This is a genomic window from Ignavibacteria bacterium (assembly GCA_013177855.1).
GTDB lineage: Bacteria > Bacteroidota > Ignavibacteria > Ch128b > Ch128b > Ch128b.
The window spans coordinates 461,371-692,056 of the sequence record JABLYA010000001.1; the positions used below are offsets into that span (position 1 = coordinate 461,371).

At 33.0% G+C, this 230,686-nt stretch carries 186 protein-coding genes, 10 tRNA genes, 2 pseudogenes and 1 CRISPR repeat array (2 of these 199 running past the window's edge); of the genes and pseudogenes, 42 read left to right on the forward strand and 156 right to left on the reverse strand.

The window, feature by feature from the left end:
* The 5 genes from HPY57_02000 to HPY57_02020 all read right to left on the reverse strand — a co-directional run.
* On the reverse strand, positions 1-99 hold the 5' portion of the coding sequence (locus HPY57_02000) for a hypothetical protein (GenBank protein ID NPV10550.1). The gene continues 72 nt to the left of window position 1, outside the view; the window shows 99 of its 171 coding nt (coding positions 1-99); it begins with the start codon at positions 97-99; its stop codon lies beyond the left edge, outside the window.
* A gap of 8 nt (positions 100-107) precedes the next feature.
* On the reverse strand, positions 108-2,015 hold the full coding sequence (locus HPY57_02005; GenBank protein NPV10551.1) for a 1-deoxy-D-xylulose-5-phosphate synthase: 1,908 nt from the start codon (positions 2,013-2,015) through the stop codon (positions 108-110).
* Complete coding sequence (gene xseB / locus HPY57_02010; protein ID NPV10552.1) at positions 2,012-2,257, reverse strand: exodeoxyribonuclease VII small subunit; 246 nt, start codon at positions 2,255-2,257, stop codon at positions 2,012-2,014. Before xseB ends, HPY57_02005 begins: the two co-directional genes overlap by 4 nt.
* Positions 2,250-3,434: an exodeoxyribonuclease VII large subunit gene (gene xseA / locus HPY57_02015; GenBank protein NPV10553.1), complete on the reverse strand. Its 1,185-nt coding sequence runs from the start codon at positions 3,432-3,434 to the stop codon at positions 2,250-2,252. Before xseA ends, xseB begins: the two co-directional genes overlap by 8 nt.
* 72 nt (positions 3,435-3,506) lie before the next feature.
* Positions 3,507-6,044: a TonB-dependent receptor gene (locus HPY57_02020; protein NPV10554.1), complete on the reverse strand. Its 2,538-nt coding sequence runs from the start codon at positions 6,042-6,044 to the stop codon at positions 3,507-3,509.
* A 229-nt stretch (positions 6,045-6,273) separates the two neighbouring features.
* Here HPY57_02020 and pyrR point away from each other — a divergent pair, with 229 nt between their 5' ends.
* The 8 genes from pyrR (at position 6,274) to HPY57_02060 (ending at position 14,345) form a co-directional block, all read left to right on the forward strand.
* A complete protein-coding gene (gene pyrR, locus HPY57_02025; GenBank protein NPV10555.1) occupies positions 6,274-6,816 on the forward strand; it encodes a bifunctional pyr operon transcriptional regulator/uracil phosphoribosyltransferase PyrR in 543 nt (180 codons plus the stop codon).
* A gap of 12 nt (positions 6,817-6,828) precedes the next feature.
* A complete protein-coding gene (locus tag HPY57_02030; protein ID NPV10556.1) occupies positions 6,829-7,755 on the forward strand; it encodes an aspartate carbamoyltransferase catalytic subunit in 927 nt (308 codons plus the stop codon).
* Between the two features lie 15 nt (positions 7,756-7,770).
* Positions 7,771-9,060, forward strand: a complete 1,290-nt coding sequence (locus tag HPY57_02035) for a dihydroorotase (protein NPV10557.1) — start codon at positions 7,771-7,773, stop codon at positions 9,058-9,060.
* Positions 9,061-9,091: 31 nt separating this feature from the next.
* A complete protein-coding gene (locus HPY57_02040) occupies positions 9,092-10,036 on the forward strand; it encodes a patatin-like phospholipase family protein (protein NPV10558.1) in 945 nt (314 codons plus the stop codon).
* 472 nt (positions 10,037-10,508) lie between these two features.
* A complete protein-coding gene (locus HPY57_02045) occupies positions 10,509-11,891 on the forward strand; it encodes an aspartate aminotransferase family protein (GenBank protein ID NPV10559.1) in 1,383 nt (460 codons plus the stop codon).
* Between the two features lie 211 nt (positions 11,892-12,102).
* Positions 12,103-12,564 (forward strand): SsrA-binding protein SmpB, encoded by a 462-nt coding sequence (gene smpB, locus HPY57_02050; GenBank protein NPV10560.1) that lies wholly within the window; start codon positions 12,103-12,105, stop codon positions 12,562-12,564.
* Complete coding sequence (locus HPY57_02055; protein ID NPV10561.1) at positions 12,561-13,784, forward strand: tyrosine--tRNA ligase; 1,224 nt, start codon at positions 12,561-12,563, stop codon at positions 13,782-13,784. Before smpB ends, HPY57_02055 begins: the two co-directional genes overlap by 4 nt.
* Before the next feature lie 15 nt (positions 13,785-13,799).
* Complete coding sequence (locus HPY57_02060) at positions 13,800-14,345, forward strand: arginine decarboxylase, pyruvoyl-dependent (GenBank protein NPV10562.1); 546 nt, start codon at positions 13,800-13,802, stop codon at positions 14,343-14,345.
* Here HPY57_02060 and HPY57_02065 read toward each other — a convergent pair.
* From HPY57_02065 to HPY57_02090, 6 genes are all read right to left on the reverse strand, one after another.
* Complete coding sequence (locus HPY57_02065) at positions 14,329-15,705, reverse strand: sodium:solute symporter family protein (GenBank protein NPV10563.1); 1,377 nt, start codon at positions 15,703-15,705, stop codon at positions 14,329-14,331. The genes HPY57_02060 and HPY57_02065 overlap by 17 nt on opposite strands.
* Complete coding sequence (locus HPY57_02070) at positions 15,698-16,351, reverse strand: thiamine diphosphokinase (GenBank protein ID NPV10564.1); 654 nt, start codon at positions 16,349-16,351, stop codon at positions 15,698-15,700. Before HPY57_02070 ends, HPY57_02065 begins: the two co-directional genes overlap by 8 nt.
* A 145-nt stretch (positions 16,352-16,496) precedes the next feature.
* A complete protein-coding gene (locus tag HPY57_02075; protein ID NPV10565.1) occupies positions 16,497-16,733 on the reverse strand; it encodes a histone H1 in 237 nt (78 codons plus the stop codon).
* Positions 16,734-16,812: 79 nt separating this feature from the next.
* On the reverse strand, positions 16,813-17,919 hold the full coding sequence (locus HPY57_02080) for a deoxyhypusine synthase (protein ID NPV10566.1): 1,107 nt from the start codon (positions 17,917-17,919) through the stop codon (positions 16,813-16,815).
* Positions 17,920-17,948: 29 nt separating this feature from the next.
* A complete protein-coding gene (locus HPY57_02085; GenBank protein ID NPV10567.1) occupies positions 17,949-19,898 on the reverse strand; it encodes a (Fe-S)-binding protein in 1,950 nt (649 codons plus the stop codon).
* Positions 19,899-19,905: 7 nt separating this feature from the next.
* A complete protein-coding gene (locus tag HPY57_02090) occupies positions 19,906-20,763 on the reverse strand; it encodes an alpha/beta fold hydrolase (protein ID NPV10568.1) in 858 nt (285 codons plus the stop codon).
* Positions 20,764-20,943: 180 nt separating this feature from the next.
* Here HPY57_02090 and HPY57_02095 point away from each other — a divergent pair, with 180 nt between their 5' ends.
* Complete coding sequence (locus tag HPY57_02095) at positions 20,944-21,336, forward strand: response regulator (protein ID NPV10569.1); 393 nt, start codon at positions 20,944-20,946, stop codon at positions 21,334-21,336.
* Here HPY57_02095 and HPY57_02100 read toward each other — a convergent pair.
* The 24 genes from HPY57_02100 to eno all read right to left on the reverse strand — a co-directional run bounded on the left by HPY57_02100 (position 21,308) and on the right by eno (position 47,807).
* Positions 21,308-22,129: a sulfite exporter TauE/SafE family protein gene (locus HPY57_02100; protein NPV10570.1), complete on the reverse strand. Its 822-nt coding sequence runs from the start codon at positions 22,127-22,129 to the stop codon at positions 21,308-21,310. The two genes, HPY57_02095 and HPY57_02100, sit on opposite strands and share 29 nt — an antisense overlap.
* The gene (locus HPY57_02105) at positions 22,126-23,766 is read right to left on the reverse strand and encodes a S41 family peptidase (GenBank protein NPV10571.1); all 1,641 of its coding nucleotides are present in this window, start codon (positions 23,764-23,766) and stop codon (positions 22,126-22,128) included. The genes HPY57_02100 and HPY57_02105 overlap by 4 nt, the downstream gene beginning before the upstream one ends.
* On the reverse strand, positions 23,763-24,395 hold the full coding sequence (gene tmk, locus HPY57_02110; GenBank protein ID NPV10572.1) for a dTMP kinase: 633 nt from the start codon (positions 24,393-24,395) through the stop codon (positions 23,763-23,765). Before tmk ends, HPY57_02105 begins: the two co-directional genes overlap by 4 nt.
* Positions 24,396-24,398: 3 nt before the next feature.
* The gene (locus tag HPY57_02115) at positions 24,399-25,310 is read right to left on the reverse strand and encodes a YbbR-like domain-containing protein (GenBank protein NPV10573.1); all 912 of its coding nucleotides are present in this window, start codon (positions 25,308-25,310) and stop codon (positions 24,399-24,401) included.
* A gap of 62 nt (positions 25,311-25,372) precedes the next feature.
* Positions 25,373-25,921 carry a BMC domain-containing protein gene (locus HPY57_02120; protein ID NPV10574.1) on the reverse strand — a complete coding sequence of 183 codons (549 nt, stop codon included), beginning with the start codon at positions 25,919-25,921 and terminating at the stop codon, positions 25,373-25,375.
* A 12-nt stretch (positions 25,922-25,933) separates the two neighbouring features.
* Positions 25,934-26,218, reverse strand: coding sequence for an ethanolamine utilization microcompartment protein EutM (gene eutM / locus HPY57_02125; GenBank protein ID NPV10575.1), 285 nt, complete (start codon positions 26,216-26,218; stop codon positions 25,934-25,936).
* 93 nt (positions 26,219-26,311) lie between these two features.
* On the reverse strand, positions 26,312-28,144 hold the full coding sequence (locus HPY57_02130) for a family 10 glycosylhydrolase (protein NPV10576.1): 1,833 nt from the start codon (positions 28,142-28,144) through the stop codon (positions 26,312-26,314).
* Positions 28,131-28,544 (reverse strand): Holliday junction resolvase RuvX, encoded by a 414-nt coding sequence (gene ruvX / locus HPY57_02135; protein ID NPV10577.1) that lies wholly within the window; start codon positions 28,542-28,544, stop codon positions 28,131-28,133. The genes HPY57_02130 and ruvX overlap by 14 nt, the downstream gene beginning before the upstream one ends.
* Positions 28,545-28,547: 3 nt before the next feature.
* On the reverse strand, positions 28,548-30,734 hold the full coding sequence (locus HPY57_02140; protein NPV10578.1) for a bifunctional (p)ppGpp synthetase/guanosine-3',5'-bis(diphosphate) 3'-pyrophosphohydrolase: 2,187 nt from the start codon (positions 30,732-30,734) through the stop codon (positions 28,548-28,550).
* Positions 30,735-30,872: 138 nt separating this feature from the next.
* Positions 30,873-31,505, reverse strand: coding sequence for a uracil phosphoribosyltransferase (upp, locus tag HPY57_02145; GenBank protein ID NPV10579.1), 633 nt, complete (start codon positions 31,503-31,505; stop codon positions 30,873-30,875).
* Between the two features lies 1 nt (position 31,506).
* Positions 31,507-32,865, reverse strand: coding sequence for an FAD-dependent oxidoreductase (locus HPY57_02150; protein NPV10580.1), 1,359 nt, complete (start codon positions 32,863-32,865; stop codon positions 31,507-31,509).
* A complete protein-coding gene (gene der / locus HPY57_02155; GenBank protein ID NPV10581.1) occupies positions 32,862-34,178 on the reverse strand; it encodes a ribosome biogenesis GTPase Der in 1,317 nt (438 codons plus the stop codon). Before der ends, HPY57_02150 begins: the two co-directional genes overlap by 4 nt.
* A 643-nt stretch (positions 34,179-34,821) precedes the next feature.
* Positions 34,822-35,490, reverse strand: a complete 669-nt coding sequence (gene tsaB / locus HPY57_02160; GenBank protein NPV10582.1) for a tRNA (adenosine(37)-N6)-threonylcarbamoyltransferase complex dimerization subunit type 1 TsaB — start codon at positions 35,488-35,490, stop codon at positions 34,822-34,824.
* Positions 35,487-35,912: a tRNA (adenosine(37)-N6)-threonylcarbamoyltransferase complex ATPase subunit type 1 TsaE gene (tsaE, locus tag HPY57_02165; GenBank protein NPV10583.1), complete on the reverse strand. Its 426-nt coding sequence runs from the start codon at positions 35,910-35,912 to the stop codon at positions 35,487-35,489. The genes tsaB and tsaE overlap by 4 nt, the downstream gene beginning before the upstream one ends.
* A 14-nt stretch (positions 35,913-35,926) precedes the next feature.
* The gene (locus HPY57_02170; protein ID NPV10584.1) at positions 35,927-37,486 is read right to left on the reverse strand and encodes a bifunctional response regulator/alkaline phosphatase family protein; all 1,560 of its coding nucleotides are present in this window, start codon (positions 37,484-37,486) and stop codon (positions 35,927-35,929) included.
* A gap of 25 nt (positions 37,487-37,511) precedes the next feature.
* The gene (locus HPY57_02175) at positions 37,512-37,721 is read right to left on the reverse strand and encodes a DUF2905 domain-containing protein (GenBank protein ID NPV10585.1); all 210 of its coding nucleotides are present in this window, start codon (positions 37,719-37,721) and stop codon (positions 37,512-37,514) included.
* 21 nt (positions 37,722-37,742) lie between these two features.
* Positions 37,743-39,041, reverse strand: a complete 1,299-nt coding sequence (locus HPY57_02180) for a thymidine phosphorylase (protein NPV10586.1) — start codon at positions 39,039-39,041, stop codon at positions 37,743-37,745.
* Between the two features lie 9 nt (positions 39,042-39,050).
* Complete coding sequence (locus HPY57_02185) at positions 39,051-39,362, reverse strand: DUF4296 domain-containing protein (protein ID NPV10587.1); 312 nt, start codon at positions 39,360-39,362, stop codon at positions 39,051-39,053.
* Positions 39,363-39,369: 7 nt separating this feature from the next.
* Entirely contained in the window at positions 39,370-40,275 is a 906-nt protein-coding gene (locus tag HPY57_02190; GenBank protein NPV10588.1) for a rhomboid family intramembrane serine protease, read from the reverse strand.
* Positions 40,276-40,695: 420 nt separating this feature from the next.
* The gene (locus tag HPY57_02195) at positions 40,696-41,895 is read right to left on the reverse strand and encodes a phosphoglycerate kinase (GenBank protein ID NPV10589.1); all 1,200 of its coding nucleotides are present in this window, start codon (positions 41,893-41,895) and stop codon (positions 40,696-40,698) included.
* Positions 41,896-42,011: 116 nt separating this feature from the next.
* On the reverse strand, positions 42,012-43,397 hold the full coding sequence (gene glnA / locus HPY57_02200; GenBank protein ID NPV10590.1) for a type I glutamate--ammonia ligase: 1,386 nt from the start codon (positions 43,395-43,397) through the stop codon (positions 42,012-42,014).
* A 194-nt stretch (positions 43,398-43,591) separates the two neighbouring features.
* Positions 43,592-45,085, reverse strand: a complete 1,494-nt coding sequence (locus tag HPY57_02205) for an insulinase family protein (protein NPV10591.1) — start codon at positions 45,083-45,085, stop codon at positions 43,592-43,594.
* Position 45,086: 1 nt separating this feature from the next.
* Positions 45,087-46,421, reverse strand: a complete 1,335-nt coding sequence (locus HPY57_02210) for an insulinase family protein (protein NPV10592.1) — start codon at positions 46,419-46,421, stop codon at positions 45,087-45,089.
* Positions 46,422-46,517: 96 nt separating this feature from the next.
* Entirely contained in the window at positions 46,518-47,807 is a 1,290-nt protein-coding gene (gene eno, locus HPY57_02215) for a phosphopyruvate hydratase (protein NPV10593.1), read from the reverse strand.
* Between the two features lie 237 nt (positions 47,808-48,044).
* On the opposite strand from eno, the gene HPY57_02220 reads away from it, so the two are divergent.
* Positions 48,045-48,116, forward strand: a tRNA-Lys gene (locus HPY57_02220).
* A gap of 222 nt (positions 48,117-48,338) precedes the next feature.
* Here HPY57_02220 and HPY57_02225 read toward each other — a convergent pair.
* The 23 genes and pseudogenes from HPY57_02225 to HPY57_02335 form a co-directional block, all read right to left on the reverse strand.
* A complete protein-coding gene (locus HPY57_02225) occupies positions 48,339-49,409 on the reverse strand; it encodes a tyrosine-type recombinase/integrase (GenBank protein ID NPV10594.1) in 1,071 nt (356 codons plus the stop codon).
* Positions 49,402-49,707: a helix-turn-helix domain-containing protein gene (locus HPY57_02230; protein ID NPV10595.1), complete on the reverse strand. Its 306-nt coding sequence runs from the start codon at positions 49,705-49,707 to the stop codon at positions 49,402-49,404. Before HPY57_02230 ends, HPY57_02225 begins: the two co-directional genes overlap by 8 nt.
* 96 nt (positions 49,708-49,803) lie before the next feature.
* Entirely contained in the window at positions 49,804-51,582 is a 1,779-nt protein-coding gene (locus HPY57_02235; GenBank protein ID NPV10596.1) for a hypothetical protein, read from the reverse strand.
* Between the two features lie 421 nt (positions 51,583-52,003).
* On the reverse strand, positions 52,004-52,813 hold the full coding sequence (locus HPY57_02240; protein ID NPV10597.1) for a hypothetical protein: 810 nt from the start codon (positions 52,811-52,813) through the stop codon (positions 52,004-52,006).
* Positions 52,782-52,976 (reverse strand): hypothetical protein, encoded by a 195-nt coding sequence (locus HPY57_02245; protein NPV10598.1) that lies wholly within the window; start codon positions 52,974-52,976, stop codon positions 52,782-52,784. The genes HPY57_02240 and HPY57_02245 overlap by 32 nt, the downstream gene beginning before the upstream one ends.
* A gap of 579 nt (positions 52,977-53,555) precedes the next feature.
* Positions 53,556-54,428 carry a DUF1738 domain-containing protein gene (locus tag HPY57_02250; GenBank protein ID NPV10599.1) on the reverse strand — a complete coding sequence of 291 codons (873 nt, stop codon included), beginning with the start codon at positions 54,426-54,428 and terminating at the stop codon, positions 53,556-53,558.
* Between the two features lie 6 nt (positions 54,429-54,434).
* On the reverse strand, positions 54,435-54,923 hold the full coding sequence (locus HPY57_02255; protein NPV10600.1) for a hypothetical protein: 489 nt from the start codon (positions 54,921-54,923) through the stop codon (positions 54,435-54,437).
* Complete coding sequence (locus tag HPY57_02260) at positions 54,907-55,434, reverse strand: hypothetical protein (protein ID NPV10601.1); 528 nt, start codon at positions 55,432-55,434, stop codon at positions 54,907-54,909. Before HPY57_02260 ends, HPY57_02255 begins: the two co-directional genes overlap by 17 nt.
* A 555-nt stretch (positions 55,435-55,989) precedes the next feature.
* Positions 55,990-58,422, reverse strand: a complete 2,433-nt coding sequence (locus HPY57_02265) for a hypothetical protein (protein NPV10602.1) — start codon at positions 58,420-58,422, stop codon at positions 55,990-55,992.
* 754 nt (positions 58,423-59,176) lie between these two features.
* Positions 59,177-59,522, reverse strand: a pseudogene (locus HPY57_02270) (DUF86 domain-containing protein).
* A complete protein-coding gene (locus HPY57_02275; protein ID NPV10603.1) occupies positions 59,515-59,805 on the reverse strand; it encodes a nucleotidyltransferase family protein in 291 nt (96 codons plus the stop codon). Before HPY57_02275 ends, HPY57_02270 begins: the two are co-directional and overlap by 8 nt.
* Before the next feature lie 241 nt (positions 59,806-60,046).
* Positions 60,047-61,498: a hypothetical protein gene (locus tag HPY57_02280; protein ID NPV10604.1), complete on the reverse strand. Its 1,452-nt coding sequence runs from the start codon at positions 61,496-61,498 to the stop codon at positions 60,047-60,049.
* Complete coding sequence (locus HPY57_02285) at positions 61,482-63,920, reverse strand: N-6 DNA methylase (GenBank protein ID NPV10605.1); 2,439 nt, start codon at positions 63,918-63,920, stop codon at positions 61,482-61,484. Before HPY57_02285 ends, HPY57_02280 begins: the two co-directional genes overlap by 17 nt.
* 45 nt (positions 63,921-63,965) lie before the next feature.
* Positions 63,966-64,436, reverse strand: a pseudogene (locus HPY57_02290) (type I restriction-modification system subunit M N-terminal domain-containing protein).
* Between the two features lie 474 nt (positions 64,437-64,910).
* Positions 64,911-65,487: direct repeats of the CRISPR family, unit length 27 nt; unit sequence TCAATTCCACTATGGTTCGATTACAAC.
* 462 nt (positions 65,488-65,949) lie between these two features.
* Complete coding sequence (locus tag HPY57_02295) at positions 65,950-66,804, reverse strand: putative CRISPR-associated protein (protein NPV10606.1); 855 nt, start codon at positions 66,802-66,804, stop codon at positions 65,950-65,952.
* Positions 66,801-67,595 carry a type III-B CRISPR module RAMP protein Cmr6 gene (cmr6, locus tag HPY57_02300; GenBank protein NPV10607.1) on the reverse strand — a complete coding sequence of 265 codons (795 nt, stop codon included), beginning with the start codon at positions 67,593-67,595 and terminating at the stop codon, positions 66,801-66,803. The genes HPY57_02295 and cmr6 overlap by 4 nt, the downstream gene beginning before the upstream one ends.
* Positions 67,595-68,068, reverse strand: coding sequence for a type III-B CRISPR module-associated protein Cmr5 (gene cmr5, locus HPY57_02305; GenBank protein ID NPV10608.1), 474 nt, complete (start codon positions 68,066-68,068; stop codon positions 67,595-67,597). Before cmr5 ends, cmr6 begins: the two co-directional genes overlap by 1 nt.
* Complete coding sequence (cmr4, locus tag HPY57_02310) at positions 68,065-69,075, reverse strand: type III-B CRISPR module RAMP protein Cmr4 (protein NPV10609.1); 1,011 nt, start codon at positions 69,073-69,075, stop codon at positions 68,065-68,067. The genes cmr5 and cmr4 overlap by 4 nt, the downstream gene beginning before the upstream one ends.
* 11 nt (positions 69,076-69,086) lie before the next feature.
* Positions 69,087-70,274 (reverse strand): hypothetical protein, encoded by a 1,188-nt coding sequence (locus HPY57_02315; protein NPV10610.1) that lies wholly within the window; start codon positions 70,272-70,274, stop codon positions 69,087-69,089.
* A gap of 2 nt (positions 70,275-70,276) precedes the next feature.
* Positions 70,277-71,356: a type III-B CRISPR module-associated protein Cmr3 gene (gene cmr3 / locus HPY57_02320; GenBank protein ID NPV10611.1), complete on the reverse strand. Its 1,080-nt coding sequence runs from the start codon at positions 71,354-71,356 to the stop codon at positions 70,277-70,279.
* A gap of 1 nt (position 71,357) precedes the next feature.
* Entirely contained in the window at positions 71,358-74,129 is a 2,772-nt protein-coding gene (gene cas10, locus HPY57_02325; protein ID NPV10612.1) for a type III-B CRISPR-associated protein Cas10/Cmr2, read from the reverse strand.
* Complete coding sequence (gene cmr1, locus HPY57_02330; GenBank protein ID NPV10613.1) at positions 74,116-75,255, reverse strand: type III-B CRISPR module RAMP protein Cmr1; 1,140 nt, start codon at positions 75,253-75,255, stop codon at positions 74,116-74,118. The genes cas10 and cmr1 overlap by 14 nt, the downstream gene beginning before the upstream one ends.
* Before the next feature lie 725 nt (positions 75,256-75,980).
* A complete protein-coding gene (locus tag HPY57_02335) occupies positions 75,981-76,778 on the reverse strand; it encodes a hypothetical protein (protein ID NPV10614.1) in 798 nt (265 codons plus the stop codon).
* A gap of 210 nt (positions 76,779-76,988) precedes the next feature.
* Here HPY57_02335 and HPY57_02340 point away from each other — a divergent pair, with 210 nt between their 5' ends.
* The 5 genes from HPY57_02340 to HPY57_02360 all read left to right on the forward strand — a co-directional run bounded on the left by HPY57_02340 (position 76,989) and on the right by HPY57_02360 (position 82,108).
* Complete coding sequence (locus tag HPY57_02340; GenBank protein ID NPV10615.1) at positions 76,989-78,404, forward strand: sodium:solute symporter family protein; 1,416 nt, start codon at positions 76,989-76,991, stop codon at positions 78,402-78,404.
* 132 nt (positions 78,405-78,536) lie between these two features.
* The gene (locus tag HPY57_02345; GenBank protein NPV10616.1) at positions 78,537-79,595 is read left to right on the forward strand and encodes an HD domain-containing protein; all 1,059 of its coding nucleotides are present in this window, start codon (positions 78,537-78,539) and stop codon (positions 79,593-79,595) included.
* Complete coding sequence (locus tag HPY57_02350; protein ID NPV10617.1) at positions 79,564-80,331, forward strand: NAD-dependent deacylase; 768 nt, start codon at positions 79,564-79,566, stop codon at positions 80,329-80,331. The genes HPY57_02345 and HPY57_02350 overlap by 32 nt, the downstream gene beginning before the upstream one ends.
* Before the next feature lie 59 nt (positions 80,332-80,390).
* Positions 80,391-80,855, forward strand: coding sequence for an SRPBCC family protein (locus HPY57_02355; protein ID NPV10618.1), 465 nt, complete (start codon positions 80,391-80,393; stop codon positions 80,853-80,855).
* On the forward strand, positions 80,852-82,108 hold the full coding sequence (locus HPY57_02360; GenBank protein ID NPV10619.1) for a sugar ABC transporter substrate-binding protein: 1,257 nt from the start codon (positions 80,852-80,854) through the stop codon (positions 82,106-82,108). Before HPY57_02355 ends, HPY57_02360 begins: the two co-directional genes overlap by 4 nt.
* Before the next feature lies 1 nt (position 82,109).
* Here the strand turns inward: HPY57_02360 and HPY57_02365 are convergent, their stop codons facing one another.
* The 4 genes from HPY57_02365 to HPY57_02380 all read right to left on the reverse strand — a co-directional run bounded on the left by HPY57_02365 (position 82,110) and on the right by HPY57_02380 (position 87,306).
* Complete coding sequence (locus tag HPY57_02365; GenBank protein NPV10620.1) at positions 82,110-82,532, reverse strand: polyketide cyclase; 423 nt, start codon at positions 82,530-82,532, stop codon at positions 82,110-82,112.
* Positions 82,533-82,540: 8 nt separating this feature from the next.
* Positions 82,541-82,888 carry a hypothetical protein gene (locus HPY57_02370; GenBank protein ID NPV10621.1) on the reverse strand — a complete coding sequence of 116 codons (348 nt, stop codon included), beginning with the start codon at positions 82,886-82,888 and terminating at the stop codon, positions 82,541-82,543.
* 121 nt (positions 82,889-83,009) lie between these two features.
* Positions 83,010-85,763 (reverse strand): insulinase family protein, encoded by a 2,754-nt coding sequence (locus HPY57_02375; GenBank protein ID NPV10622.1) that lies wholly within the window; start codon positions 85,761-85,763, stop codon positions 83,010-83,012.
* 55 nt (positions 85,764-85,818) lie between these two features.
* Positions 85,819-87,306: an NTP transferase domain-containing protein gene (locus tag HPY57_02380; GenBank protein ID NPV10623.1), complete on the reverse strand. Its 1,488-nt coding sequence runs from the start codon at positions 87,304-87,306 to the stop codon at positions 85,819-85,821.
* Positions 87,307-87,648: 342 nt separating this feature from the next.
* On the opposite strand from HPY57_02380, the gene HPY57_02385 reads away from it, so the two are divergent.
* The 8 genes from HPY57_02385 to HPY57_02420 all read left to right on the forward strand — a co-directional run bounded on the left by HPY57_02385 (position 87,649) and on the right by HPY57_02420 (position 102,343).
* The gene (locus HPY57_02385; GenBank protein ID NPV10624.1) at positions 87,649-93,768 is read left to right on the forward strand and encodes a T9SS type A sorting domain-containing protein; all 6,120 of its coding nucleotides are present in this window, start codon (positions 87,649-87,651) and stop codon (positions 93,766-93,768) included.
* Positions 93,769-93,900: 132 nt separating this feature from the next.
* The gene (gene asnB / locus HPY57_02390) at positions 93,901-95,814 is read left to right on the forward strand and encodes an asparagine synthase (glutamine-hydrolyzing) (protein NPV10625.1); all 1,914 of its coding nucleotides are present in this window, start codon (positions 93,901-93,903) and stop codon (positions 95,812-95,814) included.
* Complete coding sequence (locus HPY57_02395; protein ID NPV10626.1) at positions 95,814-97,064, forward strand: oligosaccharide flippase family protein; 1,251 nt, start codon at positions 95,814-95,816, stop codon at positions 97,062-97,064. The genes asnB and HPY57_02395 overlap by 1 nt, the downstream gene beginning before the upstream one ends.
* Positions 97,064-97,792, forward strand: coding sequence for a class I SAM-dependent methyltransferase (locus HPY57_02400; GenBank protein NPV10627.1), 729 nt, complete (start codon positions 97,064-97,066; stop codon positions 97,790-97,792). The genes HPY57_02395 and HPY57_02400 overlap by 1 nt, the downstream gene beginning before the upstream one ends.
* A gap of 7 nt (positions 97,793-97,799) precedes the next feature.
* Entirely contained in the window at positions 97,800-99,737 is a 1,938-nt protein-coding gene (locus tag HPY57_02405) for an alginate lyase family protein (GenBank protein ID NPV10628.1), read from the forward strand.
* A gap of 1 nt (position 99,738) precedes the next feature.
* Positions 99,739-100,635, forward strand: a complete 897-nt coding sequence (locus tag HPY57_02410; GenBank protein NPV10629.1) for a carbohydrate kinase family protein — start codon at positions 99,739-99,741, stop codon at positions 100,633-100,635.
* 14 nt (positions 100,636-100,649) lie between these two features.
* Positions 100,650-101,558: a dTDP-4-dehydrorhamnose reductase gene (rfbD, locus tag HPY57_02415; GenBank protein ID NPV10630.1), complete on the forward strand. Its 909-nt coding sequence runs from the start codon at positions 100,650-100,652 to the stop codon at positions 101,556-101,558.
* 2 nt (positions 101,559-101,560) lie between these two features.
* The gene (locus tag HPY57_02420) at positions 101,561-102,343 is read left to right on the forward strand and encodes an HAD-IIA family hydrolase (GenBank protein ID NPV10631.1); all 783 of its coding nucleotides are present in this window, start codon (positions 101,561-101,563) and stop codon (positions 102,341-102,343) included.
* 65 nt (positions 102,344-102,408) lie between these two features.
* Here HPY57_02420 and HPY57_02425 read toward each other — a convergent pair whose 3' ends face one another.
* From HPY57_02425 to HPY57_02500, 16 genes are all read right to left on the reverse strand, one after another.
* Positions 102,409-103,167, reverse strand: coding sequence for an endonuclease III (locus tag HPY57_02425; GenBank protein NPV10632.1), 759 nt, complete (start codon positions 103,165-103,167; stop codon positions 102,409-102,411).
* 2 nt (positions 103,168-103,169) lie between these two features.
* Entirely contained in the window at positions 103,170-104,201 is a 1,032-nt protein-coding gene (locus tag HPY57_02430) for a PorV/PorQ family protein (protein ID NPV10633.1), read from the reverse strand.
* 17 nt (positions 104,202-104,218) lie between these two features.
* A complete protein-coding gene (locus HPY57_02435; GenBank protein ID NPV10634.1) occupies positions 104,219-107,776 on the reverse strand; it encodes a hypothetical protein in 3,558 nt (1,185 codons plus the stop codon).
* A gap of 20 nt (positions 107,777-107,796) precedes the next feature.
* Entirely contained in the window at positions 107,797-110,640 is a 2,844-nt protein-coding gene (locus HPY57_02440) for a TonB-dependent receptor (GenBank protein ID NPV10635.1), read from the reverse strand.
* 67 nt (positions 110,641-110,707) lie between these two features.
* Complete coding sequence (rodA, locus tag HPY57_02445; protein ID NPV10636.1) at positions 110,708-111,973, reverse strand: rod shape-determining protein RodA; 1,266 nt, start codon at positions 111,971-111,973, stop codon at positions 110,708-110,710.
* Positions 111,942-113,738, reverse strand: a complete 1,797-nt coding sequence (mrdA, locus tag HPY57_02450; protein ID NPV10637.1) for a penicillin-binding protein 2 — start codon at positions 113,736-113,738, stop codon at positions 111,942-111,944. Before mrdA ends, rodA begins: the two co-directional genes overlap by 32 nt.
* On the reverse strand, positions 113,738-114,226 hold the full coding sequence (mreD, locus tag HPY57_02455; protein NPV10638.1) for a rod shape-determining protein MreD: 489 nt from the start codon (positions 114,224-114,226) through the stop codon (positions 113,738-113,740). The genes mrdA and mreD overlap by 1 nt, the downstream gene beginning before the upstream one ends.
* The gene (mreC, locus tag HPY57_02460) at positions 114,219-115,046 is read right to left on the reverse strand and encodes a rod shape-determining protein MreC (protein NPV10639.1); all 828 of its coding nucleotides are present in this window, start codon (positions 115,044-115,046) and stop codon (positions 114,219-114,221) included. The genes mreD and mreC overlap by 8 nt, the downstream gene beginning before the upstream one ends.
* A gap of 1 nt (position 115,047) precedes the next feature.
* Positions 115,048-116,073 (reverse strand): rod shape-determining protein, encoded by a 1,026-nt coding sequence (locus HPY57_02465; GenBank protein NPV10640.1) that lies wholly within the window; start codon positions 116,071-116,073, stop codon positions 115,048-115,050.
* Between the two features lie 8 nt (positions 116,074-116,081).
* The gene (purH, locus tag HPY57_02470; GenBank protein ID NPV10641.1) at positions 116,082-117,620 is read right to left on the reverse strand and encodes a bifunctional phosphoribosylaminoimidazolecarboxamide formyltransferase/IMP cyclohydrolase; all 1,539 of its coding nucleotides are present in this window, start codon (positions 117,618-117,620) and stop codon (positions 116,082-116,084) included.
* The gene (locus HPY57_02475; GenBank protein NPV10642.1) at positions 117,617-118,231 is read right to left on the reverse strand and encodes a phosphoribosylglycinamide formyltransferase; all 615 of its coding nucleotides are present in this window, start codon (positions 118,229-118,231) and stop codon (positions 117,617-117,619) included. The genes purH and HPY57_02475 overlap by 4 nt, the downstream gene beginning before the upstream one ends.
* 103 nt (positions 118,232-118,334) lie before the next feature.
* On the reverse strand, positions 118,335-119,837 hold the full coding sequence (locus HPY57_02480; GenBank protein ID NPV10643.1) for a DUF3808 domain-containing protein: 1,503 nt from the start codon (positions 119,835-119,837) through the stop codon (positions 118,335-118,337).
* On the reverse strand, positions 119,837-121,462 hold the full coding sequence (locus HPY57_02485) for a CTP synthase (protein ID NPV10644.1): 1,626 nt from the start codon (positions 121,460-121,462) through the stop codon (positions 119,837-119,839). The genes HPY57_02480 and HPY57_02485 overlap by 1 nt, the downstream gene beginning before the upstream one ends.
* A 57-nt stretch (positions 121,463-121,519) precedes the next feature.
* On the reverse strand, positions 121,520-122,560 hold the full coding sequence (locus HPY57_02490) for a YdcF family protein (GenBank protein ID NPV10645.1): 1,041 nt from the start codon (positions 122,558-122,560) through the stop codon (positions 121,520-121,522).
* Entirely contained in the window at positions 122,557-123,345 is a 789-nt protein-coding gene (locus HPY57_02495) for an ABC transporter ATP-binding protein (protein NPV10646.1), read from the reverse strand. Before HPY57_02495 ends, HPY57_02490 begins: the two co-directional genes overlap by 4 nt.
* Before the next feature lie 57 nt (positions 123,346-123,402).
* A complete protein-coding gene (locus HPY57_02500; GenBank protein NPV10647.1) occupies positions 123,403-125,421 on the reverse strand; it encodes a thioredoxin domain-containing protein in 2,019 nt (672 codons plus the stop codon).
* A gap of 197 nt (positions 125,422-125,618) precedes the next feature.
* Here HPY57_02500 and HPY57_02505 point away from each other — a divergent pair.
* A tRNA-Gly gene (locus HPY57_02505) sits at positions 125,619-125,691 on the forward strand.
* Positions 125,692-125,755: 64 nt separating this feature from the next.
* Positions 125,756-125,831: transfer RNA gene (locus HPY57_02510), tRNA-Cys, on the forward strand.
* 79 nt (positions 125,832-125,910) lie between these two features.
* On the opposite strand, the gene HPY57_02515 is transcribed toward HPY57_02510, so the two are convergent.
* From HPY57_02515 to HPY57_02560, 10 genes are all read right to left on the reverse strand, one after another.
* Positions 125,911-126,594: a hypothetical protein gene (locus tag HPY57_02515; GenBank protein NPV10648.1), complete on the reverse strand. Its 684-nt coding sequence runs from the start codon at positions 126,592-126,594 to the stop codon at positions 125,911-125,913.
* 16 nt (positions 126,595-126,610) lie between these two features.
* On the reverse strand, positions 126,611-126,979 hold the full coding sequence (locus HPY57_02520; protein ID NPV10649.1) for a hypothetical protein: 369 nt from the start codon (positions 126,977-126,979) through the stop codon (positions 126,611-126,613).
* Positions 126,980-127,058: 79 nt separating this feature from the next.
* A complete protein-coding gene (gene serC, locus HPY57_02525; GenBank protein NPV10650.1) occupies positions 127,059-128,147 on the reverse strand; it encodes a 3-phosphoserine/phosphohydroxythreonine transaminase in 1,089 nt (362 codons plus the stop codon).
* A gap of 17 nt (positions 128,148-128,164) precedes the next feature.
* Positions 128,165-129,400 carry a DUF1015 domain-containing protein gene (locus HPY57_02530; GenBank protein NPV10651.1) on the reverse strand — a complete coding sequence of 412 codons (1,236 nt, stop codon included), beginning with the start codon at positions 129,398-129,400 and terminating at the stop codon, positions 128,165-128,167.
* 203 nt (positions 129,401-129,603) lie between these two features.
* A tRNA-Gly gene (locus HPY57_02535) sits at positions 129,604-129,676 on the reverse strand.
* A 55-nt stretch (positions 129,677-129,731) separates the two neighbouring features.
* Positions 129,732-130,487 carry a slipin family protein gene (locus tag HPY57_02540; protein ID NPV10652.1) on the reverse strand — a complete coding sequence of 252 codons (756 nt, stop codon included), beginning with the start codon at positions 130,485-130,487 and terminating at the stop codon, positions 129,732-129,734.
* Between the two features lie 13 nt (positions 130,488-130,500).
* A complete protein-coding gene (locus tag HPY57_02545; protein NPV10653.1) occupies positions 130,501-131,784 on the reverse strand; it encodes a nodulation protein NfeD in 1,284 nt (427 codons plus the stop codon).
* Positions 131,785-131,930: 146 nt separating this feature from the next.
* The gene (locus tag HPY57_02550) at positions 131,931-133,169 is read right to left on the reverse strand and encodes an MFS transporter (GenBank protein ID NPV10654.1); all 1,239 of its coding nucleotides are present in this window, start codon (positions 133,167-133,169) and stop codon (positions 131,931-131,933) included.
* 24 nt (positions 133,170-133,193) lie between these two features.
* Positions 133,194-133,643 (reverse strand): transcription antitermination factor NusB, encoded by a 450-nt coding sequence (gene nusB, locus HPY57_02555; GenBank protein ID NPV10655.1) that lies wholly within the window; start codon positions 133,641-133,643, stop codon positions 133,194-133,196.
* A 247-nt stretch (positions 133,644-133,890) separates the two neighbouring features.
* Entirely contained in the window at positions 133,891-135,174 is a 1,284-nt protein-coding gene (locus HPY57_02560) for a citrate (Si)-synthase (GenBank protein ID NPV10656.1), read from the reverse strand.
* A 116-nt stretch (positions 135,175-135,290) separates the two neighbouring features.
* Between HPY57_02560 and HPY57_02565 the strand changes: the two genes are divergently transcribed.
* On the forward strand, positions 135,291-136,199 hold the full coding sequence (locus HPY57_02565; GenBank protein NPV10657.1) for a serine hydrolase: 909 nt from the start codon (positions 135,291-135,293) through the stop codon (positions 136,197-136,199).
* Between the two features lie 176 nt (positions 136,200-136,375).
* Here HPY57_02565 and HPY57_02570 read toward each other — a convergent pair whose 3' ends face one another.
* The 15 genes from HPY57_02570 to HPY57_02640 form a co-directional block, all read right to left on the reverse strand.
* A complete protein-coding gene (locus tag HPY57_02570; protein NPV10658.1) occupies positions 136,376-137,650 on the reverse strand; it encodes an NAD(P)-binding protein in 1,275 nt (424 codons plus the stop codon).
* Positions 137,647-138,495, reverse strand: a complete 849-nt coding sequence (locus HPY57_02575) for a squalene/phytoene synthase family protein (GenBank protein ID NPV10659.1) — start codon at positions 138,493-138,495, stop codon at positions 137,647-137,649. Before HPY57_02575 ends, HPY57_02570 begins: the two co-directional genes overlap by 4 nt.
* Positions 138,488-139,348: a squalene synthase HpnC gene (gene hpnC / locus HPY57_02580; protein NPV10660.1), complete on the reverse strand. Its 861-nt coding sequence runs from the start codon at positions 139,346-139,348 to the stop codon at positions 138,488-138,490. Before hpnC ends, HPY57_02575 begins: the two co-directional genes overlap by 8 nt.
* A gap of 17 nt (positions 139,349-139,365) precedes the next feature.
* Positions 139,366-139,449: transfer RNA gene (locus tag HPY57_02585), tRNA-Leu, on the reverse strand.
* Positions 139,450-139,579: 130 nt separating this feature from the next.
* Positions 139,580-140,521, reverse strand: a complete 942-nt coding sequence (locus tag HPY57_02590) for an LD-carboxypeptidase (protein NPV10661.1) — start codon at positions 140,519-140,521, stop codon at positions 139,580-139,582.
* 16 nt (positions 140,522-140,537) lie between these two features.
* On the reverse strand, positions 140,538-141,368 hold the full coding sequence (locus HPY57_02595) for a hypothetical protein (GenBank protein ID NPV10662.1): 831 nt from the start codon (positions 141,366-141,368) through the stop codon (positions 140,538-140,540).
* Positions 141,358-141,999, reverse strand: coding sequence for a tetratricopeptide repeat protein (locus HPY57_02600; protein ID NPV10663.1), 642 nt, complete (start codon positions 141,997-141,999; stop codon positions 141,358-141,360). Before HPY57_02600 ends, HPY57_02595 begins: the two co-directional genes overlap by 11 nt.
* Positions 141,996-144,137 carry a peptidoglycan DD-metalloendopeptidase family protein gene (locus HPY57_02605; protein ID NPV10664.1) on the reverse strand — a complete coding sequence of 714 codons (2,142 nt, stop codon included), beginning with the start codon at positions 144,135-144,137 and terminating at the stop codon, positions 141,996-141,998. The genes HPY57_02600 and HPY57_02605 overlap by 4 nt, the downstream gene beginning before the upstream one ends.
* The gene (locus HPY57_02610; GenBank protein ID NPV10665.1) at positions 144,137-145,489 is read right to left on the reverse strand and encodes a diaminopimelate decarboxylase; all 1,353 of its coding nucleotides are present in this window, start codon (positions 145,487-145,489) and stop codon (positions 144,137-144,139) included. Before HPY57_02610 ends, HPY57_02605 begins: the two co-directional genes overlap by 1 nt.
* Positions 145,489-146,523: a biotin carboxylase gene (locus HPY57_02615; GenBank protein ID NPV10666.1), complete on the reverse strand. Its 1,035-nt coding sequence runs from the start codon at positions 146,521-146,523 to the stop codon at positions 145,489-145,491. Before HPY57_02615 ends, HPY57_02610 begins: the two co-directional genes overlap by 1 nt.
* 1 nt (position 146,524) lies before the next feature.
* Positions 146,525-146,767: a PqqD family protein gene (locus HPY57_02620; GenBank protein NPV10667.1), complete on the reverse strand. Its 243-nt coding sequence runs from the start codon at positions 146,765-146,767 to the stop codon at positions 146,525-146,527.
* A gap of 49 nt (positions 146,768-146,816) precedes the next feature.
* Positions 146,817-146,888, reverse strand: a tRNA-Glu gene (locus HPY57_02625).
* 9 nt (positions 146,889-146,897) lie between these two features.
* Positions 146,898-146,970, reverse strand: a tRNA-His gene (locus HPY57_02630).
* Between the two features lie 13 nt (positions 146,971-146,983).
* A tRNA-Arg gene (locus HPY57_02635) sits at positions 146,984-147,057 on the reverse strand.
* Between the two features lie 153 nt (positions 147,058-147,210).
* Entirely contained in the window at positions 147,211-147,600 is a 390-nt protein-coding gene (locus tag HPY57_02640; protein ID NPV10668.1) for a response regulator, read from the reverse strand.
* 96 nt (positions 147,601-147,696) lie between these two features.
* Between HPY57_02640 and HPY57_02645 the strand changes: the two genes are divergently transcribed.
* On the forward strand, positions 147,697-148,656 hold the full coding sequence (locus HPY57_02645; GenBank protein ID NPV10669.1) for a T9SS type A sorting domain-containing protein: 960 nt from the start codon (positions 147,697-147,699) through the stop codon (positions 148,654-148,656).
* A gap of 92 nt (positions 148,657-148,748) precedes the next feature.
* Here HPY57_02645 and HPY57_02650 read toward each other — a convergent pair whose 3' ends face one another.
* The 33 genes from HPY57_02650 to HPY57_02810 form a co-directional block, all read right to left on the reverse strand.
* Positions 148,749-149,303, reverse strand: coding sequence for a 2-oxoacid:acceptor oxidoreductase family protein (locus tag HPY57_02650; GenBank protein ID NPV10670.1), 555 nt, complete (start codon positions 149,301-149,303; stop codon positions 148,749-148,751).
* Positions 149,300-150,112 carry a 2-oxoglutarate oxidoreductase gene (locus HPY57_02655; GenBank protein ID NPV10671.1) on the reverse strand — a complete coding sequence of 271 codons (813 nt, stop codon included), beginning with the start codon at positions 150,110-150,112 and terminating at the stop codon, positions 149,300-149,302. Before HPY57_02655 ends, HPY57_02650 begins: the two co-directional genes overlap by 4 nt.
* Positions 150,113-150,114: 2 nt before the next feature.
* Positions 150,115-151,167 (reverse strand): 3-methyl-2-oxobutanoate dehydrogenase subunit VorB, encoded by a 1,053-nt coding sequence (locus HPY57_02660; protein NPV10672.1) that lies wholly within the window; start codon positions 151,165-151,167, stop codon positions 150,115-150,117.
* A gap of 19 nt (positions 151,168-151,186) precedes the next feature.
* Positions 151,187-151,471, reverse strand: coding sequence for a ferredoxin family protein (locus HPY57_02665; GenBank protein NPV10673.1), 285 nt, complete (start codon positions 151,469-151,471; stop codon positions 151,187-151,189).
* A 134-nt stretch (positions 151,472-151,605) separates the two neighbouring features.
* Positions 151,606-152,511 (reverse strand): lipoyl synthase, encoded by a 906-nt coding sequence (gene lipA, locus HPY57_02670; protein NPV10674.1) that lies wholly within the window; start codon positions 152,509-152,511, stop codon positions 151,606-151,608.
* Between the two features lie 2 nt (positions 152,512-152,513).
* Positions 152,514-154,121, reverse strand: coding sequence for a 2-oxoglutarate dehydrogenase, E2 component, dihydrolipoamide succinyltransferase (gene sucB / locus HPY57_02675; protein ID NPV10675.1), 1,608 nt, complete (start codon positions 154,119-154,121; stop codon positions 152,514-152,516).
* Positions 154,122-154,131: 10 nt separating this feature from the next.
* Positions 154,132-156,093: a tungsten formylmethanofuran dehydrogenase gene (locus HPY57_02680; protein ID NPV10676.1), complete on the reverse strand. Its 1,962-nt coding sequence runs from the start codon at positions 156,091-156,093 to the stop codon at positions 154,132-154,134.
* Between the two features lie 94 nt (positions 156,094-156,187).
* Positions 156,188-156,910 (reverse strand): lipoyl(octanoyl) transferase LipB, encoded by a 723-nt coding sequence (gene lipB / locus HPY57_02685; protein NPV10677.1) that lies wholly within the window; start codon positions 156,908-156,910, stop codon positions 156,188-156,190.
* A gap of 118 nt (positions 156,911-157,028) precedes the next feature.
* A complete protein-coding gene (gene lpdA, locus HPY57_02690) occupies positions 157,029-158,429 on the reverse strand; it encodes a dihydrolipoyl dehydrogenase (GenBank protein NPV10678.1) in 1,401 nt (466 codons plus the stop codon).
* A gap of 185 nt (positions 158,430-158,614) precedes the next feature.
* Complete coding sequence (locus HPY57_02695; GenBank protein NPV10679.1) at positions 158,615-159,445, reverse strand: sugar ABC transporter permease; 831 nt, start codon at positions 159,443-159,445, stop codon at positions 158,615-158,617.
* A gap of 1 nt (position 159,446) precedes the next feature.
* On the reverse strand, positions 159,447-161,678 hold the full coding sequence (locus HPY57_02700; GenBank protein ID NPV10680.1) for an extracellular solute-binding protein: 2,232 nt from the start codon (positions 161,676-161,678) through the stop codon (positions 159,447-159,449).
* Positions 161,679-161,716: 38 nt separating this feature from the next.
* On the reverse strand, positions 161,717-162,493 hold the full coding sequence (locus HPY57_02705; GenBank protein NPV10681.1) for a TdeIII family type II restriction endonuclease: 777 nt from the start codon (positions 162,491-162,493) through the stop codon (positions 161,717-161,719).
* A gap of 2 nt (positions 162,494-162,495) precedes the next feature.
* Positions 162,496-163,716, reverse strand: a complete 1,221-nt coding sequence (locus HPY57_02710) for a hypothetical protein (GenBank protein ID NPV10682.1) — start codon at positions 163,714-163,716, stop codon at positions 162,496-162,498.
* Position 163,717: 1 nt separating this feature from the next.
* Positions 163,718-165,784, reverse strand: coding sequence for a hypothetical protein (locus tag HPY57_02715; GenBank protein ID NPV10683.1), 2,067 nt, complete (start codon positions 165,782-165,784; stop codon positions 163,718-163,720).
* Between the two features lie 173 nt (positions 165,785-165,957).
* On the reverse strand, positions 165,958-167,283 hold the full coding sequence (locus HPY57_02720) for a saccharopine dehydrogenase (GenBank protein ID NPV10684.1): 1,326 nt from the start codon (positions 167,281-167,283) through the stop codon (positions 165,958-165,960).
* A complete protein-coding gene (locus HPY57_02725) occupies positions 167,280-168,587 on the reverse strand; it encodes a hypothetical protein (GenBank protein ID NPV10685.1) in 1,308 nt (435 codons plus the stop codon). Before HPY57_02725 ends, HPY57_02720 begins: the two co-directional genes overlap by 4 nt.
* Positions 168,588-168,834: 247 nt before the next feature.
* Positions 168,835-169,449 carry a hypothetical protein gene (locus tag HPY57_02730; GenBank protein NPV10686.1) on the reverse strand — a complete coding sequence of 205 codons (615 nt, stop codon included), beginning with the start codon at positions 169,447-169,449 and terminating at the stop codon, positions 168,835-168,837.
* Positions 169,436-170,380 (reverse strand): hypothetical protein, encoded by a 945-nt coding sequence (locus HPY57_02735; GenBank protein NPV10687.1) that lies wholly within the window; start codon positions 170,378-170,380, stop codon positions 169,436-169,438. The genes HPY57_02730 and HPY57_02735 overlap by 14 nt, the downstream gene beginning before the upstream one ends.
* A gap of 96 nt (positions 170,381-170,476) precedes the next feature.
* Positions 170,477-172,627 (reverse strand): cytochrome B, encoded by a 2,151-nt coding sequence (locus tag HPY57_02740; protein NPV10688.1) that lies wholly within the window; start codon positions 172,625-172,627, stop codon positions 170,477-170,479.
* Positions 172,628-172,658: 31 nt separating this feature from the next.
* Complete coding sequence (locus HPY57_02745; protein ID NPV10689.1) at positions 172,659-173,228, reverse strand: universal stress protein; 570 nt, start codon at positions 173,226-173,228, stop codon at positions 172,659-172,661.
* A gap of 109 nt (positions 173,229-173,337) precedes the next feature.
* The gene (locus tag HPY57_02750) at positions 173,338-174,345 is read right to left on the reverse strand and encodes a dihydroorotate dehydrogenase-like protein (protein ID NPV10690.1); all 1,008 of its coding nucleotides are present in this window, start codon (positions 174,343-174,345) and stop codon (positions 173,338-173,340) included.
* A 138-nt stretch (positions 174,346-174,483) separates the two neighbouring features.
* Positions 174,484-178,101, reverse strand: coding sequence for a pyruvate:ferredoxin (flavodoxin) oxidoreductase (gene nifJ, locus HPY57_02755; protein NPV10691.1), 3,618 nt, complete (start codon positions 178,099-178,101; stop codon positions 174,484-174,486).
* Positions 178,102-178,328: 227 nt separating this feature from the next.
* Positions 178,329-178,766 (reverse strand): hypothetical protein, encoded by a 438-nt coding sequence (locus tag HPY57_02760; protein ID NPV10692.1) that lies wholly within the window; start codon positions 178,764-178,766, stop codon positions 178,329-178,331.
* Between the two features lie 180 nt (positions 178,767-178,946).
* On the reverse strand, positions 178,947-180,305 hold the full coding sequence (locus HPY57_02765) for a sigma-54-dependent Fis family transcriptional regulator (GenBank protein NPV10693.1): 1,359 nt from the start codon (positions 180,303-180,305) through the stop codon (positions 178,947-178,949).
* Positions 180,302-181,822 carry a PAS domain S-box protein gene (locus HPY57_02770; protein ID NPV10694.1) on the reverse strand — a complete coding sequence of 507 codons (1,521 nt, stop codon included), beginning with the start codon at positions 181,820-181,822 and terminating at the stop codon, positions 180,302-180,304. Before HPY57_02770 ends, HPY57_02765 begins: the two co-directional genes overlap by 4 nt.
* A gap of 125 nt (positions 181,823-181,947) precedes the next feature.
* Positions 181,948-182,958 carry a hypothetical protein gene (locus HPY57_02775; protein ID NPV10695.1) on the reverse strand — a complete coding sequence of 337 codons (1,011 nt, stop codon included), beginning with the start codon at positions 182,956-182,958 and terminating at the stop codon, positions 181,948-181,950.
* Between the two features lie 2 nt (positions 182,959-182,960).
* Complete coding sequence (locus tag HPY57_02780) at positions 182,961-183,506, reverse strand: hypothetical protein (GenBank protein ID NPV10696.1); 546 nt, start codon at positions 183,504-183,506, stop codon at positions 182,961-182,963.
* The gene (locus HPY57_02785) at positions 183,506-183,988 is read right to left on the reverse strand and encodes a hypothetical protein (GenBank protein ID NPV10697.1); all 483 of its coding nucleotides are present in this window, start codon (positions 183,986-183,988) and stop codon (positions 183,506-183,508) included. Before HPY57_02785 ends, HPY57_02780 begins: the two co-directional genes overlap by 1 nt.
* Entirely contained in the window at positions 183,985-185,199 is a 1,215-nt protein-coding gene (locus tag HPY57_02790) for a hypothetical protein (protein ID NPV10698.1), read from the reverse strand. The genes HPY57_02785 and HPY57_02790 overlap by 4 nt, the downstream gene beginning before the upstream one ends.
* Positions 185,196-186,083 (reverse strand): hypothetical protein, encoded by an 888-nt coding sequence (locus HPY57_02795; protein ID NPV10699.1) that lies wholly within the window; start codon positions 186,081-186,083, stop codon positions 185,196-185,198. The genes HPY57_02790 and HPY57_02795 overlap by 4 nt, the downstream gene beginning before the upstream one ends.
* Before the next feature lies 1 nt (position 186,084).
* Complete coding sequence (locus HPY57_02800) at positions 186,085-187,590, reverse strand: hypothetical protein (protein ID NPV10700.1); 1,506 nt, start codon at positions 187,588-187,590, stop codon at positions 186,085-186,087.
* 78 nt (positions 187,591-187,668) lie between these two features.
* Positions 187,669-188,052, reverse strand: a complete 384-nt coding sequence (locus HPY57_02805; GenBank protein ID NPV10701.1) for a hypothetical protein — start codon at positions 188,050-188,052, stop codon at positions 187,669-187,671.
* Positions 188,053-188,263: 211 nt separating this feature from the next.
* Positions 188,264-188,764: a histidine phosphatase family protein gene (locus HPY57_02810; protein ID NPV10702.1), complete on the reverse strand. Its 501-nt coding sequence runs from the start codon at positions 188,762-188,764 to the stop codon at positions 188,264-188,266.
* A gap of 125 nt (positions 188,765-188,889) precedes the next feature.
* On the opposite strand from HPY57_02810, the gene sppA reads away from it, so the two are divergent.
* Complete coding sequence (gene sppA, locus HPY57_02815) at positions 188,890-191,310, forward strand: signal peptide peptidase SppA (protein ID NPV10703.1); 2,421 nt, start codon at positions 188,890-188,892, stop codon at positions 191,308-191,310.
* A 131-nt stretch (positions 191,311-191,441) separates the two neighbouring features.
* On the opposite strand, the gene HPY57_02820 is transcribed toward sppA, so the two are convergent.
* The 5 genes from HPY57_02820 to HPY57_02840 all read right to left on the reverse strand — a co-directional run bounded on the left by HPY57_02820 (position 191,442) and on the right by HPY57_02840 (position 195,516).
* Positions 191,442-193,487 (reverse strand): S9 family peptidase, encoded by a 2,046-nt coding sequence (locus tag HPY57_02820; protein NPV10704.1) that lies wholly within the window; start codon positions 193,485-193,487, stop codon positions 191,442-191,444.
* A gap of 13 nt (positions 193,488-193,500) precedes the next feature.
* Positions 193,501-194,517: an alpha/beta fold hydrolase gene (locus HPY57_02825; protein NPV10705.1), complete on the reverse strand. Its 1,017-nt coding sequence runs from the start codon at positions 194,515-194,517 to the stop codon at positions 193,501-193,503.
* 11 nt (positions 194,518-194,528) lie between these two features.
* Complete coding sequence (locus HPY57_02830; protein ID NPV10706.1) at positions 194,529-195,158, reverse strand: DUF1684 domain-containing protein; 630 nt, start codon at positions 195,156-195,158, stop codon at positions 194,529-194,531.
* A 193-nt stretch (positions 195,159-195,351) separates the two neighbouring features.
* A tRNA-Arg gene (locus HPY57_02835) sits at positions 195,352-195,425 on the reverse strand.
* 17 nt (positions 195,426-195,442) lie between these two features.
* Positions 195,443-195,516: transfer RNA gene (locus tag HPY57_02840), tRNA-Arg, on the reverse strand.
* A gap of 258 nt (positions 195,517-195,774) precedes the next feature.
* Between HPY57_02840 and HPY57_02845 the strand changes: the two genes are divergently transcribed.
* Positions 195,775-196,245, forward strand: a complete 471-nt coding sequence (locus HPY57_02845; GenBank protein NPV10707.1) for a hypothetical protein — start codon at positions 195,775-195,777, stop codon at positions 196,243-196,245.
* A gap of 41 nt (positions 196,246-196,286) precedes the next feature.
* On the forward strand, positions 196,287-196,724 hold the full coding sequence (locus HPY57_02850; GenBank protein ID NPV10708.1) for a nucleoside deaminase: 438 nt from the start codon (positions 196,287-196,289) through the stop codon (positions 196,722-196,724).
* A 38-nt stretch (positions 196,725-196,762) separates the two neighbouring features.
* Here HPY57_02850 and HPY57_02855 read toward each other — a convergent pair whose 3' ends face one another.
* Both HPY57_02855 and HPY57_02860 read right to left on the reverse strand, forming a co-directional pair.
* Positions 196,763-197,692 (reverse strand): transketolase family protein, encoded by a 930-nt coding sequence (locus HPY57_02855; protein ID NPV10709.1) that lies wholly within the window; start codon positions 197,690-197,692, stop codon positions 196,763-196,765.
* Positions 197,685-198,518 (reverse strand): transketolase, encoded by an 834-nt coding sequence (locus HPY57_02860; GenBank protein ID NPV10710.1) that lies wholly within the window; start codon positions 198,516-198,518, stop codon positions 197,685-197,687. The genes HPY57_02855 and HPY57_02860 overlap by 8 nt, the downstream gene beginning before the upstream one ends.
* Positions 198,519-198,649: 131 nt before the next feature.
* Here HPY57_02860 and HPY57_02865 point away from each other — a divergent pair, with 131 nt between their 5' ends.
* Complete coding sequence (locus HPY57_02865; GenBank protein ID NPV10711.1) at positions 198,650-199,984, forward strand: hypothetical protein; 1,335 nt, start codon at positions 198,650-198,652, stop codon at positions 199,982-199,984.
* Between the two features lie 18 nt (positions 199,985-200,002).
* Positions 200,003-201,160, forward strand: a complete 1,158-nt coding sequence (locus HPY57_02870) for a hypothetical protein (GenBank protein ID NPV10712.1) — start codon at positions 200,003-200,005, stop codon at positions 201,158-201,160.
* Between the two features lie 121 nt (positions 201,161-201,281).
* Here the strand turns inward: HPY57_02870 and HPY57_02875 are convergent, their stop codons facing one another.
* From HPY57_02875 to HPY57_02905, 7 genes are all read right to left on the reverse strand, one after another.
* Entirely contained in the window at positions 201,282-202,643 is a 1,362-nt protein-coding gene (locus tag HPY57_02875) for a PFL family protein (protein NPV10713.1), read from the reverse strand.
* Between the two features lie 17 nt (positions 202,644-202,660).
* Positions 202,661-202,939 (reverse strand): ACT domain-containing protein, encoded by a 279-nt coding sequence (locus HPY57_02880; GenBank protein NPV10714.1) that lies wholly within the window; start codon positions 202,937-202,939, stop codon positions 202,661-202,663.
* 197 nt (positions 202,940-203,136) lie between these two features.
* Complete coding sequence (locus HPY57_02885; GenBank protein ID NPV10715.1) at positions 203,137-204,279, reverse strand: acyl-CoA dehydrogenase; 1,143 nt, start codon at positions 204,277-204,279, stop codon at positions 203,137-203,139.
* A 10-nt stretch (positions 204,280-204,289) separates the two neighbouring features.
* A complete protein-coding gene (locus HPY57_02890; protein ID NPV10716.1) occupies positions 204,290-205,138 on the reverse strand; it encodes a M48 family metalloprotease in 849 nt (282 codons plus the stop codon).
* A complete protein-coding gene (locus tag HPY57_02895; GenBank protein ID NPV10717.1) occupies positions 205,139-206,152 on the reverse strand; it encodes an iron ABC transporter permease in 1,014 nt (337 codons plus the stop codon). It abuts the gene before it with no gap.
* A 1-nt stretch (position 206,153) separates the two neighbouring features.
* Positions 206,154-207,182, reverse strand: coding sequence for a GTPase ObgE (gene obgE, locus HPY57_02900; GenBank protein NPV10718.1), 1,029 nt, complete (start codon positions 207,180-207,182; stop codon positions 206,154-206,156).
* 7 nt (positions 207,183-207,189) lie between these two features.
* Positions 207,190-208,458: a hypothetical protein gene (locus tag HPY57_02905; protein ID NPV10719.1), complete on the reverse strand. Its 1,269-nt coding sequence runs from the start codon at positions 208,456-208,458 to the stop codon at positions 207,190-207,192.
* Positions 208,459-208,634: 176 nt separating this feature from the next.
* On the opposite strand from HPY57_02905, the gene HPY57_02910 reads away from it, so the two are divergent.
* A complete protein-coding gene (locus tag HPY57_02910) occupies positions 208,635-209,603 on the forward strand; it encodes a DUF697 domain-containing protein (protein NPV10720.1) in 969 nt (322 codons plus the stop codon).
* On the opposite strand, the gene HPY57_02915 is transcribed toward HPY57_02910, so the two are convergent.
* The 6 genes from HPY57_02915 to HPY57_02940 all read right to left on the reverse strand — a co-directional run bounded on the left by HPY57_02915 (position 209,600) and on the right by HPY57_02940 (position 219,173).
* Positions 209,600-210,688, reverse strand: coding sequence for a glycosyltransferase family 9 protein (locus tag HPY57_02915; GenBank protein NPV10721.1), 1,089 nt, complete (start codon positions 210,686-210,688; stop codon positions 209,600-209,602). The two genes, HPY57_02910 and HPY57_02915, sit on opposite strands and share 4 nt — an antisense overlap.
* Positions 210,689-210,690: 2 nt before the next feature.
* Complete coding sequence (locus tag HPY57_02920; GenBank protein NPV10722.1) at positions 210,691-213,477, reverse strand: DUF2723 domain-containing protein; 2,787 nt, start codon at positions 213,475-213,477, stop codon at positions 210,691-210,693.
* Between the two features lie 133 nt (positions 213,478-213,610).
* Entirely contained in the window at positions 213,611-214,846 is a 1,236-nt protein-coding gene (locus HPY57_02925; GenBank protein NPV10723.1) for a 4-hydroxy-3-methylbut-2-enyl diphosphate reductase, read from the reverse strand.
* Positions 214,847-214,985: 139 nt separating this feature from the next.
* Positions 214,986-216,740: an amidohydrolase gene (locus HPY57_02930; GenBank protein ID NPV10724.1), complete on the reverse strand. Its 1,755-nt coding sequence runs from the start codon at positions 216,738-216,740 to the stop codon at positions 214,986-214,988.
* 47 nt (positions 216,741-216,787) lie between these two features.
* On the reverse strand, positions 216,788-218,071 hold the full coding sequence (locus HPY57_02935) for a 3-deoxy-D-manno-octulosonic acid transferase (protein NPV10725.1): 1,284 nt from the start codon (positions 218,069-218,071) through the stop codon (positions 216,788-216,790).
* Position 218,072: 1 nt separating this feature from the next.
* Positions 218,073-219,173: a glycosyltransferase family 9 protein gene (locus tag HPY57_02940; GenBank protein ID NPV10726.1), complete on the reverse strand. Its 1,101-nt coding sequence runs from the start codon at positions 219,171-219,173 to the stop codon at positions 218,073-218,075.
* A 78-nt stretch (positions 219,174-219,251) separates the two neighbouring features.
* Between HPY57_02940 and HPY57_02945 the strand changes: the two genes are divergently transcribed.
* The 9 genes from HPY57_02945 to HPY57_02985 all read left to right on the forward strand — a co-directional run.
* Positions 219,252-219,530, forward strand: coding sequence for a hypothetical protein (locus HPY57_02945; GenBank protein ID NPV10727.1), 279 nt, complete (start codon positions 219,252-219,254; stop codon positions 219,528-219,530).
* A gap of 65 nt (positions 219,531-219,595) precedes the next feature.
* Positions 219,596-222,250, forward strand: coding sequence for a carbohydrate binding family 9 domain-containing protein (locus tag HPY57_02950; protein ID NPV10728.1), 2,655 nt, complete (start codon positions 219,596-219,598; stop codon positions 222,248-222,250).
* A gap of 115 nt (positions 222,251-222,365) precedes the next feature.
* Positions 222,366-223,340, forward strand: coding sequence for an NTP transferase domain-containing protein (locus HPY57_02955; protein ID NPV10729.1), 975 nt, complete (start codon positions 222,366-222,368; stop codon positions 223,338-223,340).
* A 21-nt stretch (positions 223,341-223,361) separates the two neighbouring features.
* Positions 223,362-224,507: a methionine adenosyltransferase gene (locus HPY57_02960; protein NPV10730.1), complete on the forward strand. Its 1,146-nt coding sequence runs from the start codon at positions 223,362-223,364 to the stop codon at positions 224,505-224,507.
* 29 nt (positions 224,508-224,536) lie between these two features.
* Entirely contained in the window at positions 224,537-225,814 is a 1,278-nt protein-coding gene (gene ahcY, locus HPY57_02965) for an adenosylhomocysteinase (GenBank protein ID NPV10731.1), read from the forward strand.
* 188 nt (positions 225,815-226,002) lie between these two features.
* Positions 226,003-226,497 (forward strand): rhodanese-like domain-containing protein, encoded by a 495-nt coding sequence (locus HPY57_02970; GenBank protein NPV10732.1) that lies wholly within the window; start codon positions 226,003-226,005, stop codon positions 226,495-226,497.
* Positions 226,487-226,909: a hypothetical protein gene (locus tag HPY57_02975; GenBank protein NPV10733.1), complete on the forward strand. Its 423-nt coding sequence runs from the start codon at positions 226,487-226,489 to the stop codon at positions 226,907-226,909. Before HPY57_02970 ends, HPY57_02975 begins: the two co-directional genes overlap by 11 nt.
* A gap of 120 nt (positions 226,910-227,029) precedes the next feature.
* Positions 227,030-228,697 (forward strand): IS1182 family transposase, encoded by a 1,668-nt coding sequence (locus tag HPY57_02980; protein NPV10734.1) that lies wholly within the window; start codon positions 227,030-227,032, stop codon positions 228,695-228,697.
* A gap of 113 nt (positions 228,698-228,810) precedes the next feature.
* On the forward strand, positions 228,811-230,686 hold the beginning of the coding sequence (locus HPY57_02985; protein NPV10735.1) for a PAS domain S-box protein. The gene runs 1,877 nt beyond the window's last position; the window shows 1,876 of its 3,753 coding nt (coding positions 1-1,876); its start codon is at positions 228,811-228,813; its stop codon lies beyond the right edge, outside the window.

A 230,686-nucleotide genomic window follows, 5' to 3' on the forward strand; every position in this document is an offset into this window, starting at 1 on the left:
TTCAATTTCAACATTATTTAGTTTCTTAAGAATTGGCAGATGAATAATTTGAGCTACCGCTCCACATCCAATAATGCCGACCTTAATTTGTTTTTTCATAAATAAACCTAGTTATTTTCTGAAAAATGTTTATGCAACGAATGTAATTCAGCTCTTACTTTAGCAGCGATTCCTTTAGGATCAATTCCTAGCATAGCATGCAGTTCTTGCTGTGTTCCATGATCAATAAATTGATCCGGCAGACCAACCAACTCTATATCATTTTTAGCATCCACTTTAGCTGCAAACTCTAACACTGCAGAACCTAATCCGCCAATAATCGTATTTTCTTCAAGAACAAAAATCTTTTCAAATCGTTTGAAAATATCTAATAATAATTCTTCATCAAGCGGTTTTACAAATCTCATATTAACTACTTCACAATAGATATCATCTTTGGCTAAATTCTCCGCTGCAATGTTTGCGTAATTTACCATACTTCCAATTGCGAGCAATGCAACATCATTTCCTTGTCTTAAAATTTCTCCTTTGCCTATTGGGATTTTTTCAAATTCTTTTTTGATTGGCACTCCCAACGCACTACCTCGTGGATATCTTAAAGCTATTGGGCCTTTTCGATATTCAATGGCAGTATATAACATATTTCTAAGTTCTGCTTCATCCTTTGGCGCCATTAGTACCATTCCGGGGATTAATCTTAAATAAGTAAGATCAAATGCACCATGGTGGGTTGGACCATCTGCCCCTACAAGTCCAGCTCTATCAAGGACAAAAACAACGGGTAATTTTTGAATTGCCACATCATGTATAATTTGATCAAATGCTCTTTGTAAGAAGGTAGAATAAATTGCAACAACAGGAATAATTCCTTCGGTTGCAAGTCCAGCTGCAAATGTTACCGCATGCTGTTCAGCAATACCAACATCAAAAAATCTTTCTGGAATTTCTCTTTGAAGAATATCCAGCCCAGTTCCATCAGGCATTGCTGCCGTAATGCCAACAACTTTTTCATTCATTCTGGCAATTTCAACAAGAGTTTCGCCAAAGATTTTAGTGTAGCTTGGAACATCAGATTTTTTGATTGCTTTTCCAGTAACTTTGTCAAATGGAGTTACGCCATGTAACTTTTGAGAATCCTCTTCTGCAGGTTTATATCCTTTGCCTTTCTGAGTTGTAATGTGAACTAAAATAGGACCTTTTAAGTCTTTTACGTGACGGAAAATTTTAACTAATTGTTGAATATTATGCCCATTAAATGGACCAAAATATCTAAATCCTAACGCTTCGAATAAAGCACCCGGCGTTACAATTGCTTTAATTCCACCTTCCACTCTTCCAACTACTTTTCTAATTCTATCCCCAATTTCATCAAATTTATGAGTCAGTTCCCAGACTTGGGCTTTGAACTTATTAAACTGTGGTGATGAAGTTATCTCAGTAAAATATTTTGAAAATTGCCAAACATTCGGAGCGATAGACATATTATTATCATTCAAAACAACAATTAAATCTCTTTTTTGAATACCTGCATTATTCATTGCTTCATAAACCATTCCGCCGGTCATTGCACCATCGCCGACAATGGCAACAACTTTAAATTTTTCATTCAAGAAATCTCGAGCCGTTGCAATTCCGAGTGCAGCAGAAATTGCAGTGCTTGCATGACCCGCTCCAAAAACATCATATTCACTTTCTGTTCTTTTTAGAAATCCACTGATTCCACCAAATTGTCGAATTGTTTTAAGTGCCTCTCTCCTGCCTGTAATTATCTTATGTGGGTATGCTTGATGACCTGTATCCCAGACAAGTTTATCATAGGGCGTGTTAAAAACATAGTGCAGAGCAACTGTTAACTCAACTGCGCCCAGACCAGCACCTAAATGTCCTCCTGTTTTAGAGACAACATCAATCATATAATCACGGATTTCTTCACAGACAAATTTTAATTCTGTAACAGGAATATTTTTCAAATCTGCCGGGGAATCGATTTTCGTGAGATATTTATATTCTTTCATTCTTCCTCTTCACCATTATTTTCCAATTTAGTTTTTTTAATCATTCCATTTAGTTCACGCTTGAGCTGATTCACTTTCAACTCAGCTTGATTAAGAGTTTCAAGCAATCTTTTCGAGAGAATTACACCCTCTTCGAAAAGTTTTAATGATTCTTCCAGAGTAATGTCTCCTGATTCCAATTTGAGAGCGATTTCCTCGAGTCTTTCAAAATCTTTTTCAAAAGATGATTTCGATTTAGCCATTGATCTTTACCTTCCCGTCATAAAATTCAATTTCTGTTGAATAGTTTTGAGCGAACAAGCTCTTTCTCGAAATAATTTTATCGTTTTGTCTGACAATTGCAAACCCTTTTGATAAAGTAAGTTTCGGATCAGACAGGTTAATTGTATTTTCAAGTTTTCTTAATAATTGTTTTTTATCGTTCAAAAAGTTTTGAATTGATTGATTAAATCTAAAAAAAGTGAAATCAAATTTTTGCTGATTGTTATTTAATAGTGATTCAGGCAGCACAAAAGAGTAACTCCTTAACTGACCGTATAAATTTTCCTTTTTTCTTCTCAAAAAATCTTTTATCAATTTATAGAGCGCCTCGTCGTATTCATTTAACAATTCAACTAATTGTTCAAGTCTTGGAGTTACAAGTTCAGCAGCTGCAGTGGGTGTTGCTGCTCTCAAGTCAGCGACAAAATCAGCAATTGTAAAATCAACTTCGTGACCAATCCCTGTTACAATTGGGATTTTAGAACGAAAAATGGCTCTCGCAGTAACTTCTTCATTAAATGCCCAGAGATCTTCTAAAGAACCTCCTCCACGACAGAGAATTATAACATCAACATCGCCATATTCATTCATTAAATCTAAAGCATTTGAAATTTCGTTTGCTGCGCCCTCACCCTGAACAGAAGTATGCGCTAAAACAACTTCAACTACTGGAAATCTTCGCCTGATTACAGCCAAAACATCCCGCAATGCTGCACCATCTTTGCTTGTAACTATGCCTATTCTTGAAGGAATTTTGGGTATTGGTTTTTTAAATCTCTCATCAAATAATCCTTCTGCGGCTAATTTTCTTTTGAGAGCTTCAAAGGCAATCTGTAATTCACCTACTCCGAGCGGTTTCATTGAAGAAACTTCAATCTGATAACTGCCTCTTGGCTCGTAAACATTTATTCTTCCAGTTACAATTATCTTCATTCCATCTTGTGGAGTGAAGAAAACATAAGAATTCAATCCACGCCACATTACGCAGCTTATCTGAGAATTCTCATCTTTAAGCGAAAAATACCAGTGACCTGATTGATATGCTTTAAAGTTAGAGATCTCACCGACAACTGTAATGTAATCAAAACTTGTCTCTAAAAGGATTTTGATTTCTCTATTAATCTCGGAGACAGAATAAATTTTTGCTTGATTTACCATTTAAATTTTGCTGTTTGTGTAAACAAATTACAAAAATTGATTTTGTTAGAAAAACGATCGATGGTCAAGAGGTTAAAACCTTACGCTTACTCCAAGAGTTGGGAAAATCGGTAATTGATATGTTTCTCTTCGTTTTAGATTCAAATTAGCATCAATATAGTAATCGTACCCAACTACATTTTTACGATTATAGACATTTATTACATCTAAGTAGAATAACCAGTTTAATCTCCAGAATTTAGTGTAATAAGATAACCTTAAGTCCAATCGATGATAGTCTGGTCTACGAGCATTATAAAAATTTGGATCTAATCCATAGTCAATATTAAATAAAACTTCTTTTGGTGCATTTGGATTTAAATTAAATTTAGTCGCTATCTCAGGAGTCTCGGGTGAACCATCTCCATCTAAATCCTTAAGAACTATCCTCGGTTTGATTCCAATCGGCTCAGTGTAAGGCAAACCACTTGAATAATTCCATCTTATGCCGACTTCAACTTTTTCAGAGAATTTGTAATTCATAACGAAATTAAAATTATGTCTTTGTTCAAATCTAAATGGAATTGTTTTCCCTAGTTCATTTCGTGTGGAATAAGACAACGAATAAGATATCCAGCCGTCAATTCGGTCAGTTACGCTTTTATTAATTTTAGCTAAAAAGATTTCCCATCCATAAGATCTACCGGTTGAATTATTAACAGGAATTGAAGTCGCAGAGTCTGACTGAATAGCAACTGGTTGTGTCCATGACGATAAATATCTTGGATCGGTTCCTAAAATTGGTTGAGTAATAAATTGAGTACCTTTTACTTTTAAAGGAACAATTAAATTTCTAAAATCTTTCAAATAAACTTCTGTCTTGAACTGCCATTGAGGAGTTAGATATCTTTCAAAACTTAAAATATAATGAATTGACTTTTCAGCATTAAGATTATCAGTGTATTTTCTGGAAAAATCAAAGAGAACATTCTGGTCTCTTAATTTTTCGTAGCCTGGCGATTGATAATAATGACCGTAAAACGCTCGAATTGTTGTAATGTCATTAAGAGCGAACGATAAACCAATACGAGGAGAAATGTAGCTTTTCCGTAAAATATCATAGTAGTCAAGTCTCAAACCTGGAGAAAGGAAAATTTTATTTGATGAAAACAGAGATAAGTTCGATTGACCATACAATCTGAAGCGCCAGTAATCTAAATTTGATTTAAACTTATCAAGTACACTCCTGAAGCTGGAAAATGAATTTAGGATAGCTTTAAGTTGAGGATCGAGTTGGATATCAAATTTTATTTCTGTAGTCATATAGTCAAATCCAGCGCCAAACTCGAAATTATTTTTACCTGAATAGAAAAGAATTCTATCTTCAATCGAATATTTTCTGAAATCAAATAAAGAATTAAACGAAAAGTTTAAAAGAAAGGGATAGAGTGTATCGCTTATTTCTCCGCTAAAATCTTCTCGATTTAACGTAGGATCTAAAAACTTTGAGTCAAAATTTGTCTCACCTTTATTATTGTAAAAAGAAAGAATTAACTTATTACTAAAATTTCTTGATGCATATTGATAAGAAATTACAGAAAGATTATTGAATGATTGATCGTTAATTCCAAGACTATCAGGAGAAACTCTTTTTCCATTTGTAATTAATGCAACTCCATCTCTCGAGTAAAGACTAGTAAACGAAACTTTATGTCCAGCAGATGGAAAAGTTGAAATCTGAAATTGAAAATCATAAAAATTTGGGAATGAGAAATCACCTTTTATTAAACCGGCGCGTTTAACAAATGGTTCAAGCAAAAGATCATAGTAAGTTCTTCTTGAATTAAATATCCAGCTTCCTTCTAAACCAAAAGGATTTTTGCCTTCAAAAACAACATTCGCATTTGTCAAATTTATGTTAACATTACCGGAAAAGAATTTACTTCTCGCGCCATCTCTATTTGAAACTTCAAGTACTGCTGAAAGTCTATCACCATATCGGGCTGGGAAACCACCTGTAATTAAATTTATATCTTCAACCGTTTCAGGATTAAACATACTTATTGTACCGTACAAACGATAAGGATTGAATACTTCTACATCATTAAAAATAATAAGATTTTGATCAGGACCGCTTCCACGAATTATCAATTGTGAAGAAAAATCATTAATTGAAGAAACACCCGGCAACGCTTGAAGAGTTCTCATAATATCTTCACCAGCGCCGGGTAAAATTTTTGCTGCTTTTGGCTCAATGCTAATTAAGCTTGTTCTTGCATCTTCCTGTGATTGTAGTTTAGAGGCACTAACTACAACTGATTGAATCTCAACTGCAACTTGTTTTAAGGTAATTTTTAAATCAATTGAATTCTTTTGAAGAAGATTTACTTCAAAAACTTTAGTTTCATATCCTATTGCACTTGCTTGTAATTTGTATTTAGCTGGTGGAATTTGAGTTAAAAGAAATTGACCATTCAAATCAGAGCTAGTTCCGTATTTTGTACCAAGTAAAATCAAATTCACACCAGGAATTGGTGAACCATCTTCACTTACAACTCTTCCTTTGATTTCACCAGCAATTAAAACATTAGTTAAATTTATTATAAGAATTAAAACATAGATTATTTTCATACTTACACCGAGCTTTTCGAAATAACAATAAAAAAATAAAAAAAATTCTTTTACCAAAATTTGACTTGTTAACTCTTGAAGTTTAATTTTGCTCCAACTAAAAACAAAATAACCTTTAATTCTATCCAGCGAGATAGAAAAGGAAACTAAATGAAAAAACACAAGAGTTTATCAATAACAAAAATAAAGGACCCGATTGGCTGAATAAGTCAATCGGGATTTTTTTTATATGAAAGTAAAAGCAAAAATAATGGACGAAATTGCAATCCAAAGAACAATTACCCGCCTCGCCCATGAAATTCTGGAACAGAATAAAGGAGCTGAAAATATAGCTCTTGTGGGCATACAGACACGCGGAGAATTTCTGGCAAATCGTATCAAGAATAAATTACTTGAAATTGAAGGTGTTGATGTTCCAACCGGTATTCTGAATATCACCCTTTACCGAGATGATGTTCGTGTAAAATTAAAACAACCAGAAGTTAAAGCCACCAATATTCTTTTTGATATAAATGATAAAGACATAATTCTAATTGATGATGTTCTTTACACTGGCAGAACGGTTCGTGCTGCGATGGATGCTTTAACTGATCTTGGTCGATACTCGTCAATTCAATTGCTTGTTTTAGTAGATCGAGGTCATCGTGAACTTCCGATCAAAGCAGATTTTGTTGGCAAAAATGTTCCAACATCAATTGATGAAGAAGTACGTGTAAAACTCAAAGAAGTTGATGATGAAGATGCAGTTTACTTAATACAAGTAGAAAATTAAAAGGAGAATTTAATGTTAAGTTCAAGGCACCTGCTCGGTCTTTATGGAGTTCCAAAAAAAGATATTGAATTAATTTTAGATACTGCTAAAACTTTCCGTGAAATTATTGAGAGACCAATTAAAAAAGTCCCAACTCTCCAGGGTAAAACCGTTGTAAATCTTTTCTTCGAAAGTTCAACACGAACAAGAATTTCATTTGAACTTGCAGAGAAGAGACTTTCCGCTGATGTTTTGAATTTTTCTGCATCAACCAGTTCGCTCACCAAGGGTGAGACATTAAAAGATACAGTGCGAAACATTGAAGCAATGAAAATTGATATGGTTGTAATAAGGCATTCTGCTGCTGGTTCACCTCACTATTTAACTCAGCTTATTGATGCGAATGTCATAAATGCCGGCGATGGAACTCACGAACATCCAACTCAAGCCTTACTCGATATGTATACGATCAGAGAAAAGATAGGGAGAATTGAAGGACTAAATGTATGTATTGTTGGGGATATTTCTCACAGCAGAGTTGCAATGTCAAATATTTTTGGTTTGCTTACAATGGGAGCGAATGTTGCTGTTTGTGGTCCAAAAACAATGATCCCAAAAGATATTGATAAATTAGGCGTCATGGTATTTACCAAAATTGATGATGCGATCAAATTTGCAGATGTATTGAATATTCTTCGAATTCAACTCGAAAGAGGTGCTGCATCAAACTTCCCCTCGCTTAGAGAATATCACCGACTTTTTGGAATAACAAAAGAAAGATTACTAAAGCACAAAAAAGATATTTTAATAATGCATCCAGGACCAATTAATCGCGGTGTAGAATTATCCTCTGATGTTGCTGATGGTTCAAATTCAGTCATTCTTGAACAGGTTACAAACGGTGTCGCTGTAAGAATGGCAGTGCTTTATTTAATTGGAACAAGAACAGAAGAAAATTAAACCAAAGGATTTAAGATGAAAGTACTTCTAAAAAATGCTTTTCTGATTGACCCGCAAGTAGAGTTAAATATTAAAGGAGATTTATTAATTGAAGACGGAGTAATTTCAAAAATCGATACAAGTATAAAAGAAAATGTTGATGAAATTTTTGATCTTAAAAATTTAGTGGTTGTTCCAGGTTTTGCAGATGCCCATGTTCATCTCAGAGAACCAGGCAGAGAAGATGAAGAAACTGTTCAAAGTGGAATTGAAGCTGGAATGAATGGTGGCTTTTCAGCTTTATGTTGTATGCCAAATACAGAACCAGCGATAGATTGTGCCGAAGTGGTAACATTTGTAAAAGACCGTGCTGCTAATTCACTTGTAGATGTATATCCAATCGGTGCAGTGACCAAAAAAAGAGAAGGGAAAGAACTGGCATTGCTTGGTGAAATGTATGAAGCTGGAGTAGTAGGTTTTTCTGATGATGGTGATCCAATATCAACTTCAAAAATAATGAAGTATGCACTTGAATATTCTTCAATGTTCGATTTACCAATCATTGAACACTGTGAAGATAAATCGCTCACCGAAAATGGTGTGATGAATGAAAGTATCAACTCAACGAAATTCGGATTACCTCCACACCCATCGCTTGCAGAAGTAATAATCGCATTAAGAGACATTGCAATTTTAAGATACACAGGAGGTAAACTACATTTAGCTCATATTAGCGCAAAAGAAACCGTCGAAGTTCTACGATTAGCCAAAAAAGAAGGATTGAACATTACAGGCGAAGTCACACCGCATCATTTTTCTTTAACTGATGATGCAGTTGAAAACTACGACACAAATACTAAGGTCAATCCTCCATTGAGAACACAACAAGATGTAAATGCATTAATTGAAGCATTGAAAGATGGAACTATAGATATAATTGCAAGTGATCACGCTCCCCATTCAATTGAAGAAAAAGAATGGGAATACATTTACGCCCCATTTGGAATGATTGGACTTGAAACTTCCATTGGACTGACTCTGACAAAACTTTATCACAGTAAAATCCTATCAATCGAGGAAATAATTTATAAGATGTCAATTAATCCGAGAAAAATTTTTAAACTTAAAGAAGCAGTTATCAAACCAGGTGCAGCTGCAAATCTTACAATACTCGATTTAGAAAAAGAATGGATTGTCGACAAATTTTCTTTTAAGTCAAAAAGTATTAACACACCATTTCATGGTTGGAAATTAAAAGGAAAATCAGCAGGGGTAATCAATAATTCAAAATTTTTCTTTGAGAATAAATTAATAGATTTGATTTGAAAATTTTGAAAGTGATTTAATTTAAAAGCTTATGAAAAGAAATAGCGTAGCTTTAGTTCTTGGCAGTGGTGGAGCAAGAGGTTTAGCTCATATTGGTGTAATTAAAGCACTCACCAGATTTAAGATTCCAATTGATCTTGTGATTGGTACAAGTATGGGTGCATTTATTGGCGGATTTTTTTGCAAAGGATACACTCCTGAAGAAATGATTAAAATTGCATTGAGTGTTGATAAACTTTTTACTTTAAAAATGTTAATTCCAACTTTTCCAAAATTTGGAATTATTGATCCAGAAAAAATTAAAAATTACCTGAAACAATATTTAGGCAACATAAAAATCGAAGAACTCGATTTACCTTTTTTTGCTGTCTCAACCGATCTGATTTCAGGCAGAGAAATTATTTTCAACACTAACTCACTTATTGATGCAATTGTATCATCTGTAGCAGTTCCGGGATTAATAAAACCTCATTACTATCAAAAAAGATATTTTGTGGACGGCGGACTTGTAAATCCTTTACCTGTGAGTGTCGCTTATAAATTAAAAGCAAAATATATCATTGCGGTCAATGTGACTAAATCACCTGTTAAGATTAAACTAAATTCTATCAAAAGTCCTGATAGATTTGATCTGTTCATAAAAAAATTAAAACAAAGTGATTTTGTCTCAAGGATATCAGATATTCTGCCAGACAAATTTTTCTCAAATTTCTTTGATGAAAGACAAAAGGATATTGAACCAGAATATCCAGGAATGCTTCAGACACTCCTTCAAAGTTTTTCAATTATGGAAAATCAACTCGTCAATCTTTATCTGAGATATTACCCTCCTCACATAATAATCAATCCACCGATACAAGATTTTAATATGCTTGAATTCTTTCGATCAAAAGAATTAATCGAATTGGGCGAAAAAGCAACTCTGCCTAAAATCCCTCAAATCAAAAAAGATTTAAAGAAATTGCAAATTATCTGAACTGATTAAACTTATTTTGAAAATCTAAATTAGAACTCAAAGAAAGACATGCATTTCTTATTAAAAGAATGAAAGATGGAATTTTACCCAACTGCAGAGATTTAGTAGAAAATTCTCTTTGATTCGATTTTATCAATAATCAAAAATTGAATTCTTAAAAATCAACCCAATAAAAATTTTTAAGTTTATTTAAAAAATGGTGGTCAACTTTGTTTAATAAAAAGAAAGTTGTGCGGGCAAGAATTACTAGACTTATAGAGAAAAGATAAAAGAAGAGAGGGAGGCAATTTTTTTAATGGGGGGTTAAGGCTGTATTGGGCAAGTTTTAGGTGGGCTTCCTCCCTCTCTCTTATTCATTAAGGGCTACACTCAATTTTAACTTCTGTAAAAAACTTTTTCAATTAAACCCTTTACAGTTTCAATTACAAATAATTTGTAATTTTATTCTGTCAAACAAATTTTTGGAGAACTAATGTCTACTCAAACTTATATCGAATTATTTTTAAAAGCAAGTAAAACCTTACAAGAATATAAAAATTCTTTTCCTGAATATAAGGCACACAAAACCCTGCAACTAAACAGCAAGCAGGAAAAGATTCTTTTAAAACTTTGCAAGAGACTTTTCAATACTTATCCAACATTCCATCCAAATTATATCGGGCAGATGATAAAACCACCAGTGGATTTAGCAACGCTCAGTTATTCCATCGCTTTATTTTACAACTCAAACAATCATGCTTTGGACGGAGGACCTGAAACAAGCTACCTCGAAAAAGAAGCTATTGAGCAATTAGCTCAAATGATTGGATATAAAAAATTCCTTGGGCATCTCACTTCTGGCGGTACTATGGCTAATCTTGAAGGGTTGTGGATTTCAAAACTCGTAACTCAAAATAAAAAGTTTGCAATATGTGAAAATGCACACTACACGCATACAAGGCTTTCTCAAGTTCTTGATTTTCAATCTGAATTAGTCCCGATGAATAAAGAAGGTAAAATGAATTTAGGTTATCTATATGAATTATTGAAGAAAGAAAAGATCGGGACAGTGATTGCAACTTTGGGTACGACTGGATTAGGTGCTCTTGATGAAATAGATGAAATACTAAAACTTAAAAATACATTTAATTTTAGATTACATATTGATGCTGCATATGGTGGATATTTTAAAATTCTTGCAAACAACAAATCAGATCTCATAAATCGAAAAATTTTTGATTCAATGAATATGTCGGATAGCGTTGTCATCGATCCGCATAAGCACGGACTTCAACCATACGGCTGCGGAAGTATTATTTTCAAGGATCCTTCAGTTGGAAAATTTTATAAACACGATTCACCATATACATATTTTACTTCAAAGGAATTACATCTCGGTGAAGTTACTCTTGAATGTTCAAGACCTGGAGCTTCTGCTTCAGCGTTATGGGCAACACTTCAAGCTTTTCCTTTGAAAGGCAAAAAAGGAATGCACAACATTTTAGAACTGACACGAAAAGCATCGCTAAAATTTTATGAATTACTAACAAACAGTGATTACTTTACACCGCTCTTAAAACCTGAACTCGACATTGTAAATTATTTTCCAAAATTTAATTCAACATCCGAAATAAGTAAACTGAGTGAAATTCTTTTTAATAAATGGATGAAAAATAAAAATTACCCGATTTATGTTTCAAAGTATAGATTAAATTCTAAATTCTTCAAAATGCTCTTTCCTGAAATAAAACAAAACTCAAAAGAAGTTATTATTCTAAGATCTGTCTTGATGAAACCTGAACATTATTATTACATTAAGGATATTTTTGAGGAGATGGAGAGAAGTGCGAAAAATATTTTCGATAAATTGAAATAATTCATGATAATATCAAATTATGATAAGAGAAGAGAGATTGTTTTATAGTTTATAGACACGTTATGTGATTAAAATTTTTTATATCCCTGCAATCGCATTGTCATAAATGGTAATGCTTTGCGAACAAATCATCATGAATGATGATGAAAGAGGAAAGAAATTTTTCTTTATTATTGATTTTACCTTTCATTGTTTTTAAGTTTGCTTCGCAATGAATCAGAATTCCGAAGAGAGAACGCTTATTACGAATAAGAGAGCAGAGCATGATTATTTCATTTTGAATAGATACGAAGCTGGAATTGCTCTAAAAGGGACTGAGGTTAAATCCCTCAGACAGGGAAAAGCAAATTTTCTTGATTCTTATGTTGATTTTATTAATGGTGAAGCGTATCTGGTGAATATGCATATTAGCGAGTACACTCAGGGAAATCGTTTTAATCACGAAGAGAAAAGAAAAAGGAAATTGCTTCTGAAAAAAAATGAGATACTCAAGCTCCAACAAAAAGTAAAAGAAAAAGGTTATACAGTTATTCCTTTACGCGCTTATGTTAAAAACGGTAAAATAAAAATCGAGATTGCCCTGGCAAGAGGCAAAAAAATGTATGACAAAAGAGAATCAATTGCAGAGAAAGATTTAAAACGAGAATTAGAGAGGAAGTATAAGATAAATTGAAAGCTAAATTTCCACCGCTGAACGAACAACTCGATTTAATTCAAAGAGGCACCGAAGAAATCATCCCCATCGAAGAGCTTGAAATTAAAATAAAAAGATCAATTGAAACGGGAATTCCTTTAAATGTAAAATTAGGTGCTGATCCAAGTCGTCCAGATTTACATCTTGGGCATACTGTTGTTCTAAAAAAACTCCGTCACTTTCAGGATTTAGGACATCAGGCGATTTTAATTATTGGTGATTTCACCGGAATGATTGGTGATCCAACTGGAAGAAGCAAAACACGTCCTCCACTTACTCTTGAAGAAACGAGAGAATTTGGTAAAACATATTTTGAACAGGCTTCAAAAGTCATTGATGGAAAGAAGGCAAAAATTGTTTATAACTCCGAATGGTTAGCTAAAATGACTTTTGAGGATGTTATAAAGCTTGCTTCCAAGTACACCGTTGCTCGAATGCTTGAGAGAGACGATTTTGAGAAGCGTTATAAAAATGGCGAACCAATTAGCATTCATGAGTTCTTGTATCCTTTAGCTCAAGCAATGGACTCAGTTGCAATTAAAGCTGATGTGGAACTTGGTGGAACGGATCAAAAATTCAATCTGCTTGTTGGGAGAGATATTCAAAGAGAATATGGGCAGGAGCCGCAAGTCATTTTGACGATGCCAATTCTTCCTGGAACTGACGGCATCGAAAAGATGAGCAAATCTCTTGATAATTACATAGGTATATCTGAGCCACCTGAAGAAATTTATGGAAAAACAATGTCTATCCCCGACTCATTGATTTATACTTACTTTGAACTCGTAACAGATGTAAACAAAGAAGAGCTAATGAAAATCAAACAACAACTTTCTGATCCATCAATCAATCCAAGAGATTTGAAAAGAAAACTCGCTCGTACAATTGTTGAACAATATTATTCTAAGGAAGCTGCTCATCAGGCAGAAGAAAACTTTGATAAAATTTTTGTAAGAAAAGAAATTCCTGAAGAAGTGAATGAAGTTTTTATAGATAAAGCTTCAGCTTCAAACATAATTTCACTGCTTCGAGCCGTTGGTGCTGCACCATCTAACAGTGAAGCAAGAAGACTTGTTGAACAAGGTGGTGTTTCAATCAACGGTGAAAAAATCTCAAATGTTAATGCTCAACTTCAAATCCAAAATGAATCAATCTTAAAAGTAGGTAAACGTAAATTTTATAAATTAATAATTAAATAGAGGAGGAAATTAAAATTGTTCGTACCGACAAGAGTATTTTTCACTAAAGGTGTTGGAAGACACAAAGAATATCTTCAATCATTCGAGCTTGCATTAAGAAGCGCTGGAATAGAAAAATGCAATCTTGTTTCTGTTTCAAGTATTTATCCTCCAGGCTGCAAAAGAATTCCTGCACAAGAAGGATTAAAGTTACTTCAACCAGGTCAAATTACCTTTTGTGTTATGGCAAGAAACGCCACAAACGAACCCAATCGATTAATCGCTGCATCAATTGGTGTTGCAATTCCAGCTGATGAAACTCAATACGGATATCTTTCTGAGCATCATCCTTACGGTGAGACTGACAGCAAAGCTGGTGAATACGCTGAAGATCTTGCTGCAACAATGTTAGCTACAACCTTAGGAATTGATTTTGATCCTGAAACAGCCTGGAGTGAACGAGAAAATATTTATAAAATGTCTGGAAAAATTATCCGCACATTTAATATAACCCAGTCGGCTGAAGGCGATAAAAACGGACTCTGGACAACAGTTATCGCTGCTGCTATTTTTCTTCCTTAACAAAAAATTTCGATAGCTGGAATACCAATCCAACGAGTATTCCAGCTATCATTGGTTCAAACTCAATTCTTGCTAAATTCATCTCTCTTGCCAAAAACATACTCAAAGAAACTAAGGTTACAAAAATCGATTGATAAATCGTTAGTTGCGAGTTTAATCTGAATTTTTCATAGTAAGAACCCACAACCGGAAAAAGTAATCCAGGAATAAATATCGATCCAATTGTATACCATAAATCAATAACTGACGGAATAAGTATCGCAAGTATTGATGATATTATTATTGTAAGTATTAAACCTAACCTAACGAGAAAAACTTCGTTGTATTTCTTTCTTGAAAGTTTGTTTAAGATATCATTACCAAAAGTTTGAGCGCTAATAAAAGCATAACTATTTAGCGTTGAGATAATCGTTGCAAGTATCGCCGAGATGAATAAACCTTTGAAAGCTTCTGGTAAAATTTTATCAGCATACACAATGTATGCGTACACCGGATTTTCAAGATCTGGTAAAAATGCTCTTGCAAAAAGTCCATTGCTTACAGTTAAAAAATCAAAAACAAACCAACAACAAACTGAAATTAATATTCCATAAAAAGCTACTTTTTCATTTTTTGCTGCATAACTTCGCTGGTGAAAACCTGGATCAACAAAAGTCCACAATCCAATAAAAAACCAGACAAGAAAATAACCAAACGAAATATTTTTGAGAGGTACTAACAACTCAGAAGGAAGATTTTCACGAAGAAAATTAAATGAACCAAAATTTTTTAAACTAAAAAACAATAGTGCAGCAAAACCAGCGAACATTAAGATAAATTGATATACATCAGTGTAAATATCTGATCGATATCCTGCAAAGAATAAATAAATACTCGAGAGCAGCAACCCTAAAACAATACCAATCCACAATGGAATATCAAAAAATATCTTAAATATCACGCCCGTCATCAAAGCATAAGGTGCAGGAGAAACAATCATCAAAATAAAAAAGGAAAGAATTATCGAAAGCTTTTTATTGTAAATCTGTTCAATTCGCTCTGGGATTGTTGTAAGATTTGTATTTCTTATTTTTTTTGAAAACAAAAAAGCAAAAAGTATTGCAAAAACATAATAAGGCAAACCCTGAGTTAACCAGGAATTAATTCCATAACGATAAGTGAATTCCCCTACTCCTAAAATTCCGCCATACCAGGTTGCCACTGTAACCATTACAAAAAGCGGCAATGAAAGATTTCTTCCGGCTAATAAAAAATCAATTTTAGAATCAACAGATTTTTTTTTCGACCAAAAGCCTATTATAAGGAGAATAAGAGCATAAAATAAAATTATTACTTTATCTAGAGCTGATAGATTAATCATACTTAAGAAAATTTTTAGTTGAACGGATCAATACTGCAAATCCATTCTTAACGATTAAACTAAAATTTTCTTTAGTTGCAACATTACTGGTACTTTCTCGCCTGCCAAACATTAAATGTTCATCATTTAACTTATATCGCAAATTCTCAGTAGTTATTTTAACCTGTGGATCAAAACATAAAATGGAGATTAATTCACCTTTTTCAGACTTAAACGAACTCTTACCCGTCACAAATTGAAGAGTCGAGTTATTGTCAACCATTACGATTTGAAAATCACTCACAAACTTTAATGCATTAGAAATATTACTTAATGTATGATCAAATCTTTTCCCGCTAAATCCAACAACGAAAATTTTATTGTAGTGAAGCCTTTTACAAAGTTTAAGTGCCTTTTCAAGGTCAGTATCGCTTTGTCGTGAAAGTTTAATGATTTTAACATTATTGTTTCTATAAAACTTTAAAATTTTTGTATTTACCGAATCCAGATCTCCAATAATAAATTTTGGTAATTCACCTATTTTATAAATTGAATTGGTTCCCCCATCAGCAGCTATTAAATCTGCATTATATTTTGTTTTTATTTTTTGAAAGATCCCTTTTTGAATTGGTGACCCGTTACAATAAATAATCGCTGATTTCATCATAAAAATTTGAGAATATCTAATTATTGAATTGGAATAGAGAGCATTGAAGTAAAAAAATGGATAAAAAACGAAGGGCTGTCTAATTTATTCAGAAAAGTTGATTGATATTCTGAATGTTGAAAAATAATTAGACAGCCCTAAAAAATTAATTATTTTCTCCGCTTTCGGTTTGTTCAGTCGGAGTTTCACCGCCTGATTTTTGAGATTTTCTTTCCATTCTTACTTTTTGAATTTCATTTCTAAGCTCTTGAGCCATTCTTCTTAATTCCTGCAATGACTTTCGAAGTCTGGTTCCAGCTGCATTTTTACCTTTAACAAAGAATTTTTCGTAGTCACCCTGCATTGTGTCTATAAAGTTTTTTAATTCGTCTAATTTATTCATTGAAACCTCCAGTTTTTAGTTTTTTTGGTTAACCTTTAGCACTAATATAAGCAATAAATTAAAGATAAATTCACTTAAATCACCAATTTTTAATCTTTTTTAAACTTTTTTCGTGGAGTTTGATAAGAGTTTCCATCATTTCAGGAATTCTGCGATAAAGTCTTTTTGGTTCTCTTGGTTTTCTTTTAGCCAATGCATAAGAAGTTATGATTGGCATTGCGACAGTTGAATCGAGATAACAAACAACACTATCAGGCAATTTGTTTGGATCAACTTTTCCCCAGCTGACAGCTTCTGATGGAGTTGCACCCGAAAGCCCACCAGTGTCTGGTCTCGCATCTGTTACCTGTAGGAAATAGTCATGACCTTTTTCATCAATTGCAAGTACTTCCTGAATTTGAGGTTCAGTTTGCAGCATAAAATTCTTTGGCGAACCGCCGCCAAAAATCAGAACAGCACTTTTTCCGCCATTAATTTTAGCATTTAATACAATTGCCGCAGTTTCATTAACATCTCTGTTAACATCGAACTTAAATTTATTACCGTGCAGTGCCATTGCAGCCACATTCATTCCAATTGATGAGTCTCCTGGTGAAGAAGTATAAATAGGAACTTCATATAAATAAGCATTGGATAAAATTGAATGATGAGGAAGCCCTAATGCTTTTTCTCTTTCGTAAACAAATTTTCCGAGATGATAATGAAATTCTGCTGTGCTCATTTCTTTTTGAAATATTTCGCTTTTCAATACCTTCCGATAAAACGCATCTGTTGATAACAAAACTTTGTAATCGAACAAAATATCATAAATACGAACTACTCCTTTTTCTCTTAAATCTCTATCATCAACATTTGGAGTCCCCTTATGAAGCGAAAGCCCCAAACCAAAATGAGTATCATGATAGAGATTTGCACCAGTGCTTACAATCCAATCAACAAATCCTGCTTTTATGAGCGGAACTACACAAGTCCCGCCGAGTCCTGCTGGTGTCAATGCACCGGTTAAACTCATTCCAATTGTTACATCAGGTTCGAGCATCTTTTCAGTAAATAATCTGCAAGCGTCGGAGAGCCTTCCAGCATTATAAGCCTGGAAATAATTATCAACTAATTCTACAACACCTACATCAGGTTTAATTGGTTTTGTATTGATTTTTTTACCCGATAAATATTTTTTCTTTGACATAATCACTCCATTTTATTTCAAATTTTGTTCTAAATTGATTCAGCAACTATTTCTGCAATATCTTTAACTTGAACATTATCAGCTGCAACTTTTGCTTTAACTCCATCAGTCATCATTGTCATACAGAAAGGACAAGCAGTTGCAATTGTGTCTACATTAAGCGAAAGAGCCTCTTCGGTTCTTTCGATGTTAATTCGTTTTCCTTCTTTCTCTTCTAAAAACATTCTACCGCCGCCAGCTCCACAACAGAAACCTTTATCAAATGAACGTTTCATCTCTTTTAATTCAATTCCATTGATTGATTTTAATGTTTCTCGTGGTGAATTATAGATTTCATTATACCTGCCAAGATAACAGGAGTCATGATAAGTTAATGATTTCTTTTCATTTCCTTTCAATTGAATTTTACCATCTTTAAGCAATTGTTCAATTAACTCTGTGTGATGAATAACTTCATAATTTCCGCCAAATTGCGGATACTCATTTTTAAGTGAATGATAACAATGAGGACACGCTGTTAGAATTTTCTTAACGCCATATTTCTCAAGCGTTTGAATATTCTCTTTCATCAAAATCTGAGCAAGGTATTCATTACCCAATCTTCTTGCAGCATCGCCATTACACTTTTCTTCACTACCTAGAATTTTAAAATCAATCCCTGCTGATTTTAGAATTTTTACAATTGAGCGACTGACTTTTTTATATCTTTCGTCGAATGAGCCAGCGCAACCAACCCAGAAGAGTAATTCTGGTGAATTGTCTTCTGAAGCAATTTTCACATCTAAACCTTCAGCCCATTGTGCCCTGTCTGTGTAACTGAAAGCCCAGGGAGTGAAATTTGTTTCGAGATTTCTAAAAACAACATTTAATTCAGAAGGGAAATTTGCTTCGGTCAATACAAGTCCCCGTCGTAAATCTACGATCGTATCAATATGTTCAATCATTACAGGACACTCAGTCACACAGGCGTTGCAAGTTGTACAAGCCCAAATTTCTTCATCCGTGATATAATTATGAATTAAAGTTTTTGTCTGAATATTCTGATCTTCAGGATAGAAAATCTTATCATGAAGTCTTTGCCGAACATCCATAATTATCTTTCGTGGTGATAGAGCTTTACCGGTGTAATTAGCAGGACATGCAGCAGTACACCTGCCGCATTCTGTACAGGTATATCCATCGAATAACTGTTTCCAGCTTAAATGTTCTACATCGAGAGCACCAAATGTTGTAAGCGATTCGTCCTCGAGATTAATTGGTTTAAGAGTATTTTTCTCAGGTTTAAGTTTAGCAAAGAAAACATTTGGAATCGAAGTTAATACATGGAGATGTTTTGAATAAGGAAGATAATTTAAGAAAATCAAAATTGTAACGATGTGTATCCACCAAAAGTATTCAAAATTGATATAACTTTTTTTGATTTCTAAGCTTTCTCTTAAAAAGTCACTAAAAAATCGAAAAGAATAAATGTCCCAATGAGGACTATGAATGTTTTGTCCAAACATTGAAACGATCACAATAGTAATTAGAGTCAGAATAAAGGCTGCATCAAGATTTCCATCTTTTTCGGAGTGAAGTCTTTTTATTTTAAAGACAAACCTTCTTAAAACTGCTATCAAAACACCGACCAAAACTAAAACACCAAAAAGGTCTTGAGTAAACGTAATTAATGTGTAAATTCCTTTTAGAAAATTAAAAGAAAATGAAGGAACAAATCCCTGGATAATTGATTCGATTACAACAATTAGCAAAACACAAAATCCCCAGAAAATAAAAGCATGCATCAAACCTGCTACAGGCTCTCTTAATAATTTCGACTGACCAAGTGCAACGACAAATACATTTTTAAGTCTTTCCAAAATTCTATCAAAACGATTTTCTGGTTTACCAAGCAATAAACTTTTGTAAAGTTTTCTTACACTATGAATAAAAATACCAAAGGCAATAATTAAGGTGATTGCAAAAATGAGTGCTTTCATAACAGCCTCAATTTTTTGTAAGATGTTTTAATAGAAAATCTATTGTTCGAGCCTTTACCTGCTCAAATTGGGGATTCGAACCCTGATAAGGATGGACAATATTAAATGTATGTCCAGCTGATGGAATTATTACAAGCTCAGTTAAGTTTTTATTACTCGATTCATAGAGCTGATACGCCTCACTAATTGGGACTGTTAAATCCTGATCACCGTGAACAATTAAGATTGGAATATTAATCTTAGAAATACAATCTAAAAGATTAAATCTTTCTCTATTTTGTTCAAAATCATCGAGTAAAATTTTATTTAATCGCATAATTTGATTGGTTCGAGTATTGGTGACTTCAAGGTATCCTTGCTTTTTCCATAATTCGACTTGATGTTTTGTGTATCTTTCAAAAGTTGCAATTGTACCCCAGAGAGCAAGAGCTTTTAAGTTTGGATGCTTTTGATTTTCAATGGCTTCTTTAGTTTGTATCAGTGCAATTGCGCCACCTCTTGAATGACCAATTAAACCAATTGAATTATATTTTCCTTCAAATCCAAATCCACCATGATTATAAAAACTAATTAATTCATCAAGTTCAGAGACTTCGAGTGAGATTGTATTGTTCGCAAACTTTTCAAGTTCTGTAAATTCAAATGGATTTTCGCCAATACCATTGTGCGAAAAGTTAAATGTAACAACGAAAAAACCATTATCCGCAAGCTCTTGAGCAAAAAAGGGAACATAACCCCAATCTTTGAAACCTTTAAATCCATGAATTATGAATACACATGGCAAATTTTCAGGATTTTCATTATAGAAAATTGTACCTCTTATCAAATTATTTTTTGAAGTAGTGAAGCGAAAATCTTTTTTCATATCAATGTTTTACAAAATTTTTTCAAATTTAAGCACGAAGGTTCTAAAATCAAGTATTTTTTGAGTGAGAATTTATCCTCAGGAATAAATTTTATTGCATCAGAATTTTCATAAAGCTATTTAAAAAGATTGAAAATGATTAAAACTTAAATTATTATTACAATAAAAGAGCAAATTTATATGGAACAAAAAGCAAAAATTCTATATATCGAAGATAATTTAGATACTCAAGAACTAATCAAAATTTTTCTTCGCCCACTGGCTGAAGTCGATTGCAGCATAAATGCTGAAAATATTCTTCAGCTTTTATCAGAAAAAAACTATGATCTGATTCTTCTTGACATTAACCTTCCAGGAAAGATTGATGGAACAGATGCAATTAAGTTAATAAGGAGAGATGAGCGATTTAAAGATATTCCGATTATTGCCGTTACTGCTTACGCAATGATTGGTGATAGAGAAAAGTTTTTGAATATGGGTTGCAATGAATACATAGCTAAACCATTCTTCAAAGAGGAACTAATAAACAAAGTAAAACAAATTCTTAACCAAAAACTTCAAGAAAAATCTTAATATCAATCATAAGAATTAAGGAAGCGAATAATAATTTTAATACTCTGATATTTGACCTGTGAGTAAAATTAGCTCCCCACCTTGCTGATATAAATGTACCTAATCCTGCAGGAATTGCTGCCAGTAAAAAAACAAAACCTAATGTGAAAGGATAGTTTAATTCTAATTTCAACCCATTGTAAACATAAGACAAAGTTGCTGACAAAGCTGAAAAGATGATGATCAAATTGCTTGTTCCAATTGACTTTTTAAATTTTAATTTAAATAAATAGTGCAAAACTGGAACGGCAATAATACCTCCACCAACTCCAGCAAACGCTGAAAGTGATCCAACTAAAATCCCTAATAACGGTGCAAGGAAATATGAATATTTCCAGAGCTCATCTGAGTTATGGTCGTCTGGATTTTTGTCTGTTAATAAACGAATGGTCACCAAAATCAAAACAAAGGCAAAAATCATTTTCAAAGTTCTTGCATCGAGTTTTATTGCCAGAAATGAAAGAAAGAAACCTGACAGAACCGCAAACGAACCGACCAGAATTCCCATTGTCACATCAATATTCTTGTTCTTCAAATGAGTAAAAGCACCAGAGCTTGAAGCAAGAACTGAAGCAAAAAGACTTGTACCAATTGCATACTTTGGAATTAATTCAGCAGGGAAATTGTGATAACCAAAGAGAAAAAGAAATGATGGAACCATTATCACTCCACCACCGATCCCAAAAGCACCTGCTATAAAACCAACAAAAATTCCAAGTACAAGATAGCCAAGAATTACAAGTATATATATCATTTTGCAGACAATATTTTATTATAAAGTTTACTATCACTCAGAAGCGAAATTGCAACTTTAACATCCTCGTCAAATTGTTTTAATACTTTCATTTGTAATTCAGAATTTTTCGTTTGATTGGCGATCTCTGCAACTAGATAAGAGTAGATAATCTCTTCATTCGATAGAATTTCTAATTTCAAATCAAACTTTGTATTCTCATAAATATTTTTAAGTTCATCGAGAAGCTTTTTTTGATTTCCGTTCGCTTCTATTTGTTGAATTAATTCTTTTAATTCTTTCTTGTAACCGGGTTCGTAGCTAAACTTTGCATTTTCAAGATATTTAATAAACTTTGATATCAGATCATTCTTACTTAAAGAATTAAGATTTAAATTTTTATCAGGCAAAATCTCTTCCGAAACAAATTTGAAAAACATTCCCTTATTCAAAAGTTCAGTTAGAACTTCAGGCTTACCGTTATGTTTAACAATTGTATCAGGTGTAACTCCACCATCTCCATAAACTTTTCTTTTATTCTTAGTATAGAAAACTTTAATCGAATCTGTCTTAGCCTTTATTACATCATCAATCTGATTAAGATAATCTAGTCTTTGAATACATCTGCCACTCGGTGTGTAATATCTTGATGTTGTAAGTTTTAGACTTGCATTATAAGGTAAAGGAATAATAGTTTGAACTAAACCTTTTCCAAATGATTTTGAACCAATGATAATACCTCTATCAAGATCTTGGATTGTTCCAGCTACAATTTCACTTGCAGATGCAGAATTTTCATCTATTAAAACTGCAAGAGGGACATTGCCTAATTGTGGAGTTGTTCTAGAATAAAACTCTTGTTTGGACTCTTCGGTGCGTCCTTTTGTAAAAAGTAATAATTCGCCTTTTGGAACAAAGAACTCAAGCAATTCAATTGCACTTTGAAGTAGTCCGCCAGGATTACTTCTTAAATCTAAAACTACTCCTTTCAATTTACCTGAATTCTTAGCCTCTTTAATCTTTTCAAAAAATTCTTCACTGACGCGTTTAGAAAATCTATCGACTTTGATGTAATAGATACCATCTTCTTCATCAACAAAATTTGCAAGAGAAATATTTTGAACTTTTATTTCTTCTCGTATAAGGTGAAATTCCAAAATTTTGTTTTCACCAGCTCTCTTAATTTTAAGTTTAACTTCTGTTCCCGGTTTTCCTCTTACTTTAAAGGTAAGTTTGTTTATGTTTTGAGGAGTAACTTCTTCATCATCGATTGCCAAAATTATATCACCAACTTTAATTCCCTGTCTCTGAGCTGCATATCCTGGCATCACTTCCATCACGGTAAGTTCTCCTCCTTTGGAGTCAATTAAAATCCCGATACCTCCATACTTACCAGTTGAAAGCAAATCAATTTCACCTTTTTCAGTTTCATCGAAAAAATTGGAAAAAGGATCTAATCCTTCAAGCATTCCATTAATTCCCCTTTTCATCAAATTCGCTGGAGAAACATCATCAACATAATTCGAAACTATTTCTTTATAAGTTGAGCCAAAAAGCTCAATGCTTCGCATTATTTCGAAATATTCATCAGCTTGGTTTAAAATAAAACCTGTTACAAATGAAAAAATCAAAATCAAATAAATATATTTTCTTTTCATATTAATCCTTTAAGGCTGATTAGTTTATCGGTGAAAATTTGAACAATTTTTTTGTGAATTTCATCGGGCGAACCAAGTCCATTTATAACTTTAAATCTTTCTGGTTCTCTCTTTTGAATTTCCAGATAACCTTCACGAACTTTTTCAAAAAATTCTTTTCCCTGTGATTCAATTCTATCGGGTGAAAGATTTGAAAGATTTTTTCTCCGCAAAGATTCTTCAAATGGTATATCGATGAAATAGGTTAGATCGGGAATACAATTATCTATTGCAATTCGATGAATCGCATAGACGTCTTCCAGATTAATATTTCGCCCAGTTCCTTGGTATGCAGTTGTTGAATCATGAAATCTATCAGAAATAACTATGTAACCTTCATTTAATTTTGGAATGATTACTTCTCTAACTAACTGAGCACGACTCGCCGAGAAAAGGAAAATTTCACATTCTTTGAACATATTAAAATTTTCTTTTGAAAGAAGGATATTCCGAATTTGTTCAGAAAGTTTTGTGCCCCCTGGTTCACGAACAACAATAACTTTAAAGTTTTGTTCTCGAAGATAATTCTCTAATAACTTTACCTGAGTAGTTTTTCCTGAAGCGTCTATTCCTTCAAATGTGATAAACATATTTTATTTTCTTACAATTAATTTAAACTGTTTTGGAAAGTAATCTAAAACTTTTACACCATAAGGCAAATTGAATTCAGGTTTGATTTCTTCTGAACTCAAAGAATATTTCTGGAAATCCACTGTAACCTTGATTGAATCTGGCTGTAAACTTCCAAGTATGTTAATTCCTCCTCTTAACTTTGCATCAATGAATGAGGGCAAAAGAATCACATCTCTATTTTTCGGAACATTAATCAAGTCAATATGAATCTTTTCAAAATCTCTATCTACAATTTGCTGAACATCAAAAGAAACTTTAACAGGATATTTTTCATAGATAAGCAAGTTTGGTAATGTATCGATAACCTTCGTTTCAACTGAAACGAATTCAGATAACTGTTGCAAGTTAATTAACTCCGTAGGTAATGAGTCAATTTTTGCTAACAATCTTCGAGAGCCTTTAATCCAAATTGATTCCGGTTCAACTTTGATAGGTGAAACTATATCGTATCCATCTTTAAGTGTAAAATTCAATCGTGGATAAATTTTAACTTTTTTTTCGATTGCAATGTGAAAGCTAATTCTTATTACATCAGGTTGGATACTTAAAATTCTCACATCACCTGGGAAACCCAATAAATCTCCGGTGATATTGTTTGTTGGATAAACAAAATTATCAACAGGCTCTTTTATCTTTAATATAAATTTCGAATCCTGAAAGTACTTGATTTTTAGAAGGCTCCAGCCAGACGCTTTTAATAGAATTTCAAGATTTTCCGGTAAATCACCTTCAATTGCAAAATTTCCTTCGGGGAGTTCTACTTTGACTGGAATGTTTATTTTCATTGAGTATTCTTCACTCAAAGAGATAGCTCCCCAAAAAAGAAAAGCAATAAAAACAAAAATGATAAAAACAGAAAATTCCTTTTTCATACAAAAAACTCCACAAAAATGTGGAGTTCATAATTGATTTTTCAAAAAGTCAGGTTAATTATTCACATTAATTCTTTGAAGAAATTCAGGAGAGTTGATTTATTAGCCCTCGAGATTTCCCTTCCATAGATGGGAAATCCTTTGGTCTTTCGGGCGAGTCGTCTCAGCTCTTCAACTGTCATCCCTTCAAGTTGATTATAATCAAGCGTTTTAGGATCGACTTCTTCTTTTTCAATAGTTTCCGCAGCATCAAAAAGATTTGGCTCTGATTTCGGTTTTCGACCTCTCCTTTTCACTTGGGTAGAAGGATCTGGTGTTTCCGCATCTGCTTTTCTGACAGCATTATCAAAAACTACCAGATCAGTTTGATCATCAGGTCTAGGAATCACATGAACGGAAATTAATTGGCCAACTCTTTGAGCAGCAGCTGCACCTGCATCGACTGCAGCTTTAACAGCAGCAGTTTCTCCCATAATTTTAATTGTGACCAAACCACCTTTAGCATATTCTTTGCCAATCAACTGGACATTAGCCGTTTTAGTCATTGCATCGGCGGCTTCAATTGCGCCGACAAGTCCTTTAGTTTCGATCAATCCTAATGCTAATTCCATTGTAAAAAATAATTATTGTTTAGGTCTTTTTGGGAGAATTAATTCGACATCGGCATGAGGTCTTGGGATGACATGAACTGAGACAAGTTCACCAACTCTCTGAGCAGCAGCGGCACCGGCATCAGTTGCGGCTTTGACTGCTCCCACATCGCCGCGAACCATAACGGTGACATAACCACCGCCAATAACTTCTTTTCCAATGAGTTCAACTTTCGCGGCTTTAACCATTGCGTCTGCCGCTTCGATCGCACCAACTAAACCTTTGGTTTCGATCATTCCGAGTGCGTCTAAAGTCATATTTTTATGCTCCATATTTTTTTGTAAAAATAATTTAGAATTTTCTCTTTGTCAATTACTTTGATAAAATAAATTTATTAATGTCATCTAAATTTATTTTTCTTTCACTTCAAAAATAACAAATCCCAGTGAATCAATATTAAATATTTTATCAGCAGGACGGCCCATTCTCTCTTGATCAATATTAAATTTTCTGCCAATTACAGAATTAATATCAAGCTCATAATTTTTAAGTTCATCTACGAAATTTAGATCAATTGATTTCTGATTCTGATCAAAGTTAAAAAAGGCAACAATACCTTTCCCGTTATAAATATTCTTGAAAGCTAAAACTTTATCATTTATAATTACTGGTTCAATCTTTCCCAGAGACAAAAATGGATTTCTCTTTCTCAACTCAATTAATTTTTTGAAAAAGCTAAAATGCTCGTTTGCATCTAAATTATCAGGCCAATTTATTTCTGTTTTTTCAAATAAAGATGAAAATCTTTTTTCACCAACTTCCTGACCTGCATGGACAAGCGGAACACCATTAATTGCAAAGACAATAGCTGCAGTAATAAATGAACCATCATAACCAAAAATCTCTGCAGCTCTAACTTTGTCATGATTCTCATTAAATCTCATTCTCAAAGAATTTTTAGGAAACGTATAGTTCTCAAGCTTAATTGTATTTAAGATTTTCTGAGGCGAAATTTTACCATCAAGCATCGGTTTGAATAAATCATAAATATTCCATGAATAAGTCATATCAAATGCTTTCAGATGATGCTCGGGCAAAGTTCCTTCAGATAACCAGAATTGAGGTTTAATTCTTTCAAGTTCGGTTCGCGCATTTTCCCAGAAATCTGTCGGTACGAGTTCACTAACATCAAATCTAAATCCATCAATATCAAATTCTTTTACCCAATATTTCAACATTTCGATCATATAAGCTCTTAATTCTGGATTATCATAATTGAAATCAACTACATCAGTCCAATCTGAATTAGGCGAAATTAAATTACCGCTTTGGTCTTTAGTAAACCACTCAGGATGCACTTTAACTAATTCATTATCCCATGAACAATGATTTAATACTTCATCAATGATAACTTTAAATCCCAGTTTATGAGCCTCATTGACAAAATTTTTAAAATCTTCTTTTGTTCCATACTCGGGATTTATCTCATAATAATCTTTGACCGAATAGGGACTACCAAGTGTCCCCTTTCTTTTTAATTCTCCAATTGGATGAATTGGCATCAACCATAAAGTTGTAACTCCAAGTTTTTTTATCTGAGGAAGCTTTTTGGTTAATGCTTTAAAAGTACCTTCTTTTGTAAATGCTCGTGGGAAAATTTCATAGATTATTCCTGATTTCACCCATTCGAGTGATTGTCTTGAATTCTGTATGGAATATTCAGTTAAAAATAGATCTTCTTCCGTTTTGTAATGTTTTATAGAAACAGATTTGTAAATACCACCGGGACCGCCATGATCAGAAACTAATACTGCAAGGAAATTTTTTCCTTTCTTAATTTTATCTTTAATGTCAAAGTAAAAGCTTTCACTGTAACCTTGATGCTCTCCGAGAAATTTATTATTTAACCAGACCTTTGCATCATCGTCGATTGCATCAAAGAAAATAGCAATGTTTTCACTTCCACTTTCAAAATCAAGATTGAATTCTTTGAAATACCAAACCCAACCATCGAATTGTCTTCCTGTTTGATTTTCAAACAATCCAGGAACAAGAATTTCTCCGTCAGGAATAATTTTACCTTGCTGAAACCAATATTGCTCGATACCAATTTTTTTATCGTCAAATTTATAATTCCACTTACCATCAAGTTTTATTTGTTTATTCATATCCTGTCCCGAACAATTTATCAAATAAAAGATTAGATTAAAGAAAATATAAATGATGAATTTATTTGATTTCATCTAAGTACTCCTGTAAAATTATTCGTGCTGAAAATTGATCTACTAATGATTTGTCCTGTCTTTTCTTTTTTGATTTGACTGATTCTAAAATTTGCTGCTGAGCAATATATGAAGTTAATCTCTCATCTCGTTTAATTATTTCGCAATTAGTTTTTCTTGATAATTTTGAGACAAACATATCAACTTTATTGCAAATCTCAGATTTCGTCCCATTCATATTTAATGGGTAACCAATTACAATTTTTGAAACACTGTTTTTTGAGATTATATCAACAATTTTTTCAATCGCTTTTGCATCATTTTGAATTGTTGGGAGTGGAGAAGCTAAAGTATTGGTCGGATCGGAGAGAGCTAAGCCAATTCTTTTGCTGCCGTAATCAATACCTAAAACTCGTCCCATAATTTAATTAGAAACCTCAAAACGCTCGACTGTTTCAATGCCTGTAATTTTTCTCAATCTTTCAATTATTCGATTTAAATGTTCAAGGTTTTTTACACTTACGCTAATTGTTCCATAGAAAATGTTTCGATGAGATTGAATATTCACACTTTTAATATTGGTGTTTTGCGTATTTACAATTGTTTGAGAAATTTCACTTAACATTCCTGGTCTATCTTCACCAATAATTTTAATGGCGGCAATGAAATAATTTCCATCCGTATTTGGCCAATTAACTTCAATAATTCGACCTTCATGAAATTTCATTAGTCGATCAAGGTTCTTACAATTTTTTCGATGAATTTTAATTCCTTCACCTCTAGTAATAAAACCAAGAATTTCATCACCAGGAATTGGATTACAACACTTCGCAAAATTATGGAGAATATCTAACTTATCACCTGCAATTAAAACACCTCCAACCTGTGCTCGAGTCGAATCAGCAAATTTCTCGAAATCTAATTTTTTTGCTTCTTCTTCTAATGTAATCTTTTCCGTTTCCGTTTTATGAACCAGAATTTGTTCAACATCAACCGAGCCTGCAGCCACTGCCTTGAAGAACTCATTTAGATTATCAAACTTATGCTTATGAACAAGTTTTAGCAGATCATCATTGTTAATGTGGATTTTTAATTTTTTTAGAACTTTTGCAAAAAGATTTTTTCCTTCTTCAACCTGTTTATTTTCCTGCTGACGAATCCATTTTCTGATTTCCTGTTTTGCTTTTGATGTAACAACAAATTTTTCCCAGCTTCTATTCGGAGTTTGATTTTTCGAAGTTATAATCTCAACTTGATCACCGCTATTTAACTTTGTATCAAGAGGTACAATCTTTCCGTTAACCTTTGCACCAATACAATGAAAACCAACTTTGGTATGAATTTGAAAAGCAAAATCGACTGGTGTTGCTCCTTTAGGCAGAACTTTTAAATCACCCTTTGGTGTGAAAACAAAAATTTCATCTTGATAAAGATTTAACTTAAAGCTTTCAATAATATCTCTATTTGCTTCTTCACGACTTGATACATTTTCGAAAATATCTCTTATCCAATCAACCCACTCTTCTATTTCTTTATCAGTTGGCTTATATGAATTTTTATATTTCCAGTGAGCTGCAACACCTTTTTCAGCAATTTCATGCATTCGCCTTGTTCGTATTTGGATTTCAACCATTTTTCCGTCTGGACCTACAACAGTTGTATGAAGCGATTGGTAATTATTCGATTTTGGTAATGCTATGTAATCATGAAGTCGATCGGGAACAGGACGATAAATTTGAGTTATAATACCAAGAACATTATAACATTCATAAATATTTTCAGTATCCAGAATTATTCGAATTGCAAATAAATCATAAATTTCCTCAAAGCTTTTCCCGCGATTAATCATCTTACGATAGATTGAATAAAAATGCTTTGGTCTTCCTTCTATTTCATACTTTAATCCCTCTTCGTCTAACTTTTGTTTTATCGGTGCAATTGTCTTTTTGATATAAGCTTCTCTTTCCCGTCGAGTAGCTTTTAATTTCTTTCTGATATCTTCATAAGCTTCAGGATCAAGATATTTGAAAGATAAATCTTCAAGTTCCCATCTGATTTGTGCAAGTCCAAACCTGTGAGCAAATGGGACATAAATTTGCATTGTCTCTTTTGCTATTCGAATCTGTTTTTCACGCGAAAGAAACTCGAGTGTTCTCATATTATGCAGACGGTCAGCGAACTTTACAAGAATCACTCTAATATCTTTAACCATTGAAAGAAGAAGTTTTCTGTAATTTTCTGCTTGACTTGCATCGTGATCTCGAATAACGCCGCCAATTTTTGTCACACCATCAACAATCTCAGCAACTGTTGGATTGAAATGTTGAACTAATGTCTCGTAAGTGATTTCTGTATCTTCCAATACATCATGAAGTAATGCGGATGCAATTGAGATATCATCTAAAGGGATTTCTTTTGCGATAATCATCGCAACTTCGTAAGGATGATCAAAGTAAGGTTCACCCGAGGCACGTAGATCATTTTTATGCGCTTCTAGTGCAAACTCGAAAGCATTTCGAATTAATTTCTCATCGAAGGTACCGAGATTTTTTTTGCAAACCTCGATGAGATTGTTATACATTTTTTGGTATTTATTGCTAAACATAAAAATCCAGATTTCAACTATAATTTAATAACATATTATTTAGAATCAACATCAATTACGAAGCAAATAAGATCAAGTTCCTGAGGTAGGATTGATATTGGCGGGATAAGATTAAGTTTTAAAGCTTAATGATTATCAATTAGATTAAAAAGTACCAAATGTTCGATCACCTGCATCACCCAGACCGGGAAGAATATATCCTCTATCGTTCAGAGTTCTATCGAGCGAAACCGCAAAGATTTTTACATCCTTGTGTTCTGTTGAAACTTTATTAACTCCCTCGGGAGCGGCTACGAGGCAGACAAGTGTAATATCCTTTGCACCTCTTTCTTTCAAAAAGCTAATTGCAGCTGAGGCACTCCCTCCAGTTGCAAGCATTGGATCAATAACTAAAACCTTAGCTCTTTTAATGTTTTTTGGGAGTTTCAAGTAATAATCAACTGGTTTTAGTGTTTCTTCATCTCTATACAAACCAATATGCCCCACACTTGCGTCCGGGATCATCTCAAGAAATGGATCAACAAGGGTTAAACCTGCTCTTAAAATTGGAACAATTACAACTTCATGATTTAATTTATAACCCACCGTTTTTTCGAGAGGTGTTTGAACTTTAATTTCCTTCAATTCAAAATTTTTTGTGACTGCTGTCACAAGAACTGATGAAATTCTTTTAATTGCGTTTCTAAACTCGAGCGGTGTTGTATTTTTATCACGGAGAATTGTCAAATCTCTTTTTGCAAGTGGATGATCAACAATGGTTAAATTTTTTAGTTTCATTTTATTCCTCTGATTTTTTTGCTAAGATTGATAAAGTTTCAATCAATGGAGTAAGAGTAGGAGTGTAAATAAAATTAGTATCGTAAAATTTTGTAATGGGTATATTATTTTTTATCGCAAATGAGATAAGATTAGCTTTTCCAATAATATCTTCACCACCAATTAAATTAGCGCTGATTATCTTTTTGGTATCTTTTTGAAATTTTATTTTAATGAGATGCTTTGTTCCACCTGGCATTATCTTAATCTTTGAATTTCCGATATGTGAAACTTCACTCCATTTGAAATTTTCATTTTCGATTTCATCAATTGTCAATCCGACGAGTGCAACATTTAAATCAAAAAATCGAAATCCAATATTTCTTACGACCAAATCAAAAGTTTCAAAACCTCCTGCAGCATTAGCACCAGCTATATGTCCCTGATTGTGAGCAATACTTGCAAGCGGTAGCCATCTTGGTTTCTTTGTAATAAATTCTTTTACGCCGCAGCAATCACCGGCTGCATAAATATTATCATCAGATGTTTTTTGTTTTTCATCAACTTTGATTGAACCACACGGAGAATTCAAAGACAGATTTGCTGCTTTTGCAAGTGAATTATTCGGTTCAAATCCTATGGTAATTAAAACAAAATCTACATCGATTTGCTGATTGTTTATTTTAACTTTAATTACTCTGTCATCTTTTTCAATGGGTTTAATGTCAGCAGCATCTGGAATAAAGGTGATCCCTTTTTCATTTATCTTTTCAAGAATTAGTCTGCGTATTTCATAATCGAATCCAGGTAAGGGCAGATTAGATGTATCGGCAATAAAAATTGATTTTGAAATTTTTTTAATAAACTCAAGTGACTCAAGTCCAGTATAACCTGCGCCAATTACAAGCGAAGTATCAACTGAATTATTTTTCAGAAAAGTTTGAATAGCTTTTACATCATAAACCGTTTTAAGATAAAAAACATTTTTTAGACCTGCTCTGAATTGAGGATGAAATTTCTTCATCGAACCTGTGCATAAGATTAATTTGTCATAATCATCTTCAAACACTTTTTGAGTTTGCAAATCTCTCACATAAATTTTTTTCTTATGTTTATCAATTGATTCGACACGATGTCTGATTTTGACTTTCACACCTTTTTCTTTTTCAAAAGTTTCTGGAGAGAAGAAAATTATTTTATCTAAAGTTTCAACTTCCCCTGTGAGCACATAAGGAATTTCACAGGTTCCAATAGAAATATAATCCCCCGCTTCGTAAAGTATAACTTCATTATCTGGGTTGGTTCGTTTAGCTTTAGCCGCAGCAGCTGGACCTGCAGCACTACCACCAATTACAATTATTTTACGCTTAAAAAAATTCATTTTCTTTTAAACACTAAAGTTAGAGGAACGCCTTCAAACCCAAACTCTTCACGAATTTTATTTTCGATAAATCTTTTAGTGTGATCTTGAATATATTTAGGCTCATTTGTGAAAAAAGCAAAAACAGGTGGTCCACTTTTCACTTGAGTACCATACTTGATTTTAATTTCTTTCCCTGTCGGTGTTGAAGGTAATGAAATGTTTCTAAAGGTTCTTTCAAGAAAATCGTTCAGTTGACTTGTTGAGATTTTTTTACTCCACTCATCAAGAATCTTTAATGCCATTTCAATGACTTTGTAAATTCTTTGTCTTGTAAGTGCAGAAATAAAGACAATAGGAATATAGTTGAATTCACCTAAAATTTCCTTGAGAGCAACTTCAAATTTTCGGGCAGTCTTGTCATCCTTCTCAATCAAATCCCATTTATTAACTGCGATTATTATTCCTCTTTTTCTTTTAATTGCCTCGTTAATTATTCTCATATCTTGTTTTTCAATTCCTTGAGTTGCATCAATCAATACAATCGCCACATTGCATCTATCAAGGGCTTTAAGAGTTCTTAAGACGCTAAAAAATTCAATGCTTTCAGCAATTTTACTTCTTCGTCGTAAACCAGCTGTGTCAATTAAAGTTATTTCTCTTCCATAGTATTTAATTTTAGTATCAATTGCATCTCTTGTCGTTCCCGGAATATCAGTTACGATATGTTTATCGTATCCTAAAATTGCATTGACGAAAGATGATTTGCCGACATTTGGTTTTCCGACTACCGCAAATCGCGGTGTTTCCTCTTTTTCTTCGAGGATTTCGAGGTTTTCTGGGAAATCTTTTGTTAGAATATCAAGGAAATCACCAATCTTTCTACCAAGTTGAGCAGATATGGTGTAAATTTTATCAAAGCCTAGTTCATAAAAATCTGCTGATAAACTTTCTCTTTCTTCGTTATCAACTTTGTTTACTACAACATAGATTGGTTTATTGGATTTTCTCAGAAGATTTGCAATCATTTTATCGACAGGAGTTACACCATCGATTGCATCTAAGAGGAAAATTATCGCATCGCTTTCTTGCAACGCAGCGTTGATTTGTTCGGCAATTGCTTTTTGGAATACATTATCTGAATCGGGAACAAAGCCGCCAGTATCAATTAAATTAAAAACTTTTCCACACCATTCAACTTCGCCATAATTGCGATCTCGTGTAACTCCAGATGTTGGGTCAACAATTGCTTCCCTTTTTCCTATCAGACGATTAAATAATGTTGACTTGCCAACATTAGGTCTTCCGACTATTACAACTACTGGTATCTTCATAATTTTTTCAAATTTAGAAATTAAAATTATTTTTAAGAAATGTTTTGGAATTGGTTATGATATTCTTAGTCTATCTAAGGAAATTTCACCCATAAATTATAACAGAAGCCTCCTGGCTTCTATTAAATCTTATTCTAAGATTGTCGAAAGGAATGTCATCCGTTCGGGATTTTACCTTTGGTGTGCTTTTGTCCTTTTCTATAATAATTTCATCCATTCTGGATTTAATTATTTAGGCGGCACATAATTCTTTCAATAAATAGGTCGTCGCTACGCGACTTTATTTTTAGCTGTTCAACATTTTTCCTCTCAAAGAAGGTTCAGAGATGTATTTAAAGTGTTATTCGTCAATTGTAACTAAAGCCTCCTGACTTCTGTTAATCTAATCCCGAACTTGTTTAAGGATGACAATATAACTTAATGATCCCCGCATCCTAAGGTACCAAATAATGCGTTTTTGAATTTATTTATGGATAGTATCAAAAGAATCAGAATATCTTTAGCGAATTAAAAGTAAATCATACTGAATTTGCAATATTAAATAAACCTAGCTTTGGCCTTGAAAAACAGAGATTCAAGATACGAATAGAAAAAAATTTGGAATTCTTTTTAATGAATTTCAAAAATTTCGAAAGATCAAGATTTACTTCTTCAACTTTGCATCAAAATTCTTGAGGTAAAGAGGTTCAAGGTAGGAATAATTTTCACAATAGTATTTTTCTGGATTTGATTTTACCAGCAATGCACCATAATAAGCATTATTTTTTAAAGATATCAATCTAACTGTTTCACTAAATTCTTGAAATATATTTTTTATTTTTTCATCAAATATCAAATATTCAAAATGATGAACATAATTTTTGAGCTCATCAAAAGACATTAATTCGAAAGAATCAAGTTGAGTAAATCCTTCTTTTTGAACCGCAAAAGCACCAAAATAAAATTCATTTTTTCGTGAAGGTATTAAAATGGCGCATTTACCATCTATCTTTTCTTTTGAAACAGCTTGTTTTAAAAATTCTTCAAAATTAGTATAACCATATAATTTTAGATTGGCACCGAATACAATCCCTTTCGCAATTGAAAGTCCAACACGCAAACCTGTAAAAGAACCAGGACCAAGATTTACACAAACACCATCCAAATCTGAAAATTTTAATCTGGAACTTTCCATTAAATGCTTTATTTCAGGTGAAATTAGTTCAGCATGTCGTTTGTTTCCTTCGGATTCAAAATAAGATATCATTCTATCGTCTTCGACCAATGATAAACTTAATACATCAGATGCGGTACTTATTGATAATAGTTTCATAATTTTTTGATAGAAATTTTTCTTTGGTTTTCTATTTCACCAAGTTCAATTTTAACTTCAATTGTATCTTTTGGTAAAATTTCGGGGAACATATCTGCCCATTCTATCAGACAAATGCTTTCATCATTAAAATAATCTTCATAACCTATATCATACAGTTCCTCGATATTCTTTATTCTGTAAAAATCAAAATGATAAATTTTGTACTTGCCATTGTATTCGTTGATGATAGAAAAAGTCGGACTTAATGGATTTTGTTCAGCATTTAAACCTGCGCAAATTCCTTTAACAAAAATTGTTTTCCCAGTTCCAAGATTTCCAATCAATGCAACGATATCGCCTGGTTTCAATTCAGAGGAAAAATCTTTTGCTATCTCAAATGTTTCTTCTGGAGAGTTAGACACTAGGAATTTTAAGTTCAATTTGGCTTAACCTTTTATTTTGGTTCAAGTGTTATTACTGGCAAGATCATTTCTTCCATTGAGATTCCACCATGTTGAAAAGTATCTTTATAAAGATTTAAATATTTACTGTAATCAGTGGGGTAAACAAAGTAATAATCTTCTTTAGCGATGATATAACTAATAGTTAATCCTCTTCTGGGTAATTTGTATTCTTGTGGATTTCTAATATAAACTGCTTGTTTTTCCTCTGCCTTTAAATTTCGTCCAAATTTGTAACGGAGATTTGGAAGGGCTTCACGATCGCCTAAAACTTTTGCACCATGCATACACCTTACACTTCCGTGATCAGTAGTTATAACAATTCGAGTTTTTTTGCTTGTCGAAAGTGTTCTCAAAGCTCTAAGCAATGAGGAATGTGTAAACCAACTTTTTGTTAATGAAAGATAAGCTTGTTCATTTGGAGCGATTTCTTTTAATATTGTTGAATCAGATCTGGAATGAGCAATCATATCTAAATAATTTACCACGACTGCAACCAGATTGTGATCTATGAGAGATAAAACATTTTGCTCAAAGTTTCTTCCATATTCAGGATCAATGAGTTTCAAATATTTTAATTCAGTCTTGAGATGAACTCTTTTTCTTTCGAGTAATTTTTCCAGCAATTCTTTTTCAAAACGATTATGAGAAGTTTCATCGTCATTTCCATGTGTCCAGAGTTCTGGGTAATATCTTTCAATTTCTGATGGGAATAGTCCAGCAAAAATGGCATTTCTTGAGTATGGAGTTGAAGTGGGAAGAATTGAGTAATAAGAAAACTTTTTAATGTTAAAATAAGGTCTCAGCATTTCTTCCATTACCAGCCATTGATCATATCTCATACAATCAAGCACGAAGAAGAATACATTGTAACCATTTTTTAATAATGGAATAACTGATTCCTGCACGACATCAATTGATAATAACGGACGGTCTTCTTCAGAATTAATCCAGTGTTTGTAGTTTCTTTCAATATATTTTGAAAATTCTCTGCGAGCTTCTTTCATCAATTCATCAAAAGTAGATTGTAAGTTGAGTTCCGGATGTTCTTGAAGTTCAAGACTCCAGTTAATAAGTTTTAGATAAATTTCAATCCAATCTTCAAAATCTGGTTGTTCAAGTAATCTTCTTGAGATATAATTGAAATCCTGGATGTAATCTTTGGAAACGAATTGTGCAGCAATTTCTTTTTTCTCTAAAAACTTTTTACAAACTAATAGAACTTGATTTGGTTTTATTGGTTTTAAGAGATAATCACTGATTTTGCTTCCAATGGCTTCTTCCATCAAAGTTTCTTCTTCATTTTTTGTAATCATCACAACAGGTATCGAAGGATTTATTTCTTTGATTCTGGATAAAGTCTCCAGTCCTCCCATTCCTGCCATCATTTCATCAAGTAAAATTAAGTCATATTGATTTTGAGAGATCATTTCAAGAGCATCTTCACCGTTAGTAGCGGTATCCACTGCATAACCTTTCTCATTTAAGAATAAGATATGAGATCTTAAAAGTTCAATTTCGTCATCAACCCAGAGAAGTTTTCCTTTGTTCATAAATTTCCCTTTATGCTAAAAAAAATTAATTAAAAAACTTTCTGATAACCCACATAATTAACGAAAGTAAAATACTCAGTAAAATCATTGAGGTAATTGGAAAGTAAAACTTAAAATTTGGTTTTTCAATAACAATATCACCTGGCAGCCTGAACAAGGGAAGTTTGCTTAAATAAGGAAATAAAAAACCAATAAGTAAAAATCCAATGCCGATTATTATAAAAACCTTCTGCAAGTTCATCTTCACCTCCGCCTATCATATTGTTGTATAAACAAGTGGTAAAGGTTCTGGTTTCGATTCAGAAATTTCAATTGAATTTAAAAGTTTCTGAGTAAAATATTCAGCGATATTTTTATCGGTTCGGATTTCTGCTAATAATTCACCTTTTTTTATTTCGTCTCCGATTTTTTTGAAAAAGATAAAACCGGCTTTAGGATCAATTGTATCGGTGTATTTCATTCTTCCGGCACCGAGTTCAATTCCAAGCATTCCAATTGAAAATGTATCCATCAGCGAAATAAATCCATCTCGATTTGATTTTACTTCAATTCTATATTTTGGTTCAGGATATTTTTCCAGATTTTCAATGTAGCTGACATCACCAGATTGACTTTCAACAATTTCTAAGAATTTCTGATAAGCCTTTCCATTAGAGATTAACTTTTTTGAAATTTCAACACCTTCATTAATGTCTCTTGATTTTCCTCCAAGATAAATCATTGTCCCGGCAAGCAAGTGGCAAAGTTCGGTTAAATCATTATGGATTTCATTCTTTAAAATTTTTACAGACTCATAAACTTCCAGCCAATTGCCGACATAATTTCCAAGCGGTTGATTCATATCAGTGATATAAGCAATCGTTTTCACTCCAAATGCTTCAGAAATATTTTTAAGATTTACAGCAAGATTTTTTGAATCATCAAGACTTTTCATAAAAGCACCATTTCCTGTTTTCACATCTAGAACAAGGCTATTGATTCCTTCAGCTAATTTTTTGCTCATAATGCTTGCACAAATAAGCGGAATAGATTCAACAGTACCAGTTACATCACGCAGAGCATAAATTTTTTTATCAGCCGGTGCAATTTCTTTTGTTTGACCGATTAAACACGCACCAATTTTATCAACAATTCTTATAAATTCTTCTTTTGATAAATCGGTTCTAAAACCCGGAATTGCTTCGAGTTTATCGAGTGTACCGCCTGTGTGACCTAATCCTCTTCCGCTGATCATTGGGACTTTAACTCCAGCTGCGGCAGCGATAGGTGCAATAATCAAAGATGTTTTATCGCCTACTCCTCCAGTAGAATGCTTATCTACTTTTAGGTCTTCAATATGAGATAAGTTAAGCACTTCTCCACTGTATAACATCGTGTGAGTCAAAGCGACTGTTTCTTCAGAGCTCATACCATTAAAATAAATAGCCATTAAAAAAGCTGACATTTGATAGTCAGGTATTTCGCCGGTTAAGAAACCATTTACAAAAAATTTAATTTCATCTTCGGTCAATCTTTGACCATTTCTTTTTTTAATAATGATTTCGACAGGATTCATAATTTCCGCTCAATAATTGAGTTGAATTGAGGTTGGTTGCTCCTCCAGGCGTTTGACAACTTTTTCAAAAAACTTTTTCCATTTTTCTGTATCGGAATTATAGTATTCAAGTGTTTTATTGACTATAAATTGATTTACTTTATAGACATTGTAAACTGAGTCTCGAGCTTTTATGTAACCAGAGTCATTGCCTCTGTAAATTTCTTTTAAGATGAGTAGATCTGCATAAAGATTTACAAAATCTTTTTCTTCAATCCTGTAATTAGATTTACAATTAAAAAGTGATATTGATAAAAACAGGATAAGAATAACTTTTTTCATAATTCGTCTACAATTTTTTACTGGCTTCGAAAAGTATTCTTTTTTCTTCGTCCGTTAAACTTTGATAGCCGTACTTGCTAATTTTATCTAAAATTCTATCAATTTCTTCCTGATCGACTTCATCAATCCTCCTTTGTTCATCTGCTTTTTCTTCAACTTCATAAAATTCTACATCTTTGTATCTCGAATTTGTTGACCTGTAAAATTTCATCTTTCTACGATAGATTAAGTCATCAATTAATCCGTCGAGTGAAAAATTAAATTTTCTCTCAATTAAAATATAAAGTAAGCCGACGAAAGCTCCACCTATGTGCGCAAGATGAGCGGTTAAAGAAAGATCACCAACTGAAAAAAGTTCAATCAAAATCATGAAACCAATTAGATACATTGCAGGAATTGGAATGAAGAAATAAAGGTAAATTGGTCTTCGCGGGAATAAAACTGCATAAGCCATCAATAAACCATAAATTCCGCCTGAAGCACCAACTGTTGGACCGACCGCACCTTCAAAAATTGGAGATAAAAATAATTGTGTAAGTCCAGCTCCAATTCCACATGTTAGATAATACACTAAAAATTTTCTTGAACCCCAGACATTTTCGAGTTCTGTACCAAACATCCATAAATATAACATATTGAATAAAATGTGAGAAAAACTGCCATGCATAAATTGAAAAGTTATAATTTGCCAGATTCTAAATCCTTCGCCAATTGGCATAAGGGCAAAATACTTAACCATATAACTTTCTAATGTATGCGGTCGGCCGAAAACATCAGTAAAATAAAATTGACCGAGAAAAATTTGAAGAAGATATACAATACCATTAATAATCATTAAATACTTTATTACAGGCGGAAAAAAAGAAAACCCACCGAACAAACTCGGACGATAATATCGATCATTATAACTCATTTCTTTTCCTCATTTTCATAAACAAAAAATAATAAAAAATTTTGTAATAATACTGATGATTAAATTTTTGAAATAAAAATTCTTATCGTGCAATTTGAAATGCTGAAACAGATTTCTTACAAAAATTTAGTCATGTTCCAGTGTTCAAGCTTTTTAGTACAATAAATTAAATTTCTTTTAAAAAATTGTATAAAACTTTTTAGTCGAATAGTTTTTTTCGTTTAGAATATAAAACCAAAGAAGATAAGTGGTGAAAGTTCATTATTGAAAATTATCTTAACTGACAATAAATCGAAATAAATTTCATCGGTAAAATTATTTTTGTTTAAGGAAAATAAAAAAGAACACAGAAGCCACATAAGAGGGGGATTTGGGCTTTAGGGGTATTTTTAGGTGGGTGTGGCTTCTGTGTAAAAATCATTATTTCAAATCCGTTAATGCTGCAACACCAGGTAAAACTTTACCTTCAAGAAATTCAAGTGATGCACCACCACCTGTTGACACATGTGAAACTTTGTCTTCCAAACCTGCTTTAGAAATAGCTGCTGCACTATCACCACCGCCAACTATTGTAACAACTCCCTTTTGTGTTGCATCTGCAAGCGCTTTAGCAATTTCAAAAGTTCCTTTTGCAAAATTATCGAACTCAAATACTCCCATCGGTCCATTCCAGACTACAGTCTTAGAATTATCAATGTATGACTTAAAAAGTTCAACCGTTTTCGGACCGATATCTAAACCCTGCCATTCAGGTTTAATAGAATTGATATCTACAACTTCAGACTTAGCATCGTTACTGAATGAATCTGCAATGACCACATCAACTGGTAGAACGATATTTACATTTTTAGTTTTTGCATTTTCCAAAATTTCTTTTGCCATCTGGATTCTATCTTCTTCAAGCAAAGATTTGCCAATTTCAAGACCCATTGCTTTGAAGAAAGTAAATGCCATTCCGCCACCGATTAAGAGATTATCAACCTTGTTCATTAAATTCTGAATAACATCAATTTTACCTGAAATTTTTGCGCCACCTAAAATTGCAGTGTAAGGTCTTTCAGGATTTCCGACGGCTTTATAAAGATACTCCAGTTCCTTTTGCATTAAATATCCTGCAGCATTCTCTTTGAAATATTTTGTAACTCCTTCAGTTGAAGCATGAGCTCTATGGGCACTACCGAAAGCATCGTTGATATAAAGGTCACCGAGTTCAGCTAATTTTTTTGCAAATTCTGGATCATTCTTTTCTTCTTCTTCGTGGAAGCGAAGATTTTCAAGCAATAAAACCTCACCATCCTGTAAAGCGTCTGCCATTTTCTTTACTTCTTCACCAACACAATCTGGAGCGAATTTGACTTCTTTTCCTATTAACTGACTGAGTCTTTCGGCTACAGGTTTTAAGGAATATTTTGGATTTGTTTTTCCTTTTGGTCTGCCGAGATGACTCATTAAAATCAATCTGCCACCATCATTAATAACTTTCAAAATTGATGGAAGTGAAGCCCGAATTCTTGTATCGTCTGTAATATTTAAGTTTTCATCTAATGGTACATTGAAATCAACCCGCATTAAAACTTTCTTACCTTTAAGCTGGAGATGATCAATTGTTAGTTTATTCATTTTGACCTCTAATTTTTATCCAACATTTATTCACAAATTTACAAAAAATTTTTCTGTGAATTTTTACTAAATGATGAGTTGCATTAATACTTATAATAAAGACTTAAGGAATTAAATTACAAACTGAAATACATTTTATATTCAAATGGATGAGGCATAGTAGCAATTGATTTAATTTCTTCTTCTTTTAATTTTATCCATTGTTGGATTAAATCATCTGAAAATACATTATCTCGCTTTAAAAACTCATTATCATCTTCAAGTGCATCCAAAGCCTCAGATAAATTTCGTGGAAGAAAATGAATCTTCTTGTCTTTTTCAAGGTCAAAGATATTTGTATCAAATGGTCCAAAACCTTCTTCAGTTGGATCAATCTTATTTATAATGCCGTCTATTCCAGCCATTAACATTGCACTGAAACATAAGTACGGATTTGCAGTCGCATCGGGTGGACGATATTCCATTCTTGTAAACTGCGGATTATTCACATACTTAGGAATTCGAATTGCAGATGAACGATTTGCCTGACCAAATGTAATTGCAACAGGTGCTTCAAATCCTGGAACAAGTCGTTTGTATGAATTTGTACTAGGATTTGTAAATGCACAAAGAGCATTTGCATGCTTGAGTAATCCGCCAATGTAGTAAAGTGCAAGTTTGCTCAAATTGCCATACTTACCTTTTTCGTAAAAAACATTTTTTCCTTTCTTTGTTAAAAATTGGTGAACATGGAGCCCATTCCCTGCTTGATGAAACATTGGCTTAGGCATAAAAGTGACGAAAAGATTCTTCAATCTTGAAAAATTGAAAAGAGTATATTTGGTGAGAATGGTCTTATCAGCAGCTTCGAGCAAATTCATAAAATAAGTTTCAATTTCTTGTTGACCTCTTTCTCCAACCTCATGATGATGATATTTTACCTTTATTCCGAATTTTTTGAGATATGCACAGGCTTCATCTCGAAAATCGTCATATATGTCGAATGGATTGGCAGCGTGATAAGCATTAGTAAAAAATTCTTCTGCATGTTCTACATGATAATAAGAAGAAGCAGTACGGGTATCATATTCAACTTTTGAAAAAATATAAAATTCAAACTCAGGTCCCCACCATGATAAATCAGCAATATTGTATTTTTTTAAAATTGATTCAGCTTTAGATGCAACATACCTTCCATCCTGGTTAAATCTACTTCTTGCTTTATCAGTTAAATGAATATTTGCAAAGAAACTTAGTGTTTTCATTTCTCGAAATGGGTCAATCACAGCAGTAGATAAATCAGGAATTAATATCATATCGCTGCTTTCAACTTTTGAGAAGCGATAACTTGATCCATCAAAGCCTACACCATTGTATACTATTTCGTCAAGAGTAACCTCAGAAAGAGGAAGAGATACATGATGAAGCCTGCCAATCAAATCAACGCATTTAAGATCAATTATTTCAATTCTGTGTTGTTTGATAAATTTATTTAATTGATTCAATTGTGTTTTTAAGTTCATAAAGTTACTCTTTAATTTTTTATTGTTGCTTGAGTATAAAAATTTTCCTCACTACCGTTGATGAATTAAATTTTAATTCGGCTTGGTAATTAACCTGAATAAGTTTGAGTAAACATTACTCAGTCAAATTGTCAATGAAAAAAATTACAGCCATCCCTTAAAAACAAGAGATGGCTGTAAATTAAAACAACTACTTACTCAAAAACTTCTTCAGCATTCACAATTTTCAATTTCTTTTCGTTTATCTTAAGCGGATATTTCTGAATATATCGATCTTCATCAAGTATATGCTGTGAAATATTTGAATGTTGATAAGTAATTGGCGAAACTTTATTGCTGACTAAATCTTTCGAAAATTCTTGAGCTCCTTCAGTAACCATTGCGACTTTGATATTCTGGAAATTCAAATATTTTTTAACTGCATTGTCAACATCTTTCTTGGTTAATTTGGGAAGTCTTTTTGCAATCTCATCTATGAAGTAACCTGTCCCATAAAATTCGGAATCCATTAAATATCCGAGCCTTCTCGATTGAGTTTGAACCCAGAGCTTTGAATAGTTAATCAAAAATTGTTTTGTCTCTTCAAAATCTTTTTCTGGAATTCCTTCTTTAACTAATTTCTCTACCTCTCTAATTGCCATTCTCAATGCAAAATGACGATTTGCATTGACAACGGGACGAATCCAAACACTAAAATATTGTTGTCTTCTTGGAATATTTGGGATTGGAAATGTTGAACCGCCATCCTGGATAAAGTTTTCTATGTAGGAGTAATCACCATAATTCAATCCCCTATCGCCACGCATTTTGTTCATCAAAACACCATTGAATGTTCGATGCTCACCTAAATATGAATTTGCAATCATTAAGGCATAAAAATCTTTGTTCGATCTTGTAATATCAATTGGATAACCAAAAGAGATAGCTGTTGAAGGAGTCTTCTTTTCTATTAAGGTGACCTCAATGTTTTCAATTTTTTGAGGCTTTGGAAGTTTCACAACATTTGGTTTACCTATTGGAAGTTTCGATAAATCTTTTTTAATCTTATCAAGAAATTTTTGATCGAAGCTGCCAGCAATCCCAATTGTCAAATTAGATTGATTATAAAATTTCTTGTAAAAGTTTTTGACATCATCAAGTGTAATAGATTTTAATGAAGATACCTTCCCGGCTTCAATTGAGCCATATGGATGATTTTCATAAATCATGGTTTGCAAATAATATTTACCAAGGTTTTCATCATTTTCTCTTCTCAAAGTATTTTTGATATAATTCATCTGAAAATCTTTAAGACGACTAAAATCATTTTCATCCATGCGTGGATTTGTAAGTACTTGCTCAAAGATTGACCAGAACTTTTCAACATTATCTTTATGAATGTCTGCTACGAAAGTTGTTACTTCCTTATCAGGGAATACACGAATTCTTCCAGCAATTGGATAAAGTTTATCGAGCATTTCTTTGTAAGTTACATCACCATAACCACCTTCAGCAATTAATCGAGCCGTCAATTGATTAAGGCCTTCTTTTCCTTTAGGATCATTTACGCTTCCAACACGGAATTGAATTCTGAAAGAGATAATGGGTGAATCTTCAATTTTCAATGTAACGAATTTCATTTTTTGCGGGAATAAAATTTCACTAAAAATCATAAGCACAGACATAATTGAGATAATTAAACTTCTCATTTTAATTTCCCCCCGAAATTAATGTGACTATATTTCTTTTCTCTTTGGTGAAATATTTTTTAGCAGCTTGTTGAATATCATCAGGAGTAACTTTTGAAAGAGTCTGATAAAATTCATCAAGACTGTGTGGTGATCCTGTTACACTTACATAATATGCAAGAGTTGAAGCAATTGCATCTGCATTATCAAGACTATGCAAGAAACTGTATTTCATATTTGACAGAACATCAGCAAGTTTTTTTGGTGATACTTGCTCAGATTTTAATTTTTCAATTGCATTAAATATTTCTTCTTTCACCCTGTCGATATTTTTATCATCTTTTATTCTTGTATAAATTCTGAATAAAGAAGGATCTCTATCGAGCGGCATTTCACCACTTACAAAATCAACCAGTTTTTCATCAAGAACTAATTTTTGATAAAGTTCAGAGGTCTCTGAAAATAATAATTCAGCTATGACATTTAATGCGGCAACATCTTTGTTCCTGGAATCAAATGCTGGAACTTTGTAACCAATATAAAGATAAGGCAAAGTTTTATTTGGATACTTAACTTCTTTGATGCGCTCTTCTTTTTGTTCTGGTTCAATAGGAATATTTGGTTCAAATGATCCTCTTTTCCAATCCCCATAATATTTTTCAATTAAATAAATTACTTTGTTGAAATTAACATCACCAACAACAATGATTGTGCAATATTCAGGTCTATAATATCTATCAAAAAACTGCAGACTATAATCATATTGATTAGGCATATCTTTAATATCTTCAAGGAAACCAATAGTTGTGTGACGGTATGTATGAGTTGTGAAAGCAAGTTTTTGCATTTCTTCATTTAATATCTGAAATGGATTCAGAGCACTTTTATTGTATTCACCTAAGATTGCACCTGCTTCTGTTTGAAATTGTTCTTTGCTGTATTTAAGATTTTTAAATCTGTCTGATTCAATATCAATGATCGTTTCTAAAGCATCAGCACTTGCTACAATGTGATAAACTGTTTGGTCATTCGATGTCCAGGCATTTGAGTCAGCACCGAGCAACTTTAAAATTCGGTTATATTCTACATCAGAATATTTTTCAGTTCCTCTAAACATCATATGTTCAAAGAAATGGGCGAAACCGGTTTTACCAGGCTCGACTTCATTTCTCGACCCGGCTCTGACTACAGTATAATAAGCAACAACACCTGGACTATTGTAAGGAACGACTACGACTTTTAATCCATTTGAAAGTGTATGTTCTTTTATCTCATAAGGAAAAATTTTTTGTCCATAAAGCTTCATTTGAGTCACCAGAATAATTATTACAAAAACGAATAAAATTAATTTTTTCATAACTCCACCCTCATTTTGTTTTTGACTAAAAAGGGAACTGAAATCTCAGTTCCCTTAAAAAAAATTATTAAAGAAGAAGTTCAACTAAATTCATTTTTACGATTTTTTAAGTGCTGCACTTCCAAGAAAAACAGCAGTAGTATCTAACTCTTCTTCTATTCTTAATAATTGATTATACTTTGCAATTCTATCGGTTCTGCTTGTTGATCCTGTTTTAATCATTCCTGCATTTGTTGCAACTGCTAAATCAGCGATTGTCGTATCTTCAGTTTCACCTGAGCGATGACTTATCACCGAAGTGTAGCCAGCTTTTTTGGCAAGTTCAATTGTATCAAGAGTTTCGGTAAGAGTACCTATCTGATTGAGTTTAATTAGAATTGAATTAGCTATTCCTTTCTCAATTCCTTTTGCCAGAATTTCAGGATTTGTAACAAAAATATCATCACCGACTAATTGAATTTTCTTGCCGAGTTCATCAGTTAAAAGTTTCCAGCCATCCCAGTCTAATTCACTCATACCATCTTCAATTGAAACAATTGGATATTTCTCAACCCAGTTTTTCCAGTAGTTAACCATTTCGACGGAGGTTAGTTCTGAGCCATCAGATTTCTTAAAGACATATTTTTTCTTAGTCTCATCGTAGAATTCACTTGCAGCAGGATCAAGTGCAATTGCTACATCTTCACCAGGTTTATAACCAGCTTTTTCAATAGCTTCAAGAATAACTTCAATTGCTTCTTCATTTGATTTAAGATTTGGAGCGAAACCACCTTCATCACCAACAGCTGTATTATAACCTTTCTTCTTCAAGACAGATTTTAAATTATGAAATACTTCTGCACCCATTCTCAAAGCTTCACTGAATTTTGACGCACCCACTGGCATAATCATAAATTCTTGAAAATCGACATTATTGTCTGCATGTTTACCACCATTAATTATATTCATCATTGGGACAGGAATAACTTTCGCATTTGTTCCACCGATATATCGGTAAAGAGGCATTCCGAGTGCATTTGCGGCAGCTTTTGCAACTGCAAGTGAAACTCCGAGAATTGCATTTGCACCGAGATTGCCTTTGTTTTCAGTCCCATCAAGTTCAATCAAGATATTATCAATTTTTACTTGATCAAAAGGATCGAGACCGACAAGATTATCTGCTATTATTTCATTGACATTTTGAACTGCTTTTTGAACTCCTTTACCAAGATATCTTTTTGGATCTCCATCTCGGAGTTCAACAGCTTCTTGTGTTCCAGTTGATGCACCGCTGGGAATTGCTGCTCTTCCATAAGTTCCATCTTCTAAGATTACATCAACTTCAATTGTTGGATTACCTCGTGAATCTAAAATTTCGCGAGCAATTATATCTTCAATGAGTAACATTTTACACTCCTTTCTTTTTATTACTTGTTTACAAAATTACCTAAGGTTCAGAAGTAATACAAAATTATCGATTGATAATTAAGAAATAATTATTTTTCACAGAACAATTTTTAATTAATTGTAAGACTTCAAATTTAAATTTTGGATGTGGAATTAATTTTTTTATATTTGCAACTACATTGATTGAAAAATTTTTAGATAAAGTTCTTTTGATTATCTGAAAACTTGATGATGGTTGGGCGCGTAGCTCAGGGGTAGAGCATCTGCCTTTTAAGCAGAGGGTCGATGGTTCGATTCCATCCGCGCTCACGCAGTAAAGCCCTGTAATATAACAACTTACAGGGCTTTTGTTTTTTAAAGCATTTCGACTGAAGTACAAATTGAAGTACACCAAAATGAGACTGAGGGTGTCTAATTTTAAGACTAACAATTTTTCTACATTTCGAGCAGTGTATTGGTAAAAGTTTAATCCACTCCGAAGCGTGGAAGGATACGACATTCGTAAAAGTATACATATAAAATTTTCTGTCATCATAATTCGTCATTTTCTTTTTTGTGATGAGTAGTTACAGACGGTAGTTTAAGTTTTGATAATTCATTTCTTAGTTTGTCAGCTGAAAATACTGTGTAATATTTTTCGGTTGTTTTAAGTTCTTTGTGACCAACAAGTCTCTTGGCACTCGCAAGATCAACATTGTTCATATAAAGAAGTGAGATATAAGTCTTTCTGAATGTTCTGAGATCATAACCTTTCTTATCCAAGCCTAAGGATTTAAAGAAGCGTCTCATTGCTTTTCCCATTTCACCTATAGTTGCATAATCAATTAATCTTCCATTAGTAATCTGTTCGCATCTATGTTTTAATAGTGGCACTAAGTCTTCATGGATTGGTATTATATTATAAGTTCGTGTCTTAGGTGAATAATACCTTAAAAGTTTATGATCGAAATCAATATCTTCAGTTTTAATGTTTATAATATCACTTGGCCTCAAGCCTGTAAATAGTAGTAAGTAAAAAGTTGTTTTGAAATTGTCATTCTTTTCTTCAAGTCTTGAAAGCATAAGTTCAAGGTCTGACAGTGAGAAGATAATTACCTGTTTAACCTCAGGTTTATATGTGACATCTGAATTTAACTTAAATATTGGTATGTAATTATACTCAAACAGAAAGTTAAGAAACTTCTTCAAGTTTTTAGTAATCCCATATAAAGTGTTTTGGGCGTAGTGGTATTTTTGAAGTGAGATTAGAAAGTCCTCGCTGGTTGATTTAGTAATTTCACTGCAAGGATCGTTTTCGTTAAAATATTGAGTAAATTTATTGTAGAAATTTTTGTATTCCTTTATAGTCTTTGGATTTTTGAAGCTGTTAATTTTAAGGAAATGCTCGAAAGCCTTTTTAATAGACGATTTGACAATGCCCTTTAAAATGAAGTTCTGATATAGTTTGTCTAGTTCTTTTTGAAATTCACGGGCAAATTGTTCGGCTTTTCTAATATTTTCAGGAGTTACTGTTAGATTAAGAGAACGATTAATTCTCTTCCCTGATAATTTATCATACCAGCTAATATATAAACGGTTACCTTTCTTATAAATACTAGCCATTATTGAAATTCTCCTTAAGTTTTTCAAATAATTCAACAGAGTTAAAACTTGATGTTGAAGTGGATGTATCTACATCAAAGATCTGGTTAATGAAAGTATCACTTGAAACATAAACAGTGTTTTCTTTTATGAACCGTTCTATTTCACTATACGGTACTTTAAAGCGGGTATTGAGTTGAATAACCCCTAATCTACCTTGTTGAATTAAATTATAAACCATTTCACGGCTTATATTAAGACATTGTGCTGTTTCAGTAATAGTAAGCAAAGAAGTGTTTGAATAAGTTTTTTCACTCATAGTTAAAACCAAAATTTAATTACCCTTAATGAATAATAATGGTCAGAGAATTAAAGCATTCCCTGACATATTTGTACTTATATAGAAAAAGAACATTTATTCTACATTGATGTTGATTTCAAAATTTGCCAATAATCCTCTTTGTTTCTGATAATACTCCCTAATCGTTTCTTTATAACTCTCTTGCATTAACTGTTTTAATGTATTCTCATGCTGTATTGGAACTATAAAACTATCGTGGATACATAAGCAAGGAATGTCCAGATCAACAGTTCTTAATAATATTTTTTCTGCGATGTCTGAGTCGATACGTTGTAATTTTAAGCCAATGCCTGAATGAAAATATTTACGAATAGGCTCATGTTTTGATTTAATGGAGTTAATTAGAGACAGAATTCTTGTTTCAAGCGGAATTGATTTATCTGTACAGTTATTAAAAAGGGCCAATAAACTTGGTTCATCTAAAAGCATTTTCTTTATCGCAATTTTTGCCTGTTGAAGTCCAGAGCTATTTAGTAAAATCTGAAAGGCGAGTTTTATTATTTTTCGAAGTTCTGGATGGTAATTATCTAAAGAGTATCCGTCCTGGTTAATATCAAACGGTAAACCCTCGAGATGGTAAAGCATTGCTAAATGTAAACTTTTAAAGTCTAGTTCAATGCTTAATTGGCCATTTATTAAGATACGTTTGCGTTTCTCTTCAGATAGAGATTGATATTGTGCTCCGTAGAACCTTCCACCTTTCTGTAAATCAAGATCATTAAAAACTCTATAAAGGCGAGGATCGAGTTTAAGGGCTTTAATTGGCTTTACAGATTTATGCCACTGAAATTTTATACCGCCAAGGTATAAATTTAAATTTCGACTAGTTATATGGAAGAATAATAAAATGATGCCTGATAGGAAATATTCGTAAGATTGAATAAAATTGGTAGAAATGCCGCCGCGAATGTGGGTTTTGGGTATATGAATAGTTGGTTCTGTTGGTGATGTAGCGGAGATAAGAACTTCATTGGGATACAGTGCGCCATAGAGTTGGTGCAGAACAATAGCTAATGGATTTGCCAAAGAGCTATAATATGCAGGAATAACTTTAATGTTATTGGATGTGGCACTTGCGGAAAAATAATTGGCCCTATTAATTGTGGCTACACGCCCATTAACTGGTATGGAATAAATATTCCCCTTCCGCTGTGGAGCGGAGGTTATATCGGCAATTGACGAATATGAATGGCATTTCGTTGGTTGCCATTCGCCTTCTGCCGCGGCGTTAATATAGTTGCGTGGCGAATTGGGCTGGGCGCCTTTGGCCTCGGCAGATAATTTATTAATTAGCCAATTGTAGTCTTCTTCGCTTTCAATAAATAATATTTGTTGGCCGGCAATATATTGGTTGTATTTGTTTAGGGAGCATTTTAAACTGCATTTGCTGTCGCCATTTGCCACATTTTCATTGGTGGATAGGACTAGTTCTGATTTGACTTCATTGATGGGTATTAAACTAGAGAGGTTTCCATTATTTTGTTTGAGGAGCTTTTTAGCGCTACGAATTTCTTTAATTGATCTGAGTTTTATGATGAAACCTAGGTCGATGAATTGTTGCGTAATTGTTGACCAGGGTTTAGAGTAGGCCCAAAAGAGGATGTTATTTAGATTTAATAATTCTGGTTCTGATGAGATTAAGGCCTGGTTGAATGAGATCTCTACATTTGCCAGAGTTTCTCGGAATGTGTTTGTGGGTTTTATCCTTGTTGCCATTTCATCAACGTTCCGCTTTTTAGCTTTTGGTTTTGGTCGCCTAATTTTGTAGGAGGGTTTAGGCTGGAAAATGGTTTCTACATAGCCAAGATTTAATAGAATATCGAATATTTTCATAACGGTCTCATATGTTTGTGATGTTGAGTTATTCGATTTTAATCTTCTATAGTATTGTGTGGACTTCGGGAAGGCGATAAATTTGTCGTAATATAAGGCATATATTAGATGTTCTATGAATATTTTAATACCCTCCAGATAGGTATTCTTTTTATACCGGATGAGGCCTTTACTAATAGCGAATTGTAATACGTCATTACTGATTTGATTTATGACCGTCGTATAAGGATCATCGTTTGCGATTTTCCTAATAGGAATGAAGGTTATTGAATTATTTAAGTTCTGTGACATAATCTAGTCTCCTTAATAGTTGCACTAAAGGAATTTCTTTCCATTAAAGTTACTCTGTAGATAGTCGAATAGGACTGAATAATAAAATTGGGGAGGGCAAAATTACCCCCCCCGAAATGGAAATTATTGGTCATTGAGTGTCTTCCTCGCTATTATTATTGTTATCCTTTGTCTTAATTGCTAAACGAGATAAGTATTCTTCAATTTGATCCTTACTTAAAGCATTTATCTCATAATACTTTCCATCATCATTAACTACTTTTTTAATTGAGATCCAGTCTGGTCTACCAAGATTATTATACTTTTCTACGAAGTCGTTATTTACGAAATGGGATTTTTCAACTCCTTCGTGTAATAGTCTAAAATATATGTATGGACCATAGTTATTGCTACCAGTTCTAGGTGTTTTACTTAAAACTTGAACGATAACTTCTTCGTTATCCTTAATTTTAAGCTTAGGAGGGTATTTTTTCGGATAACTTATTTCTTCAACTTTATGCTCATCAGAGGTATGTAATTGAATATCCCAGCATATTTTATTATCATTAATTGACTTGATAACAGTCAATGTATTAAAAGGTTTAACATAATCCTTGATAGCTTCGTCTAAACCATCATCTAGAAACAGAGTATGTTCTATTCCCTCAGAAATTACCCTAATGTACTTATAAAATGAATTATTTTTACCTTTATGAATTTTATCTGAAATAATAGTGAATGTACAAGGTATACCAACAAAAATTTCTAACTTTGGTGGTCTATTGAATATTTTATCAGGCTTATTAACATTTAGCATATTTTGAACTCCTATTTGAGTAATTGTTGAATTTGGATAATTACCTTTCAGATTTATATTACTGATGAATTCCCCTATTGTAGGGTTATCCATAGTACCATTAGTCTCTTCATTAATTTTTTGAGAATTGCTCTGGTAATTCATAATTACCTCCATTGTTTCTTTTTAAATATCCAATTATGATTAGTCTAGCCATCAGGCTTAGACTAACGCCCAATTCTTTTGAAAGGGACTTTAGAAGAAGAAGATTTTCTTCATCAAGTCTCGTTTGAACTGGGTAAACACGAACTCTATTTTTATTTTTCATAAGATTTTACCTCTATTAGTTTAAGTTTAACTGATTTAAAGTGCTGAACACCCAGCACATTTATTAGAGTACTGCAAATTGAAATTGTCATATCTATCATAAACCAGCATCTCTGTTGCATTTATTATAAACTTGCCGTAATAAAAACTACCAATATAATAATTAGACATTTCACATTTATCACATTCAAATTACACTGCAAATGAGCGCATAGATTTTTGCCAAGTCAAGTGGTTTTGAAATTAAAATCAAATCAATTTTGCATTGAAATTAATTTGATTTGAAGTGGTTAGACTTAAAATCAGCTAAAGTTTCGTAAAATCGTTGCTTCGTGATCTGAATTTTTGTTTTGTCAAGTGTTATTAAGGATTTTTTTTAACTAGAATGGACTTTTTTTATTTCAATCAGTAATTATTGCCAACTATTAAGTGTCCAAAGTCATTGGACAAGTATAATCAATTATTATAGTTTTTTATTAAATATTAGTATGAAATATTTTTCTACTAATTTTAGCCTTGGTGAATTGCCATTAAATAAACAGTAAAAAACGACCGGTCGTTTGATTTGAAGTTGAATTTATTAACTTATATCAGAGCTTTTAATGTAATCCATATAGTTGTATACGCTTTCCGGAACAAGATAGTCAACAGCCTGGCGGGCTAAGGATATTGAATTAATCAGTGCATTGGGGTCGTCCTCGGCTAATTTGAGCCAGTTACTTATATACGCCGATTGGTTATCAAGCGTTTTTGGTGCTATGCCACATAACCCGCATAAAAATGAACTTCCAATCTCGGCAACCATCTCTTCAATAGCTCTCTCCTGAGGGGATGGTATCCTTGTTTCGCAGCTTAACCTATTCAGCCTTGACGGGTGACCTGTCCAGTGGATTAGCTCATGAAATAACGATGCATAATATTCTTCAGGCGTGCTAAAATAACTTACGGGCGGTATTGATATATAATCATCTACTGGATCATAAAAGCATCTCTGAAAGTTATTCTTAATCACCAGCTCTGGCTCAAGCCTGTTAATAACATATTCACAATCAAGTATTTTATTACCTGTGTCGTATTGTTCTTTGTAGAGCGTTGTCTGGGATATATTGAAAACATAGCTTACCTTGTATATTGATACCACCTTTGTCTGTTCCTGATTAGTTTCATCATCAAAGTAATCGACTTCATGATGTTTCCAGTAAACTATAGGAAAGCCCTTGCTGTTCTTAAGAACTTTGCCATTTAGATTTTGACATTGAAGGTATGTTAAAAAGTATGGGCTTGGAAAGCTGGTTAAAGAAAGTAGGATATAGTTAATACCATTATAAGGTCTGCGAGTTATAAAGTTCATCGGCACACCAACTTTCCAGGGTTTTCTCCAGGGAATTGTCCCTTTCTCAAAGTTGGCTTTGATGCTGTTAATTATGTATTCAAATAATTCTTTTCGTTTCATATTCAATTACTCCAGCTTAATCCCATTACCGTTGATTTTACTTCTTGCAATAAAGAGAGTAATCGCAGCTTTCTCAATGTCAATCATACCATTAAGCTCTTTCTGGAGTTCAATAGCATCTTTGTATGATGTTAGCAATGTCTGATATAGATGATCTTTCTGAGTAATATCAACTGCAGTTTCATCTTTGCTTTCCTCAACTTTATTCTGCTCTGTATCCTTCTGGACTAAAGGTCTGACTATCCATTTAATGTTTATCTTCTTCCCATTGTTGTAAGCCAGTCTGGTTATCTCGAACATATCGCCACGACGAAAATTCTTTAAGACTTTATGAACCTCAGGATGAGCAAAGAACGAGTATTCCTTGCCATCTGTTTTAACAGCATAAAGATAGTATTCACCGAAGCCATTCTGGCCTGTTATTGCTTCATCGTAGATGAGCTCTACGATTACTGGTTCATTGACAGGTATTTCGAGTTTAGGTCTCTGGTTCATCGTTTGTCTCCTTATTTTGTTGTTTTAGTTTGTATGTGAATTGTTCTGTACCTTCAATAAAAGTTACACCAGCTGGTATTTCCCCGGTGGCCTTGATGAAGGATTTGATCTTATTGAGATCTGGTTTTATTTCTTCAGGAATGATGCGAATGAGTTCTGGTCGAGCATTGCGGAGAAAAGCTTCAATATCAGTGATTTCAATCTTATCAGGATTTTTCCTGACCTTTAAGATACCATTTGGAAGGTCAAGGGTCTTGAGGTTGTTATGCCTCATATAGTTTTCAAGCAGACCCTCATAATATTGTATGCGGTTTTTAAGTGAAGCGTTTTTCTCTTCGAGCCAGCGATTTATGATTTCTATTTCAACACTGGCATCATAGGTGTTTTGGTCTACCTGACTTTTGAGATTTGATATCTCTTTAAGTATTAAATCACAATATGCCCGACTTTGGATCTGTTCGGTTTGTTCAGCTTCTTTCAGAAGTTCGTCCAGGAAGTTTTCCGTATTCATAGGTGTTTCCTCCAATTTGTTTCTGATTGAAATATTGATTTAAGATGTCATTGACCAATTTTGTCATAGGCCTTTTGAGTTTCTGTTTTAGGTGATAAAGCCTTATGACATTTTCTTCAGATATTTTTGGTGAGTACATAAATAGTCTCCTTTCTTTTTATTAATCCCTTGTGATTTGATGGTATATTTGAGTTACATTGAATTTGGATTTGCAGTAAGGGCAATCGACTGAATAGTCGTGCATTATAAACTGCGTTTTTAGTTGATTTTTAAGGGTTTTTGTGGTTCTCTCACAAATTGAGGCAGTAAAGTAGGTTTTGCATTTTGGACAAAGGATTGATATATCAACCCAGTTAATCGTTTGTGTCATGTATTTCTCCTTTTATTGGTTAGTTATCCCATTAAGTAAATGAAATGGAAGGATGCAGTCGGAGACTGCGGAGGGTGTGTGTCAGTGTTTAGTGCGTCTTTTGATAATCTATTGATGGGTAAAATGAGCGGAGAGTGTTTAGAGTTAATTTTATGTGTATAAAAGAAAATAGCTTTAAGTGAGGTTTAAGAGATAGGCGATAAAACAAAAGTAAGAGAGTTCTTCAAAACGCTTCTTGTCTTTTTACTGTAGGCCAATGATACCGCCTCAAGTTTGAATGAGCCATCTGAAATTTTAACTTCATCACCAATATTTAATTCAATGTTACAGCAGAGAACTTTTTTATCTACAATTAGAACTTCTGAGCCGTTGATAAACATATCAGGTTTTAGTTCATCTTTAGACCAAACCCTTACTCTGATCTTATCAGTATCAATTTTTAAACTATTTGCCTCACGATAGTATCTATTGCCGGATACTTTGATCTCTTTACCTTCGCCAGCATATATCAATAGTTTTATCATGTCGCCAGCCACATATTTATTCCAGATAATACTATCGTGGATGCTGTTGCCATATACATACACCGAAAGCGCAAATTGCTGCACGATAAGCAACCTCTCTTCCTCGCTGAATTGACTAAGTGTCTCGCTTAGTTGCAATTGAACATTTCTAATACCCTCTTCAATCTTTTTTATCCTTTCAACCATTGACATTTCCTTTGCATCATCAAGTATAGCTGCGACGCCACGGTTATAACTTTTTAATAAACTAACTGCATAATCTGAAAATGGATTTTCACGGCAGACATTGAAAATATTTTCCACAGGTGGCTCACAATAATCAATCAAGCCTTTAATCCTATCTTTTCCAGCAACTCCTTCACCGATGATTTCCTTATTTACCTGTTCAATTACTTTAACGAGAGCTATATATAATTCATCTAACGGATGGAGATATTCTTCAATGTAAGCTACGCGATTACGAAATTTCTCAGGAATACGCTTTTCGAGGCAAAGTGGCACAGGAACTTCATTTTCAACACAGTATTCATAAAAATCATAGACTTTATTAATCTCATCAGATATATCAGCATTATCCTTAACGGCACTATCAATTACTTTTTCTAAATTCCAATTAAAATTATCTTTTAATTCCTTAAACATCTTTTTATCAATGAGAGCAACGCTGTTCATAACCATTTCTGCATTGGCAACAAAACCAATATTACCTTCGTTGTTTATAACTGACACAACTGTTCTACTTAACCAGTATTTATCATAGGGCAAATCTTGATTTTGGATTTTGCTTAAATACTTCTGGAGGTAAGGATTTTTATATAACGAACCCTCTTCCTCGCTTTTATTGTCTGAGTTCACATCTTTATAAGGAATTAGGCCTTTTATACCGTAGACAAACTTCACATCTACACCATCAGTTTGAAGTTTCAACTTTTGATATTCGCCGAATTGATTTGGATTACGATAAATGATTGCTTCACCACCTTTGACTGGAATAATTACGACGCTATCATCCTGGTCTGCACCCCCCAAGACCTTAAACATCTTTGGTAACAAATGAGGATTAACCCAGAGATTTCCTTTTTCATCAAGGCAAATGGTTTCAGTGACTAAATCAAAGTCACCAACTTCGTTATGGTTACGAAGATCAACTCTAAGGTATGCACGATAGGCGTTGAAGATTGGAATTCTAAAATTGACTGCATTTTCTTTTCCGACTATCTTCAATAAAGATTTTTGAAATATATTCCATGCAGATCGCATCAATCCTGGAAATTTTCTATAGTCGACACCATGTCTAATCGCTGTTCGAAGGGTAAAGCTATCATCAAGTTCACCGTTGGGATCAAGTTCATCCAGATCATCTAACCACTCTGATAATTTTCCATTAACAAGATCAGATTTGAACTGTTCAACTGAGTTGATAAACCAATCGAAGTATTGCTCACCTCTGAATAGAGCCCATAGATTAATCAAGCTTTGAATATCCATATTGACACGGCGAGAAAGCTTCACAGGTTCAAGAGCGACATAATAGCCACCTTCGAAACGGACTTCCTGTTTTAGATTGCCACTGTATATGACGACATCAGATTTAATTTTATCTGATACAACAGCATGACCCTTAACTAAGCCGCCATCATAAAACAGTGTGAATTGAGCCGTTTGATTTGGAGATGCATTCCAGCCTAAGGATTTAGCCAGTTTCTGTGAAATAAGAGAGATGCCATCAACATATTCTGGTGGGTAGTTATCATTTACGAAAACCGAGAGCTTATCAAAGTGGGCACCATATTTAGTTGGCCGAAATATTCGGCTCAGATATTTGCCTACTTTGAAGAGGTTTTGAGAGTTGATTTTGATTTTTAGTCGCTCTGGGAATTTTTCGAATGGAATTAATTTATTATTTAGATCATAAGCATCTATGTGACGGATTTTATCCCTCACATAGGTAAAAGAATGATTAGCGTAAAACATTTTGAGGGCACTGTCTTCTGTCTTGTCGACAGAGATTAAATCAACTTTTGAGAGTTGAAAGCTGGGATTTGTAAAGAATTTGGGTGTATAGTCACCCATTGAGAGATTGAATTGAACCATGTTACCTCCAAGGATTTTTTTTGTGAATGATTTTGTGGATAAAAAAAAGCCACACACAGAATGGACTACATTCTGCATGTGGCTAGAAAAGGAAGAGGGGGTGGGCTCGCATCGAAAAAAATGGGTCCCATCCCAAGGGAGTTACATCAAGGACTGGGTTGGAGGTAGAGGGAGGATTATTATAATTTTTTTTTAAGAGTCAGTTTGTAAAAGAAAAATTATCTTATGGAGGAAGTATGGTTCTAATTAGTTGGCATTAAGTAGAAAAGAATAGGAGAGGAGTGGTCTCATATTTTATGGTTTTAGAAATTATAATTGAGTATTACAACTTGTTTTTATTATTAAGTTATTAACTATCTATCTACATAGAACAATTTTTGTCAAGAATTATAATTTAGAAATTTTAGGATTGTGAAAGTGCATTACGTTATTCTCTTAAAACTTTTCATTCACACGTTTTATCTTCTCCTCGTAGGTCTTCACCATCTCCCGCAGGCTGTCTATAACCTTTCAGTTTTTTTCTATTGTTGTGCCAGTAAAGGCTATTTTTATTTTGTTTAGAAGATCTTTTCTTATATTTCCACCTTGATATATATATATAGTGCCCTTGTGTGCTACATCAATTATAACAAGAATATTAGAAGATATCTTCAAATTTTTATTGTTTTGCCTGAAAACTTCCAGCCAATACGCTGAAGATGAGCAAGAAATGGATTTTCTACATAATGTTCTTCGTCAAGTTTGGTGTACATTTTTAGAGTTCCTTTTCAAGAAGAAAATTTATTGCCTTTTCTAATTCTGGAAGTTTGTTTTTGATAACTTCTCAGATTATTTCAGTATCTACTCCAAAATATTCGTGAATAAGTATATCCTTTAAACCGACGATTTTTCTCCACTCTATCGGATAAAGTTCTTTTTTATCATCTGGTATCTGTTTGACAGCTTCTCCAATATTTTCAAGCGGCTTTTAATTTGCATAAAAAAAGCTAGTTCTCAACAAAATCGCTATATTTTTCAATATCTTGTGTGAACTTTTTAATTTTCCCAATCTTTTCAATAATATCTTGGAGAATTATCTTTAATGTGCATTTTTTAGAAATATATAGCTTCTTCAAATATAAAAGTTTTTAATTTTGGTATAATAGCAGATTTTATTACAAGGTCAACTTTTTTACCGATAAGTTCTTCAAGGTAGAATTTTAAATCCATATAATTATCAAAAGTTTTACATCCTTCTTTAAAATCAACAAGTATATCTACATCACTCTCATTGCTCTCTTCCCTCCTTGCATAAGAGCCAAAGTGAGCTATCTCACTTACTCCAAATTTTTCCACTAAATAATTTTTATGCTCCTGTAAAATCAGTTGTATTTTATTTTTCATTTTTTCCCTCCTTAATCAACTTATTCACCCTCACCTTTCCCGTAAGTAAATCCTCCATTAAGCCTTTTTTGATACGATCAAGTTTTTGCTTGTAGGCTTCTACTTTTTCATCTTAATTTATTCTAATTAAGTTTTTAACAATATCTTTTTGCATAATGGACAAGTGGGCTAAAGATTTCCAAAAAATCTCAAAAACTGGAATAAATTATTTTTTTGCCATTTTTTTCTTATTTTAAGTCAATTATTTTTCTCCTAGAAGGTCAGAGGCTGTATTGTAAATATATTCCAAAGCTTCTTCTTCGTTCTTCTCAATTGCAATCTCGACTGCTCTTTTTGCTATTTCTAACAATTCCTTTGCCTTCCTTCTTGCTTCGTGGGATTGCTGAACAAGTGAGGCGATTTCTTGCTGGATCTTAGGAGGAAGAAGTGGGATTTGTAACCTCTTTACTTGCTCGGATTTCCAATGAATAATTACAGATCCTCCACCATTTCTTTCTATCTGCATTTTTCCAATAAGGGAATTTATACACAAAGCAAGGTACTCTTTATTTATTTTGTTCTCATCAATTTGTAATTTCAAAATTCCGCTTGAGATTAATCCTTCAATATCTTCTTGTACAACATAAGCAATACCTGGCGTTGCATCCTTTGTTAAGAGAAAATCGCCTTGCTTGGGTTCATAGGTTTCTCTTAATTGCCTGTATAATTCTTCACTTAGATATTTTTGGTCTCTGTCAGTAAATCCATTTATAGAAAGATTGCTAACCCTGATAAATGGCTTGCCTTCTTCTTGGTAATTCTCACTCCCAACCTCTATTCCCTTTTGAATACTTATAATAAATTCCCTTAACGGCTTTAGTTCTATATTGTTTTCTTTTAATTTCTCAATCACTTCCTCATACGCAGGCTGGAAATATTCAGCATCTATTCTATGGGATGAGAAGGCATCAGAAAGGTTAGCAGTATAAGTTTTTTTGTATTGTGGCTTGAAATCTTTAAGCCCGAGTTCTTCTGAAAGGAGGTTTTCGGCTTGGGAGTAGAGAGAGTTTGAACTGATAACCAAATCTTCTATTTTTTGGAAAAGGGCACCTATTTTAGCCTGTGCTTCTTTGCTGATAATTGGAACTTTAAACGATCCTATCTGAAATGAGTTAAGATAGGCCTGAGCGTTGCCTGTAACGAATCTAAAAATCTCTAATTGCCCATATTTAGACATAAAAAACAGCCCAACATAGTAAGGGTTAAAAATTGGGTCGAGCAACCTAACCCTTGCTATGTTTTGATTTATGTTACCCTCTTTAATACTACTTTGAACTATTGCAACTTGACCAATAGTTCCCCCTACGGCTGCAAATAAGATGTCTCCGGATTTAATAGATGATTTAATGTTGCTTTTATGGAAACCATAGTCACAAAAAACAATCTCTGGTTCATTAACCATCCCCAAAATAAAATTTTGAGACCTAATAAAGGGTATCCCTTCTTCTTGAAATATACCACCCGGAGGGGTGGTACCATAAGCAATGTCTGATATGGCACTTAATTTTTTCTTCTCAAAAACATCCAACTTTTTAAGATTATTAAAAAGAGGATCGTAATACTCCGCATCAAGCCTTTTTGCTCCTTCAAGTTCTGATAATTTTACAATACTATATACTGCCATGGTTTTTATCTTTTTATCTCCAAAAATCAAAGTGATTATCGCCTTTTTTTAATTGTTCTTTAGCAAACTTAATAAAAACCTCTGCTATTTCATCTAAATCATGATCAATTACCGGGTGCCCGTGTTCATCTAAAACAAAAGTTCCGTCTGGGTTTTTCTTGTATCTATACTCCCCGCTTTCATCCTTTACAGGCTTTTCATTAACAGCAAAGAAAATGGGATAATCCATTTCCTGCATTACTTTTCCATCAAGCCAGTATTTCTTAAAGGCTTCTGTAATCTTTTCTTCGTTTAGAACTAAACTTATTTGCCCCGCTAAAGTCCTGTGAGAGATTTCTTTAGTGAGTTTGTTTATATTATTTTGTAATGTCTTTATTTCCTTTTTCAGTTCTACTTTTCTTGTAGCGTTTGCGCCTTCTAATTCTTCTGCTTTTTCTCTTAATGCTTCGTCTAATTCGGATTTCTCCTGAACCAAAACAGCTAGGGGTTTCTTCCCTTTATTTTCTTCTTCTGTCTCTTCAGTTTCTTCACTTTCAGCCTCTTCTGCTAGTAATTCCTCAATCTCCTCTCTGCTCTCAAAATAAGTTTCTAAGAAAGAGTTTAGCTCTTCTGGGATTTTTTCCTCATCTACCGAACTATCCCAAGCTAAGTTTTGATATTTTTCTTTGAGGCTTTTTAGGAATTCTTCCCATACACTTTCATATTTTGCCCTTATCTGTTGAATACTTTCTTTTTCTTCGTCCGTGTATTTCCGTAAAAATAAAACGCTTGTTTTTGTTCCTGTATGTGGCTTGAAAGTGTTACCGTGCAAGCCTACTACTGCTAAAATTCTCGCTTCGTCAATAACAAATCTGCGGATATACTCAGCATTTGTATTATTAAGCAATCCCTGGGGCAAAACAATAGCCATTCTCCCACCAGGTCTTATAAATTGGAGAGAACGCTCTAAAAAGAGAATATGCCTGCCGATTTTGTTTACCCACTTACCGTTTTTTTCAGCTAAGTTATAGAGCCTTAAAATCTCCCTTTCTTTTACCGTCCCGGCAAATGGAGGATTGGTCATTAATACATCAAAATCAAAGTAGAGGAACTTGTTTTGATTTTCCCTGTCTTTTTCAAGATTATCAGGGAATCTTAAGAGCCTGCCTCTTAAACCTGACTTTGTTTCGTCTTCCCATGTATGAGGTGCTAATGAATTGTCCTTATACACATGAGATTTGCCATCCCCTACAATCAGGTTAATTGCTTTGGCAATCTTTACCGCTTTTTTAGCATTATCAATTCCGTAAATTTTGTTTTGAGCAAAGTTTTTTGCATTTTCAGGTAGAGGTTTACCGCTTATCATTCCGCCTGCAACATGCATTACGGAGTGTAAAAGAAAACCAGCAGAACCACATGCAGGATCAATAACGAATTCACTGGCTTTTGGATTGAGCATTTCAACAACCATATCTTCAACAGGTCGGGGAGTGAAAAACTGGCCTTCTTTCTTTTTGGAAACCTGAGGTATTAGGTATTCAAAAGCCTCATCTATGATTCGAAGATTAGAATTGAATAACTTTATTTTTTCTAAGAACGAAACACACACTTTTAAATGTTCATTCCTCAATTCAATTTTATCGGTTGGCTCAAAAACCCCCTGCCATTCTCTCTTTGCTCCTTCCAATAGGTTTGCTATTGCTCTTTTTACCTGTTCTGGGCTTCTGTCTCCAACGAAGAATTCTAACTGATAAAAGGGGTCGTTAATCCCTTTCCATTCATCGTAGAGTTTGGCGTAGATTAACTTAAAAATTTCTTCAAATGGATCCACCCCTGCATTGCCTAAAACAAGCTCCTCTAAGTCCAGCAATATCTTTTTAAGTGTCGTCTTGCCTTGCTTTAATTCATCATGATCTTCAAGCCATTTAAGTGTCCATCTTTCAGTTAAAATATCTCTTAGTGCTTCTGTAACTTTTGGTATTCTCGGAATTTCTACGAAGATATTAGGTTCTTCTCGGTGAAGCCTTATCATTTCATTCCCATTAGACCAAACACCAATCGGAGCCCCTTCGGCGTTACAATAACTTTTTAATTGTTCTAACCCTTTGGTTCTTTTAGGTCTTTTTACTTCAAAAATTATGTAAGGATGCTGGAGGTCTTCTTGAAGGACAACAATATCCGCTAAACCAGAATCTCTTGAGCCAAAATAAACAACCCGCTCAATATCTATCCTTTCTTTTGGATAGTTATATTCATTCAATAGTCTATAAATCCAAAGTTGCCTTACGATTTCTTCAGGTTTTGCGGGTTTGTATTTATCTTTGATCTGGCATTTGATATGAAATTTTCCATCCCGTTCTATAATCATGGCCTCCACAGCTCTAATCTCCCTATCCGTGAAAAGAGACAGGCCGTGTTTTACATCCGAAGCCGAAAAGATCTGTGTTATTTTTGAAAAGTTATTGTTTGGCATATTTGTTACCTCTTTGAATTAGTAAATGTATTATTTAAATAAAAATCACCTAACAATTTCATTATATTTACCTCCGTGGATTAAGTCAATAGGTTGCTGGTCTTTCAAACGTGTTTTACCCTTCGTAGCATTGAAATCAATATGTTTTAAAACACCCTCAAGTTCTTGGTTTGCTTCTTCCATTGCTGCAAGCGCTTTGTTAAGTTGGTTGCCTACATCTTCTTTTAAATCCAGGATTGTTTTCCATCTAGCTCTTTCGGGTACAAAGAAAGTATCACCATAAGTTGAATGATCTTCGAGTATTTCCTCAATTTGACTTTCTGGGAAGCCTTTACTTTTAAGTTGTTCAGTGAGTTCTTCTCATTTTGCGTCAAAGACATCGGAGATGCGTTTGAGGAAGAGCATACCGAAAATGTATTCTTTGTATTCGGATGCGTCCATTTTACCTCTTAAGATATCAGCTGCCTTAAAAAGGTGAGTTTCGAGTTGGCGAAGTGTAATTTTCCCGTTGTTCATTTTCCCTTTTCTTTAGTTTGTTTTGTTGTAAAGTTCATTTAAATATGAGTGTAAGTTAAATAATTTTTCCAGAAGGTTCTTTTTAATGTTAAAATGAATATTGGTCATTTGATAAGAATAAAGATTTGGTTTAGAGTAATACAGCAACACTTTTATAAATTATGTATTTTGTTCAATTATAAATTAGGCAAAGGCAAATAATATTACAAAAAGATTTGAAGGTTTAATGTTCGAAAGATTTTACTTTTATTAATCAGTAGGAAATAATCGAAAGAGGGGAGTTTGCGACTTTTGAGAGATAAACAAATTCTCTGTAATGTTTGTAAAAAATTGAAAAGATTATGATGAGTAATGTTTTTAGTGATGAGAAGTGAAAATGTTAATTCTTATCATTTGATTTATTGTTTTTTGTCTTTGATTTAATGTCATAATCCAGTCCAAGTTTTTTTCGATCTTTGGTCTCAGGGAATAAAGGTTTCAATTCCACTATAGTTCGATTACAACTGTTAAAGCAGCTGCCTAGTTATAATTTACATGATATTGTCTCAATTCCACTATGGTTCGATTACAACCAAAGATGGCTCGTCGCGTATATGAATGGGAAGGTAGAGTCTCAATTCCACTATGGTTCGATTACAACTTGTTATTTTAGTTATTCTAATTGCACTACGGGCATTAGGTCTCAATTCCACTATGGTTCGATTACAACTATCTATTGAAAATACAGTTAGAAAACCTTATTACAAAGGTTTCAATTCCACTATGGTTCGATTACAACCGAGCTATATGATGCCATCGTCGGCATACTCGACATTTTGTTTCAATTCCACTATGGTTCGATTACAACTTCAAACAAGCCATAGACTCCATTAAACGCTCGATATGTTTCAATTCCACTATGGTTCGATTACAACCGACTCTGTCTCCGCTCCGGTCTTCTTAATGGGTTTGCGTTTCAATTCCACTATGGTTCGATTACAACGCTTTTAAATCTTTTCTGGGTCTTTTGAAAGCCAAAAAAGTTTCAATTCCACTATGGTTCGATTACAACAGGTTTATTTTCTGCAATTATAATTTATTTTTGCAGAAATGTCAAGCATTTTTTCTCCGAACCTCATTTTCTTTAAAAACCCTAGGGGGTTCGGGAAAGAAATTTCTGGAAAAATTTTAAAAAATCGCAACTTTGCTCCCTTCACTCATCAATTGTCTAATTATTTGCACGGGGGTTCGGGAAAATGCTGTCAGATTTTGCTTACAAGACCACATTAAAAATTCTTTCTGTTCATTAAATTGTATTCCGTTAAAAAAAGATTTTTTAAGTTATTAATTAAAAATTTCACATCTCGCAATTAAAGTTTAAAGCATATAAAAAAGTTTAGATTTAAATACCCAAAAAGAAATTTCATTAAAGTAAATTGTTTCAAACACAAAATCATCTTTTAAATTAATTCTTGTATCTTTTTTGTTTTATTAGATCATAATTAATTATTAAATGCATAAAAATTTATAATTTCTAATCAATTTCCCCTCTTAATTTAGCCAGGATTATTTTACCTTTAGAAGTTATTCTAAATCGATAAGGTTTATTTTCTTCATCAAACTCGTATTCACCAAGTCCAAATATACTTAATCGGTCAAATTCATCTTTATAATTAGCAGATAAATCTTTAAAGTCCTTTCCGACAATATACTTTTCAGGTTTATTGTTTAGAATTTCTAAAATTTCTTGTTCTTTTCGTTTCGGCAGATAAAATAGAGGTGGAAAAGTTATTAAATCACGAAATTCCTCATGTATATAATATACTTCGCAACCTGTAAAAAATCCTGCAAGAGCCATCGAAATAACGTGAGCTTTAAACCCACCAGTTGGATTAAAATATACCTTATAACCTTCCTTTTTCTTTTTTTCAGCTATTTCTATAAGATGGTCTAACATATCAGCTATACCCTCAATAAATTCTTTAACCTTATCTTCACCATAGACAACATTCATAAAATAACCTGGTACTTCTTTGTGAGCGTAAATAGTAAACTTATATCTTTTGTTATTCTCTAAATATTGCTTAAGGATCTTCACGCATATTTCACTAACGGCTGTTTTGGTACCAACAAAATAAACTTCAATATGACCATCAGAATTTTCAATTTTCTTTAAAAAGCTGTTTAATTCAGCAGATCTATCAAATGGTTTTTCCGAAATAAACTCATAAATGTGGTTCAGGAGATCTTTTTTGTTCGATAAAATTTCACGCCAGAATTCATTATCAGAAAGAGACTTATTTTTAATTTCATCGTTCTCTTTTAAACTTTTCTGATAATTTGTTATTATGCTGGCTCCGACGTTTATTACATGGAATTCTTTTTTCATAATTTATCCTCAATATTATTAAAATATCCATAACCAATAGATGTTTTTGCCCCAACACCAAAATTTTCTAAAGCTTCTTTTAACCAATCCCGTGCAGTCTGTAAATAATCTTTATTATTTTTCTTAGATGCGAGAATAAATAAAAACTGCGTATTTTTAATAGTCAGGAATTTAATTGGCACTGGGTTTTGCCAATCAGCTGGCGCGGTTTCATTTGAATAATAATCTGGATAATGGGGGTTCATAATATCGATTTGTAATTTGATCTTCCTTATTGGGAAAGCATCAAAGAAAATAATATTACCCGCCTGTTCTTGAGAACCAAAAATATCAATAAATTTTTCATCTTTTTCAGCATTTTTTTCATCCTGGTTAAATTTATTATAAATTATCCAATGTCTTGTAACACCTTTAACAGCACTTCCCGGGATAAAAGGAATACCATAGATATGATGTAATGTCATTGATGTTTCTTGGGGATGAGAGGCACCAAGACCAATAACTAAACGCCAGGAAACAGAGGCTGAGAATTTATAGGTCTGTAAACCTGAATTTGAAATAACTCGGTCTAGCCTTTGAGAAATGTTTTCTACAAAGTCATTGTCGAAATTAAATTCTTGAAGATCATCATTAATTCGAATTTTGTCTATTGTATTTCTTTGTGTAATAATGGTTGGCATATTAAAATAGTAATAGAAATTATCAGAGAATTCAGCTTGTTTCAAGCAATAATTTGTGTCTTTAGCTCTATATCTATTTCGGTTAAAATTTAGTTTTAGATTAGTCTTCATTATGTATCTTCCTCCTCGGTTAAACCTTCAGCAAATCTTTTAACCCAGCTAAGAAAAGCAATAAGTTCCTGAGTAATAAAACGATAATTCTTACTGTCAAGGCTTATAACCCATTCTAATAAATCATTTTGATCATGGGGCATATTAATCCTTGCTACAGTGTTGCTTTTTAAATAATCTGTCAAATGTTTATAGATCAAATCATAAGCATTTTTTGGATTATTTTCAGTTCCGGGTGCGTTATTTTCAGATGTTTTTTTTCTTTTAGAAAAGATAAAAGCAAGGGTCTGGCCAAGACCGTTAGATAATATCATTGCAGGAATTTTCTTTACATAAGAAGCATATTTATCATCTTTATAGAAGAAATTATCAATTTGATATTTTGATCTGATTTGTTTCCCTTCGGAGGCACATTTAAAGGCAAATTCAGCTCTGCCTTGTTCTAATTTTCTTAAATCACTTTGCCCGTTCATTTTTCATCCTCCTTTAATTCTAAAAATTGTATAGTTACAATACCTTTACCAATTGTTTGGTTACCACCAATTTGTAAAACACGAGGGCATCCTTTCTGGAAAAAATTCAAAACATTTTGCGCTTCGCTTTCATTATTATTATGCTTTAAATTCCCCTTCTTATTTTCATCATCAATTCTTAATGGTGAAGCCAATACTAAAGAATATAATATCGTATCAGTTGGTAAGTATTCTTCTGTCCACAGAGAATGATTATCTACAGTACCAGTTGTTGAATTTATTTTTGTTCTCGTAATGATTTCAGTGGAAGAAACTGCAAAATCTCTAAAATCATCGTTTGGAAGAATAATCAAATCTTTTTCAATTTTATTTCTCCAATACCCATAAGGGTCATCACCATTTTGTTTTGGAAAAATTACGTTAGAAAGCCATTTCGCCAGTTTAGTGGTCTGGTCATTTGGATTGATTGAGAATGTAAATTCTTCCAGAACAACTTTTGAAGAAACAAGTATTTCAGAAGATACACAACATGTATTTTCCAGAGAACTAAAATTACTAACGGGTAAATCGTAATTTGCAAATTTAAGATCATTTTTAAATCTCTCTAAAACATCGGGACAGGTTATCCAGGCAAAAATTCCTTTAAGAGATTTAACAGGAAAAAGCAAAATTCTTGCATCTGTAAAAGCAATTGACCCGGCATGAGTGTTCCCATCTTCTGGGCCAAAGACCAGTGATAAATAATCGCTTACAAACTTTTCTCCATCCTCATCGGTGTATTCAATTTTGTCATTAGGTCTTATTTTCATTGAATTGATTTCAATTTCGGGGTTTAAATTATTAAAAGCTTCTCTTAAACTTCCTTTTAGACCAGAGCCTTCTATTTTGGGATAATCAGTGTGTCTTTCTCTTTGAATTGGTAAATCAACAATACCCAATTCGCTGCCGCTTCCTGCATGAAGTGGTGTTTCCACAATGATGAAGAATGGTTTAATTTTCTTAAACATAATTTTCCTCCTTATGTCTGTTTTTCAATCTTGAAGATTTTATAACTATTTAAATCTAAAATTTGATTTATTTGATTTTCAAAGGCTTTAACATATTCACTATCAGAATTATGTGTTTCGTAACCAATAAATATACTGCCCACATAAATATCAATTTCCTTAGAATTATAAATTGTTCTTCTTTCACTTGTTTTATAAAAAATTCTTACTTGCAAAGAATTCTCTTTATGTTTAAAGCATTTAAAGTGTTTTAAGTCGATATTAACAAGTTTATGATTTAAATCAGGGTCTTCGGGATTGGATAAAAGCCGTCTTTTTAATTCCCTTAAAGAATTTATTATAATAGAATTATCTCTGGCTTTATTTAAATCACGCTCTACAAAGTGAGATAGATAAAATAGACCATATTTTTTCTTATACTTTTCCCATAGAGTAATACCAAGAGGATTTAAGGCAAAGTAATTATCAGCCTTTTCTAAAAAACTTAATATACTACTAAGATCTTCAGCTGGAATATTATTTAATTCAGCTATTCCTTCTTTTTCAAGCTTATAAAAAATATTCATATGTTTATCAAATATTCCCCAACTAATATCGATAGGTATAGGCGAAATACTTATCAAAGCATCGGTTTTTTCAAAAATGTAATATATCGGGCGCTGATGAACCTGAGCGAATATTGTTAGATATGGGATAACAGCTTTATAACCACCAGTGATATTTATAATTACATCATCCCAATAATCATTAACAATCTGATAGATTTTATTCAATAAGTTTACTAAACCATTATTAAAATTATTCTTGTCCCAGACCTGTAAATCTTTTACCAGGTGCGATTTTAAAAGATTTCCATCAAAACCCAATTTTGTTATAAAATCTTGAATTAAATTACCGGCAAGGTAACTTAAAACAGTATCCGAAGATAGAAGATGAATTTCTAAATATGAGTTCAAATTAGCTTTTAATTTTACAAGGCTTTTTATTTCAGCAGAAATATTTTCTTTATCCTTTTTACGCTCAAACCAACCGATTATTTTATTTCTTATCTTTTGAACTCTTGTTTCTTCATTATCATATTCTTTAGCAGGTTTATCGTTTAAATCTTCGAGGTAGTTCACAAATTCTCTATCTGAAGTATTATCACTAAGATAATTTTCGAATAATGATGTGCCGACCATTGTAATTATTTTTTTCATAATTAGACACTACCAACAAACGTTAAACCAAAACCTTCATCGGAATTAATATCAGAGATATTTTTAAAGTGAAATGCCTGTTTAATTTTTTCTTGATCACTGTCATCAAGTATCTCAAAGTAATAAACACTGCCGGCCGGAACAGATTTACGCATTGGTTTAGGTTTGTTGAATTTAACATCCCAACCACCAATAAATTTATGATTTCCAATACAAGCAGAAATGAGTTTTAGTTGTATACCGTTATAATTACCTTTTAGAGTATCAGTATCTATCCATTTAGGTAACCAACCTTTCTCAAAAATTGTAGGAGTAGCAAAGTATATCTTAAAAATTTTACCATTATTTTGAAGATTGATATTTAGTAAATCGCCTAAAATATCTTCTTGCAGTAATTCAATTTTGGCTGATTTCCCTTCACCCCCTAGTTGTATAACACCACTTTCTGGCAAATCTACCACCCCTTCGATTTTTAAGACTAACGATACATCTTTTTGAAGCCTAACCATTGGAATTCTATAGAGGTGACTTTTTTTAGTGGTCAATAAAAGTCTTTCTCTTGCAATTCCAGTTTTATTTTCTGAACTGAACAATTGACTTTTTTCGATGAATTTAATCTTAGAACAATTAGTTAAGTAATCCTTAAAATAGACTGAACTCACAAAATAATTAGCATCATCCACCAGTTCGTTCCTTTGCCACACAAAAAGTTTTTCCAGTCGATAATCAGAAATTACAAATTCAGGTCTTTTGATAAGCGACAATTTGTAAAGGTATGTTTCATTTGATTTAGGATATACAAAATCTTTGGGAGTTGGAAAGTATAATTCGTCTTTAATTAAAAAAGGGCCTTTAATACCAAGAGTTCCTTTTTCTGAATGTGTACCAAGTTCTGCTTTTAATTTTCCGTTATTAAAATCTTTCAAGTTCCCTTTTTCAAAAATAAGCCAGCTTCTAATTGCTCCATACAAAGTAGACGGGTAAGGCGGGAATAGAGTATCAGCCCAGGTGTCAGCACCCATAGTAAAGGGTTTACCATCTCTAAAAAACAAAGTATCATTAGGAATAATTTTATACCACATTCTAATCTCCTCTATTCATAAAGGATAGTATTTCAATTATATTTACAAAGTAATCAATGTTCATTTCGGAAGCTCCATATAGCCGCCAGATGTATGATAAAAATTTATCACAAAATTCTTTCTTACCTTCTTTAAGTTCAGAATTATATGCCCTAGAAACCAGTCTCTTAAGGATGGTTTTAATAATTTGTTCAGAGCCTGAGAAATGGCCCTGCTCATTTTTCAATTTCATAAATTCACTCTTAAAAGTCTTAATAAATCGGTGAGAAATATACCCTGATGCATTTTCATTTATCATTGATTTTATATTCTTCATTAAATCAGTCAATAAAAGGTTTTTTTCGTCATCAATCCAATTAAATACACCTTTTCTGGGTTCACCAGATTTTGTGAGTAATAAAATTGCAAATCTATTTCTACCACCATTCTTAGCTTCTTTTTCCATTTCAAAGACTTTATTTATAACAATTTTTAAAGGCTCTTTATAATGAGCAATAACTATACCCATAGAAGCCGAAGCACTTGGACCCATGGTTAAAAATAATTTACCCTCTTTTTCAACAAAGCCTGTTGTATTATTCTTATCGACAATGATTTGTCCATTTTGGAATTTAATGTGTCCTGAAAATGCCCATCTTAACTTTTCTATAACATCTAACAAGTCTTCTAAGTTAACAAAAGCTAATAGATCATCCCCACCAGCATAGATTAATTTTCCTAAATGTTCTTCTTCAACAATTTTTCTTACGAACTCTATGGTATAATTTCTTAAAGCATTTGATATTGCAGCATGAATAGAAGGTGAAAGAAATTTTTTTGGGAGATGTTCTTGTAATTTTGCTTTAAAGTCCTCTGGTAATTTTTCCCATATCTTTGTATTGTATGCTGTATCGATTGATGGTAATAAATCACCTGAAAGCCATTTACCCATACTATCCCCATCAAGATGAATTATTGCATAGTATGGATTTGGCTTACCAACCTTTTTAACTAAATTATTAAGTTTTAATTTTATTTGGCCGATTTCTTCTTCAGATAATTTTATTCCTAATTCCGCCTCAATTAAATCACTCCTCAAATTTTCCTCAAAGAACCACATTCCCTCTATTGTATAATTCATTTTGCTTTTTAATTTAGGGAGGGGTAAACATTTGGGGAATTTTTTCTGTGACAATTCACTTTCGTAATCTCTTAATTCTTTATTTGCAGAAGTCAATGCTTTTAATTTAAAGCTTGCTATTGCCACTTCGGAGGTAGATGGGAAACTAAAATTCTTAAACAGATCATACATCACATTTCCCAATGAGGTCAGATAGATATCAAATGTTCTTTTAAAGAAACATATACCACATAATCCTTCACCTTCGGTTAGATACCTTCTGGGGAAATCATATTGTTTAATAAAGTTAAAAGCATCTGGATTATATCTTAAAAACTTTTTTGGATTTTCGTTCTCATAAAAGAATAGTACATTTTTTTCACCGCAAATGGAGCATTTAATACCTGTTTCCTGAAAGAAAGAGAAATTTCTCAGATTTTTTCTTGATGCATGGGCTTTTTCAAGGGTTGTATATAATAACTGATATAAAAGCCCGATATTGGGTAAATGTTCACCATTCTTTTCCACAAAAGACCATAGATTATTCCATTTTTCAATTTCATCTTCTTCAAAAAAATCTTTCAAGTCATTTGGCGATAAATCTTTTGAATTATTTTGTTGAGTTAATCTCCATGGTAATGCGACCCAGTAAATTTGTGGGAAATCAGATAAGTGGTAATCAAGACTATCATTTAATTTTTTACTTAGTTTAATACCTAATTCGCTTATAATCTTTTCTTTAGCTAGTTTTATCTCATTTCGAATTTTATTTTGAATATCTTTAACGAGTTCTTCGATATAATCTTTATCAATCTCAGGAATAATGCTAACAAATCTGTTAGGGATGGTTGGTAAATCAGCAAAGAACGAGAGGGAGTTTTTAAGCTCCATTTTATATTGTTTCTCAAAATACCAATCAGCAAGGGGCTGTTTATATAAATCTGGGTAAATAACAGCAGTTGGTCCAAATCTATCGATGATTTCGGTGATAGCTAAAAAGGTAAAGTAAGATAGTAAATAACTGCCCATGTAAAAATCTTGTGTCTTCCTTGCTTGATGGATAAAAGATTGAACAGGACCTAAAGAGAAAAGAAATAAAGAGTTTTTTTGAAAGATTAATTTGTTTTCTTTATCATAGAAAGCATTGATTGCTGATGCGATTTTAATATGTTCCCAAATAGAATGATCAGGAATTCGAGTATCTGCTGGTAATAAAGGAAGGTATTTTAGCCAATCATTATCAGTCTGATTTTCATAGAGCTCGTCAAGTAAGTTTCTCCAGAGATAGAAAAACTTAAGTTTGTCGTCAAAGTTAGAGATCTTTCGACTTAGTCGTTGATAAACATTTTCAAATAAATTAGAAATATTTTTATTATCAAGCGAAATTTCAACTTCTAATTTTTCAGCGGAAAGAGGATGTCTTAGTTCATTAAAGGCTTGATATAAATCTTCTTTTTCAAAATCTGTATAAACTTGTTCTTTTGGTAGTAAACTTCGTTCCATACAAGAAGCAATTTGATCAGGACCTTTAATTACATCAACTTCTGAAATACCTATAAGATCTGCATAATGCTTTGCTCTTTCAATGTGATCTGGGATATCAATAACTTTATCTATAGGATCATGCAAGAAGGTTTTAAGTTTTTCTGAAAAATTTTTATCAGGTCTGTCCATCGGGTATTTCCTTACAGTTAGTGTTCTCTTTTAGTTCATTTAAAAAATCATCCAAAATTTTAGCATTAAATTTTTGAATATCATTATCGCGATCACTAATTCTCCATTCATTATTATTATTCTTTGTCTCTTTGGCTATAAAATTTATTCCACCAGGTGTAAGTTTAATTACAACTGGATAATAATCTTCATATAAGGACTTTATAACTTTAATAATTAAAGGGGATGCCCATCTTTCTGAGAGCCTTTGATTTGGTCTTCTTGCAATATAAGGGACCAAACGGACTTTAAATTTTCCGTGCATAATTGGCATTCCAAATGCAGGTGTCCTAAAAATATCTTCTTTATGATTATGTCGAAATTCTCTGAACCTCAAACCAACAAAATCTAATGCGCTTACCCAATTATTTTTAGGTTCAAAAATCAAAATAACTTGATTACTTAAGTTGGTGTATTTATTAGTTCCATTAGATGATTGATTTATTATGTTTTTTATTTTGCTAAGATTAGTTTGCATCCAATTTTTTAATTCGTCAATATTTTTTGCATTACAAATAAAATCAATATCGCAGTTATCACCATTACAAGAAGTAATTTCTAAATTACCGCCCCCTCTTCTTGCCCTTGTACCAAAACCACCTAAGTAAATTGACAGCCAAAGTGATGCCACAAAATGTTTAAAGACATTTATGCCTTCGTGAAAAGCAGTTAATTCAATTGTAAATTGAGTACAATCAGAAGAATTTTTAGTCTCTTGAATAGGCTTTGGTTTAAAGTAACTTCTAAAAATTCGGTTACCACGAGATTGAAGCAGGAAAGTAGAATAATAAAGGTACTTAATCCCCTCTAGATTAGCTAACTCAGAACCTATATTCTGCCCTATTGAAATTTTAGGGCTTAGAATTCTTAAGGTTACCTTACTTTTACCTGTTCCTTCTTCGGTTCCTCCAAAAATTTTTTGTTCAGCAGATTTTAAAACCTGAATATTATCCTCAGCTTTCATTGCACGCCACCACCATCTCATCATACCTTTGAATTCCGATGCTCGTAATTCTGGGGTGGAACTATCAGCCCCAGCCATAAACATTGGTGTTATCAATTTGCATGTTAATGTTAATTTTTTCATATTAAAACCTGATTTGATTTATACATCTTTGAATTTTCTTTTTTATGGGATCTTATTTATTCGATTACTTTGGGACGGGCAATAGATCAATTACTATTCTAACATAAGTATTTTTAATTAAATTTTCCATATGCTTAAGGGGGAAATTAATGTTATGTTATTAATTTATTCTTCGAGAGATTATAGATTTAATCATTTCTTAAAGTTTGAAGAAATTGCAACCAATCTTTATTGATTATCAAGTCTTTTAATAATAAATTGTTAGGTTGTTATTGTTTATAATAACTGAAGTACAAACTGAAGTACATTTCTTAAAGATAGACATAAAAATTTATCAAAAACCTTCAATTTTAAGCGATTTTTGCAGGAATTATTGTTTTTATCGACCTTTTAAGCAGAGGGTCGATGGTTCGATTCCATCCGCGCTCACGCAGTAAAGCCCTGTAATATAACAACTTACAGGGCTTTTGTTTTTTAAAGCATTTCGACTGAAGTACAAATTGAAGTACACCAATATGAGACTGAGGGTGTCTAAGATTAAGAAAATTAGAAAGTAAAAACCTTTAAAATGAATTCAACATTCATTCTTTTCTTCTATGAATCACAAGGACGAATTTCAATTAAACATTTTCCCCATATTAAAGCCAAAGAGACCTCTCCAGATATCGTGATGAGCCAATAAATTTAGATCACAAAAAAATTTTAAGCTGAAATAAACAAAAAACTCAACCGGAATAATTTACGATGTAATTTGTCACCTCTAAAAGTAAAGCAACCAACGATGATACTGTTTTTCGGAAAAACGCTGCTACATCATTGATTGTTATACCTGTTCTGCCTAAAATCCATTGAATTATCTCGATTACAATTCCAAGTCCTGCAAGGACCAATCCGATTGCCATTGCATTGAATGCAATGAATGCAATTGCAGAAACGACATATTTAGCAATCGAAAATCCGATCCAGAGCAGCAAAGCTACTCCAAAAATTTTTATACCAGCAATGATCCAATCTGCTGGTGAGGCAGTCTTATTAAGCTTTGAAGGAAGAGAAATTTGAAACTCCAGAGGTTTACCATTTTTAATTATAACATTTCCATAATTATCAACAAATTTTATTGTTGGATATAAACCATCTCTGCCCCATAAAATATTTGCGGTTTCATTATTGTAAGTGTTCACTATTCGAAGATGTTGATACGAAGCTAAATTACTTTTTACGAATGATAACTTTAGAGTATTATAAGCGTGGTCCTGTAAAAAACCAATCTTTAATTCTTTCCCCGGATTTTGATATAAGTCTTGAATTAAAGAATCTTTGTTTTGAAGAGATTGAGCAATTTCTTCTTCAGTCCCGTCAATTAAAATATCAACATTTGGTTTGGTTGGTCGATCGCGGCTTGTTCCATCTTCATCGCCCCAGAAACCAACCGAAGATTCACAAGCATTAATAAATGGAGTTAATGATAAAACTCCAATGGCTTTTAAAAAATTTCGTCTATGAATTTTGTTCAGATTTTTCATTTTAATCCCCCAATTTTATCTGTTAAAATATAAAAAAATGTTTGTGTTCCAGAAAACTACAATCAAATCATTCAAAGAGAGTCTACCTCATAATCTTTCATTTAAAAGATTCGCTAATCATCATTTTTTCAAAAACCATTTGATTAATTTTTCATGGTTAATATATTTGCATTCAAATTTTCAACCTATGTTGGAGGACTATCAGAGTAATTGAGTCTTATTTTATTCGGCATTTTAATTTACATTCTTTTACAATTATTTCTTGGTTTCTACATCTCACGCTTCATCAAGTCAGAAGATGATTATCTTTTAGGGGGAAGAAGACTTGGTTATTTCCTGACGACATTTTCAATATTTGCAACCTGGTTTGGTGCTGAATCCTGTATTGGAACTGCTGGTGCAGCTTATGAATCAGGACTTGCGGGAGTTACAGCAGATCCTTTTGGTTACGGAATTGTCCTTTTATTGATGGGTTTCTTTTTCGCAGTTCCGCTTTATAAAATGAATTTAACGACCATAGCTGACTTTTTTAGAAACAGATATTCGGATACTACGGCGAAAATCATTGCAATAATAATGATCCCAACTTCAATACTCTGGGCAGCAGCACAGATTCGCGCATTTGGATTAATTCTATCATCCACTTCAAATCTTTCTGTGGAAGCTTCTATTCTAATATCAGCTTTAATAGTAATTACTTACACTGTTTTTGGCGGATTACTCGCTGATGCTTACACAGATTTAATTCAAGGACTTGTTTTAATATTTGGTTTGATTTTACTCTCTTATATTGTTTTTTTGAACGGAGTCGATTTACAGAGTATTTTAAACAGAATTACATTTGAAAAATTAAACATTCAAGCTTCAAGCAATATATCTTTATCAATAAATTTTCTATTAACAATAGAGGCTTGGGCAGTTCCTATTTGTGGTTCATTAATTGCCCAGGAAATGGTTTCAAGAGTTTTCGCAGCTAAATCTCACAAAGTTGCTAAACACTCTTCTATCGTGGCTGGTTCACTTTATATTTTAATTGGACTTATGCCTCTCAGTCTTGGACTTATTGGCTATCAACTTTTACCCGAACTTGAACATCCAGAACAAATTCTTCCATTAATTGCACAAAAATTTCTTTCACCAGCTCTGTATGTGATTTTTGCCGGAGCTCTTATATCAGCGATTCTATCTACTGTTGATAGTACATTACTTGCATCTTCAGCTTTGATGTCTCACAACCTAATTTTTCCATCCTTTAAAATCAGAGATGAAAAGAAAAAAGTGAAGATTTCTCGAATAAATGTTTTAATCGCAGGAATAATAGCTTATGTTCTTGCAACTAAAGCTGAAGGTGTCTATAATTTGGTAAAAGATGCATCAGCGTTTGGCAGCAGTGGGATTTTTATCGTGTTTATGTTTGGACTACTTGGAAAATTCGGGAATGGAATAAGTGCTAACTTAACAGTTATCGTAGGTTCAATAATATGGTTTATTGCCCATTATTTATTTGGATTTGAATTAAGTTATTTAATTTCGCTTGGTTCTGCGCTCTTAGTTTTTGTTTTCTCGGCTTTAAGTGAAAAGTGGTTGATGGAATTTATTCCTGCCATCAAAAAACTTTTTAGTTAATTATTTAAAAAAGTTCTTAAGGGTTTCATAAGTTTCAAAATTTTTTTCGTCGTTCTATTCTCCAATATGAAATTTGAATCAATTTAATCTCTTTCATATGTTAATTTTGTAATTAAAGGATGAAAGGAAATCATGCTAAATCAAAAATCCATCAGAGATTTGCAGAATAAAGATTTAATCGATCACTACTTTTTATTGAGAAAATTAGAGGTCAAGCAGAAAAAGGATGGTAATAATTATTTAGTTCTAGAATTTTCTGATAAGACAGGTTCGATATCTGGAAATTACTGGGAAGGTTTTGAAGAATTTCATAGACAGGCTAAAGTTGGAGCAATAGTTAAAGTTAAAGGTTCGGTCGAATTATTTAATGAGAGACTTCAATTAAAAATTGAAACTGCAGCGATTGTTGAGAACAGTGAAGAAGTTACCATTAATGACTTCTTGCCTAATTCTCTTCGTGATCCCGATGAAATGAAAAAAGAATTCTGGAAACGAGTAAAAAAAATTCAAAATGACTGGTTAAAAAATTTACTTCATAATATCTTCAATCAAGAACGATTTGACAGATTTTGTTTTGCACCAGCTGGAAAATCATTTCATCATAATTATATCGGCGGGTTACTCGAACATACTCTTGAAGTTGTTCAGATCTGTGATTTGATGTGCGATATTTCTGAAAAATCTAATTTTCAACCACCAATTAATAGAGATTTATTGATAACTGGCGCAATGCTTCACGATGTTGGAAAAATTGAAGAGCTTTCTTACGAAACTGCCTTTGATTATACTGATAAGGGAAGATTATTGGGTCACATTGTAATTGCTGCAAATTGGATTTATGCTGCTTGCGCGCAGATCCCATATTTCCCTGAGGAGTTACAAACGCTTGTTCTCCATCTAGTCTTAAGTCATCAGGGAAAGTTAGAAAATGCATCACCAGTCGAACCTAAAACATTGGAATCAATTATACTTTATTATGCAGATGAATTAAGTGCCAAGACAAATGCATATCGCCAGATAATTCAAGGCGGAAGTGATGTTAATTCAAACTGGACCAAATATCATCATTTAATTCAAAGTTCACTTTTCATCAGTAAAGATCCTGAATATTATCTCAAAAATTCGTTTATGGATCAAAAAAATTCGGAAGAAGAAAAAAATGGGAACACTCTCTTTGACAGAACTGATTAACAAAGTTGTTGATAAACTTTTAGAAGCAAAATCAATTGTTGTTTTTACAGGTGCAGGAGTTTCAGCTGAAAGTGGAGTTCCAACCTTTCGCGATAAAGACGGTTTATGGCAAAAACTAAAACCAGAAGAGCTTGCCAACTTTAACGCATTTATGAGAAATCCAGATTTAGTAACTGAATGGTATTCACACAGAAGAAAAATAATGCATCAAGTTCAGCCTAATGCTGGACACTATGCAATTGCTGAACTCGAAAAATATTTTGAAAGATTTGTCGTAGTAACTCAAAACATCGATAATTTGCATCGAAGAGCGGGATCAAAAAATGTTTTCGAGTTACACGGAAATATCGAAAGAAATTATTGCATCAAGTGCAAAAAGTTTTATGATCTGGGTGACAATTATCCTGATAAAGCTATTTATTGTGAATGCGGTGGTTTGATTAGACCAGATGTGGTCTGGTTTGGCGAAATGCTTCCAGAGGATCAATATGAAGGTGCGGTAAAAGCAGCTCGAAGTTGTGATGTTTGTTTCTCAGTTGGGACATCAGCTGTTGTTTTCCCTGCTGCTTATATCCCTATTTATGCAAAACAAAGTGGAGCTTTTTTAGTTGAGATAAATCCAAATCCAACAGAAATTTCCTCAATTGCCGATGTTGTACTTCAGGGGAAATCGGGAGAAATATTTCCATTGATTGTGGAAGAATTCAAAAAAAGGAAATCACTTCAGTCTGAATAAATCAAATTTTATTATTCACAAAATTCAATTCAAAGAGATTAAAAAGAGTTTTGAGAACAATGCTTTATAAATTAGAAAGAGTTCAAATAATAAATTTTGATATCAAAACAGTCTGGAAATATTTTTCCAATCCAGTAAATCTTAACGATATCACTCCGCCTGATATGAGTTTTGAAATTCTAACATCAAACCTTCCTGATGAAATTTATCCTGGCTTAATTATACAATACAAAGTTTCACCATTTGCTGGAATTTCAACCAATTGGGTTACAGAAATTAAACATGTAATTCCTGAAAAACTTTTTGTTGACGAACAAATTTTTGGTCCATACAAATTCTGGCACCATCTGCATCTTTTTGAGGAAATTGATTCTACTAAAGTAAAAATGACCGATAAAGTTTATTACAAATTACCAGCGGGTGTAATCGGGAAATTTGTTCATCAAATTATTATCAAAAAAAGATTAAATGAAATTTTTGATTACCGTTACAAGAAAATTGATGAGATGTTTAATTATCGATGAAAAAGTTCGTTTACATTTTATTAAGTTTTATTCTAATCAATTGTTCAAACAAAAGTGATAAAATAGAAATCGAATTCTGGACACTTCAGCTAAGTCCCGCTTTTAATGATTATTTCCACGAATTAATTTCAAACTACGAAATAAGACATCCAAACATCAAAATTAAATGGGTTGACATTCCTTACGATGCAGCAATTCAAAAACTTCTTTCAGCAATTATTGCTGGCAATCCACCTGATGTAGTTAATTTATCGTCCGATTTTTTATCAAAATTTGAAGGAATAAATGCACTTATAGATTTAAAGACACTTTATCCTGCTGACACATTTAAAATTTATCTTCATAATGCATTAGAAAATTGTATAATCAACGACAAAATAATTGCCCTGCCCTGGTATTTGAATACTTACATTTTAATTTATAATAAAAAACTTATCAGCGAAGCAGGTTTTAATGAAAAAGATTTACCGAAAAACTTTGATGAACTAATCAATTTCATAAAAGAATATAAAAGGCGAACCGGTAAATTTTCTTTCTTCTGGAATATTGGGAAAGATAGTTACCTTCCAATTATGCTTGAGTCAGAAGGTATTCAAATGTTAGATGATCAAATGAAAAAAGCTTTATTTAATTCTGCGGAAGGAATTGAGTTAATTTCAAAATGGGTTGAACTTTATAAAAATGGATTTTTACCAAGAGAAACCATTATTGCCCCTGGTTCAAAGATAATTGAACCATACCAATCTGGTGATGTAGCTATGGTGTTCACTGGACCTGTTTTTATTCGTCGTATTAAAGAAAATTCACCAGAAATTTATAGAAATACTGGAGTAAGTTCAGTCATAACTGGCAAAAATGGAACACATGAACTCGCAGCAATGTCAGTTTCGGTTTTGGCATCGAGCAAACATAAGAAAGAAGCAGCTGATTTTATTTTTTATTTAACCAATGCAGAGAATCAATTGAAATTTAGCAAGCTTACAATAACATTTCCATCGATTAATGAAGCCTTAAAAGATTCATTTTTTGTGATTGATGATGGAACACTTAAATCTAAAGCTCGAAAAATTGGTGCGAAAGATTTAGAAAAAGCCCGTAGACTCAGAAAATATCTTCAACATCCAAAATTTGATCTACTAAGAGACATTTTTGATGAAGCAATTCAAGATGCCTGCCTTGGAAAAAAATCTGTCAAACAAGCCCTCGATGATGCTGCTAAAGAATGGAATAAAATTTTAAGCGAAGAATATTAAACTATTTGTTTTCAGAATAAATTTTGAAATTATTCAAAATAGATTGCCAGCCTAACTTTTGTTGTTCTATGGAATGTACATTCTCAGCTTCAAAAATTTCTGTGATAAGCGTGCCTTTTGGTGATTGATCAAAATTTATTTCAACAAGCCTTCCATCATCCAACCTGTATGAAAGGAATTTCCATAAAGCAACATTCACAAATGTTCCCGAGAAATCGAAACTATATTTACCATCTTTTGAAGCCATAGTGTAGCGAAATCTTCCTCCCGGTTTTAATTCATTTTCAGCAAATGGACAATGCCAGTCATCTGATGCGAAATTCCAATTCCGAATGTGAAGAGAATCTGTAAAATATTCCCAGACTTCTTCAACTGGTCTTCTTACGAATACTTCAATTTTAATTTTTTGTTTTTCACCTTCCATTAAAATGCTCAATCTATTTTCACAATTGATGAGGCATGAAAGTAATCATGGTGCAGGTGCCCTCTGATAACCACAATTTCTGCATCTTGAAATCCTGCAGGCAAATCTGAAGGTCCTACAACTTTATACAACTTCATATTTGAATCTTTAACATAAAAAACTGATTGGCCCTGCATTGCATCAACCTGTATTGGTTTATCTTTGGCCAAATAAACTCTAACATCAACATTCTTGTTATCATCAACACCAAGTTTCGAGAAATCTGATATTTCTTTTGATTCTGCAATAAATAAAACATAGACAATATAAAAAATGAATAAAAGGAAAATTGCAACAATGTATTTACTATATTTCATCAAAACACCTCTAATTTGTGAAAGCTGTAGTTAAATTAATATTAAAAGTCGTCCCAAAAAATTTTTCGGGACGACTGAGAAAAAATTCATTGCTAAAGAATTACGAATTTATCAATCAAGATTATTGAATTGGATTTCCATCACTATCAACAAAATAAATTTCACCATAGTTCAATTCACGAATTCCTTTTTCAATTTTTGATCGATCACCAACAACAACCCAGACAAGTTTATCAGGCTGAATAACTTTGTTTGTTGCTCGCTTTACATCATCAAGATTTAGCTGTTGAAGTTTTTGAGGATACTTCTGATAATAATCATCAGGCAAGTTGTATTTCACAATTGTAACGATAGAACCTAAAACTGATCTCATCGTTTCCCAGCTGCCTGGCAGTGCAAGGATTTCATTTTGTTTGTTCTTATTCAATTCTTCTTCTGTTGGTGGCTTTGTAGTTTTAATTTGCTCAAGTTCTTTTTTAATCTCGACCATTGATTCTTTTGTTTTATCAGTTTGAACCGAAGCATAAACGATAAATGGTCTTTGACCTCTTGCACCCATCAAAAATGAAGAAGCGCCATAAGACCAATGTTTATCTTCTCGAAGGTTCATATTAATTCTTGATGTGAATGCACCACCAAAAATTGTGTTCATCATTTCAATCGCAATATCATCGGGATCGCTGCTTGAAGGTGCAATGTGTCCAGCAAAAATTAGTGATTGCAACGAACCAGGTCGATCAAGAATATAAACAACTGATTTTTCTTTATGAGCAACTTCACTAATATTTTTTACTGGAACTGTTCCGGGTTTCCATCCATCAAAAAGTTTTTCAAGTTTTGGTAGAATTTCATCAAGTGTAATATCACCAACAATTACAAGAGTCGAATTATTTGGTTTAAACCAGGTTTGATGAAATTTAATTAAATCATCACGTGTAATTTTCTTAACAGATTCTTCGGTTCCTGATCCTGTCATTGGATTTCCATAAGCATGATTTTCCCCATAAAGAATTTTTGGGAAGACACGGAGAGCCATTGATGTAGGAGTAACTTTTTCTCTTTGGATAGCAGCGATTGTCTGAGCTTTCAATCGATTGAAATCTTCTTCTGGAAAAACTGGATTTAAGATTACATCTGCAAAGATGTCCAGACTTTCATCTAATTTATTTTTTAAGGCAGAAAGGGAAACATAAGAAACATCCAGATCGCTTCCACTTCCAAGCGATGCACCAAGTAAAGATAGTTCTTCACTTATTTGAAGTGCTGTCCTTTTCTTTGTTCCTTCATCAATCATCTCCATCGTTAATTTACTTGTGCCGGGCAATGCAAATTGATCAGCAGCATAACCAGCATCTACAACAAGATTGAAATTAACAACTGGTATTGAATGTCTTTCAGCAAGAACTACTTTCAATCCATTTTTTAATTGAGCTTTTTGCAATTCTGGGAATTTTATTTCAGGTGCTGGACCTTGTTCGGGAAGTTTTGATCTATCGACATCAGAAGGAATTGCCTTTAATTCTGGATAAGGATGAACTTCCAAAATGTAAACACCATCACTTAACCAATCTTGAGCAACATCTTTAAGATTTTTTGTTGTCGCATTTCTAACCCAGTTTAGAACCTTTTTATAATAATCCGGCGAACCGCCAAAAACCTGGTTTTGAGCAAGAATATCACTCTTACCGCCAAATCCGCCAATTCTTTCAATCCCTCTTATAAATGATGCTTCAAATTCTGTTTTAACTCTTTCGAGTTCTTTTTCAGTTGGTCCTTCTTTCAAAAATTTATTTAATTCATCGTCAAGTGACTCTTCAACTTTTTTCAGGTCAATTCCAGGCTTTGAGGTTGCAACAATCATAAATTGACTTCCAATTTCACCTGGCGATCCATAGACTTGAACGCTCGTACAAATCTGCTCATCGTAAACTAATCTCTTGTAAAGTCGTGAAGTTTTTCCACTTCCAAGAACATCACTTACTAAATCTAAGTAAGTCAATTCTTCAGTTCCCCATTGAGGGATATTCCACACTTTATAAATTCTTGCCTGCGGAACTCGATCCTGCATAATTTGTCGTTTGGTGCCTGACATTTTCGCAATCCAGACCTGATGCTTTGCAATTGGTGGCCCTGGTGGAATATCACCGAAATATTTTTTAACCTTTTCATAAACTTCCTGTGTATTTACATCTCCAGCAATAACAAGCACTGCATTATTTGGACCGTAATAAGTTTTAAACCATTCATGGACATCTTCAAGGGATGCCGCATTTAGATCTTCCATTGAACCGATAACTGTCCAACTATAAGGATGTCCAGCAGGATAAGTTCCTTTTGAAATTAACTCCCACACTTTTCCATAAGGTTGATTTTCACCCTGTCTTTTTTCGTTTTGAACAACTCCCCTTTGTTCATCAAGTTTTGCCTGGGTTACAGCTCCGAGTAAATGTCCCATTCTATCTGATTCCATCCAGAGAGCAATATCAAGAGCTGAAGTTGGAACATTTTGAAAATAATTGGTTCTGTCTTCATTAGTAGTTCCATTTAAATCCGTTGCACCGATTCTTTCCATAGCTTGAAAATAATCATCATCAAAATTTTCGCTTCCGTTAAACATCAAATGCTCGAATAAATGGGCAAAACCTGTTTTACCAGGTTTTTCATTTTTTGAACCGACATGATACCAAACATTAACTGCAACAATTGGTGCTTTGTGGTCTTCGTGAACAATTAAAGTTAATCCATTATCTAATACAAATTTGGTGTATGGGATATCAATGTTCAGCTGCATATCTTTACCCTTCTTTTGTCCATAAATATTAGATGTAAGAAGTAAAACCAAAATTATTGAAAGGATTATTTTTAGTTGTTTCATATTTAAACCTCATAATTGTTTTTGAATAGCTTATCATCTTTTTTAATTAAAATGATCATAAATCTGAGACTGAATCTACACCTTCAGGCATTGGAAGATAGAATCTTACGGAACGAATGGTTCCATCTTTCTTCACAACTCTCTCGACTCTCTTTTTGATTAATACGCTGTGTTCAATATGGACATCATCTTCAACAATGGTACCGAACAAATAACTTGTACCTTTGATCAAGACATTCTTTCCAATTCTTAATGGAAATTCATCACTTCCTGTCATATTTACACTTGATTCAATTCTTGAATTATCTCCAATAATGATATTTCCTTTAATAATATCTCCCCATAAAATTTCAACATTATCACCAATAATAAATTGCTGATGAGGGAAAGTTGAAAGTAAAGCATTTTCCCAGATCTTCACATTTTTCCCGAAGATTACATTTCCATCGACAAAGACATTTTTTTTCAATTCAACACCATAATTCAATTTTACATTCTTACCTATATGAACACCTTTGCCTATTTTAATATCAAGAGGAATACCTTTTTTATCCATTTCAAGAATTTGATCAATAACTTCATCGGCAATGAAGAAATCATCTGGATCGTCAATCTCAATTATGTCTTTTAATTTTTCATAAGCTTTTGACCGTGCAATTGATTCCATTTCTTTTAAAACGCTTTTCACATTGAAACCAAGAACAACGCTTTGATCTTCTGGAGAGACAGCTTTGACTTTCAGTCCATTTTGATTAAAAATTGAGATCAAATCAGTTATATAAATTTCACCTTGAACATTATCACTTGTAATTTTATTAATGTGCTCAATTAATGGTTGAAATTTAACCGCATAAACACCAGCATTGAATTCACTAATCTTTAGTAACTCTTCTTTTGTAAACGAATAAGTTTTCCCTTTATAAGAAACTTCATAAGGTTTATCATCTGATAGGTTTAGAATATCTTTTTGTTCTAAAATTTCAATTACACTTCCAAAATCTTCACCTGAGTCGTTGCCGAATTTATCTTTTTTTGGTACTCGAATAATTCTTCCATAATAATTTTTTTTGTAATCACCTTCATAAATTCCTGTCATAACAAGCATATCACAATTTAGATTTTGAAAATCATTACGGAATTTTTTTACAGTTTCTTTGTTAAGCAAACCCATATCGCCAGGAAAGATATAAACATCACCATTAAAATTGATTTTCTTTAATGGTTCAATACCAACCTTGACTGCATCACCTGTCCCGTTTTGAAATTGTTGAAATGCAAATGTAGTTTGAGTTCTTTTACCGATGGTATTAATTACATCCTCTGCTTTAATTCCTACGACCATTACAATATTAGGGTTTTCAAGTCCTTCGGCTGCTGCTTTATGAACACGAACTGCAGTTGGTTCGCCCCAAATTTTGTGAAGCATTTTGGAAATGTTTGATTTTATTCTCTTGCCATGCCCGGCAGCTAAGATGACCGCTGCTTCTTTAGTTTTTGGATTAAGATTATCGCTGAATTGATCAATTACTTCCTGAATTTCCACAAGTACTCTCCTTTATTAATTTTTTTCATTATTCAAATATATGAAGCCATTTAATTTAAGGGAAAGACTAATTATAGAAATCTTAACTCTGAAATTCGATTTGAAAGAAAATGACTCTCTTATTCAAATATATTAATGGATAAAATTTCACCACTTTAAGATTTCTTTTATAGCCAAACTTAAAAACCAAAAACAAGTAGTCTTAATGTCCAAAAATTAAACTTATCTCAAATTTATACACCTTAGGTTAAAGCAACTCCTAAAAATTGCATAAAAATCAAGGTTTTTAGCTGGCAATCATCTTGAAGATGTATATATATATATTAAAAAAGGGAGCCAAATATGAATAGAAATAATACATTCTTGTTTTTTAGCGCTTTACTGGTAGCGTTACTGACAATATTACAGATTAATTATGCTTTTGGTCAGGGCAAATTCCCAAATACACCACAAGATTATACCAGTATTGCCAGAGTTACTTCTACTGCAGAGGGTAAAAATCTCACATACAAAAATCCCTATACTGATTCTTTAATGACAACCTTTGCAGGAACATTTAATGGAACGCTCAACTCACAGAGCAGAAAATTTTATTGTATTGATCTACGACAATATTTAGTATACAATGAAGATTACTGGGATGAAGGAACAACATCATCTGAAGTCACTTACATTTTGAATAACTATTATCCTTTTAAAACTTCATATCCCGGAATGCTTTCAGACATAAATAGGGAAGCTGCGGCTGTTCAAGTTGCAATCTGGCATTTTACAGATGGAGTTGATGCAAATACAATTACAAATGACAACACAGTTAAAACAAGAGCACTCCAAATTATAAATGATGCTCAAAATAACCATAACAATGTAAAACCAATTAATACACTTTTAATTGTTTTAACATCAAATTCATATCCAGTCGGGACACCAGTCCAATTTTATGTCTTTGCGTATGATATCAATGGTGACCCTGTTCCAAATGCGGTAATTCACTTAAGTACCTCTGCTGGAAATTTAAGTGTTGATTCTGTGATTACAGATTCTGAAGGTAAAGGTGGACCAGTTACTTTAACATTCATGGGTGAAGGATCTGCCACTATTACAGCAACATCAATTGTTACAATTCCACAGGGTACAAGATATGTTCATAAGTTGAATCCAAATGGAAAACAGAAGCTTGTTCTAGCAACTCCAGCACTTGATACAAAACAAGTTCAGGACACAGTTAGCTGGTTCACTCCTCAAGTTTGTGACTTAACAGGTTACATCACTTATACTCAAGGCGGGTGGGGCAGCCCATCATCCAGTGTTCCAGGAAAATTACGGGATATGTATTTTTCAACTGTTTTTCCATTAGGACTTGTAGTTGGAAGTAATTATACATTAACTCTTACAAGTGCATCAGCTGTTAAAAACTTTCTGCCTCAAGGAGGAACTGCTGGTGCATTAAATCAAAATTATGTTGATCCGCTAACAACAAGTGCTGGTGTACTCGCTGGGCAAATTGTTGCCCTTAAATTAAATGTTAAATTTAATGAAGCGGGGTATCTTGGTTCCAATCCATTTTTATTAGGTGATTTAGTCATTAAATACGGCCCATTTGCTGGCTGGACAGTTAACCAATTTTTAGCATTTGCCGAGCAAGTTCTGGGTGGTGGATCACTTAATGGATTTACTTTTGATGATGTCAATTCAACTGCAACCGCAATTAATGAAAACTTTGATAATGGTAATGTTAACAATGGTTATCTCGATTGTCCCGAAAATGTCTATGGAAAAATTGGTGATTATGTCTGGTTCGATCTCGACGAAAATGGAATTCAAGACAATGGTGAAACTGGAATATCCAATGTCTCAGTTACACTTTTCACCTGTTCTGGGGATTCAATTACATCTGTTTACACAGATGAGTATGGTAAATATGAATTCCAAAATCTTTATCCAGGAAGTTATTATGTAAAATTCTATTTACCCGCTGGATATCAATTCACATCAAAAGACGCTGGAATGGATGATCAGTTAGATTCCGACGCTGATTTGTTAACTGGTATGACCGACTGCTTTACATTAAATCCAGGCGAAACCAACAATTCAGTTGATGCCGGAATGTTTTATCTGAAAGCATCAATTGGTGATTACGTCTGGTTCGATCTTAATGAAAACGGAATTCAAGATAATGGCGAAGCTGGAATCAAAGATGTGGTTGTAAAATTATTTGATTGCTCAGATAATTTAATTGCATCTACTACATCTGATTCTACTGGCTATTATCAATTCAGTAATTTACAACCAGGAAATTATTATGTTCAATTTTTTGCACCTGATACTCTTACATTTACTCTGGCAAATCAAGGTACAAATGATGAATTAGACTCCGACGCTGATGAAAATTCTGGTAAGACAAGTTGCTTCTCACTTTCTGCAGGTGAAAACAATTCCTCGATTGATGCTGGATTTATTTATAAAAAGAGCTCAATCGGTGATTTAGTCTGGAACGATCTTAATATGAATGGAATTCAAGACGAAGGTGAGCCTGGTCTCTCTGGAATTATTATTAAACTTTACGATTGCAATGGAACATACATTACTCAGACAACAACTGACTCATCAGGTAATTATTCATTTAGCGATTTATTACCTGGTCATTACAAAATTGAAGTTACATTACCTGATGGCTACCAATTCACATTGCAAAATCAGGGAAGTAATGAAGCTCTGGATTCAGATGTAAATCCTTCAAATGGACAAAGCGATTGTGTATATATCGGACCGAATACTAATTATACCGATCTCGATGCTGGAATTCATTTAATTCCACCTCCACCATTCTGCTCAATTGGCGATCGAGTATGGATGGATGCGAATAAAAATGGAATTCAAGATGCAAGTGAAGTTGGTGTGCCTAATATCGAAGTAAAATTATTTGATTGCAATGGTAATTATATCTCAAGTCAATTCACTGATAATGATGGCTATTACAAATTTGATAGTATTTATGCTGGCTCTTACAAATTAAAATTTGTAATCCCGTCATCATTAACATTTACATTAAAAGATCAAGGTTCAAACGATCTTTTAGATTCAGATGTTGATCCAGTAACTGGTGAAACTGTTTGTATAAATATTGATCCAAATAATTGTGGAGAAAATGATGTTAAATGGGACGCTGGTGTTTATCCAACTCCACCTGCTCCAACTTGTGTAATTGGTGATAAAGTATGGGAAGACCTGAACAAAAACGGAATTCAGGATTATGGTGAACCAGGTGTAGGATATGTCACAGTTAAATTGCTCAATTGCAATGGCGAAGTCCAGCAAACAACACAAACTGATGAAAATGGATATTATCATTTTACAAATGTTCTCGAAGGTAATTATAAACTTAGATTTGTTTTGCCTTCGGGTTACGCCTTCACAACAAAGGATGCCGGCTTCAATGATTTACTGGATTCTGATGTTGATCCAGTAACAGGTATGACAGAATGCTTCCCAATTGAACCTCCAAATTGTGACAGCAATTCAACAAAATGGGATGCTGGTATCTATAGATTAAAAGGATCAATCGGTGACTTCGTCTGGTTCGATGCAAATCAAAATGGAATTCAAGATAATGGTGAAACTGGCTTAGCAGGTATTACTGTAAAATTATATGATTGCAATGACAATTTAGTAAGCCAAACAACGACCAACTCTCAGGGTAAATACCTATTTACCGATCTTTTACCTGGAAATTATTACTTAAAATTCCTTGCCCCAACAGGGTATCTATTCACAATAAAAGATGCTGGCAATGATGATCAAAAAGATTCTGATGTTGATCCATTAACTGGAAAAACAATATGCTTTAATTTAAGTGCTGGTCAAAATGATTTAAGCTGGGATGCTGGTTTGAGTGAGTGTGTAATTGGTTATAAAGTTTGTGGACTTGTATTTAATGATGTAAACGGAAATGGATTACAGGATCCAGGCGAAGTAGGAATTGAAAATGTTGTCATTAAACTCTGGGGCACTTCGGCTAACTTAATAGCTCAAACTTTGACTGATGCTTCAGGTAAATTTGAATTTATCAATGTTCCATCTGGTGAATATCATGTTCAAGAAATTGATCCTGATGGTTATATATCTACAACTCCAAATTCGTACAATATATTTGTCACCAATTCTGATCTTTGCGGAATTAAATTCGGTGATAAAGTAAAGCCTGTTCCTGAACCTTGCAACTTAGCTTTGTACAAAACTTATACACAAGATCAATGGTGCTTAGAACCTGCAAAATCATTGCTCGAAAATAATTTCTCTACAGTTTTCTCGAGTGGAATGATAATCGGTGGTAATGGTGCACCATACAGCGCAACATTTACAAACGCTTTGGCAGTTAAAAATTTCTTACCGCAAATTGGACCTGTGGGTCAATTCACAACAAATTATACTAATCCAACAACTACTTCAGCTGGCTCATTTGCTGGAAATGTTGCTGCATTGATGCTAAATGTTGCATTCAACGATGCTGGACTTCTTGGTTCAACATCCACAACTAAATTCAAGAATCTTGTCGTAGCTTCTGGACCGATGAAAGATTATAAAGTATCTGAAGTCTTATTATTAGCCAATGTTGCACTTGGTGGTGGAACAACTCCATTCTCTGTCCAGGTTCTAAATGATGTAGTTTCAATGATTAATTACAACTTTGCATGTGATTGCAACTATGGTTTCTTGACCTGCCCGCCTCCTCCAGATACCTGCGGTGGTGGTTATGACGCTGGTGTAGAATCAAATGCTAATCTCGCTGATCTATTACTTAGAAGATTGACAAAGATTGAATATGGAATGACAACGAAGATTTTAAGAAATCCAAAGATTGCGTTCACTGCTTCAGCTGGATTATATGAATTACTACCTCAATATGGACCAATGGGTTCAATCGCAAAAGAGTCTACACCATTTGATATTCTTGGAATTTCCAATGCAACATCAGCTTATGCAGTTGATTACAATCTGCCGCTTGCTAAAGGTGAAGCAAGAGTCGCTGGTGTCTTTGCAACTACAACAAATCCACCTTACATCTATGAACATACAAAAGCTATATGCGATCGACTTGTCGATGCTGAATTAAGATCATTAACTCAAATTAAGATTGGTGAAAACTATTACTTTGCCTCTATGATAGATAAAGTTAATGAAGGTATAACTGATTATGAGATTCATTTCAGCGTATATGAAAAAGGAAATAAATTCATCGTTGACTCACGATGGTTGATTGAAGATTATCAGGTTCCGGCTGGCGTTACAAATATCTATAACTTCCAGGTCTGGGGAAGCAACTTCAAGAATGCGATGTTCCTTGTCAGTCAAATCATTGACCAATTCAAATTAAGAGGTGAAGTTGAATTCTTGAACCGTGCTCAATTGCCAGTCAATATGGTTTATGTTCAGAAAGGAAAATACTTGCACAATGGTTCTGTTGAAATGGTTGTTAAGAACGAAAATCAATTTGCAGATAATGTAACAGTGCTCGTCAGATCACGTGCAACTCAAGGCGGCGAAAGAATTGAGCAAGTTTATACATACACCTTATCACCAGGATTAAATTCAATTTCACTTAAGACTGGTATACTTAGTGACGCAAATGTTTATATCATCTCTTCTAATGGATTTAAAGATGAAGTCTTTGTAAGCGGTGGTGCTTACACATTCTTGAATGGACAAAATTCAACAGTCGATTACTTCGACACTAAATCTTATCCTGCTCAAGATTTGAAAAACTATCCAGAAGGTTCGCTTGTCCTCTCTGGTGGTGTAAGAATGCAAGGTAAATTAAATGATTGGGTAACTATTTTCAGATCATTAACTGCAAATACAGCCCCAGTTGATTTAAGTGATTATGAATCAATCAGATTTACCATCAACGGCAATGGTGTTGTATGGTTAAGACTTGAGCAAGACGGAATTCAAAACTTTAACTTCCATATGAAGAAGTTAGTCCTTGATGGAACAGAGAGAACTTACACAATTCCATTCAGTGAATTCGTTCAGAGAGAAGGTAATTCTGTTGCTCTTGATCCTTCCAGGATCAGAAAGATATCTCTGGTTTATGAAAAACGAGATAATATGAATCTCACTAATTATGATGTTGAAATTAAGAACATTGCATTCCTGAGCAAGAATGGTTCAAAGAGATCCGATGAACTTGAAATCCCAACTGAATACAAGTTAACGCAGAATTATCCGAACCCATTCAATCCATCAACAATGATTGAATTCTCAATCATTAAACCTGAATTTGTTAGCTTGAAAGTTTACAACATTCTTGGTCAGGAAGTCGCTACACTTGTTAATGAAGTAAAGAATCCTGGTACATATTCAGTCCGCTTTGATGCAAGTCATTTAAGTTCTGGTGTTTATATCTACAGATTACAAACTGAATCATTTACTGCGACTAAGAAGATGATCTTACAGAAGTAGTTTTCTAAATACGGTACTCTCCCTTCCTGCAGGCGTCCCTTAGGGGACGCTTTTTATTTTAAAATCAACTTCTCAAACAAACAAAGATTTTCTTAATTTAATCTTATTAAGAACTATTTTTGACAATATCTTATGTGTGGAATCTGTGGAGTAATCAGCTTTAATCATTCTGATGTCAGCGAATCAGTCCTCATTCAAATGCGGGATGAAATGAAACATCGAGGTCCCGATGCGGAGGGATTATTTATTAATAAATCAAAAAAAGTTGGATTTGGTTTTCGGCGACTTGCTATTATCGATCTCTCCCCTGCTGCAAATCAACCTATGTGTAATCAAGATCAATCAATCTGGATTGTTTTCAATGGGGAAATTTACAACCATCTTGAAGTCAGAAAAGAATTAGAAAAGCTCGGTTATAAGTATAAGACAAAAAGCGATACAGAAACTATCATCTACGCTTACGAACATTATGGGATTGATTTTATTCACAAATTAAATGGAATGTTTGCAATCGCAATCTGGGACGAAAAGAAAAAACTTTTTATTGCATATCGAGATAGAATTGGTAAAAAACCTTTTTATTACACATTTCAGAACGGACAATTCATATTTGCTTCAGAGATTAAATCTATTTTCAGACATCCATTAATCCGAAAAGATTTGAATTTAAATGCTCTGTCAAATTATCTAACATTTTTAATTCCTCCTGCTCCCGAAACAATGTTTGAAGGAATTAAAAAACTCCCTGCCGGGCATCGATTAATTCTTACTGAAAATGGGGAGTTGAAAATCGAAGAATATTATGATGTGTTGAATTCGAATAACGAAATCATCGAAAGTGATGAAGCAACCATTAAAGAAAACATAGTGCGTCTCTTACGGCAATCAATTAAAGATCGAATGATTAGCGATGTTCCGTTTGGTGTTTTTTTAAGCGGTGGAATTGACTCGTCAACCAATGTTGCGTTGATGGCTGAACTAATGGATCGACCTGTTGATACTTTTTCAGTTGGTTACAAAGATTTCAAAGAATACAATGAATTTAATTATGCAAGAAAAGTTGCGGAAATTTTCAAAACAAACCATCACGAAATTTTGATTGATGCTAAAGATGCACTTAATTTTTTCCCCGATCTGGTTTATCATCAGGACGAACCAATTGCCGATCCTGTGTGTATTCCACTTTATTTTGTTTCAAAACTTGCGAGGGAAAACGGAACAATTGTCGTCCAGGTTGGTGAAGGAAGTGATGAAGAGTTTGCAGGTTATCCTTGGATGTTAAGAGAACTCCGGTTAACAAAAATCAATGAACATTTTCTTAAATATTTTCCTACTCCTCTTAAAAATATTTTCTATTCGATAGCCCATCACTTATGGAATGAAGAAGGAAAATTGCTCGAATTAGATTACATCAGAAGAATAAAAGATAATCAATCAATTTACTGGGGCGGCGCAATTAATTTTACTAACGAGCATAAGAAACGTTTATTGTTTAAAGAATTGAACAATACTTATGATGTTTTAGATAAGATTTATAAAAATTATGGATCAAAAAGTAAGATAAATGATCTACTCAGAAAAATGATCTATCTTGAATTTAAGAACAGATTACCTGAACTGCTATTGATGCGAGTTGATAAAATGGCTATGGCAACTTCAGTTGAAGCAAGAGTTCCATTTCTTGACTATCGCCTGGTTGAATATTCATTCAAAATTGATTCAAAAATTAAAATCAAAAACTATATCACTAAATATATTTTGAAGAAGTCAGTTGAAGGAATAATTCCTCACGAAATAATTTATCGCAAAAAGCAAGGTTTCGCTGCACCAATGAATTTCTGGTTGAGGAATGAATTATCCGACTTTACGAGAAACTACTTGCTGAATTCTAACATTCACAAATTAAACTTATTTAATAAAGATTTTATAAAATTTTTACTTGATTCACCTTTATCGAATCGTTATGACTTTGTTCAAAATACCTGGAATCTTCTAAACCTTTTTATGTGGTATGATTACTGGTTCGAAGGAAGGTTAATTGGTTAATGGATTATTTATCTAAAATCAATCTTTTCAATCTCACTCGAACGGCAAAACAAACCATTGCTCTTTATCTTTCGCAAATAGGAGCAATGATCTTCGGCGTATTATTTACGATCATAAATACAAGACTTTTAACCAAAAGTGAATTTGGGACACTTAACTTTTACATTCAAGTTTTAACATTTATTGCCTTGATTTTTGAATTCGGTTATTACGCAGCAGGTTCTCGCCTGATTGCACTCGAAAAAGATTATAAGAAAGAGCGTGAATTAATCGGCGCACTTTATATAATCGGGACATTAATTTCCGTCGCTTATATAGTTCTACTATTCATCATTTCATTTTTTATTGATGATCTATTCAAATCAAATGTAAAATATTTAATTCTGATTGGATTGTTACCATCAATTGCATTCCCCTTTCAATTTCTAATTCAATTAATTTTTCAGGGAAGTAACGAAGTATTAAAACTATCTGTATACACTCTCCTTCCAAGATTACTCTACTTTGTTTTCATTGGTTTAGCTTATGCGCTGAGCTTTTTCAATTTAAAGATGACCGCTTTCTTTTATGTATTCTCTTTTTTTGTCGCAACAGCGATAACAATTCTGATCTCAAAACCTCAGTTCAAAAATTTCAAAATTCACCTCGAAGAAATCATAGAAGAAACTAAACGGTACGGATTTAAGGTTTACATTGGTCGGGTTGCAGGAATGATGGGTTATCAATCTAACGTATTATTGATTCAATATTTTGTTAGAGAGATAGAGGTAGCTAATTATTCTCTAATAAATTTCTTTACATCACCAATCTCGCTTTTTTCAAGATCATTATGCACTTCGTTATTTAAAGGATTTGCAAGTCAAAATGAAATTCCATCACGAGTATTTAAGATAAATTTAATCTGGCTGATTGGGGTTAGTATAATTTATCTGATAACAGGAAGCTTTGTTCTGGAGTTTTTGTTCTCAACAAAATATTCTGAAGCAATACCATTAATATTGCCAATGGTTGCGGCAAACTTTTTTATGGGGGCATATCAACCTTACAATTTTTTCTTAAGCGCAAAAGGAAAAGGAAATTATCTGAGAAATACTGCTTTGGTTCTTTCATTTAATACAATTGTCTTTAATCTTCTTTTAATTCCAATCTCAGGAGCGATGGGAGCTGCATTGGCAACTTTAATATCGATTTTCATCAATTTCGTTCAGCATCTGTATTATTATAAAAAAACAACTCAGGAGAATTCATAATGAATCAAGATCAAAAAACTGTTATCGAAAAGTTTACCAAACATCTTAATCCTGATGATGTTTTTGATGTTCGAGAAGACTGGCATTATATGTTCCAATCAAAATTCAAAGTAGATTACAGATTGATTTCGAAAATTCCAGATGGATTGAAAAATAAGAAAGTTTTAAATGTCGGGACATTTTTTCCAATTGATGAAATTTATTTTGCTTCAAGAGTGAAAGAGTTTTATTCAATAGATATTGCTCCTGAAATTATCAGAGTAGCTAACGAAATAGCTGATAAAGAAATACATCCGGATTTCAGAAATAAAATAAAAATTCAGGTAGCGGACGCCACCAATCTGCCATTCGAGAGTAATTATTTCGATGTCTCTTTCTCCTTTTCTACACTTGAACACATACCAGATGAAGAAAAACGAAATAAAGCTTTTCAAGAATTAGTTAGAGTTACGAAAACTGGCGGTTATGTAATAATTACTGTCCCAAACAAATTAAATATCGGTAAATATCTCAGAAGTCTACGAATGCAAAAAAATGGAACAAGCCCTTTTGGTTATGAGCACCATTATACTCCTAAACAACTAAAAAAAATTTTAATTCGTAATGGAGTTAAACCGATATTTTATTGCTCGAGCGCCGGTGATTTATCGGGAGTGTTTTTTAGGATCCACGATTTTATCGTTAGACCTTTTGGTCATCGAATGGGCTGGATTGGAATAAAAGAGTAGTTTCTTTATGAACGCTTTTTTAAGAAAGATTAAAATAGCTTATATACACTTTATAAGAAAACCAGTTTTCATCTTGCGCGTTAAGTTTAAATTATTTTTTTACCCAAAGAAATTTAAATCATTTTATTTCATTCCAAGTAATGAATTTCTATCTAACGAATTCGCTCAAAGTTTAAGTGAAATTGAATCAACTGAAAAGATTATAAGTGAAGCCAATTTAGTTCTAGAAAACAAATTCCAAACTTTAGGTTCAGATTTAGTCTTTCTAGGTCAGGAAATAAACTGGCATCAAGATTTTAAGTCTGGTAGAATTTGGAATAAAGATTTCTATACAAAAATTGATTCAAAGCATTCGGTGATTGGCAGCGATATCAAAGTTCCATGGGAATTAAGTCGATTTCATCAAGCACAATGGCTGGCTAAAGCCTTTATAATTTCAAAAGATGAGAAATACTCAAAAAAATTTTTCGAGCTTGTTGAAAACTGGATCGATCAAAATCCATTTTGTTACGGTGTTAATTGGAACTGCGCAATGGAAGTAGCTATCCGAGCTGTTAACTGGATATTTGCTCTCCACATCTTTAAAGTTTCAAATCATTTCGACAAAAAACTTGAGCAAAAAATTTATTCATCACTTTATCAGCACGGACTTTTTATTCGCAATAACCTTGAATACGGAAGAAGAAATGGTAATCACTATTTAAGCGATTTGATGGGCTTGATCTGGTTAGGTGCATTTTTCTATAATCATTCATTTGGCAAGAAATGGTTTAGATTTGCTCAAAAGGAACTGGAACGAGAAATTCAAACTCAAGTTTTTGATGATGGTGTTGATTACGAAAAATCAACTTATTACCAAAGACTTGTAACAGAAATTTTAATGTTCTCTTATTACGCAGCAATAAAAATCCAAAAACCTTTTTCATCTAAATTCAAAGACAAACTTCACAAGATGTTTCATTTCATCTCTGCTTACCTTCTTGATGACGAAGTCCCAAACATTGGCGATTGCGATGATGGCAGAGTGATTAAATTCAACTTCTTCGAAAAAGTAAGTGAAATGAGAAATCTATTATCAATCGGAGCTGTTCTGTTTGAAGCTTCATTACTGAAATCTAAAGCTGCAAAAATTTTCTGTGATGTTTTATTTTTGTTCGGCACTGAAGGTTATCAAAAATTTAAGAGATTAAATCAAATCGAAAGTGAACATAAGTCTATCTCTTTTCCAAATGGCGGCTTTTACATTTTAAGAAATGATGATTACTTCATTTTCTTCGATGCAGGCGATATTGGAATGAATGGCTGGGGTGGTCATGGTCATAACGATACTTTTAGTTTTGAACTTGCTTACAAACAAAAAAGATTCATTGTTGATTCAGGTACTTATGTTTACACTCCTGATCCAGAACTAAGACAGAAATTCCGTTCGACTGCGGCTCACAACACAATAATGGTTGACGGCGTCGAACTTGTTGAATTCTTGAATCTTTTTAGAATTAAAGAAGATTTTACGAATCCAAAAATTTTAACAACTCAACTTAATCACGATGTAGTTGACTACATTGAAGCCGAACATTACGCCTACACCCGCTTGAAAAATCCAATTGCCGTGAGAAGAAAATTAGAATTACATAAATTAAATAAACATTTAATTATTCAAGATACTTTCTCAGGAGATGGTCCGAATAAAATTGAGATATTCTTTCATTTCCATCCAGAAGTCAAAGTAAATAAAATTGCAACTTCGGTTTATTTGTTAAGCAGAGATGATCATAAACTAAAAATAGAATTTCCTCATTTTGGAAATTTTATAGATAGGCTTGAAGGAAGTCTATATTCAGAGAGTTATGGTAAATTAACTCAAAACCTCAGACTAAGAATTATAATTGACAAAAAAAATCAACATCACAATTCTTTTATTACGCTAATTAAACCGGTAGACTAAGATGAAAATTGCTGTTATAGGTCATCCCTGCATTGACCTTATTCATCGAGGTGAAAACATAACTAAATCTTATGGCGGAGTTATATACAGTTTGATTGGTCTATTAGTAGTTGTAAATGATACAGATGAGATATATCCTGTATTCCGAATAAACGAAGATGAATTCACAAGTTATTTTCAATTTCTGAATGTATATCCTCAACTTAAATTTGATTTAATCGAAAAATCTAATTCCCCGATGAATCTTGTTCACTTATTTTTTGAAGGTGAAAATTTAAATTTTGAATGTTATCAATCAACGGCTCCAAAGATTCAAATCAAAAACTTGATTGAGAAAATTCCGACTGATACAAATTTTTTAATCAATATGATTAGCGGATTTGAAATCGATCTTGAGGATTTAAATTTTATTCGAAAAAACTTTTCTGGAAAGATTTATTTTGATTTCCATACATTAACACGTGGAATGAATGAAGAAGGCAAAAGAGTTTATCGCCCATTGAGTAATTGGAGAGAATGGGCAAAACTTTGTGATGTAATTCAAATGAATGAGATGGAGCGAGAAAATCTCACAGAAGAAAAATTTTCCGAGTTTGAATTTGCTCTGGAAGCATTAAATGCTGGAACAAAAATCATAAACATCACAAAAGGTTCGAAGGGAGCTATAACTTATTTCGAAGAAAATGGTGAAATCAAAAATATTACCGTTGAACCGGCTAAAAATTTAATTTTTAAGAGCAATGTTGGTTGCGGCGATATATTTGGTGCAGTATTCGCTTATAATTATTTTCGCAACGAAAAAATTGAAACTTGCTTAAAAAAGGCAGTTGAAATTTCTTCTAAAAGAATTGAAATAGAAAAAATTGAAAACATAATTGAATATCTTCATTCTAAATAAATTTTTGAATTGCAATGAGTTTAATAAAAACAAGAATTTTAATCGTAGGATGCAATGGCTTGCTGGGACAGGCACTTGTAAATTACTATTCAAAGAGAAATGATGTCGAATTACATTTAGCTTCAGTTGAAGAACAATTTGTAGGAGATAATCTCTTCACTTACTCTCAAATCGATATTTCAAAACGAGCTGAAGTAAAAAAACTTTTCTTAGATTTTTTCCCTGATATTGTTATAAATGCCGCAGCTTATACCGATGTGGATGGCTGCGAAATAAATCGTGAACTCGCATGGAATGTTAATGTCAATGGTGTCAAACATTTAGTTGAAGGTTGTCGAATCGTTGATGCAAAACTTGTTCATCTCTCAACTGATTTTATATTTGATGGACAAAATGGACCATACCATGAGGATGATCGACCAAATCCAATCTCATATTATGGAAGAACAAAATTTGCAAGCGAGAATGAAATCAAAATCGGTGGAATTAATTATTTAATAATCAGAACCAATGTTTTATATGGAGTTCAGAAAGGCGTTAAAAAAGATTTTATTGAATGGGTTGTCGAAAATTTATCTCAGAGTAAACAAATTAATGTTGTAACTGACCAATGGAACAACCCAACTTATGTCGAAGATCTTGTAAATGGAATTACTTTAGCAATTGATAAAATGAAAAATGGTATCTATAACATTGGCGGATTGGAATATTTAAGTCGATACGATTTTGCCATTAAAATAGCCGAGATTTTTAACCTCGATAAAAATTTAATTAATCCGACAACAACTGATAAACTTAACCAGAAAGCGAAACGACCTTTAAGAGGTGGATTGATTATTTTGAAAGCTCAGGCTGAACTTGGGTATAAACCTCACACAATTGAAGAAAATCTCCTCGATATAAAGTCAAAACTGGGAATGTAAAATTGCACGAAATTTTACAACGTTTTAATGGTTTTATTTTTGACTTGGACGGAACAATTTATCGCGAAACTAAACTAATTGATGGAGCAAAAGAAGTTTTTCAAAAATTAAATGCTTTAAAGAAAAAATATGTCTTCGTGTCCAATCGAACTACCTCCACAAAAACTCAATACAAAGAAAAATTAAACTCATTTGGAATTGATTGTGATGAAGATCAAATCATTACTTCCGCAGAAGTCACTAAAAATTATTTAATGAAAAATCATAAGGACGAAAATGTCTTCGTTATTGGTGAACCAATTTTTATTGACTACTTGAAAAGTTCTGGAATTAAAATAGCAAATCATAAGATTGATATTGTTCTCATCACATTGGATCGGACATTATCATTTGATAAAATCTACCAGGCTCAGAAAGCGCTTCAAAGCGGAGCAAGATTCTTTGCAGCCAATGCCGATTTAACCTGTCCAATTGAAGACGATGAAATTTTAGATGCGGGCTATACAATTACAGCTCTTGAAAATCTAACAGGTAAAAAATTAGAAATTAATTTTGGTAAACCCTCAAAATTTATAATAAAGGAAGTGTTGAAAAGAATTTCACTTCTAAAACAAGAATGTATTTTGATTGGCGATCGGCTTGAGACAGATATATTGATGGCGAAACAAAATCAAATATCATCAGCACTCGTATTGAGTGGAGTAACCAAAAAAGAGCAGCTTTCAATTAGCCCCATCAATCCAGATTATATCTTAAATTCTATCGCTGACTTAATTAAAGAGTAGGATAAATTCTTAAATAAAAAATCCTTCTTAGAACTTTTTCCAATGAATTAAAGATTCTCCAATAATCAAATTGAATCTAAAAGCAAAAAATCCTTTTTAACATTATTCCTTGCAGTAGTTTTCTCAACCTTCAAATTTTTATTCCCATATTGACAGATTTTTTCTAATGGGCATTCAAAACATTTTGGTGTCTGACTTAAACAAATATTTCTACCAAGCTTTATTAAGTTGGTATGGAATTCGTGTGCGATATTTGGTGGTAAATGTTTGTGAAGTTCAAAAAAAGTCTTATCTCTATCCTTAGTAGTTACCACTCCAATTCTATTCAGTATTCGATGAACATGCGTATCTACAGGGCAAACATTTTTGTGCAAACCAAATAGCAAAACACACGATGCAGTTTTTAATCCAACACCATCAAATGATGTCAGGTAATTAATTGCATCGTCAATTGTGAATTCATTTAAGAAATTTAAGTTTAGCTTTCCTCTTTCCGCTTTTAACTCTTTAATAAAATTTTTAATTGCCTTTGCTTTTTGTTTGCCTAATCCAGCGACTTTTATCTCCTTTTCAATTGATCTAAGATCAGCTTCAAGAATTTTTTGGTAATCAGGAAACTTTCTTTTCAGTCGGAGGAAAGCTTGATGGGAATTTACATCGTTTGTATTCTGAGATAGAATTGTGGCTATTAAAATATCGAGCGGATCTGATTTAAGATTTCTTTTTGGTTTACCAAATTTTTCAAGAAGGAGCTCATTAACTTTTAAAATAAAATTGGCGGTCGAATCCAAATTTTCAATTTTTGAATTGACCGCCTTTTTCATAATTAAAACTTAACTACTACATCCATAAATTGAACATTCTTCAACCTGCCATAATCGGCAAATCCATAATTCAATGAAATAAGGATATCATTCATAATAGGATAATTAAGACCAAAGCCAAATGTGTAGCTCTGTTCACTATCTCTCAAGAATAATGATTTATATCCTGTTCTTGCATAAAAAGTATTGTTGAAATTAAATTCAAGTCCGAGATTTAAATACTCAGTATTATCATTCGGATGAACTGCATCAACAGAAGTTGTTAAAGTAAGTAACTGAGACTTAATGACTTCCATAGCAAGCCCAACTCTAAACGAAAGCGGAATATCATAGTAAGCCAGGCGATATTCAGCAGGAATATTGTTTGGTCCTGAATTTGGATCATTGTTTGGGTCAATATTGAAATAAGTATTTCGTCCTTCGAGCTTCATTTTGGTTCCAAAGTTGGAAATACTTGCTCCAATTCTCAATCCATTGAAAGGTGTTGTATACATTGTACCTGCATCCAAAGCCATTGAGCTTGCTGACATATCCCAGACACGATCTCTGATATATTTGAAATTAAATCCAATAGAAAAATTATCAGTAAGATTTCTTGCATAAGAAAGACCAAGAGCAAGAGAACTTGCATCCCAGTATCGTCCATCACCTTCAGGATTATCAAAGGTTCGTACTTTTTCTTCTGGTACAGAAAAAGAAGTTAAACTCAGTGCAATACTTCCAATATCACCAAGATTAATCGCAAGTGCTGCAAAATCAAAAGACATATCAGCTAACCAGTTTGCATGATTAAATGCTGCTGCACCAGTCCCGGTAATTCGAGAAATACCAGCTGGATTGTAATAGATAGAATAGATATCATTTTCCATTGCAGCAAAAGCACCTGCCATTCCAATAGCTCGAGCACCTGTATTTATTTTCAAGAAAGTTGCTGCAGTTGTTCCAACTTTCGAAGTGCTTCGTTCAAGCTGAGCAAAAGTTGAAGATGCCAGAAAGCTTATAATTATAACCGTAAAAATTATTTTTGTTTTCATTTTCAAACTCCATTAATTTATTTAATTACGGCAAATCGACCGATCTTTTCACCAATTCCTGGTGCATCAACATGATAGATATAAACACCGTAAGCAATTCTTTGACCTTCATAACTTAATAAATCCCAATTAACGATACTTCCATCATCATTTTTGTGAAGAGTTTGAACCAACTCACCAGCAATTGTGTAAATTCTTATTGTACACTCCTTCGGAAGATTTCTAAATTGAAGAACTTTCTCACCTCTTCTGTTTGGTTGTCTTGCAGGCTGCTCTGCATCTGAATAAGCGACATATGGATTCGGGACTACATAAATATTCTCGAGCTGAGTCTTTGCTAACTGATTGTCATATTTTTCACCGATTGTCTTGAATTTATAAAGCTCACCTGTTTTAAATGGTTTGGTTGTTCTTAAGAAATAAACATCACCTTGTGGAGGTATAAAATTACCAGAAGGTAAGGAGAAAGTTATCTGATAAGATGTTCTTGATCTTTCTCTTACTCTTGGGAAGAATATAATATCTTCACCTGGATCCCATCTTCCATTTCCACGAGTTGCAGGTACACCTTCGAAAATTAAATAATCCGCTTTTCTTCCATACATTGTGTCAGCAGTTTCTATTGTTATTCTAAATGGACACACAATTAATTGATTTGATTGATTTCTTACAGTATCTCCTGGATTTGCATATTTACCATTTGCCAATGTATCGAAGTTTGTAAATTCAATTCTAAAATCAAGGTCGGTTGGTAGATGAGGATTGGCCGGTGAAGCTGTTCTTGGAACCCAGAGAATTGTATCTTTCAAATTAGTAGTTTTGCCTGGCATCCAACCGGAATTTTTGTAATCTATTCCGAGAGTGTCATTGTAAATAAATAACCTCATCCCATCGAAAGAAGGATTAGCATCTTCTCCTTTGATATAATTACTTTGATAGACTGGATAATATTTATAAGTCACATAATAAACATTCCCTGCAGGAAGATCATTCGGATTTGCACCTTTGATTTTACCAGTTGTTGGACTAACAATATACTTGTTCGATGGAATGATATTCCCAGCTTCGTCTTTAACAACTACACTGCTTAAAATTATATTCTGATTGGAAAGATTGACTAAAACAGTGTCTTTGGAAATAATTTTATCTGTGACTCCAGTTTCATTTATTAAATTAAATTTATCTACTGCGGTAAATTCTAAGGTGTATTCATTATTATCTTTTACCTGTTTGCTATCATAAGTCTTCACATAAATTTTACCAGTTGCAATTCCATTTAAATGTTCAACCATCAGATTATTGTTCAAATCGGTTAAAGTACCTTTTGCTCTTGGCTGTGGAGTTACCATAACAGTATTAACATCAAACTTCAACTCACCAGTTATTGGATCCTGAGAAATTACCATTGGAGATTCCGACGGTGGGAGTTCTTTACCTTGAGCTAATGAGCCTCCATCATAAGAGACAACAGCGTAATAATATGTAATTCCATTTTTAACAGTTGAGTCAACATACTCATGGACTAATCCAGTATTGTTCCCAATCCAGTATTTGACTCCCCTGCCAAGATATTCAACTGGATGGAATCCTTTTAATGAATCAATCAAATCAAATTGAGCATACTTCCCGGTATTTGGATCAAAAAGTGGAACTCCAATAAACGGAACACCATTTCCATCTGTAATTTTGAAAACATCATTGAACTTTGGATCCTGACTTCTGTAAATTTTATAACCTTGAAAATCTTTCAATCCAGTTAAAGGATCAACTGATTGTTCAGCTCTTGTATCCCAGTAAAGAGTAACCCTGCCATCACCAGCTACTGCCGTAACAATTGGTTTTGCTGGTGGTTGAGCAAAGCGATAATCTGCTTCAAGAATTCTCGTTGATATTTCAGCATTCAATACTAAATCATTCAAATTCTCGCCAAACAAAATGCACATCGAAAATCTTTGAGTTTCACCAGGCTCGAGTTTAAAAGGACCTGTTCCAAAATTAAAAACATTGTCACCTGGTTCGTTCAATAATTCTTGATTTGGATCAATTGTTTCGCTTGATAGCCATTCCCACATTAACTCATCATTCATTGGTACATTTGGAAGAGAATTTGTGTAAACAGCTGCGTGAAAACTTGTTAATCCTAATTGATCTGATTCAGAAATATCTCTTAAACCAAAGTTCGGTTCAGAACCTGCCCATTTGTAACCTGGTAATCTAACTTCAGATATTGGTTCACCAACATCATATTTTCCATTTTCATTAACATCAACATACCAGGCTTGTGTTGGTTTTCCATCGCCCTCGCCATAATCCGGTCCAGGATAATTTGGTGAATCGGGACCAATACCATCAATTCCTATGTCGTGAATTGCAGGGTCCCAGTCACCATCTTCATCACCAGACCAACGTGGCTTTGGTGCACCATAAACTTCAGTATATTTTGCAACATTAGAAATTCCATAAGTTAAAGGATATTGAACCCCATCGATATAGAAACCAGCATCATTGAATGGGCTTTCGTCTGTTATTCCGTCATCATCGTTATCAAATAAATCAGTGTGTTTACTTGGGCTTTCGAGGAATTTCCAACCGAAGTAACCGCACCATTTTCCACCATCACCTTTCATATCATCATCCCAGGCATAGACCATACTTCTTGCTCTTTGTGGATAAGGATCGGCAAGTGGTCCTAAAGGTGGAATAAAGAAAGCTCTATCATCTGAGTAATTGCTCGGACCACCAACGTGTGGATCTCCGTGCATTCCAAAGTAAACTCTCGGTAAAGTTTTGGGACTTGCATTGGTCGTTTGGTAAACTAAAAATACAATATCTTCAGCAAGCGGGTTATTAAATTGTAAAACACGAACTTCCATATCAAGTCCGAGTCCTCGTTTCGAAGAATCATCTGGGAAAGGATAATATGGGAATTCAGCATTTGTATAATCATCAATTACGAAATAAACTTCTTCATCGGGTGCTGTTGCTTGATCTCCAAGAAAAGCAGGCCACAAATATTTTCCTGCACCAGCATTATACCAGCTTTCTGGCCAGCTGTCAGGTTTGCCATCACCATTTAAATCTGGTGCATTTAATCTTGCAATTTCATTCTGATTTGGATCAACATAACCATCTTTTGGCAGCCAACCCCATTTTATTCTTCCTGAGGGATCATAATCTCCTTGAAATGTTCTAATAAATGAGTCGTCAACAATGTGAAGCGTATCTCCGTTGCCATTTACAACTTCTGCGGCTGCAAGTGGACCGAATTCAAAACCATATCCTAAACCATTCCATACGAGATCTGCAATATTACCTAAATAATTTGGAGCGCAAATTGAACCGTAATTAAATAAAACTGTTTTTACTTTATTACCCTGAATTATGCTCTCTTTAATCAGATTAGGATTACCGAGTGATTTTGAAAGTCTTTCTCCAGGTTTCCCAAAAATTTGAAGTGCCTGCTGTTCTGTTAATTCTTTAAGAATATAGTTACCATATTGATCTTTTTTTTGAGCATAAATGTTTGAGATTACAATTAATGCTAGAACAACTGATATAAAAATTTTTCTTTTCATCTTTTTTCTCCTCAAGAGGTTCAGTTAAATATTAATTGAAAACCTAATCGAACTTCTCTCGGACGATTTACTCTTTCGGGTCTGAGAGAATAATACTTTTGAATTTCATACAACGGGATTAATCCTGGATCACCTCTGTTAATTCTCTTAATCATATCTGAAAAAACAGTATTTATATCTTTCTCTTCAATTGCACTCAATGCTCTTCCGGTGGAAGCATAAACATATAATTCATTTTGAGTATCGAATAGATTTTCAATCTGAGCAAAGAGAGATAATTTCAAATTTCCAAGCATAAAGAATTTTTCAAATTTAAAGTCTACATTCCATTGAACGGGTTGACGAGCAGAGTTTTGCTCGAATGTAATATCTACAATATTTGAAGGGAAAATTGGTGTATAAGGTGTACCCGTCTGGAAGTAACCAACAAATGAAGCAATCCAATTATTGGGTTGAGTGAATGTTAAAGTTGCATTTATAACATGAGAACGGTCAAAGCTAAATGGAACTAGATAAGTCTCGCTTTGTTTTCCACTCTTTTCACTGAAGAAAATTTCATCTGCGGGATAGGTTCGATTACCTTCAGCAATAGAGAAGGTGTAATCTAAAGTTGCCGAGAAGAAATCTTGGGGTGATCTTCGTTTCAATAATGAAACTGTAATACCTTTACTACTTGAATATGCAAGATTTGTGAGGAGATAAAATGCACGACCTTCGTTGGTATAAATCTGCTGAGTGTAAATGTAATTGCTTACATCTTTGTAAAAACCAGTCACTTCTAATTTCAAATCATCAAGTAATAATTGTTGAAGTCCAAGTTCATATTGGACGCTTTTCTGTGGTTCCACATTTGGATTGCCAAAAGTTGGATTTTCACCAAAATTAGCAACATAGAAAAATGGATTAGCATAAAGGCTTGAAAGTGAAGGTATTTGATAGAAGTGACCATAAGAAAATCTAATCACACCACGGTCTGTAATCGGATAAGACACACTCACTCTCGGACTAAGGCGATGCTTTGGTTTTGCATCGGTTGCGCTTCTCGTAATACTTCCTGCTTTTAAATCACTTAAATCTTTGCTTACGTTTGGATTGTATTGAGCTGCAGGATTGAAGAATTCATATCTTAAACCAACATTTAAAATCATTGATGAAGCAAGTTCAATTTTATCTTGAATGTATGCAGCTGCCTGAACTGGCAATCTCTCATAACTTGTATAAAGTGATGTGTCGCTTGGAATTCTTCTTACCAGCTGAACACTATCGTATAATAATGTCGCAGGTGTTAATGTTGTGAATAAACCTTGATTATTGATATAACCAACCTGAACTGTATAACTTTCAACATTTAATCTATGCTTTCGAATCTCAAATCCCATTTTGACTTCATGCACATTAAACAATTGAGCAACTAAATCACCTTTAATTCCTAAGGTTTGTGTTTTTCTGAAAAATCTTGAGTTGTCTGTTCCACCTGTCAGATAAGTTGTGTTGCCAAGCGTTCTTGCATAAAGGGAAGGTAGATATCTCGGATCGTAAGGATCTTCATAGAGATATGATTTATAATAATTTGTCCCATAAGATAATTTTAATGTATAAAACAGATTGTTTGATACTGTGTGTGTCCAATCGAAGGCATGAATAAATCCATTTGAATAATTTGTAGGACGTCCATCAGGGTTGAATTTATAAGATCTTTGAAAATCCTGTGATGTACCTTTATCAAAAACATATTCATATTTGAATTTGATAGTTGGAAGAGGCTTAAATATCAAGTTTCCTTGAAAATTAAATGATCTTGACCAATTCATTGGTACCCATGCACCATCACCAGTTGGCAAACCAGATGAGTCAGTTTTACTGTATGGATTGAAGAAATAACTTTGTGTTGAAGTTCCATATCTTGGATCGCCAGATCGGAAATTGTTTCGCTCAAGGTAAGAATCGGTTGGATTGTATAATCTCTTTCCGTAAAGTGAACCTTTGAAATCTTCATAGACAGATGAAATAAAGAAGTTCACATATTTATTTAAAAATGGCAGTGGACCACCAAAAGTAAATTCTGTTCGAGCTCTATTTAATGGATCAATTTTATCGAGGTTTTCAAATAAATCAGTTCTATTTGTTACATAATCACCGCTATAAGCACGAATACTTCCAGTATATTTTGAAGGACCCTCTTTAGTTACATAATTAACGACACCACTTAAAGCATTTCCATATTCAGCACTAAATGTTCCACTTGAAACAGAAACTTCCTGGACTGCATTAGTTGCAAGTCCAACTGCTCTTCTATTACCATAAGGGTCATTTAAAGTTATTCCATTTAATGTGTATGCAATTTCATTTCCATAACCACCTCGAATGTGAATATCCCCATCATTTCCAACAACAACACCAGCTTGTAATTTAATTACATCAGCAATTTGATCAACGGGTAGTTCATCTATTTTATCACTTGTAATTGAAGCAACCGGATTAGTTAAATCCTGTCTGATTAATGGATTTCGCTCTCCTTGAACAACAACAGGAGGTAGATCAATCGAACCTTGTGTAAGAGCAAACTCTAATCTTGTAGTAAAATCGACATTTACTCTTACATCTTTGATAGTTTGTTTTTGATAACCAACTACAGATGCAGTTACATTATAGACTCCTGGAGGAACATTAAGAATAACAAACTCTCCATTAAGATTTGTAGCTGCACCAAGTTGGGTTCCTTCGACAATGACATTGGCAAAAGGTATTGGTTCCTTTGTATCCTTGTCGATTACTCTACCGGCAATTTTCCCTGTATTACCTGCATAGATAAATTGAATGGTCAGGAAAATTGTCAGGAAGGCAAGAAGAATTTTGTTTTTCATTTCAACCTCACTTATGAAGTTTTTTGATTTAAATTTTTTCAAAATTAAGTAATAAAATTATTTCAGTTCAAGCTAAAGAGGTTCTATGACGATAGAAATTTAAAGCGGTTGCGATCATCATCATATTTGTGACAAGCGCACTTCCACCATAACTCATTAAAGGTAAAGGAATTCCAATGACAGGTACTAATCCAATAGTCATTCCAATGTTTATAAATATATGAGTTAAAAAAACTGATATTATCATTATGATCACACTGCTTCGAAATACAGAATCAGTTGTTCGAGCAATGTAAAGTAATCGTGAAATCACAATAAAATAAAGTATCAAAACAAAAACTGATCCTACAAATCCAAATTCTTCACCAACTACACAAAAAATAAAATCGGTCCACTGCTCAGGAATAAATTTCAATTGGGTTTGACTGCCCGACATAAAACCTTTGCCGAATAAACCACCTGATCCAACTGCAATTTTAGCTTGAAGTGCGTTGTATCCACTGCCAAGTGGATCATAATTAGGATCAAGAAAGTTCTTAATTCTGTTAATCTGGTGAGGTGATAAAAATTTGAAAAACAATTCAACCAAAATAGCTGCAGATAAATTCAATCCAAAAATTCCAAGTGATAGAAATAATTCTTTTTTGAAATAAATCAATACAACTATCACGAAAATTAGAGAAATTAAAAGCGGGATAAAGCCAAGCAAAGATAAAACTGCAACAATAATCGGACTTATTAAAACAAAAACTGAAAAACCTGATAATCCATTCCAGAACAATCCAAATAAAAAAATCGAGAAAAAGACAATTGCAGTTCCAATGTCTTTCTGAAGAACTATTAACATTGCGGGGATTGCAACTATTAAACTTACTGTCAAAAATCCTTTTATAGAATTAACATTAAAATCTTTTCTCGAATAAATACTCGAAAGCATAAGTATAACAGCGAATTTGGAAATTTCTGACGGCTGTAAGGAGAAAAAACCAATGTTAATCCAGTTTTGATTTCCAGATACTTTTTTACCAATGAATAAAACAATTACCAAAAGTAAAATTGAAATAATGTAGAATGGCAGTGCAGCAAGATTAAAAACTTTTAGAGGCAGATTATAAACAATCAAACCAAGTAGTAAACCCAAAATTGCAAATGTTAGCTGCTTATAAAAGTTAATGTGAAGATATGGAAGATTATAAGTCGAACTATATATAGACACAAGTCCAATGACAATGATTAGAAATGAAGAAATAAAAAGGTAAAGATCAAGATCCCTTGAAAGATTACCTTCAATTTTTTCAGATTTAATTTTTGTTTGCTGCCAGGGCTTGAACATCTTTTGTTTTATCTTTTAGATAGAATTCAATTAATCGTTTAGCGATTGGAGCTGCAACTGCACCGCCAAAACCTGCATTTTCAACAATTACAGCAATTGCAATTTTTGGATTTTCAAAAGGAGCAAAACCAATAAACCATGCGTGATCTTTCCCGTGCGGATTTTGAGCCGTTCCTGTTTTACCAGCCACATTAATTCCTGGAATACGAACGTGCGTGGCTGTTCCTGCACCGTTTACTACTAAAAACATTCCTTGTTTGACCAATTCCATCGCTTCAGCTTTAATTGGAAGCTTCTTTCCTTCAATCGGAATGATTATTTCTTTTGGATCAGCTTCTGGATTAAAAAACTTTCGTACCGCATGTGGTCTATAAAGAGTTCCACCATTAGCTATAGCTGAAACATAAACAGCCATTTGCAGTGGTGTAACTCCAAGCTCACCCTGACCAACACCTAAGCTTACCACATAACCTTTCGTCCATTTCCCTTTACCATAAATTTTATCATAAAACTCAACCGATGGAAGAATACCTGATATCTCTTCGTAAATATCAATTCCAGTTTTTTGACCAAACCCAAACATTCTCCCATATTTAGTCCATCTTTCAAATCCATTTTTCAAAATCAAACTAAAGAAAAATGTATTGCAGGATTTTTCAATTGCGTGAACGACATTTAATCCCCCATGAGTACCCATACATTTGTAAAAATGATTCCCAAAAGAAAAACCTCCACCACACGGATATACATATTTTTCATCTATTATTCCATCATTTAAAGCTGCCAGAGCATTGATTGGTTTAAAACAAGAACCAGGTGGATAAATAGAACTTGTTGCTCTGTTAAACAAAGGTTTATTCTTATCAGAATTTAACTGTCGCCAGATTGAAGCAGGGGTTAGACTTGCAAAGTCTGACAAATCAAAATCAGGTTTACTAACGAGTGTTAAAATCTCTCCATTTGAAGGATCTATTGCTACAATTGCACCGCTTTTATCGGCAAGTAGTTCCTCAGCAAGTTTCTGCAGTTCACCGTCAATTGTCAGCTGCGCATTATATCCAGAAACCGGTTTAACATCATTTTTGCCCTCGTTAACTGGACCGACTTCTCTTCCTTTTGAGTCTACATAAACAAATTGTTTCCCTTTTACACCACGAAGATACTCTTCATAATATTTTTCCAGACCGCTGTGGCCAACAAAGTCACCCATTATATAAACATCTTTTTTCTCTTCTAATTCTTTTCGAGAAATTTCTTTACAATATCCAAACAAGTGAGATGCTCGAACCCCATATGGATAGGATCTTTGCATATCAATTTTGTAATCAACACCGGGTAACGCTTCTTTATTTTCTTCAAGCCAGCTTATTTGTTCAAATGTTAACCCTCTCTGAATTCTTAAAGGGATGAATGGTGAAAAGTTTTTATTAGCTTTTAATAAATATTTGATATAACCAGGTTTTAATTTGAAATAATTTTCAAGAATCGGGATTAGTGTTGTGTCAAAGTAATATGGAGTAATTCGAAGAGTAAATCCTGGTTGATTATCAACTAAAACTTTCCAGTTTCTGTCATAAAATATTCCACGATAAGGTTCGATTATCTTTTCTTTAATCGCATTTTTTTCAGATGTTTTTTGATACTTTTCATTTTCAATAATTTGAATTTGATAAAGCCTGAAACCAAGAGAGAGAAAAAGTATAATTGTCATAAAAGAAATGATACTCGTTCGAACCTTTGGAGATATCTCTCTTGTCGGCGTCATTACCTCACCTCTCTCTTTTTCTGGAAGAACAATAAAAACAAACTGAAAACCATAGTGACCAGTGTTGGAATTAATCCATAATTAACATAAACTAAAATAAGATATTTAAAATCTACATTGCTTGTGATAAAAATATAAACAAGTCTTTCTATCAATGATGAAACCAAAAGAATTATAAAAAATGCAGATGAAATTATATCTCTTTCATCTAAATCCTCTTTAGCAAAATAACCAGCAAAGAAAGCAGCAATTAGTTTTGAAAGTGCGTTTGCACCTATCACACCATAACTAAATATATCCATCAAAAGTCCAAATATAAAACCTGATACCATTCCAGGAATTTGACCATTCAAAAGCGTGAAATAAATAAGTCCAATCAACAATAAATCTGGTTTTATGTAATTAAAAGAAATTATCTCAACAACAATAAGTTGAAAAAAAAGTAAGATGACTAAATAAATCGTTGAATTCAGTATTCGATCATTCACTTTGACTTAATAGAAAATTTAATTTTTGATTATTTAAACTCGTCTCACTAATAAAACAAAACCTAATTTCATTAAGATCGCAGGATGGTTTTGCTGTAATGTCATAAAATAAAGTCTCTTTTGACTGAGAAGCATAAGTAACTCGGGCAACTGGTAACCCTGAAGGAAATAACGAACTGAACTCTGATGTAATAAAAAGGTCACCTTCTCTGACATCGGCGGATTTATTTACATTAAAAATTTTAAACTTCTCACCGTCCCAACTTAAAATTCCCAGTGCACCAGATCGAGCATTCTTTACACTAATTCTAACATTTAGATTATTGATTGTATAAACAACTGAATAATTTGACATTAAATCAGAAACATATCCAATTAAACCTGATGAACTAAAGACTGTAGCATTTAATCTAACCCCATCGTTTTTACCTTTGTTAATAATAAATTTGTTACCCGCCGGATCGCTAGATTTTAAAATTATCCTTGCATTGATAAGTTTAACTGGATTTTCTTTTTCGAATTTTAAAAGTTCAATAAGTTCATTCCTTTCCTTTTCAAATTCTCGAAGTTTTAAAAGCTGCTGAGTTAGTTCAGCATTTTCTTTTTTTAAGATTTCTAGTTCAGTCTTTGAATAAATGAAATCTTCGAATGGAGATTTTATATAATCAATTAAACCGTAAATAATAAAAGATGTTTTTCGAAGGTTGGAAATTTCTTTTGAGTCATTCAGACTTAACAAAAACAATGAAGCGAGTAAAAGGATGGAAAATATAACATATTGTCTGTAATTATTTATAAATCTAACTAACCAGTAAATCATCTCAATATCTTCTGCTTCGGATTAAAACTTTTTCATACTTATCGAAATTTTCCAAAACTTTACCAACTCCACGAACAACAGCAGTCAATGGATCTTCAGCCACATGAACAGGGAGATTTGTTTCCAATTTTATTCTTTCGTCAAGTCCTTTAAGTAAAGCACCGCCACCAGTTAACATTATTCCACGATCAAGAATATCTGCACTAAGTTCAGGAGGAGTCTTTTCAAGTGTAACTCGCACAGCTTCTACAATTTGATCGATTGGTTCTTTTAGAGCTTCTCTAATATCTTCAGAACTTACTTCTACAGAAGTTGGAATTCCCTGAACAAGATCCCGACCTTTAACCTGAATAGTGATTTCTTCTGGTAATTCAATTGCAGAACCAACTTGAATTTTTATCATTTCAGCAGTTCTTTCACCGATTAATATGTTGTAATTTTTCTTGAAGTACTGAACGATTGCATTATTCATTTCATCACCAGCAATTCGAATTGATTCATCAGTTACAATTCCTGAAAGAGCAATTACGGCAATTTCCGTTGTTCCACCACCAATATCAATGATCAGATTTCCAACGGGTGATTCAACATCACATCCTATTCCTATTGCAGCTGCCATTGGTTCCGCAATCAAATGAACTTCTTTTGCGCCTGCATGCTCAGCTGAATCTCGAACTGCTCTTTTTTCAACTTCAGTTATGCCAGTTGGAACTGCAATTACAATACGTCTGCTTGGTAGCAATCCGCCCTTTGCCATCTTGATGAATGTTCTCAACATTCCTTCAGCAATTTCGAAATCAGCAATTACACCATCACGAAGCGGACGGCTAACTCTTACATCTCTGTGTTCTCTTCCCTGAATTTCTTTTGCCTGATTTCCAACTGCAATAATTCTTTTTGTATTTTTATCAAATGCAACTATTGAAGGTTCATTTAAAACGATCCCTTTACCTTTAATGTAGATTAAGGTATTGGCTGTCCCTAAATCAATTGCAATGTCTGATGAAAAAATATTAAATATTCCCATATTTAATCCTAATGTTTAAAGTGCCTGATTTTAGTTAATACCATTTTTAAGTTATTGTCATTTGCAAATTTTATAACTTCAGTATCTCTTACAGAACCACCAGGTTGTATGAAAGATTTTGCACCAGCTTTGTAAGCAATTTCAACTGAATCAGCAAATGGGAAAAATCCATCTGAAGCTACAACTGAATTTTCCAGATTATGATTAAACTCTCGCGCTTTCATTATTGCAATTTTAACTGCATCAACTCGTGAGGTTTGTCCACCTCCTATTCCAAGCGTCATTCCATTCCTTGCGAAAACAATTGCATTTGATCTTACATATTTCGCAACAGTAAAAGCAAAGATTAAGTCTTCAAGTTCATTTTCATCTGGTCGTTGATAAGTAACAAATTCAAGCTCATCTTTATTAATCACAATTTTATCTTTAGACTGAACTAATAAACCATCAGGGATTGATCTAATTTCATTTTTGCTCAGGAATGATTTCTTTTCTTTAAAGTTTTTATCTACCAAAATTAATCTGCGATCTTTTTTCTTTTTTAAAACTTCAAGGGCATCATCTTGAAATTCTGGTGCAATTATGACTTCTAAAAAGATTTCATTTAATTTTTCAGCCGTTTGCTTATCCACCTTTTGATTGAAAGCAACAATCCCACCAAACGCAGATATTGAATCTGATCTTAAAGCTTTTTCAAATGCTTCTTGAACTGAATTACCCAGAGCTACACCGCAAGGTGAATTATGCTTGATTATAGCGCAAGCGCATTTGTCAAATTCAAAAACAAGTTCAGCGGCTGAAACAATATCAAGAATATTATTATATGAAAGTTCTTTACCATGAATTGGTTGAAATATTTTTAAGAAATTACCATAAAGTTTTGCACTTTGATGTGGATTTTCTCCATATCTCAAAACCTTTTCCAATGGAAACGTGAGGTTCAAATTGACTTCTTTACTGAAATATCTGCTTATTGCGATATCATATTCTACAATTCGTTGGAAAGCTTCAGCAGCAAGCATTCTTCGAAAATCAACCGTTGTTGATCCATTATGCTCTCTTAATTCTTTGATTAAATAATCATATTGATTTATTGAAGATACCACAACAACTGATTCATAATTTTTTGCTGCCGAGCGAATTAGAGTTGGTCCACCGATATCAATATTTTCAATCACTTCTAACTCTGAAATATTTTCTTTCTCTACAACCCTTTCAAATGGATAGAAATTAACAATCACAAGGTCAAATGGCTCAACTCCAGCTTCTCTCAATTCATTTAAATGTTTTTCTGAATCTTTTCTGGCAAGAATTGCGGCATGAACTAAAGGATGAAGTGATTTAACTCTTCCATCGAGCAGTGATGAGATCCCAGAAATTTCACTCAAGGGTTTGATATTGAGAAAATTATTTTTAAGAAACTCGAATGTTCCACCCGATGAATAAATTTCAATTCCAAATTTCTCCAGAACTTTTACTAATTCAATCAAATTAGATTTGTCGTAAACGCTTATTAATGCCCGCTTAACTGGTAATAAATTTATCATCTTAAATTGTCTAAATTAATCTTTCCATCTATTATTTTTTGAATAACCTCAGGATAAACTTTATGCTCGAGTTTCAAAACTTTTTCTGCAATTTCTTCAGGACTTCTGCAATCCGAAATATCGACCTGCTCCTGATATATAATCTGCCCTTCATCATAATTTTCATTAACTAGATGAACAGTTACACCCGAAACTTTTTCACCCTTCTGAAATACAGCATTATGAACATTCATTCCATACATTCCTTTTCCGCCAAATTTCGGGAGCAAAGCAGGATGAATGTTTATGATTCGGTTTTGATATTTTTTAATTACTGAAACAGGCACAAGCTTCATATAACCTGCAAGCACAATTAAATCTGGTTCATACCTATCAAGCAAATCAATGAGCGATTCTTCAAAATTATTTTTATGAAAAAATTTTTCACTGAGATGAAAAGCAGGAATGTTATTTCTCTTTGCAATTTCTAAAGCACCAGAACCTGAATTATTACTCAACACAAAAACTATTTCACAATTTAATTTACCCTCTTCAATCCTATCAATAATTGCCTGCAAGTTTGAACCTCTCCCTGAAGCAAAAACACAAATCCGAAATTTTTCAACATTCATCTCAAATGGTGTTGCAATTTAGTTAATGATTAAAATTTTATCAATTTTTTGAGAAATTTAGCTGAATTTTGTGATTTTTCCCTCTGCACAGTTCAGACAAATTTTAAAAATTATTGTTTATTCTCTCCCTTAAATTTTTAGCCTGTGACTTAACCGAGCTTTCAAAATCAAAGTCATCAAATTCTAAAATCTTAGAAATATAATTATCAGCTGTTGTATAATTTTTACTATTGAATTCAAGTCTTGCAAGATATAAGAATGCAAATGCTTTAGCCCAAAGTTCTTCATTCGAATTAATTTTAACTACATCCCTAAGGAATCGTCTCGCGTTTACAGTATCATTTAATTTGTAATAACTTAAACCTTTCAAATATAAAGCAATGATTCTCTTGTTGTCATTAATATTATCTTTTAATATTTCATCGAATTGATTGATGGCTGAATTGAATTGTCCTGAGCGAAGAAAATTCCAGGCATAGAAAATTTTTAAAATGGTTTCATCAAAATTTGAGTTAATGATCTTTTTAGCCATTCGTTGATGAAATTTATCTTCGCTTATTTTTGAATTAACTGATATTGCTTTCTCGAAATTAATCTTTGACAATCCTCTGTTATTTAAAAAGTAATAAGAAAGAGCCGTACGAAAATATGCTGTTGGTTTGTATTGATCCTGTTCATATTTCTGAATGAAGATATTATAGTTTGAAATTGCCTCGGAGAAATTATTTTGATAAAAGTTACAATCACCTATCAAGAAATAACTTAAATCCTTCACAGCAGAAATTTCAACAGAATTATTTGAAATGATTTTTTGAAGGTAATTTTTTGCTTCATCAATTCGATGAAGTTTAATAAGCTCAACGGCTGCAGAATAAACGAACAATTCATTATCTGGATATTTTGAAGCAAGTTCTTTCAGCAAATTAAAAGCTTTTTGATTGTCATTTAATGAGGCAGAATAAAACTGGGAAAGAAAATACATTGCTTCGACCCTGGCAAAATTTCCACGAGTCGCTACAAGTTGAATATCCTTTAATCCCTGTCTAACATCTCCTTTCAATCCTACAATACTTAATAAACCTCTTAATGAAGATGGAACTAGATTTAGTGAAAAACTGAACAACCCTCGCCACAAATAACCATCATAAAAAGCTGGGTCAAGTTCAATTAAATCATCAGTCCAGCTGATTGATTTTTTAGCAGCCCAGAGTCCATCGATGTATTGTCTGTCCATAAAAAACATTAATGCCCGATATCCATAAATGCTCGAAAGACAAAAGTATGCCCAGCGATCATCTTTATTTTTATTCAGGATTGATTCAGCTCTTTCGATTGTCTCTTTACTCAAATTCTCAAATTTCTCGAAATCTGATTTTCTTTTATCGCCAATAAATCTCCACACATAAATATTGGAAAGATACAACAAAGGACGAGCATCATCAGTTCTAAGCCTGGATAAAGTCGAGAGATGATTTTCTGCTTCATTAAACTTGAAGTTAAAAACTAGATCAAGCGATTGCTTTAATTTCTTTTCATAATCATTTGAATTTTGAGCAAAGACACTTGAAATTAAAATGAAAAAAAGCAGCGATAATCTTTTCATCATCAGGATTTCTGGCGAGAAGTTTTATGCTTATAAGAAGCTTTCACAAATTCTCTAAACAGTGGATGAGGTTTTAATGCACGAGATTTTAATTCAGGATGAAATTGACAACCAAGAAACCAAGGGTGATCTTTCAGCTCAATAATTTCGACAAGAGTTCCATCAGGTGATAATCCACTGAAAATCATTCCATTATCTTGAAGAATTTTTCTGAACTTATTATTCACTTCATAACGATGTCGATGTCTTTCTGAAATCAATTCTGTTTTATAAGCCTCGTAAGCCTTAGTGCCCTTTTCAATTATGCAGGGATAAGCACCAAGTCTCATCGTTCCACCTAAATCTTTTATCTTTCTTTGATCAGGCATAAGGTCAATAACATTCTGTCTCGTCTTTCGAAATTCTGTACTGTTAGCTTGTTTTAATCCACAGACATTTCTTGCAAATTCAATTACAGCACATTGCATTCCAAGACAAATTCCAAAAAATGGCAACTTATTTTCTCTTGCGTATTGAATTGCTCTTATTTTACCTTCAATTCCTCTTTCTCCGAAACCACCAGGAACAAGCAGTCCATGAACATTTTTAAGTAATTCAGCTGGATCTTCATACTCAAATTTTTCTGCATTTAACCAAATAAGGTTTACCTTTAATTTGTTTTCAGCACCAGCATGAACAAATGTTTCAATAATGCTTTTATATGCATCATGCAGCTCAACATACTTACCGCAAATTCCAATATTAACTTCATCTTCAGGCTTCTTAATTCGTTCAACGAAGTTGATCCATTGATCAATTTTCAATTTACCTGGATTGAGGTGAAGTTTTTCGAGAACAAGTTCATCCAATTTTTCTTTTAATAAAATAAGTGGAACTTCATAGATAGACGATGTATCGTTTGCTGAAATTACTTCATTAGGTTGGACATTGCAGAATAAAGCTATTTTGGATTTTATTTCTTTTGGTAATTTTTTTTCAGAACGACAGACGATTATATCTGGTTGAACTCCCATTTCAAGAAGGCTTTTAACTGAATGTTGTGTAGGTTTAGTTTTCAATTCACCTGATGCAGCAATAAACGGAACCAGAGTTACATGAATACACAAAGAATTTTTTCTTCCCATAGAGAGCATAATTTGTCGCATTGCTTCGATGAACGGCTGACTTTCAATGTCTCCGACGGTTCCACCAATTTCAGTAATCACAATGTCATAATCACCGCTGTTGCCTAAAAAGGTAATTCTTTTTTTTATCTCATCGGTAATATGTGGAATTACCTGAACCGTTGCACCTAAATAATCGCCTCTTCGTTCTTTAGTAATTACTTCAAAATAAACCTGACCAGCAGTTGTATTATTATGCCTTGTTGTAACTATATCAAGAAATCTTTCATAATGACCTAAATCGAGATCCGTTTCAGCTCCATCATCAGTGACATAAACTTCACCATGCTGAAAAGGACTCATTGTCCCTGGATCAACATTAATATATGGATCGAATTTTTGAATTGTAACTCGATAACCTCTTGATTTTAGTAACAAACCAAGGGAAGCCGCAGTGATTCCTTTACCAATTGAAGAAACAACTCCGCCTGTAAGAAATATATATTTAACTTTTTTTCCAGCCATAATTAATACGAAAATAAGTGATTAATAAAAATTTCAGAAACTAAATTCAGGGGAAACTCAAACAGCAAACAACCAAAAAATCGAAAGTAAAACTGCTTCTTTAATTCGATACCAGATATTGTTTATCAATTCGACTTTTAAGTTCGACCTCGCAACTTTGATATTAATCGATAAGAATTTTGAAATTTCAATTGTACGAGGAAGGTGGAATGCATCGCTGACAACAAGAACTTTATTAAATTTTTTTTCTCCAATTACTACATTTTTTATAAAATGAACTTGCTCAATTGTGCTTGTTGTTGTTTCTTCCATATAAATTTTTTTTGGGTCAACACCTTTCTGTAACAAATAATTTTTTCCCACTCTTGCTTCAGAAAGTTCAAATGGCGCATTGCTCCCAGTTAGAATAACTCTGTTCGATAAGTTTTTATTAAGCAAATCAATGGCTTTGTTTAATCTTCCTGCATAAACAGGACTTGGAATATTACCCTTCCAAACTGCCGCGCCTAAAACAACAATTGCATCAAACTTTTCATCTTTTTTCAAAACATATTCATCTCCTGTTCTGGAAGTGATAAAGATCTTTAAAAATCCAAAAGATATTAGTATCAATGAATATACAGCATTTAATAAAATAATTTTGGGAATAATAGCTCTCTGGACTTTTAGAAGTTTAAGTAATAGAAAATTTAATCCAGAAATTTTAATGAAGAAATAAATAAGCCAGACCAAGACACTGACAACTTTTTCAAATTCATATTCATCTGAACTTAACATCTTCAGTGTATAAAAATCCTTTGAAAGTAAAAATACCAGCAAAAGCAAAAATAAAATCGACAGGAAAAGAAGATTTAAATAAATCTGCACATCGACGAGTTTAATTCTCTTACTCGAAAAAATTGAGATAAGCAATACTATTAAAATTAAACCAAAAATAATGAGATTTAGAATGTTGCCAGTATAATTCAAATTAATTTCGCTGAGCAATAAATTATGAGTTCGATATTTAATGAAGAATGTAAAAATCAACGAGGCAATTTCACCAAATATGGCAATTAAGATTAGTAAAAATTTTTTTATAGATTTAAGATTGATCAAATTCTCTTCCTGAAAGGTTTAATTATCAATTGTGGAAAATTACCAACTGGATCAAAAACAACTTTATTCTCGATCTCAAAAACATCTTCAATAATTTCTTCTTTTAAGACTGAATTAATATCACCATCATATTTTATAATTCCATCCTTCAAAAAAATTAATCTATCTGCATAAAAGGAAGCAAGGTTTATATCATGAGAAACTGCAATGATTGTTTTGCCCTGCAATTGAAGATTCTTCAGCAATTCAAAAATTTGTATTTGATGTTTTAAATCCAGATGGGTATTTGGTTCATCGAGCAATAGAATTTCTGAATCCTGAACTATTGAACGAGCAAGAATTACTTTTTGAAGCTCTCCACCACTGATTTCTGTAATTCGTTTTTTCGCAAGATGTTCAAGTCCCAATTGCTTCAATACTTCATTTACTTTTTGAATATCATCTTTATTCTCTAAGCCTAAAAAATTAAAATGTAAACTCCGGCCCATCAAGACTATTTCAAAAACAGTATAAGGGTAAATAGAAAAAAACTTTTGCGGTACATAACTAATCATGCGATAGAAGTCATTAGCTCTGATTAACTCGAAAGGTTGATTTTTGAGAAACAATTTCCCTGAATTGGGTTTCAGCAATCTTGCGATTAATTTTACGAGAGTTGTTTTACCTGAGCCATTCGGACCCAAAATCACAGTAAACTGATTTTGATGAAAAGTCAGATTGATATCGCTTAAAATTACTTTGTTTGTATCAGGGTAAAGGAAATTTAAATGTTCAATTCTAATCATTAATCCTCATAGAAAGTCAATTCAATTTAATAAAATTTTAAGAGAGAGAAATTTCTTTTAATGAGTTGATTCATTCATTTCAACAATTGGCTTTTGGCAGGCAAAATTCTCGCAGATGAATAAAGTAAGTTTTGAATCAATTGAAGATTTATCTTTCATATATGAAAAGCTTAAAGTTGATTTTTTCTTTTTGTAAAGAATAATTTGTGAAGGATAGATAGATTTTAAAAGATAACCTTTGAAAAAATTAAATTGTGAATTGTCCTCTCCTTCGACTAAAATTAATTCTTTAGGTGGAACAAGTTCATTCAAGGCAGCAGAGAGAAATTTTCCTGTACCGAAAGGATAATCAATCGCTTCTTTTAAATTTTTCTTAATAATTTTTTTAGCGGTTTCAATTAAGTTATCGTCCTCAAAAATTTTCCCAAGTTTAAATAAGACAGATAATGCAAGTGAAGTTGATGAGGGCTTTGAATAATCTTTATTCTCAGAAGTTCTGAAAGGTAATGAACAATCCTGTGATTGTTGATAGATTAAATTTCTTGAACTGTCATAAAACAGTTGAAGAGCTTTTTGATTAAATTTGAATGCTTCTATCAAAAATTTTTCGTCAAATGTGCATTCATACAAATCAACTAAAGCTTGGATAAAACCGAAATAATCATCTGAATAAGCCTCAATTTTTAATTCCCCTTCCACATAAGAATGATAAAGTTCTTGGTCAACCATCATTTTTTGAGTTATAAAATCATAAATATTTAACGCTTCAAAGAGAAATCTTTCATCTTGAGTTGCACGATAAGCAAAACAAAAAGCAGAGATTAACAAAGAATTTAGATCAAGAAGGATTTTGTTGTCCTTTGAAGGGAAAACTCTTTGAGCTCTTTTTTCTCTCAAATGTTTGAGAACTAAACTTAATTCATTTAATAAAATTGAGTCATTCTGGTTTGGAATTTTTTTCAACGAGATATTTCCAATCCCATTCTTTTGGTCTATAAGATTAAATTGATAGTATTCGAAAAATAAATTGACATCAAATTTTTCTTCGATTGCTCTTTTAAGCTCATCAAAATTCCACAAGTAATATTTGCCTTCTTCCCCTTCTGAATCAGCATCTAAGGCTGTAAAATAACCACCGTAAACATCTCTCATCTCATTCATCAAAAAATTTATTGTTTCAATTAATCTTGATCTAAAAAATGAATTATCGTTCAATATTAAATATTTAGATAAAACCTCAATTAACTGTGCATTGTCATAAAGCATTTTCTCGAAATGCGGAACAATCCAATTATTATCCACAGTGTAACGATGAATTCCGCCATCAAGGTGATCGTAAATTCCTCCTGTTAAAATTTTAGTGAGATTGTGTTCAACGATTTTCAAAGAATTTATATCATCAAAAGCTGAGTAATAATCGATTAAAAAATTCAAGATTGGAAACATTGGGAATTTAGCTCCTTTCCCCCAGCCTCCATTTGACCAATCATAATTGTTTATTATAGTTTGATATGCTGCTTGAATTTTTTCTTTAGTGATTTCATCTTCAATTAATTCGGGTGAAAATGATTTCATTAAAAATGAATTAACATCTGCTTTTATCTTGTTTAATTCATCTCTTTTATTTTTATAGAAACTCAAAACCGAAAGTAAAATATCTTTAAAAGATGGTTTACCGAACTTTGGAGTGGGTGGAAAGTAAGTTCCGCCGAAAAATGGCGTTTTATCCGGGAATAGGAAAACACTAAGTGGCCACCCGCCGCTTCCTGTAGTTGAAGTGACAAATGTCATATAAAAATTATCAACATCCGGATGTTCTTCTCGATCCACTTTGATTGATACAAAATTCTCATTTAAGATTTCTGCAATCTCCTCATTTTCAAAACTTTCCTTTTCCATTACATGACACCAATGACATGAACTATATCCAATGCTTAGAAATACAGGACAATCTTTTTCCTGGGCTAATTCAAATGCTTCTTCAGACCAGGGAAACCAATCAACTGGATTGTATGCATGCTGCCTGAGATAGAGACTTTTTTCATTAATTAGGCGATTGGGTTTGTGTTTACTCATAATATTATCTTTTCAATTAAATTAACTTTTTATTTGTTTGTAAAACAAAGCTAAGATTGATTTTGTTCATTAAGAATAAACTTTGCCAAAGTTAATTTTATTTAATTTCTGACATAAAACTCGTCTTGATTGAATTCATTCTATGAATTATATTTGCAGTGCCTTTGAAGATAAATCGTTCTAAAAAAATTTGAAATGCGGGAATAGCTCAGTTGGTAGAGCGTCACCTTGCCAAGGTGAATGTCGCGGGTTCGAGTCCCGTTTCCCGCTCAACTAAAAATCCCGATGAAACAAACATCGGGATTTTTAGTTTTAGAAAGTGAATTGAAAATCTGGCGCGGTACCCAAGTGGCTAAGGGAGAGGTCTGCAAAACCTTTATTCGCCGGTTCGAATCCGGCCCGCGCCTCCAAAAACTAAAAAGGGATAATCTTACGATTATCCCTTTTTTAATTTAAACTCAAACACTAAACATCAAAAGCAGAATTAAATCAGTATCTTAAAATTGCACCAATCTTTTGATAATCTTTTAATTTTCCATCCTCGTAGAAAAAGACTTTTCCTTTCTGTAAAAAGACAACTTCAATTATCTCTTCAACAAAATCTTCAATCACGTAAGGATCGTTTGTATCTGTAATGAGAACAGGTTGATCACCTTCAAACTTTACTGGCTGGTGATAGTTTTCTTCAACAAGCAAAACTTCCACTCTGCCTTGATTTGCCAGATTCCAGATGTCTAATAATCCAAAAGCAGCTTTTTTGAAACCAAAACTTTCTTTGAATTCTAATAAATACTTTTCTCTTTGTTCAGTAAGAAATTTTTCCACAACTTTATTAGCCTTTTTACCCAGCTCAATTAAATTTTCTGAATTATAACTTCCTTCAATCTTCCCGATTAGATTTTTATAATCAGTCAATTCTTCAAATAACGAAATCAGTTTATTCACTCCTGAAACAATGAGCGGCAGATTATCTTCAGAATTCTTTTTGAACCTCTTATAAGTTTCTCTTATATACTGACGAATCCTTTCCCGTTGAGCCGATTCATATCCCCAAGTCCCCTGGTCATACTTTAAATCAACTACATCTTCAATAGTAAATGGAAAATCAACTGATTGAACAGGTTCGAGTATTTCACCAAATCCTTTAAAAAGATTAGTATCTTTTTCGTTCAAATTAATCAGAAAATATTCAACCGATTCGATTGAATTGTTTAATTAAAAATTTTGTCTCAAATGTATCGTCAACCACAACCATTTGAGGTACAGGAAATGGGAATTTTATATAAAACGCTCTCTTTTCATTCACAAAAATTCCTAATCCCTCACTCAGTCTGAATAAATCGATTTCATTTATAATCTGATTCGTTTTTTCGAGAATTAATTCAGCAACTTCTTTATCAACCTTTTGATCTAACTTCTCCTTTAGCTCATTTATTAAGTTCTTCAATTGAATTTTTTCTTTATTTGCATCAACTGTAATTCTCGTTGTTGGCATCAATAAAGTTACAGAAGGATAAATTTTTTCCTTCTGAAGATTTAATAAATCATTCTTTAACATAATTCGTACCTCCTTTTAGATTAAAGATAAAAATCCCCCGCGAAAAAGTGCGAGGGATCTAAAAATTTTCAAAATGTAATTATGAATTTTTTTGTTGAAATTCTTTCATAAATTCAACTAAAGCTTTAGCGCCTTCAATCGGGAATGCATTGTAAACCGAAGCCCTTAAACCACCAACTGATCTATGACCTTTTAATCCAACGAGACCTTTTTCGGTAGCCTCCTTAACAAATTTTTTCTCCAGTTCCTCATTTGGAAGTCTAAATGTAATATTCATCTTTGAACGACTATCTTTATCAGCATGTCCACGATAAAAACCATTTGAGTTATCAATTGCATCATAAATTAGTTTTGCTTTTTCCTCATTAATTTTTGCGATAGCTTCCAATCCACCAAGATTTAAAAGCCATTTTACAACTAGTCCAATAATGTAAATTCCAAATACTGGAGGAGTATTGTACAATGAATTGTTATCTGCATGAATTTTATAATTCAGCATTGTATGAAGTGAATCTTGAGAGCGTTCAAGTAAGTCTTCACGGATAATAACGATAGTAACTCCAGCAGGACCGAGATTTTTCTGAGCACCTGCGTAAATTAAACCAAATTTAGAGACATCAAACGGATATGAAAAAATATCAGAACTCATATCGCAAACAAGCGGTACGTTACCAACTTCAGGAATATAATGCCATTCTGTCCCGTATATTGTATTGTTTGAAGTATAATGAACATAAGAAGCATCTGGATCTAATTTTAATTCTTCCTGCTTCGGGATTCGTTTGAAATTTTCTTCTTCTGTTGATGCTGCAATGTTTACGGTACCAACTCTTTTTGCTTCTTTAACTGCTTTTTTACTCCAAGAACCAGTAACAATATAATCAGCTTTATTTTTTGGAGGCATTAAATTTAAAGGAACCATTGAAAATTGAAGACTTGCCCCACCACCGAGAAAAAGTATTTTATAATTCGATGGAATGTTAGCAAGTTTTCTGAGATTTTCTATTGTCTCATTGAGTATGTTCTCAAAAGTTGATGAACGATGGCTGATTTCAAGAATAGACATTCCAACATTAGGTAAAGCCATAAGATTTTCTTGAACCTCTTTCAATACAGGTTCAGGAAGAACTGCAGGTCCAGGATTGAAATTATATACTCTATTTGTCATAATAACCTCATTTGTTATTAAATTAAATGAATTAATAAACCATCTCTGAGTTTTGGTTCAAACCATGTTGATTTAGGCGGCATAATTTCGCCTGCATCTGAAATATTCATTAAATCTTCAATTGAAACAGGATACATCGAGAAGGCAACTTTTGCTTTTCCGCTGTTTACCAATCTCTCAAGCTCTTTTGTTCCTCTGATTCCACCAACAAAATCAATGTTCTTACTTGTTCGTGGATCATCGATTCCCAAAAACGGCTTCAATAAATAATTTTGAAGAATACTTACATCGAGATTTTCACCATAAGAGTTTCCCTCTTTTACATTTTCATTCGGAGTTAACAAATACCATTTGTTTGAAAAATACATACAAATATTTCTTTTCTGTTTAGGTTCTGAGTAATCAATCTCGCTTAAATTAAAATTAATTTTAACTTTTTCTAAGAATTCTTCATCAGAAAGGTTGTTCAAAGAAAAAACAATTCTATTATATGGCAGAATTTTTAACTGAGATGCAGGGAATAGAACCGCAAGGAAGAAATTATATTCTTCATCACCACGATGTTCAGGATTTTGTTCTCTTTTAATTGCTCTTACTCTTGAAGCACTTGCAGCACGGTGATGTCCATCGGCAATGTATATTTTCTCAACTTTTTTTATTTCCTCGATAATGTCTTGATTATACTCTTCAGGAACAATCCAGACTTTATGCTGAACACCATCCTTCGCAATAAAATCATAAATTGGTGCAACTTCCATTTTTATTTTATCCACAAGCTCATTTATCGAGCTTACATCACGATAGGTCAAAAAAACTGGACCAGTTTGAGCTGAAGTTGTAAGAATATGATTTGTTCTATCGTCTTCCTTTTCCTTTCGAGTTCTCTCGTGCTTCAAAATCACATTATTATCATAATCATCAACAGAAAAAGTAGCAGCTATGCCTGTTTGTGATTGTTCTCCCATTATTAATTGATAAAGATAGAATCTATCCGTTTGATCTTGTATTAATGGGGCTTTTTCTGAAATGAGCTGTAAATTTTTTCGTGCAAGTTGATATACTTCTTGTGAATAGGGATTAACATTTGGCGGCAATTCAATTTCAGAGCGGGTTACTCTTAAAAATGAAATTGGATTGCCTTCCGCAAGCTCGAATGCTTCTTCCCTACTCACAACATCATAAGGAACACTTGCAACTAAATGGGCGACATTTCTTTCTGGTCGGAGTGCTTTGAATGGTTTAATAATTGCCATAAAATTCCTTTATTTTTTTTCTCTCTGATGCAAAGTTCGTAAAAATTTGACTGATTTTCTATTTTATTGGCTGACGGTTTTTTAGGTTAGTTTTTGTAAATCTTAAATGATTAGATGGGATAATTCTGATAAATTTTCTTTAATAATGTTTTAATAAAGAACTTGGGAATTACCGGGAATGATTGATTGACAATTAAAAGTTGAGCGGGCGACGGGATTCGAACCCGCGACCCTCAGCTTGGGAAGCTGACGCTCTACCAACTGAGCTACACCCGCAAAATTTCAAAATTCATTTGCAATCTTAATAAAAAATCAATGTATTCTCAATTGTCTATTTGTCTTTCTTTTTCTTCAAGAATGGTTTGATTAATTCAATTGGTATCGGAAAAATAGTTGTTGAATTCTTTTCACTTGCAACTTCACTTAATGTTTGTAAAAATCTTAATTGAACAGCAACCGGGTGGTCTTCAATAATTTGTGCCGCTTCTTTTAATTTTTGGCTTGCTTGATATTCACCTTCGGCGTGAATGATTTTTGCTCTTCTTTCTCTTTCAGCTTCAGCTTGACGAGCCATTGCTCTCTGCATTTCTATCGGCAGATCAACATGCTTAATTTCTACATTAGATACTTTTATTCCCCATGGTTCAGTCTGATGATCAATTATTTTTTGTAACTCACGATTTATTTTGTCTCTCTCAGCAAGTAATTCATCAAGCTGAGATTGGCCCAAAACACTTCTTAAAGTGGTTTGTGATAGTTGTGATGTTGCGTTTAAATAATCTTCTACTTCAACAATTGCTTTTTCAGCCTGGACGACTCTGAAATAAACTACTGCGTTAACTTTTAAAGACACATTATCTTTGGTGATTATGTCTTGTGGTGGAACATCCATAACTATTGTTCTTAAACTTACTCTAACCATTCTATCCACTAATGGAATAAGAAAAATTAATCCCGGACCTTTCGCACCAATCAATCTTCCTAATCTAAAAACAACTCCTCGCTCATATTCTCTCAGAATTTTGATTGCACTTGAAAGAATGAGTATAACAAAGAAGATAATCGTGAATAAAATTGGTGAAATCATAATAACCTCCTCACTATAATTTTTTTACTTTTAATTTTAGATTTTGAACTTCTATAACCTCAACCTTAGAATTGGCTTCAATTTTCTGATTATTGATTGCAATTGCTGTCCATATTTCTCCATGAACTCTCACCTGACCTTCGGGATTTAGATCAGTGATTGCTTCGCCAATCTCACCAATCATTCCTTCAATTCCAGTAGCAGCTTTTCTTTTTTGGGCTTTGATGCCAAGTCCAATTGCAAATGAAAAGAATAAGAAAGTTAATACAGCAAGAACAATAATTATCTGATAAGAGATTTTAAATACCTCGAGAGCTGATTCTGTTCTAATTAACATAAGCGACCCCAGAATGAATGAAACAATTCCACCAATTGTTAGCAGTCCATGACTTGCAATTTGAGTTTCTAGTACAAACAAAATTATTGCAACGACAATTAAAGCAATTCCCGCAAAATTTACAGGAAGAGTGTGCAACGCATAAAACGCTAAGATCAGAGAAATAATCCCAATCACACCTGGGAATATTGAACCCGGATTGTACAATTCAAAGAGCAAACCATATAAGCCAATCATAAGAAGAATGTAAGCGATGTTCGGATCACTAATTAAACGTAAGAGTTTTTGACCAATGCTCATCTCGAATTCTACAATTTCTGCTTCTTTAGTTGAAAGCAGTTTTTCACCAAATGCACCCTGGACCTTCATTGAGTCAATTTTTCTTAATAAATCTTTTAAATCTGAAGCGATTAAATCTATTACTTTTAATTTCAAAGCTTCAGTTTCTGTAATAGAGAGATTTTTACGAACTGCATCTTCAGCCCACTTCACATTTCGATTCCTTTTCTCTGATATAGTTCTGATAAAAGCCGCTGCGTCGTTGGTAGCTTTTTCAATCATTATTGTATCTGTTTTTTCAAGTGAAACTGGATGAGCTGCACCTATATTTGTTCCAGGAGTCATTGCAGCAATATGTGCTGAAAGCGTGATAAATACTCCTGCAGAAGCTGCCTGCGCTCCTGAAGGTGTAACATATACCACAACAGGAACTTTTGATTCTAAAATTTCAGAAACGATTACACGAGTCGATTTTAATAATCCGCCTGGTGTATTTAATTTAATGATTACACATTCACCATTCTCAGAAACTGCAGCCTCAATTCCTTTTTTTATATATTCAGAAATTGGAGGCGAGATAGCATCATCAACAGTTAAGACAAAGATCTTTCCTGATTGAGCATAAATTAAATTTAGAAATAATGGGAGGTAGAAAAATATTTTGATAAATATTCGCTTCATAAACATTTCTGAATCAAGTTATACAAAAAATAAAATCGAAACAAGTTTACTTGAAGCTGAATCTATCCTTAACAATTAAAAGTTTTTTACATTAATGAACTGGTCAAAATTAGTTTTATTGTGGAAGGAGTTTTGGGAAAAATCTACTAAACCGGCTTTGTCAAATGTTCTTTCACTTTGCTTAATAAAAGCATTCCGATGGTGAAAAATAATCCCATACTCAAAATTGCAATTCTTTGACTTCCTGTCTGCCAGGAAACAAATCCGAAAACCAATGGACCAAATATTGCTGAAGACTTACCAAAAAAAGAGTAAAAACCAAAAAATTCAGTTTTTTTGTCAGGTGGGGTTAGCTTGCTCATTAGACTTCTACTTACAGACTGCGTTGAACCCATTCCAAGTCCAGCAATACATCCAACAATGAAAAACTCATACTTATATCGAATAATCGAAGCAGTAAAGATGACAATAAACCAGATGATTAAAGTAATGTATATTGTTTTTTTCTGACCGATTGAATCAGCAATCACACCAAAAATAATTGAACCCGCAACTGCTGTAGTCTGAGCAATCATAAAAAATAAAGTAAGTTCAGTGAAATCAAAATTTAATGTTGATTTTGCATAATTACCTGAAAAATAAATTGCTGTATTCACACCTTCGATGTAAAAAAAGAAAGCAATAAGAAAGAGAGCTAAATTCTTATAATTCTTCAAATGAGTTATTGTAAAGACAATCCTCTCCAAGCCAATTTTAAAGTATGATTTATTTCTCTGGATATATTTCTTAGTATCTGGCAAAAATAAAAACAAAGGCAAAGAAAAAATCAAAAAGAAAAGAGCCGATGCTGGAAAAGATAGTCTAACCATATTATTAGTTATTAGCGGATAAATAATGACCAGAGATGCAAATGAACCAATGTATCCCATTGCAAATCCGAAACCTGAAGTACGACCATAATTTTTTTCATCTGAAATTTCCGGCAAAAAGGAATCATAGAAAACAAGTCCAGCTTCAAAACCAATATTTGCAAGGATAAATAAAATTAATCCTGCTAAAATATCGCCGGCAGTTATAAAATAAAGTGAAGCGGTTGAAATTATACACATTAGAGTAAAAAAAAGCAGAAATCTTTTTTTGCCGGCTGAATGATCAGCAATTGCACCGAGAAATGGTGAAATAATTGCTACTATGAGCATTGAAATTCCAGTGCCCAGACTCCAATAAAAATCACCGATTGGTTTGTTGCCTGCAACAGTTTCTTTGAAATATACTGCGTAAACAAACGTGACTATGGTGATTGAGAAGGATGTATTCGCAAAATCAAAAAGTGACCAATAAAAAACCTGTCTATATTTTTTTGATAATAATTTTCTCCAGTTAATTTTCACCAAGGTTCCAGACTGATTTTAGGTTTCGATAAGCCCGCGTCCTTTTTTATGAATGCGATTTTCCTGTTTTAATCTCTTCAAAATCGCATCGAGGACGCCATTGATGAATTTGTCACTTTGATCTGTTGAATACCGCTTTGCTATCTCAATTACTTCATTGATTGAAACTTTTGGAGGAATTTCAGGAAAGTGGAGCATCTCACAGGTTGCCATCCTTATCAGTAATCTATCAATTACGGCTATCCTATCTAACTCCCAATTTTTAACAACCTGTTTAATCATTTCATCGTATTCATCACGATGCTTAATTGTTAGAAGAGTTAGAGATTTTACAAATTCTTTTGCTTCTTCATCCTGTATCTCTTGAAGAAGTTCTTCAAACATTAAATCAAGTGAATCATTTGAGAGTTCATAAGCGTATAGAATCTGAAGTACTTTCTCTCTTAATTTTCGACGCGAGATTGTCATTTCCATAATTATAAATTTTTATGCAAAGTTAAAAAAATGAGCACGCAAGTTAAAACCTATAATCTTGAACAAATAGAATTAAAAATTTAATGATCTCATAGAAAAGAATTAATTAACTTAGATAAACAAGAAAAAAATTTAGATCAAAATCTTTAAAGAATAAATTAAATCTTACTTCCAAATCATTTAAAACAAAAAAAGCTGTTCGGCATAAACCGAACAGCTCGAATAAATTACAATATTAAAATCAACCTTGCTGCATTACATGATTTTTAATCCATTGAGTTGTAACAGACTTCGGCCTTACGATTGGCATTCCAACAGCTCGTGCAATAACAGTTTGTGCAGTAACTCCAAGCGTACGTGATACTGCAAACAAAACTGTGTAATAATCAAATTCCTTCATTCCATAATGCCAGAGTAAAGCACCAGAACCAGCATCAACATTAGGCCATGGATCTTTCGCTTTGCCCTGTTCCATCAATACTTGTGGAACTACATTAAAGATTTTCTCAACTATCTGGAAGATTTGATCATTTGCACAATAGGTTTGACCAAACTTCAAGAATGCATCAAATCTTGGATCAGTAATTCTTAAAACTGCATGACCATATCCAGGAATTACTTTTCCACTATTTAACCAATCCCATGCGAATTGACGAAGCTGTTCATCAGTCGGGACACCTTTGAAATGTTTCTTAAGATCAAGAACAAATTTCAGACATTCTTGATTTGCAAGTCCATGAAGAGGACCAGCGAGTCCATTCAATCCAGCTGAGAGAGCATAGTAAAGATCAGACAATGCAGAGGCAACTGTTTGAACTGTTGATGCGCTAACATTTCCACTTTCATGATCAGAATGCAGAACAAGATAAAGTCTCATTAACTTTATAAATTCACCCTTTGGATCTTTGATGCCAAGCATCTTTGCGAAATCAGCACCCATATCGAGCTTTGGATCACTTGGAATTCGTGGACCTTTGTTATATTTCATTCTGTAGATACCAGCTGCAATAATTGGAACACGAGCAACTAAATTCAATGCATCCTCAAGAGTATAAATCCAGTAATCTTCTTTCTTCAATCCTTTATCATACTGTTTTTTGAAAACAGACTCTTTCTCCATTACGAGAATCGCAGTGTTAAGCATACACATCGGGTGCGAATCTTTAGGCATTGCTTTCAAAACTTTCCAGACATAATCGGGAACTTTACGACGTTTTCTTAAATCTGCCATTAAAAGTTTTAGTGATTCTTCATCTGGCAACTCACCTGTTAAAAGTAAATAAAAAATTTCTTCAGGTAATTTGTCCGCTAATTCAGCAATTGGAATTCCACGAATCAGCAAACCTCTTTCTGGTGGAACAGATGAGGTATCACATACAAGTGCTTTAACTCCTCGCAACCCACCGAAAATTTGGGCAACGGTTATTTTATCGACTTCTTTGTCGCCGTATTGTTTAACGAGGTTCTTAACCTCTTCTCTTAGTGCGGGAATTTGTTCGGCGAGCTTTTCTTTTAATGTGGGCATTAGTTCCTCCCTTTTGATTGGTTTATATTAATTGATTTAATAATTTAGAATATCAAGTAATTTTTCTGTTCAAACTTAATTATTAAATTTTTTTAATTCAATGAGTGAGAAATGAAATGAGAGCATTAACTTTAATCTTAATCCTTATCACTTTCAACTTATCTCTATCAGTTCCAAAAGAATTTCCAAATTCAGAAACTCAAAAAACACCTTATTTTTCAAGCGTTTTTGATACTTTACGGTCAGGGCTTGAAACGGAAATCGATAAATTAATTAAAGAATTCGGTTATCCTACTGGAATTGCCTTCAAAGATTTAAGGAGTGGTGAAATTTATAATTACAATGAAGATGAAATCTTTCCAACAGCAAGCGCAATTAAAATTGAAATACTTATTCATTTAATGAAAGAATACCAAGATGGGAAAATAGATATTTATAAAAATGTTCCTGTCAATTTGAAAGTTGGAGGAAGCGGACTTCTTCAATTTTTCGATCAAAGTAATTTGAACTTAAGCTATTATAATCTTGCCGTCCTGATGATTCAACAAAGTGATAATACCGCAACAAATATTCTAATTGAAAAACTTGGGATGGAAAATATCAATCAAACAATAAAGTCACTCGGACTTAATCAAACAAAACTTCAAAGAGTGATGATGGACTTTGAAGCAAGAAAATCAGGTAGAGAAAATATCTCTTCACCGAAAGATAAACTTACATTACTTGAAATGATTTATCGTAGATATATTTTTCCTGATTCAATCAATAACGAAGTGATAAAAATTTTAAGCATTCCAAAACCAACTCCTCTTTTAAGCGAAATAGATGGCGATATAACACTTGCAAGTAAAGGTGGTGAGCTCGATGATGTAAGATGTGAAATGGGAATTTTTTTCTGCGAGAAATTCGATTACATACTTGTTGTTATGACAAAAGATTTACCGAACTCAAATCTCGGAGATGAATTTATCAAAAAAATCAGCGGTGTGTTTTACAATTACCTAAAGTCGAAATATCAACAATAAAAAACTTTGATTTGATTATTGACCGCATTCTAAAATTTTGTGGTTAATGTTTTTGCCTTGGAAATAAATCAAACTAAGAGAATCTTTCATTAAAATATTTTCTTGTTCCGAAGATTTTAAAATTTTTATATCGAAGAAATAAATTCTAAGAAAATTTTCGATGGGCACAATTTGATCTAAACTTTAGAATTTGTATTCAAAATTTTTTCTGCAACGAGTTTTCCACTTTTGACTGCACTTTCAATCGTGGAGGGAAAATTTGTATCTGTAAAATCTCCAGCGATAAATAAATTCGGATAATCTGTTTCAGTCTTTACTCTGTGTTTTATTGATGAAAAATCAGAAATAAATGTTGCTCGTTTTTCTTTGATGATTTTGAAATAAACAATTTTTCTGTTTTTATATTCAGGAAAATAATTTAGAAATTCCGTCAGAAAGATTTCCTTCAAAGTTTGATCATTTAAGTGAACGAATTCTTCAGCGTTACTTTTTGTTAATGTAATGTGAGTTTTATGAAAGAATGCCCAATGGACTGGTGAATTCCATAATGCAAAGAATTTTATTTCTCCATTGTAATTTTCAAAAATTATGTGGGCATTGATTATTGATTGAAAGCTAAGTTTGATTTCTTTTTCATTCATCAATCGGAGATATGAATGATAGGGAACAGCAAGAATGAAATAATCGGCAAAATGTTTTTCTCCATGATTATCAATTGCACAATGAACTCGACTATTCTGAAACTCGAGTTTAGTAATTGAGCAGTTCTTAATGATTTCAACATTTTTATCAAATAAAAAATTTTCCGCTGGAATGAGGAAACTTTCGAAGAAAGATTTCTCTGGGATAATTAAACGAGCATTCTTAAAATCTTCAAAAAACATTTTTTTTAAGATGAAAATGAAAACCTTTGCTGAAGCTTTTTCGATTGGTGAGTTCATTGTAGATTCAACGAAAAGCTGCCAGAAGTTATTAATTAGATTTTCACTTTGCTGATGAAACTTAAGAAGATCTATGACTGATAAATTTTCAAAGACTTTCTCTTCATATTTTCTGATACGGACAAGAAAATTCAACAATCTGAATTTATCTTTTATTTCAAGATTTCTGAATTTCAAAAGATTTATAAAATCTTCAAATGAATTTGAATATGTCAGTGACCATTCTTTTAGTTTTTTATCTCGAAATTTTACTGCGAATTTATTTTGAACTAAGAAATTTTTTTTCACATTAATTTTGTCTAACAACTCCAAAGTCTCGCGATAACCCGAAATCAAAAGATGTTGACCATTATCAAACCACAAATTCAAATCTTTCTCGAAGTAAGATTTAAATCTACCGCCGAGTTGTGGAGAACTTTCAAATAATCTAATCTTTAAATTTTTTTCTGAGAGATTAATTGCCGCCGATATTCCAGCGAGTCCACCACCGATTATCAATACACTCTTCATTTGTTGAGCAAGTGATATTTAACATAATTTTTAATTGTAATTCTCATCTTTTCGAATGAATTCAGATTATTATTTTTTGAATAAACATCATAAGAATTCTTTTCAATTTTCTTTAAAATCTTGTAATAGATTTCCTGCATTGCTCTTCCCATAGCCAGAACTTTGTGATCTTCTGGATGAAAATACTCATTCGCTTTTTGATAAAAATATTCAGCCCTGTGAGCTTCAAACTTCATCAATTCAATGAAATTATCGTTATAAATGTTTTGCTTTAATTCTTCATTTGAATAATTAAATCTTTTTAAATCTTCCTGAGGCAAATATATGCGGTCATTTTCTGCATCAATTTTTACATCTCTTAAAATATTGGTCAATTGCATTGCGATACCAAGATTATAAGCATAATCTCTACTTTGAGGATTTTTATATCCGAAAAGTTCAATGGACATTAATCCAATGGTTGAAGCAACACGATAACAATAAACAATTAATTCATCGAAAGTCTCATAGCGATTTTTCGTCAAATCCATTTTAACACCCTCAATCAAATCCACAAAAGGTTCAACGGACATTTTAAAATTTTTTATTACCGAAGCGACTGAGTTCAATAATTCAAATTTAGAATTAGAAGAAAGAGCTTTCTGAAATTCTTTTTTCCATTCTTCAATGCGAATAAATTTCTCTTCATTTGAAATTTCTGAATTATCAACAATATCATCAGTAACCCGACAAAAGGCATAAATTGAATGCATCGCTTTTCTTTTATTTTCAGGAAGAAAAAGAAAAGTGTAGTAGAAACTGCTTTTAGCTTGTTTTGTGATTATATCCTCGAGATTCTTAGCCATTAAAAATTACTCGTGTAATAATTTTCAACCAGTCAAGTTTACTTAAGGTTGGTCTAAATCGTATTGTATCAAAATCAGCTTTTTTAATTAATGAAAGAATCTTTAGTCCCCCTTCAATTGTTAATTTAATTTCTATTCTGAATAAACCTGATAAGTAAGGGAGTAAATTCTTTCCTTCATTAAACAAATCCTCAGTAAAACTTATTGCTTCATTAAGAGTTGTCCTCAATCTATCATCAACAGAATTATTCTTAACAAAATCAATCAAGTCAGCATTTGAAAGATTATTTTTTGCAAGAAGAGACTGAGGAAGATAAAAACGATTCCTTTTTATATCGATCTTCAAATCCTGAAAAAAGTTTGTCAATTGCAAAGCTGAACATATCTGGTCAGAGTAAAAAAATGCTCTATCATTTTTAACTTCAAATAATTCAAGCAGAATTCGTCCAATAGGATTTGCTGATTTAGAACAGTAATTAAGCAAATCATTCCAATCTTGGTAAAAGTTTTTCTCATTGTCTTGAATAAAAGCATCAATCAAGTCAATAAAATTTTTTATAGTAAGTGAATTCGTTTCAATGGTATCAAAAACAGCTGGTAAATGCGGGTAATTTTTATCGTGAGTTTTTTGAATTAATAAATTTTTGTACTCTTTTAATTTATTTATTCTTATTTGTGGTGAAATATTTCCTTCATCCGCAATATCATCAGCAATTCGAGCAAACGCATAAACTGCTGCTATGAATTTTCTTTTGCTTTTGGGGATTAGAAGAGATGCAACTGGAAAATTCTCGTAATGTTTTTTTGCTAGTTCAATGCAAAAGTTATAAGAGCTCTCTAAGATTTGATTCATTATGGATAAAATTTTTGTGCCGAAGAGGGGACTCGAACCCCTACGGGATTACTCCCACATGACCCTGAATCATGCGCGTCTGCCAATTCCGCCACTTCGGCAATTCAATGAGCTAATTTTCAAATGCAATTTAAAATGATATCGATTTTTAAACAAACTTATGAGAAAAATTCACTATAATTACAAAATTTAATGTCCAGAGTTTTTAATACGAAAACCCGAAGATACAAATCAACTCACACAGCTTTCTTTTAATTCCACAATTCCTTTACTACAGTCAATTTCAGCCAATGCACCAATTGGAATTGTATTCTTCGACTTGATGTGACCATGAATTAAGTTATATACAACAGGCTTTTTCAGATTTGAAAAGTAATCACTTACCACATCGTTTAGTGATAGCGATTTTTTCGATGGATCAGTTTCTTCGCAATCAGTGAAGTTACACAGAACGATACCTGCTACTTTATCAAATATCTTAGCAAGTCTCATTTGTGCAAAGAAACGATCAATACGGTAAGGTTTTTCTTCAACTTCTTCCAAGAACAAGATCGACTTATCGAATTTTGGCAAATAAGGAGTTCCTATTAATGAACAAACTAAAGACAGGTTTCCACCAAGCAATCTACCTTTCGCTTTACCTTTTGTAATACAGGAGATTTTTTCTCCTTGAGGATTTTTGAATTTACCAAAAGGTTTTGTAGAGTTTATCATTCGCCAAAAATTTTCTTCAGTAAATTTATCCACTTCTCCTGAAAAATCTACCGCAGCCATTGGACCAGCAAAAGTAATTAAACCTGTCTTTTGAAAAATTGCAAGTTGAAGAACTGTTATATCACTGTAGCCCACAAAAATCTTTGGATTTTTTTTGATCAGATTAAAATTAATTTTATCAAGAAATCTTATTGAACCATACCCGCCTCGAACGCAAAAAATTGCTTTTACTTCCTTATTTGAAAACATCGAATGAAAATCTTCCAATCGTTCTTCGTCAGTTCCTGCAAGGTAACCCCTGACTTTACCGACATTCTTACCAACTATTACTTTGTAACCAAGTTTTTCAAAATAAACTACTGCTTGATTAATTTTTTCCAAGTTATCGGGAGTAGATGCAGGTGAAATCAATCCGATCAAATCCCCTTTTTGAAGATGTTTAGGTTTAATTACTTTCATCTTTTCTCCTTTTTGATTAAAAATAAAATGGGGTTTTAATTCCAAAAACAAAATAATTAATTCTATACGAATTAAAATTCGCTCTCTGATACTGAATTGCTGCTACAAAATTTTTGTAAAAATTATAATTCACCTGAACGGAATAATTTGAGATTTGAGTTTCAAGTTGATTATAGAATACCATTAAATCTGGATTATAGAAAAATGATCTCGAGCCAATTGATACACTCCCTTTAATTGAAAGTTCATAAAAAGGAAAATATAAAAGGGATAATTGCAGTGATGTTTGTTTTCGACCATCTGAAATGAGATGTGTGGAAAGAATTGTGTTTATAAGAAACTTATAATGCGGATAATAATCTGTCCTTAAATAAATCTGCTTTGCATTAAGATTATTATTTCCCGTTTGTTTGAAATAAGAAAACCCAGCGCCGTAATAAAAAGGATATACACCAAGAACTATTTCAGGTGAAATTAAATAGCCATCATCAACCAAATTATTAGAGATGTAATCATCTTTATAATTACCATCAATTTTCAGTAAATCAAGTTTAAGTTTCATTTTTAATTCACTTAACCAGTAATGAATTCCTCCGCTAAAATTATTTTGATAATATTCCCACAGCAAGTTTCTTGTTTTATTTTTGATACTAATTCTATCGTAACCTAAAACCAGGTAATCATAATTATTCCAGCTGAAGGTGCTAAACACTGAATACTGCTGCGAATTTGTCCGATCCGAATAATCTCCATAAGTGAAATAAATTGAAGGTTGAAAAAAGAAACTTCCTTGAGAGAATAATGGAATAGAATAATATAAAGTTAAGAGCACAATTTTATTTAACAAGTTTCAGTCCCTCCAATGCCGATTTATCATTTTCACTTATCATCAAAGTATTGATAAAATGAGACTTCGCTTCAGATTTCTTGTTGAGATAAAAATAAGTCCAGCCAAGATAAAGATTTGCTTCGTAATCACTTGGATATAAATCATAGACTTTTTTTAAGAAATTTTCGGCTTTTGAATATTCCCTCCTGTTGAAGTAGAGTTGTCCAAGTCGAAGATTTGCAGTATAATTATTTGGATCAAGAGTAAGAACCTTTTGATAAATTTTCTCAATCTCATTCCATTTTTCCTGCCCAGAAAGAGGTAATGTTAAACCAAGATATGGTTCAATTGATTTTTCTTGAGTAAGTCGAATTGCTTTTTGATAATAATTGATTGATTGATCATATTTCTTCTGAAGATAATAAAGATAACCAAGCCTGAGATTTAAGAGATAATCATTCTCATTATTTTTATAAACATTAAGTAATGCATCTGTTGCTTTCTGATAATTCCCCTTAAACGCTTCATTAATTGAGGTATTAAATGCTGAGATTTTCTCATCCTTTTGTTGAGAAAAAACTACATTTGTTAAAATAATTGTGCTTATAACAATTGTAAAAATGCCCAAATAATAAATTATTTTTTTCATACTTCTTCCTCCGTTAAAAATTTAAACTCACATTTGATTTGATCATTCTGGATGCATTTAAAAGATTTGATGTAACCATCTTTTTCAATTTCAATCATATAGTCCCGATATAATTTTACGAATTTAAATATACCTCTGCCTTTAAATTCAATTTTATTAATGAAAAGATAATTCCCGCTAATATCTTCCTTTGTTTCAAAATTACCTCTTGCTTCAAAAGGATTTGAGATTAAAATCATTATATCACTTAAAATCATAACTGGTTTACTTGCAATCATAGAAACAGGATAGGAATCGCTCCATCTTAAATTTAGCATTGTTGAAAAAGGAATTTGAATTGCTGCAAGATAAAAATGATAAAGTGCATCTTTTTTCTTTCCAATATAACTTGTGAAATAAAAAACTTCTTCATCATTAAAGAAAGTTGCAATAGAACCAGTTGACGATTCAATGTAGGGAATATTGTATGGGTCAATTTTTACTTCCCAGAATTCGGATATTATCTTTCCGTCTTTTTCATATTTAAGATAGAATTTATCACCATATTCAAAATTAAATGCTTCTTTAACTTTAGTGTTTATCTCAAGATTCTGAACTTTATCATCCTTTTGCGGATAATCATAAGATTTTAATTGCCAAACATTTCCATAACGAACTAGAAAATGACCAAAAGGAAATTGAATTGTTGGTGCGCCAATCTTGTCATTTTTCTGAAATTGAAAATGAATATGTGGTTCAGGTGATCTTCCACTGTTTCCGCAATTGCCTAATATATCACCTTTTTGGATTTCGTCCCCTTCTTTAACTCTAATCGAATGTTTTTTCAGATGTGATATTGCTGAAAATAAACCTTGACCGTGATCGATCACAACTGTATTACCCCAATTCTGCTTAATGTTTATCTTTCCGATTTCATTCTCGTCAATTCCATCAACTACTTTTGCAACTTTTCCTTTATAAGGAGAAATAACCGGCAAACCATAACAGTGATAATCTTCTGAATTCAATCCTGAACCACTATAAGTTTTTTCATCTTCATCTTTAATCACAAAGTCAAAAGCAAATCTCCAATCTTTTTTGTGAGTATATTCACCATCAACAGCCTGAGAAACATCCCACTCCCCGTTGAAAGGCAATGATGCATTAATGTATTTGTATTTTTCAAATCTTGCTTTTTGATTTTTGTGATAATAATAATTTTCTTCAGGGGATCCGGGTTTGAAATAAAGAAGGACAACTTCTCCTGCTTTCTCTCTAAATTTCAAAGCATAAATGATGAGAAAAACAGTAAAGTTAAAAGGTAAAACAAAAACACTAAGATTTACTTTCTGGAAAATCGATTGAAGAATTATTGTTAGGACACTTGAAATGGTCACTCCGATAAAACTCAAGAAAATAGATCTATTCGATGGAATTATCAAAGAACCGCCAAGTGCGATTGAAACAATTATTGCATTGATTGTAATTAATATGCCAAGCGGAGATAAAATTTGAATTGAAAATAAATCCATTAATATAACGGAAAATGCAAAACCTAATATAGATTGTATGAACATTATCCGGGAGAAAATCAAAATTGCAATAACGATTATAATTCCAGATATAATTGAACTTTGTAGAACTAAATAACCAAAATCCTGAAAGAAAAGGTTGATCGTAGCCGGCAAAATGTTTATTGTCTCATAAGTTTGAATATTCGCTGTGCTTATTTCAAATATTTTTAAAGAGCGATTAAAAATGACAAAAAGGTAAAATGAGATCAAGAAAGGTAAACTTAGCCCTGGAAGATTGAAAGCAAAGGCAAAATAATTTTCAATGGATGTGTTTATAAAAAAATTAATCAGTAAGAATAAAACTAGTATTGGGATGAAATACTCATTTGGTTTATAAAAAAAACTTAATGCAGCGCCAAATAATAATCCATTAAATCCATAGAAACCTTCACGAACTTTCTTTTCTTCATAATTAAAAATTAAAGCTATTAAGTTGGTGATTAGAACTGAAAAGAGAATGATTGAACCGTGGACAGGAGAAATAAAAGTTGCAGCCAGAACTAATGCACCGAACCATCTTCTGTTTGAAAAGAAAATTTGCGAATAACTGAAAAGAGTTGAATCAATTAGGATTGATAGATTCATTATTGTTTGAGTTTTTCTGGTATTCTCTCGAGCTGAATGATAGTTTCTAAATTCTCTTTTTCACGAACGATTTCAACTTTTCCATCTTCCATAATCATTACAACTCTTGGCCTCAAATTAATGAACTGCATCCATTGAGTCATATTATAGGCACCAACATTATGGAAAATGATTTGTTTACCCACAGAGATAGGTGGTAAATAAACACCATCTCTCAATAAATCAATATTCATACATAAATTACCATAAATTGCACTCTCATCTCTTACTTCTCCATAAAATTCAGTCGTTGAAATACGATGTTTATACCAGAAACTTGTAAATAATAAATTAACTCCAGCATCTACGATAATGGCTTGTTTACCATTACTCAAGCGCTTATTGGCAACAACGCTTGTAATTAAATATCCAGCTTCATCAATTAAAGCCCTTCCAGTTTCAAGAATTAAAAGCGGTAACTCATCCTGTTTTAATCCATGCTCTAAAATTCCCGAAGTAATTGCATCAGCATAATCTTCAAATGAAGGAACCACAACAGAAGCATCAAGATAATAAGCTTGAAGGGTGTTTTTGCTCGCAAATCCACCACCGATATCAATATAATCTAATTGATGATTATACTCATATTTAACTCGCTTATATAAATCCATTAACTTCGAAGCAGCAACTCGATAAGCATCAGCCGTAAGAATGTAAGTTCCAATGTGACAGTGCAATCCAACGAGTTTAAGTTTTTCTGAAATCATTATTCTTCTTATCGCATCATAAGCTTCGCCATTTTCATAATTCAATCCAAATCTATCCCATTTAGGATAAATTCCCGTATCCATATTTACTCGTATCGCAACTTTAGCTGTTTTATTAATTTCTTCTGTGATCTCAATTAATTTATATAGCTCATCAAAATGATCAATGTGTATTAGAGCTCCGTCATTAATTGCTTTTATTAAAGCTGAATCTGGTTTGTGTGGACCATTAAAAATTATTTTTGAACCGCTCACTCCAAGTAATTTTGCTTTATCATATTCAAATTCAGAAACAACCTCTGCCCATGAACCTTCCTGATGAAAGATTAAACAAACAGCATTTAGATAATTTGTTTTATAAGACCAGGCAAATTGAACTTTGGGATATCGAGTTTTAAAAATTCTTAAAGCTTTTCTATAAGTCTGTCTGATTGTTTTTTCTGATAAAACAAATAATGGTGAGCCAAAATCTTCAACTAACTTTTCAATAGATACACCGTCAATATTTTCTAAAACTGTTAATGCCCCTGCTTTACCAAATTTACTAATAAAACCAGTCTTCTGTCTTGTAATGATTGGTTTTGAGTAAGGTTTCTTATTGCCCATTATAATTCTCCATTAATTGAAATTTTTTCGTATGTTTTTATATCTGTAATTAGATCAATTGAGCATCGCACAAACATTTTACCTACTTCATAATCTTCGTAAGGTTTGACACTTTCACCAAGAGCAAGTTTAACAAGCAAATATGGAAGATTTTGACCTGCTGCCTGAGTTAAGTATACCCATGCGGGCAATCGCGAGTTTATTTCAAGTAAATAATACTTTCCGTCATTCCGTGATTTTAAAATTTCAAGTTCAAGTCCACTTCGCCATTTCAATGCTCTAATCACTTTGTGCGTCATCTCAATTAATTTTTCATCTTTGATTGTTACTCCACTCCAGCCTTTTCCTTTATCAGTAATAAACAACTTTCTCATCGCAACTGCACCTAAAGTATTACCTTCGCCATCACCTACAGCCGCTACATTTAATTCATCTCCAATCAGATACTCTTGAATTAATACTGGCAATCCCCATTTAGATACAATCTTTGAAAAATTAGAAAAAACTTCATCAATTGAATAACAGATATATGCTTCGTAAAAAATTCCTTTTGTAACCACAGGAAACTTTAATTTTTTCAAAACTTCATTTATTTGAGATTGAGAATTAATAATAAATGTCTTTGGTGTATCAATTCCTGCACTCTGACAAAATTCTGAAAGTTTATCTTTGGCTCTTTTCTCTAAATTCTCAAATGTTGGCAAAAAAGTCTTAATCCCAAGTTTGTTTAATTCATCAGAAATGTAAATAAAATTATAAAGTTCAGAATCTAATGTCGGTATAATTATGTTTAATTCTTCCTGAGAATGGATATATTTTAATCTTTCAAGTAATGTTTCCGGTCCTTGGGAAGGATAAGGTATCATATAAGAACGGGACTTGATCCCATCCATGTAAATTCCAGGTTCAAGATTATCATAATGTAATCCAATAATCTCACCATTAAATTCTGGTTCAGCCAGTATTGAACGAATAACAGGCACACCAGGTCCTGGATTATCAGTATTGTTTAATCCAGTTACGGCAATTTTCATTTTAGTCCTCTAAAAGATTAAAAATTTTGAGTTGTGTGATAAAATCGTGAAGGTCTTTTTCTGCTTGGATGGGAGTTACTTCATATTCATTGAGAAGTAAATTAAGTATTTCTTTTTCTGATAAGCCTTCTTTAATTTTTTGTAGGATATAAGTTGCTGGTTCATTAAGAATGAAGGAATCACCTGTTGAACCATTAAAAGCGAAGCCTGATTCGCTTAAGGCAAGATTTTTATTAACTTTCATATTGGGGCTCTTATTTAATTTTTATTGCCCCTCTCTCCGAAAAACTTAGTGACCCCAACGGGAATCGAACCCGTATTTTCACCTTGAAAGAGTGATGTCCTAACCGTTAGACGATGGGGCCATTATTTAGGGTGAGCGACGGGGCTCGAACCCGTGACCACCAGAGCCACAATCTGGCGCTCTACCAACTGAGCTACGCTCACCATAAATTGGCAGTACGCCCGACTGGACTCGAACCAGTAACCCTCAGCTTAGAAGGCTGATGCTCTATCCTGTTGAGCTACGGGCGCGTTCAAAACTTAAAAGAACTTTAATATTTACTCAACAGATTTCGTTTGTTATTACCAATAAAAATGATTAATTGTTTCAATTATCAATGTGGAATAGAACGAATTAAATTTTAAAGCGATGCAAATTTAATAAATTTGATTATTAATCAAAAATTATTTTGCAACATCTTCAGGTAATTGGATAAATTTTTTTAACTTATCGAACAATTCTTTTTTTGTCATTGGTTTTGCAATATTTTCATCGCAGCCGGCTTCAAGTAATCTTTCTCGATCACCTGCAAGTGCATAGGCAGTTAACGCAATTATGGGAACTTTCTTAAACTTTTCATCTTGCTTTAAATCTTTTACAAGATCGACCCCGTCTTTTTTACCTGGAAGATTTATATCAAGCAGAATTAGATCAACGGAATTGTCTTTAAGAAAATCCATTGTTTCTTCATAAGTTTCCGTTATAAAAACTTCGCATTTATTCTTTAAGAGGGTTCTGACGAGTAATGCACTTTCAAGATGATCCTCTACATAAAGTATTTTTGGTTTTTCCATTGGATGACTCTCATTTTTATTATTTTCGATGTAATTTTAATAAATTTATTTATTTGATACAATTAGTATATTGAAATAAAACACAGAGAAATTGCAATGAAGAGAATAACAATTTTTTTAATCGCATTAACTTTTAATGCTTTTTCACAGAGTGTTGTGATAAATAAATTTTATAATAGTGGAAATTCGAGTGGTGTTGATGATGCAGTTGAACTGTTGGTAATCGAAAAAGACTTAAATATGTCAGGGATGATTCTAAAAGATTTTTCTAGCAGTATGAATAATGACAATGGTGGGAAGTATTTATTCAAAGATGTAGAGCTCTGGCAAAAAGTTCCCGCTGGGACTTTAATAATCATACGAGTTAATAGCCTGTCAAATGATTTAGATACTTCTGACTTTGTTCTAAATGTTGGATTAAAAGATACAGCATATTTTCAACAATTGGGAACTGGGACATTCGATTTAGCAACTACAGAGCTCGTGATGATTAAAGCCGCAGGAAGTGATATAAGTGGTGTTGACGGATGCATCCACGCATTCGGCTCTGGTACTGCTGGAACATTTTTTAATCTTGCTCCTGAACCAAAACTCAGAAGTACGGGAACAACAGGTACTGGTAAATTTGCATTTGCTAAAAATTCTAATTCTTTACTTTCAGATTTTAATGGTACCGATGCAGATACTTCATCCTCGCTCGTATTAGGAGAACCGAATAATCAATCAAATTCTTTGTTTATTAATCTTTTAAGAAGTGGTCAAACGCAAGTTGAGAAAAACACTTTAAACATAAAAAATTTCTATCTTTATGATAATTATCCTAATCCGTTCAACCCTTCTACAAACATTAAATTTTATTTAAACAAAGATTCAAATATCGAATTAAGTATCTACAGTTTAAACGGAAATAAAATTCATATTCTTTTAAATGATTTTTATAAAGCAGGAACTTATGAAATCAATTTTGATGGCAGTAACTTATCGAGTGGCGTATATTTTTATAAACTGAAAACTGATTTTGGCAGTTCAATTAAAAAGATGATTTTAATAAAATAATTTTTTTCTTTGTTCTCTTGTTTTATTCTAAAAAAAAATGTCAGGCTAAGCCTGACATTTTTTTTAGAACATTTTATACTTACTCTTTAAACTTAAACTTTACTCAAAATACTTTCGGAAATTCTTTTACCTATCTCGTAAGCTTCTTTGTTTACCGAAATTAGATTATGATATCTCTCTGGAAGAACTTGTTGTAATCCATAAATTATTGATTCATCATTCACAATTTTCACGACTTCAATAAACGCTCCGAGCATCAACATATTCATCACTTTTAAATTATTTAGTTTATTTGCTTCTTCTGATGCAGGGATTGGAAAAATATTAATGTCAGTTCTGGTTGGTGGATTAATAATGTTAGTTGAGTCATAAAATAAATTTCCACCCGGCTTAACAGCAGATTCAAATTTATCCAGTGATGGCTGATTTAAAGCTATAACCGAATCAAATCTTGAAATGATAGGCGAGCTTATAAGGTTATCCGAAATAATTGTGATGCAATTGGCTGTACCACCACGCATTTCTGGTCCATAAGAAGGCATCCAGCAAACTTCTTTACCTTCTTTCATTCCTGCGTAACAGAGTATCATTCCCATTGTTAAGACACCCTGTCCACCAAATCCAGCAAAAATAGCTTCGTGTTTCATTTTTGTACCTCCTTCGGGACTTTCAAATCACCAAGTGGATAAAAAGGTAACATTACTTCTTCAACAAATTTATTTGATTCGACTGGAGTCATTTTCCAGTTTGAAGGACAATTGGATACAATTTCAATAAAACAAGTACCTTTCTTCTGCTGTAAATATTGAAAAGCTTTTTGAATTGCCTTTTTAGCTTTTCTCACATTACCGGCATTATTTACAGCTTGCCGAGTGACATAATAAGTTCCTGGCAATTGAGCGACAAGGTCGGTAATTTTTAATGGATAGCCAGTTATCTTAACATCTCTGCCAAAAGGAGTGGTTGTAGTTTTCATACCTGGTAAGGTTGTTGGAGCCATTTGACCACTTGTCATTCCGTATACAGCATTATTAATAAAAACTATTAAAATATTTTCACCACGGTTGCAGGTATGAATAGTTTCAGCGGTTCCAATTGCTGCAAGATCACCATCACCTTGGTAAGTAAAAACAAGTTTATCTGGCAGAACTCTAATTATTCCAGTTGCAACTGCAGTCGCTCTACCATGAGCAGCTTCCTGCATATCGATATCCATATAATTATATGCAAATACAGCACAACCAACTGGGGCAACACCAATAACTTTATCCTGTATATCCATTTCTTCAATCACTTCCATCAATAAACGATGCACGATACCGTGGCCACAACCAGGGCAATAATGCAAATCGGTATCTGTTAAAGTTTTCGGTTTTCGATAGACTAGATTTTCAGCAACACAAATATCTTCTTCAAGGAATTCCTGCTCTTCAGTTTTAACAATTGTCTCATCCATGGTTATTCTCCTTTCAAAAAAGTTTTTTCAAAGTGTTCTAATACTTCCTCAGGAGTAGGAATGATTCCGCCCATTCTACCATAAAATTCAACTCTAACTTTACCTTCAACACTTAATCTAACATCTTCAACCATCTGACCAGAATTCATTTCAACATCTAATATTCCTTTAATTTTTGTTGCAAGATCTGCATAAGCTTTTTTAGGGAATGGGAATAATGTAATCGGTCTGATTAAACCGAGTTTATATCCTTTTTCACGACCGATCTCAACAACTTTTTTACAAATCCTTGCACCTAATCCATATCCTGTCAAAATATATTCGGCATCATCAATCATGTAAGATTCATAACGAACTTCTTTCTCTTCAATCTCTCTATACTTAGCTTGAAGACGAAGGTTAATTTGCTCCATTATTTTTGGATCAATGTGCAGAGAAGTAATAATATTTCTTTCACGATCTTTTGTCTTACCAGTTGTTGCCCATGGTTTTGGTATAGTTCCGCCTTTTGGTTGTTGTTCAAAGAGTTCAACTTTTTCCATCATTTGCCCAATTGCACCATCGGCCAAGATCATAACTGGATTTCTATATTTATCAGCTAAATCAAATCCAAGTCGAACGAAGTCAGCCATTTCCTGAACACTTGAAGGAGCAAGGACGATTAATTTATAATCACCATGGCCACCACCCTTTGTAGCCTGGAAATAATCACCCTGAGATGGTTGAATTGTACCAAGTCCTGGACCACCACGATTAACATTCACAATTAGACATGGAAGTTCTGCTGCAGCTATATAAGAAATTCCTTCCTGCATTAAACTAATTCCAGGACTTGATGAGGAAGTCATTGCTCTTTTGCCTGCACCTGCTGCACCATAAATCATATTTATTGATGCAACTTCGCTTTCCGCTTGTAATACTACCATACCAGTTCGATTGTAAGCTTCTCTTGAGAGATACTCAAGGACTTCGGATTGAGGAGTAATTGGATAACCGAAATAAGCATCGCATCCAGCTCTAATTGCGGCTTCAGCTAATGCTTCATTCCCTTTCATCAATCGGAGTTCGCCCATTTCAGTTAACCTCCAGAGTCATATCTTTTTGGATGTTGGTTAAAGTTGCGACTTTTTCTTTTTTCTTACCAGTTTTTCTATAAACTGTGATAACTGCATCGGGACAAACAAGCGCACAATTCTCACAGCCAGTGCAGTTATCTTTTATTTTTACCATATAATGGTAACCTTTTTTATTTATTTTGTCGCTAAGTGCAATCGTATCCTGAGGGCATGCAACAACACACAATTCACACCCCTTGCACTTTTCGATATCGACTATAATATCACCTTTTACTTTTGCCATTTTTGACCTCACTAATTGTTAATGGAATAATTAAAAAAGTGGATGATTTTAGATAATCTTTCGGTGAGGAAAGAGTTCTTTTGTTAGGAAGGATTAATAAATAATAATTGAAAGAAACTTGATTACTTATCCCATCATAAATTTTCCCTTGCGTGTTTATCGGCGTGATAAGATGAGCGGACAAGCGGCGCAGATTCAACAATTTTTAATCCTATTTTTAATCCTTCTATGCGAAAATACTCAAATTCTTCAAGTGTAACAAAACGCTGTACAGGTAGATGTTCCTTTGTCGGCTGTAAATATTGACCAATTGTAACAATATCACAACCATGTTCATAAAGATCTTTCATCACACCGATTACTTCCTCGTTTGTTTCACCAATTCCAACCATTAAACCAGATTTAGTTCTAAGTCCTCTTGATTTGAACCATTTAATTAAATCAAGACTTCTTTGATATTTTGCCTGAGGTCTTACAACAGGATATAGTCTTGGAACGGTTTCAACATTATGATTTAGAATATGAGGTGGATGTTTCATTATTATTTCAAACGCTTTTTCATCACCTTTAAAGTCAGGTATTAAAATTTCAACTGTGCAGTCCGGCGAAGTTTCGTTAATCAATCTTACAGTTTCGGCAAAGATAGATGCGCCACCATCTTTTAATTCATCTCTATTGACCGAGGTGATTACGCAATGCTTCAAACCGAGTTTCTTTACAGCATCTGCAACTCTTCTTGGCTCATCCCAGTCAAGCGTTGTTGGCATTCCCATCTTAACAGCGCAGAATCCACAGCTACGAGTGCATATATCGCCCAATATCATAAACGTAGCTGTTCTGTGATTCCAGCATTCAGAGATATTTGGACAGTGAGCTTCTTCGCAGACTGTGTTTAAATTATATTCGCGCATCAAGCGATGAACATCACTAAAGTTTTCACCAACGGGTAATTTTACTTTAAGCCAGGGTGGTCTGTGAGATAAGACCACCTTCTTTTCAACTTCTTCTTTAAATTTTCTTTGATATGAGTTAATCTTCAATTTTATTCACCTTCAAAATTTTCGAGTAATTCTTTAATTCTTCGCATAAATTTACCAGCCAATGCACCATCGATTAAACGATGGTCGTGGCAGAGAGAAATATACATCATATGTCGAATTGCAATTGTATCTTGACCATCAACTTCAACTACAACTGGTTTCTTAGTTACAGCGCCAACACCAAGAATTGCAACTTCAGGTTGATTGATGATTGGATTGCCAAAGAGTGTTCCATACAATCCGTAATTTGTAATTGTGAATGTACTGTCTTTAACTTCATCTGGGAGAAGCTTTTTACTTCTTGCTCTGGTTGCTAAATCATAAATTGATTTTGCTAGTCCAGTAATGTTCTTCTCATCTGCATTTTTAATTACCGGAACAATTAATCCCATTGGTTCAAGAGCTACAGCAATTCCAATATTTATGTAATTTTTCAGCACTACATTTGTCCCATCAATTGAAGCATTTACATACGGAAATTCTTTCAATGCTTTAACGGTTGCGTCAACTATGAATGGTAGATAAGTTAATTTTATCCCTTCTCTTTGCAGAAATGCTTCTTTATTCTTTTGAATGTAATTATGAATTTTTGTCATATCGACTTCTTGAATTCCGACCACATGAACTGATGTGTCTCTACTCTTTACCATATGTTCCATAATTAACTGGCGCATGTGATCCATCGGCTCAATTTTTACTTTCTCACCTGGCTCAAATTTTACTTCAACCTTTTCTTCTACTGCCGGTTTCGAAACTACCTTTTCTTCTTTTCGAGCAGGTGCAATTTTACCAGCCTTCTTAAGCTCAATATAATTTAAGATGTCTTTTTTAGTTACTCTTCCACCTAAACCAGTTCCTTCAATTGTTTCAAGCTCTTCAAATGAAATACCTTCTTGTCTTGCAATATTTAGAACAAGCGGAGAATAAAATCTTGATTTTTCTACTTTTTCAACTTGTTCTTTTTGAGTTGTAGTTTTAGCTTCTTTACTTTCAACTTTCTCAGTTACTGGTGTTTTAATTTCTTCTTTAACTTCTTCACGGGAAACTTTTAAGACATAACCGGTTGGAGAAATTCGAGCGACTACTACTCCTACATCAACAGTTTCTTGTTCATTCACTAAAATTTCAGCTAAAACACCTTCTGCTGGGGAAGGCACTTCAGTATCAACTTTATCAGTACTTATTTCGAAGAGTGTTTCATCTTTTGCAACTTTATCTCCAACTTTTTTATGCCATTTGATGATGGTTCCTTGAGTTACACTTTCACCCATCTTCGGCATAACAACATCAATAAGTTCTTGTTTGCCGGAACCATTTGATTTTTGCTCAACTGGCTTCGTTGGGGTTTCTGCAGGTTTGATTTCAGCATTAACATCGGTTTCAATCAAAGCGACAACTGTTCCAACAGGAACGGTTTCCTGTTCAAATACTTTTATCTCTGCCAATATTCCCGATGCAGGTGAAGGTATTTCGGTATCAACTTTATCGGTACTGATTTCAAAAATTATTTCGTCTTTATCAACTTTATCACCGACTTTCTTATGCCATTTAATAATAGTTCCTTCATTTACGCTTTCACCCATTTTGGGCATTACAACTTCTACTTTCATTTGTCCTCCATTAAAATTCTATTATTTCTTGAATAGCTTTTTTTATTTTCTCTTTGTGTGGTAAAACAAAATTTTCAAGATTTGGATGATAAGGAATGTGAGTATCGTGTGCAGCTAATCTTTTTACTGGACCATCAAGATATTGGAAGCAATTATCAGAAATTAATGCAGCAATTTCAGCACCGAAACCTGCTGTTAATGTATCTTCATGAACAATTAAAACTTTTCCAGTTTTTCTAACACTATTAAATATAGTTTCTTTATCTAATGGAATTATGGTTCGAACATCTATAATTTCAATTGAGTAATCTTTCAATTCTTGTGCAGCTTTAATTGATTCATGAACCATCAATCCCCAGGTTACGATTGTTAAATCGCTGCCTTCTTGTTTAATTGCTGCTTTACCAAATGGTATCATATAATCGATATCAGGTTCTGGCGACATCGCAAAAGTCTGACGATATAATCCCTTGTGTTCTAAGAATAAAACTGGATCATCCAGATGTATTGCTGTTTTAAGTAAACCTTTCGCATCTGATGCATTCGAAGGATAAACAATATAAAGTCCAGGACAATGAGCAAAAAATCCTTCAATGTTTTGACTGTGATAAAGTCCACCATGAATAAAACCACCGCAAGCTGTTCTAATTACAACCGGTGCTGACCAGACACCATTTGAACGATATCGAATAGTTGCAAGTTCATCTCGTATTTGCTGCATTGCAGGCCAGATATAATCTGCAAATTGAATTTCAACAACAGGTTTTAATCCTCTTAACGCCATTCCAATTGCAACACCAACAATACTTGCTTCGGCGAGTGGAGAATTAAAAACTCTTTCTTTACCAAATTTTGAGGACAAACCTTTTGTTGCAGTAAAAACACCTCCTTTCGGATCAGCAACATCCTCGCCAAAAATATACATATTAGGATGTCGTTCCATTTCTTCCTTTAAAGCATGATTAATCGCATCAACCATTACTATTGGTTTACCGGGCTTTTCATTTTTCTCGTATTCAATATCCTTTCGATTTATTGAGTCAGAAAAAACATGTAAAAGTGCAGATTCAGGTTTTGGATCTGGTGCTGTCTCAGCCCAGGATGCAGCTTCTTCAACTCTATCGTGAACCTCTTTCTCTAACTCTTTGAAAGCAAGTTCAGTTAAAACTCCTTTTTCGATTAAAAGATTTTTGAATCTCTGAATTGGATCTTTTTGCTTTTCAGCTTCTAACTCTTCTTCACTCCGATATTTTCTATGATCATCGGATGATGAATGTGGTAGTAATCGAACCACATCTGCTTCTATCAAAACTGGTCCCTGTTTGCTTCTTGCATATTTTACTGCAGAAACAGCGGCAACATTTGCTTCGAGATAATTTGTCCCATCGACTTTTAATCTCAATAGGTTTTTATAACCTTTTGTCATTTCATAAATAGAGCCACCTTCGCCTGCTGTTTGATTTTCAACAGGAACAGAAATTGCCCAACGATTATTTTCAATTAAGAAAATTACTGGTAGCTTCTCTCTGCTTGCCCAGTTAACTGCTTCATGAAATTCACCTTCGCTTGTTGCACCTTCACCGGAAGAAACAACTGTAACTTCGTCTTTACCCAATTTTACTGAAGCTAAAGCACAACCAACTGCTTGAAGATATTGCGAACCTGTTGGACTTGATTGAGTTGGAATATTCAAAGATTTAGAGCCAAAGTGTCCCGGCATTTGTCTGCCGCCTGTGAATGGATCATCTGCTTTACCAAATGAATGAAGAAAAATTTCTTCTGGTTTGATTCCTAAGGCAAGCGAAAAAGCAATTCCTCTGTAATAAGGAAAAGCCCAGTCATAACCGGGTTTAAGAGCTTTTGCCATTGCTACTTGAATTGCTTCATGTCCTGAACAGCCTATGTGGAAAAATACTTTTCCCTGTTTGAGTAACTTCATCAACTTGTCATCAATGGTTCGAGAAAGAAGCATAACTCTCAAAACAGAGATAAGCTCTTCTTTTGTCATTCCCCCAGCAATTTCTTTTCTGCCAGTTGGTTTTTTTACGGTTTCTTTGTTTTTGTCGTTAAACGCCATTTACGCCCTCCAGTAATATCGATGATTGTGAATTTGAAAATTCTTCTATTGAAAAGTAATAATGAACATCATCATATCTAAAAATTTGCACGAAGTTTTCAATGAGATGGCTTTTCACTTCTTCGATCGAAATTTTTTTCTTTAAAATATTTTCAAGAGAAGTTACACCCTTATCAGTAATTCCGCAGGGAATTATTTTTCCGAAGTAACTTAAATCAGTATTTATGTTAAATGCAAATCCATGCATTGTTACCCAGCGAGAAACCTTAATTCCAATAGCTGCAATTTTTTCATTTCCTATCCAAACTCCAGTATATTTTGGATGGCGCTCTCCATCGATTTGATAAACTTTGAGAGTTTGAATAATAATTTCTTCAAGTTCTCTTAAATATCTATGAATATCCTGATACAAGTTGTCAAGTTTAATTATTGGATAACCTACAATTTGTCCTGGACCGTGATAGGTAATATCGCCGCCACGATCAATTTCAAACAAATCAATTTTTTCTTCAGTTAACTTTTGTGGACTTACAAGAAGATGTTCTCGTTTGGCGATTTTACCAAGTGTGTAAACATTTGAATGTTCAAGCAAGATAAAAACATCATCAATCCTGCCATCAACTCTGAGTTTATGTAATTGATGTTGAAAATCCCAAATCTTTTTATAGGGCTCAACGCCAAGATTGATAATATTTAATTTTCGCTTCTGCATTTATTTATGATTTCAAATTATTTCATTTTGTATTCAATCATTTATCTCAAACAAAAAGCAATTTATTGTCACTAAAACAAAACCAGTTAAAGATTGGTTCAATTCAAATTTTCAAAAATTATAAATGAATTGCTTCGTCATAAGCGTTTGCAGCTGCTTCCATAATTGCTTCGGAAAGAGTTGGATGTGCATGAACAGTTTTAAAAATTGATTCTCCAACTGCTTCCAGTGACTTTGCCAAACCAAGTTCTGCGATTAATTCTGTTGCATCCTGGCCAATAATATGCGCACCTAAGAGTTCACCATATTTTGCATCAAAAATTAATTTGACAAATCCTGTATTCTCACCAACTGCAAGTGATTTACCATGACTTCTAAATGGATACTTTCCAATTTTAATTTCGTAGCCAAGCTCACGAGCTTTTTTCTCTGTCAATCCGATGCTGGCAACCTGTGGCTGGCAGTAAGTACATCCAGGAATGTTTGTATAATCCACGCCGGGATGATGCAAACCTGCTAATTGTTCAACACAAGCAATACCTTCAGCTGAAGCAACATGAGCTAACCAGGGCGGACCATTAACATCTCCAATTGCATAAATATTTGGAACTGAAGTCTGATAAGTTTTTCTATCAACAACAATAAAACTTTTTTCTGTTTTTACTCCCACATTTTCCAGTCCAATATTTTCAATATTTCCCTGAACTCCAATTGCAACCAATGCAATTTCAGCATTTAAGGTTTCTTCTTTCCCGTTTGATTCAACTTTTACTTCAACGCCTGTATTAACCTTTTTCGCTGAAAGAACTTTTGTGTTAGTTAAAATTCGAATTCCATTTTTGGTAAATTCTTTTTCAAGGGTTTTGGCGACTTCTTCATCTTCAACAGGAAGAATTTGAGGCATCATTTCGATGAGAGTAATTTTAGTCCCAAGCTCATTGTAGAAATAGGCGAATTCAACTCCAATCGCACCAGCACCAATTATAATCATATCCTTTGGTTGTTTTTCTAAAATCATTGCTTCAGAGCTTGTTATAATTGATTTACGATCAATCTCAATTCCTGGAATTTGTCTCGGACGTGCACCTGTTGCAATAATGATGTTTTTCGCTTTTACAAGACTTTTATTTCCAGAAGAATCTGTAACTTCAATTGTATTCTTATCAATCAATTTCCCATAGCCATCATATTTATCAATCTTATTCTTTCTCATTAAAAATTCTACACCTTTAACAATGCGGGCAGAGACATCACGACTTCTTTTAATTATTTTAGAAAAATCTACACTATAATCTTTGATTTCAATACCAAACTCTGATGCTTTTTTGATAGTGTGAAGAACTTCGGCATTTTTAAGAAGTGCTTTTGTGGGAATACATCCCCAGTTCAAACAAATACCGCCGAGTTTATCTTTTTCAATAATTGCTGTTTTAAATTTTAATTGTGCAGCGCGAATTGCGGCAACATAACCGCCTGGACCACCGCCAATGACAGCAATATCATAAATTTGTTCTGACATATTCTTTTTTCATCCTTATTTTGTTCAATTTAAACATAGATTAAAGTTTTTTCAATGAAATTAATTTGGTGTTGACTGTTTGCTTTAATTAGATGTTATTTAAATGATAAAGTTTTAGGTGTGAATTCAGAAATAAAAACGAACCCTTTAAGCTCAATATTCTATTGTTTCTGCTACCAATTTTTTTATTCTTTCACACTGCCAAGAGTTAATCCTGAAACCAAATATCTGCTCAGAACAATGAAAAGAATTACAACTGGAATACTGACAATTAAAGATGCAGCAGCGTATAGTCCCCATTCAGTTGTAAGATTTGATTGGAATGATTTTAATCCAATTGGTAAAGTATAAAGATTTCTATCCTGAAGAATTTGAGCTGCAACAATATACTCTGACCAGGCAGACATAAATGAGAAAAGAGCAGTAATAACCAAAGCGGGTGATGCAAGTGGAAGAATAATTTTATAGAATGCCTGCCATCTCGTACATCCATCAATTCTTGCGGCCTCCTCGAGACTGAATGGAATTGTATCGTAGTAACCTTTCATCTGCCAGACACAAAAAGGAAGCGCAGTAGAAGAATAAACAATAACAATTCCAAGATAACTATTGAGTAATCCCAGCTTCATCAACATAATATACATTGGAAGTAAAAGCATCGTAGCTGGAAACATTTGAGTTACCATTAATCCAAGCATTGCTGATTTCTTTCCGATGAACTTAAATCTTGAAAGTGAATATCCTGCAGTGGATGCCAGTGAAACTCCTGTCAAAGTGACTACAAAAGAAATGAAAGTTGAATTAAAAAGCCATTTCAAAAAATCGGTTTCGGTAAATAATTTCACATAAGACTCAAAGGTCGCATTTTCAGGAATGATTTCGAGAGAAGTTGATAATAATTTATCGCCGGGACGAAGTGAGACTGTAAATACATTTATTACCGGATAAATAGTGGCTAAAGTGAAGAAGATTAGAAAAACAAAGATAATCCAATTGATTAATTTACTTTCTTTCATTTTAATAAACCGATTCTGTTGCTCTTGTTCGTTTTAAGAAAGTCAAACTCATCACAAGTAATATCAAAAAGATTATCATACTGAAAGCAGCAGCATAACCATATCTATAAAGATTAAATGCAGCTTTATAAACATATGATACGAGAATATGAGTTTGATCCGAAGGTTCACCAGCATTACTAACAAGCCATACAACATTTAAGTTATTAAATGTCCAGATAATTCCGAGTGTAATTGCTGGTATCATAACAGGCTTGATTAATGGAATTGTAATTTTACGAAGTTTTTGGAACCAATTTGCCCCTTCAATTTCAGCTGCTTCATACAACTCATTTGGAATGCTTTGAAGTGCACCGAGTGCGATCACCATCATAAAAGGAAATCCAAGCCAAACATTCGTAATGATTACTGCAATGAATGCTTCAAGAGGACTTTTTAACCACTCAACTGGAGGAAGTGATAGATATTTTGTTAAGATTATATTGATAGCTCCATATTCATAATTAAACATTCCACGCCAGGTTAAAGCAACAATGTATTGTGGAATTGCCCAGGGTAAAATCAATAAAGTTCTAAAGATTGTTTTACCCGGAATTTTTCGATTTAATAAAATTGCAAGTGCAACACCAATTGTCACATGAAAGAACACATTAACAACTGTCCAGATAATTGTTTTTAAAAAAACCGTATAAAAAATTGGTTCAGAAAAAACTTTTATATATTGATTAAAGCCGATGATACTCCAATCGTTTATGTGCCTTAAATTCATATTTGAAAAAGATAAAACAATATTGTAAACAAACGGATAAATAATGACCAGTATCATCACAATAAATGCGGGAAGGACAAGATAATAAGCAAAACTATTTCTCGATAAATCTTTTATGAATGCTAAAATTGTCTTCCGTGATAAAAACAAGACTACAATTAATCCAATAGTAAATGTTAAGATAAAAATCAGCTCTGCATAAGTTGAAGAAACATCTTCATTCATTTCCTGTATCTTTTTTACAGCTTCTTCCTGCATTTTCTGAGCTGCGATTTCAGGTTTCATTGCACCGCCAAGCACAGCCTGATAATATGGACGCATCGCATCCCAGACAGCTCTCATTTCCGAGATAATTGGCATTGGTTTGCCAAGCTCAATTTGCCTTTGCGAGTTAATCAAAATCTCGTTTTCTTTTATGAATGGATCATTGTAAACTGATTTATGAGTTGGGAAGGTATTTAATTCTTTTGCAGTTTCGAGTTGCTGTTCAGGTGCAAGTAAAAATTCGAGTAACAATTTTATAGCGGGTAATTTTTCTGGATTAACATTAGCATTAATTGAATATCCTTTCCCTGAAATCATCGGTGCTGCATAAAGTCCTGTCTCTTCAATTAATGGCAATGGAGCAATTCCATAATCAATTCCTGCTTTGCCATAACTTGCCCAGCTCCAATCTCCATTTATAATCATACCAGCTTTACCTTCCTTGAAAAGAACATCAGCAATATCATAATCAGCTTCGCCGGGAATAATTTTATACTTATCTCGCAGATCAGCAATGAATTTCAAACCTTTTATCATTGCTTCAGAGTTGAGTGTTGGGTTGTTTTTTTCATCAAAAACCCAGCCGCCAAATCCAGTCAAAAATGGTATAAAGAAAAACGGCTCCGTATAATTCCAGACCAAACCATATTGCTCTGGCTTTCCATCGTTATTAAAATCTTTTGTGATTTGTTTACCAATTTCAATTAATTCTTTATCTGTTTTAGGTGGATTTTTGACAAGCTTTTTGTTATAAACAAGTGCAAGATGATTACCAAGCTTATCGGCTATCATCCACAGATGATTATTGCTCCAGATCAACCCTTTCTCATTAAACTGATTTAAGAATTTATTTGAAAAAATTGTATCGAGAGGAAGAATTATATTCATTATTTCAAATGGTCCAACTTGATCTTGCGGACCATAAACAATCTCAGGTCCCTGACCACCAATTGCTGCAATAATAAACCCACTTCTTAATTCTTCTGTTTCCTTATAAATCTGATTGACGCTGATTTCAGGATGTAATTTCATAAACCTATCGAGTTGACGCTGAAGAACTTCTCGTTCATCAACTCTCATTTGATGCCAGATCGTAATTTGAATTTGATTGTTAGGTTTTTTACTGCAGGAGAGAAAGATGAATGAAATGAAAAGAATTGTTAAGATTAAAAGATTAAATTTTGATTTTATATACTTCATTTCTGTCTTCTTCAAATTTATTTATTCAGTAATCAACTTTACCTGAATTCTGTCATTCTCTCATCAATCTCGTTTCTTAATTCATTACCTTCTTCCTCAAATACATCTAACAAGTCATCATAAATTTTATCATTTGCAATAAAATTCCAGTAATCTTCACCAATCAATATTTCGTTATTATCAAGATCATAGAGGCCTTTAAGTGTCCATCTCTCATAAGGCTCTGGATGATATGGATTGTAAGGAATAGCTAACCTTGTAAAGGCCTTCGCTCTTCTATTCTGACTTAAGCGAAGAGCCGTCCACCTTAATAATTTGGTTTTCAAAATTTGAAATTCTTTCATGTTTGGTTTTGCACTTGTAATATCAAAATAATTTTCTTGGGACCCAATTTTTACAAATAAATCTACTGTTGAATCAGGATCTTCTCGTTCTTCGCCTCTTTTAATTTTATTCCTAATTAAATTTATTTCGCGTTCTTTATTAGGTGATAATTTACCTTTCCGCAAATCAAACACAATTTTTTGAATTAATTTTTCTGTATCTCGATCGACTTCACCCTTTAATTTATATTGTCTTTCAGCTTCAAATCCTGCATCCCTTGCAATAATTACAGATACTTGTTCCCAGATTGAAATTCCAAAAGTTGTATTCATAGATTGAATAAATGAAAACATTGCATATCTATCTCTGCCCAATAATCTAAAATGAAAAGGCATATTAGAAGTTTCTGGATTATACTTATCTAATTTTTGCCTTATAACGTCTTTAAGCAGATCTTCTATTTTTAATTTGGCATTATTTGAGAGCGGCATTTCTATCCTTTTTCAAAATAAAATATCGATTCATAAAATTTATTTTCATCTCTTTCAGTCCTCATCAATACTGGTCTGTGAAATACATCAATCAAATTGTAACCACAAAGTTCACCGATTCTGGGGAACAGATTAAATTTATCATTTGCAACAATGAAAATTTTCGCTCCTTTAACTAAATATCTATTAAAATTATTAAAAACTTCAACTATCCCATTTACATATTCAGCACGAGCTTTCTGACTTGTTCCTTTCATCGCAGAACCAATTTCAAGCTCATCCTGTCTTTGAAAATCAAATAACTCATAGGCGTACCTGTGTTGTTCGTGATAATCAATCAAACCAACATAAGGTGGTGAAGTAAAGACTCCATTAATTTGTATGTCATCATTAAGAGAAACATTACGTGCATCACCCTGAATTATTTGAATTGAAGCATTTGTTCTTATCTGGTCAAACTCTTTAATTCTTTTTATTGTATCTAAACTATAGCGATTAATAAACTTATATGCTTCTTTAATTGGTTCACAATACCTTTTATGTTTAATACACCAATATCTTTCTCTTATTGGCTTTTTGGGTCTCGCAAGATCGTAATGGGGTATCAAACGGGCTGATCGAGCTGAACGTGATAAAATAATTTTCAAAACATCCTGATATTTGTAATCGTTAATTAACTCTTTGTAAAAAAGAATTTCTTGCAAAGCTCTTTCAGAAAACCATTCATTCAAATATTGACTATCTGTTTTTAATTTTCTTGTTTCACTTTCAAATAAGTTATTTACCCCAGAGTTTAAGTTTGAAGTAAATTTTTTTAATCTTCTCAAAGCATCTTTGATTTCAAATTCCAGCTCATCGATGTTATATTTTTTTGTCTTTACACTCTGAATTAAAACATTGAACGGCGAGAGTTCAACTCCGATAGAATTAATTCCCAATACATTTGCTTCAATTAATGTGGTCCCAGAACCAGAAAAAGGATCTAAAATAATGTCCCCGGCTTTGAAAAATTTTTTTAAAAAAACTTCAACCAATTGAGGTATAAATTTGCCCAGATAAGGATGTAAACGATGTACATGTTTTGTTCGCTCTTTTTCAGTAACACTTAGAAATGTTAAATCATTTCCAAGAATTTTTAAATTTTTTTCTGCATTTATATTCTTAGAAATTTGATCAGCATCTAATCCATATTTTAATGCTGCTTGTCTATTATCTTCATGCATTTTAATTAATCAATTTTATTACTACAGCTTCTTTGGGATACAAAGTCAAATTTTTGAATAAAATTCTGTTTTGATTCCGCTTTTCTCTCATAAACTCACTCAATGCAAAAATAACCATTCCATTTTTATTTTTTTGATTGAAATTTTTGAAAGTTAAGTCTTCTATTGTCTTATCAGAATTATTAATTAAGATCATAATTTGATCTTTTTTATCATAACGAAGATAAGCTAAAACTTCTGGATAATTTGTCTCGATAAATTTTATGCTCCGTTTCTTTGAATCATCAGGTTTAGAAAGAACTGTATTAGCTTTTCGAATTTTTATTAAGGCTTCATGAATATTTAGAATTTTGTTATCGATTAATTTTTCCCAATTCATATTTTGTCTAACATTCTCAGGTGGAGTTCTGCCAATCAAACCAATTTCATCACCATAATAAATCATTGGTGTTCCAGGTAAAGTAAAAAGTAGAACTAATGCCTGAAAAAATTTTAATGTATCCTGATCAAAAAGTGATAATGCCCGATGATTATCGTGATTGCTCAAAAATCTTAGCATCTGAAAATTAGGCGGATAAATCTCTCGTTCTTGAAGCAAGGTTCGTTCTAATGATTTCAAATCACTTCCATCAAAAAATCTCTGAATTGAATAATAAACAGGATAGTCGAAAAGCATATCAAATTCATCTTCAAAAAATGGAATTAAGTAATTTGCTCCATCCCAAACTTCACCTAAAATCAAAAAATCTGGACGAATCTTTTTTAATTCTTTTCTTAATCTATTCCAGAATTGGTGAGGTATTTCTTTAGCTGCATCACATCGAATTCCGTCAATTCCATCTTCAAAATTTCCATCACCATCTGGATCCATCCAATACTTTACAAAATTTATGAAGTAATCCTGTACCTCAAGATTTTCAAAATTAAACTTAGGCATATCTTTTTCGATGCCGAAATGTTTCCAATCAGAATTCAAAGAATCAACAAACTGAAACCAATCCGAATATTTTGAGGAAGGATTGTTTTTTGCTTCACGGAAATAAACAAAAGATGTATCGCAATGATTGATCACAATATCTTTAATGACTTTAATTTTTCGCTTTTTGCATTCTTTCAAAAAGTTAAGATAATCAGTCATAGTTCCATAATCTTTTTCAATCGAGAAGTAATCAATAACATTGTAACCATGATCTTTTGAACTTTCATTAAAAGGCATAAGCCATAATGCATCAACTCCAAGTTCTTTCAGGTAGTCAAGTTTACTCGTTAGTCCATTAAAATCTCCAATTCCATCACCATTCGAGTCTGCAAACTTTCTAACAAAGATTTCATACATAATTGCAGAATTGTAAAACTCTGGAGTTTTAATTTTTGCTTTGTATCGATCAACAAAGAATTTAGTTAAATAACCATTGTTGCGATTTCCTTTTTCGTCAGCAAATTCAATTAATATTTTATGTTCGCCTTCAGAAAGATTTTTTGGCAGATTAATTTTTAGAACTTGAGAATATTCATCAAATGAAAATTTAATTGGTTTATCATCAAGAAAAACTTTTATTGACGATTTTACTATCCTGCCCTCTCGACTCATCAATCTGCATGTAAAAGCTGTGATTTTGGTAATTCTCTTTCCAAACGGTGGATTCACATCAATAACAAATGGTGAATTATAATCTAACGGAATTAATATTCCATTTCGCCATTCGTCCTCAGTTACATCAGGTGCATTTGGATCTGTTATCCAGATTGAGTCATTGATTACAAATTTGTAATGGTATTCAATTCCAGGTTTTAATTTGATATCAACAAACCAGATTCCGTTCAAAGAGTCATAACTCATTAAATATTGATTTTTCTGCCATTGATTGAATGAACCTGCAACTGAAATGGAATTAATTTTTATCTCTGATAATTTTTTGATTTCAGATACTTTAGAATGAATAATTTGCGAAGGCGAAAAAGAAAATCTTATTCCATTTTCAACTGGATGTGGACTCAGGATAAGATTTTGTGAAAAACTTAAACGAATTAAAATTATGGATAAAAAGAATAAGTATCTAAGCTTCATTGTTCTTTATGTTTTTGTAAATATAACAATCGATTTGTTTGTAAGGCATGCATAAAAATAATTTCAAAATTTTGAATGGTAAATTAATCGAAGGAAACGTTTTAAATTACTCAGACCTAAAAAACTAAAATAAAAATATGTCGGGCTCTTTAATAGCCCGACATTAAATTAACTCAACTTATCTTTTCTCGTTTTTCAACCATCTTGATATTTAATTTTTCAAGTTCAGCAAGGACTGGTTCGTAAATATCTTTTGTGTTTGGAATTCTTACACCAATCTCATTTATCTGACCATTTGCAATCATTTTAACTGCAATTGCCATTGGAAGACTTACCGTTCTTGCCATTGATGTGTCGCCGTATGGAATTCCAAAATCAATTAGAGTTGATGTGATTTTATCCATTGAGCCGTCTTTATTTTCTACAATGAATGTGTGTTTAAGTAAAAGCATATCAACTTCGCCAGGTTTATATACAAGTTTTTCCTGCAAACGATTGCTTAACATATCGAGCAAATTATCTGCATTTGAAACAACTTCATCACTGAAAAGACCAAGCCACTCAAAGCGATAAATTACATCATCAATCTTTTCGATCTTAACTTTTTCTTTGATAGCTTCCTTCAAATTGCTTTCAGGACTTACTCCAAGAACTTTTGCTGTAATGTTTCTGTAAGTATTTCCATTGACAAAATCTCTCGTAGTTTCATCAATGAAACCGAGTTGATTTAGAACATAAAAAGTATCGCACCAGCCAAGATTACGATATGTTCCTCTTTTAACTGTCAGTGCATCTTTCAAACCATACAAATCTTTGTAAGGAACAGAATCACGGTTTGGATAAACTTCAAATTTCCCAAGACCTTCAATTTCTTCTACAACATAATTTCTAAATAAATCTTTTCCATCAATTTCAACTATTTTACCATTCTCCAAAAACCTTGCAGGATTTCGAGAAGCCAATACAACACCTCTCGGGCTCCAGCTGAACTTATATCCAAATGGATTGTCATTATGCTGCGGTGCTGGTAGTCCACCACAATAAGAATAAAAATGCAAAACTTTTCCACCTTCGTTTTCGACTTCGTTAATAATTTTCATTGCAGACATATGATCAATTCCAGGATCAACTCCAATTTCATTCAAGAACAATAAACCTTTCTCTCTAACTTTAGAATCAAGTTCTCTCATTGCTGGGCTGACATAAGAAGTTGTAACCATATGTTTACCGAATTCAACACAAAGCTCAGCAACTTTTATGTGATGAATCCAGGGAAGTAAACTAATTATTATATCGTTCTCTTTTATCAATTGAGCAAGCGCATCATGATCTTCAACGTTTACCTGTCTGGCTTTACCATTTGGGAATCCTTTTACTAATTCCTCCGCTTTGCTAACTGTGCGGGAAGCAACTGTCACCTCGAGTTCAGGTTGATTCAATAAATAATGAACTCCAGGACGACTGACTAATCCAGCGCCAAGAACTAAAATTTTTTTCATTGTCTTTCTCCCTTTAAATATTTTTCGATGTATTTGTATTCTTCAGTTAATTTACCTTTATGAAGGATAATTGCTTTTTTAATCGGATAAGGAAGATTTAATTCAGAAAAATCTTTATCAAAATGATTTTTTAAAATCTGCGGGATAAAGTTTTTTAAAACTTTCGAAAATTCCGATGAAGCTTCTCGCGAGAATTCACAGGGCAAATTGTCTACTGCCATCACAACTATTCCATCTTTTTGAACATCATCATAAAATTTATTTTCAAATGGATTAAAAGTAAAACAAGGATTATCAGGTTGAGTAGCCTTGTAAGTAATCTCAATTGCTCCTTCGATATCGCAACTTATATCTCCAATTACTAACAATGATTTGCTGATTTCAGGATTTGCGAGCAGAAACTTTTTGGTAACCAGTCTTGGATATTTTTCTGTCCAGAAAATGCAATTAAGAAGTACTCTTAAGTTTGGTAAATATTTTTCAAAATCGGACTGATAATTTTCGGGGTTGGTAAAAAATTCTTGAAGATTGAATTCACCTTCTCTTCTTCTTACTGTATCTTTTTCCTTAAAAACAATTTTGATTAAATGATGCTTTTCGTTTCTTAGGGATTCATAATTTTCAAGAAGAGCCTCAGGAGTAATCTCTTTATGTGGTAAGATATCAAAAAATTCTTGAGCACCTTTTGATACATTACCATATCCTGCAAAACCTACAGTTAAAGGCAAAACTTCATCTGGTAAACCTTTTTCGGAAATTTCTTCACCAATTCTTTTCAGAGCATCTTTCGCTTCTTCAACACTTGAATACTCATAAGGCTGTTTTAATTTATTGAAGGGATTATTAATTCCCATCAAATCTAACTTCTTACCTAATGCATAAAATGTTTCAACAAGTCCAGCATAGCCTGCATATTTACCAAAGAAAATCAATCTTCTGCCCTGTTCATCAACAATTCTTTCATAATCAATCAAATTGCATTTCAAATCCATTAGTTTCTGAAGCATAGGCATATTATGCTTCTGGCCTTTAATTACATGTGCAAAAAACACATAAGTTTTTTCTGGAAGAATTTTCTCTGGCGGAATTTCTTTTACTCCGAAAATTAATTCAGCATTTGAAAGATCCTCCGAAATCTCTGCTCCAGCCTGGAGATATTCCTCGTCTTTAAATATTCTAATTTCCGACGGTTGTACTAAAATTTTTATACCAAGATTTTCGATTAATTCTTTTACATCCGATGGGATAAGGGGTGTTCTTCGTTCCCAAATACTTTTATCTTCACGGCGGATTCCAATAATCATACTTTACTCCTTTTTTGGTTCAAAAATTAAATGCGAGAGTAGAGTAAAGAGTTTTATTTAAAAGACATTTTCGTAGCGGGAAGGCAGATAATTCCGATGCCTGAAATGAAATTTAAGAGGTATTGATCTCGATTTATTTATCTGAAAAAACTCTCTCATCAATTGCAACTTATGAAGGATTAGAAATTTTATCAATCACTAAACATAAGTTTTAATATCAGCAATTAATTGAAAATAATATGAGCTTTTATTTTTTGCTCAAGATCATTTCTGGATGTTCTCGATTCTCATAAACATCTTTACCTTTTCCATGACATTCAGAACAATTTACTTCCATCCAATCTCGCCCAATATCGACAGGATGTTTGTATTCTAAGCCCTGAAGTGATAATCTTACAGGTTCATTTTCAAAACTTTGAGAAAGTATTGTGTGACAGGTATTACAATCTTTAGTTAAAACCTTTCCTTCGTTGCTGATATGCTTTCCATCGTGACAGCGGAAGCAACCTAAATAATACATATGACCAATATTATCAAAATGATTTTTCCAGCTCACTTTCATTTCAGGAAAGTAATTTCTTGAATAGATCTTCTGGATTTGATCTATTGCCTGTTGAATGTCTGACTTCATTGTCTTATAAACTTGCGGGTAATTCAAAGAATAAAATTCATCAATAATCTGGTAGATACTATCGAGAGCTATTTGCTTTGTTGTATAATCTTGTTCAAGTGCCTCTAAAGCTATACTTTTAATGTAGGGAAGTTTTCTATTTATCATTCCCTGAGAAATTAAATGATTTATTGATCTTGCAGGAGGATGATAAATATGAGTTGGTCGGTTATGACAATCAATGCAATCCATTCTCCTGGAAATTGCTTTTTTTCAGATCGTCATTTGAAAATTTTATTTCAGTGCTTTTGTAAGTTGTCTTTGTTCCATCAAGTCGTTCAACTTCAATATAAGGTATAATTTGTCTTTCTTTATCAAGTGCGTAATAAGTAATCTTATTTTTAATATTCATATGCCAGTGAATTCCGGAAGTAGGACCAGCTTCTTCATTTCCTCCTCCGATTTTCATTAATAAATATAAATTCCATTTTGTATTTTTTTCGTCACTTTCATAGTAATCATTAACAATTTGTTTTTCACTATAAAAGTGTTTGGGCCAATGACATTGTTCACAGGTCTCCTGAGCTGGTCTTAGATTCTCAATTGGAGTTGGAATTGGTCTTGGATACTTATTAAAAATTGTTGCATACACCTGATACGCACCTGAAAGTTTTGATCTTACAAACCATCCTGCACCTGGTCCTATGTGACATTTAACACAACCAACCCTTGAATGTGGAGATACTTTGTAAGCTGTATATTCTGGAGACATAACGCTGTGACAGAGCTCACCACAAAACGCATCTGAATCTGTATATTCATAAGCTTTATAACTACCAAATGCACTGAATAGCAAAAGTAAAATTCCAGCACTCGAGAAGAAAACAACAGCTTTTCTTTGGTGTGGATCATTCAAATTAATAACTGGGAATTCAAATTCTTTAGAGATTCCAGCCTTGATCCTTCGATTTTCTCTTAAAGCCCCAATGAAAAATATCGCTATTCCTATTAATAAGAACGCTGGCAAAATTACAAAAGCAATAATGCCCATATAAGGTTTTTGTTCTTTAGCTAGTAGTTCCAATAACATTAAAAATAAAATTAAACCAAAACTAACAACTGCCAGAGAACCGCCGAACAGAGAAACGGGATTATAAAAAACTTTTGGTAAAATTTTTTTCATAACTCTACCTTTATTTAGTATTAATACTTTACTGGCATTAAATATCTTTCAATAAAAATGGGGAATGATATTAAACCATTCCCCGAATTTTTTTTCTCAAGAATTTCCTTGTTGTTCTTTTTCTTCTTTTTGTTGTTGGGCTTTAATTCTTTCAAGTTCGAGTGGATGTTCATCAGCCATTTCTTCTTCAGTCAAATAACCTTTAATCCAGGCAAGGCTCATCGGGTAAACATCGGGATTAAACAGAACAAAGTAAAAATGCCATACTAAGATTGATAAGAACGCAAGCCATGCTTCAAAGTAATGAATTGTCCGAGCCACATCATAACCAAGTTTTGTAAATATTCCAATAAAAGTATTTTCAAACCACATAATAATTCCAGTAATAGTCATCACAACAGTTCCCCAGATTAAAGCCCAATACTCTGCTTTTTCGGCATAACTAAATCTATCGAGTTTTGGTTTGACAGGAGATAATCCAATGTTATACTTAAACACCCCAATTGCATCTTTGACATCTTTAAGATTTGGCAATAAATCTTTGAATAATTGTCTTCCTCTTTCAGTAAAAGCAAGATAGAAGATATGATAGATTGAATCGACAACCATTACAACAGCAGCAATTCGATGTAACAAACTTCTCCATTCAAAGAATCCTGGAATTAAATCTCTTAAATGTCTGACCCACCATGCATCAGGAAATCTTAAAGCAAATCCAGTTATTACGAGAGTAAAGAAACTTATAAGAAGGAGGAAATGCTGTATTCGTTCATTCACCGTCATTCTCAAATACAATGAATGTCCATGGTATTCGTGTTTAATTAAGCCACGTTGAATCATTTTTTTCCTTTTTGCTCTCTTAATAAAGTCTAAAATATTATGAAGCAGCATCCCACCAATAATTGTTGCAATAAGAATGATATAAATTGTTGAGATCCAGTAAAGTATTGGTTCTTCTTTTTCAGTTTCCACAACATGAATTTTCCCCATTGCAAATCGTTCATTCGCACCAGGATGACACTTACCGCAAGTTTTTACAAGATTTGCTTTATGAATGGTTGATGTTGAATCAGAAGAAGGCTTAATATTATGGTATCCATGGCAGCTCGCACAATTTGCAGCTTCTGTATCTCCACCTTTTATAGCAAGTCCATGGTAGCTTGTAAAAAATGTTGCAACTTGTTTGGTATTTAAACCATATCTTTCACTTAATTTGACAGAACTATGGCAAGGGGCACAAACCTGTACGGAAACATTTCTGATTGAAACAGGTGCTTTTGGATCATTGGGGCTTAATATATTATGTTCTCCATGACAATCTGTGCAGGTAGGTGCATCCATATTCCTTCTTTGAAGAGCAACACCATGAATGCTTTCAGAGAATTCTTTTGCAATTTTATCATGACATTTTCCGCAGGTCTGAACTACATTAAATTTTGAAACTGGTGATTTTTCATCTGAAGATTTTATAATTAAGTGAGAACTGTGACAATCGACGCAATTCGCTGCTTTAGAGTTACCTTTCAATAATGCCTGCCCATGAATACTATTTTCATAGGCTTTAATAAAACTTGTTTTTGATGCAACCAGACTTGATACTTCTGGCTTCTCTAAATGACAATTAAGACACAATTTTTCCTGAGCAATCTTTGTCTTCAGCGTATCTTGAGTTAAATAAGTCTTTGAAATCTTTGCTTTATGACAGGTTAAACAATTCGGAGCAAACGGATTTTCTTCAACCAAAGCCTTAAAGTGGATGGAATTCGAAAAATCTGACTTAACATCTTTATGACAATTTCCACAGGCATCGGTTAAATTCGAAACATAAAAAATAGATTTTTTATTCTTTGGGGATACAACATTGTGTGTTCCATGACAACCTTTGCAATTCAACGCTTTATCATCAAACTTTTCACCCATTTTAAATAGCTTAGGATGGAATGGGTGCTTGACCGCCGCATCTTTATGACAACTTGAGCATTTTATCGGTTCAATATTTTCTTTATGTGGAATTTCTTCTGCGCTAAATCCTTTGTGACAGGATACGCAACTTAACTTTTTATGAGGCGAGTTCTCAAGTATTGTTTTATCTACAAAAAGAGAAATCGTCTTTCCGTTGCGTTCCATTGTGAGTTCATTATCACTATGACAGGAAAGACAATCTTCATCCGTTTGTGCAAATAGAATTGAATTGTTAAAAAAGAATAAGAGCAGAAGAATGAAGGAGTAAGTTATTTTTCTTCTCATGCAGCTTTTTCCTCTCCCTATAGATTTTTTATTAGAATTCAAAAAAGTCATCTGGTTTATATTTTAAATGTAATTCTTTTTCCACATCTTCCCTTGTTAAGAAAGATGAAGTGAATTCTTCTGGTTTAACAGTTAAAACTGGAACTGGAGAATATCTGACAATTTTTTCTGCTACACTTCCCATCAATAAATGAGAAAAACCTGTTCTTCCATGAGAAGCAACCACTACAAGACCAATTCCATGTTCAATGACAAATTTTAAAATTTCTTTATAAGGGTTTCCCTGCAAGACTACAATTTCAACTTCTTCAACAAGATTTAATTTCTCAATTGCGATATTCTTCAATTGCTCTCTAATGTTTTTCTTCAATTCTTTGAATTTTTCTTTAATCTCTGGGAATTTTTTTTGCTTTTTTTCTGATGGAACCTGCTCACAAACATAAACCAGATAAACTTTTGCATCGTAAGTCTCTGCTATTGAATTTGCATATTCAAGAGCAATCAAAGAAAGTGGAGATAAATCTGTCGGAACTAGAATCTTTTCTAAGATTCTCTCTTTTTTTAACCTAACCAGAACCTGTGTTTTTGGTTTTTGCTTCATTCATCAACTGATTTTAATTCTCATCAGATTTCAATGACTAATTTTTTTTGTTTGTTCAATAATTAATTTAAAATAAAAATCCATCACAAAAATAAAATTAATTCTTTTCTTAGTATTTCAACTTATCTGGATCAAAGGTTTGCAGAATTTTCATATAGTTTGCACGTTCAAATGCAGCTGGATTACTAACTGATTTATGACTCATGCTTCCTTTCATTTGTTCGACGGATTCATATTCATGTTCTTCCATCCATTTTTTCATATCGTCAAGTACTTTAGCAATATGATTCTCACCATATTTAATCAAAGCTGAAAACATTTGAGTAACGCTCGCACCAGCCATAATCATTTTTATCACATCTTCTGCTGAAGCAATTCCACCTGTTGCTGCAAGATCTGCATTTATCCTGCCATATAAAATCGCAATCCATCTTAAAGGTAATCTATTTGCAAAAGGAGTACTTAAAATTACATTAGGCACAACTTCCAAATTTTCAAGATCAATATCCGGTTGATAGAAACGATTGAAGAGAATCAAACCATTTGCACCAGCTTTTGTTAATTCGTTCGCTATCCATGCGGTTGAGCTAAAGTAAGGACTAAGTTTAACCGCAATTGGAATTTTAACTACTTTTCGGACTTCTTTTACAATTTCTATATAAAGTTGATCAATCTCATTTGAACTTTTTGTTGGATCTGTTGCAAGAAAATAAATATTTAATTCAAGAGCATCAGCGCCGGCTTCTTCAATTTTCTTCGCGTAATCTGTCCAGCCTCCCAGAGACTTTCCATTCAAGCTGGCTATTACGGGTATATTCACCGATTCTTTAATTTTTCTTATCTGTTCAAGATAATATTCAGGGCCAATTTTATATTCACTAAATTCAGGGAAATAACTTAATGCCTCAGCATAACTTTCCGAATGAATTGTAGTTCGGTAATGCAATTCAAGCTGTTCTGATTCAATTTCTTCTTCAAAGAGTGACCATAAGACAATTGCTGAAGCACCTGCATCTTCTAACTTTTTTACTTTTCCAAGATCTTTAGACAAGGGGCTTGCTGAAGGCATCACAGGATTTTTTAATTTCAATCCAAGATATGTTGTGGATAAATCCATATTAAATTCCTCACTAAAATTTATTTCAAATTACACTTCAAAATCTAATTTAATCTTGATGTCAGCTCGCCTATCAACGAGCTGACATCTTAACGATAAATTATTCTCAAATTTTCAAAACTTAACTGATATCAAATCTCAGTTTTTATCTTTACCATTATGGCCATTGCCATTATGTGCATTAAAGAACATTTCATAAATCTTTGAATTCGCTAACTCTTCATACTGACGATAACGGATTTCAATTTCTTTCTGAGCTTCTTTCATCAACTTTTCAGCAACATCAGGATGAGACTTAGTCAACATTTTATAACGGGTCTCGTTGTAAGCATATTCTTTAAATGGAATTTTAATTCCTTTAGAATCAAACCTAAATGGATTCTTACCTTCTTTAATTAAATCAGGATTGTAACGATACAACTGCCAGTAGCCAGAATCAACAGCTAATTTTTGTTGATACATTCCTTTTTCCATATCAATACCATGAGCAATGCAATGGCTGTAAGCAATGATTAATGACGGACCTTCATAAGCTTCGGCTTCAAGGAAAGCTCGAACTGTATGAGCATCATTGGCGCCCATTGCGACTTTTGCAACATAGACATTACCATAAGTCAAAGCCATTAGACCCAAATCTTTTTTAGCAGTTGGTTTACCGCCCATTGCAAATCTTGCAACTGCTCCTTTAGGTGTAGACTTAGACATCTGTCCGCCAGTATTTGAATAAACTTCTGTATCAAGAACTAAAATATTTACATCTCTTCCTGAAGCTAAGACATGATCCAATCCACCATAACCAATATCATAAGCCCAGCCATCACCACCTATTATCCACACAGATTTCTTTACGAGATAATCTGCAATTGCAAGCAAATGTTTGACATCATTTGGATCTGCATTTTTAACTTCAGCTAAGCGTTTTTTCAATTCTTCGACGCGCAATCTTTGTTCGTAAATTCCAGCTTCATCCTTTTGATTTGCATTTAAAATTTCATCGACTAATTTTTCACCAATTTCAGAAGCCATCTTCTTTAAAAGATATTTTGCAAATTGATTGTGCTTATCAATTGCAAGTCTGAAACCATATCCAAATTCAGCATTATCTTCAAATAGTGAATTAGACCAGGCAGGTCCTCGACCATCTTTATTGTAGCTCCAAGGTGTGGTTGGTAAATTACCACCGTAAATAGATGAACAACCAGTTGCGTTTGCAATAATTGCACGATCACCAAAAAGTTGTGAAACTAATTTCACATAAGGAGTTTCACCGCAGCCAGCACAGGCACCAGAGAATTCAAACAATGGTTCAAGGAATTGCGAATCTTTTACATTTTCTACTTTAACTTTTCTTCTATCAAGCTCTAGAATGCTCAAGAAGTAATTCCAATTGACTCTTTCCTGTTCTCTTAATGGCAGTTGAGGCTGCATATTGATTGCTTTGAGTCTTGTTTCTTTCTTATTCTTTGCTGGACATACCTCAACACAAAGTGAACAACCTGTACAATCTTCTACAGCAACCTGTAATGTATAATAAAGATTTTCACCGTATTCCTTGGATTTGAACTTTGTGTATTTAAAGGTTGGCGGTGCATTCTTGATATATTCTTCTTCATATACTTTAGCTCTAATAGTTGCATGTGGACATACAATCACACATTTATTGCATTGAATACAAACTTCAGGATCCCAGACTGGAACTTCCAAAGCAATATTTCTTTTTTCATATCGAGCCGTACCAGAGGGAAAAGTACCATCGACTGGCATTTTGCTAACTGGAATTAAATCTCCTTTACCTGCAATGATTTTTCCTAAAACATCTTTAACAAATTCAGGGGCATCATCTGTGACTGGCGGTTGTAATTGCTTGGTACTTGTAATTTTATCAGGAATTGGAACCTCAAAGAGATTATCAAGAGTCTTATCAACTGCCTCAAAGTTCATCTGAACAACTTTCTCACCCTTTGCACCATAAGTTTTCTTGATTGCATCTTTTATCAAGGCAATTGACTGTTCCTTTGGAAATATATTTGAAATTGCAAAGAAACATGTTTGCATAATTGTATTGATCCTTACACCCATACCAGTTTCACGAGCGACTTTATAGGCATCAATTACATAAAGTTTCATCTTCTTATTAATCAAATCTCTCTGTGCTTTTTCGGGGAGTGAATCCCAGACTTGATCGGGAGGCACCTGTGTATTCAAAAGAAATACTGCACCTTCTTCAGCATCATCAAGCATATCGAATTTATCAAGGAATACCTGCTGATGGCATGCAATAAAATTGGCCGATGTAATTAAATATTCTGATTTAATTGGTTTGGGACCAAATCTTAAATGAGAAACTGTTGTGGAACCTGATTTCTTAGAATCATAAACGAAATATCCTTGAGCGTAATAATCAGTTCCTTCACCAATTATTTTAATTGAGTTCTTGTTAGCTCCAACTGTTCCATCAGCACCAAGCCCATAAAATTTGCAACGAATCGTTTCTTTAGGTTCAATGTTTAACTTAGGATCAAATTCAAGACTTGTATTCAAGACATCATCAACAATACCGATTGTGAAATGATTTTTGGGTTTTGATTTACTTAATTCATTGAAGATTGAGATAACCATCGAAGGAGTAAATTCTTTGGAAGAAAGTCCATAACGGCCACCAATAATTTTTGGCAATCTGAATGGCAGTTCATCGTTGTTGAATTTTTCAGTCAAAGCATTGACAACATCGAGATAAAGCGGCTCACCTGCTGAACCTGGTTCTTTGGTTCGATCAAGAACGGCAATTGCTTTGACAGTTTTTGGTAAAGCTTGAATAAAATGATCTACTGAGAATGGTCTATATAATCTTACTTTTACAACTCCAACTTTTTCACCTTTATCCATTAAATATTCAACTGTTTCTTCAACTGTCTGCGCACCAGAACCCATAAGAACAATTACTCTCTCTGCATCGGGTGCACCAAAATAATCAAACAAATGATATTGTCTGCCAGTTAACTTCGCAAATTTATCCATCTGCTTTTGAACGATTTCAGGGCATTTCAGATAAAATGGATTTACAGTTTCTCTTCCCTGGAAATAAACATCAGGGTTTTGAGCAGTGCCTCTAATAAATGGTCTTTCTGGATTCAAAGCTCTCATTCTGTGTGCGATAACCAGATCATCATCAATCATATACTTCATATCTTCGATGGTGAGCTGTTCAACTTTCATCACTTCATGGGAAGTTCTGAAACCATCAAAGAAATGTAAGAATGGAACTCTTGCCTCTAATGTCGCTGCTTGGGCAATTAAAGCAAAATCCATTACTTCCTGAACTGAATTTGATGCAAGCAACGCAAAACCTGTAGAGCGGGTTGCCATAACATCTGAATGATCACCAAAAATCGATAGAGCCTGTGCAGCAATTGAACGAGCTGAAACATGAAAAACTGTGGAAGTTAATTCTCCAGCAATCTTAAACATATTTGGTATCATTAAAAGTAAACCTTGTGATGCAGTGAAAGTGGTTGTTAGAGCACCACTTTGCAAAGCACCATGGACGCTTCCAGATGCGCCACCTTCACTTTGAAGCTCACTAACAATCGGTACATCACCCCAGATATTTTTTTTGCCCTCAGCTGCCCAGGCATCACACCATTCACCCATTGGTGATGAAGGTGTAATTGGATAAATTGCTATTACTTCATTTGTATGATAAGCTATATACGCTGCAGCTTCATTTCCATCAATTGTGACTTTTTTTCTTTCCATTTTACCCTTCCTTTAAAAATTTTTTGGATGTCAATTTTTTTTGAAAGTAACTATTGTCTTTTTTAAATAAAAATGCAAAAAATTCTCCAAATAATTTCAATTATTATGCCTATAAAACTTTTAAAAAATCTTGATTTATTTGATAATTATTAAGTTTTATCTCTCAGAATCGAAAAATTTGAAAACTTATTTTCAAAATTGAGAATTTTAGATATCAATTGTTGAAATCAATCTGCGGTGTAGAAATTTAAGACCTGGTTGAATTCAACAAGATCAATTGGTTGGTAAAAGACTTTATCGACTTGTTTTTGAACTTGATTTACAAGCTCTTGATGAATAATAGGGTGAGATGTAAATACAAAAATCTTAGAATTCGAACTTGTAGATCTGACTTCTTCGATCAGTTTTAAAGTTGATACATTTAAGGTAATATCAATTACAATTATTTCGGGTTGAAGCGTTTTAACAATCTGGAGAAAAGTTTCTCTATCGTTTACAGTCACTATTTTTTGAAAATCTTTTCTGAAATAAAGTGAGAAACTTTGAGCGAAGTCAAAATCTTCTGAATAAAGAACAATCTTAATTCTTCGATATAAATTTTTTTTACTTTCGGAGTTTGAATTTTCTATTTGAACTTTACCTTCCATATAAGAAATAAATTTCAATCATTATGCCACAAAAAATATTTCGATATTTTCTTATTTCCAGTTCAATCAGGATTTTAAACAAAGAATTTTTAAGAATTTTTAAGAATTGGTTTATGATAGTAAATTTTATTGCCCAAAATTAAGCTAGATATTCTCAATAGTGAAAATTAAATAATAAAAAAATATCACAAATGAAATTTACGCGAGTATTTTCAATTCCTTAATTCTCCTGTACAATGTAGCTGTGCTGATGCCAAGCATTCGTGCGGTTTTTTCTTTGTCATAATCATTCTGAGCAAGAGCTTTTTGAATGTAATCTTTTTCAAACTCGTTTATAGCGATATCAAGAGTTTTAAACGTACTTATAGAACCATTAGACTGCGTCAGATTATTTATGTATGAAGGCAATTCATTTAAAGTAATGTAATCTCCCTTACAAAAAATAACAGCTCGTTCAATAACATTCTCAAGTTCGCGTACTTCACCTTTCCAGGTGTAATTAATTAAGGCTTTCATTGCATCTGCATCGACGCCTTTAATATTTTTATTCATCTCTTTACGATATTTATCAAGGAAAAATTCAACAAGTAGAGGGATGTCTTCAACTCTTTCACTTAAAGATGGCAAATGAATTTCAACAACATTTAATCTATAATAAAGATCTCTTCGAAATCTTCCTGCTTCCACTTCTTCGTATAAATCTTTATTAGTAGCTGATATAATTCTAACGTCAACGGGAATTGGTGTTGATGAACCGACAGGAATAATTTCTTTTTGTTCGATCGCCCGCAATAATCTTACCTGAGATTGAAGAGGCATTTCACTAATCTCATCTAAAAATAATGTTCCACCATCTGCAGCCTGAAAATATCCTTCTTTATCTCTAATGGCACCTGTGAAAGAGCCTTTTTTGTGTCCAAATAATTCACTTTCAATTAATGTTTCAGGTATTGCGCCACAGTTTACCACGATGAATGGTTTATCTTTCCTTGGACCATTATAATGAATTGCTCTGCTAACAAGTTCTTTACCTGTACCGCTATTACCTGTAATCAGAACACTGCTATTTGTCCCTGCAACTGACTTTATCATCTCAAACACTCTTTGCATTGCGGGACTCTTACCAATGATATTATCAAAAGAATATTGCTTTTGTAATTCGCGGCGATAAAGTTGATTCTCGATCACTAACTGTTTGTAATCGAGCAGTCTTTTAATCTTTAAGATCAATTCATCGAAATCAATGGGTTTAAGGATGTAATCGCTGGCGCCTAATCTTAATGCTGCGATTGCCGTTTCGAGTGAACCATAGGCTGTGATAAAAATCGATAACAACTGAGGATCTATTTTGGAAACTTTTTCTAAAAGCTCTATTCCCTTCATTTTTGGCATTTCTATATCAGAGATCAGCAAATCATATTTATTATTTAAATACTTTTCATAAGCCTCTTCACCGTTCGATGCTTCATCAACTTCGTAGCCTTCCTGTCTTAAAATTAATGCAATGTTTTCTCTTAAAATTTCTTCATCGTCTACGATTAAAATTCTTGCTTTCATAGTTTATTCCATGTTTCAATATTAATTGGTAAAACGATTGTAAACGTTGAGCCTTCGCCTTCAGTACTATTTACTCTAATCTCGCCCTGAAAGCTTTTTATAATATTATAACTAACCCACAATCCTAAGCCAGTTCCTTCACCCACTTTTTTAGTTGTGTAGAATGGATCGAAAATTTTTTCCATTGTTGATTCAGACATTCCAATTCCATTATCTGAAATTGAAATATAAACTTTATTCTCATCACGATAAGTTTTTGCAACAATTTGTGGATTAGGATTAAAATAAATCATTCGATCTGCATCAATGCAAAGAGCATCAATAGCGTTGATTAAAATGTTTAAGAAAACCTGCTGCAATTGATCTGGGACAAGATAAAGAATTGGAATATTCGAACCGTATTCCTCAACAAAATTTATTCCTTTTGCTTTTTTACTGACCCTTGCGATCTCTATTGCAGATTTTAAAACTTTGTTAATTTCTGTTGATTGAAGTTCATAGGTAGATTGACGGGAAAAATTGACAAGGTCTCTGATTATCTTGGAGATACGATTTATCTGACTTTTAATTAATTCAAGCTTTTGATTTGTAAATTCATCTTTATTAGTTCGTTGAATGACTTGAACAAGAGAAGATATGGAAGCAAGAGGATTACCGACTTCGTGAGCAAGACCTGAAGCAAGTAAACCCATACTTTCCATTTTCTGAGCATGAATTAATTGCTGTTCGAGTTTTTTCTGTTCTGTTTTATCGCGATGAATTCCAAAGTAGCCAATTAGTTTCCCATTCTCATCAATTATTGGTGATACTAATAAATCAGTATAAAAAAGAGTTCCATCTTTTCTTTTATTAACAACTTCACCAATCCAGACCTTGCCCTGCTTAATCGTATCCCACATATTTCTCCAGAATTCTTTTGAATGTTTGTGTGAACTAAAGATATTAGGATTTTTACCAATTAATTCTTCTCTTGTGTAGCCACTTGATCTTTCAAACGCTGGATTGACATAAATTATTTTTCCCTCGATATCAGTAATTTCCAGCGGATTGACAGTATACTCAGCTACATTTGCGAATCTGACTAAATCAAGTTCTTTCTTTTTTTGAATAGAAATATCTCGCGCAAATACAAAACATAATCTAGTATCGCTTTGATTATTTGAGTGGTTAACCTGGAAGAAAGGTGCAAGAATAACTTGCACAAATTTCTTATTTTCACCAGCAACAAAAATTGTCTCAATCTCTTGATTTATTCCTTCTTTAATAGATTTATTAAAGACTTTAGCAAACTCGTCTCTTTTATCTTCACTTATAAAATCAATAAAGTTTTTATTTACAATTTCTTGTTTTGAGGAAAGAAAAAACTCGGATGCAGCTTTGTTACAGTGAAGTATAGACATTGATTGGTCGATGACAAAACTAATATCTGGAAGAATATCAAAGAAATAACAAGGAATATGAAATGTTTGATGCTTATGATTTGTTTTATCTTCCGTTACCAAAATTTTGTCGTTCAAATTTATTTCCATAATTCTTCGAAGCCCTCACTAATAATTAAATATTTTTATTGCAAATTAATTGATGGTTTGAATAAACTCAATTCATTGAAAATTAGAGAAAGGTGAAAAATTAAATTCAAAAATTACCAATCTACCCAGTTAGATACGATAAATTTTGAAGATTTAAGCTTTTGCTGAATATTATTGATAGCCCTTGAACTATAATTTATGACGGCAGAACCTGTTGCAGAAATATCCACGCTTGGACCAACTACCAGCATTCCGCCATATATTGCAGAGTTTCCCGAAGCAGATGCAGAAATTTGAGTATTACCATAAACGATAACTAATCCCTGATAACTAAAATTACCAGCACAACTCATATCCCCATAAATTATTAAAATACCAGCGCCCGATGCATTCCCTGCAAAATTCGCATTACCCGAAATAAAAGTAATTTTAGGTTCTTCCGGCGTGCCCAGGATTGTACCTGTTGAATATGTTCCTGAAGGTAATATAATATCAGCGGATTGTATATACTGATTTATTAACTCACTAAGGTTTTGTGAATTTTGATTTACCAAAACACTTGGAGATGGAGTTGAACCAATTATCTGTGGTTTTACATTATTTGGGATCCCATTGACTATCCTTATACTATCATTAATATTTTCCACCGATATTCCACTCACTGGCTGGGATGTTCCTGGAGTTCCATCGGAATTTTTATCAATGCCGCTAATCAAAATATTCCCATGAAGCGAAATATCAATATTCGAAGATGAAATACTCATAGCAGCATTGATTTTTGGTAAAGTGATTATATTCCATATTGTTATCACAGAAGCATTAGCTTTCTGTTTCATATAATTTGCGTTTACAGAAATTAGAACTGTGTCCGTTCCTTTGATAGAAACATTGTAAGATCCTCCAAGCAATAAATTATCATTAAAATTACCTCTCAATTTTTTGTTTAATCTGAGTTTATTTAGTGTGATATTCAAAGCTGAATTTGCAATGTATTTGGCTTGCTCAATATTAAATGCAGAAATTACCCGATCAGTAATTCGGGTTGAACTACCTCTTAAATTTAAAACGACGAAAATAATCAGCAACAAAGTAGCAGAAGTTATTATTAAGACTTTATTCCCCACATTTAACCTATATTTTTGGGTCTAACAATAAATTTATCTTCAAAAAATAAATAGCATCCATTAACGGGATACTCAGATTCAATTCTCAAAGAGACAATGATGAATCTTATAAATAATTTTTCATTAGTAGGAATACCATTTACATCCAGATAATCAAATTTAAATTTTGTCACTCCATAAGGCGAAATCGTTTGTTCATTACTATTTTTTACTAATATTAATTTATAATCCGAAGGATTTTGAGAATTTTCTGCCAACTCACCTATTCTTATTTCAAGAGAATCTACCAAACCATCTCCATCTTCATCACAGTAAAATTTTATTTTTAAAGAATCAGCCTCAATTATGGGATTCACAGGTGACCTGAAACCGATTTTCTTTAAGTAATACTCCAATATCTGTTGAGTTGTTATAAAATTTTGTAAAACTTTTTCTTCTTGTAATTCTTCCTGCTGGCTTTCGTTTATAAAAACTGTAGTTCTTGTTAGTATCAAAATAATCGATGTGCCAATTACTATGCTTATTAATAGGTAAATTGGATGATTCATTACCAGACAGAAAAAATTTGTTTGAGTTCAAATTTCTTTGCTTGATTTTGCCCAAAGCACTTTATAGTTACTAATTTATAAAAAGTTGGGCTCGAGCTTATGATATCTGGATTATCTTCTTTTACATAATTTACAGTGACTTGTAGAGTATAAAATTTACTGTTTTCCAGATTTAACTCTCTCGAATAGCCGTTATAATCATCGATATCATCGTATTCGGGATAAATTTCATTATCTGGACCGAGCATTGAAGTATTTGTTAAACTATCTCGATTGATTGAAGTCATTGAAATAAGTTTTTCGTCGAAAATTTTTGATCTCATTTCTTCGAAAAGATTTTTTGCTTCGTTTACTGAATGGTACAAGTTTCTTGCTTCAATTTTTTCATCTTTTGTTTCTATGTTAGCTCGATTAGTCAAAATTATAATTGTTGAAAGCAAGATTAATGATGCAATAAGTATAATAAGTTGACTCGAGTTCATTTTGATTTTATTTGTGATTTAATTTTTTCAATTTGTTGATCATAATCTTCGATCTTGTTTCTAATTAAATCCTTTTCTCTCGAAACCACCCTCTCGTAAAGTGATGGATTTAGCTTAGCCTTTAAAACAATAATTAATTCCTTACGTGCTGAAGTTACTACATCCCTTCCAGCAAGATATTTAATTCCAAAAACCCACCAGGGCAAATCTTTTAAGAAAGGAATACCAGTACGTTCTTTTTTGTCTTCATTAATAAATAATCCACCAATTATAGTTTCTTCTCCGTCAAGTAGTAAAACATTTGTGTTGGCTTTTGTTCTTTTGACCTCGGTAGAAATTTGTCCAGGAATTGCTGAACTTCTTTCAACGTTTAGATCGAGCAAGATGTAGTCTTTACCATTCTCGTTTAAAACATAAGGTGTGACTCTAATAATTGTTCCTGTGCTGTAAAATCTTTCGATAGTATTTCCTGCAAAATCTTTTTCTCTGGTTGAAAAATCTGAACCAACCTGAATTTCCCCTTTAACTCTGTCTCTTACTGTAATTTGTGGACTTGCGATAACTTCACCTAATTGATTGGACTCAAGGAAATTGAATAATGATGTAGCTTTAGCAATTGAACCAAAGACATTTACATCTCCTCGAATTCCAATATCAAGTGCTCGTGAATCAGTTGTTGAATTCCAATCGAATATTTCATTAGAAGTTTCTCCGAATCTTATTCCGACATCGGCACCACCTTTTGAGAATAGCGTTCGCCAGTTGATTCCTCTTTCTTTTGCTTTGTTTACATCGAGTTCAAAAAATACTGCTGAAATGGTTACTTCCCTGGTTCTAAAATCGACACCTTTTAAAATGTCCGGTATTTCTGCCTCAGAAAATTTTTGCTGAGGAACTAATTTGATAAAATCTTCTTTTTCAACTAATTCAAGGTTATGTAACTTGGCAATTATTTCAAGTGCTTTATACCAGTTGAGATTTGTGATTTCAATTCCAACTGGTACCGGCATATTTTGATCAAGTATAATCACTTTATTAATAACTTGTTTACTTATCCTGCTCAAAACATCGATTGCCTGATCAACACTTGCTGTTTTAGAAATTGTAACTAAATTTTCAGAATCCTGTGAAAGCATCGCTTTCAAACTTCGATAGCTTTGAGCTGAGATGCTTAATGAGAAAAATAAAACTAATATCAAAATCTTTTTCATTTTTTTTGCTCCTTATCTTCAAGAACTAATGTAACTCGTTCAAGTATTCCACCTTTGTTTAAGAGAAATTGACAATTGTGTTGATCATAATTTATTTTCGTTAAGTATCCAAGATAAACTTCATCACCTTCCATTAGTGTGTATGAATTACCCTTTTTATCAATTAAATAAACTGCATCAGGCATAATGGCAAGTAACTTTGCACCTTCAACTTCAAATAATCCTTGATCGTTTGGTGGAATGTCTAATTTGATTAATGATTCAAAATAATCTGAAACATAGGTCAAAAACTTTTGATCTTTTCTCTGGATTAAAGTATCCAGATTAAATTCAGGTGAAGTTGTATAAAGATTTTCAATATGAAATGTAAAAACTACTTTTTCCTCTAATTTCCCTGATTTATCAGGTTCATATGTCTGCCTGATTTCATTCAAATGAAGTCTGTAAATCTCTGGTGAACTTTCAAACAAGTTCATCAAAGAAAATAGATCTCTGAATTTACCGCTCCCAGTAATCTTAAATCTATCGATTCTCAAAGGTGGTTTTTCTTCGGTAGAAACTCGATCAATGTTAATATCCAGACGATTTTCAAGAAGATTGATTTTGCTTAGGATTTTACTATATGCATCTACCTGCGAAGGATAGTAAGGAATAATTTTATCCGTAACTTTTATAAATGACGAAAGTGAATCAATCTTTTGTTCGAGCTCATAAATTACTTCATCAGGAGATTTATTACTTAGAAGTTCGTTGGTCTGAGACTTGCTCTGTTCATTTAATTTTTTCATTTCTCTTGTGTATGAATATTCTACAAAATAATAACTGGCAGCTGCAGTTATTAGTAATAAGATCAATAAGAATATTCTTCGAGATTTTCTTTTCATTTTAATTTTTAACCAAAGTTGTTAACTCAAATTGATAAATCTTTTTATTTCTAATCTCATAAATGTAGATATTCTTAAGTTCAGCATTGTGAAGAGCAGCCATCAAATCTGGTATTTTCGATCGGTCGATTGCCAATCCCTTAATCAAAAATAAAGATGGATTTTTTTCATCAACGGCAATTGATGTGAGCCATATCTTATTTTTATGCGGGTTGAAAGATTCAATTAATAAAAGTTGATCTGTAATTCTCCTTAAATTTTTCTCAGCCTCTTCTAAGTTCTGTTTATATGCATTTAAAATTTCATAACGATTACTTAATTGATTTATCCTAGCTAAATCGGCAGATGAGATCGACTTAATAACTTCCATTCTTGAAATTTGCGCTCGAAATTTTTTCAAATTGCTTGACCGCTCTTTATACATCTGAAGTGAAAAAAACATTAAAGCTCCAATTAACATCACTAAAAAGATTGACAGGAAATCAATCTTCTTGAAAAATGAAATTTTAGAAAGTCTTTTTGTTTGAAATTCTAAGTTCTTCTTAATATTAGAGAATCGGAAAACTTCATCACAAACCGCAACTAAAGGTAAAATATATGATTGAGCTTTATGAACAGCTTCTTCTTCAAGCGAGGAAAAGTCAAAAATTTGTAAGTCGAGAAGATCTACGCTTGCGAAAGGAAAACTCTGCTTAACTGCTAAGAGCAAATCATCATTAATTTCACCTGTAAGAATGATATTTGTCAATTCAGTTACATTGGCATATTCCATCTCTAAAACAATCTTACTTGATAGAAAACTAACAATCCCCTGCCGTTCTAAGCTTAAACCGAGATATTTGTTAATGTGAGTTACTTTACCATCTTTAATGAAAATCAATCTAATTGAATCAGTTCCAATATATATCAAAAGGTATGTTTCATCTTTAGCGGGTTTATAAATGTTCAAAGTATAATTAATAAGTGCGATATCAGCACTTCGAAGAGGTAATATATCAAGCGTTTTTGACTCGGCTATTTCAGCTAAAGATTTGAGCTCATTTAAGATTGGGATATTTTCTTGAACAACAGTTGAGATTAAAAAATGATTTTTATACTCAATGTAATCGATTCGGTCTGGTGAATAATCAATGTTGGTATTTTCTTTCCATTCAGCGGCTATTTTACTTTTTAAATCACCCGGTTTCTTGCCATTATCAAACTGATGAACTAAATAAGATATATATGGTTCGGTTATAACAGGAATAAAAGGTAATTCTTCTATTCTATAAAAATTCGAGATTTCAACAAGGTTAGTTTTTATTTGATTTGGCTCATCAAACTCGGTAATATCAAAATCCAGATCAGCTGTTTTTCCACCATTAATTTCTTTAGTTGAAAAAACAAATTGATTTTCAGAACTCGGGACAGAAATAAAATTCAAAATTTTTATTTTGCCACCCTGTCTTTCAACACAAGCTACTTTAATCTCAAAACCATCTTGAAATACCGAACAATATTTTTTCATAGCAGCCCTCTTTTTTTAAATAAAAATAAAACTCGGAAAATCCCGAAAAGGAATTTCCGAGTTGTAAATGAAATCAAATCAATTGTTAATCGTAACAGTAATATTATCTGGCGTCACTACTGCGGTTGCTTTAACTTTATTTTTACCATCATTACCAGTTTCATTACCAGTACCAACTATGGTGACAACAGTCGCACCAACTGTTGCAGTATAAGTACCATTACCCGTAGTTGTTAAAGATGGTGGGATGGTGAAACCTGTAAATGAATTGCCTCCACCACCAAGCGCAGTTGGTTTTCTATAATATTGTTGTGCGAATGCACCAATATTGTTCAAATCTGCAATGACAGCATCTCTATTAGCGCTTTGTGCACTTGTAGAGGCAAGATTGATTCCCACTACTATAGCAATACCGACAATAATGACTCCGATTACGATTAATAATAATTGTTGTTGACCCATTTTTTAACTCCTTTCTTTTATTTTGACTTTATTAATTCACGCATAAAAATGTATTGCAGTAAATATGCCAAACAGTAAAATTACTGTAGTTGATAAAAAATTTTGAAATATGATTTGATTTTTAAGAAATGATTAAGAATGATTTGAAAGCAGTTTTCGAGGAAATGAAAAAATTACAAGTAAAAAAGTAAAACTGTAAAAAGTTCAGTGATTATTCGGATTTATATTTTTTTGGATATTCAAAAAATTGAAGTGTACCAGTTCCACTTTTAATATTTGCCCAGCTGTCTAAATCTAAATCAATTCCAACAATTGCACAGGTTGGAAGCTCATAATCAAAATCATATAAAAGGAAATGTGTGAGGTCAGTTAATCCTGGATTATGACCAACAATTGCAATAGTGTTTAAGTCATCATTTAACTTCTTTATAAAATTCAATATACTTCTTCGTGAAGCATTATATAATTCATCTGTATATTCAATTAAATTTTCGGGCAATTTTAATTCGGTAGAAAATATTTCTGCGGTCATTTTTGCTCTTAGAGCTGAGCTTGAAAAAAGTTTATCAATCTTAAAATTATAATTCTTTAATACATTAGCCATTAAAGGTGCATCCTCTAAACCTCTTTTATTGAGTGGTCTTTCTTTATCGTCAAGGTCGGGATTATCCCAGCTGGATTTGGCGTGTCGGATTAATATTAATTTTTTCATAATTAACCATTTTAATTTTTGGCTATATCAGAAATTTTTCCATCAGTTTCAAGTAATCAATAAAATCTAAATTCATTATAATTGAGTATTATTATTTATCTTTCAATTAAGCTAAGGAGTAAAATATGAAGAGAGCACTCACACTTTTAATCCTATCAATTTTATTTTCCAATCTTTTTTCACAAACAAATCTTTCATATCAAACGAATTATAATCTGTTCCCTGCATCTCCAGGTTCATTAAGATTTGGACTAAACGGATTTGATAATCCAGCTTTATTGAACTATGTAAAAGAACCGGATTTATATTTTATCTGGAATACAAGCAATAAATCTTTTTTCAAAATGAATGATTATGGATTCTTTTCTGCTTTTAAAAATTTTAGTTTTGGTTTTTATTCAAATAATCTAATCGGATTAGGACGAATCAACAATTATAAACTGGCAGCATCAACTGGCAACAAAAGTTTCGGTATTGGTTTCGCTTATAATTGGAGATCAACTGATATAGCAAATCTTGAACTTAAAAACTTATTTACGATTTCGACTCTCTCAAGACCAAATAAATATTTTTCTTTAGGTTTAATTGGAAACTTTAATTCAAAATTTGAAGATTACGAGGGTGTAATAGATTTAGCAGTCAGACCACTTGGCAATGAAAAATTAACTTTATTTGCTGACTTTGTTCATCAAAATTTTTCAAACACTAAATCAGACAAATGGAGCTCAGGAATTATCATTGAACCATTTGAAGGTATTCAAATTATCGGAAGATACTTTGATACAAAATCGTTCTCTGCAGGCATTCAAATCAGTTTTGGTAGATTTAGTATTCTTCAGTCCAATGTATTTGATAAAAGTGGCAATGCAATAAATCAGATTCAGGGAATTCGCTTGGGCTCTTATGATAGAAATATCTTGAACAAAGTAATCAAAAAAGAAAAGACGCATCAAATTGACCTTAATGGACAAATTAAATATCAAAAATTTCAACTCTTTGATAACTCCAAAACTTTTTATGGTTTAATTGATCGCTTGAATAAAATAAAAGATGACAAAAGCATAACGACCATTGAAATTAATACTTCAGGAATCGCAGCATCAAGAGTTTTTTTGTGGGAACTCCGAGAGAAATTGCTAGAGCTGAAAAATTCCGGCAAAAAGATAACCATATTTATTGATAATGCGGATTTCAATTTATATCACTTCGCTTCAGTCGCTGATAAAATTGTGATGGATCCACTCGGACTAATAACTCTTGAAGGAATTCTGATGGGCCGAAATTATTATAAAGGAACACTTGAAAAACTTGGAATTGGCTTCGATGAATTACGATTTTTCAAATACAAATCTGCTGCAGAAACTTATTCAAGAGAGAAAATGTCTGATGCCGATCGAGAACAAAGACAATTAATTGTTGATAATCTTTATAATACAATCAAAGAAGATGTTGAATCATCAAGAGCAAACTTAAAACTTCCATTAGATTCTCTGGTAAATAATTATGTTTTGTTCACTTCAACTTCGGCATTAAACTATGGACTTGTTGATTCAATTGGACGATGGTATTCATTAAAAGATGGATCTGAGCTGGACAAAATTTTAAGAGTTGTAAAAGATAATACAATCGAATCAATGGTGACTAATGAAGATAATTATTGGGGCGAAAAGCCTAAGATTGCAATTGTCTATACGCTTGGTGCTTGCGCTATGGACGAAGGAATTAGAGCACGAAGTCTTATAAAAGATGTTGAAAAAATAGCTAAAGATAAGTCCATCAAAGCGGTTATTTTCAGAATAGATTCACCAGGTGGAGACGCTTTAGCTTCTGATGTAATTGCCGAAGGAATGAGGAAAATCAAAGGCAAGAAACCAGTCATTGTTTCTCAAGGTTTGGTCGCAGGTTCGGGAGGATACTGGCTCTCTATGTATGCTGATACAATTGTTTCAAATAAAAATACAATTACTGGTTCAATTGGAGTGATAGGAAGCTGGTTATATAACAAAAGCTTTAAAGAAAGTGCTGGGGTTTCAACTGACTATGTTAAGAGAGGAAATCACGCAGATGTGGGATTTGGAATGATCATTCCAATTCTTAATACCGTTCTTCCAGATCGAAAATTAACTAATGATGAACGTTCTAAAATTGAAATGATGATTAGAGAGATGTATGCAGAATTTGTGAACAAAGTCGCAAATGGCCGGAACAAATCTCCAGATGAAATTGAACAAATTGCTCAGGGACGAGTTTGGTCAGGAATTGATGCTAAAAAAATTGGTTTAGTTGATGTTTTAGGTGGACTGAGCGATGCAATTGAAATTGCTCGTGAAAAAGCAAATTTGAAAAAAGATGAGTTTCAAGTAGTCGAATTTCCAAAACCGCAATTATTTGATTTGAGTTTTGTTTTACCATTATCACTTCAATCAATTCAGAAGAATACACCTTTGATTGATTTTATAAATTTCAATTTGAAGAACAACGGTAAACCAATGATGCTAATGCCTTTTGAATATATTCCCGAGGACTACTTCTTGAAAGGATTTTAATTGCAATTTATAATCAAAAAATATGAATGGAGAGTATTACGCTAAAACGATAAAGCTATTCAATAATCCTGAATTCAAAAAAATAAAAAAGCAGGCAAAAGTGCCTGCTTTTAATTTTTAATGAATTAATCCTAATCGATTTTATAGTCAATATACTTATCAGGAATTTTATCAAATGAATTTTTATCTCTTACATAAAAATCAAACCATTCCATTGTTCGAATGGCATAGTCCAATCGAGATTGAGTTCGTGCATTGCCATGTCCTTCACCGGGATATAAAACTAATCTGACTGGTGCTTGATTTAATATTTTTAATGCTCTATACAATTCCATTGACTGCGTTACACTTACTCTCGGATCTTCTTTACCATGTAAAATTAAAATAGGCGTTTTGCAATTCGTCACATATTTCAATGGACTTCTATCCCAGACAAGATCAAAATTTTCCCATGACCAGATTCTCCAATGGACATAGTAATCTTCATAAGGAATATCTGTGGTTCCTCTTTTAGAGATTTGATTTGAAATTCCGACAAACATAACTGCCCCTGCGAAACGATCTGAATATTTTGTTGCAGCCCAGGCTGAGAAATAACCGCCATAACTTCCACCGCCGATTCCAACACGATCTTTATCCACTAATCCTTTATTGATCAGATAATCAATTCCATCAATAACATCGTCAAATTCTTTACCTCCTAAATCCATTTGACCCATTTTAGAAAATTCAACACCGCGGCCATTACTTGCACGATAGTTTGGCATAAAGACAAAATATCCACGTGCAGCAGCCATCTGTCCCCAACTACCATAGGAAGTTACCCACGCATTTTGATCTGCAGCTTCAGGCCCGCCGTGCACATTCACAATTAATGGATATCTTTTACCTTCTTCATAATTCAATGGATAGATCAAAACACCAGTAATTTCAAGTCCATCTCTTGCGTTATATCTTACTTCTTCCTGTCGGGCAAATTTAACTTTATCAAGCCAGGGATTTACATTTGTTAATCTTCTGAATTCACCTTTTTTATTAAACAAATAAATTTCATTTGGATAATTAAACTTGCTTAACACCAGGATAAAATTTCCAGAATTCTTATCAAAAATAGCTCGTCTGACAACAGTATTTGCTGGAGTAATTAATTTCCTCGATGGGGCATTAATATTTTGTTCACTCAAAGGCAAATAAACACCTTCTTCCGCTGTGAAAAGCAGAGTTTGATTATCTTTCCAGCCTACCCAATTTACAGTTCCTTCAAATTTATCAGAATAATTTTTCAGGTCGGTAAATTTTTTATTTTTATTTGGAACTTCAACTACAAACATACTGCTTGAAGCAGGATCGTAAATATCGACTGCTGAATTAAATACTAAATATTTATCATCTGGACTAAATTCGAAATTCCCCAATTTGCCGGGATTATCAATCAACAATTCTTTCTGGTTTGTTTCAAGATCAATTAAGTGAATTCGCTTAAACATATAAGAATCATCAACAAGATTTCTTGGAGCAATAGCAGCCGCAATGTATTTCCCTGTATTTGAAACCACAAAATCAAAAACTGTACAATCACTTGTGATTTGTTCGGACTTCTTTTTTTCTAAATCGTATTTGTAAAGATTGATATGCTGCCAGTCTTCTTCGTAAATGATCTGATTAAAACCTTTCCTTTGTAAATTTTTAATTTTATCTGGAACTGGACTTTGAGCAGTGTAATAAATCACCTTTCCGTTTGGATGATATTTAAATTGTAAAACACTCTCAGTTGTCTCAAATAATTTAAATTTTTCACCACCATCAACTGGAATTGCGTATACTTGAGTAGCTTTATCGTTTTCAAATCTTGCTGTAAAAACAATTAATTTACCATCCGGTGAGAATGTGATATTACCAATGCTTACTTTACCAGAAATAAATGGTTTTTGATTGCTCCCATCACTTTTCATTACATAAAGTTCTCGATAAGCAAATCCGGGTTCGTCATTAACATCTCTCGGAACAATTACTGTGTAAGCAATTAATCTTCCATCTGGTGATAAAACTACTTCACCAATAGATTTTATTTTTACCACATTGTATGGTGTGATAATTGTGTCAGTTTGCGAATAAGAAACTGAAAAAAAGAACAGTAGATAGATTAATTTTATAAAGATAAGATTTCTGATTTTCATAAGGCACCTCATTTTAGTTTAGAAATGATGATATTTCTTCCCTGACTTTATCTAGGTTACAATTAACTGAAAGATGTCCGCAGTTATCATCAAGAATTAAAGTTTTACAGTTTATAATTTTTGCAAATTCAAGAGAAGATGACGGATGAAGAATATGATCTTGCTTTGCAATTATCAGAAAGATTTCTGCTTTAATGTGGTTCTTTAAATCTTCCTTGGATGAAAATCCTTTAGAGATATCATGAGAAATCATTGCTCTTAATTGACAAAGATAGTCATAACTGTTCCAATATGAAGGTGCGTCTTTGTCAAAGCTCTTTAAAATTTCTGGAAATTTTTCTCTCGGATTATTTTCAACATACCAATCTGGAGTTCTGGCAACAAGCTGAGTAAGCATATTAATTGATTTGAAGATTTCCTTTTCACTCATTCCACAATTGTGGGCTGAAGTGATTAATTGTTCTCTTGTTGTCCACAAAAGCATATCGTAAGAGCTTGACCAGGGCGTTGGCACATAAGCAATAATTTTTTCAACAAAATCTGGATACATCACAGCAAATTGAAGTACCTGCATACTTCCCATCGAGCCACCAATAGCAGCATAAATTTTTTCAAAACCCAGAACCTCGTGAAGCAATTTATATTGAGTTGCTACTATATCTCTCATTGTAAATGAAGGGAATTTTTCATTTCGCTGTTTTGTACTGTTGGATGGTGAAGTCGAAATTCCATTGCCAAGTGCATCAACACAAACGATAAAATATTTTGAAGAATCTAAAAGTTTATCTTTTCCATCACCAATCAAATTACCTAACATTTGACTTGTTCCACCAAACCACGTTGAATATAAAATTACATTCGATTTATCACTATTTAATTTTCCAAAAGTCCTGAAACCAATTTTACAATCATAAATCACTTCTCCACTTTCAAGCTTAAAGTCACCAAGATCAGCAAATTGCTGTTGAGCTTGAAGATGAAGAATAGGAATAAACAAAAGATAGAAAAATAATTTTGTAATGCTCTTCATTTTAATTCTCATTATTTATGATATTTTTTCTCGCCAGCTTCAATTCGAAGATTAATAAAATCTTCATCTCTGGGAATTGCACAGGAATAAAGTGGTGTATAAGCGCAATAAGGATTATAAGCTTTATTAAAATCTAATGTATAAAGGAAATTCGGATCAGATGATTCTTCTTCAACATCAAGGTAACGTCCAACTTCGTAAGTTTCATCGCCAGTTGTTAGGTCACGAAACCAAACAGCAAGGTAATTTCTAAGATATTCTTTTCCCTCTTTGATCACACTTTCAGGATATTTATAAACATTTATCTTATAGGTTTTGCCTTTATAAGTGAATTGGAAATACCCGTATTTTATTTGCGTTCTTTTTTCACCTTTTGTACCAAGCACGATTACCGTTTCGGGGAATGCGTATTTATACAACTTCGATTTAAATACGAAATCCGGATTCACCTCGAAATACTTTAATCCTGAAAATTCGACAGAAGTATCTCGCTTAAAAGGTGAGTCAGGACTGAACCGAAATAATGAATCAATCTGCTTTCTATGATTTTCAATTTCCTGAAGATATTGTGGATCTATTGATTTTTTTGAACAAGATGTAAGGAAAACAAGAACAATTAAAAAAAATGTTAGCTCTCTCATATACTCTTTTTTGTTTTTTTGTAAAGCAAAGATAAATAGTTAAAAGAAATTTTTAAGCATTATAAACAAAAACTTGATTATAATTGACTTTAATTTCTCCCAAAAGACACTTTACCGTTAAACAATCACCATAAGCGAAAATTTTAACTTTTAAGAAATAATGGGAGAAAATTTGGTAGGAATTTTATCTCAGTGCGCCCGGAAGGATTCGAACCCTCAACCTTCTGATCCGTAGTCAGATGCTCTATCCAATTGAGCTACGGGCGCAAAATCTAAAGAATTAGCGCACCCGGAAGGACTCGAACCCTCAACCCTCAGATCCGAAGTCTGATGCTCTATCCAATTGAGCTACGGGTGCACAAACAAAAAATTTGAAATAACTATTTGACTTAATCCAGAACTGTAAAAAATTCGTTGCAAATATAACTATGGCATTATTCAGTTTCAATTAACAGAACTAAAAAAGTTTTATATTTAAATAACAAATCGAAAAAGAAAGATGAAACTAACACGACTTATAAAACCATCAATTTTACTATTGGTTTTCGTTTTCAGTTCTTGCAGTATTATAAACTATTTACTGGAATCCCCTCCGCCATCAAAAGAGGAGATATTATTGAAAGAACTTCGGGACTTTGTTCAGAACTCTTTATATAACATTAATTATAATTCTCTCAGATTGAGTCCTGAGGCTTATAAGTCTAAAAAAATTCGTGTTTTTGGGGTGATAGTAGAGGAATTCGAAAATGATTTTCTCCTTTTCACCAATCCATTTGAAGATAACGAGTATGGATTTTATAGAATTAGAATCGACTCACCACTTCCAAAGCAGGGAGAATTTCCTAAACCATTAAAGTATATTTCACGAGGAAGTGAAGTTAATGTTTTTGGTTATTATTCAGGATTGACTTCTATCGATCCGTCAAAAATTTCATCTGAAAGTAAAAGATTAAATCCGCATTTAGATTTTACAAGATTAAGAAACATACCCACAATCGAAGCGGTAGTAATTTACGATCGAGCTGATCAAAGATTTGAAAAACCTGTATGGATTTCACAAAAATTTATTAATCAATATTATAAATAACTCGAGGGATAAAATTGTTCTCAGAACGAGATTTATATTTTATGAAACAAGCGTTAAGAGAAGCAGAAAAAGCATTTGAAAAAAATGAGGTTCCTATTGGTGCTGTTGTAGTTTTTGAAGATAAAATAATTGGGCGAGGTTACAATCAAACAATTTCATTAAAAGACCCAACTGCTCATGCAGAGATAATTGCAATTACTTCGGCAGCAAATTATTTGCAAGATTACAGACTGGAAGGTTGTAAAATTTATGTAACTCTTGAACCGTGTCCAATGTGCGCAGGTGCAATCGTTAATGCTCGAATTAGTACGCTATATTTTTCTACATTCGATCCAAAAGCTGGTGCATGCGGAACATTATTTAACATTACCAATAACAAATCATTAAATCATCAGATAAAAACATATAGTGGTCTTCTTGAAAACGAAAGCAAAAGCCTTTTAAAAGCCTTCTTCGCAAATCTTCGAAATCTAAATTAAAATATTTTTGAGAGAGGAGCTAAATATAAAATCTATTTTCAAGATTGCTTCAGTTGAGTTTCAATTCTTGAAGCAAGGCTCTCAGCATCAAATCCATATTTCTTATACAAAGCCTCTGGCGTACCTGATTCTCCAAAAACATCTGGTAAACCAATCCTTATTATTTTGGCAGGATAATTTTCACTTAAAACTTCTGCAACAGCAGATCCAAGTCCACCAATTATATTATGATCTTCGGCAGTGAAAATTAATTTACATTCCTTTGCAGATTTAATAATAATTTCTTTATCAATTGGTTTGATAGTGTGAATATTAACGACTCTTAAACTGTATCCTTTCTCTTTTAATATATTTGATGCTTTAAAAGCTTCAGCCACCAATGCACCAGTTGCAAAGATAACAGCATCATTTCCATCGGTTAATTGAACACCTTTCCCAAACTTAAATTTATAATTATCATCAAAAATTTTATCCACATTTTGTCGCGTAAGTCTGATATACATTGGTCCATTATGTTCAACACTATATTTAATCAATTCACGTGTCTCAATTTCATCACATGGTTGACATACACTAAAGTTAGGAAGCGATCGCATTAAACTTACATCTTCGAGTCCCATTTGAGTCGTTCCGTCTTCACCAATTCCAATTCCTGCGTGTGTTCCAATTATTCTAACGTTAGCTTTGGTATAAGCGACCGAGATTCTTATTGTATCATATCTTCCAGTTATAAAGCAAGCGAAGCTACAAGCGTATGCAATTTTACCCGAAAGAGCTAATCCTGCACTTACGCCAATCATATTAGCTTCTTGAATTCCCATTTCAAAAAATCTTTCCGGGAATTTTTTCGCGAATAGACTGGACATAGTGGATTTTGACAAATCGGCGTCAAGAACAACAATATTGGAATTAACTTCACCCAATTGTGCAATTGTTTCACCGAAAGCTAATCGCGTTGATTTACCCATTTTTCACCAACAATTTTTGAAGTTCCTGGAGAGCTAATTCAGTTTCTTTTTCATTTGGAGCTTTACCATGCCATTCAACATTATCTTCCATAAATGAAACGCCTTTACCTTTAATTGTATGAGCTATGATATAAGTAGGTTTGCCATTTGCTTCACGAGCAATATTAAAAGCGTTTTCAATTTCAGCAAAGTTATGCCCATCAATTTCCAATACATTCCACTTAAAAGCTTCAAGTTTTGCTTTCAATGGTTCAAGATCCATTACATCTTTTGTAAAGCCATCAATTTGACTTTTGTTGTAGTCCAGGATCACACAAAGATTATCAAGATTAAATTTTGGAGCTGAAAGAATTGCTTCCCAGATTTGACCTTCCTGCGTTTCACCATCACCAGTCATACAATAAACACGATAAGATTTTTTATCAATCTTTGCGGTAAGTGCCATCCCAATAGCAACAGAAAGTCCTTGACCAAGCGATCCAGTCGAAGCTTCAACATAAGGCAAATCAAGATAACTCGGATGTCCTTGTGTACGTGAACCCAATACTCGCAAATTCATCAATTCTTCATAAGAGATTAAACCAATTCTTGCCAGAATTGCATAAAGTGCTGGAACACCATGACCTTTTGATAAAACAAATCTGTGTCTATCCGGGTCAAGTGCATTTTCCTTAGTTCTTTTTATCTCATTAAAAAATAAATAAACCAGAATATCAATTGCACTTAATGAACCACCTGGATGACCAGATTTAGCTCTTGATATCGCCTTAATGATATCAATTCTTAATTCATTTGCAATTTGTTGTAATTGATTGTGTGTATACATATCTCAAAAATTTTTCAAAGTTAACAATTGACATTAAATGTTCAAAGATAAAATTTTTAGCATTTAGTTTGAGTTCGACATTAACATTATATATTTTTGAGTGGCATTCAGAATAAATTTTGAGGTGACAAATGGAAAAATTCCTTTTAGTCTTTCTTTTGCTCTCAAACACATTACTCTTTTCACAAACTAAAATGGGAGAATACAAATACGAGGATTTCAAAACTCCTGAGTATTGCGGGACTTCATGTCATACAGATATTTACCAGCAGTGGAAACAGGCAATGATGTCCGAGGCCTTCACTCATAAATGGGACGAAATAGAATACTTTGATTTAGCTGTACCACATTCTGAAAAAGATGAAAAGGTTGCAGAAGTAAAAGCTGGCTGTAATGGTTGTCATTCTCCACTTGCATATGTAACAGGAGATATCCCGCCAAAAAGACCTTCTTTTAATACAAGAGCAAATGAATCTGTTTCCTGTGAAGTTTGTCACAGTATCGTTGGTTATGCAGGTGATATTCCTTACAATTTCAATTATATAATGAGACCAGGCAAAACAAAATTTGGTGCTAGACAAAGCGATATTCAATCTCCTGCCCACATAATCGAAATTAATCCGCTTCTCAAGTCCGGCGATTTTTGTGGAATTTGTCACAATGAAAAAAGTCCTTATGGTGTTTGGGTAAAATCAACTCATCTTGAGTGGAAAGAAGGTCCATATTCAAAGGAAGGAGTTCAATGTCAGGATTGCCATATGCCAAAGGTAGAGATGAGAGCTGCAAGTATGGGTAATTTATATAAAGATATGAGAGCTCATCTTTTTCACGGTGCACATGATAAAGGAAAACTTAATGGTGTAATTGAATTAAGAATAAATCCTGATATTAGAGAAGTTGAACCAGGTTCAACGGTCAAATTCACAGTTATTCTTTACAATGCAAAAGCAGGTCATAAATTCCCAACAGGTTCAGTTGAAGATCGAATTGCATGGCTGGAAGTTACAGCAGTTGATGCAAAAGGAAACAAATATCACTTACCTGTTGACAAAAAAGGATTTCAAGGAGAAGAATATACAATAAGCGACGAGAAAGCACTCGCCTATCAAGATTTAGGAATTGCACTGAATAAGCCTGATTTCAAAGGACTTGAAAGAGATGGAATTCCATCTGGTAATCGAATTTTTAGAATGGCATATTTTGATCCACAAGGAAGGATGACAATGCAACAATGGAATACAGCATCACTTGGAGTTGATTACAGAATAGGTCCGCGGGAAACAAAAGTTGAAACTTTTACATTTCGAGTACCTGATAATTGTCCTCCAGGAAAAATGAAAGTAACAGCCGTTTTGAATTATCAACTGCTTGTTTCATCAGTTGCGAAATTTTTAGGTGTTCCAGAATCAGAATATCAAACAATTAAGATAAACGAACATTCAACTGAAATTGAAATTCTAGAATAAATTTAGGGAGATAAATCAATGAGAAAACTTCCTCTTACGCTTTTTGCAGTTTTCCTTCTTATAAATTTCACTTCAGCAGAACTTTTTGGTATTCCTGCATTTGCAAGAAAATACAGTATGAGCTGTCAGACCTGCCACTCACCTTTTCCTAGATTAAAAGATTATGGTGATGAATTTGCTCGAAACGGTTTTGTTCTTGCTGATAAAGATGCACCAAGATACTTTTTGGAAACTGGTGATGCTGAATTATCTTTAATTAGAGATTTTCCTTTAGCAGTTAGAATTGAAGGATTTGCAACATTTAAACATAAATCGAACGAAGATAGAATTGATCTGGCAACGCCATATATGGTAAAATTTCTTTCAGGCGGTGCATTGACAAAAAATGTTTCTTATTATTTCTATCTCTACTTAAACGAAAAGGGTGAGATAACAACTGTCGAGGATGCATATTTGATGTTTAATAATGTTTTTGGTACTGATTTGGATATTTATGTAGGACAATTTCAAATTTCCGATCCACTATTTAAAAGAGAGCTAAGATTAACTCGCGAAGATTATATGATTTATAAAAAGAAAATTGGTAATTCTCAAATGAGTCTCGGTTATGACAGAGGAATTATGTTGAACTTACCTCTTAAAACTAAAACAGACTTAACCTTTGAAATTGTTAATGGTAATGGAATAGGAGCCGTAACAGATAATTTTGACATTGATAAATATCCGAGCTTTTTTGGAAGAGTATCTCAAGATATTGCAGAACCCTTAAGGTTTGGTTTATTTGGATATTACGGAAAAGAAAAAGTAAGCCAAAATAATCCAATTAATAGAGCCACAATGTTCGGTGTAGATGCAACTTTAACCTTAAGTGATAAATTTGAAACTAACTTTCAATATGTAAAAAGAAAAGATACTCAAGCTGATGCAGTTAGATCCGCTAACACAAACGGATCATTTCTTGAACTTGTTTACACTCCCAAAGGTGATGAAAGCAAATGGTATGCTGCTGCACTAATCAACTATATAACTTCAGATTATCCAGGTTCAGATTATAAAACTTCAGCGTTACACGTAGGATATTTACTCCGAAGAAACATTAGACTTTATGGCGAATTTATTTACGACTTCATTAATAAATCTAATCAATTATTGGTCGGATTTGTCACTGGATTTTAAGTGATATTATTTACCAAACAAAAAAAGGCGAGCATTGTCTCGCCTTTTTTTTTAAATTCTATTTGAGCAAAAAAATTATTTATAAATCTGTTTAATAAAATTTTGAACTAAACTTAAACTTTCAATTTGTCAAACTTCGAACTGGTGCTGGAATTCTTCCTCCCCGCAGCACAAACTCTTTTGATGATAAATTTCTTACTGGCATAATAGGAGCTGAACCCAACAGACCGCCATACTCAACAATATCACCAACTTTCTTTCCATAGGCTGGAATTATTCTAACCGCAGTTGTTTTATCATTAATTACACCAATTGCACATTCATCAGCAATTATTCCTGCAATAGTTTCTTCAGGTGTATCTCCAGGAATTGCAATCATATCAAGACCAACAGAACAAACGCTTGTCATTGCTTCTAATTTTTCAATTGAAAGATGTCCTTTCTGAACTGCTCTAATCATTCCTGCATCTTCAGAAACAGGGATGAACGCACCGCTCAATCCACCAACAGATGAGCTTGCCATCAATCCACCTTTTTTAACAGAGTCGTTAAGCATTGCTAATGCTGCGGTTGTTCCAGGTGCACCAACTGATTGAAGTCCCATTGCTTCAAGAATATCTGCAACTGAATCACCTTCAGCTGGAGTTGGTGCAAGAGATATATCGACAATTCCAAATTCTACTCCGAGTAATTCGGCAACTTTTCTGCCGATTAATTCACCTGCTCGTGTAATTTTAAAAGCAGTTTTTTTGATGACCTCGGCTAATTGTCCCAGATCAACTCTACCTGCTTCACGAATTGCCTGAAGAACAACTCCTGGTCCGCTTATGCCCACATTGATAGATGCTTCAGCTTCTGAAACACCATGAAATGCCCCTGCAACAAATGGATTATCTTCAGGGACATTACAAAAGACAACAAGTTTTGCACAACCAATCGAACCATCTTTAGCAGTTAATCTCGCTGTTTCCTTTATCTGATGACTCATTAAATTTATGGCGTCGATATTTATTCCAGCTTTTGTGGAAGCGACATTGACAGAGGAACATACTCTTTTAGTATTTGCAAGAGCTTCTGGGATTGCAAGAATTAATTCTTTTTCTCCTTTTGTAAATCCTTTTTGCACAAGAGCACCAAAGCCGCCAATGTAATCCACTCCAACTGCTTCAGCAGCTTTATCCATTGTCTCTGCTATTTTAATGAATTCATCTTTTTTTAGATTATCAAAAGGAATTGAAACGGGAGTGACCGCAATACGTTTATTCGCAATTGAAATACCAAAACGTCGTTCAATATCCTCTGCAATTTTTACATGATTTTTAGCTACTCGAGTAATTTTATCATAGACTTTTTGACAGATGACATTAACATCTCGATCTGCACAATCTCTCAGATTGATTCCGAGTGTGACTGTTCGAATATCGAAATGTTCAACCTGAGTCATTCTAATCGTTTCAAGTATTTCTTCAAATTCGTAAGGCATATTAAATTCCTTTTAATTCATATTCTGTGCATACTTTTAAAAACATCTTCGTGTTGTATCATAATTTTGATGTTCATTTCTTCAGCAGCATTTGCAAGTCGATCGTGAAGTTCTTTAAATGATAGCGGAGAATTTGAAATATCAACAATCATAATCATCGTGAAAAATTCCTGAAGAATTTTTTGAGTAATATCCTGAATGTCACAATTAGCTTCTGCAAGAATTGTTGAAATTTTACTAACAACTCCAGGCCGGTTAATACCATACGAAGTGATAATTACTCTACCGCTATCCATTGAGTTCTGTGATGTAGAAGGTTTTTCAATGTATTTTTCTATTCTCTTATAAACTTCTTCTCTTAATTTTTCTGGAGTTATATTATTACCGAATTCTTTAAGAACTTCAATGGTAATTTCTCTAATTTTTTGTTCTGAAACGCTCAAGATTTTCACCTATTGATTTAGTTCTGAATGGATTTTAACTAATTAAAATTTCAATCTTTTAATAAATGTCTTGCAATTACAATTCTCTGTATTTCAGATGTCCCTTCATAAATTTCTGTGATCTTCGCATCGCGTAAATATCTTTCGACTAAATATTCACGAACGTATCCATATCCTCCATGAATTTGAATTGCTTCATCGGCACATTCCATTGCTGTTCGAGATGCAAAAAGTTTTGCCATTGCTGCCTGCATTGCAAAATCTTTATGCTGATCTTTTAATGATGCCGCTTGAAGAGTGAGCAGTCTCGCGGCTTCAACTTTTGTTGCCATATCAGCTAATTTAAATTGAATTGCTTGAAGTTCTGCAATTGGTTTCCCAAATGCTTTTCTCTCCTTTGAATATTTTATTGCTGCTTCTAAGGAAGCTTGAGCAATTCCCAGAGCTTGCGCAGCGATTCCAATTCTACCTCCATTTAATGTGTTCATTGCAAAATTAAATCCTTTACCTTCTTCCCAGATTAAGTTTTCTTTCGGGACACGACAATTAGTAAACATTAATGAACAGGTATCGGAACTTCGAATGCCTAATTTGTCTTCTTTTTTACCTCTCTCAAATCCAGGAAAATCTTTTTCAACAATAAAAGCACTAATTCCTTTATGACGCAATTCTCGATTTGTCTGAGCCATTACAAGATAAACATCTGCGGTTGTTCCATTTGTAATCCAATTCTTTGTCCCATTTAGAATCCAGTAATCACCATCTTTCTCAGCGATTGTATGCTGATTAGTTGCATCACTTCCAGCTTCGGGTTCAGATAGTGCAAAAGCACCAAGCATCTTCCCTTGAGCAAGAGGTTTTAAATATTTTTCTTTTTGTTCGTTTGTGCCGTATTCTTCTAGTCCCCAGCAAACAAGACTATTATTTACGGACATAATCACACCGACACTGGCATCAACTTTAGAAATTTCTTCCATCGCTAAAACATAGCTAATAGTATCCAGTCCAGCACCGCCCCACTCAGGTGAGACCATCATACCCATAAATCCAAGCTCACCAAGTTTTTTCACAATTTCGTATGGAAACTCAGCATTAATGTCTCTATCAACCGCACTTGGTGCAATTTCGGTTTCTGCAAATTCCTTTGCAGTTTGTTTGATCATTAATTGTTCTTCTGTGAATGTAAAATTCATTTTCTATCTCCTATCTCAATTTTGCTTTAATATTTGTCTGGTATGATTGTCTGTAAACATCAGGATCGTTTGATTTGTAATCTTTGATAGGGATACCATAATTTCTAAGTCTTGCTTCAGCTGTTTTAATTCTGTCAATTGGATCTGGATGAGTTGAAAGGAATGTTTTTACTTTTGACGGTTGAGTATCAATTAATTTGTCATCTCTCATTTTCTCAAAGAAGAATTTTACTCCTCCCGGATAAAATCTTGCAGCTCTTAAATATTTAATTGAATACTCATCTGCTTCATCTTCAAAGGTTCTGCTGTTAGCAAGAAAAGTCAGACCCGTAAAGAGGTTTGCTGCAATTTGCGCGATTTCATTTGGATTTTCTCCCAATACTAAACTTGCAAGCATTGAAATACCGTAATAAGATGTCAGATTTTGAGTTGCATGTCTTCTTTCTGCGTGAGCTATTTCGTGTGCAAGTACTCCAGCAAGAGCGGCTTCGCTATCCAGATATTTCAAAATTCCTGTATAGACATAAACAAAACCACCGGGAGTTGCAAACGCATTTAATGTGTTGTCATCCTGAATTAGTTCAAGTTGATACTTGTAAACATTTCGTTTTTTAATTTCAGGGGAATTTAAAATTTGTAAAAAGATATTTTGATAAATGTAATTCTTCACTGAAGGATCACCAGAATAAATGGGATATTCCTTTGGATTTTTTCTAATTTCCTGATCAAGCTGCATTCCTAAGTTAACTTCATCCTGATCCGAGAAAATATTTAATCCCCACTTTGCGCAGCCGGCAAAAAGAATCATTATTACAATGAAAACACTCAAAGTTTTTAGGTTGGAATTTATTTTCATCATTTATCCTCCATTTAAAGTACTTCTATGTTTTAACAAAAATATAAAAATTGGTGAACCTATTACAGCTGTAATCGAACCGATTGGAATTTCAACTGGAGAAAGAAGAATTCTCGAAATAAGATCAGCAATCATCATAAAGATTGCTCCAGCAAAAATTGATGAAGGAATGACAATTCGGTTATCATATCCAAATATTAATCTGCATATATGTGGAACAACCAATCCAACAAAACCAATTATCCCAACACTCGAGACCACAATTCCTATTAATAGACTTCCAAATATGAATGATATATTCTTCAGAAGATTTGTATTTACACCAAATTGTTTTGCATTCTCTTCATCGATAGAAATCAAATTGTAATGGTTAGAGAAAACTAAAAATAAGACTGCAGAAAAAACAAAGACGATTGTAATTACTAAGATTGATGAATAATCAGTTAAAGACAAATTTCCCATTAGCCAGAATAAAGCTGTTCTAAAACTTTGATCAATAAGCGAAACAATAAATAGTATTAAAGCCGAAAGGAAAGCATTAATCATTACACCAACGAGTAAAATTGTATTTGGATCCACCTCACCCCATCTTCTGCCTAAAAGAAATACAATCAAAAAAGTAATCAAGCTGCCAATAAATGCAAAGAATGAAATTCCAGTAAATTGAAACCCAATTGCAATTGCTATTATTGCTCCCAAAGCACCACCGCTCGAAACACCTAGTATATAAGGTTCAGCTAATGGATTTTTCAACAATGCCTGAAATACTGTTCCAACTAAAGATAATGAAGCCCCAACTAACATAGCCGTTAAAATTCTTGGAAGACGAAGTTCCAAAATTATTTTTGATTGAATTGTATCTCCACTCTTTCCAGTTAAAATTTTTAAAGTTTCCATAAAAGAAATTTCTTTTGTCCCAAGACTGAGACTAACCAGAAAAACTGTTACGAGTAAGATAAATAGTAAGAGTAGATAAACAAATAATTTTTCTTTTGTTGATTTGATTTGATCGGTCATTTTATTGTGGTTTGCTTAAATCACTTAATGTTTTAGCGAGAGAATCAAGTAAGTTATCAATTCCAATTTTTGCGACTGAAGAAATGAAAAGAATTTCAACAGGTTTCTCTACACCTTTGAGTGCAGTTTTGAATTTAGATTTTATCTTCTTCTCGAAGTTAAATCTTTCGCTTTCAGGAATTAGATCCATTTTTGAAATAGAAACAAGATAGGGCTTCTTTAATAATTCTTTGCTGTAAGCTCGTAATTCTTTAACAAGAATTTTAAATTCTTCAAATGGTTCTTCAGATGAAGCAGAGATTAAAAACAATAAAACTTTTGTCCGCTCAATATGTCTCAAAAATTTTAATCCCAAACCTTTCCCCTGTGCCGCTCCTTCAATAATTCCTGGAATATCTGCAACAACAAAACTTTTAAAGTCTTTGTATTGAACAAGCCCAAGAACAGGTTCGAGTGTTGTGAATGGATAATCAGCAATTTTTGGACGCGCAGCTGAAATCACCGAAATTAATGTTGATTTACCTGCATTTGGAAATCCAACTATTCCAACATCGGCTATTAATTTAAGCTCGAGAATAATCCATCTTTCTTCACCTGGTTTTCCCGCTTCGGCTTTTCTTGGAGCTTGATTGGTCGGAGATTTGAAATGTGTGTTTCCTTTACCGCCTTTGCCTCCACGAGCAACTACAAAGGTTTGATCTGGTTCAGTGAAATCAAATAAAACTTCTCCAGTTTCTTTATCTTTAACAACAGTTCCAACTGGAACACGGAGAATCACATCTTCGCCATTCTTACCAGTCTTAAGTGCTCCCATTCCGGGCTCGCCATTTTTAGCTATATATTTCCTTTTGTATCTGTAATCAAGTAAAGTTGACATATTCGGATCAGAGATTAATATTACATCACCGCCTTTTCCACCATCTCCACCATCTGGACCACCTTTAGGCACATACTTTTCACGGCGAAAACTGACCGCACCTCTTCCTCCGTTTCCTGCTTTTACATAAATTTCTACAAGATCTATGAACATAAGATTTTCACTTTATGTTTTCGTAAAGGAATTCTGCAAATTTATTTGCCCATTTAGATAAAGGTTGAATGTTTTTTTTGTCAAATAAATCTGTTAATAAAAGGGAAGCTTCGTCCCAATTGTTCACAGCATTAAGTTTTTCCATAAATTCAATAAACTCAATTTCATTTTCATCAAAAATCTTTTTAATGATTTTCTTCCTTAAGCTTTTAGGCATCAATCCATCAAGATTTCTATTGTAAAGTTTTTGAAAACTTTCTTCTTTCTTGACAGCATTTTGTTCAAAATTATTTTCGTTTTTTTGAATTGATAACTCAGGAGAGACATTTTCTGAGTTATTCAAGACTTCTTTAAAGTTTTCTTTCTGAACATAGCTTTCATAATTTTCTTCAAAGGTCACTGACTCTGATCCTTCCTTAACAACTTCCTCGTTCGTAATTTTTTCTAAAGATTTATTTTCTTCCTCTACTACCATATCTTCAGCGAGGGATTTAGTTTCAACGACCTGCTTTTCATAAACACTTGAATGAAGAATAGATCGAATGAACGAAACAACTGTTTCACCAGAAGTTTTAAATTGTTCTCGATGTTCTTCAAGAAAACTTGCGAGCTCGTTTCTCTGTTTATCTTTCAAATAAATAATAAATGCCTCATATTCCGCTGAATCCGTAATAGAGAGATTTAATTCAAAAAGAAAGTTTTTAAATCGACTGAATAAATTGTAATGGTCCAACAGAGTAAAATCTCGTGTGTATTCTTTATCAATCTTATAAAGCAAATTTTGAAAATCGTTCTTGCCAATTTTGGTTAAACCAGTCTTTTCAAAATATTTATTTACCAGAATTGGAAAATACTCGTATTCGACAATAAATTTTAAACGGTCTCTAATAAAACTTACCGATTGGAATTCCTCATATTTCATTATAAATGAAGTTAATGTATCACAGGGCTTTAACAAATAATCTAGATTTAGGTCTAAGGCGAATTTCAAAAGAATAGATAATTCCTTGATGTCTAATTCTTTTGTTAATGTGAGAAGAATTTTAAGTTCATCGACAAGAGGTTTAACTTTTATATGATCGAAATTGAACTTTGAAAAGTTTCTTATTGCGCTAAATTCTTCTTCAACTCTTCTTTCTATTTCTAATCGGATATAATGTTTAATTGAATCAGGAATGTTTAAGTTTAAAATTTCAGAAACTGAGATTTTATCAGATGCGTCAAAAATAGCTCTGCAATATCTATTAATTATTACTTGTTTTTCACGATCAAACATTTTTCCACTACATTTTTAAGTTAATTTAGATAAGGAATAGGGCTTTGTCAATTGAATTTTTATCTAATCTTAGACTCATATCTCACTAAAAAGTGAATTTACCTTATAAATTTTTTACTGTGTTGTACTTGTTTCAATCACAAAAATTATTTTTGTGAAAATTTTGTGAGGTAATTATGAAGTCCTTTTACAAAAAAATAATCTTTATGATAAGCTCTTTAATCATTATTCTTTTCATAGTTTTCTTGATTAATCAAACTGCCCAGGTTATTGAATTATCAAAGAATGTTTCGGAGGATTTCAGCAAGTTTGTACTGTTTTTTCTAATCATAATCTACTCACTACTTATAATTATACCGATTTATCTTTTTATTTCATTACCCAGTTCGCTCAAAATTCCAGAGAGCATTAATTCGCCTGAATATCAAAAATATATTCAGCAGTTGAGAAAAAGACTTAAAAAGAACAAATATATAAAAGAGAAAAACATATCAGTCGATTCTGAAGAAGACTTAAAGAATGCTTTGAATTATTTAAATGAAATAGCTGATCAAGAAATTAAAAAAAATGCAATTGGCGTTTTTACAGTTACGGCTCTTTCTCAATCAGGAAGACTTGATGGTTTAATTGTTTTGACGCTTTTGACTAAAATGATTTACAAAATTGCATTGATCTACAATCAAAGACCAAATATTTCTGATTTAATTCAATTATATGCTAATGTTTTCATGACGACATTTCTTGCATACACAATTGAAGAAATCAATATTGAAGAACAGCTTGATCCAATTATAGATAATCTTACAGAGATTTCAGCTATTGGAGTAATGAAGTCAGTTCCATTTTCAGGACTTGTCGGCAAAATGCTTCTTGATGGAGCAATCAATGCATATCTTACATTGAGGGTTGGGATAATCACAAAAAATTATTGCTCTTCACTGGTCAAACCTGAAAGAAAAACTCTAAGAAGATCTGCCTCGATTCAAGCTGCGAAAATGACAGTTGTATTAGTGAAAGAAATTGGCATGGACATCACCAAAAAAATCGCTCGTAAAATGAAAGATAAGTTATCACAGGCAGGAGAAACTTTTATTGAAAAAGCAAAGGGAATTTTTGGCTCATTTAAAAATTTATTCGGTATTTAATGATTTAATGAGTTTTGATCGTTAAGTAATTCTTGAACTTTTTCAAGAACTAAATCTACACTTAATTCTTTGATACATTTAAATTGAACATCGGTGCGAGAACAACTCAACGGTTTTGGCGAGTAATAAAAACAAGGCTGACAATCTAGATTGAGCTTAGCAATTTTGTAATTCGTTTTAAATGGATGAACATAATTTGGATTGGTGGGACCAAATATCGCAACAACTTTCAATTTTAATGCTGATGCAATATGCATTAAAGCTGAGTCATTTGTAACAAACAAATTTGAGCGTTTCATAATTGCAGCAGTTTGTAATAAAGATTCAGTCTTTACAACTACAGCCTGATTTTGCATTGTGGAATTAATTTTTTCATTTAATTCGTATTCATCTGGTCCACCGAAAAGTAAAATCTTTGCTTTATATTCTTCTCTCAGTTTATTTCCAAGTTCAGCAAACTTTTCCGGTTCCCACCTTCTCTTGATATGATTCTTTAAAGTCGCACAACCCGCATGAAATCCAACAACGAAATCATTCTCATTAATATTATTTTTCTTCAGCCATTCGTCAGCAAATTCTTCTACATCAGAATTAAAATAAATCTCGAGTCCCCCATCCCATTCTTCATAAACGACATTGTGATTTTGAAGAAATAATTCAGCGAGCAATAAATTTTCTTCAACATTATGAAGAAAATCATTTTCAACAATTCGCTGATTGTTAAGAAATCCCAAATTCTCTAAATCTTTCCTCAAATATCTGACAGCGTACCTTTCACCTGTACCGACAATGAATGAAATTACATTATACTCTTTACGATTAGATGGGTAGACATTAAAAGTTACATCATATTTTTTTCTAAGTTTAAACAAAAAAAAGAGGGATTTAACAAATCCCTCTTTCATAAAATTAAAATAAATGACTTGATTAATCTTTGGATTAAATTCATAAACATCTTTAACACCTTTAAACATACAGAGCAAATCAATCTCCGCATCAGGAAGATATTTCCTAATCAGCGAAATAGCTGGTGAAAACATCAATGCGTCACCAATACCTGAAAGTGCAATGACTAATATCTTCACTTTTATTTAGTCGTATCGTTTTTGATCTCAAAGTTCATTTTCTGTTTGAAACGATTTATTTCTGTATCAATCGTTCTTGAATCATTAACAAATGAACGTAGTCCATTTAGAAGATTAATCGCCATCTGGTAATTTTCTTTTGCTTTGTCATTCATACCTTTTTCTTTATAGATATCCCCACGACCCTCATATATCTGCAGTAAGATTCTATAAGGATTATAATAACTCGAAACATCGCCTGGATTACGATCTCTATCTTTTTCAGCTAAAGGTTCAATTTCATCGGCAATCTCTATAAATCGATCTCCTCTGCCTGCTAATTTGTAAAGACTTGCGATATCTGAAAGTAATCTATAATCCAGAGGAATATATTTTCTTGGAAGTTTCTTTTCCATTTCATCCAGAACCTGACCTATCTTTTCATATTCGTTATTGTTCATATAATAAAGAGCGAGACGCAAAAAAGAATTTCGATAATTCATCATCATTCGTCTTTGATTCTCATCTAGATAAATCTTTCCTGTATTAAGTCCCCTAAACTTGAATCCAAGATGATAATCTTTATAATAACCTTCTGGTTCATTGAATAAGCATTTTTCCATTTTCTCACGATCAACATTTTTCTGCTGATTAGTTCCTCTGACAGGAGTAACCATAAAAGTCATTCCTTGCATAACCATATATTCATCTAATCCGAGTTTTGAATCATCTGAACAGGTAACGGAGAAATGAATTGGTCTTTTCCAACCCTGCTTTGCATTAGTTACAATAATATCTTGAACAACTAAATCTTGGACACGAATTATTCCTCTTGGCCCAACCTGTGTCTCGTATTGCATTGGAGGATTTAATCTGAAAACAATCTTTTTGTTCTTTATGACTGAAGAATCAGTCACGCCGAATTTTTGAATTGCTTCATCGGGAACTGGAATTTCAATATCTCTGCCAGAAAATTCCATCGGCATCAATCGATCTATTTGATCATCTGTGAATGAAATTGGTACTTTTTGTGCACCGTAAGGTTCTTCATTTTTAGCTTGCTTTATGTACCAGTTTGTATTAGCCAGACTCAAATTCACAATTCTAACATCTCTTCTAACTCCTTCAACATCCTGTAAATACCAGAGAGGGAAAGTATCGTTATCACCGTTCGTGAAAAGAATTGCATTTGGTTCGCAGCTTTGAAGAATGTTATAAGCAAAATCCCATGGTACAAAGTTTTTTGAACGATCGTGATCATCCCAATTTTGAATTGCCATATTAACTGGAACAGCTAAGAGAGTAATTGTAAATAATCCAACTGATGCAGGGATTAAATTTTTCTCTCCTAATTTTACTTTCAAATAATGCAATAATCCTTCAAAAGCAATTCCAATCCAGATTGCGAAAACAAAGAAAGATCCAACATAAAAATAATCTCGTTCTCTTGGCTGTGGTTCCTGTTGATTTTGATAAAGTGCAGTCAGAACTCCCATTAACAAAAACATTGCAAGAAAACTCAATCCCAATTTCCAATCTCTTCTGAAATGATAATACAAACCAATTAATCCAAGTATAAATGGAATTGCATAGTATCTATTAGGAAATCTCTGAGGATCACCGATGAAATTTTCGTCGGGTTTTCCAAATAAGATAGTTTTAGCATCTTGAACATCACCTTCTCTGCCGATAAAATTCCAGAATAAATATCTGTTATACATATGATTTATCTGGTAACGCCACATAAAATCTAAATCACTAGAGTAATTATAATAAATTCCCTGTTGGTGTGGTTCCTGACTATATCTTCTCTTAAATAATGGGAAATCTCCATATTGTTCACGATTAATGTAATAGACAAACTCATTCATCGTGTCGGGTTCATTTTCATTCATTGGCGGGTGAGCATTGGCTCTAATTATCACCATTGTATAAGATGTGTAACCAATAAAAATTAAAAACAATGAAGCGATAACGAGGAACGCCAGTGCCTTATTATTTTGTTTCGTCCAGTACATTCCATAAATAAGCAAAGCGACAAAGGCAACAACAAGTGAAAGTTTGAGTGTTAAATTAGTTCCACCAAACTTGGCCAGCAAAGAAGGGAAAAATTTTATAATCCCGGGATAAACAGCCCAGAAGAATAGGACGGCAAAAATACCCATATAAATAAATGATTCGAGATTAACTTCGTATTTTCTGAAATAAACAACCATTACAATTGTAAAGATTGCTAAAACACTCAAAAGATGAACACCGCTCGCCAAACCAATTATGTACATAATTAATAAAAGAATTTTTTCATTATTCACATCTTCAGCTTTTTCATACCACACAAGTAAAAGCCAGGTAATGATTGATACAAAAAACATTGAAATTGCATAAACTTCCGCTTCAACACCATTAAACCAGACTGTATCTAAAAATGAGTAGGTAATTCCTGCTAAAAATCCTGAACCATAATATGAAATTGCATCAAAGAAATTTTCTGGTCTTCTTCCCTTATAAAATGAAATCAGTTTAACAACTATAAAATAAAGGAACATTGAAGTAAATGCTGTCGATAGAACTGAGACATAATTCATTCTCAAGCCAAGATTTTCGACGAAAGGAATCATCATGAAAAATCTTCCGATCAAAAGAAAAAGAGGTGCACCTGGCGGATGTGGAACCTGCAAATAATATGATGCGGCAAGAAATTCACCGCAATCCCAGAAAGAAACTGAAGGTTGAACAGTTAAAGAATAAACTATAAAAGTAATTATAAAAACAAGACCGCCAATTATTCTATTAATGAGCTTGTGATTCATTTTTACCTCATTTTAATATCAGTTTTACTTTCAAAATTATTACATTAAAATAAGAAAATTCTGAATTTAATTTTTTACATCAGGAAAGTCTCGCCGGACCAAAATTTTCCAAATTAATTTTGATCGAAGTTTATTAAATCACAGTTTGATTTAAAAATTTTTCAATTACTTCTTCAATTGACATTGCAGACGGGAAGAAGGAATGTAATTTTCTTAATACACCTTCAATCACTGAGTCAGGGCAGGAAGCTCCGCTGGTGAGAAGAATAATTACTTTTTCTTTTTCTGGAATGTAATTCTGAGTCAGTACTTCTTTTTTAAGATTAATATCGTAATGAAGAATTTTATCTCGACTTAAAATTTTTTCTTCAGATGAAACGAAAAATGTTTTCACTTTCTCCTGAGAGAGTTCAACAATATGTGTGGTGTTTGAACTATTGTATCCTCCGACTACAACAGCGAAATCTGCCGGATACTTCAACATCTCGAGGGTTGCTTCTTGATTATCATAAGTTGCATAACAGAGTGTATCGCTTGTATCTGCAAAATGATATTTAAGATTTTCTTCACCATATTTTTTCAACATAACTGACTTAAAGTAATCAGATATTTCTTGGGTTTCTGATGCAAGCATTGTAGTTTGATTTACAACTCCAATCCTTTCAAGATGAACTTTGGGATCAAAACCTTCTGAATGTTTGTCCTTGAAGTATTCATAAAATTTCTCCGAGGGAATTTCACCAAGTATAATTTTGCCGAGTAATTGAGCTTCTTCAAGATTCAAAACAATCACTGAGTGAGACTTTTGAACACTATGGGAAAATGTCGCTCTTGTTTCTTCGTGTTTATATTTGCCGTGAATTATGATTGTGTAACCTTTTTCACCAAGAGCTGCTGATCGATTCCAGACTTTTTCGACAAACGGACAGGTTGTATCATATTTCTCAACTTGCAATCCAATAGATTTAAGTTTCTCTTCAATTTCTACTGTAGTCCCAAATGCAGGAATTAGAACAATGTCATCAGGTGTAATTTCTTCCCATGGGATTATTTGCTCACCTGTTGGTTTCATTATAAAATTAATTCCACGAAATAGAAGATCTTCATTCACAATTGGATTATGAATAATTTCACTGAGAAGAAAAACTCTTTTGTCAGGATTTTCTTCGAGTGTTTTATAAGAAATCTCTATTGCATTTTGTACGCCATAACAAAAGCCAAAATGACGAGCAATCAAAAACTTAACTGGACCAAAATCCAACTCTGTTGGAGAAAGATCTTTTTTCTTTGGATCAATTAGATTTCTAAAATCTTTAAGTCTTGTGATAATAGAACTTTTATAAAAAACTGGAATATTAAACTTTCTCATATTCTAACCTTAACTTCGCGTGCAAATTAAAGAATATTAGACTCACTAAAAATCTATAAATTAATCCCATCAAATGATCATCAATTAAAAATCAAAAAACTTTCTCTGGGATTTTATTCCATAATTATTTCGAAAATTCTTATTTCTTATAAACAATTTTACCATTCACAACTGTCATTAGAACATTAGTGTTTAAAATTTCTTTTGGCGAAATGTTATAAAGATCTTTATCTAAAATTGTAAAATCAGCCCACTTACCGAGTTCAATCGTACCCTTTTTGGTTTCTTCAAAGACTGCAAAAGCTGCCCATTTTGTAAAACATTTTAGTGCCTCGTCAATTGTTAATTTTTGATCAGGATACCATCCATTCTCAAAATTTTTAGGATCCTTAATTCCACTTTTGGAAAGAACCCATTTCTTTTTCTTCACGAGCTCTAAAACATCATCTGCGTTTTTAGGAGAACCGTTTTTATCCTGTCGCGTTATTGCAGCATAAATTCCTTCAAGAACACTCGGATTTTCAACAGGGAAATCAGAACCTCCTGCAATCAGATTGGTTTCGTTTAAAACCGTTTTATATGCATAAGACCATTTTACTCTTTCCGGACCTAAACGAGCTTCAGCCCAGGGCATATCCGAAGTTGCGTGAACTGGCTGCATACTTGGAATCACTTTCAATTTCGCAAGTCGTTTAACATCCTCAGGATTTATTACCTGAACATGTTCGATTCGTAATCGTGGATCTTTGTGATTTAATTCGTTCATTGCTCTTTGATAAGCATTCAATACAAGATAATTACCAGAATCACCTATTGCGTGAGTGGCGACCTGCAAACCTTTACTCAATGCATCTTTAGTAACTTGATAAATTTGATCTTCGCTTAAAAGCAAAAGACCATAATTATCAGGATCGTCCTGATAAGGTTCAGTCATTAACGCACCTCGTGAACCCATTGCACCATCGACGAATAATTTTATTCCATCAACATTCACAAAGCCATTTGCATAACCCACAAGCTTCCCTTCTTTAAGATATTTATTCCAGGTTTCTCCTATTCCATCCACATAAGCATGAATCCGGATTGGAAGTTTACCTTCATCTGCAAGTTTTTTATAAACTTTAATTGTTCGTTCACTTACACCCATATCATGAACTGAAGTAATTCCATATTTAGCCAGATTTGTTGTTGATACAAGAACTGTATTTTCAAGTTCTTCGTCTGTTGGTGGTGGAATGACTTTGTAAATAAGATTCATTGCGTTGTCAATCAATAGACCAGTTGGATTTCCATCTTGATCTTTCTTAATCTCTCCGCCTTCAGGATTTGGAGTATTCTTATCAATTCCTGCAAGTTCAAGCGCTTTTTTATTCACCCAGAGAGCATGACCATCAATGCGAGTTAATGCGACTGGATTTTTAGGTGCTGCTTTATCAAGAATTAAATGATTAGGCCAAGATTTATTTTCCCAATCGTTTTGATCCCAACCAACACCAAGAATCCAATCACCTTCTTTTAATGTGCTCGCTTTTTTCTTTACTAGTTCGGCAATTTCTTCCTGCGAATTCGTTCCAACTAGATCAATTTGAAGTAAATTATCACCATATCCTGTTATATGACCATGAGCATCAATAAAACCTGGATAAACAAACGCTCCTTGTAAATCGATTCTTTCGCTCTGAGGATATTTTCTTATCAACTCTTCTGAAGAACCTAAGTCAACGATAATTCCATTTTTAACTGCAACTGCTTCGTAAATTGAGTTTTTATCATCAAGTGAATAAATTTTTCCATTGAAGAAAATCTTGTCAGGCATCTCTTTACTGCAGGAAGTTAATATTAATTGAAATGATAAGACTAAAATTAATTGAGCAAAAAATTTTAATGACTTCATTTCGTCTCTCCTTTAGATAATTATTATAAAAAAGCTTTGCTTTCATTTCAGGAACTAAGAATTTCATTAAGAACATTCACAATTTTTTCAGTTGCACCAATATTTCTTTCAACAAAACTTTTTGCATTAGTTCCAATCTGTAATCTGTAACTTTCATCAGCAAATAGTTTACGAAGATAGCGATACAGTTCAACTTTATTATTTACAGAAAACCCACCGTTGTTATAAATTAAATGGAATGCTTCCTGACTATTTGAGTATTTAGGACCAAATAAAACTGGAATTCCATATACAGCTGGTTCAAGGACATTATGAATATTCGACTTAAAGCCGCCGCCGACAAAAGCAACATTAGCATAAGCATAAAGAGTTAATAAAATTCCAACTGAGTCGACAATTATCACCTTTTCATCCTTATATTGATTTAATGCCGAGAAACGAATCGTAGAAATGTATTCTTTTAATTCAAATTCAATTTGTTCAAGAGTTGGAATAGATGGTTCGTGAGGAACGATAATCGAAATCAAATTTTTTTCAAATTGGTGAAGTTTAATCAAGGCAGGGAAAAGAACTTCTTCATCTTCCCGCCAGGTGCTTCCTGCAACAAATATTTTTTTACCTTCGATAATTTTTTCATTTAGGATTTTCTGTTTCAAAGCTGTTCTGCTTTTTTGATAAACTCTATCGTATCTCGTATCGCCAGCAACAATAATTTTATCTTTACTTACTCCAATCTCAATAAAACCATTCTTATCCTCTTCAGAAATAGTTAATATTTTACGGAACATATTGAACAAAAACTTATGAAAACTTTTTACTACTACTATTTTTCTCGGTGAATTTTTTTTCATCGTCGCATCTACCAAAACAACAGGAATATTTCTTTTAGACAATTCAAAAACTGAATTGGGCCAGATGTCGTATCTCATAAAAATTAAAATTGCTGGTTTCACTATCTCGACAAAACGTTTGATATTCTTGATTGAATCGAAGGGATAATAAGTTATTAAATCAGCACCTTCATATCTTTTTGCTGCGTTGTAACCGCTGGGAGAAAGAAATGATGCAAGTATGTTATAATTTTTTTCTGAATTTAATTTCTCAATTATCGGTTTCGCCTGTTCAAATTCACCAACAGATGATGAATGAAACCAGAGTAATTTTTTTGTTTGATCTAATTTTTTCAACTCAGTTTGAAGTCGATTAAAAAGATTTTCTCTGTCTCTTAAGGCTGTTTTAATTTTCTTATTGAATAACGAAGCGATTTTAATACTCAAATAAAACAAAGGAATAATTAAATAATTATAAATCCATTTCCAGAAATTACTCATATTAATTTCCTTTTGTAATCAATTCTTCTAATTTTTGAACAATTAAATCGGGAGTGATATCCCTCATACATTTAAAATGCTTCTTCGGGCAACTCGATTTTCCAATATGTGAACAGGGCCTGCAATCCAAATTTTCATTCTCAACGATTATAGACTTTTCAAAGATAGGAGCGAAACCAAACTCTTTTATAGTTGAACCAAAAATTGCAACAGTTGGAATCTTTAATAATGAACTCAGATGCATTAATCCCGAATCGTTTGTAATTATTGCTGAACATTTTTTCATTAATGCTGCTGTTTCAAAGAGATCATTCTCATTTTGAAAATTTTTTACTGCTGCTGAATCTATTTCTAAAGATTTGCAAATTTCTTTATCGTTACTTCCGCCAAAAAGTGCGATAGAGTAATCTTTTTGAATTAATGTTTTTATAACCTGTACAAACAAATCAACAGGATATCTTTTGGTAAAATGTTTTGAACCAGGACATATTCCTATCAAGACTTTTTCTTTAAAATGTTCTGGCAATAGATTATCTGCTCTTAGTTCATATTCTTTTGGAATTTCAAAATACAATGGAAGTTGATTTAAATCTAACTCAGGATAAACTGTTCTTATATATTGAAGAGCAATTGATTTATTATTCTTCAAAAAATTGATTTTGAAATTGACCAGTAAGAATTTTTTCAGTGAAGGTTTCTTAAATCTATAAATACGAGTTTTCAAGCTAAATGGATAGAGTTGATGACTTCTAAAATTATTTTGAAGGTCAATCACTATATCAAAGTTTTCATTTTTAATAAATGACTTAACTTCTTTTTGATTACGCTCATTTAATTGAATTACTCCATCAATAAAAGGATTAGTTTCAATTGCCTGAGCAAATTTTTCCTTAACCAAAAAGTAAATTACCGGTTCATTTTCTCTTTCTTTCAAGATTTTTATCAATGGATAAGTTAAAAGAACATCACCAAGAGAGCTCAAACGAATGATTAGAATTTTTTTCTTTTTATTATCAATCATCACAACTAATTTAAAGAAATTTGATGAGATGAAAATTCGATTTATAGATGACTTTTCATCTGAGTAAACTAAAAAATTCATTTTTGTTAAAACTCACATCATAATTAAATTGCAATCAAAAATTTCAGAAATGAAAATTATTTCAGAGAGGAAAGAAAAATGACTTCATTACCACCTGCACCTGTAAAACCATATCCAGATAATAGTATTGAAAAAAAAGCATATTCAATTGCAGAAAGTTTATCGGAATATTTACCAGTAATGAATGATAGAAATCGACTTGGTTTTAACTTATACCGCCATCTTAAAGGTGAAGGTGATGATATCGCTACAATCGTAAGAACTAATAAATTCACTATCGAAAAAATCTCTAAAGAAGAACTCATCCAATTACTCGAGCAAAAAGTTGAAGAAGTGAAAAAAGAACTTTTTGCATAATCACTTCATACTAATTTGAAACTTACCAGCTTCGAATACGTCTAACGGCTTCAAAAACTATTACTATGAAAAAGATTATCATTCCCCTCTCAATGGCTTTACTCCTTACTTCAGTTACTTTGTATTCGTTAGAAAAACCTGGCAACTCAAAAAAAGTAACTGCTTATAGGGTTAATGAAAAGATTTCAATTGATGGAAAACTTTCAGAAACAATTTATCAAACAATTACTCCAATCACCGAATTTATTCAGCGAGATCCAGATGAAGGCAAACCTGCAACAGAAAGAACTGAAGTCTGGACTTTTTATGATGATTATAACTTTTATGTAGCCGCAAAGCTTTACGATTCAAAACCTGATTCAATTACAAAAATTTTGGGCCGCAGAGATAACTTTCTTGCATCCGATTACTTTGGATTTGCAATTGATACTTATCTCGATAGAAGAAATGCATTTTTCTTCCTAGTCAACCCAGCTGGTTCAATCATAGATGGTCAATTTTTCAACGATAGCTGGGATGATGAAACCTGGGATGGAGTTTGGGACTATGCAGTTTCGCTTTTTGACAGCGGTTGGTGTGTTGAAATCAAAGTACCATTTTCTCAACTACGATTTAAAAACTTAGAAGAGCAGATCTGGGGAATTAATTTTTATCGAAGACTTAATCGGAATAAAGAAGAAGATCATTTTATTTATGTACCAAAGAGAGAAAATGGCTTTGTTTCGCATTTCGCCACATTAACAGGCATCAAAGGAATTAAGCAAAAACAGAGAATCGAATTTTTACCATATGCTGCTGGTAAAGCCCAATATCTTATTCACGACCCATTGGATCCTTTTTATAAAAAGAATCAGTATCAAAAAAATCTTGGTGTTGATTTTAAATTTGGTGTTGGAAGCAACCTGACAATAGATGGGACAATTAATCCTGATTTCGGTCAAGTTGAAGTAGATCCAGCTGTTATTAATCTTTCCGCCTTTGAAACATTTTATAATGAAAAAAGACCTTTCTTTATCGAAGGAAGAAATTTCATCAATTTTGGTAATGGTGGTTCGAATAGTAATTTTTCATTTAATTGGCCCAATCCACAAATTTTCTATTCAAGAAGAATTGGAAGAGCACCAAGAACTCCAGTCGAACATAATGGTTATATTGATTACCCAAATGAAACAAGAATTTTAGGTGCAACGAAATTATCCGGCAAGATTACCAATGATTGGTCAATTTACTTTTTGAATGCATTTACAGAAAGAACATACGCTCAGATTGATTCTCAAAATGTTCGCTTTGATCAAGAGATTGAACCCTTTACTTATTATGGTGTTTTTAGAACTCAGAAAGAATTTAATTCGGGAAAACAATCAGTTGGATTGATCTCAACAGCTGTAATTCGTGACAATCAAGACCCATTCATTGATTCACGATTAGTTCGTTCAGCGACCACAATTGGTCTCGATGGCTGGACATATATCGACAAAGAAGAAAATTATGTTTTTACCGGTTACATAATTAGATCTCAACAAACTGGATCCAACAACTCTATTCGAAGATTACAGGAAGCACCTCAAAGATATTTTCAAAGACCTGACGCAGAGAAATATAAACTCGATACAACACGGACAAATTTTTCAGGTTACGCTGGAAGATTTGCACTGAATAAACAGAAAGGAAATTTTTATCTCAATTCAGCATTTGGTTTTATCTCTCCCGAATTCGATGTAAATGAACTCGGATTTCAATATAAAGCTGATGTATTAAACTCACATTTGGTTATTGGTTACCGCTGGTTTAATCCCGATGGAATTACAAGATGGAAAAACATTCACTTTGCAGTTTTCGCTAATTCTGATTTTGAAGGCAACTTGACAAATAAAGGATTAATGTTTTTTGGTGGTTTTCAATTAATGAATTTCTATTCATTTAATCTTGATTTTGGATATGCACCACAAGTCTATGATAAAGATTTAACTCGTGGTGGACCACTTGTAATCAGACCAACAGCTTACTGGTACAGTTTTAATTTTGAAAGCGACGAGTCGAAAGATTTTGTTGTTGAATTTGGACTTCATGGTGAACATCTTGTTACAGGCATGAAAGGAATAAATTCAAGTATCTCTTTCGAGTGGAAACCAAATTCGCAACTGAACATTTCATTTGAGCCGCAATACGAATACACATTAAATAAAACGCAATGGATAACTAAAATCGATGACATATTTGCAATAAAAACTTATGGATCAAGGTACATTTTTGGCGAGATGACTCAAAAGACAATCTCGGCAAATATCAGATTGAACTGGACATTTACTCCGAAACTAACACTTCAATTATTTGCTCAACCACTATTTTCAGTTGGAAGTTTTTCAAACATCAAAGAACTAGCAGAGCCAAGAACTCATAATTTTAATGTTTATGGTGTAGATAGAGGTTGGATAATCAAAGGACCTGATAATGACTTTGAAATTGATCCAGATGGTAGTGATTCGGCTCCATCATTTATTTTATCGAATCCTGATTTCAATACAAAATCCATCCGCGTAAATGCTGTCTTGAGATGGGAATTTTTACCAGGCTCATCATTATACTTCGTCTGGACACAGGATAGAATGAATTTGGACAATCCAGGAACTCTTTCTTTCAAACGAGATCTAAAAAATTTATTCAACTCAGATTCGAACAACATCCTTATGTTAAAACTTACTTATTGGCTTGACATTTAATCGTTAGCTCAAAAATTTTTTATCAGCATCACAAATACTTTGAGTTTTTTCCTACGCTAAACTAATTGATATTACAAATCACTTTGTTTAAGTTTGTAATCAACTTATGAAAAACATTAGAGCAATTATCCCGGTAGCAGGTATCGGTACAAGACTGCGACCTCATACTTATACACTTCCAAAAGTTTTGTTGAATGTCGCAGGAAAACCGATTTTAGGCCATATAATGGACCGAATTATTCTTGAAGGAATTTCAAAGGCGACCTTTGTCGTTGGATATCTGGGGGAAAAAGTTGAAGAGTATATTAAAGATAATTATCAAATTGAAGCTGATTTTGTTCAACAAAATGACCAGTTGGGTCTCGGTCATGCAATTTACACTGCAAGGGAAACTTTCAAAGGTGATGAGCTGCTTATCATTTTAGGCGATACAATTTTTGATGTCGATTTGAAATCTATGCTTTCCAAAGAATATTCAGCTTTAGGTGTCAAAGAAGTTGAAGATCCAAGAAGATTTGGTGTTGCAATAGTGGAAAACGGATTTATAACCAAACTGGTAGAGAAACCAGAAACACCAATCAGTAATCTCGCAATTGTTGGATTGTATTATATCAAAAATTCTTCTTTGCTTGAAGATTGTCTTAATGAAATTATCAAGAAAGACATCAGAACAAAAAATGAATATCAATTGACCGATGCTTTACAATTAATGTTAGAGAAAGGTGAAAAGTTTGTTCCTTTTACAGTTGAAGGATGGTTTGACTGCGGTAAACAGGAAACATTACTCTCAACAAATCATCACCTGCTCGAAAAATTAAACAATACAGAGAAAATTGAAGGTGTAGTAATTCAAAAACCAGTTTATATTTCACCAAATAGCAAAGTTGAGAATAGCATAATTGGACCTTACACCACTATTAACGATGGTGCTGAAATTAAAAACTCAATTATTGTGAATAGTATAATTGGAGTAAATGCAAAAGTATATAACGCTATTTTGCGTGACTCAATAATTGGAAATAATACAATCATTCGGGGACAGTTCAAAAGATTGAATACTGGTGATTCAACTGAAATAGAATTTTATTAAAAACTAAATGGAGTAAAAAATATGTCAATGTTATTCACATCTGAATCAGTTTCGGAAGGGCATCCTGATAAAATCTGTGATCAAATTTCAGATGCAATTCTTGATGAATACTTAAAACATGACCCAGAAGCTCGTGTTGCTTGCGAGACATTCGTCACAACCGGCCTTGTCTTAGTCGGCGGAGAAATAACTTCAAAAGCTCAGATAAATATTCAAGATGTTGTAAGAGAAACAATTCGCGAAATTGGTTATACAAGTCCTGTGTACAGATTTGACGCTGATTCTTGTTCCGTCTTGAATTCAATTCATTCACAATCACCTGACATCGCAATGGGAGTTGATAAAGGTGGTGCCGGCGATCAAGGAATGATGTTCGGTTATGCAACCGATCAAACTGAAGAGTATATGCCCGCACCAATTATGTATGCTCATAAACTTGTCAAAAGACTTGCTGAAATTAGAAAAAAAGAAAAACACTTAATGCCTTACCTCAGACCTGATGCAAAATCTCAGGTAACAATTGAATACGATGAAAATAAAAAACCTATAAGAGTTCATACTGTTGTCGTTTCTACTCAGCACGATGGAGATGTAACTCAGGACAGAATTCGTGAAGATGTAATTGAATATGTAGTCAAAAAAGTTATTCCTGCAGAATTGATTGACGACAAAACAATTTACTATGTCAATCCAACTGGCAAATTTGAGATCGGCGGACCTCACGGTGATACTGGTCTAACAGGAAGAAAAATTATAGTCGATACATACGGCGGTTATGCACCACACGGTGGTGGTGCTTTCAGCGGAAAAGATCCAACCAAAGTTGATAGAAGCGCAACTTATGCAGCAAGACATATTGCAAAAAATGTTGTTGCATCTGGACTTGCAAAAGAATGTCTTGTTCAGGTAGCTTACGCAATTGGTGTAGCTCAACCAGTTTCAATTTTTGTAAATACTTTTGGAACTGGATTAATTCCTGACAAACAACTTGCTGATTTCATCTTAAAAGAAATCGATCTCACGCCTAAAGGAATTATTGAACGGCTCGATTTAAGAAAACCAAAATACAAAGCAACTGCGGCTTATGGTCACTTTGGCCGCAACGAGAATGGATTTACATGGGAAAAACTTGATCTTGTAGATTTATTCAAATCATTAATAAAATAAATGTAAAATAAATTTGGAGAATAAAAGTAATGGATTATAAACCTGGTGTTTACAAAGTTCGTGACTTAAAATTAGCTGATGAAGGAAGAAAGAAAATCGAATGGGCTGAATCTCGAATGCCCGTTTTAATGGAACTTAGAAAAGAATACAGCAAAACTAAACCACTCAAAGGATACAAAATTGCCGGCTGTCTTCATGTAACAAAAGAAACTGCTGTCTTAATCGAAACTCTTGTTGCAGCTGGAGCAGAAGTAAGCTGGAGTGGCTGCAATCCCCTTTCCACTCAGGATGATGTAGCTGCTGCACTTGCAAAAAAAGGCATCTCAATTTTTGCTTGGCATGGAATGAATGTTAAAGAATTTTACTGGTGCATTGAACAGACTTTGAAATTCGAACCTAATTTAACTCTGGATGATGGTGCTGATTTAATTTTCACTATTCACAATAAATACCCAAAACTTGCTGAGAAAGTTATTGGCGGAACTGAAGAAACAACAACCGGTGTGAAAAGATTGCGAGCAATGGCTGCCGATGGCGCTTTGAAATATCCTGTCATTGCCGTCAACGATGCCGAAACAAAATGGGATTTCGATAATGTCTACGGAACCGGTCAATCATCCATTGATGGAATTTTAAGAGCAACAAGTGTTCTACTTGCAGGGAAAAATTTTGTTGTAGCAGGTTACGGACATTGCGGAAGCGGAGTTGCGAAAAGAGCCGCAGGAATGGGCGCCAATGTTATTGTTACAGAAGTAAAACCAACTGCAGCATTGAAAGCCGCCCTTGAAGGTTTTAGGGTAATGCCAATGGATGAAGCAGCGAAAATTGGTGATATCTTTATTACTGCAACTGGCGTCAAAGATGTTATTGTTAAAAGACATTTCGAAAAAATGAAAGACGGTGCAATCGTTTGTAATACAGGTCATTACGATTGCGAAATTAATCTTAACGATTTAGCTAAACTTGCAAAATCAAAACGACAGATCAGAGAAAACAACGAAGAATATGTTTTGAAAAATGGAAAGAGAATTTATGTCCTTGCTCAAGGCAGACTCGTGAATCTTGCTGCTGCCGAAGGTCATCCGTCAGAAGTTATGGATATGTCCTTCGCAAATCAATTTATGTCTCAAATAAGATTAGCTGAACTTGATAAAAAAGGTGTAAGACTAGAAAATTCTGTTCATGAAATTTCTGAAGAGCAAGATCAATATATTGCATCAATTAAATTGAAAACTCTTGGTTATAAGATCGATAAACTGACAAAAGAACAGATACGATACATTTCTGACTACTCTGAAGGTACATAAAACTTTTTCACAAAAAACATTTTAGATTTCAAAAAGTCAGGTTAAGTTAAATCTTAATCTGACTTTTTGTTTTTTAAAGTTCAGACCAATTCCGTAATTAAAAATTTACAAACAACAACTATCCAGCCTAAAGTGAATTTTTATCAAACTTGAATTTCCATATATTGAAACAAAAACACTAATTCAAAATGAAGCTCAGGGCATCTTCAATAACTAAAGACATTATAACTATTATAAGCCTGACTATTCTCTTTAGTTTTTCTTATACTCTCATTATTTACAAAGACTTCAATTTTTTAGAAAGGGCTATTCATAAATCCCATACAAATGACAATTCACTAAATAAACAGATAAAAGAAATTTCTATTGACGAAGCACTAAACTTGATTAAGCTTAGTCATCCTGTAATAATAGATGCGAGAAACGAAAGCGATTATCAGAAATCAAAAATCGAAAACGCGATTAACATTCCAGCGAAAAAATTTGAAGAATACCTTGAACAAGTTCTTGCAATTCCCCAAGATGCGCTAATAATCATTTACTGTGAAGGAATTCATTGTAATTTAAGTCATCAACTCGCAGATAAAATGACTGCCTTCGGTTTTAAAAACCTCAACATAATGTATGAAGGAATTGAAGGTTGGCAAAAAAGGAATTTACCTCTGGTGAAAAATGAAAATTAATTTCAAAAAATATCTGATTGAAATAATTCGTTTAATACTTGCATCTTTATTCATAATCTCGGCGCTTGAAAAATTTAAGTCTATAGAGAATTTCGCTTTGAATGTTGATGCTTATCAAATCTTCCCGTCTCTTCTTGTTAATTTTATTGCTGTATTTATTCCTTCTCTTGAACTATTTATAGGGTTTGGTATTCTTTTCAAATTCAAACTAAAAGCAAATTTATATCTTTATTTACTGTTAATGATTTCGTTTACAATTCTAATCATCATTGCAATGATCAAAGGGCTGGATATTGATTGCGGTTGTTTTGGAGAAAGCTCTGTTAAGGTTGGATTTGAAAAGCTTGCTGAAAATATCCTTATTATCATTGGAAATTTGTATTTAATTAAATTCAGCAAGCTCTTTGAATAGACTATAATATTAATTTATATGAGCCTGTCCAAAAAGTTGGCACGAAAAATGAATTTATATTAAGTATGCAAAAAGAAATATTTATAAAAAGGGAAAAAAGAAAAATTTAGGTGAAGAATTATGATGGATTCTCTATTTGGAGAACAAGGAATTTCAGAAATGAGAAAAAGGAAGAAGAAGAAAGGTGGTCGACAGGTATTTAAGGAATATAACCAGGCACAGCTGAAGTTGTTACCGCCATCACTTGATGAGTTAATTCCTCCAAAACACATAGTGAGAGTAATCAATCGGATAGTTGAAAATATGAACATCAAGGTTTTGGAGGCGACATACAAAGGAGGAGGAGCCAGTGCATACGATCCGAGGATGATGTTAAAAGTTGTAATATATTCATTTGTAAGTAAGATATATTCAGTTCGACAAATAGCTAAAGCACTAAGAGAGAATATTTGTTTTATGTGGTTAGCAGCTAATAATAAACCTGATTTCAGGACAATAAGTTATTTTATATTAAATCGATTAACTGGGGAAGTTCTTACAGAGATATTTACGGAGGTAATAATATATTTAATTAAGCGTAAATACATTGATATGAAGGAATATTTTGTAGATGGTTCGATCATTAAGGCAAATGCAAATAAGCATAGTTATGTATGGAGGAAGAATATTGAACGATATAGGGAGAGGATAGAATTAAAGATAAAGGATAGAATGGAAGAGATGATAAAACTAATCGAAGAGGAGAACTCAATTTATGGTGATAGAGATTTAGAAGAACTTGGAGAGTGGTCAAAGGATTTAACATCAGAAGAAGAACAAGAGAGTATAGAGAGATTAAATAAATTAATAGGTAAGATAGTCAAAGGGATAGATAGTCAAAAGGAGGTTAATAAAAGATTAGATAGAGATAGAGCCAAGCGAAGGAGACAGATAAAAAGTTTGAATAGAGAGATTAATAAGTTTGTAGAGAAGAAGAAGATATATGATGAATATCTCAGAGTGTTAAAAGATCGAAATAGTTGTTCAAAGACAGATTTGGATGCGACATTTACGAGCTTAAAGACAAAGGGAGTTGAACCGGCCTATATGGTAATGATAGGGACAGAGAATCAATTTATAATAAATGGAACAGTATGTAGAAGGTTATCAGAGGCAAAGGGATTTAAGGAACATATGGAAGAGTTACTTAAGAGAGGATTGAAGCCTGAGAGAGTGGTAGGAGATAGTGGATTTGGTTCAGAACAGAATTATGAATTTTTAGAAAAAGAAGGTATAGAGGGGTATTTGAAGTATAATACATTTAATAAAGAAGAGAAAGGGAATAAAAGACCAATTAAGGGATTTGTTAGAGACAATTTCAAATATGATAAAGCTTTGGATGTGTTTATATGTCCCGAGGGAAAAGAATTAAGATATATAAGAGATGAAGAGAGTAAAGTTGAAGATGGACATAAAAAGAAGTATCGTGTATATAGGTGTAATAGTTGTATAAGTTGCAGTTTCAGATGGGAGTGCATAAAATCAAATAATAATTATAAAGAGATAAGGTTAAACACAAAATTTGAAAGATATAAAGAAGAAGCTTTTAATAAATTAACTTCAGAAGAGGGAAAGAGGTTAAGAAAACGGCGGAATTATGAAGTAGAGAGTGTATTTGGTATTATAAAAGATGCTATGGGATTTAGAAAGTTTTTGAGACGAGGAATTGAAAAGGTTAAAAAGGAATTTAATTTAGTTTGTATTGCATATAATCTAAAGAGATTAGCAAATTTTGAAACAGCCTCTTAAAGGTGTATTTTTTTCTCCTCATATTTTTAGAGTTTCAAATGTAATTTCTTCAACATTTTTGATCTGAAAAACTTACTTTTTGGACAGGCTCGGATAAAACCAGTGAGTGTCCAATGATCACAAAAGAACTGATTTTTAATTTATTATTACTTCTTAGTGCAAGTGCAATTGCAAATCTCTTCAATATTTTACCTTCTTTTAAGCCCAGACTAAAAAATATAATACTCGGTTTTATATTTGGATTTATAACAATTCTTGGAATGATATTTCCGTATGTAATGGATCAAGGTTTAATATTTGATGGAAGATCAGTTGTTCTCAGTCTTGTTTCGTTTTTTTATGGATTCTCAAGTGGTTTAATCGCAGGTATTATTGCTTTATTTTATCGAATTTTAATTGGCGGCCCTGGAGTTTATGCAGGAACTTTAACTATTATTTTCTCAGTCGCCATTGGATTAATATTTAACTATCTATTTTTTAGGCGTAAAAAATTTGAATTAAGTAATTATACACTTATCCTGTTTAATGTAATTGTTCACATTTTTGTATATGCTTCGATGTATTCTGTATTAAGTCCTTACAGACCTCAAGTTCTTCAACAGATGGCATTTTCTTTTTTAGTTGTTTATCCAATCATTGGTTTTATAACGGGAAAAATTCTTTGGTTACAGTTAGACTACATTAACAAAGCAAATAAAATTAAAGAGAGCGAAGAAAAATTTTCAGTCTTATTCTACAGATCTATAATTCCAATGTTAATTGTTGAGAAAAGATCCCTTGTAATCATAGATGTTAATGAACCATTTTTATTACTTACAGGACAAGAAAAAAGTGAAATTCTTAATAAATCAATCAGCGAATTAAAATTATTTGAAGAAAAGTCATTAAACGATATAATAATACCTCGCCTCAGGTCTAAGGTACAATTCAAAAATTTTGAAACAGAAATATTGACTAAATCAGGACAAAAAGTCGATGTCATATTCAGCTATGATGAAATTAGTATTAATAGCGAAGATTTCTTTATAATCAGCCTGGTGGATATTACAAATCAAATAGAAGCAACTAAAGAAATTTTAAAACTAAATAGAATTTATCTTTTATTAAGTGAAATAAATCAATTAATTGTTCGAACAAAAGATGTTGATCAATTAATCAAAAATGCCTGTGAAATAGCCGTTAAAAATAGCAGCTTTCTTGCAGTATTTATTGCCTTTTATGATAAATTAAAAAACTCTCTAAAGGTTGTATATTCCGCTGGACCCGCAAAAGATTATTTTAAGAACATGGAAATTTCTGTTAATAATGAACGCTTTGAAATATACCCATCTTTAAGATGCTTTAAATTTAAAAAACAAGAAATCATAAATAATTGGGAAACCGATCCAGCGGTTGAACCGATCAGAGATTTAGCACTTAAATATGGTTTCAAATCTTCGGCTACATTTCCTTTAATCGTTCATAACGAAATTTTTGGAATTTTTGGCTTTTACTCAGCTGAAAAAAATTATTTTGACAGTCCAGAAATCGAACTTCTACAGGAGCTTTCTAAAGATATTAGTTTTGCAATTGAATCGATTGAAAACGAAAATAAACGAAAAGAAGCTGAATTTAAGCTCAAAGAAAATGTAAGATTTCTTTCAACTCTGATTAAAAATCTACCAGGTTTTATTTACAGATGCCGAAATGATCGCGATTGGACGATGGAATATATCACTCCTCAAGTTGAAGAAATAACCGGCTACAAACCAGAAGAACTAATTTATAATAGAGATTTTAGTTTTAATGATCTTATCCATCCTGATTATCGGGATTATTTATGGGAAAAATGGCAAAGAGTTTTAGCGGAAAAATCTGTGTTTGAAGATGAGTATCCAATCATCACAAAATCCGGCGAAATAAAATGGGTCTGGGAAAGAGGGCGAGGAATTTTTGATGACAATGACAATTTAATTTGTCTCGAGGGCTTTATTACTGATATTACTGAAA

What these genes read in the sequence shown, in the direction of transcription:
- HPY57_02005 (NPV10551.1), bottom strand. Translation starts at nt 2,015, where the DNA reads ATGAAAGAATATAAATATCTCACGAAAATCGATTCCCCGGCAGATTTG.
- xseB (NPV10552.1), bottom strand. Translation starts at nt 2,257, where the DNA reads ATGGCTAAATCGAAATCATCTTTTGAAAAAGATTTTGAAAGACTCGAG.
- xseA (NPV10553.1), bottom strand. Translation starts at nt 3,434, where the DNA reads ATGGTAAATCAAGCAAAAATTTATTCTGTCTCCGAGATTAATAGAGAA.
- HPY57_02020 (NPV10554.1), bottom strand. Translation starts at nt 6,044, where the DNA reads ATGAAAATAATCTATGTTTTAATTCTTATAATAAATTTAACTAATGTT.
- pyrR (NPV10555.1), top strand. Translation starts at nt 6,274, where the DNA reads ATGAAAGTAAAAGCAAAAATAATGGACGAAATTGCAATCCAAAGAACA.
- HPY57_02030 (NPV10556.1), top strand. Translation starts at nt 6,829, where the DNA reads ATGTTAAGTTCAAGGCACCTGCTCGGTCTTTATGGAGTTCCAAAAAAA.
- HPY57_02035 (NPV10557.1), top strand. Translation starts at nt 7,771, where the DNA reads ATGAAAGTACTTCTAAAAAATGCTTTTCTGATTGACCCGCAAGTAGAG.
- HPY57_02040 (NPV10558.1), top strand. Translation starts at nt 9,092, where the DNA reads ATGAAAAGAAATAGCGTAGCTTTAGTTCTTGGCAGTGGTGGAGCAAGA.
- HPY57_02045 (NPV10559.1), top strand. Translation starts at nt 10,509, where the DNA reads ATGTCTACTCAAACTTATATCGAATTATTTTTAAAAGCAAGTAAAACC.
- smpB (NPV10560.1), top strand. Translation starts at nt 12,103, where the DNA reads ATGAATCAGAATTCCGAAGAGAGAACGCTTATTACGAATAAGAGAGCA.
- HPY57_02065 (NPV10563.1), bottom strand. Translation starts at nt 15,705, where the DNA reads ATGATTAATCTATCAGCTCTAGATAAAGTAATAATTTTATTTTATGCT.
- HPY57_02070 (NPV10564.1), bottom strand. Translation starts at nt 16,351, where the DNA reads ATGATGAAATCAGCGATTATTTATTGTAACGGGTCACCAATTCAAAAA.
- HPY57_02075 (NPV10565.1), bottom strand. Translation starts at nt 16,733, where the DNA reads ATGAATAAATTAGACGAATTAAAAAACTTTATAGACACAATGCAGGGT.
- HPY57_02080 (NPV10566.1), bottom strand. Translation starts at nt 17,919, where the DNA reads ATGTCAAAGAAAAAATATTTATCGGGTAAAAAAATCAATACAAAACCA.
- HPY57_02085 (NPV10567.1), bottom strand. Translation starts at nt 19,898, where the DNA reads ATGAAAGCACTCATTTTTGCAATCACCTTAATTATTGCCTTTGGTATT.
- HPY57_02090 (NPV10568.1), bottom strand. Translation starts at nt 20,763, where the DNA reads ATGAAAAAAGATTTTCGCTTCACTACTTCAAAAAATAATTTGATAAGA.
- HPY57_02095 (NPV10569.1), top strand. Translation starts at nt 20,944, where the DNA reads ATGGAACAAAAAGCAAAAATTCTATATATCGAAGATAATTTAGATACT.
- HPY57_02100 (NPV10570.1), bottom strand. Translation starts at nt 22,129, where the DNA reads ATGATATATATACTTGTAATTCTTGGCTATCTTGTACTTGGAATTTTT.
- HPY57_02105 (NPV10571.1), bottom strand. Translation starts at nt 23,766, where the DNA reads ATGAAAAGAAAATATATTTATTTGATTTTGATTTTTTCATTTGTAACA.
- tmk (NPV10572.1), bottom strand. Translation starts at nt 24,395, where the DNA reads ATGTTTATCACATTTGAAGGAATAGACGCTTCAGGAAAAACTACTCAG.
- HPY57_02115 (NPV10573.1), bottom strand. Translation starts at nt 25,310, where the DNA reads ATGAAAAAGGAATTTTCTGTTTTTATCATTTTTGTTTTTATTGCTTTT.
- HPY57_02120 (NPV10574.1), bottom strand. Translation starts at nt 25,921, where the DNA reads ATGGAATTAGCATTAGGATTGATCGAAACTAAAGGACTTGTCGGCGCA.
- eutM (NPV10575.1), bottom strand. Translation starts at nt 26,218, where the DNA reads ATGACTTTAGACGCACTCGGAATGATCGAAACCAAAGGTTTAGTTGGT.
- HPY57_02130 (NPV10576.1), bottom strand. Translation starts at nt 28,144, where the DNA reads ATGAAATCAAATAAATTCATCATTTATATTTTCTTTAATCTAATCTTT.
- ruvX (NPV10577.1), bottom strand. Translation starts at nt 28,544, where the DNA reads ATGGGACGAGTTTTAGGTATTGATTACGGCAGCAAAAGAATTGGCTTA.
- upp (NPV10579.1), bottom strand. Translation starts at nt 31,505, where the DNA reads ATGAAACTAAAAAATTTAACCATTGTTGATCATCCACTTGCAAAAAGA.
- HPY57_02150 (NPV10580.1), bottom strand. Translation starts at nt 32,865, where the DNA reads ATGAATTTTTTTAAGCGTAAAATAATTGTAATTGGTGGTAGTGCTGCA.
- der (NPV10581.1), bottom strand. Translation starts at nt 34,178, where the DNA reads ATGAAGATACCAGTAGTTGTAATAGTCGGAAGACCTAATGTTGGCAAG.
- tsaB (NPV10582.1), bottom strand. Translation starts at nt 35,490, where the DNA reads ATGAAACTATTATCAATAAGTACCGCATCTGATGTATTAAGTTTATCA.
- HPY57_02170 (NPV10584.1), bottom strand. Translation starts at nt 37,486, where the DNA reads ATGAACAAAGGAAAACTTCTCTGGGTTGATGACGAAATTGAACTTTTA.
- HPY57_02180 (NPV10586.1), bottom strand. Translation starts at nt 39,041, where the DNA reads ATGAATCCTGTCGAAATCATTATTAAAAAAAGAAATGGTCAAAGATTG.
- HPY57_02185 (NPV10587.1), bottom strand. Translation starts at nt 39,362, where the DNA reads ATGAAAAAAGTTATTCTTATCCTGTTTTTATCAATATCACTTTTTAAT.
- HPY57_02190 (NPV10588.1), bottom strand. Translation starts at nt 40,275, where the DNA reads ATGAGTTATAATGATCGATATTATCGTCCGAGTTTGTTCGGTGGGTTT.
- HPY57_02195 (NPV10589.1), bottom strand. Translation starts at nt 41,895, where the DNA reads ATGAATAAACTAACAATTGATCATCTCCAGCTTAAAGGTAAGAAAGTT.
- glnA (NPV10590.1), bottom strand. Translation starts at nt 43,397, where the DNA reads ATGAACTTAAAAACACAATTGAATCAATTAAATAAATTTATCAAACAA.
- HPY57_02205 (NPV10591.1), bottom strand. Translation starts at nt 45,085, where the DNA reads ATGAGAAGTTTAATTATCTCAATTATGTCTGTGCTTATGATTTTTAGT.
- HPY57_02210 (NPV10592.1), bottom strand. Translation starts at nt 46,421, where the DNA reads ATGAAAAAATTAATTTTATTCGTTTTTGTAATAATTATTCTGGTGACT.
- eno (NPV10593.1), bottom strand. Translation starts at nt 47,807, where the DNA reads ATGTTACTCATTGAAGATATAATTGCTCGCGAAATTTTAGATTCACGA.
- HPY57_02225 (NPV10594.1), bottom strand. Translation starts at nt 49,409, where the DNA reads ATGGCTAGTATTTATAAGAAAGGTAACCGTTTATATATTAGCTGGTAT.
- HPY57_02230 (NPV10595.1), bottom strand. Translation starts at nt 49,707, where the DNA reads ATGAGTGAAAAAACTTATTCAAACACTTCTTTGCTTACTATTACTGAA.
- HPY57_02235 (NPV10596.1), bottom strand. Translation starts at nt 51,582, where the DNA reads ATGAAAATATTCGATATTCTATTAAATCTTGGCTATGTAGAAACCATT.
- HPY57_02240 (NPV10597.1), bottom strand. Translation starts at nt 52,813, where the DNA reads ATGAATTACCAGAGCAATTCTCAAAAAATTAATGAAGAGACTAATGGT.
- HPY57_02245 (NPV10598.1), bottom strand. Translation starts at nt 52,976, where the DNA reads ATGAAAAATAAAAATAGAGTTCGTGTTTACCCAGTTCAAACGAGACTT.
- HPY57_02250 (NPV10599.1), bottom strand. Translation starts at nt 54,428, where the DNA reads ATGAAACGAAAAGAATTATTTGAATACATAATTAACAGCATCAAAGCC.
- HPY57_02255 (NPV10600.1), bottom strand. Translation starts at nt 54,923, where the DNA reads ATGAACCAGAGACCTAAACTCGAAATACCTGTCAATGAACCAGTAATC.
- HPY57_02260 (NPV10601.1), bottom strand. Translation starts at nt 55,434, where the DNA reads ATGAATACGGAAAACTTCCTGGACGAACTTCTGAAAGAAGCTGAACAA.
- HPY57_02265 (NPV10602.1), bottom strand. Translation starts at nt 58,422, where the DNA reads ATGGTTCAATTCAATCTCTCAATGGGTGACTATACACCCAAATTCTTT.
- HPY57_02275 (NPV10603.1), bottom strand. Translation starts at nt 59,805, where the DNA reads ATGAAAAATAAAATACAACTGATTTTACAGGAGCATAAAAATTATTTA.
- HPY57_02285 (NPV10605.1), bottom strand. Translation starts at nt 63,920, where the DNA reads ATGCCAAACAATAACTTTTCAAAAATAACACAGATCTTTTCGGCTTCG.
- HPY57_02295 (NPV10606.1), bottom strand. Translation starts at nt 66,804, where the DNA reads ATGAAAAAAGAATTCCATGTAATAAACGTCGGAGCCAGCATAATAACA.
- cmr6 (NPV10607.1), bottom strand. Translation starts at nt 67,595, where the DNA reads ATGAAGACTAATCTAAAACTAAATTTTAACCGAAATAGATATAGAGCT.
- cmr5 (NPV10608.1), bottom strand. Translation starts at nt 68,068, where the DNA reads ATGAACGGGCAAAGTGATTTAAGAAAATTAGAACAAGGCAGAGCTGAA.
- cmr4 (NPV10609.1), bottom strand. Translation starts at nt 69,075, where the DNA reads ATGTTTAAGAAAATTAAACCATTCTTCATCATTGTGGAAACACCACTT.
- HPY57_02315 (NPV10610.1), bottom strand. Translation starts at nt 70,274, where the DNA reads ATGAAAAAAATAATTACAATGGTCGGCACATCATTATTCGAAAATTAT.
- cmr3 (NPV10611.1), bottom strand. Translation starts at nt 71,356, where the DNA reads ATGTGGTATAAAATTATTCCTAATGATACTTTGTTTTTTAGAGATGGT.
- cas10 (NPV10612.1), bottom strand. Translation starts at nt 74,129, where the DNA reads ATGGACAGACCTGATAAAAATTTTTCAGAAAAACTTAAAACCTTCTTG.
- cmr1 (NPV10613.1), bottom strand. Translation starts at nt 75,255, where the DNA reads ATGAAAAAATTAACATTAACATGCAAATTGATAACACCAATGTTTATG.
- HPY57_02335 (NPV10614.1), bottom strand. Translation starts at nt 76,778, where the DNA reads ATGAAAAATCTGAACAAAATTCATAGACGAAATTTTTTAAAAGCCATT.
- HPY57_02345 (NPV10616.1), top strand. Translation starts at nt 78,537, where the DNA reads ATGCTAAATCAAAAATCCATCAGAGATTTGCAGAATAAAGATTTAATC.
- HPY57_02350 (NPV10617.1), top strand. Translation starts at nt 79,564, where the DNA reads ATGGGAACACTCTCTTTGACAGAACTGATTAACAAAGTTGTTGATAAA.
- HPY57_02355 (NPV10618.1), top strand. Translation starts at nt 80,391, where the DNA reads ATGCTTTATAAATTAGAAAGAGTTCAAATAATAAATTTTGATATCAAA.
- HPY57_02360 (NPV10619.1), top strand. Translation starts at nt 80,852, where the DNA reads ATGAAAAAGTTCGTTTACATTTTATTAAGTTTTATTCTAATCAATTGT.
- HPY57_02365 (NPV10620.1), bottom strand. Translation starts at nt 82,532, where the DNA reads ATGGAAGGTGAAAAACAAAAAATTAAAATTGAAGTATTCGTAAGAAGA.
- HPY57_02370 (NPV10621.1), bottom strand. Translation starts at nt 82,888, where the DNA reads ATGAAATATAGTAAATACATTGTTGCAATTTTCCTTTTATTCATTTTT.
- HPY57_02375 (NPV10622.1), bottom strand. Translation starts at nt 85,763, where the DNA reads ATGAAACAACTAAAAATAATCCTTTCAATAATTTTGGTTTTACTTCTT.
- HPY57_02385 (NPV10624.1), top strand. Translation starts at nt 87,649, where the DNA reads ATGAATAGAAATAATACATTCTTGTTTTTTAGCGCTTTACTGGTAGCG.
- asnB (NPV10625.1), top strand. Translation starts at nt 93,901, where the DNA reads ATGTGTGGAATCTGTGGAGTAATCAGCTTTAATCATTCTGATGTCAGC.
- HPY57_02395 (NPV10626.1), top strand. Translation starts at nt 95,814, where the DNA reads ATGGATTATTTATCTAAAATCAATCTTTTCAATCTCACTCGAACGGCA.
- HPY57_02400 (NPV10627.1), top strand. Translation starts at nt 97,064, where the DNA reads ATGAATCAAGATCAAAAAACTGTTATCGAAAAGTTTACCAAACATCTT.
- HPY57_02405 (NPV10628.1), top strand. Translation starts at nt 97,800, where the DNA reads ATGAACGCTTTTTTAAGAAAGATTAAAATAGCTTATATACACTTTATA.
- HPY57_02410 (NPV10629.1), top strand. Translation starts at nt 99,739, where the DNA reads ATGAAAATTGCTGTTATAGGTCATCCCTGCATTGACCTTATTCATCGA.
- rfbD (NPV10630.1), top strand. Translation starts at nt 100,650, where the DNA reads ATGAGTTTAATAAAAACAAGAATTTTAATCGTAGGATGCAATGGCTTG.
- HPY57_02425 (NPV10632.1), bottom strand. Translation starts at nt 103,167, where the DNA reads ATGAAAAAGGCGGTCAATTCAAAAATTGAAAATTTGGATTCGACCGCC.
- HPY57_02430 (NPV10633.1), bottom strand. Translation starts at nt 104,201, where the DNA reads ATGAAAACAAAAATAATTTTTACGGTTATAATTATAAGCTTTCTGGCA.
- HPY57_02435 (NPV10634.1), bottom strand. Translation starts at nt 107,776, where the DNA reads ATGAAAAGAAAAATTTTTATATCAGTTGTTCTAGCATTAATTGTAATC.
- HPY57_02440 (NPV10635.1), bottom strand. Translation starts at nt 110,640, where the DNA reads ATGAAAAACAAAATTCTTCTTGCCTTCCTGACAATTTTCCTGACCATT.
- rodA (NPV10636.1), bottom strand. Translation starts at nt 111,973, where the DNA reads ATGTTCAAGCCCTGGCAGCAAACAAAAATTAAATCTGAAAAAATTGAA.
- mrdA (NPV10637.1), bottom strand. Translation starts at nt 113,738, where the DNA reads ATGACGCCGACAAGAGAGATATCTCCAAAGGTTCGAACGAGTATCATT.
- mreC (NPV10639.1), bottom strand. Translation starts at nt 115,046, where the DNA reads ATGATTTACTGGTTAGTTAGATTTATAAATAATTACAGACAATATGTT.
- HPY57_02465 (NPV10640.1), bottom strand. Translation starts at nt 116,073, where the DNA reads ATGGGAATATTTAATATTTTTTCATCAGACATTGCAATTGATTTAGGG.
- purH (NPV10641.1), bottom strand. Translation starts at nt 117,620, where the DNA reads ATGATAAATTTATTACCAGTTAAGCGGGCATTAATAAGCGTTTACGAC.
- HPY57_02475 (NPV10642.1), bottom strand. Translation starts at nt 118,231, where the DNA reads ATGAATGTTGAAAAATTTCGGATTTGTGTTTTTGCTTCAGGGAGAGGT.
- HPY57_02480 (NPV10643.1), bottom strand. Translation starts at nt 119,837, where the DNA reads ATGATGAAAAGATTATCGCTGCTTTTTTTCATTTTAATTTCAAGTGTC.
- HPY57_02485 (NPV10644.1), bottom strand. Translation starts at nt 121,462, where the DNA reads ATGGCTGGAAAAAAAGTTAAATATATATTTCTTACAGGCGGAGTTGTT.
- HPY57_02495 (NPV10646.1), bottom strand. Translation starts at nt 123,345, where the DNA reads ATGATTAGAATTGAACATTTAAATTTCCTTTACCCTGATACAAACAAA.
- HPY57_02500 (NPV10647.1), bottom strand. Translation starts at nt 125,421, where the DNA reads ATGAGTAAACACAAACCCAATCGCCTAATTAATGAAAAAAGTCTCTAT.
- HPY57_02520 (NPV10649.1), bottom strand. Translation starts at nt 126,979, where the DNA reads ATGTTAAAGAATGATTTATTAAATCTTCAGAAGGAAAAAATTTATCCT.
- serC (NPV10650.1), bottom strand. Translation starts at nt 128,147, where the DNA reads ATGACAAATAGAGTATATAATTTCAATCCTGGACCTGCAGTTCTTCCT.
- HPY57_02530 (NPV10651.1), bottom strand. Translation starts at nt 129,400, where the DNA reads ATGGCAATTATTAAACCATTCAAAGCACTCCGACCAGAAAGAAATGTC.
- HPY57_02540 (NPV10652.1), bottom strand. Translation starts at nt 130,487, where the DNA reads ATGATTTCACCAATTTTATTCACGATTATCTTCTTTGTTATACTCATT.
- HPY57_02545 (NPV10653.1), bottom strand. Translation starts at nt 131,784, where the DNA reads ATGAAGCGAATATTTATCAAAATATTTTTCTACCTCCCATTATTTCTA.
- nusB (NPV10655.1), bottom strand. Translation starts at nt 133,643, where the DNA reads ATGACAATCTCGCGTCGAAAATTAAGAGAGAAAGTACTTCAGATTCTA.
- HPY57_02560 (NPV10656.1), bottom strand. Translation starts at nt 135,174, where the DNA reads ATGCCCACATTAAAAGAAAAGCTCGCCGAACAAATTCCCGCACTAAGA.
- HPY57_02565 (NPV10657.1), top strand. Translation starts at nt 135,291, where the DNA reads ATGAGAGCATTAACTTTAATCTTAATCCTTATCACTTTCAACTTATCT.
- HPY57_02570 (NPV10658.1), bottom strand. Translation starts at nt 137,650, where the DNA reads ATGAAGAGTGTATTGATAATCGGTGGTGGACTCGCTGGAATATCGGCG.
- HPY57_02575 (NPV10659.1), bottom strand. Translation starts at nt 138,495, where the DNA reads ATGGCTAAGAATCTCGAGGATATAATCACAAAACAAGCTAAAAGCAGT.
- hpnC (NPV10660.1), bottom strand. Translation starts at nt 139,348, where the DNA reads ATGAATCAAATCTTAGAGAGCTCTTATAACTTTTGCATTGAACTAGCA.
- HPY57_02590 (NPV10661.1), bottom strand. Translation starts at nt 140,521, where the DNA reads ATGAAAGTAATTAAACCTAAACATCTTCAAAAAGGGGATTTGATCGGA.
- HPY57_02600 (NPV10663.1), bottom strand. Translation starts at nt 141,999, where the DNA reads ATGAAAAAAATAATTTATTATTTGGGCATTTTTACAATTGTTATAAGC.
- HPY57_02605 (NPV10664.1), bottom strand. Translation starts at nt 144,137, where the DNA reads ATGAATCTATCAATCCTAATTGATTCAACTCTTTTCAGTTATTCGCAA.
- HPY57_02610 (NPV10665.1), bottom strand. Translation starts at nt 145,489, where the DNA reads ATGGGCAATAAGAAACCTTACTCAAAACCAATCATTACAAGACAGAAG.
- HPY57_02615 (NPV10666.1), bottom strand. Translation starts at nt 146,523, where the DNA reads ATGAAAATTGCCGTAACTGGATTAAACAATACTGATAATCCAGGACCT.
- HPY57_02620 (NPV10667.1), bottom strand. Translation starts at nt 146,767, where the DNA reads ATGAAAGTTAATAAAAATCTTGCCTTAAGCGAATCAGGCTTCGCTTTT.
- HPY57_02640 (NPV10668.1), bottom strand. Translation starts at nt 147,600, where the DNA reads ATGGAAAAACCAAAAATACTTTATGTAGAGGATCATCTTGAAAGTGCA.
- HPY57_02645 (NPV10669.1), top strand. Translation starts at nt 147,697, where the DNA reads ATGAAGAGAATAACAATTTTTTTAATCGCATTAACTTTTAATGCTTTT.
- HPY57_02650 (NPV10670.1), bottom strand. Translation starts at nt 149,303, where the DNA reads ATGAAACACGAAGCTATTTTTGCTGGATTTGGTGGACAGGGTGTCTTA.
- HPY57_02655 (NPV10671.1), bottom strand. Translation starts at nt 150,112, where the DNA reads ATGGATGAGACAATTGTTAAAACTGAAGAGCAGGAATTCCTTGAAGAA.
- HPY57_02660 (NPV10672.1), bottom strand. Translation starts at nt 151,167, where the DNA reads ATGAAAGGGAATGAAGCATTAGCTGAAGCCGCAATTAGAGCTGGATGC.
- HPY57_02665 (NPV10673.1), bottom strand. Translation starts at nt 151,471, where the DNA reads ATGGCAAAAGTAAAAGGTGATATTATAGTCGATATCGAAAAGTGCAAG.
- sucB (NPV10675.1), bottom strand. Translation starts at nt 154,121, where the DNA reads ATGAAAGTAGAAGTTGTAATGCCCAAAATGGGTGAAAGCGTAAATGAA.
- HPY57_02680 (NPV10676.1), bottom strand. Translation starts at nt 156,093, where the DNA reads ATGCTTCTTTCTCGAACCATTGATGACAAGTTGATGAAGTTACTCAAA.
- lipB (NPV10677.1), bottom strand. Translation starts at nt 156,910, where the DNA reads ATGCAGAAGCGAAAATTAAATATTATCAATCTTGGCGTTGAGCCCTAT.
- lpdA (NPV10678.1), bottom strand. Translation starts at nt 158,429, where the DNA reads ATGTCAGAACAAATTTATGATATTGCTGTCATTGGCGGTGGTCCAGGC.
- HPY57_02695 (NPV10679.1), bottom strand. Translation starts at nt 159,445, where the DNA reads ATGAAAGAAAGTAAATTAATCAATTGGATTATCTTTGTTTTTCTAATC.
- HPY57_02700 (NPV10680.1), bottom strand. Translation starts at nt 161,678, where the DNA reads ATGAAGTATATAAAATCAAAATTTAATCTTTTAATCTTAACAATTCTT.
- HPY57_02705 (NPV10681.1), bottom strand. Translation starts at nt 162,493, where the DNA reads ATGCCGCTCTCAAATAATGCCAAATTAAAAATAGAAGATCTGCTTAAA.
- HPY57_02710 (NPV10682.1), bottom strand. Translation starts at nt 163,716, where the DNA reads ATGCATGAAGATAATAGACAAGCAGCATTAAAATATGGATTAGATGCT.
- HPY57_02715 (NPV10683.1), bottom strand. Translation starts at nt 165,784, where the DNA reads ATGAAGCTTAGATACTTATTCTTTTTATCCATAATTTTAATTCGTTTA.
- HPY57_02720 (NPV10684.1), bottom strand. Translation starts at nt 167,283, where the DNA reads ATGAAAAAAATTTTAGTTCTTGGCGCTGGATTAGTCAGTCGTCCTGGA.
- HPY57_02725 (NPV10685.1), bottom strand. Translation starts at nt 168,587, where the DNA reads ATGATTATTGGAATCCGCCGTGAAGATAAAAGTATTTGGGAACGAAGA.
- HPY57_02730 (NPV10686.1), bottom strand. Translation starts at nt 169,449, where the DNA reads ATGGATTGCATTGATTGTCATAACCGACCAACTCATATTTATCATCCT.
- HPY57_02735 (NPV10687.1), bottom strand. Translation starts at nt 170,380, where the DNA reads ATGAAAAAAATTTTACCAAAAGTTTTTTATAATCCCGTTTCTCTGTTC.
- HPY57_02740 (NPV10688.1), bottom strand. Translation starts at nt 172,627, where the DNA reads ATGAGAAGAAAAATAACTTACTCCTTCATTCTTCTGCTCTTATTCTTT.
- HPY57_02745 (NPV10689.1), bottom strand. Translation starts at nt 173,228, where the DNA reads ATGAAGCAAAAACCAAAAACACAGGTTCTGGTTAGGTTAAAAAAAGAG.
- HPY57_02750 (NPV10690.1), bottom strand. Translation starts at nt 174,345, where the DNA reads ATGGATTTATCCACAACATATCTTGGATTGAAATTAAAAAATCCTGTG.
- nifJ (NPV10691.1), bottom strand. Translation starts at nt 178,101, where the DNA reads ATGGAAAGAAAAAAAGTCACAATTGATGGAAATGAAGCTGCAGCGTAT.
- HPY57_02765 (NPV10693.1), bottom strand. Translation starts at nt 180,305, where the DNA reads ATGAAAGCAAGAATTTTAATCGTAGACGATGAAGAAATTTTAAGAGAA.
- HPY57_02780 (NPV10696.1), bottom strand. Translation starts at nt 183,506, where the DNA reads ATGAATCATCCAATTTACCTATTAATAAGCATAGTAATTGGCACATCG.
- HPY57_02785 (NPV10697.1), bottom strand. Translation starts at nt 183,988, where the DNA reads ATGAACTCGAGTCAACTTATTATACTTATTGCATCATTAATCTTGCTT.
- HPY57_02790 (NPV10698.1), bottom strand. Translation starts at nt 185,199, where the DNA reads ATGAAAAAGATTTTGATATTAGTTTTATTTTTCTCATTAAGCATCTCA.
- HPY57_02795 (NPV10699.1), bottom strand. Translation starts at nt 186,083, where the DNA reads ATGAAAAGAAAATCTCGAAGAATATTCTTATTGATCTTATTACTAATA.
- HPY57_02800 (NPV10700.1), bottom strand. Translation starts at nt 187,590, where the DNA reads ATGAAAAAATATTGTTCGGTATTTCAAGATGGTTTTGAGATTAAAGTA.
- HPY57_02805 (NPV10701.1), bottom strand. Translation starts at nt 188,052, where the DNA reads ATGGGTCAACAACAATTATTATTAATCGTAATCGGAGTCATTATTGTC.
- HPY57_02810 (NPV10702.1), bottom strand. Translation starts at nt 188,764, where the DNA reads ATGAAAAAATTAATATTAATCCGACACGCCAAATCCAGCTGGGATAAT.
- sppA (NPV10703.1), top strand. Translation starts at nt 188,890, where the DNA reads ATGAAGAGAGCACTCACACTTTTAATCCTATCAATTTTATTTTCCAAT.
- HPY57_02820 (NPV10704.1), bottom strand. Translation starts at nt 193,487, where the DNA reads ATGAAAATCAGAAATCTTATCTTTATAAAATTAATCTATCTACTGTTC.
- HPY57_02825 (NPV10705.1), bottom strand. Translation starts at nt 194,517, where the DNA reads ATGAAGAGCATTACAAAATTATTTTTCTATCTTTTGTTTATTCCTATT.
- HPY57_02830 (NPV10706.1), bottom strand. Translation starts at nt 195,158, where the DNA reads ATGAGAGAGCTAACATTTTTTTTAATTGTTCTTGTTTTCCTTACATCT.
- HPY57_02850 (NPV10708.1), top strand. Translation starts at nt 196,287, where the DNA reads ATGAAACAAGCGTTAAGAGAAGCAGAAAAAGCATTTGAAAAAAATGAG.
- HPY57_02855 (NPV10709.1), bottom strand. Translation starts at nt 197,692, where the DNA reads ATGGGTAAATCAACGCGATTAGCTTTCGGTGAAACAATTGCACAATTG.
- HPY57_02860 (NPV10710.1), bottom strand. Translation starts at nt 198,518, where the DNA reads ATGTATACACACAATCAATTACAACAAATTGCAAATGAATTAAGAATT.
- HPY57_02865 (NPV10711.1), top strand. Translation starts at nt 198,650, where the DNA reads ATGGAAAAATTCCTTTTAGTCTTTCTTTTGCTCTCAAACACATTACTC.
- HPY57_02870 (NPV10712.1), top strand. Translation starts at nt 200,003, where the DNA reads ATGAGAAAACTTCCTCTTACGCTTTTTGCAGTTTTCCTTCTTATAAAT.
- HPY57_02875 (NPV10713.1), bottom strand. Translation starts at nt 202,643, where the DNA reads ATGCCTTACGAATTTGAAGAAATACTTGAAACGATTAGAATGACTCAG.
- HPY57_02880 (NPV10714.1), bottom strand. Translation starts at nt 202,939, where the DNA reads ATGGATAGCGGTAGAGTAATTATCACTTCGTATGGTATTAACCGGCCT.
- HPY57_02885 (NPV10715.1), bottom strand. Translation starts at nt 204,279, where the DNA reads ATGAATTTTACATTCACAGAAGAACAATTAATGATCAAACAAACTGCA.
- HPY57_02890 (NPV10716.1), bottom strand. Translation starts at nt 205,138, where the DNA reads ATGATGAAAATAAATTCCAACCTAAAAACTTTGAGTGTTTTCATTGTA.
- HPY57_02895 (NPV10717.1), bottom strand. Translation starts at nt 206,152, where the DNA reads ATGACCGATCAAATCAAATCAACAAAAGAAAAATTATTTGTTTATCTA.
- obgE (NPV10718.1), bottom strand. Translation starts at nt 207,182, where the DNA reads ATGTTCATAGATCTTGTAGAAATTTATGTAAAAGCAGGAAACGGAGGA.
- HPY57_02905 (NPV10719.1), bottom strand. Translation starts at nt 208,458, where the DNA reads ATGTTTGATCGTGAAAAACAAGTAATAATTAATAGATATTGCAGAGCT.
- HPY57_02910 (NPV10720.1), top strand. Translation starts at nt 208,635, where the DNA reads ATGAAGTCCTTTTACAAAAAAATAATCTTTATGATAAGCTCTTTAATC.
- HPY57_02920 (NPV10722.1), bottom strand. Translation starts at nt 213,477, where the DNA reads ATGAATCACAAGCTCATTAATAGAATAATTGGCGGTCTTGTTTTTATA.
- HPY57_02925 (NPV10723.1), bottom strand. Translation starts at nt 214,846, where the DNA reads ATGAGAAAGTTTAATATTCCAGTTTTTTATAAAAGTTCTATTATCACA.
- HPY57_02930 (NPV10724.1), bottom strand. Translation starts at nt 216,740, where the DNA reads ATGAAGTCATTAAAATTTTTTGCTCAATTAATTTTAGTCTTATCATTT.
- HPY57_02935 (NPV10725.1), bottom strand. Translation starts at nt 218,071, where the DNA reads ATGAGTAATTTCTGGAAATGGATTTATAATTATTTAATTATTCCTTTG.
- HPY57_02940 (NPV10726.1), bottom strand. Translation starts at nt 219,173, where the DNA reads ATGAATTTTTTAGTTTACTCAGATGAAAAGTCATCTATAAATCGAATT.
- HPY57_02945 (NPV10727.1), top strand. Translation starts at nt 219,252, where the DNA reads ATGACTTCATTACCACCTGCACCTGTAAAACCATATCCAGATAATAGT.
- HPY57_02950 (NPV10728.1), top strand. Translation starts at nt 219,596, where the DNA reads ATGAAAAAGATTATCATTCCCCTCTCAATGGCTTTACTCCTTACTTCA.
- HPY57_02960 (NPV10730.1), top strand. Translation starts at nt 223,362, where the DNA reads ATGTCAATGTTATTCACATCTGAATCAGTTTCGGAAGGGCATCCTGAT.
- ahcY (NPV10731.1), top strand. Translation starts at nt 224,537, where the DNA reads ATGGATTATAAACCTGGTGTTTACAAAGTTCGTGACTTAAAATTAGCT.
- HPY57_02970 (NPV10732.1), top strand. Translation starts at nt 226,003, where the DNA reads ATGAAGCTCAGGGCATCTTCAATAACTAAAGACATTATAACTATTATA.
- HPY57_02975 (NPV10733.1), top strand. Translation starts at nt 226,487, where the DNA reads ATGAAAATTAATTTCAAAAAATATCTGATTGAAATAATTCGTTTAATA.
- HPY57_02980 (NPV10734.1), top strand. Translation starts at nt 227,030, where the DNA reads ATGATGGATTCTCTATTTGGAGAACAAGGAATTTCAGAAATGAGAAAA.